Annotated in this window: 214 protein-coding genes, 2 tRNA genes and 1 other RNA gene (1 of these 217 cut by a window edge); 104 read left to right on the top strand and 113 right to left on the bottom strand. The window is 70.5% G+C overall.

The features are described 5' to 3' along the window. Positions 1–96 precede the first annotated feature (96 nt). From A3862_RS04180 to A3862_RS04170, 3 genes are all read right to left on the bottom strand, one after another. Positions 97–609, bottom strand: a complete 513-nt coding sequence (locus A3862_RS04180; RefSeq protein ID WP_164706333.1) for a DUF4365 domain-containing protein — start codon at positions 607–609, stop codon at positions 97–99. 266 nt (positions 610–875) lie between these two features. Continuing rightward, positions 876–949: transfer RNA gene (locus A3862_RS04175), tRNA-Gly, on the bottom strand. Between the two features lie 193 nt (positions 950–1,142). Beyond that, on the bottom strand, positions 1,143–1,985 hold the full coding sequence (locus A3862_RS04170; RefSeq protein ID WP_043760265.1) for a 3-keto-5-aminohexanoate cleavage protein: 843 nt from the start codon (positions 1,983–1,985) through the stop codon (positions 1,143–1,145). A 191-nt stretch (positions 1,986–2,176) separates the two neighbouring features. On the opposite strand from A3862_RS04170, the gene aroQ reads away from it, so the two are divergent. The 13 genes from aroQ to A3862_RS04105 all read left to right on the top strand — a co-directional run bounded on the left by aroQ (position 2,177) and on the right by A3862_RS04105 (position 15,285). Then, positions 2,177–2,626 carry a type II 3-dehydroquinate dehydratase gene (gene aroQ, locus A3862_RS04165; protein WP_043352489.1) on the top strand — a complete coding sequence of 150 codons (450 nt, stop codon included), beginning with the start codon at positions 2,177–2,179 and terminating at the stop codon, positions 2,624–2,626. A gap of 143 nt (positions 2,627–2,769) precedes the next feature. Continuing rightward, a complete protein-coding gene (locus A3862_RS04160) occupies positions 2,770–3,471 on the top strand; it encodes an orotate phosphoribosyltransferase (protein ID WP_043382568.1) in 702 nt (233 codons plus the stop codon). 12 nt (positions 3,472–3,483) lie between these two features. Further along, on the top strand, positions 3,484–4,563 hold the full coding sequence (gene pyrC / locus A3862_RS04155) for a dihydroorotase (protein WP_043760268.1): 1,080 nt from the start codon (positions 3,484–3,486) through the stop codon (positions 4,561–4,563). A gap of 207 nt (positions 4,564–4,770) precedes the next feature. After that, on the top strand, positions 4,771–6,216 hold the full coding sequence (locus tag A3862_RS04150; RefSeq protein ID WP_111473227.1) for an amidase: 1,446 nt from the start codon (positions 4,771–4,773) through the stop codon (positions 6,214–6,216). A gap of 425 nt (positions 6,217–6,641) precedes the next feature. Continuing rightward, a complete protein-coding gene (locus A3862_RS04145; protein WP_111473226.1) occupies positions 6,642–8,417 on the top strand; it encodes an acetolactate synthase 3 large subunit in 1,776 nt (591 codons plus the stop codon). A gap of 70 nt (positions 8,418–8,487) precedes the next feature. Continuing rightward, complete coding sequence (gene ilvN, locus A3862_RS04140; protein ID WP_043347129.1) at positions 8,488–9,030, top strand: acetolactate synthase small subunit; 543 nt, start codon at positions 8,488–8,490, stop codon at positions 9,028–9,030. Positions 9,031–9,083: 53 nt separating this feature from the next. Continuing rightward, positions 9,084–9,377: an AbrB/MazE/SpoVT family DNA-binding domain-containing protein gene (locus tag A3862_RS04135; RefSeq protein ID WP_043382578.1), complete on the top strand. Its 294-nt coding sequence runs from the start codon at positions 9,084–9,086 to the stop codon at positions 9,375–9,377. After that, entirely contained in the window at positions 9,358–9,708 is a 351-nt protein-coding gene (locus tag A3862_RS04130; protein WP_043347126.1) for a type II toxin-antitoxin system PemK/MazF family toxin, read from the top strand. Before A3862_RS04135 ends, A3862_RS04130 begins: the two co-directional genes overlap by 20 nt. Before the next feature lie 24 nt (positions 9,709–9,732). Beyond that, positions 9,733–10,377 (top strand): glutathione S-transferase family protein, encoded by a 645-nt coding sequence (locus A3862_RS04125; protein WP_111473225.1) that lies wholly within the window; start codon positions 9,733–9,735, stop codon positions 10,375–10,377. An 84-nt stretch (positions 10,378–10,461) separates the two neighbouring features. Then, entirely contained in the window at positions 10,462–11,118 is a 657-nt protein-coding gene (locus tag A3862_RS04120) for a TetR/AcrR family transcriptional regulator C-terminal domain-containing protein (RefSeq protein ID WP_043347122.1), read from the top strand. A 12-nt stretch (positions 11,119–11,130) separates the two neighbouring features. Further along, positions 11,131–12,150: a ketol-acid reductoisomerase gene (ilvC, locus tag A3862_RS04115; RefSeq protein ID WP_111473224.1), complete on the top strand. Its 1,020-nt coding sequence runs from the start codon at positions 11,131–11,133 to the stop codon at positions 12,148–12,150. A gap of 166 nt (positions 12,151–12,316) precedes the next feature. After that, on the top strand, positions 12,317–12,970 hold the full coding sequence (locus A3862_RS04110) for a pyridoxamine 5'-phosphate oxidase family protein (protein WP_043347120.1): 654 nt from the start codon (positions 12,317–12,319) through the stop codon (positions 12,968–12,970). A gap of 239 nt (positions 12,971–13,209) precedes the next feature. After that, complete coding sequence (locus A3862_RS04105; RefSeq protein ID WP_111473223.1) at positions 13,210–15,285, top strand: methyl-accepting chemotaxis protein; 2,076 nt, start codon at positions 13,210–13,212, stop codon at positions 15,283–15,285. Between the two features lie 23 nt (positions 15,286–15,308). Here the strand turns inward: A3862_RS04105 and tam are convergent, their stop codons facing one another. The 5 genes from tam to A3862_RS04080 form a co-directional block, all read right to left on the bottom strand. Beyond that, positions 15,309–16,091, bottom strand: a complete 783-nt coding sequence (gene tam / locus A3862_RS04100; protein WP_043760274.1) for a trans-aconitate 2-methyltransferase — start codon at positions 16,089–16,091, stop codon at positions 15,309–15,311. 21 nt (positions 16,092–16,112) lie between these two features. After that, positions 16,113–16,814, bottom strand: coding sequence for a haloacid dehalogenase type II (locus A3862_RS04095; RefSeq protein ID WP_043760276.1), 702 nt, complete (start codon positions 16,812–16,814; stop codon positions 16,113–16,115). Beyond that, positions 16,811–17,875: a tryptophan--tRNA ligase gene (gene trpS / locus A3862_RS04090; protein WP_043760278.1), complete on the bottom strand. Its 1,065-nt coding sequence runs from the start codon at positions 17,873–17,875 to the stop codon at positions 16,811–16,813. Before trpS ends, A3862_RS04095 begins: the two co-directional genes overlap by 4 nt. Positions 17,876–17,968: 93 nt before the next feature. Beyond that, complete coding sequence (locus A3862_RS04085; protein ID WP_083935967.1) at positions 17,969–18,730, bottom strand: endonuclease III domain-containing protein; 762 nt, start codon at positions 18,728–18,730, stop codon at positions 17,969–17,971. A gap of 202 nt (positions 18,731–18,932) precedes the next feature. After that, positions 18,933–19,676: a GyrI-like domain-containing protein gene (locus tag A3862_RS04080; RefSeq protein WP_043382595.1), complete on the bottom strand. Its 744-nt coding sequence runs from the start codon at positions 19,674–19,676 to the stop codon at positions 18,933–18,935. A gap of 194 nt (positions 19,677–19,870) precedes the next feature. Here A3862_RS04080 and dapF point away from each other — a divergent pair, with 194 nt between their 5' ends. Together dapF and mtaB are read left to right on the top strand one after the other, a co-directional pair. Beyond that, complete coding sequence (dapF, locus tag A3862_RS04075) at positions 19,871–20,758, top strand: diaminopimelate epimerase (RefSeq protein WP_043382597.1); 888 nt, start codon at positions 19,871–19,873, stop codon at positions 20,756–20,758. Next, the gene (gene mtaB / locus A3862_RS04070) at positions 20,758–21,978 is read left to right on the top strand and encodes a tRNA (N(6)-L-threonylcarbamoyladenosine(37)-C(2))-methylthiotransferase MtaB (protein ID WP_043760280.1); all 1,221 of its coding nucleotides are present in this window, start codon (positions 20,758–20,760) and stop codon (positions 21,976–21,978) included. Before dapF ends, mtaB begins: the two co-directional genes overlap by 1 nt. Here the strand turns inward: mtaB and A3862_RS04065 are convergent. Beyond that, positions 21,948–22,649, bottom strand: a complete 702-nt coding sequence (locus A3862_RS04065; RefSeq protein WP_043760282.1) for an RluA family pseudouridine synthase — start codon at positions 22,647–22,649, stop codon at positions 21,948–21,950. The genes mtaB and A3862_RS04065 overlap by 31 nt on opposite strands. Positions 22,650–22,706: 57 nt before the next feature. Between A3862_RS04065 and ftsY the strand changes: the two genes are divergently transcribed. Continuing rightward, positions 22,707–24,071: a signal recognition particle-docking protein FtsY gene (gene ftsY / locus A3862_RS04060; RefSeq protein ID WP_043760283.1), complete on the top strand. Its 1,365-nt coding sequence runs from the start codon at positions 22,707–22,709 to the stop codon at positions 24,069–24,071. A 130-nt stretch (positions 24,072–24,201) separates the two neighbouring features. Then, on the top strand, positions 24,202–24,816 hold the full coding sequence (locus A3862_RS04055) for a septation protein A (protein ID WP_043382604.1): 615 nt from the start codon (positions 24,202–24,204) through the stop codon (positions 24,814–24,816). 3 nt (positions 24,817–24,819) lie between these two features. Here the strand turns inward: A3862_RS04055 and A3862_RS04050 are convergent, their stop codons facing one another. Genes A3862_RS04050 through A3862_RS04040 form a run of 3 tightly spaced genes read right to left on the bottom strand, consistent with a single transcriptional unit; the run spans position 24,820 to position 26,381 of the window. Then, entirely contained in the window at positions 24,820–25,434 is a 615-nt protein-coding gene (locus A3862_RS04050; protein WP_043760287.1) for a DsbE family thiol:disulfide interchange protein, read from the bottom strand. Next, entirely contained in the window at positions 25,431–25,574 is a 144-nt protein-coding gene (gene ccmD, locus A3862_RS04045) for a heme exporter protein CcmD (RefSeq protein WP_111473222.1), read from the bottom strand. The genes A3862_RS04050 and ccmD overlap by 4 nt, the downstream gene beginning before the upstream one ends. Positions 25,575–25,583: 9 nt before the next feature. Continuing rightward, positions 25,584–26,381 (bottom strand): heme ABC transporter permease, encoded by a 798-nt coding sequence (locus A3862_RS04040; protein WP_043382608.1) that lies wholly within the window; start codon positions 26,379–26,381, stop codon positions 25,584–25,586. A 511-nt stretch (positions 26,382–26,892) separates the two neighbouring features. Between A3862_RS04040 and A3862_RS04035 the strand changes: the two genes are divergently transcribed. Next, positions 26,893–27,567 carry a hypothetical protein gene (locus A3862_RS04035; RefSeq protein WP_043382610.1) on the top strand — a complete coding sequence of 225 codons (675 nt, stop codon included), beginning with the start codon at positions 26,893–26,895 and terminating at the stop codon, positions 27,565–27,567. A gap of 31 nt (positions 27,568–27,598) precedes the next feature. Beyond that, positions 27,599–27,910, top strand: coding sequence for a hypothetical protein (locus A3862_RS04030; protein WP_020090705.1), 312 nt, complete (start codon positions 27,599–27,601; stop codon positions 27,908–27,910). 9 nt (positions 27,911–27,919) lie between these two features. Here A3862_RS04030 and A3862_RS04025 read toward each other — a convergent pair whose 3' ends face one another. Together A3862_RS04025 and A3862_RS04020 are read right to left on the bottom strand one after the other, a co-directional pair. Then, positions 27,920–28,678, bottom strand: a complete 759-nt coding sequence (locus tag A3862_RS04025) for a tRNA1(Val) (adenine(37)-N6)-methyltransferase (protein ID WP_111473221.1) — start codon at positions 28,676–28,678, stop codon at positions 27,920–27,922. Next, positions 28,675–28,899 (bottom strand): putative signal transducing protein, encoded by a 225-nt coding sequence (locus A3862_RS04020; RefSeq protein ID WP_026604550.1) that lies wholly within the window; start codon positions 28,897–28,899, stop codon positions 28,675–28,677. Before A3862_RS04020 ends, A3862_RS04025 begins: the two co-directional genes overlap by 4 nt. Before the next feature lie 168 nt (positions 28,900–29,067). Here A3862_RS04020 and A3862_RS04015 point away from each other — a divergent pair, with 168 nt between their 5' ends. Further along, positions 29,068–30,087, top strand: a complete 1,020-nt coding sequence (locus A3862_RS04015; protein WP_043347174.1) for a polyprenyl synthetase family protein — start codon at positions 29,068–29,070, stop codon at positions 30,085–30,087. Between the two features lie 180 nt (positions 30,088–30,267). Here the strand turns inward: A3862_RS04015 and A3862_RS04010 are convergent, their stop codons facing one another. Beyond that, entirely contained in the window at positions 30,268–30,696 is a 429-nt protein-coding gene (locus A3862_RS04010; protein WP_043382616.1) for a MarR family winged helix-turn-helix transcriptional regulator, read from the bottom strand. Positions 30,697–30,833: 137 nt separating this feature from the next. Between A3862_RS04010 and A3862_RS04005 the strand changes: the two genes are divergently transcribed. Together A3862_RS04005 and A3862_RS04000 are read left to right on the top strand one after the other, a co-directional pair. Beyond that, entirely contained in the window at positions 30,834–32,651 is a 1,818-nt protein-coding gene (locus tag A3862_RS04005; protein ID WP_111473220.1) for a chloride channel protein, read from the top strand. Beyond that, complete coding sequence (locus A3862_RS04000) at positions 32,648–33,130, top strand: hypothetical protein (protein WP_043760292.1); 483 nt, start codon at positions 32,648–32,650, stop codon at positions 33,128–33,130. Before A3862_RS04005 ends, A3862_RS04000 begins: the two co-directional genes overlap by 4 nt. 19 nt (positions 33,131–33,149) lie before the next feature. Here the strand turns inward: A3862_RS04000 and A3862_RS03995 are convergent, their stop codons facing one another. Together A3862_RS03995 and A3862_RS03990 are read right to left on the bottom strand one after the other, a co-directional pair. Next, positions 33,150–34,022, bottom strand: coding sequence for a 4-(cytidine 5'-diphospho)-2-C-methyl-D-erythritol kinase (locus A3862_RS03995; RefSeq protein ID WP_043382624.1), 873 nt, complete (start codon positions 34,020–34,022; stop codon positions 33,150–33,152). A gap of 66 nt (positions 34,023–34,088) precedes the next feature. After that, a complete protein-coding gene (locus A3862_RS03990; RefSeq protein ID WP_111473219.1) occupies positions 34,089–35,339 on the bottom strand; it encodes a molybdopterin molybdotransferase MoeA in 1,251 nt (416 codons plus the stop codon). Positions 35,340–35,482: 143 nt separating this feature from the next. On the opposite strand from A3862_RS03990, the gene A3862_RS03985 reads away from it, so the two are divergent. Together A3862_RS03985 and A3862_RS03980 are read left to right on the top strand one after the other, a co-directional pair. Beyond that, positions 35,483–36,625 (top strand): aminotransferase class V-fold PLP-dependent enzyme, encoded by a 1,143-nt coding sequence (locus A3862_RS03985; protein WP_043760296.1) that lies wholly within the window; start codon positions 35,483–35,485, stop codon positions 36,623–36,625. Between the two features lie 206 nt (positions 36,626–36,831). Further along, positions 36,832–38,097: a membrane protein gene (locus tag A3862_RS03980; RefSeq protein ID WP_043761720.1), complete on the top strand. Its 1,266-nt coding sequence runs from the start codon at positions 36,832–36,834 to the stop codon at positions 38,095–38,097. Positions 38,098–38,115: 18 nt separating this feature from the next. Here A3862_RS03980 and A3862_RS03975 read toward each other — a convergent pair whose 3' ends face one another. Continuing rightward, entirely contained in the window at positions 38,116–39,114 is a 999-nt protein-coding gene (locus A3862_RS03975) for a lipid II:glycine glycyltransferase FemX (RefSeq protein WP_043352155.1), read from the bottom strand. A gap of 308 nt (positions 39,115–39,422) precedes the next feature. Next, positions 39,423–40,688 (bottom strand): glycosyltransferase family 4 protein, encoded by a 1,266-nt coding sequence (locus A3862_RS03970; protein WP_100794055.1) that lies wholly within the window; start codon positions 40,686–40,688, stop codon positions 39,423–39,425. Between the two features lie 106 nt (positions 40,689–40,794). Between A3862_RS03970 and A3862_RS03965 the strand changes: the two genes are divergently transcribed. Beyond that, entirely contained in the window at positions 40,795–41,976 is a 1,182-nt protein-coding gene (locus A3862_RS03965) for a DUF1972 domain-containing protein (protein ID WP_043760299.1), read from the top strand. Continuing rightward, positions 41,970–43,211 (top strand): glycoside hydrolase family 5 protein, encoded by a 1,242-nt coding sequence (locus tag A3862_RS03960; RefSeq protein ID WP_043382637.1) that lies wholly within the window; start codon positions 41,970–41,972, stop codon positions 43,209–43,211. The genes A3862_RS03965 and A3862_RS03960 overlap by 7 nt, the downstream gene beginning before the upstream one ends. 34 nt (positions 43,212–43,245) lie before the next feature. Here A3862_RS03960 and A3862_RS03955 read toward each other — a convergent pair whose 3' ends face one another. Then, a complete protein-coding gene (locus tag A3862_RS03955) occupies positions 43,246–44,550 on the bottom strand; it encodes a VpsF family polysaccharide biosynthesis protein (protein ID WP_043760301.1) in 1,305 nt (434 codons plus the stop codon). Then, complete coding sequence (locus tag A3862_RS03950; protein ID WP_043760303.1) at positions 44,547–46,652, bottom strand: GumC family protein; 2,106 nt, start codon at positions 46,650–46,652, stop codon at positions 44,547–44,549. Before A3862_RS03950 ends, A3862_RS03955 begins: the two co-directional genes overlap by 4 nt. Positions 46,653–47,169: 517 nt before the next feature. Here A3862_RS03950 and A3862_RS03945 point away from each other — a divergent pair. From A3862_RS03945 to A3862_RS03915, 7 genes are all read left to right on the top strand, one after another. After that, positions 47,170–47,349, top strand: a complete 180-nt coding sequence (locus A3862_RS03945; protein ID WP_236961737.1) for a hypothetical protein — start codon at positions 47,170–47,172, stop codon at positions 47,347–47,349. 69 nt (positions 47,350–47,418) lie between these two features. After that, a non-coding RNA gene (ssrS, locus tag A3862_RS03940) (6S RNA) lies at positions 47,419–47,575 on the top strand. Continuing rightward, a complete protein-coding gene (locus A3862_RS03935; RefSeq protein ID WP_043760307.1) occupies positions 47,565–48,182 on the top strand; it encodes a 5-formyltetrahydrofolate cyclo-ligase in 618 nt (205 codons plus the stop codon). Before ssrS ends, A3862_RS03935 begins: the two co-directional genes overlap by 11 nt. Positions 48,183–48,185: 3 nt before the next feature. Further along, a complete protein-coding gene (locus tag A3862_RS03930) occupies positions 48,186–49,004 on the top strand; it encodes a TIGR00282 family metallophosphoesterase (RefSeq protein WP_043382652.1) in 819 nt (272 codons plus the stop codon). Between the two features lie 206 nt (positions 49,005–49,210). Continuing rightward, entirely contained in the window at positions 49,211–50,191 is a 981-nt protein-coding gene (locus tag A3862_RS03925; RefSeq protein ID WP_043382654.1) for a MotA/TolQ/ExbB proton channel family protein, read from the top strand. After that, positions 50,191–51,204: a peptidoglycan -binding protein gene (locus tag A3862_RS03920; RefSeq protein ID WP_043352140.1), complete on the top strand. Its 1,014-nt coding sequence runs from the start codon at positions 50,191–50,193 to the stop codon at positions 51,202–51,204. Before A3862_RS03925 ends, A3862_RS03920 begins: the two co-directional genes overlap by 1 nt. 280 nt (positions 51,205–51,484) lie before the next feature. After that, positions 51,485–52,000 carry a methyl-accepting chemotaxis protein gene (locus A3862_RS03915; RefSeq protein WP_205782317.1) on the top strand — a complete coding sequence of 172 codons (516 nt, stop codon included), beginning with the start codon at positions 51,485–51,487 and terminating at the stop codon, positions 51,998–52,000. A gap of 40 nt (positions 52,001–52,040) precedes the next feature. Here the strand turns inward: A3862_RS03915 and A3862_RS03910 are convergent, their stop codons facing one another. Next, the gene (locus tag A3862_RS03910; protein WP_043382659.1) at positions 52,041–53,885 is read right to left on the bottom strand and encodes an ABC transporter transmembrane domain-containing protein; all 1,845 of its coding nucleotides are present in this window, start codon (positions 53,883–53,885) and stop codon (positions 52,041–52,043) included. Positions 53,886–54,125: 240 nt separating this feature from the next. Here A3862_RS03910 and rpmE point away from each other — a divergent pair, with 240 nt between their 5' ends. Beyond that, entirely contained in the window at positions 54,126–54,374 is a 249-nt protein-coding gene (gene rpmE / locus A3862_RS03905) for a 50S ribosomal protein L31 (RefSeq protein ID WP_012322259.1), read from the top strand. Positions 54,375–54,672: 298 nt separating this feature from the next. Continuing rightward, positions 54,673–56,034 carry a diguanylate cyclase domain-containing protein gene (locus A3862_RS03900; protein WP_052083776.1) on the top strand — a complete coding sequence of 454 codons (1,362 nt, stop codon included), beginning with the start codon at positions 54,673–54,675 and terminating at the stop codon, positions 56,032–56,034. Positions 56,035–56,046: 12 nt separating this feature from the next. Here A3862_RS03900 and rcdA read toward each other — a convergent pair whose 3' ends face one another. The 5 genes from rcdA to A3862_RS03875 form a co-directional block, all read right to left on the bottom strand. Further along, the gene (gene rcdA / locus A3862_RS03895; protein WP_043353077.1) at positions 56,047–56,577 is read right to left on the bottom strand and encodes a protease adaptor protein RcdA; all 531 of its coding nucleotides are present in this window, start codon (positions 56,575–56,577) and stop codon (positions 56,047–56,049) included. 195 nt (positions 56,578–56,772) lie between these two features. Next, positions 56,773–58,911 carry a TonB-dependent receptor family protein gene (locus A3862_RS03890; protein WP_111473218.1) on the bottom strand — a complete coding sequence of 713 codons (2,139 nt, stop codon included), beginning with the start codon at positions 58,909–58,911 and terminating at the stop codon, positions 56,773–56,775. A gap of 44 nt (positions 58,912–58,955) precedes the next feature. Continuing rightward, positions 58,956–59,288 (bottom strand): DUF2946 family protein, encoded by a 333-nt coding sequence (locus A3862_RS03885; RefSeq protein WP_236961735.1) that lies wholly within the window; start codon positions 59,286–59,288, stop codon positions 58,956–58,958. A 145-nt stretch (positions 59,289–59,433) separates the two neighbouring features. Beyond that, positions 59,434–60,408 (bottom strand): DUF1775 domain-containing protein, encoded by a 975-nt coding sequence (locus tag A3862_RS03880; protein WP_111473216.1) that lies wholly within the window; start codon positions 60,406–60,408, stop codon positions 59,434–59,436. A gap of 42 nt (positions 60,409–60,450) precedes the next feature. After that, the gene (locus tag A3862_RS03875; protein ID WP_111473215.1) at positions 60,451–60,828 is read right to left on the bottom strand and encodes a hypothetical protein; all 378 of its coding nucleotides are present in this window, start codon (positions 60,826–60,828) and stop codon (positions 60,451–60,453) included. Between the two features lie 229 nt (positions 60,829–61,057). On the opposite strand from A3862_RS03875, the gene A3862_RS03870 reads away from it, so the two are divergent. Together A3862_RS03870 and A3862_RS03865 are read left to right on the top strand one after the other, a co-directional pair. Beyond that, positions 61,058–62,356, top strand: a complete 1,299-nt coding sequence (locus tag A3862_RS03870; protein WP_043760317.1) for a L,D-transpeptidase family protein — start codon at positions 61,058–61,060, stop codon at positions 62,354–62,356. Between the two features lie 213 nt (positions 62,357–62,569). Then, the gene (locus A3862_RS03865; protein ID WP_111473214.1) at positions 62,570–64,225 is read left to right on the top strand and encodes a calcineurin-like phosphoesterase C-terminal domain-containing protein; all 1,656 of its coding nucleotides are present in this window, start codon (positions 62,570–62,572) and stop codon (positions 64,223–64,225) included. A gap of 36 nt (positions 64,226–64,261) precedes the next feature. Here A3862_RS03865 and A3862_RS03860 read toward each other — a convergent pair whose 3' ends face one another. Next, positions 64,262–64,840, bottom strand: coding sequence for a type 1 glutamine amidotransferase domain-containing protein (locus A3862_RS03860; protein ID WP_111473213.1), 579 nt, complete (start codon positions 64,838–64,840; stop codon positions 64,262–64,264). Positions 64,841–65,014: 174 nt separating this feature from the next. Here A3862_RS03860 and A3862_RS03855 point away from each other — a divergent pair, with 174 nt between their 5' ends. Then, positions 65,015–65,218, top strand: coding sequence for a hypothetical protein (locus A3862_RS03855; RefSeq protein WP_043353093.1), 204 nt, complete (start codon positions 65,015–65,017; stop codon positions 65,216–65,218). A gap of 7 nt (positions 65,219–65,225) precedes the next feature. Here the strand turns inward: A3862_RS03855 and A3862_RS03850 are convergent, their stop codons facing one another. Then, positions 65,226–65,615, bottom strand: coding sequence for a hypothetical protein (locus A3862_RS03850; protein WP_043353095.1), 390 nt, complete (start codon positions 65,613–65,615; stop codon positions 65,226–65,228). Positions 65,616–65,932: 317 nt separating this feature from the next. On the opposite strand from A3862_RS03850, the gene A3862_RS03845 reads away from it, so the two are divergent. Together A3862_RS03845 and A3862_RS03840 are read left to right on the top strand one after the other, a co-directional pair. After that, positions 65,933–66,142, top strand: coding sequence for a cold-shock protein (locus A3862_RS03845; RefSeq protein ID WP_010682786.1), 210 nt, complete (start codon positions 65,933–65,935; stop codon positions 66,140–66,142). A 217-nt stretch (positions 66,143–66,359) separates the two neighbouring features. After that, positions 66,360–66,596 (top strand): hypothetical protein, encoded by a 237-nt coding sequence (locus A3862_RS03840; RefSeq protein WP_043353097.1) that lies wholly within the window; start codon positions 66,360–66,362, stop codon positions 66,594–66,596. 35 nt (positions 66,597–66,631) lie between these two features. Here the strand turns inward: A3862_RS03840 and A3862_RS03835 are convergent, their stop codons facing one another. After that, on the bottom strand, positions 66,632–67,447 hold the full coding sequence (locus A3862_RS03835; protein WP_111473212.1) for an inositol monophosphatase family protein: 816 nt from the start codon (positions 67,445–67,447) through the stop codon (positions 66,632–66,634). A gap of 421 nt (positions 67,448–67,868) precedes the next feature. Here A3862_RS03835 and A3862_RS03830 point away from each other — a divergent pair, with 421 nt between their 5' ends. Further along, entirely contained in the window at positions 67,869–68,324 is a 456-nt protein-coding gene (locus tag A3862_RS03830) for a DUF6101 family protein (RefSeq protein ID WP_043382683.1), read from the top strand. Positions 68,325–68,339: 15 nt separating this feature from the next. Here A3862_RS03830 and ubiA read toward each other — a convergent pair whose 3' ends face one another. Together ubiA and A3862_RS03820 are read right to left on the bottom strand one after the other, a co-directional pair. Then, the gene (gene ubiA, locus A3862_RS03825) at positions 68,340–69,287 is read right to left on the bottom strand and encodes a 4-hydroxybenzoate octaprenyltransferase (RefSeq protein WP_043353102.1); all 948 of its coding nucleotides are present in this window, start codon (positions 69,285–69,287) and stop codon (positions 68,340–68,342) included. A gap of 88 nt (positions 69,288–69,375) precedes the next feature. Beyond that, positions 69,376–69,855 (bottom strand): hypothetical protein, encoded by a 480-nt coding sequence (locus A3862_RS03820; protein ID WP_043353104.1) that lies wholly within the window; start codon positions 69,853–69,855, stop codon positions 69,376–69,378. 220 nt (positions 69,856–70,075) lie between these two features. Between A3862_RS03820 and A3862_RS03815 the strand changes: the two genes are divergently transcribed. The 5 genes from A3862_RS03815 to A3862_RS03795 all read left to right on the top strand — a co-directional run bounded on the left by A3862_RS03815 (position 70,076) and on the right by A3862_RS03795 (position 73,900). After that, positions 70,076–70,828, top strand: a complete 753-nt coding sequence (locus tag A3862_RS03815) for a 16S rRNA (uracil(1498)-N(3))-methyltransferase (protein WP_043760321.1) — start codon at positions 70,076–70,078, stop codon at positions 70,826–70,828. A 294-nt stretch (positions 70,829–71,122) separates the two neighbouring features. Continuing rightward, a complete protein-coding gene (locus tag A3862_RS03810) occupies positions 71,123–72,490 on the top strand; it encodes a glutamate--cysteine ligase (protein WP_043760323.1) in 1,368 nt (455 codons plus the stop codon). Between the two features lie 97 nt (positions 72,491–72,587). After that, positions 72,588–72,935 (top strand): hypothetical protein, encoded by a 348-nt coding sequence (locus A3862_RS03805; RefSeq protein WP_043760325.1) that lies wholly within the window; start codon positions 72,588–72,590, stop codon positions 72,933–72,935. A 93-nt stretch (positions 72,936–73,028) separates the two neighbouring features. Then, positions 73,029–73,286, top strand: a complete 258-nt coding sequence (locus A3862_RS03800; protein ID WP_043353112.1) for a sulfurtransferase TusA family protein — start codon at positions 73,029–73,031, stop codon at positions 73,284–73,286. Between the two features lie 38 nt (positions 73,287–73,324). Further along, positions 73,325–73,900, top strand: a complete 576-nt coding sequence (locus A3862_RS03795; protein ID WP_043382695.1) for an NUDIX domain-containing protein — start codon at positions 73,325–73,327, stop codon at positions 73,898–73,900. A gap of 2 nt (positions 73,901–73,902) precedes the next feature. Here A3862_RS03795 and A3862_RS03790 read toward each other — a convergent pair whose 3' ends face one another. From A3862_RS03790 to A3862_RS03765, 6 genes are all read right to left on the bottom strand, one after another. After that, on the bottom strand, positions 73,903–74,748 hold the full coding sequence (locus tag A3862_RS03790; protein ID WP_236961732.1) for a WecB/TagA/CpsF family glycosyltransferase: 846 nt from the start codon (positions 74,746–74,748) through the stop codon (positions 73,903–73,905). Between the two features lie 10 nt (positions 74,749–74,758). Beyond that, entirely contained in the window at positions 74,759–76,234 is a 1,476-nt protein-coding gene (locus A3862_RS03785) for a GumC family protein (protein WP_043760326.1), read from the bottom strand. Between the two features lie 280 nt (positions 76,235–76,514). Next, positions 76,515–77,627 (bottom strand): glycosyltransferase, encoded by a 1,113-nt coding sequence (locus A3862_RS03780; RefSeq protein WP_043760329.1) that lies wholly within the window; start codon positions 77,625–77,627, stop codon positions 76,515–76,517. Further along, a complete protein-coding gene (locus tag A3862_RS03775) occupies positions 77,624–79,636 on the bottom strand; it encodes a glycosyltransferase (RefSeq protein WP_100794128.1) in 2,013 nt (670 codons plus the stop codon). The genes A3862_RS03780 and A3862_RS03775 overlap by 4 nt, the downstream gene beginning before the upstream one ends. A gap of 104 nt (positions 79,637–79,740) precedes the next feature. After that, a complete protein-coding gene (selD, locus tag A3862_RS03770; RefSeq protein ID WP_043760332.1) occupies positions 79,741–80,787 on the bottom strand; it encodes a selenide, water dikinase SelD in 1,047 nt (348 codons plus the stop codon). A 39-nt stretch (positions 80,788–80,826) separates the two neighbouring features. Further along, a complete protein-coding gene (locus A3862_RS03765) occupies positions 80,827–81,546 on the bottom strand; it encodes a cytochrome c biogenesis CcdA family protein (RefSeq protein WP_043760334.1) in 720 nt (239 codons plus the stop codon). Between the two features lie 158 nt (positions 81,547–81,704). Between A3862_RS03765 and A3862_RS03760 the strand changes: the two genes are divergently transcribed. The 3 genes from A3862_RS03760 to A3862_RS30970 all read left to right on the top strand — a co-directional run bounded on the left by A3862_RS03760 (position 81,705) and on the right by A3862_RS30970 (position 82,893). Beyond that, positions 81,705–82,214: a metallophosphoesterase gene (locus tag A3862_RS03760; protein ID WP_043760336.1), complete on the top strand. Its 510-nt coding sequence runs from the start codon at positions 81,705–81,707 to the stop codon at positions 82,212–82,214. 138 nt (positions 82,215–82,352) lie between these two features. Next, on the top strand, positions 82,353–82,667 hold the full coding sequence (locus tag A3862_RS03755) for a hypothetical protein (RefSeq protein ID WP_043355560.1): 315 nt from the start codon (positions 82,353–82,355) through the stop codon (positions 82,665–82,667). Between the two features lie 4 nt (positions 82,668–82,671). Then, entirely contained in the window at positions 82,672–82,893 is a 222-nt protein-coding gene (locus tag A3862_RS30970; RefSeq protein ID WP_124262916.1) for a hypothetical protein, read from the top strand. Here the strand turns inward: A3862_RS30970 and A3862_RS03750 are convergent, their stop codons facing one another. Further along, positions 82,894–83,196 (bottom strand): hypothetical protein, encoded by a 303-nt coding sequence (locus A3862_RS03750; protein ID WP_420845337.1) that lies wholly within the window; start codon positions 83,194–83,196, stop codon positions 82,894–82,896. It lies immediately after the preceding gene. A gap of 111 nt (positions 83,197–83,307) precedes the next feature. Between A3862_RS03750 and flaF the strand changes: the two genes are divergently transcribed. After that, the gene (flaF, locus tag A3862_RS03745) at positions 83,308–83,679 is read left to right on the top strand and encodes a flagellar biosynthesis regulator FlaF (protein ID WP_043355557.1); all 372 of its coding nucleotides are present in this window, start codon (positions 83,308–83,310) and stop codon (positions 83,677–83,679) included. A gap of 13 nt (positions 83,680–83,692) precedes the next feature. Here the strand turns inward: flaF and A3862_RS03740 are convergent, their stop codons facing one another. After that, positions 83,693–84,106, bottom strand: a complete 414-nt coding sequence (locus A3862_RS03740) for a flagellar biosynthesis repressor FlbT (RefSeq protein ID WP_043355555.1) — start codon at positions 84,104–84,106, stop codon at positions 83,693–83,695. 150 nt (positions 84,107–84,256) lie between these two features. Here A3862_RS03740 and A3862_RS03735 point away from each other — a divergent pair, with 150 nt between their 5' ends. Beyond that, a complete protein-coding gene (locus A3862_RS03735) occupies positions 84,257–85,033 on the top strand; it encodes an SDR family NAD(P)-dependent oxidoreductase (RefSeq protein WP_043382717.1) in 777 nt (258 codons plus the stop codon). An 88-nt stretch (positions 85,034–85,121) separates the two neighbouring features. Here A3862_RS03735 and A3862_RS03730 read toward each other — a convergent pair whose 3' ends face one another. From A3862_RS03730 to A3862_RS03710, 5 genes are all read right to left on the bottom strand, one after another. Then, positions 85,122–85,352 (bottom strand): hypothetical protein, encoded by a 231-nt coding sequence (locus A3862_RS03730; protein WP_043355551.1) that lies wholly within the window; start codon positions 85,350–85,352, stop codon positions 85,122–85,124. A 218-nt stretch (positions 85,353–85,570) separates the two neighbouring features. Then, positions 85,571–85,822: a molybdopterin converting factor subunit 1 gene (moaD, locus tag A3862_RS03725; RefSeq protein WP_043355564.1), complete on the bottom strand. Its 252-nt coding sequence runs from the start codon at positions 85,820–85,822 to the stop codon at positions 85,571–85,573. Between the two features lie 54 nt (positions 85,823–85,876). After that, entirely contained in the window at positions 85,877–86,476 is a 600-nt protein-coding gene (gene pgsA / locus A3862_RS03720; protein WP_043355549.1) for a CDP-diacylglycerol--glycerol-3-phosphate 3-phosphatidyltransferase, read from the bottom strand. Between the two features lie 73 nt (positions 86,477–86,549). After that, a complete protein-coding gene (gene uvrC, locus A3862_RS03715) occupies positions 86,550–88,610 on the bottom strand; it encodes an excinuclease ABC subunit UvrC (RefSeq protein ID WP_043382720.1) in 2,061 nt (686 codons plus the stop codon). Positions 88,611–88,683: 73 nt separating this feature from the next. Beyond that, entirely contained in the window at positions 88,684–89,400 is a 717-nt protein-coding gene (locus tag A3862_RS03710; protein WP_043382723.1) for a protein phosphatase CheZ, read from the bottom strand. A 278-nt stretch (positions 89,401–89,678) separates the two neighbouring features. On the opposite strand from A3862_RS03710, the gene A3862_RS03705 reads away from it, so the two are divergent. Further along, positions 89,679–90,494, top strand: a complete 816-nt coding sequence (locus A3862_RS03705) for a L,D-transpeptidase (protein WP_043382726.1) — start codon at positions 89,679–89,681, stop codon at positions 90,492–90,494. 113 nt (positions 90,495–90,607) lie between these two features. Here A3862_RS03705 and A3862_RS03700 read toward each other — a convergent pair whose 3' ends face one another. The 3 genes from A3862_RS03700 to pgeF form a co-directional block, all read right to left on the bottom strand. Next, on the bottom strand, positions 90,608–91,384 hold the full coding sequence (locus A3862_RS03700) for a DUF2076 domain-containing protein (RefSeq protein WP_043346900.1): 777 nt from the start codon (positions 91,382–91,384) through the stop codon (positions 90,608–90,610). A 198-nt stretch (positions 91,385–91,582) separates the two neighbouring features. Further along, on the bottom strand, positions 91,583–92,422 hold the full coding sequence (locus A3862_RS03695; protein WP_043760339.1) for an outer membrane protein: 840 nt from the start codon (positions 92,420–92,422) through the stop codon (positions 91,583–91,585). A 269-nt stretch (positions 92,423–92,691) separates the two neighbouring features. Then, positions 92,692–93,462, bottom strand: a complete 771-nt coding sequence (gene pgeF, locus A3862_RS03690) for a peptidoglycan editing factor PgeF (RefSeq protein ID WP_043346897.1) — start codon at positions 93,460–93,462, stop codon at positions 92,692–92,694. A 144-nt stretch (positions 93,463–93,606) separates the two neighbouring features. Here pgeF and A3862_RS03685 point away from each other — a divergent pair, with 144 nt between their 5' ends. Further along, the gene (locus A3862_RS03685) at positions 93,607–93,798 is read left to right on the top strand and encodes a hypothetical protein (RefSeq protein ID WP_043346894.1); all 192 of its coding nucleotides are present in this window, start codon (positions 93,607–93,609) and stop codon (positions 93,796–93,798) included. A 43-nt stretch (positions 93,799–93,841) separates the two neighbouring features. Here A3862_RS03685 and A3862_RS03680 read toward each other — a convergent pair whose 3' ends face one another. The 12 genes from A3862_RS03680 to rpsF all read right to left on the bottom strand — a co-directional run bounded on the left by A3862_RS03680 (position 93,842) and on the right by rpsF (position 103,350). Then, positions 93,842–94,912, bottom strand: coding sequence for a class I SAM-dependent methyltransferase (locus tag A3862_RS03680; protein WP_043760340.1), 1,071 nt, complete (start codon positions 94,910–94,912; stop codon positions 93,842–93,844). Next, a complete protein-coding gene (gene lgt / locus A3862_RS03675) occupies positions 94,909–95,811 on the bottom strand; it encodes a prolipoprotein diacylglyceryl transferase (RefSeq protein WP_374701296.1) in 903 nt (300 codons plus the stop codon). The genes A3862_RS03680 and lgt overlap by 4 nt, the downstream gene beginning before the upstream one ends. 65 nt (positions 95,812–95,876) lie before the next feature. Further along, positions 95,877–96,260, bottom strand: a complete 384-nt coding sequence (locus A3862_RS03670) for a type II toxin-antitoxin system VapC family toxin (RefSeq protein ID WP_043760341.1) — start codon at positions 96,258–96,260, stop codon at positions 95,877–95,879. Beyond that, positions 96,257–96,490, bottom strand: coding sequence for a type II toxin-antitoxin system Phd/YefM family antitoxin (locus A3862_RS03665; RefSeq protein WP_043346886.1), 234 nt, complete (start codon positions 96,488–96,490; stop codon positions 96,257–96,259). Before A3862_RS03665 ends, A3862_RS03670 begins: the two co-directional genes overlap by 4 nt. 74 nt (positions 96,491–96,564) lie before the next feature. Further along, positions 96,565–97,452 (bottom strand): VOC family protein, encoded by an 888-nt coding sequence (locus A3862_RS03660; protein ID WP_236961728.1) that lies wholly within the window; start codon positions 97,450–97,452, stop codon positions 96,565–96,567. Positions 97,453–97,457: 5 nt separating this feature from the next. Beyond that, complete coding sequence (locus tag A3862_RS03655) at positions 97,458–98,360, bottom strand: SMP-30/gluconolactonase/LRE family protein (RefSeq protein ID WP_111473211.1); 903 nt, start codon at positions 98,358–98,360, stop codon at positions 97,458–97,460. A 10-nt stretch (positions 98,361–98,370) separates the two neighbouring features. Next, positions 98,371–98,820, bottom strand: coding sequence for a cupin domain-containing protein (locus A3862_RS03650; protein WP_111473210.1), 450 nt, complete (start codon positions 98,818–98,820; stop codon positions 98,371–98,373). Between the two features lie 132 nt (positions 98,821–98,952). Next, positions 98,953–100,440 (bottom strand): replicative DNA helicase, encoded by a 1,488-nt coding sequence (locus A3862_RS03645; protein WP_043346877.1) that lies wholly within the window; start codon positions 100,438–100,440, stop codon positions 98,953–98,955. A 372-nt stretch (positions 100,441–100,812) separates the two neighbouring features. Then, positions 100,813–101,385: a 50S ribosomal protein L9 gene (gene rplI, locus A3862_RS03640; protein WP_043346875.1), complete on the bottom strand. Its 573-nt coding sequence runs from the start codon at positions 101,383–101,385 to the stop codon at positions 100,813–100,815. A gap of 41 nt (positions 101,386–101,426) precedes the next feature. Next, entirely contained in the window at positions 101,427–102,506 is a 1,080-nt protein-coding gene (locus A3862_RS03635) for a DUF2232 domain-containing protein (protein ID WP_043387035.1), read from the bottom strand. Between the two features lie 127 nt (positions 102,507–102,633). Next, entirely contained in the window at positions 102,634–102,885 is a 252-nt protein-coding gene (rpsR, locus tag A3862_RS03630) for a 30S ribosomal protein S18 (RefSeq protein ID WP_007561044.1), read from the bottom strand. 3 nt (positions 102,886–102,888) lie between these two features. Next, positions 102,889–103,350 carry a 30S ribosomal protein S6 gene (gene rpsF, locus A3862_RS03625; protein WP_111473209.1) on the bottom strand — a complete coding sequence of 154 codons (462 nt, stop codon included), beginning with the start codon at positions 103,348–103,350 and terminating at the stop codon, positions 102,889–102,891. Between the two features lie 528 nt (positions 103,351–103,878). Here rpsF and hpnA point away from each other — a divergent pair. From hpnA to A3862_RS03595, 6 genes are all read left to right on the top strand, one after another. After that, a complete protein-coding gene (gene hpnA, locus A3862_RS03620) occupies positions 103,879–104,907 on the top strand; it encodes a hopanoid-associated sugar epimerase (RefSeq protein WP_043346872.1) in 1,029 nt (342 codons plus the stop codon). Next, positions 104,904–105,800 carry a squalene synthase HpnC gene (gene hpnC, locus A3862_RS03615; protein WP_075381358.1) on the top strand — a complete coding sequence of 299 codons (897 nt, stop codon included), beginning with the start codon at positions 104,904–104,906 and terminating at the stop codon, positions 105,798–105,800. Before hpnA ends, hpnC begins: the two co-directional genes overlap by 4 nt. After that, complete coding sequence (gene hpnD, locus A3862_RS03610; RefSeq protein WP_053611139.1) at positions 105,797–106,648, top strand: presqualene diphosphate synthase HpnD; 852 nt, start codon at positions 105,797–105,799, stop codon at positions 106,646–106,648. The genes hpnC and hpnD overlap by 4 nt, the downstream gene beginning before the upstream one ends. Then, positions 106,648–107,949, top strand: coding sequence for a hydroxysqualene dehydroxylase HpnE (gene hpnE, locus A3862_RS03605; RefSeq protein ID WP_111473208.1), 1,302 nt, complete (start codon positions 106,648–106,650; stop codon positions 107,947–107,949). The genes hpnD and hpnE overlap by 1 nt, the downstream gene beginning before the upstream one ends. Before the next feature lie 42 nt (positions 107,950–107,991). After that, entirely contained in the window at positions 107,992–109,989 is a 1,998-nt protein-coding gene (gene shc, locus A3862_RS03600) for a squalene--hopene cyclase (protein WP_043387030.1), read from the top strand. Between the two features lie 222 nt (positions 109,990–110,211). Then, positions 110,212–110,910 carry a phosphorylase gene (locus A3862_RS03595; RefSeq protein ID WP_111473207.1) on the top strand — a complete coding sequence of 233 codons (699 nt, stop codon included), beginning with the start codon at positions 110,212–110,214 and terminating at the stop codon, positions 110,908–110,910. Positions 110,911–111,087: 177 nt separating this feature from the next. Here A3862_RS03595 and A3862_RS03590 read toward each other — a convergent pair whose 3' ends face one another. Then, positions 111,088–112,614, bottom strand: a complete 1,527-nt coding sequence (locus A3862_RS03590) for a Do family serine endopeptidase (protein WP_043355239.1) — start codon at positions 112,612–112,614, stop codon at positions 111,088–111,090. Positions 112,615–112,942: 328 nt separating this feature from the next. Here A3862_RS03590 and A3862_RS03585 point away from each other — a divergent pair, with 328 nt between their 5' ends. Next, positions 112,943–113,308, top strand: coding sequence for a hypothetical protein (locus A3862_RS03585; RefSeq protein WP_052083777.1), 366 nt, complete (start codon positions 112,943–112,945; stop codon positions 113,306–113,308). Positions 113,309–113,393: 85 nt separating this feature from the next. On the opposite strand, the gene A3862_RS03580 is transcribed toward A3862_RS03585, so the two are convergent. The 3 genes from A3862_RS03580 to A3862_RS03570 all read right to left on the bottom strand — a co-directional run bounded on the left by A3862_RS03580 (position 113,394) and on the right by A3862_RS03570 (position 118,542). After that, on the bottom strand, positions 113,394–116,111 hold the full coding sequence (locus A3862_RS03580) for a valine--tRNA ligase (RefSeq protein ID WP_043760349.1): 2,718 nt from the start codon (positions 116,109–116,111) through the stop codon (positions 113,394–113,396). A 113-nt stretch (positions 116,112–116,224) separates the two neighbouring features. Beyond that, entirely contained in the window at positions 116,225–116,755 is a 531-nt protein-coding gene (locus tag A3862_RS03575; protein WP_043760350.1) for a PopZ family protein, read from the bottom strand. Positions 116,756–116,952: 197 nt separating this feature from the next. Beyond that, positions 116,953–118,542 carry a TolC family outer membrane protein gene (locus tag A3862_RS03570; protein ID WP_051045025.1) on the bottom strand — a complete coding sequence of 530 codons (1,590 nt, stop codon included), beginning with the start codon at positions 118,540–118,542 and terminating at the stop codon, positions 116,953–116,955. Between the two features lie 844 nt (positions 118,543–119,386). Between A3862_RS03570 and A3862_RS03565 the strand changes: the two genes are divergently transcribed. Continuing rightward, the gene (locus A3862_RS03565) at positions 119,387–119,611 is read left to right on the top strand and encodes a hypothetical protein (protein WP_043355250.1); all 225 of its coding nucleotides are present in this window, start codon (positions 119,387–119,389) and stop codon (positions 119,609–119,611) included. A gap of 33 nt (positions 119,612–119,644) precedes the next feature. Here A3862_RS03565 and A3862_RS03560 read toward each other — a convergent pair whose 3' ends face one another. Continuing rightward, positions 119,645–121,558 carry a putative bifunctional diguanylate cyclase/phosphodiesterase gene (locus tag A3862_RS03560; RefSeq protein WP_236961726.1) on the bottom strand — a complete coding sequence of 638 codons (1,914 nt, stop codon included), beginning with the start codon at positions 121,556–121,558 and terminating at the stop codon, positions 119,645–119,647. A 306-nt stretch (positions 121,559–121,864) separates the two neighbouring features. On the opposite strand from A3862_RS03560, the gene A3862_RS03555 reads away from it, so the two are divergent. Then, positions 121,865–122,932, top strand: coding sequence for a spore photoproduct lyase family protein (locus tag A3862_RS03555; protein ID WP_043760351.1), 1,068 nt, complete (start codon positions 121,865–121,867; stop codon positions 122,930–122,932). 64 nt (positions 122,933–122,996) lie between these two features. Then, positions 122,997–123,455 carry a nucleoside deaminase gene (locus A3862_RS03550; protein ID WP_043760352.1) on the top strand — a complete coding sequence of 153 codons (459 nt, stop codon included), beginning with the start codon at positions 122,997–122,999 and terminating at the stop codon, positions 123,453–123,455. A gap of 16 nt (positions 123,456–123,471) precedes the next feature. Here the strand turns inward: A3862_RS03550 and A3862_RS03545 are convergent, their stop codons facing one another. Continuing rightward, positions 123,472–123,783 carry an ETC complex I subunit gene (locus tag A3862_RS03545; RefSeq protein WP_043761734.1) on the bottom strand — a complete coding sequence of 104 codons (312 nt, stop codon included), beginning with the start codon at positions 123,781–123,783 and terminating at the stop codon, positions 123,472–123,474. 25 nt (positions 123,784–123,808) lie between these two features. Continuing rightward, positions 123,809–123,885, bottom strand: a tRNA-Pro gene (locus A3862_RS03540). A 352-nt stretch (positions 123,886–124,237) separates the two neighbouring features. On the opposite strand from A3862_RS03540, the gene A3862_RS03535 reads away from it, so the two are divergent. The 4 genes from A3862_RS03535 to A3862_RS03520 all read left to right on the top strand — a co-directional run bounded on the left by A3862_RS03535 (position 124,238) and on the right by A3862_RS03520 (position 127,476). Further along, positions 124,238–125,188: an SMP-30/gluconolactonase/LRE family protein gene (locus A3862_RS03535; RefSeq protein ID WP_043387050.1), complete on the top strand. Its 951-nt coding sequence runs from the start codon at positions 124,238–124,240 to the stop codon at positions 125,186–125,188. A 107-nt stretch (positions 125,189–125,295) separates the two neighbouring features. After that, complete coding sequence (locus tag A3862_RS03530; protein ID WP_043760353.1) at positions 125,296–126,003, top strand: glutathione binding-like protein; 708 nt, start codon at positions 125,296–125,298, stop codon at positions 126,001–126,003. A gap of 7 nt (positions 126,004–126,010) precedes the next feature. Next, positions 126,011–126,586 carry an NUDIX domain-containing protein gene (locus A3862_RS03525; RefSeq protein WP_078947354.1) on the top strand — a complete coding sequence of 192 codons (576 nt, stop codon included), beginning with the start codon at positions 126,011–126,013 and terminating at the stop codon, positions 126,584–126,586. Further along, positions 126,583–127,476, top strand: a complete 894-nt coding sequence (locus A3862_RS03520) for an inositol monophosphatase family protein (RefSeq protein WP_043760354.1) — start codon at positions 126,583–126,585, stop codon at positions 127,474–127,476. Before A3862_RS03525 ends, A3862_RS03520 begins: the two co-directional genes overlap by 4 nt. 92 nt (positions 127,477–127,568) lie before the next feature. On the opposite strand, the gene A3862_RS03515 is transcribed toward A3862_RS03520, so the two are convergent. The 3 genes from A3862_RS03515 to clpB form a co-directional block, all read right to left on the bottom strand. Further along, positions 127,569–129,515 (bottom strand): DUF4139 domain-containing protein, encoded by a 1,947-nt coding sequence (locus tag A3862_RS03515; RefSeq protein ID WP_236961723.1) that lies wholly within the window; start codon positions 129,513–129,515, stop codon positions 127,569–127,571. A gap of 258 nt (positions 129,516–129,773) precedes the next feature. Next, a complete protein-coding gene (locus A3862_RS03510) occupies positions 129,774–130,118 on the bottom strand; it encodes a hypothetical protein (RefSeq protein WP_043760356.1) in 345 nt (114 codons plus the stop codon). Positions 130,119–130,303: 185 nt separating this feature from the next. Further along, positions 130,304–132,940 carry an ATP-dependent chaperone ClpB gene (gene clpB, locus A3862_RS03505; protein WP_043760357.1) on the bottom strand — a complete coding sequence of 879 codons (2,637 nt, stop codon included), beginning with the start codon at positions 132,938–132,940 and terminating at the stop codon, positions 130,304–130,306. Positions 132,941–133,139: 199 nt separating this feature from the next. Here clpB and A3862_RS03500 point away from each other — a divergent pair, with 199 nt between their 5' ends. Continuing rightward, positions 133,140–133,910 (top strand): MOSC domain-containing protein, encoded by a 771-nt coding sequence (locus A3862_RS03500; protein ID WP_053611147.1) that lies wholly within the window; start codon positions 133,140–133,142, stop codon positions 133,908–133,910. 171 nt (positions 133,911–134,081) lie between these two features. On the opposite strand, the gene A3862_RS03495 is transcribed toward A3862_RS03500, so the two are convergent. Then, positions 134,082–134,672 (bottom strand): c-type cytochrome, encoded by a 591-nt coding sequence (locus A3862_RS03495; protein ID WP_111473206.1) that lies wholly within the window; start codon positions 134,670–134,672, stop codon positions 134,082–134,084. Continuing rightward, positions 134,672–135,946: a PQQ-dependent sugar dehydrogenase gene (locus tag A3862_RS03490; RefSeq protein ID WP_193376709.1), complete on the bottom strand. Its 1,275-nt coding sequence runs from the start codon at positions 135,944–135,946 to the stop codon at positions 134,672–134,674. The genes A3862_RS03495 and A3862_RS03490 overlap by 1 nt, the downstream gene beginning before the upstream one ends. Positions 135,947–136,263: 317 nt before the next feature. Here A3862_RS03490 and A3862_RS03485 point away from each other — a divergent pair, with 317 nt between their 5' ends. Then, positions 136,264–136,917, top strand: coding sequence for a protein-L-isoaspartate O-methyltransferase family protein (locus A3862_RS03485; RefSeq protein ID WP_043349657.1), 654 nt, complete (start codon positions 136,264–136,266; stop codon positions 136,915–136,917). A gap of 78 nt (positions 136,918–136,995) precedes the next feature. Here the strand turns inward: A3862_RS03485 and A3862_RS03480 are convergent, their stop codons facing one another. From A3862_RS03480 to A3862_RS03470, 3 genes are read right to left on the bottom strand one after another with little or no spacing between them, the layout of a single operon-like run. Beyond that, positions 136,996–138,462: a flavin-containing monooxygenase gene (locus A3862_RS03480; protein ID WP_111473205.1), complete on the bottom strand. Its 1,467-nt coding sequence runs from the start codon at positions 138,460–138,462 to the stop codon at positions 136,996–136,998. After that, the gene (locus A3862_RS03475; protein WP_111473204.1) at positions 138,459–139,361 is read right to left on the bottom strand and encodes an alpha/beta hydrolase; all 903 of its coding nucleotides are present in this window, start codon (positions 139,359–139,361) and stop codon (positions 138,459–138,461) included. The genes A3862_RS03480 and A3862_RS03475 overlap by 4 nt, the downstream gene beginning before the upstream one ends. 1 nt (position 139,362) lies before the next feature. After that, positions 139,363–140,208 carry an SDR family NAD(P)-dependent oxidoreductase gene (locus A3862_RS03470; protein ID WP_043760360.1) on the bottom strand — a complete coding sequence of 282 codons (846 nt, stop codon included), beginning with the start codon at positions 140,206–140,208 and terminating at the stop codon, positions 139,363–139,365. Positions 140,209–140,307: 99 nt separating this feature from the next. Here A3862_RS03470 and A3862_RS03465 point away from each other — a divergent pair, with 99 nt between their 5' ends. Together A3862_RS03465 and A3862_RS03460 are read left to right on the top strand one after the other, a co-directional pair. Next, a complete protein-coding gene (locus A3862_RS03465; RefSeq protein ID WP_051044742.1) occupies positions 140,308–140,970 on the top strand; it encodes a TetR/AcrR family transcriptional regulator in 663 nt (220 codons plus the stop codon). Between the two features lie 57 nt (positions 140,971–141,027). After that, on the top strand, positions 141,028–142,275 hold the full coding sequence (locus A3862_RS03460) for a NupC/NupG family nucleoside CNT transporter (RefSeq protein WP_043760361.1): 1,248 nt from the start codon (positions 141,028–141,030) through the stop codon (positions 142,273–142,275). Positions 142,276–142,279: 4 nt separating this feature from the next. Here the strand turns inward: A3862_RS03460 and A3862_RS03455 are convergent, their stop codons facing one another. The 3 genes from A3862_RS03455 to pqqA (A3862_RS03445) all read right to left on the bottom strand — a co-directional run bounded on the left by A3862_RS03455 (position 142,280) and on the right by pqqA (A3862_RS03445) (position 143,651). Beyond that, positions 142,280–143,233, bottom strand: coding sequence for a class I SAM-dependent methyltransferase (locus A3862_RS03455; RefSeq protein WP_043760362.1), 954 nt, complete (start codon positions 143,231–143,233; stop codon positions 142,280–142,282). 158 nt (positions 143,234–143,391) lie between these two features. After that, positions 143,392–143,481, bottom strand: coding sequence for a pyrroloquinoline quinone precursor peptide PqqA (gene pqqA, locus A3862_RS03450; protein WP_007559225.1), 90 nt, complete (start codon positions 143,479–143,481; stop codon positions 143,392–143,394). A gap of 80 nt (positions 143,482–143,561) precedes the next feature. Further along, the gene (pqqA, locus tag A3862_RS03445) at positions 143,562–143,651 is read right to left on the bottom strand and encodes a pyrroloquinoline quinone precursor peptide PqqA (protein ID WP_007559223.1); all 90 of its coding nucleotides are present in this window, start codon (positions 143,649–143,651) and stop codon (positions 143,562–143,564) included. 435 nt (positions 143,652–144,086) lie between these two features. Between pqqA (A3862_RS03445) and mgtE the strand changes: the two genes are divergently transcribed. After that, entirely contained in the window at positions 144,087–145,457 is a 1,371-nt protein-coding gene (mgtE, locus tag A3862_RS03440) for a magnesium transporter (protein WP_043760365.1), read from the top strand. 126 nt (positions 145,458–145,583) lie between these two features. Here the strand turns inward: mgtE and A3862_RS03435 are convergent, their stop codons facing one another. The 4 genes from A3862_RS03435 to paoA form a co-directional block, all read right to left on the bottom strand. Continuing rightward, positions 145,584–147,125 (bottom strand): acyl-CoA synthetase, encoded by a 1,542-nt coding sequence (locus A3862_RS03435; protein WP_043760367.1) that lies wholly within the window; start codon positions 147,123–147,125, stop codon positions 145,584–145,586. An 88-nt stretch (positions 147,126–147,213) separates the two neighbouring features. Then, positions 147,214–149,436, bottom strand: a complete 2,223-nt coding sequence (locus tag A3862_RS03430; protein WP_043760369.1) for a xanthine dehydrogenase family protein molybdopterin-binding subunit — start codon at positions 149,434–149,436, stop codon at positions 147,214–147,216. A gap of 24 nt (positions 149,437–149,460) precedes the next feature. Next, positions 149,461–150,435, bottom strand: coding sequence for an FAD binding domain-containing protein (locus A3862_RS03425; RefSeq protein WP_111473203.1), 975 nt, complete (start codon positions 150,433–150,435; stop codon positions 149,461–149,463). Positions 150,436–150,445: 10 nt separating this feature from the next. Beyond that, positions 150,446–151,096 carry an aldehyde dehydrogenase iron-sulfur subunit PaoA gene (paoA, locus tag A3862_RS03420; RefSeq protein ID WP_043760372.1) on the bottom strand — a complete coding sequence of 217 codons (651 nt, stop codon included), beginning with the start codon at positions 151,094–151,096 and terminating at the stop codon, positions 150,446–150,448. 313 nt (positions 151,097–151,409) lie between these two features. Here paoA and A3862_RS03415 point away from each other — a divergent pair, with 313 nt between their 5' ends. The 9 genes from A3862_RS03415 to lptB all read left to right on the top strand — a co-directional run bounded on the left by A3862_RS03415 (position 151,410) and on the right by lptB (position 162,402). After that, positions 151,410–152,234, top strand: coding sequence for an aldo/keto reductase (locus tag A3862_RS03415; RefSeq protein WP_111473202.1), 825 nt, complete (start codon positions 151,410–151,412; stop codon positions 152,232–152,234). 137 nt (positions 152,235–152,371) lie between these two features. Further along, positions 152,372–153,388 (top strand): quinolinate synthase NadA, encoded by a 1,017-nt coding sequence (gene nadA / locus A3862_RS03410; protein WP_043387528.1) that lies wholly within the window; start codon positions 152,372–152,374, stop codon positions 153,386–153,388. After that, on the top strand, positions 153,385–154,908 hold the full coding sequence (locus A3862_RS03405) for an L-aspartate oxidase (protein WP_043760376.1): 1,524 nt from the start codon (positions 153,385–153,387) through the stop codon (positions 154,906–154,908). The genes nadA and A3862_RS03405 overlap by 4 nt, the downstream gene beginning before the upstream one ends. Then, on the top strand, positions 154,905–155,777 hold the full coding sequence (gene nadC, locus A3862_RS03400) for a carboxylating nicotinate-nucleotide diphosphorylase (protein ID WP_043760378.1): 873 nt from the start codon (positions 154,905–154,907) through the stop codon (positions 155,775–155,777). The genes A3862_RS03405 and nadC overlap by 4 nt, the downstream gene beginning before the upstream one ends. A 173-nt stretch (positions 155,778–155,950) precedes the next feature. Beyond that, the gene (locus A3862_RS03395) at positions 155,951–157,939 is read left to right on the top strand and encodes a potassium transporter Kup (protein ID WP_100794130.1); all 1,989 of its coding nucleotides are present in this window, start codon (positions 155,951–155,953) and stop codon (positions 157,937–157,939) included. A 165-nt stretch (positions 157,940–158,104) separates the two neighbouring features. Further along, on the top strand, positions 158,105–159,937 hold the full coding sequence (gene htpG / locus A3862_RS03390; protein WP_043350981.1) for a molecular chaperone HtpG: 1,833 nt from the start codon (positions 158,105–158,107) through the stop codon (positions 159,935–159,937). 229 nt (positions 159,938–160,166) lie between these two features. Further along, on the top strand, positions 160,167–160,886 hold the full coding sequence (gene lptC / locus A3862_RS03385; RefSeq protein ID WP_111473201.1) for an LPS export ABC transporter periplasmic protein LptC: 720 nt from the start codon (positions 160,167–160,169) through the stop codon (positions 160,884–160,886). After that, positions 160,883–161,542 (top strand): LptA/OstA family protein, encoded by a 660-nt coding sequence (locus A3862_RS03380; RefSeq protein WP_043386965.1) that lies wholly within the window; start codon positions 160,883–160,885, stop codon positions 161,540–161,542. The genes lptC and A3862_RS03380 overlap by 4 nt, the downstream gene beginning before the upstream one ends. Before the next feature lie 8 nt (positions 161,543–161,550). Then, positions 161,551–162,402 carry an LPS export ABC transporter ATP-binding protein gene (lptB, locus tag A3862_RS03375; RefSeq protein WP_374701317.1) on the top strand — a complete coding sequence of 284 codons (852 nt, stop codon included), beginning with the start codon at positions 161,551–161,553 and terminating at the stop codon, positions 162,400–162,402. Between the two features lie 53 nt (positions 162,403–162,455). On the opposite strand, the gene A3862_RS03370 is transcribed toward lptB, so the two are convergent. Continuing rightward, positions 162,456–163,607 (bottom strand): dimethylmenaquinone methyltransferase, encoded by a 1,152-nt coding sequence (locus A3862_RS03370; RefSeq protein WP_043386967.1) that lies wholly within the window; start codon positions 163,605–163,607, stop codon positions 162,456–162,458. 180 nt (positions 163,608–163,787) lie between these two features. Here A3862_RS03370 and A3862_RS03365 point away from each other — a divergent pair, with 180 nt between their 5' ends. After that, positions 163,788–165,101 carry an MFS transporter gene (locus tag A3862_RS03365; RefSeq protein ID WP_043760381.1) on the top strand — a complete coding sequence of 438 codons (1,314 nt, stop codon included), beginning with the start codon at positions 163,788–163,790 and terminating at the stop codon, positions 165,099–165,101. Positions 165,102–165,125: 24 nt separating this feature from the next. Here the strand turns inward: A3862_RS03365 and A3862_RS03360 are convergent, their stop codons facing one another. From A3862_RS03360 to A3862_RS03345, 4 genes are read right to left on the bottom strand one after another with little or no spacing between them, the layout of a single operon-like run. Beyond that, positions 165,126–166,253, bottom strand: coding sequence for a glycosyltransferase family 4 protein (locus A3862_RS03360; protein WP_043760383.1), 1,128 nt, complete (start codon positions 166,251–166,253; stop codon positions 165,126–165,128). A gap of 1 nt (position 166,254) precedes the next feature. Further along, positions 166,255–167,637 (bottom strand): right-handed parallel beta-helix repeat-containing protein, encoded by a 1,383-nt coding sequence (locus tag A3862_RS03355; RefSeq protein ID WP_111473200.1) that lies wholly within the window; start codon positions 167,635–167,637, stop codon positions 166,255–166,257. Continuing rightward, the gene (locus A3862_RS03350) at positions 167,634–168,575 is read right to left on the bottom strand and encodes a glycosyltransferase family 2 protein (RefSeq protein ID WP_043760388.1); all 942 of its coding nucleotides are present in this window, start codon (positions 168,573–168,575) and stop codon (positions 167,634–167,636) included. Before A3862_RS03350 ends, A3862_RS03355 begins: the two co-directional genes overlap by 4 nt. After that, the gene (locus tag A3862_RS03345; RefSeq protein WP_111473199.1) at positions 168,572–170,050 is read right to left on the bottom strand and encodes a lipopolysaccharide biosynthesis protein; all 1,479 of its coding nucleotides are present in this window, start codon (positions 170,048–170,050) and stop codon (positions 168,572–168,574) included. The genes A3862_RS03350 and A3862_RS03345 overlap by 4 nt, the downstream gene beginning before the upstream one ends. A gap of 211 nt (positions 170,051–170,261) precedes the next feature. Here A3862_RS03345 and A3862_RS03340 point away from each other — a divergent pair, with 211 nt between their 5' ends. Together A3862_RS03340 and A3862_RS03335 are read left to right on the top strand one after the other, a co-directional pair. Continuing rightward, positions 170,262–170,783: a serine O-acetyltransferase gene (locus tag A3862_RS03340; RefSeq protein ID WP_236961721.1), complete on the top strand. Its 522-nt coding sequence runs from the start codon at positions 170,262–170,264 to the stop codon at positions 170,781–170,783. Next, positions 170,780–171,382: a serine acetyltransferase gene (locus A3862_RS03335; protein ID WP_043386983.1), complete on the top strand. Its 603-nt coding sequence runs from the start codon at positions 170,780–170,782 to the stop codon at positions 171,380–171,382. Before A3862_RS03340 ends, A3862_RS03335 begins: the two co-directional genes overlap by 4 nt. Positions 171,383–171,410: 28 nt before the next feature. On the opposite strand, the gene A3862_RS03330 is transcribed toward A3862_RS03335, so the two are convergent. Then, the gene (locus A3862_RS03330) at positions 171,411–172,553 is read right to left on the bottom strand and encodes a DUF1972 domain-containing protein (RefSeq protein ID WP_043387006.1); all 1,143 of its coding nucleotides are present in this window, start codon (positions 172,551–172,553) and stop codon (positions 171,411–171,413) included. A gap of 72 nt (positions 172,554–172,625) precedes the next feature. Between A3862_RS03330 and A3862_RS03325 the strand changes: the two genes are divergently transcribed. Then, positions 172,626–173,363, top strand: coding sequence for a class I SAM-dependent methyltransferase (locus tag A3862_RS03325; RefSeq protein WP_043354823.1), 738 nt, complete (start codon positions 172,626–172,628; stop codon positions 173,361–173,363). Positions 173,364–173,375: 12 nt separating this feature from the next. Here A3862_RS03325 and A3862_RS03320 read toward each other — a convergent pair whose 3' ends face one another. The 5 genes from A3862_RS03320 to A3862_RS03300 are packed head-to-tail and all read right to left on the bottom strand — an operon-like array spanning position 173,376 to position 179,263. Further along, entirely contained in the window at positions 173,376–174,308 is a 933-nt protein-coding gene (locus A3862_RS03320; RefSeq protein WP_043354821.1) for a glycosyltransferase family 2 protein, read from the bottom strand. Further along, positions 174,305–175,945: an O-antigen ligase family protein gene (locus tag A3862_RS03315; protein ID WP_236961719.1), complete on the bottom strand. Its 1,641-nt coding sequence runs from the start codon at positions 175,943–175,945 to the stop codon at positions 174,305–174,307. Before A3862_RS03315 ends, A3862_RS03320 begins: the two co-directional genes overlap by 4 nt. Then, on the bottom strand, positions 175,942–176,583 hold the full coding sequence (locus A3862_RS03310; protein WP_053610503.1) for a CpsD/CapB family tyrosine-protein kinase: 642 nt from the start codon (positions 176,581–176,583) through the stop codon (positions 175,942–175,944). The genes A3862_RS03315 and A3862_RS03310 overlap by 4 nt, the downstream gene beginning before the upstream one ends. Continuing rightward, a complete protein-coding gene (locus tag A3862_RS03305; RefSeq protein WP_043760397.1) occupies positions 176,580–178,112 on the bottom strand; it encodes a GumC family protein in 1,533 nt (510 codons plus the stop codon). Before A3862_RS03305 ends, A3862_RS03310 begins: the two co-directional genes overlap by 4 nt. Then, a complete protein-coding gene (locus tag A3862_RS03300) occupies positions 178,109–179,263 on the bottom strand; it encodes a polysaccharide biosynthesis/export family protein (RefSeq protein WP_043760400.1) in 1,155 nt (384 codons plus the stop codon). The genes A3862_RS03305 and A3862_RS03300 overlap by 4 nt, the downstream gene beginning before the upstream one ends. 447 nt (positions 179,264–179,710) lie before the next feature. Between A3862_RS03300 and A3862_RS03295 the strand changes: the two genes are divergently transcribed. The 4 genes from A3862_RS03295 to A3862_RS03275 all read left to right on the top strand — a co-directional run bounded on the left by A3862_RS03295 (position 179,711) and on the right by A3862_RS03275 (position 183,257). Next, positions 179,711–180,814 carry a helix-turn-helix transcriptional regulator gene (locus A3862_RS03295; protein ID WP_043760402.1) on the top strand — a complete coding sequence of 368 codons (1,104 nt, stop codon included), beginning with the start codon at positions 179,711–179,713 and terminating at the stop codon, positions 180,812–180,814. Between the two features lie 106 nt (positions 180,815–180,920). Then, entirely contained in the window at positions 180,921–181,121 is a 201-nt protein-coding gene (locus A3862_RS03290) for a glycine zipper 2TM domain containing protein (protein WP_043349362.1), read from the top strand. Between the two features lie 412 nt (positions 181,122–181,533). Further along, positions 181,534–181,743 carry a hypothetical protein gene (locus tag A3862_RS03285; RefSeq protein WP_043386991.1) on the top strand — a complete coding sequence of 70 codons (210 nt, stop codon included), beginning with the start codon at positions 181,534–181,536 and terminating at the stop codon, positions 181,741–181,743. A gap of 899 nt (positions 181,744–182,642) precedes the next feature. After that, a complete protein-coding gene (locus A3862_RS03275) occupies positions 182,643–183,257 on the top strand; it encodes a DUF2147 domain-containing protein (RefSeq protein ID WP_043349347.1) in 615 nt (204 codons plus the stop codon). 13 nt (positions 183,258–183,270) lie between these two features. Here A3862_RS03275 and A3862_RS03270 read toward each other — a convergent pair whose 3' ends face one another. Together A3862_RS03270 and A3862_RS03265 are read right to left on the bottom strand one after the other, a co-directional pair. Next, positions 183,271–184,494 carry a serine hydrolase domain-containing protein gene (locus A3862_RS03270; protein ID WP_043760403.1) on the bottom strand — a complete coding sequence of 408 codons (1,224 nt, stop codon included), beginning with the start codon at positions 184,492–184,494 and terminating at the stop codon, positions 183,271–183,273. 51 nt (positions 184,495–184,545) lie between these two features. Further along, the gene (locus A3862_RS03265; RefSeq protein WP_043760405.1) at positions 184,546–185,055 is read right to left on the bottom strand and encodes a DUF427 domain-containing protein; all 510 of its coding nucleotides are present in this window, start codon (positions 185,053–185,055) and stop codon (positions 184,546–184,548) included. Between the two features lie 114 nt (positions 185,056–185,169). Here A3862_RS03265 and otsB point away from each other — a divergent pair, with 114 nt between their 5' ends. From otsB to A3862_RS03250, 3 genes are all read left to right on the top strand, one after another. Further along, the gene (gene otsB / locus A3862_RS03260) at positions 185,170–185,913 is read left to right on the top strand and encodes a trehalose-phosphatase (RefSeq protein ID WP_043349341.1); all 744 of its coding nucleotides are present in this window, start codon (positions 185,170–185,172) and stop codon (positions 185,911–185,913) included. A gap of 71 nt (positions 185,914–185,984) precedes the next feature. Next, a complete protein-coding gene (locus A3862_RS03255) occupies positions 185,985–186,389 on the top strand; it encodes a DUF4260 domain-containing protein (RefSeq protein WP_043760408.1) in 405 nt (134 codons plus the stop codon). A 118-nt stretch (positions 186,390–186,507) separates the two neighbouring features. Next, a complete protein-coding gene (locus A3862_RS03250) occupies positions 186,508–187,509 on the top strand; it encodes a glucokinase (protein WP_043349337.1) in 1,002 nt (333 codons plus the stop codon). An 85-nt stretch (positions 187,510–187,594) separates the two neighbouring features. Here the strand turns inward: A3862_RS03250 and A3862_RS03245 are convergent, their stop codons facing one another. After that, the gene (locus A3862_RS03245) at positions 187,595–189,067 is read right to left on the bottom strand and encodes an MFS transporter (RefSeq protein ID WP_043349334.1); all 1,473 of its coding nucleotides are present in this window, start codon (positions 189,065–189,067) and stop codon (positions 187,595–187,597) included. Positions 189,068–189,226: 159 nt separating this feature from the next. Here A3862_RS03245 and A3862_RS03240 point away from each other — a divergent pair, with 159 nt between their 5' ends. Both A3862_RS03240 and A3862_RS03235 read left to right on the top strand, forming a co-directional pair. Further along, entirely contained in the window at positions 189,227–189,511 is a 285-nt protein-coding gene (locus tag A3862_RS03240; protein WP_236961717.1) for a hypothetical protein, read from the top strand. A gap of 115 nt (positions 189,512–189,626) precedes the next feature. Continuing rightward, complete coding sequence (locus tag A3862_RS03235) at positions 189,627–190,568, top strand: 2-hydroxyacid dehydrogenase (RefSeq protein WP_111473198.1); 942 nt, start codon at positions 189,627–189,629, stop codon at positions 190,566–190,568. A 229-nt stretch (positions 190,569–190,797) separates the two neighbouring features. Here A3862_RS03235 and A3862_RS03230 read toward each other — a convergent pair whose 3' ends face one another. Beyond that, positions 190,798–191,691 (bottom strand): LysR substrate-binding domain-containing protein, encoded by an 894-nt coding sequence (locus A3862_RS03230; RefSeq protein WP_111473197.1) that lies wholly within the window; start codon positions 191,689–191,691, stop codon positions 190,798–190,800. A gap of 111 nt (positions 191,692–191,802) precedes the next feature. Between A3862_RS03230 and A3862_RS03225 the strand changes: the two genes are divergently transcribed. Next, on the top strand, positions 191,803–192,555 hold the full coding sequence (locus tag A3862_RS03225) for an SDR family NAD(P)-dependent oxidoreductase (RefSeq protein ID WP_043349326.1): 753 nt from the start codon (positions 191,803–191,805) through the stop codon (positions 192,553–192,555). Positions 192,556–192,690: 135 nt separating this feature from the next. Continuing rightward, complete coding sequence (locus A3862_RS03220) at positions 192,691–194,652, top strand: cytochrome C oxidase Cbb3 (protein WP_111473196.1); 1,962 nt, start codon at positions 192,691–192,693, stop codon at positions 194,650–194,652. Between the two features lie 90 nt (positions 194,653–194,742). On the opposite strand, the gene A3862_RS03215 is transcribed toward A3862_RS03220, so the two are convergent. From A3862_RS03215 to urtA, 10 genes are all read right to left on the bottom strand, one after another. Further along, positions 194,743–195,312 (bottom strand): ClpP family protease, encoded by a 570-nt coding sequence (locus A3862_RS03215; RefSeq protein ID WP_043349319.1) that lies wholly within the window; start codon positions 195,310–195,312, stop codon positions 194,743–194,745. A 26-nt stretch (positions 195,313–195,338) separates the two neighbouring features. Continuing rightward, a complete protein-coding gene (locus A3862_RS03210) occupies positions 195,339–196,394 on the bottom strand; it encodes an aliphatic amidase (protein WP_075381391.1) in 1,056 nt (351 codons plus the stop codon). A 226-nt stretch (positions 196,395–196,620) separates the two neighbouring features. Then, positions 196,621–196,938 (bottom strand): FmdB family zinc ribbon protein, encoded by a 318-nt coding sequence (locus A3862_RS03205; protein WP_043353431.1) that lies wholly within the window; start codon positions 196,936–196,938, stop codon positions 196,621–196,623. A 200-nt stretch (positions 196,939–197,138) separates the two neighbouring features. Then, positions 197,139–198,368: a formamidase gene (gene fmdA, locus A3862_RS03200; RefSeq protein WP_043353434.1), complete on the bottom strand. Its 1,230-nt coding sequence runs from the start codon at positions 198,366–198,368 to the stop codon at positions 197,139–197,141. A gap of 62 nt (positions 198,369–198,430) precedes the next feature. Next, complete coding sequence (locus A3862_RS03195) at positions 198,431–199,450, bottom strand: alpha/beta fold hydrolase (RefSeq protein WP_043353435.1); 1,020 nt, start codon at positions 199,448–199,450, stop codon at positions 198,431–198,433. A gap of 10 nt (positions 199,451–199,460) precedes the next feature. After that, positions 199,461–200,225 carry an urea ABC transporter ATP-binding subunit UrtE gene (urtE, locus tag A3862_RS03190; protein ID WP_164706332.1) on the bottom strand — a complete coding sequence of 255 codons (765 nt, stop codon included), beginning with the start codon at positions 200,223–200,225 and terminating at the stop codon, positions 199,461–199,463. 2 nt (positions 200,226–200,227) lie between these two features. Next, a complete protein-coding gene (urtD, locus tag A3862_RS03185) occupies positions 200,228–201,013 on the bottom strand; it encodes an urea ABC transporter ATP-binding protein UrtD (protein WP_043353438.1) in 786 nt (261 codons plus the stop codon). 7 nt (positions 201,014–201,020) lie between these two features. After that, positions 201,021–202,193 (bottom strand): urea ABC transporter permease subunit UrtC, encoded by a 1,173-nt coding sequence (gene urtC / locus A3862_RS03180; RefSeq protein ID WP_043353440.1) that lies wholly within the window; start codon positions 202,191–202,193, stop codon positions 201,021–201,023. A gap of 13 nt (positions 202,194–202,206) precedes the next feature. Beyond that, positions 202,207–203,133 carry an urea ABC transporter permease subunit UrtB gene (urtB, locus tag A3862_RS03175; protein WP_111473195.1) on the bottom strand — a complete coding sequence of 309 codons (927 nt, stop codon included), beginning with the start codon at positions 203,131–203,133 and terminating at the stop codon, positions 202,207–202,209. 234 nt (positions 203,134–203,367) lie between these two features. Further along, positions 203,368–204,636, bottom strand: a complete 1,269-nt coding sequence (urtA, locus tag A3862_RS03170; protein WP_043760424.1) for an urea ABC transporter substrate-binding protein — start codon at positions 204,634–204,636, stop codon at positions 203,368–203,370. Positions 204,637–204,921: 285 nt separating this feature from the next. Here urtA and A3862_RS03165 point away from each other — a divergent pair, with 285 nt between their 5' ends. The 4 genes from A3862_RS03165 (at position 204,922) to A3862_RS03150 (ending at position 209,967) form a co-directional block, all read left to right on the top strand. After that, a complete protein-coding gene (locus A3862_RS03165; RefSeq protein ID WP_111474295.1) occupies positions 204,922–208,296 on the top strand; it encodes a hybrid sensor histidine kinase/response regulator in 3,375 nt (1,124 codons plus the stop codon). Further along, positions 208,289–209,206 carry a response regulator transcription factor gene (locus A3862_RS03160; protein WP_043381778.1) on the top strand — a complete coding sequence of 306 codons (918 nt, stop codon included), beginning with the start codon at positions 208,289–208,291 and terminating at the stop codon, positions 209,204–209,206. The genes A3862_RS03165 and A3862_RS03160 overlap by 8 nt, the downstream gene beginning before the upstream one ends. Positions 209,207–209,319: 113 nt before the next feature. Then, positions 209,320–209,544 (top strand): hypothetical protein, encoded by a 225-nt coding sequence (locus A3862_RS03155; protein ID WP_075381396.1) that lies wholly within the window; start codon positions 209,320–209,322, stop codon positions 209,542–209,544. A 48-nt stretch (positions 209,545–209,592) separates the two neighbouring features. Further along, positions 209,593–209,967 (top strand): DUF6894 family protein, encoded by a 375-nt coding sequence (locus A3862_RS03150; protein WP_043381776.1) that lies wholly within the window; start codon positions 209,593–209,595, stop codon positions 209,965–209,967. A gap of 7 nt (positions 209,968–209,974) precedes the next feature. Here A3862_RS03150 and A3862_RS03145 read toward each other — a convergent pair whose 3' ends face one another. Then, entirely contained in the window at positions 209,975–210,418 is a 444-nt protein-coding gene (locus tag A3862_RS03145) for a DUF488 domain-containing protein (protein WP_043354156.1), read from the bottom strand. Between the two features lie 202 nt (positions 210,419–210,620). On the opposite strand from A3862_RS03145, the gene A3862_RS03140 reads away from it, so the two are divergent. Both A3862_RS03140 and A3862_RS03135 read left to right on the top strand, forming a co-directional pair. Continuing rightward, on the top strand, positions 210,621–211,505 hold the full coding sequence (locus A3862_RS03140) for a glycoside hydrolase family 25 protein (RefSeq protein ID WP_051044925.1): 885 nt from the start codon (positions 210,621–210,623) through the stop codon (positions 211,503–211,505). 133 nt (positions 211,506–211,638) lie between these two features. After that, positions 211,639–212,421 carry a Crp/Fnr family transcriptional regulator gene (locus A3862_RS03135; protein ID WP_043760425.1) on the top strand — a complete coding sequence of 261 codons (783 nt, stop codon included), beginning with the start codon at positions 211,639–211,641 and terminating at the stop codon, positions 212,419–212,421. Positions 212,422–212,436: 15 nt separating this feature from the next. Here A3862_RS03135 and A3862_RS03130 read toward each other — a convergent pair whose 3' ends face one another. From A3862_RS03130 to A3862_RS03115, 4 genes are read right to left on the bottom strand one after another with little or no spacing between them, the layout of a single operon-like run. Next, positions 212,437–213,210, bottom strand: coding sequence for an ABC transporter ATP-binding protein (locus A3862_RS03130; RefSeq protein ID WP_043354159.1), 774 nt, complete (start codon positions 213,208–213,210; stop codon positions 212,437–212,439). Beyond that, the gene (locus A3862_RS03125) at positions 213,210–214,268 is read right to left on the bottom strand and encodes a FecCD family ABC transporter permease (protein ID WP_043760426.1); all 1,059 of its coding nucleotides are present in this window, start codon (positions 214,266–214,268) and stop codon (positions 213,210–213,212) included. The genes A3862_RS03130 and A3862_RS03125 overlap by 1 nt, the downstream gene beginning before the upstream one ends. Next, positions 214,265–215,329, bottom strand: a complete 1,065-nt coding sequence (locus A3862_RS03120) for an iron ABC transporter substrate-binding protein (protein WP_043760427.1) — start codon at positions 215,327–215,329, stop codon at positions 214,265–214,267. The genes A3862_RS03125 and A3862_RS03120 overlap by 4 nt, the downstream gene beginning before the upstream one ends. Continuing rightward, on the bottom strand, positions 215,329–215,712 hold the full coding sequence (locus A3862_RS03115; protein ID WP_043354164.1) for a VOC family protein: 384 nt from the start codon (positions 215,710–215,712) through the stop codon (positions 215,329–215,331). Before A3862_RS03115 ends, A3862_RS03120 begins: the two co-directional genes overlap by 1 nt. 240 nt (positions 215,713–215,952) lie before the next feature. Here A3862_RS03115 and A3862_RS03110 point away from each other — a divergent pair, with 240 nt between their 5' ends. Both A3862_RS03110 and fabI read left to right on the top strand, forming a co-directional pair. Then, a complete protein-coding gene (locus A3862_RS03110; protein WP_111473194.1) occupies positions 215,953–216,882 on the top strand; it encodes a DnaJ C-terminal domain-containing protein in 930 nt (309 codons plus the stop codon). 130 nt (positions 216,883–217,012) lie between these two features. Further along, entirely contained in the window at positions 217,013–217,837 is an 825-nt protein-coding gene (gene fabI, locus A3862_RS03105) for an enoyl-ACP reductase FabI (RefSeq protein ID WP_043381765.1), read from the top strand. 69 nt (positions 217,838–217,906) lie between these two features. Here fabI and A3862_RS03100 read toward each other — a convergent pair whose 3' ends face one another. Beyond that, positions 217,907–218,944, bottom strand: partial view of an AAA family ATPase gene (locus A3862_RS03100; protein WP_043760428.1) — the 3' portion only. It continues 117 nt past the right edge of the window; only the last 1,038 of its 1,155 coding nucleotides appear in the window; its start codon lies off the right edge, out of view; it ends in the stop codon at positions 217,907–217,909.

Genomic DNA, 218,944 nt, shown 5'->3' with positions numbered 1-218,944 from the left:
CCCCATCGCGGAGGACGGAAGACCGCCATCCGGTCTTGGCGAGGTAGCGCTTCAGGGAGCCGAGCGGGACGCCCTCGATGATGTCGACCGGCGCTGTCATAGGGCCAGCGCCTCGGCGCGGGCGGTCGCCATGATCGCTCGAAGGCTGTCCGCCGTCAGGACCTGGGTTCTCGGAATGCGGATGCGAACGGTCGCTGTGTTCTCGGTCGGCGGCCCCGGCGGCCGGTACCAGTAGCAGCACCGTCGCAGATGGAGGTGCTCCTCCGATCCCACCACCCAGTCCACGGCCTCGGGGGGCATGCAGAGCAGGATGAGGATGGCCATGGCTTGGCCACGCTCCCGGTCCGTGAGGATGTGGTGCGCCCGGGCAGACAGGTCATAGACGACGTGATCGCCCTCGTGGCGCCACACGGTCGTGGACTTCATCTGGAATTCCACCGGGAAGGCGGACTGGATCAGCCTCCCTCCGACATTCTTCACCGGATGGAACGTCCCGTCGATCCCGTAGTCGAAGGTCGTAGGCGGCGCGAGGTTCAGCCCGGCCGCGCCGGCGAGGGCATGGACGTAGGCAAGCGAGATGGCCTCCTGCGCATGCTCCAGCGTGATCAAGAGCCAGCCTAGCGTTGGTCGTGTCGACTGAAGGTTGTTCCAGCCGCGGCGCGCTGAGTCCAGTGGCCAATCGGCTCGGGCTCCAACACGACGCGCAAATCGCCCGCGACCCATTCGAACGGCGGCGAGACCGGAGCCGAAGCACCCATATGACCGCTCATCGAGGTGGTATCCCGGTGGTATCCGGCGGCTGTGCATTCAGCCGGGGATACCATCGCAGGGCGCCTAAGCGCCTGCGGATAATGGGGCTATCGGTGGAAAGGGAGTGGAGCGGGTACCGGGAATCGAACCCGGGTATTCAGCTTGGAAGGCTGCTGCTCTACCATTGAGCTACACCCGCGCGGGCGGATCGTTAGCACGCTGCGATGCCCGTGAGAAGGTGGGACGCGGCCAGCGATGAACGGCCGCCGCGAAGGGACGATCCTCCGGCGCCGCGCCGCTCGGCAACCCGGCACCCCCTCGAAACGAGGGGCTTGCGACGGTCGCGTCGCTCCAGCCGGGGGCACTCGTCGCGGGACCGAGGCGTCGCCCGATCAGCCGAGCCCCAGCGCGGCGCGGGCCTCGGCGGGCGTCGCGATCCGCCGGCCGTGCCGGGCCACGGCCTCGGCGGCGAGGCCGACCAGTTCGCCGTTGCTGGCCGCCAGACGGTCCTTCGTCACCCGGATGTTGTCCTCCAGGCCGGTGCGGACCGCGTCGGCGCCGCGGGCGAGCGCCCAGTCCATCACGATCGCCTGGTTGCGGCCGATCCCGGCCGCCGTCCACGTCGCCTCCGGCAGGATCCGCCGCGTCTCGGCGAGCAGGATGTCGAGGAGGTGCTCCTCGGCCGGCATCGCGTTCTGGACGCCCAGGACGAACTGCACGTGCGGGCGCGCGTCGATCAGGCCTGCCTCCACGAGGCGCTTGGCGCCGTGCAGGTGCGAGAGGTCGAAGATCTCGATCTCGGGCCGGACGCCATACTGCTTCATCTGGCCGGCGAGGTCGGTCACGAGGCTTGCGGAATTCTCGTAGACGATCGTCGGGAAGTTCACCGAGCCGGTGGACAGGGACGCCATGTCGGGCCGGTGCTTGAGCGAGAGGCCGCGGGCGGCCGGGTCGCGCCCGCGCCCCCCCGTGGAGAACTGCACGATCATCCCTGGGCAGTGCTCGCGCAGCCCCGCCTGCACGGCGGCGAACTTGTCCGGGTCGGAGGAGGGCGACTCGTCGTCGTTGCGCACGTGGATATGGCAGAGCGTGGCGCCCGCCTCGAAGGCCTGATGCGTCGACTCGACCTGCTCGGAGACGGTGACCGGAACGGCCGGGTTGTCGGTCTTGCGCGGCACGGAGCCGGTGATCGCCACCGCGATCACAACGGGCACCTCGCTCCGGGATCCTGCCATCCGCCTGTCCTCCCTGCCTCTTGGAATTCGGAATCCCGGATAGCGCCGCGCAAGCCGGATCTGAACCGCCCGGCGCGGGCGGCAGATCCGTCTGCGCGACATCTCGGGCCGGATGACAGCCCGGACCCGTGTCCCGACGGACTTGTGTCTCGCCGGCGCTTGCCGCACCTCTTCCGGCCGCGAGGCACACGATGAACGACACGATCCTGGTCCTGAACGGGCCGAACCTGAACCTGCTCGGCAAGCGCCAGCCCGAGATCTACGGCCGCGACACCCTGGCCGACGTCGAGGCCCTGTGCCGCGAGACCGCCGCCGGCTTCGGGCTCACGGTCGATTTCCGCCAGAGCAACGCCGAGCACGTGATGATCGACGCGATCCACGATTTCCGGGTCGGCTCGGCCGGTATCGTCATCAACGCGGGCGCCTACACCCATACCTCCGTGGCGCTCCTCGACGCGCTCAACACCTGCGAGGTGCCGGTGATCGAGTGCCACATCTCGAACGTCCACCGGCGCGAGGCCTTCCGCCACCACTCCTACATCTCGCTCGCCGCCACGGCGGTTCTGGCGGGGTTCGGGACGCACGGCTACGCGCTCGCCATCCGCCACCTCGCGCATCTGCGGTCCGGCAAGCCTGCATGAGGCGCGGATAGCGCCGCGATCAGGGTTGACGCTGGCGGAGACAGGGCGGAGGAGGGCGGTCAGGCCCTAGTTTCACGCGCGCTCCCCGGCCGGACCGGTCCTCATGGCCCCGGAGAGCGCCTCAAGCGGAGCGCGCACGCCGCATGACCAGCCCCTTCCTGCCCCTCGACCGGACCGTCATCGCCCGCGAGGCGGCCAAGATGTTCCTCGAGATCGGTGCCGTCCTCTTCTACAAGGACGAGCCGTTCAAGTTCACCTCCGGTTGGGCGAGCCCGGTTTACACCGACAGCCGGAAGATCATCTCGTTCCCGCGCCTGCGCTCGACGCTGATGGACTTCGCCACCGCCACGATCGTGCGCGAGATCGGCTACGAGAAGCTGACCCACATCGCGGGCGGCGAGACCGCCGGCATCCCCTTCGCGGCCTGGATCGCCGACCGGATGATGCTGCCCATGCAGTATATCCGCAAGAAGCCCAAGGGCTTCGGCCGCAACGCGCAGATCGAGGGCGAGATCGTCGACGGCGCCCGGACGCTGCTGGTCGAGGATCTGGCCACCGACGGACGCAGTAAGGTCAACTTCTGCAAGGCCCTGCGCGAGTCCGGCGCCCAGGTCGATCACTGCTTCGTGCTGTTCTACTACGACATCTTCCCCGGCAGCGCCGCGCTGATGGAGGAGATCGGCATCAAGCTCCACTACCTCACCACGTGGTGGGACGTACTGGCGGTGGCCAAGGAGATGGGCACCTTCGATCCGAAGACGCTCGACGAGGTCGAGCGCTTCCTCAACGCGCCGGCCGAGTGGTCGGCCGCCCATGGCGGCATCTCCGCCTTCGGCCAGGCCTGAGGGGTTTTCGCGATGGGCGTCGCAGACCTGTTCCCCGCCGAGCGCCAGGACGCGAAGCCGGTCGACCGGATCACGATCCGCCGGCCGGACGACTGGCACATCCACCTGCGCGACGGCGCGATGCTGAAGGCGGTGCTGCCCTACACGGCGGCGCAGTTCGCCCGGGGCATCATCATGCCGAACCTCGTGCCGCCGGTGACCACGGTCGCCGCCGCGGAGGCCTATCGCGCGCGGATCCTGGCGGCCCTTCCCGCCGGCATGGACTTCACCCCGCTCATGACCTGCTACCTGCGGGACGACACCGATCCGGACGAGATCGAGCGCGGCTTCCGGGAGAAGGTCTGGGTCGCCGCCAAGCTCTATCCGGCGGGCGCGACCACGAACTCCCATGCGGGCGTCACCGACCTCCTGGGGATCGCGCCGGTGCTGGAGCGGATGGAGCGGATCGGCATGCCGCTCCTGATCCACGGCGAGGCCACCGACCCGGAGATCGACATCTTCGACCGGGAGGCCGCGTTCATGGAGGGCAGCCTGATCCCGCTGCTCGGCCGGCACAAGGGGCTGAAGGTCACCGTGGAGCACGCCACCACGGCGGAGATCCTCGACGTGGTCCGGGAGCACCGGAGCCGGTGCGCGGCCACGATCACGCCGCACCACCTCGTGATCAACCGGACGCACATCTTCCAGGGCGGGCTGCGCCCGCACCTGTACTGCCTGCCGGTGGCCAAGCGCGAGCGGCACCGGCTGGCCCTGCGCAGGGCCGCGACCTCCGGCGAGGCCTGCTTCTATCTCGGCACCGACACCGCCCCCCACGTCCGCGGCGCCAAGGAGGCGGCCTGCGGCTGCGCAGGCGTGTTCTGCGGGCCGAGCGCGCTCCAGACCTACGTGCAGGTCTTCGACGAGGAGGGGGCGCTCGATAAGTTCGAGGCCTTCGCCTCCCTCAACGGCGCCCGCTTCCACGGTCTGGAGCCGAATGCCGGGACCGTCACCCTGGAGCGCCGGCCCGGCCGCGTCGCCGAGGCCGTGACCGTGGACGACACCGCGGTGGTGGTGTTCCGGGGTGACGAGACGCTGCCCTGGTCGGTGGTGTGACCGCCTAGGCTGAGGACAGCGCACCGTCATCGCGAGCGGCGCGAAGCGACCCAGGGCAGCGCGACATCGGCGATCGTCGCGCGACACTGGATTGCTTCGCTGCGCTCGCGGAGACGGACATCGGCACTCCATCCAATCAGCCAAAGCCATCTTTGCCTGGATCCAACCTCCGGTTACCGATCTTCGGTTGATCCGGAGGAGGGTACGATGCAGGACGCGCGACAGGACGGAATCACGGCCATGGGCGCCGTGGATCTCGCCGCGGCGATCCGCGGGCGGGTCGTCTCCTGCGCGGAGGTGATGCGCGCCTATCTGGAGCGGATCCACCGGCTCAACCCGCAGGTCAACGCGATCGTGGGCCTGCAGGACGACGCGGCGCTCTTGCGCGAGGCCGAAGGTGCGGACGCCGTCCTGGCGCGGGGCGAGCCCGTCGGGCCGCTGCACGGCTTCCCGCTGGCCGTGAAGGACCTCGACCCGGTCCGCGGCCTGCCGTTCACCCAAGGGTCGCCGATCTTCGCCGACCGGATCGCCGAGACGGACTCGATCATGGTGACGCGCCTGCGCGCCGCCGGGGCGATCTTCATCGGCAAGACCAACATCCCCGAATTCGGCCTCGGCTCGCACAGCTTCAACCCGGTCTACGGCGCCACCGGCAACGCCTACGATCCGGCGAAGACCGGGGGCGGGTCGAGCGGCGGCGCGGCCGTGGCGGTGGCGCTGCGGATGCAGCCGGTGGCCGACGGCAGCGACCATGCCGGCTCGCTCCGCAACCCGCCGGCCTTCAACAATTGCTACGGCCTGCGCCCGGCCTGGGGACGGATCCCCGCCGAGGCCAAGGACGTGTTCAGCCCCGGGCTTGGCGTGCTCGGGGCGATCGGGCGCACGCCCGCCGATATCGGCCTGATGCTCTCGGTGCTGGCGGGCTACGACCCCCGCTGCCCGAACGCCATCCGGCAGGACCCCTCCGCCTTCGCGAGCCCGCTCGCCCGCGACTTCCGCGGGACGCGGATCGCGTGGCTCGGCGATTGCGGCGGCCAGATCCCCTTCGATCCCGGCGTGCTCGACGTCGGACGCGCCGCCCTGGCGACGTTCGCGGAGATCGGCTGCACCGTCGAGGAGGCGATGCCGCGCTACGACATGGAGCGGCTCTGGGAGGATTGGCTGGTGCTGCGCGCCTTCACCGTCGCGGCAAATCTCCGCCCGTTCTACGACGAGCCCCGCCACCGGGCCCTGCTCAAGCCGGAGGCGGTCTGGGAGGTCGAGCGGGGGCTGGCGCTCGGCGCCGACCGGATCATCGCGGCCCTGGAGGGGCGCACCCGCTGGTACGAGACCCTGCGCCGCTTCATGGAGGGCTACGATTACCTCGTCATGCCGAGCACGCAGGTCTTCCCGTTCGACAAGGCCCTGCGCTGGCCCGAGACGGTGGGCGGACAGGCGATGGACACCTATCACCGCTGGATGCAGATCACGATCCCGGCGACGATGTCGGGCCTGCCGGCGCTCGACGTGCCGGCCGGGTTCGGAGCCGCCGGACTGCCCACCGGCATCCAGATCGTCGGACCCAACCACGGCGAACTCGCCTGCCTGCAACTCGGGGCCGCCTACGACGCTGCGAGCAACTGGGTCCGCCGCTTCCCGCCGCCCCTGCAGTGAGGGAGCGGCTCCGCCTCCGAACCGGCTCACTTGCACGCGCGGACGCGTTGACCCGCCGCGCGCGCTCCGCTATGAGGCCCGACACTTCGCGCGCCGACCATGAGCCAGTTCCGGATCATGCGGGCGCCGCGGGGCAGGTTCGGATTTCCGATGACCACGGTCCTTATTGTAGCGGTAGCGTCACCGACGGGGCGGCCCTGAGCTAGGGCCGCGATCCGGGCGGTGGCGCATGCAGGGTCCCTCGGGGCCCTTTTTTGTTGCCCGCGTCCGGGCGGGACAGGACTGGGACGGACGGAGATCCGAGGCGATAGGCACCTTCGGGCGAGGCGGAGACCGCCCCGCGTGACGAGGGTGCCGGGAGAGAGGACGGGGCAGGGCGGCGATCACGGGATCGCGGTGGCTCCGGAGAGCGCGAGGAGACGAGCATGGGCGGCGAGGTCATGACCGGGGCCGAGATGGTCATCCGGGCCTTCCAGGATCAGGGTGTCGACACGCTGTTCGGGTATCCGGGCGGCGCCGTACTTCCGATCTACGACGCGCTCTTCCACCAGAACGCCGTCAAGCACATCCTCGTCCGCCACGAGCAGGGCGCCGTCCACGCCGCCGAGGGCTATGCCCGCTCCTCCGGCAAGGTCGGCTGCGTGCTGGTCACCTCGGGCCCCGGTGCGACCAACATCGTCACCGGGCTGACCGACGCGATGCTGGATTCGATCCCGCTGGTCTGCATCACCGGCCAGGTCCCGACGCACCTGATCGGCACCGACGCGTTCCAAGAGTGTGACACGGTCGGCATCACGCGCCACTGCACGAAGCACAATTACCTGGTCAAATCGATCGACGACCTGCCGCGCATCCTGCACGAGGCGTTCTACGTCGCGGCCAACGGCCGTCCCGGCCCGGTCGTGGTCGACCTGCCCAAGGACATTCAGTTCGCGTCCGGCCTCTACGAGCGCCCGGAGATCGCGAGCCACAAGACCTACCGCCCGGCCGTGAAGGGCGACGCCGACCGGATCCGCGCGGCCGTCGAACTGATGGCGACCGCGCGCCGGCCGGTCTTCTACACCGGCGGCGGCGTGATCAATTCCGGCCCGGAGGCGTCGCGCCTGCTGCGCGAGCTCGTCCGCGAGACCGGCTTCCCGATCACCTCGACCCTGATGGGGCTCGGCGCCTATCCGGGCACGGACGAGAAGTTCCTGGGCATGCTCGGCATGCACGGGACCTACGAGGCCAACCTCGCGATGCACGAGTGCGACGTGATGATCTGCGTCGGCGCCCGGTTCGACGACCGGATCACCGGCCGTCTCGACGCGTTCTCGCCCTTCTCCAAGAAGATCCACATCGACGTCGACGCCTCCTCGATCAACAAGGTCGTCAAGGTCGATGTCGGGATCGTCGGCGACTGCGCCTCGGTGCTCGCCGACATGCTGGAGGCGTGGCGCGCCCTGCCGTCGCGGCCCGACAAGTCCAACCTCGATCCGTGGTTCCAGAAGATTAGTGCCTGGAAGGTGCGGGACTGCCTCGCCTACTGGCCGTCGGGCACGATCATCAAGCCGCAATACGCCGTGCAGCGCCTCTACGAGGCCTGCAAGGACCGCGAGACCTACATCACCACCGAGGTCGGCCAGCACCAGATGTGGGCGGCCCAGTACTTCAAGTACGACGAGCCGAACCGCTGGATGACCTCAGGCGGCCTCGGCACGATGGGCTACGGCCTGCCGGCGGCGATCGGCACGCAGCTCGCGCATCCGAATGGGCTGGTGATCGACATCGCCGGCGAGGCCTCGATCTTGATGAACATGCAGGAGATGTCGACGGCGGTGCAGTACCGCCTGCCGATCAAGGTGTTCATCCTGAACAACGAGTACATGGGCATGGTCCGGCAGTGGCAGGAGCTGCTGCACGGCTCGCGCTACTCGCAGAGCTATTCGGAGAGCCTGCCGGACTTCGTGAAGCTCGCGGAGGCCTACGGCGCCAAGGGCATGCGCTGCGAGAAGCCGGGCGACCTCGACGGCGCCATCGCGGAGATGCTCGCCTATGACGGCCCGGTGATCTTCGACTGCATCGTCGACAAGACCGAGAACTGCTTCCCGATGATCCCGTCGGGCAAGGCGCACAACGAGATGCTCCTGTCCGACTACCTCGGTGAGACCGGCGTCGAACTCGGCGACGTGATCTCCGAGGAAGGCAAGATGCTGGTGTGATGGGTTTGGCGGCGGCCCTCCGGGGTCGCCGCTGGTGAGCACGGACGGGACGACGAGGACGAGGCCGGCGATGAATGCGATGAACACCCACTACCCCGATGCCGTCCGCGTCGAGCCGGTGAACCGGCACACGCTGGCGGTGATCGTCGACAACGAGCCCGGCGTGCTCGCGCGCATTTCGGGCCTGTTCTCCGGCCGCGGCTACAACATCGAGAGCCTGACCGTCTCCGAGACCGAGGAGGCGCGCCACATCTCCCGCATCACCATCGTCACGACGGGCACCAACGCCGTGATCGAGCAGATCAAGGCGCAGCTCGACCGGCTGGTGCCGGTCCACCGGGTGGTGGACCTGACGCTCCAGGGCAACGCCCTCGAGCGCGAGATCTGCCTCGTGAAGGTGAAGGGCGAGGGCGAGCACCGCAGCGAGGCCCTGCGGCTGGCCGCCGCGTTCGGCGCCAAGACGCTGGACGCCACGCTCAACTCCTTCGTGTTCGAATTGACCGGCGCCACCGAGGAGATCGACCGGTTCGTGCGCCTGATGAGCGTGATCGGGCTGGTGGAGATCTGCCGGACCGGCATCTCCGCGATGGGGCGCGGGGCTGAGCCGCTGTAGGCTCCGGCGGCTGACCTCTGCTAGGATGCCCCGTCCCCGCAGGAGGCGGAGTGATGGAAGCCAAGGTCATCCGCTGGGGTGACGACCTCGCCGTCCGTCTGAGCAGCGCGGAGGCCGAAGAACTCGGCATCCGCGAAGGCGAGACGGTCGAGATCGTCTCGAAGCGCCCGGTCCCGCCGGAGCCGCAGCAATGGGCTGGGCGCCGGTACGTCAACGGGCTGCCGGTCTATACGCTCGAGGACATGGTCGCCGAGATGCGCCGTCTGGGCCCGGATTTCGAGCCGCCGACCGTGGACTGGGGTCCGGATGTCGGCTCTGAGATCATCGATGACGACGACTCCCGCTGAGCCATCGCTTCAGGCCGGCGATTTGATCCTCGTCGAATTCGGTCCTGTCCGCGGGACGGAACAAGATGGTCGTCGACCGGCGTTGGTTGTGTCGGAAGTGCTGATGAACACGGCGACGCGCCGCGTCATCGTCTGCCCGATTACGAGCAACATCGAACCATGGCCGACGAAGGTCATGCTTCCGGTCGGAATGACTGTCGAAGGCGCGGTGTTGACGGATCAGATCCGGTCCATCGATCAGCGGGCGCGTATTCTGAGGCGCCTCGGCGTCGCGCCGGGCGCTGTTCTCGCCGAAGTCCGGCATCAGATCGCGAAACTGCTCGGGCTTTGAAGCAGGACGGCGTATAGCAGTGTCATGACCGCCCGCACCCTCTACTACGCCCCCGGCGCCTGCTCGCTCGCCGCCCACATCGTCCTGGAGGAATCCGGGCTGCCCTACGAAGGCATCAAGCTCGACCTCGCCGCCGGCGACCAGCGCCGGCCGGAATACCTCGCGATCAACGATCGCGGCCGCGTGCCGGCGCTGACCGAGGACGGCTGGGTGCTCACCGAATGTGCGGCCATCATGCGCCACGTGGCCCGTCAGGTGCCGGAGACGGCTCTGTGGCCCGCCGACCTGCGGGAGCAGGCCGCCGCGGACGAGTGGCTCGGCTGGCTCGCCTGCAACCACCACGTGACCTACGCGCATGTCCGCCGTCCGGAACGCTACACCGAGGATGAGAGCGCGTTCGACGGCATCAAGAGCAAGGCGGCCAACACCTACGCGGATCTCGCCACCATGACCGAGGTGCGCCTCTCGCACGGCGGCTGGGCGGTGGGCGACCGCTTCAGCGTCGTCGACGCCTACCTGATGGTCTTCTGGTTCTGGGCCAACGGCCCGGTGCTGCGGTTCGACATGGCCGGCCGCTTCCCGGCCTGGACCGCCCATGCCCGCCGCGTCGCCGAGCGCCCGGCCGTGCAGGCCGTCTTCGCCCGCGAGGGGTTGCCGCTCCCGCACTAATCCCATTCGGTCGCGGCAACCCCCTTGCCGCGGCCATCGAATCGGCCTAGAGCGCGTACCGTACGGTACGGTACGCTATTCGAGATGATGCAGGCCAGCGCCACAGCAGAGCGGGAAGCGCCGTCGGCACGCCAGCAGGCGGTGCTGGACGTCGTGCTCGGCCTCATGGTCGAGGACGGCGAGCAGCTCACCATGGACGCCGTCGCGCGCCGGGCGAGCTGCTCGAAGGAGACGCTCTACAAGTGGTTCGGCGACCGGGACGGGTTGCTGACCGCGACGGTGCGCTGGCAGGCCTCCCGGGTCCATGCCGGGCACGACGCCGCGCAGATCCTCGACGGGGCGACCCTGCGGGAGCGCCTGCAGGATTTCGCCGTGACGTGGCTGGAGGTCATCACCGGCCCCACCTCGGTCGCGTTGAACCGCATCGCCATCGCGCATGCCGGCTCGCGCAAGAGCAATCTCGGCGGCATCGTGCTGGCCAACGGCCGCTTCGCCATCGGCGAGCGGGTGAAGCCCGTGCTGGAGGCCGGGCGCGCCGCCGGGCTACTCGCCTTCGCCGACAGCGAGGCCACCTTCCGCACCTTCTTCGGCCTCGTCGGCCGGGATATCCAGATTCGACTTCTGCTCGGCGAGACCCTCGATTTCGACGGGGCCGAGATCCGGCGCGATGCGGGCCGCGCCGTCGAGCAGTTTCTGGCCCTCTACGGCCAGGCCAAACCCGACCCGAACCGCCACGTTTAAGAGGAGACAGACATGCAGGTGTATTACGATCGCGACGCCGACCTGAACCTGATCAAGGGCAAGAAGGTCGCCATCGTCGGCTACGGCAGCCAGGGCCACGCCCACGCGCTCAACCTGCGCGATTCCGGCGTGAAGGACATCGTCATCGCCCTGCGCGAGGGCTCCGCCACCGCCAAGAAGGCCGAGCACGAGGGCTTCAAGGTCCTGTCGGTCGCCGAGGCCGCCAAGTGGGCCGACGTGGTGATGATGCTCACCCCCGACGAGCTGCAGGGCGACATCTACCGCGAGTCCCTCGAGGGCAACATGAAGCAGGGCGCCGCGCTCCTGTTCGCCCATGGCCTCAACGTCCACTTCAACCTGATCGAGCCGCGCAAGGATCTCGACGTCCTGATGGTCGCCCCGAAGGGCCCGGGCCACACCGTGCGCTCCGAGTACCTCCGCGGCGGCGGCGTACCGACCCTGATCGCCATCGCGCAGGACGCGAGCGGAAACGCCCACGACCTCGGCCTGTCCTACGCCTCGGCGAACGGCGGCGGCCGCGCCGGCATCATCGAGACGACGTTCAAGGAGGAGTGCGAGACCGACCTGTTCGGCGAGCAGGCCGTGCTCTGCGGCGGCCTCGTCGAGCTGATCAAGGCCGGCTTCGAGACCCTGGTCGAGGCGGGCTACGCCCCCGAGATGGCCTATTTCGAGTGCCTCCACGAGGTGAAGCTGATCGTCGACCTCATCTACGAGGGCGGCATCGCCAACATGAACTACTCGATCTCCAACACGGCCGAGTATGGCGAGTACGTCACCGGCCCGCGCATCGTCACGCCCGAGACCAAGGCCGAGATGAAGCGCGTGCTGAACGACATCCAGTCGGGCACCTTCACCCGCAACTGGATGCTGGAGAACAAGGTCAACCAGACCTCGTTCAAGGCGACCCGCGCCAAGCTCGCCGCCCACCCGATCGAGGAGGTCGGCGCCAAGCTCCGCGGCATGATGCCGTGGATCTCCGAGAAGGCGCTGGTCGACAAGACCCGCAACTGATTGCTTCGGATTGCGCGGCCGGGCTCTGCTCGGCCGCGCCCGGGGGCCGGTCACGCGAAAGCGTGGCCGGCCCTTCGCGTTCCGGGTTGCCCGACCTGGGGAGTCCCGGCCATAAGCCCGCCAGCGGTCCCGCGTGTACGAGGACCGGCTAGCGGAGAGGACACGCATGGCATCGCTCTATTCCGACGCGCACCGGGCGCTGCAGGAGGAGTTCGGCACCACCAAGCTCGCGGTGCGCCTCGACGAGGACTGGGTCCACGAGAGCATCCAGCCGGACGAGGCCGCCTTCATCGGCTCCCGCGACATGTTCTTCCTCTCGACCGTCGACCCGGACGGCATGCCGACCGTCTCCTACAAGGGCGGCCCCACGGGCTTCGTGAAGGTGCTCGACGCCAACACGCTGGTGTTCCCGGGCTTCGACGGCAACGGCATGTTCTACTCGATGGGCAACATCGCGGGGCAGGCCAAGGTCGGCCTGCTGTTCATCGATTTCGAGACGCCCCACCGCATCCGCGTGCAGGGCCACGCCACGCTGTTGCGCGACGACGCCCTGATGGCCGAGTACACCGAGGCCAAGTATTTGGTGAAGGTCGCGGTGACGAAGATCTGGATCAACTGCCCGCGCTACATCCACAAGTACCAGAAGCTCGAGCAGAACAAGTACGTGCCGCGGCCCGGCCGCGAGACGCCGCTCGCCGCCTGGAAGCGTCTGGACCTCGCGGGCGACGTGATCAGCGACGAAGACAAGGCCCGGGTCGCCCGGGAGGGCAAGCTGGAGGTCTCGGAGTACGAGGCGCTGGTCGCCCGCGGCGAGGCCTGACGACCCTTTGCCGGCCGCCTCGCGAAATGGGGCGGCCGGCGGGCGCTCGATATGCCGGGAATTCAATCTTCGGCGCACAAGTTGATACCAAGTAGATATCCGCGGCGCTTCATATTGATGTAGCAATATAATTGCGACTGATCGCGGCCGAGTTCAAAATTTCTTGACGATGTGCGGGGGTGGCCGCTAGATTTCCTGCAAATCTGGTCGGTCACATCCTTGCGCGGATCGTAGAGAACATGCTTTCGCTGCCCCTGCGTGTCGCCGTTATCTGTAGCGTCCTGATCGCTGCGGTTTTCGCGGGAGGGATGACTTTTCTTGCCCGTCGAATCAACGCTTCCTTCGAGGAGCAGGCGGCCAAGATGCAGTCGGAGACTCTGTCGAACGAGGCGCGCGAGGTCCGGTTTCGCCTCGCGGTCGCGGCCAAGACCGCCGAGAGCATCGCGGTCTCCGCCTCGGCCCTGCGCGCCCGCGGCATTCAGGACCGTGAGGTCTACGATGCGATGCTGCGCGAGCTTCTGCGCGCCAACCCCAGCCTGATCGCGACCTGGACGGGCTGGGAGCCGGATGCCTTGGACGGGCGCGACCGCACGTTCGCCGGCACGGCCTCGTCGGACGCGAGCGGCCGCTTCATGCCCTACTGGAATCGCGGCAGCGGCACGATCAAGCGGGAGGTTCTCACCGGCTACGAGGCCGAGCCGGACGGCGCCTATTACCTTCAGCCGAAGAAGCTGAACCGCTTGGTGGCCATCGAACCCTACATCTACCCGGTGGCCGGGAAGGACGTCGTCATGATGTCGTTCGGCGCGCCGATCAGCGTGGACGGCAAGTATCGCGGCACCGCCGGTGTCGACATCGACCTCGGATCCCTGAATGCCGCCTTCGGCGCGGTGAAGCCGTTCGGGACCGGCTACCTGGCCGTGGTCTCGGCGAGCGGAACGACCGTCGCGCATCCGACCGGCGCGGCGGCCGGGAAGCCGATGCACGGCTTCGACGCGTCGGCAGCCGACGCGGCCAGGCAGGCGATCGCGGCAGGCGCCGTGGTGGTGACCGATGCGCCGGGCCCGGATGGGGCGCCGTGGCGGTACATGGCGCAGCATATCCAGGCGGGCGAGACGCCCGACCGCTGGGCCATCGTGGTCGCGGTGCCGGTGGCGACGCTCACGGCTGCCGCCGATCAGGCGCGCGCCAGGCTCATCGGCATCTCGGTCCTCTGCGTGCTGATCGGCTGCGCGGTCGTCTTCGGCGCGCTGCACCGCCTCGTCGGAAAGCCGGTCCGCGCCCTCGGCAGGACCATCGGCGACATGGCCGCGGGCGATTACGGGGCGGACGTGCCCGAGGCTCGGCGCCGCGACGAGGTCGGGCTGGTCGGGCGGGCCGTCCTGAACCTGCGCGACGGCCTCCGGGCGCAGGCGGAGGCCGACACGCAGGCGCGGGCTTCTGCCCAGGCCGCCGCCGACCGGGACCGCAAGCGGGTGACGGCGGATCTGGCGAACACCTTCGAGCAGGCGGTCGGCGGCATCGTCGAGACGGTCACGAACGCGGCCACCGAGCTGCAGGCCACGGCCCGGGCGCTGGCCGCCACGGCGTCGGAGACCGCCGGCCAGTCGACCACCGTCGCGGCCGGGGCCGAGGAGGCGGCCGCCAACGTCCGGGCCGCGGCCTCGGCGGCCGAGGAGCTCGGCAGCTCCGTGCAGGAGATCGGGCGTCAGGTCCAGGGCTCCGCCCAACTCGCGCGGGCCGCGGCCGACGAGGCCGGGCGCACGGTGCGTCTGGTCGAGGATCTGAGTGCGGCCGTGATGAAGATCGGGGACGTGGTGGCGCTGATCAGCGGCATCGCGGGCCAGACCAACCTGCTGGCCCTCAACGCCACCATCGAGGCGGCCCGTGCCGGCGAGGCCGGACGGGGCTTCGCGGTCGTGGCCGCCGAGGTGAAGGCGCTGGCCGAACAGACCGCGCGGGCCACCGAGGAGATCGCGGGCCAGATCGCCCGCGTGCAGGCCTCGACCGCGCAGGCGGCCTCGGCGATCGGCAGCATCACGACGCGCGTCGACGAGATCAGCGGCGTGGCCACGACGATCGCCGCCGCGGTCGAGCAGCAGGGTACGGCGACCCAAGAGATCGTCCGCAACGTGACCCAGGCCGCCGCCGGCACGGGCGAGGTGACGACGAACATCGCCCGCGTGGCCGAAGCCGCCGACATGACCGGCTCGGCCGCGGGCCAGGTGCTGGACTCGTCCGCGAACCTGTCGCAGCAATCCGAGCACCTCCGGGCGGAGGTCAGCCGCTTCCTCGGAACGGTGCGCGCGGCCTGAGGACCACCGGGCCGGCCTGCGCGCTACGGGGCTTTTCGGGCGACGATGAACACCCGCGGGAAGGCCAGCAGGCGCTGCCCGTCGCTGCGCGGCGTGTAGGCGGCGTCGATCGCGCCGGTATAGGCCGCCAGGAAGCCGGCCTTCTCCCCGGGCTCCAGCGGGTCGAGGAAGGGCCGGAGCCCCGTGGCGCTCACCCAGTCCACGATGGCGGCGGCATCCGCCATCCGGTGGTGATAGGCAGTGCGCCAGACATCGACCTCGGCGGCCATGGGCGCCAGCAGGTCGTAGTAGGCCGCGGGCTCCAGCATGCGGCCGAGGCGGCCGGCTACGGCCGGGTCGCCGATCGTTGCCGCCCAGGGTCCGGCCGCCGCGACTTCGCGCATCAGCCGGTGGGTGGGCTCGGCGAGATTGTCGGGCATCTGCACGGCGAGCACCCCGCCCGGGGCGAGGAGACCGAACAGCCGCGGCAGCAGGGTCGCGTGGTCCGGCAGCCATTGCAGGACGGCGTTGGCGAAGATCAGGTCCGGGGCGCGCTCCGGGACCCAGGTCGCGGCATCGGCCTGCGCGAAGGTGAGGTCGGGCAGGCGGGCACGGGCGCTCTCCAGCATCGCCGGGGAACTGTCGAGGCCGAGCACCTCAGCATCGGGAAATCGCGCCGCGATCAGCGCGGTGGAATTGCCGGGCCCGCAGCCGAGATCGCAGGCGAGCCGTGGCGCGTCGAGGGGCACGCGGGCGAGGAGCTCGGCCGCTGGCCGCGTCCGCTCGTCCTCGAAACGGGTGTAGAGGGCGGGGTTCCAATCGGCCATCTCAACCTTCCGTGCGACGCCTCAGCAGCCGAGCTGGTCGGCGAGGTCCGCCAGGTCCCGCGCCGCGTGGGTGACCGGCACCGTCGGCGCGGTCTCGCCGCCGGCCGGGCCGTGCTCGTGCGGGCGGGCGATGTGGGCGGTGGACAGACCGTGGCGCGCCGCCGCCGCGAGGTCGTTCGAGTGCGCCGCGACCATCATCGTTTCCGCCGGCGCGAACCCGAAGGCCGCCACCGCGTCGCGGTAGAGCGCCGGCTTCGGCTTGTAGTCGCGGGAATAGCCGGCGCCGAGCACCGCGTCGAAGATCAGCCCGTTGCGGCGGGCGAGGTCGGCCATCAACCGGACAGGCCCGTTGGAGTTCGGCGCCAGGAGGTGCTTCTCCCGCAGCCGCCGCAGCGCGTCCGGCACCTCGGGCCAGGCTTCGAGCCGGTGCCACGCCTGGACCAGCTCCCGCTGCACGGTCTCGGGCACGCCCGCGATGCCGAACTGCGCCAGCACGTCGGGCAGGGACTCGGCCTGGAGCGTGTCGAGGTCGACATAGGGCCGGGCGCCGGAGCGCACCGTCTCCATCGACGGGTCGTAGCGGGCCCGCCACGCATCCGCGAAGGCGCCCGCATCGAGGCTCGGCGCGACGGGCGCCAGCAGCCGCGCCGCCTCGCGGGCGACGCCGGAGCGCCAGTCGACGAGCGTCCCGAAGACGTCGAAGACCAGCGCCCGGATTGTCACCGCACCGCCTGGAGGCTGGGGCCCCGCCGCACGAAGCCGACGATGTCCTTGACCGCGTCGAGGGTCTGCGCCGCGATCGTCTCCGCCCGGGCGGAGCCGTCGGCCAGCACGGCGTCGATATGGCCGGGATCGGCGGTGAGCCGCCGCATCTCCCCGGCGATCGGCGCGAGGCTCGTCACGGCGAGGTCGGCGAGCGCCGGCTTGAAGGTCGAGAACTGCGCCCCGCCGAAGTCGCGCAGCACGTCCTCGCGGCTGATGCCGGCCAGCGCCGCGTAGATCCCCACGAGGTTGTCGGCCTCGGGCCGCTCCTTCAGGCCCGCCACCTCGGAGGGGAGGGGCTCTGGATCGGTCTTCGCCCGGCGGATCTTCTGGGCGATGGCGTCCGCATCGTCCGTGAGATTGATCCGGGCGTTGTCGGACGGGTCCGACTTCGACATCTTCTTGGTGCCGTCGCGCAACGACATGACCCGGGCGGCCGGACCGCCGATCAGCGGTTCCGTGATCGGGAAGAACGCGTCGCCGTGGCCGTGCGCCGCGATCGAGCCGGCGAAGTCGGTGTTGAACTTCTGCGCGATGTCGCGGGTCAGCTCCAGATGCTGCTTCTGGTCCTCGCCCACGGGCACGTGCGTCGCCCGGTAGGCCAGGATGTCGGCGGCCATCAGCACCGGGTAGTCGTACAGGCCGATCGAGGCGTTCTCCCGGTCCTTGCCGGCCTTCTCCTTGAACTGGGTCATGCGGTTCAGCCAGCCGAGGCGGGCGACGCAGTTGAACACCCAGGCGAGCTCGGCGTGCTGGGGCACCTGGCTCTGGTTGAATACGATCGAGCGCTTCGGATCGATTCCGGCGGCGAGGAAGGCGGCCGTGACCTCGCGGATCTGGCCGCGCAGGGCCTCCGGATCCTGCCAGACGGTGATCGCGTGCAGGTCGACCACGCAGTACAGGCACTGCGCGTCGCGGTCCTGCATCTCCACGAAGCGCTTCACCGCTCCGAGATAGTTGCCGAGATGCAGGTTGCCGGTGGGCTGGACGCCCGAGAAGACCAATTCGGTGAACGCGGCCATCGGCGCCGATCCTGAGCAAAGATAGACCGGGGCTCCGCGCCGTCCGGGCGCGGGGTTACTCGCACCCGTAGGCCGGAATGGTCAAGGACGCGCTCACGGCTCCCGCACGGGGCGCTTCGCGCTGGGGCAGAGGTCGGTCAGGACGCAGCGCCCGCAGGCGGGCCGGTGATGGTGGCAGACCTGCTGGCCGTGCAGCATCAGGATCTCGTGATTGTCGTAGAGATCCTGCGCGCTCCACGCCGCGGGCAATTGCCCCCGCAGGATCGCGTGCGCCGGGCCGACATCGACCCGCGGGCCGATCAGCCCGAGGCGCTGGGCGACCCGGTGATGGTGGCTGTCCACCGGCAGCGCCGGCATCCGCAGGGTGGAGAACGACAGGACCGCGGCACTGGTCTTCGGCCCGATCCCGGGGATGGCCTGCAGCCACGCCCGCGCCGCCTCGACTTCCATGTCGGCCAGGAAGGCGAGGTCGAGGGTTCCGCACCGGTCGCGCAGGGCCCGGATCACGTCGCGGATGCGCGGCGCCTTCAGCTCCGGCCATGTCACCCCCGCGATGGCGGCCTCGATCTCCGGCACGTCCGCGTCGATCACCGCCTCCCAGTCCGGGAAGCGTGCCCGCAGGGCCTTGAAGGCCCGGCCGGATTCGGCGTTGCGCGTCCGGTGCGACAGGAGCGAGGAGACGAGTTCGCTGACCGGATCCAGGCTGTGGAAGTACGGGATCGGGCAGCCGTAGACCGGGCAGAGGCGCGCGTGGATCGCCAGCGCCTTCTCGGCGAGGGCGGGATCCATGGCGTTGGGGGCCGCCTTGCGGCGCGGAGGCGGGACGGTCCCGGTTCTGAGGTCGGTGGCGGGCATGTCGGGCGAATCCGCGAGCCGACGCCCCTGTTCCTGCCGGGGCGGGGCAGCGGCGATCTGTCCGATCTCCGCGCATGCGCGTCAGGAACGGGCGATCGGGTGCCGTGCACTCCTCCCTTCCCCGCAGAGGGGCGAGAGGCGGCGGTTGCGGCCGGTTCTCCGGCGCGGGATCGGTCCGCGACGTCGGCCGATCTGCCGGCCCCTACTTCACCAGCGCGTAGATGTTCACGTCGAGGTTGTCGTCGGTACCGTCCTTGAGGTCGGTGGCGTATTCCTCGACGAACCGGTCCTGCACCACGATGTCCTTGGCATCGAGATAGGCGGTCAGGGTCTCGTAGGTGCTGTCGATCGACTCGTAGGAACCCTTGTGGGCAAAGCGCAACGCCTTGCCGGAGGGCGTCGTGCCGAAGCGCAGCCCGTCGGTCTCCGCCGGCGCCGGGTTCGGCGCGGCCGCCACCGGAATCATCGCCTCGAACTCGAAGCCGTCATCGTCGGTCCGGGTGAAGACCGCCAGCGGCCGGCCGGCCGGCGCGACGCCCAGCTTGGCGAGGTCGGCCTCGATCCGCGCGAAGGCCTGCTTCAGGTTCGGCACGGCCTCCTCCCATTTGGTCTTGCCCGACAGGATCGCGGCGGGCTTCGACGGCAGGGTGACCTCGTCGACGTCGCCGGGCTCGCCGGCCTTCTCGATGAGCGTCGGACGCGCGGGCGTTCCCACCGCGGACTGGCCCGCGGGCGGGGGCGCCACCGATTGCTGGGGGGCCGGGGCCGCGCTCTTGTCCGGATCGGCCACCGGGTTCGGCGCCGTCGTCGTCGGCAGCGGGTTCGTCTGGGCCGGCGCGGGTGCCGTGGAGGGCGGCGGCGCAGGCTGCTGCTGCGCGGCGATCGGGCCGCCGGACGCGAGCACGAGGGCGGCCGAGAGGGCGACGAGCGGACGAAGGCGGATCACGTGGGGCGCTCCGGTCGAGGCCCGCGGATGATCGCGCAGGCTCCCGCCGCGTAACCTAGTGGCGAACGTGACGGCCCGCGAGGGCACCGCGGACGAGAGCCGCGGGTGCGGCGCATCTGCCACGCTGCTGCACCCCTCGCGCCGGGCGGTCGCTTTTGCGATATAGCCGGCCCCTCCTCGACCTGCGGGACCGCATGAGCGCACTCGCCCACAGACGCTTCCTGAAGATGCACGGCGCCGGCAACGCGATCGTGGTGCTGGACCTGCGCGGCTCCACCGTGACGGTGCGGCCCGAGGAGGCGCGGGCGATCGCGCAGGATCCCGGCTCGGCCTTCGATCAGCTGATGGTGCTACACGATCCCGTGAGCCCGGGCACGGACGCGTTCCTGCGGATCTACAACACCGACGGTTCGGAATCGGGCGCCTGCGGAAACGGCACGCGCTGCGTCGCCTACGCGATGCTCGACGATCCAGCCATGGCCCGGCCGGCCGAGGGCGGGCGGCTCACCCTGGAGACCGAAGCGGGCGTGCTCGGCGTGCGCCGCGTCTCGGAGCGGGCCTTCACGGTCGATATGGGCCGGCCGCGTCTCGCCTGGGACGAGATTCCCCTGTCGGAGCCCTTCCCGGACACGCGCCGGATCGAGTTGCAGATCGGCCCGATCGACGATCCGATCCTGCACTCGCCGGGCGCGGTGAACATGGGCAACCCGCACGCGGTGTTCTTCGTGGAGCAGGATCCGGATTCCTTCGACCTCGCGCGGATCGGTCCGATGCTGGAGAACCACCCGCTGTTCCCGGAGCGCGCCAACATCTCCGTGGCTCAGGTGACGGGCCGCGAGACGATCAAGCTCCGCGTCTGGGAGCGCGGCGCCGGGCTGACGCTCGCCTGCGGCACCGCCGCCTGCGCCACCGTGGTGGCCGCCTCGCGCCTCAAGATGATCGGCCGGCAGGCCCAGGTCGCGCTGCCCGGCGGCGAGTTGTTCATCGAGTGGCGCGCCGACGACCATGTCCTGATGACCGGTCCGGTCGCGCTCGTCGCCGAGGGGACCCTGGCGCCGGAGCTGTTCGACAGCGCGGCCTGATGGCGGTCGAGACCCTCACCTTCGGCTGCCGCCTCAACACCGTCGAGTCCGAGGCTCTGCGGGCCCATGCGGCCGCGGACGGCCGCGACCGGGTGGTGGTCAACACCTGCGCGGTCACCGCCGAGGCCGGGCGGCAGGCCCGCAAGGCGATCCGGCGCATCGCCCGCGAACGGCCCGGCGCCGAGATCGTCGTCACAGGCTGCGGCGCCGAGGTGGAGACGGAGGCCTACGCGGCCATGCCGGAGGTCGCGCGCCTCGTCGGCAACGCCGAGAAGCTGCGGCCGGAGGGCTGGTCGGCGGCCGCGACCGGACCGGGGGCCGTCATGGCGGCGCGGATGGCCGAGCCGACGCGGATCGAGGCCATGGCCGGGCATACCCGCGCCTTCGTGCCCGTGCAGAACGGCTGCGACCACCGCTGCACCTTCTGCGTGATCCCGTTCGGACGCGGCGTCTCCCGCTCGGTGCCGGTGCCCGATGTGGTCGCGCAGGTCGAGACCCTCGTGGCCCGGGGCGGGCGGGAAGTGGTGCTGACCGGCGTGGATCTCACCGCCTATGGACGGGATCTCTCCGGGCCGTCCCTCGGCGGTCTGGTGCGGTCGATCCTCCGGGCGGTGCCCGATCTCCCGCGCCTGCGCCTCTCTTCCATCGATTCCGTGGAGGCCGACGACGCCCTGCTCGCGGCGATCGCCGAGGAGGAGCGGCTGATGCCGCACCTGCACCTGTCGCTGCAGGCCGGCGACGACCTGATCCTCAAGCGCATGAAGCGCCGGCACCTGCGCGCCGACGCGATCCGCTTCTGCGAGACCGTGCGGCGGCTGCGGCCCGACATGGTGTTCGGCGCCGACCTGATCGCGGGGTTTCCGACCGAGACGGAGGCGCAGTTCGCCCGCTCCCTCGACCTCGTGGCGGAATGCGGCCTGACGCACCTGCACGTCTTCCCGTATTCCCCGCGCCCCGGGACACCCGCCGCGCGGATGCCGCCAGTGGAGGCGGACGCGATCCGCGCGCGGGCGGCGCGGCTGCGCGCAGCCGGTGCCGACGCCCTGCGGCGGCACCTCGACGCACAGGTCGGGCGGCGGCTGACCGTGCTGGCGGAGCGCGGCGGCACCGGGCGGAGCGCGGATTTCACCGCCGTGCGCCTGTCAGACGCGCCTGCCCCCGGCACGTTCCACAGCGTCGCGATCGCGTCTCACGACGGGGCGCGGCTGATCGCGGCCTGAGCCGCGAGCGGCGCCACGGCCTCGGCGATGTGCGGCGGCGGCGGGGCCGTCACCGTGATGGCGTCGCGCTTCGGATAGAGCGGGATCGACAGGGTCCGCGCGTGCAGGTGCAGCGCGCTGCCGCGGGGCGCCCCGCCGTAGATCGCGTCGCCCAGGATCGGCCAGCCGGAGGCGGCGCAATGGACCCGGAGCTGGTGGGTGCGGCCGGTCACCGGCTTCAGCTCCAGCCATGTCCGCCCCCCGGCGCGGCCGAGCACCCGCCAGTGCGTCAGCGACGGGTCGCCCGCCGGGTCGGCCTTCATCCACCAGGAGCGCGGATCGTCCGAGCGGCGGGCCAGCGGCAGGTCGATGCGGCCGGCCTCCTCGGCGGGGCCGCCCTCCACGATCGCCCAGTAGGTCTTGTCGACGCCGCTGCCGGAGAACAGCTTGCCGAGCCGCGCCAGCGCCTTGGCGTGGCGGCCGAGCGCGAGGCAGCCGGAGGTGTCGCGGTCGAGCCGGTGCGCGGTCTCCGGGCGGCGTGGCAGGCCGAACCGCAGGGCGTCGAGGTGATCGGTGAGCGTCTCGCCGCCGCGGGGACCCGGATGGACCGGTAAACCCGCCGGCTTGTCGATGACGAGCAGCAGGGCATCGCGGTAGAGGAGGCGCGCGCCTATGTCGAAGGCGTTGGACATCCGGATCGGCTAGAGGGTCGGTGTCGGCGGGGCAAGGTGGGGCGAGGACGCGATTTCATGGCGAGCGAGGAGAAGCCCGGCTGGTTCGGACGCCTGTTCGGGCGCAAAGGCCAGCCCGCGCCCGAGGACAAGCCCGAGGACAAGCCGGAAGACAAGCCCGAGGCCGAGCTGCCCGCGGAGGCGGCCTCCCCCTCCGAGGGTGAGCCGGACTTCGCCACCGCCGCGGAGGACGTCGCGCATGTTCCGCTGCCGCCCGAGGAGACCGGGGAGCCGGTCCCGGACGTGGTCGAGGGCGCCGATCTGCTGCCCGTCGCGGGCGAGCCCGAGCGTCCGCCGGCCGGCACCGCCGGCGACGACCCCGCGCACGGGGCCGACCCGGTCGATACCGGTGACGTGAACCGGGAGCCGGTGGTCGCGCCGATGCCCGACATCCAGCCGGTCGACAGCGCCGCTGCCCTGGCCCACGACGCGGGTGCCGGGCCGGACCGCGAGCCGGAGGCCAAGGGCTGGTGGAGCCGGCTCACCTCGGGGATGAAGCGGACCTCGTCGGCGCTCTCCGAGCGCGTGACCGGCCTGTTCACCAAGCGCAAGCTCGACGCCACCACCCTGGAGGACCTGGAGGACGCGCTGATCCAGGCCGATTTCGGCCTCGAGACCGCGATGCGGGTCTCGGAGGCCGTCGGCAAGGGCCGCTACGAGAAGGGCATCTCGCCGGACGAGGTGCGGGCGATCCTCGCCGCGGAGGTCGAGCGGGCGCTGGAGCCCGTGGCGGTGCCGCTCGCCATCGACGCGAGCCGGAAGCCCTTCGTGATCCTCACCGTCGGCGTGAACGGCGCCGGCAAGACCACGACCCTCGGCAAGCTCGCCTCGAAGCTGCGGGCGGAGGGGCGCACCGTGATGCTGGCGGCGGGCGACACGTTCCGGGCGGCGGCGATCGACCAGCTCAAGGTCTGGGGCGCGCGCACCGGCACGCCGGTGGTGAGCGGCGCGCAGGGGGCAGATGCCGCGGGCCTCGCCTTCGACGCCCTCAAGCAGGCCTCGGCCGCCGGGACCGACGTGCTGCTGATCGACACCGCCGGCCGGCTCCAGAACAAGACCGGCCTGATGGCGGAGCTTGAGAAGATCGTCCGCGTGCTGCGCAAGCAGGATCCGGAGGCGCCCCACGCCACGATCCTCGTGCTCGACGCCACGGTGGGCCAGAACGCCCTCAGCCAGGTGGAGCTGTTCTCGCAGGCCGCGCCAGTCTCGGGCCTGGTGATGACCAAGCTCGACGGCACCGCCCGGGGCGGCATCCTGGTGGCGCTGGCGGCGAAGTTCGGCCTGCCGGTCCACTTCATCGGCGTCGGCGAGGGCGTCGAGGACCTGGAGCCCTTCGCGGCCCGCGACTTCGCCCGGGCGATCGCCGGGCTGGAGAAGGATTAGGACGCGGGCGCCCGCTGGTCTTTGGTGCGCGATGTCATGGACATCGCGCGCTCGGCGTACCACACACCCCGCAAATCCCGTTCGACGCTCCCGGCCCACCGTGAGCGCCGCAGCCGAGCCGACCGAGCGTATGCAGATCGAATCCGTCCCCCCGCACCGCCATCTGCCGCCGCTCGTGAAGCTGGCGCTGGAACTCGGCCCGCTGGTGCTGTTCTTCCTCGGCAACGCGTATTCCGAGAAGTTCGGCGTCGCCCCGGACCAGAAGCTGTTCGTGGCCACGGGCGTGTTCATCGCGGCGACCGTGGTGGCGCTGGCGATCCACTACGTGATGGTGCGCCGCCTGCCGATCATGCCGCTCGTGTCCGGCGTGGTGGTGGTGGTGTTCGGCGGCCTGACCCTGGCGCTGCAGGACAAGACCTTCATCATGGTCAAGCCGACCATCGTGAACGCCCTGTTCGGGACGGTGCTGCTCGGCGGCCTCGTGTTCGGGCGCTCGCTGCTCTCGGTGGTGCTCGATTCGATGTTCAGCCTCACCGAGGAGGGCTGGCGCAAGCTCACCTTCCGTTGGGGCGTGTTCTTCTTCGTGCTGGCGGCGCTCAACGAGCTGGTGTGGCGGACGCAGACGGAGGATTTCTGGGTGAACTTCAAGGTGTTCGGCATCATGCCGATCACCGTGCTGTTCGCCCTGGCGCAGACGCCGCTGCTGACCCGCTACGAGCGCAAGACCCCGCAGCCCGAAATCTAGGGTCTACTGCGCTGCCGCGACCTTGCCGGCGGCGCGGATTCGCGTGAGCACGCTCGCGAAATTCTCAGGCGTGAGGATGCCGACGAGCTTGTCGCGGATGATGCCGTCCGGCCCGATGATGAAGGTTTCGGGCACGCCGTAGACGCCGAAATCGATCGCCGCCCGCCCTCCGGCATCGGCCCCCACCGCGCTGAACGGGACCCCGTGCCGGGCCAGGAAGCGCTGGCCAGCCTCGGGGCTCGGCTCCTTGTAGTCGATGCCCACGAGCCGGATGCCGGGCTCCTTCGCCAGGCGCATCAGCATCGGGTGCTCCACCTGGCAGGGCGCGCACCAGGAGGCGAAGACGTTGAGCACCGTGATCTGGCCCTTCAGATCCGCGCTCGACAGGCCGGGCACGGGCGCGCCCCCGGCGGTCAGCCCCGGCACGGCGGGCAGATCGAACTGCGGCACCGGTTTGCCGATCATCGCGGAGGGCAGGGCCGCCGGATCGGCGCCGGAGCGCAGGCGCAGGAACAGCACGGCGGCGAGCGCCGCGAAGGCGAGGGCCGGCACGATCAGCAGCAGCGAGCGGCGGACCGGCTGCGGCCGCCCGGTCGCCTCGTCGAGGGGCGCGGTCATCGCCGATCCTCGCCGAAGCCCTTCAGGGCACGCAGCTGCGTCCGGCGATCGCGCAGGACGTTGCCGACCAGGGCGACCATCACGAAGGCGGTGAAGGCGTAGGCGAGCAGGATGAAGCCGCCGTGAGACCCGAGATCCATTGCGGCCCCCTAGACCGGTTGGCCGACCGGCATCGCGGCCGGCGTCGGAGTGATGTGCGGCTGGGCGCGGTCGAGGCGCTCGGCCTCGCGGATCGTCAACGTCCGCACCCGGCGACGCATGATCTCGGTGCGCATCGTGTAGAGATGCAGGGTGGTCCCGCCCAGGGTCGCGGCGCCGATCATGACCAGCAGCGGGTAGAGCATCGAGGGATCGATGGTCGAGCCGCCCATGCGCAGGATCGAGGCCGGCTGGTGGAGGGTCGACCACCAGTTCACCGAGAACTTGATGATCGGCAGGTTCACGGCCCCGACCAGGGTCAGGATCGCCACCGCGCGCGCGGCACGGTTCGGATCCTCCAGCGTGCGCCACAGGGCGATGATGCCGCAATAGATCAGCAGCAGAATGAGCATGGAGGTCAGGCGGGCATCCCAGACCCAGTAGGTGCCCCACATGGGCTTGCCCCACAGGGAGCCGGTCACGAGGCAGATCAGCGTGAAGGCCGCCCCGATCGGCGCCGCCGCCCGCTGGGCGACATCGGCCAGCGGGTGGCGCCAGACCAGGGTGCCGATCGCCGACACGCTCATGGCCCCGTAGAAGAACACGCCGAGCCACGCCGCCGGGACGTGGATGTACATGATCCGCACGGTCTCGCCCTGCTGGTAGTCGGGCGGCACCACGAAGAAGGTCTGGTACAGCCCCAGGGCCAGGACGGCGAGCGACAGGGCCGTGAGCCACGGCACCAGCGCGCCCGACCAGCGCATGAAATGGCTGGGGTTCGACAGGCGGGTCCAGAGGGAAGGCGTCATCGCGGCAGCTGTCTCGGACATCGTGGAAGCGGTCTAGCCTAGGGTGCGGTGCAGCAACAATGCGGGTCGGCGGCGCAGGCGGCGGGGTCGCCGGAATGTGGTCGCAGGCGGTGCCAACGCTGACGGGGCGTCGGAGCCGACGCGCTCCTGGACGATCGCGTCGACACCCAACCGTCTTCTTGGGACATCCGCGACGCGCCCCCTCTCCCGTGCGGGAGAGGGGACCCGCGCTACGCCCACACGCGTCTAAGCCTCCCAGCGTTCGCCGGTCTGGACAGTATCGCTATCTCGAGCTTCCTGACCGCGCCTGTTCGAGGCGTCCCGGGCCATGCCCCGGGTGCCACCGGCGCGCGGGGACGATGACGCATGTCCGCAACCGCAGGTTTTGGCGTCCGAGCCTTGCGCATCGCGGGCAGATTGCGCATATAGACGTGAACAAAAAGAGAACGAAAGAGCGTCCCTGAGAAAAGCTGTGGACGACCCGCCTCCCTCCTGACGGAACGAGCGCCTCATGCGAACCGCCGACAAGCAGATCGCCGACATCCTCGTCCGCTACGGCGAGCCCTTCGGGGGCAACGTCTGGCGCGTTCAGGGGACCGCCGTCATCTACCACAAGACCCTGGAGCGCATCGCCGCCCAGGCCGGCATCGTGTTCGAGCCGCCGACCGTCATCCGGGCCGAACGCGACGAGGCCGTGATCCTGGTGACCGGCCGCCTGCCCGGCGCGAAGCCCGGGACCGAGCGGGTCGAGTGGTCGATGGGCGAGGCGCTGGTCAACGTGAACTACCGCGTCTCCGGCAAGCAGGCGGCCTACGTCTACGCCATGGCCGAGAAGCGCGGGAAGGACCGCGTCATCCTCAAGCTCATCGAGCTGCACGGTCTCGTCTACTCGGAGGAGGAGGCCGACGAGTTCCGCGCCCATCAGATCCCGGTCCGCGCCGTCGACGAGGATTTCGAGGAGGCGCCCGCCTTCGACGAGGTCACCGAGGCCGAGGGCGACCTCAAGCGCCGCATCGACGAGGCCGCGACGATCAACGCGGTCACCGACCTGATGCTGGACGGTGCCACCCAGGCCGTCCTGGCGACGATGCCGCCCGGCACCCGCGACGAGGTGCGCGACTACGCCAAGGCCCGCCTCGTGGCGCTCGGCTGGCCGAAGCGCGCCGGACGCCGCAGCGCCGCCTGATCCCGCTTCCACCCCACCGAAGGAGACCGCCATGCATCGCGCGACGAGCCGCCGCACCATGAAGGCCCGCCGGGATTCCCACCACGGCTGGAGCATCGAGACGCTGTCCTACAGCCCGACGCGGATCGTGCGCCTCGGCGCCGAGAAGGTCGCCATCCTGTTCCCCCCGGTCGAGCCCGGCGCGGCCTGGCAGCTCTACCCGCATCCCGACACGTTCCCGGGCCTCAACTTCGAGGGCCTGCCCGAGCCGCTGCGTCCGGAATTCCTCGCCTTCCCGGATCTTCCAGAGGTCGAGCGGTTCCTCGGCATCCGTGATGCCGAACCCGCCGCGCTGGCGGCGTAAGCTGACGGCTCAGAGCGATGGCCAGGGCGCGCCGCGATGGAGCGCCTCGGCCTCGGCCGTGAAGGTGCCGTCGGAACCGTGCAGCACGAGGGGCGGGCGCAGGCTCGCGGCGGCGCGGCTGCCGCGGACCGCGGCGATCAGCACACGGATCGCGGGCGCGTCGCCGCGGGGATGGACCGGGCGGATCGCCAGCCCGCCGTAGCGGCCCTTCAGGGCGTCGAGGCAGGCGGGAAGGGCGTCCGCCCGGTGGATCAGGCCGAGGCGGCCGCCGGGCCGCAGGATCGCCGTGCAGGTCCGGATCCAGGTCTCGAGATCCCCGCCCGCGAAGGTGTGGGCGGCGGCGCGGCCCGGATGCGGCGAGGCGCGGTGGCTGCCGGGTGCGAAGAACGGCGGGTTGGTGAGCACGACGTCGAAACTGTCCGGCGCCAGGCCGGCGGCGCGGCGTTCCGCCGCGGGTGCCAGGACGTCGGCTACCAGAACCTGCGCGTCGATGCCGTTGAGGGCCGCGTTGGCGCGGGCCTGCCCGGCGAGCACCGGGTCGCGCTCGACCAGCGTCGGCCGGAGGCCCGGCGCCAGGGCCGCGCAGGCGAGACCGACGGCACCGGTCCCGGCGCCGACATCGCAGACCCGCTCCCCGGCCTGCGGCGCGAGCAGCCGGGCGAGCAGCACCGCGTCGGTCCCGGCGCGATGCGCCCCCCGCGGCGGCTGGTGCAGGCGCAGGAGGCCGCCGAGGAAAGAATCGGCGCCGGTGTCGGCCTCTTCTGTCACGGCTGGCGCAGCTCGTGGGCGATGCCGGCATCCGTGAGCAGGCGGCGGGCCTGGGCCTCGTGGTCGCGCGGGACGAGAAGGCGCTGGCCGAAGACCCCGATCGATCCCTCCATCAGGCTCATGTGGCTGTCGGCGACGAGGACCGGGATCTCGGCCGCCTCGAGGACCGATCGGGCGAACCCGATCAGCACGACATCGTTGGCCCGGATCAGCTCGATCATCGCGTGTTCGCTCCGAAGCGGGCTCGGATCGGCGGTTTCGTCGCGTGAGCCCCGCGCTGGCGGCACCCCATATCCGGACGGCGACGATGTTGCGGCGCCGCGGGGCGCGTGCGAAGGGATCGCCCGCCCCCTGAGGGGCGACCGGTCTGGAGGTCACGGATCTTGGGTATGGCCCTCTCCATCGAGAATCCGAAGCCCGAGGCGGAGGCGGGGCTCAACGACCTTGTCGCGCTGGTGGCCGACGGCATGGCGCGGGTCAACACCACGATCCTGTCGCGGACGGGATCGGACGTGGCGATGATCCCCGAGGTCGCCAACCACCTGATCGCCTCCGGCGGCAAGCGCCTGCGCCCGATCCTGACGCTCGCCTGCGCCCAGCTCTGCGGCTACGCGGGCGCGACCGACGGCGACGTGAAGCTCGCCGCCAGCGTCGAGTTCATGCACACCGCGACGCTCCTCCACGACGACGTGGTCGACGAGAGCGACATGCGCCGCGGCCGCGTCGCCGCCCGGATCAAGTGGGGCAACGAGGCCTCCGTGCTGGTCGGCGACTTCCTGCTCGGCCAGGCCTTCCGGATGATGGTGGAGGTCGGCTCCCTGCGGGCGCTCGACATCCTCTCGGCCGCCGCCACGGTGATCGCCGAGGGCGAGGTGATGCAGCTCACCAACGCCAAGAACCTGGAGACCGACGAGGCCGCCTACCTTGCGGTGATCCGCGGCAAGACCGCCGAGCTGTTCGCCGCCGCCTGCGAGGTCGGCCCGGTGCTCGCCGGACGGCCCGAGGCCGAGCAGGCGGCCGCCCGGTCCTACGGGATGAATCTCGGCATCGCCTTCCAGCTGATCGACGACGTGCTCGATTACGGCGGCACCTCGGCGGAGCTCGGCAAGAACGTCGGCGACGATTTCCGCGAGGGCAAGATCACCCTGCCGATCGTGCTCGCCTACCGCCGCGCCAGCGAGGGCGAGCGCGGCTTCTGGCGCCGCACCCTGCAGCAGGGCGAGATCGGCGCCGACGATCTGGAAACGGCCCTCGACCTCCTGCAGCGCCACGGCGCCCTGGAGGAGACCGTCGCCCGCGCCCACCATTACGGCGCAGAGGCCCGGGCCGCCCTCGACATCTTCCCCGACGGGCCCGTCAAGGCGGCGCTCCTCGGGGCCGTCGAGTTCTGCGTGGCGCGGGCGCGCTGAGGCGGGGCCTCACGGCTCCCGCATCGACAGCCAGACCGCCCCACCATCGGATCGGCAGCGCGTCGCCCCGGGCTGATCGGACCGCGGCCCGCCGCGAAGGTATCCCTCGCGCTCCGTCCCCGCAGGCGGGTCGGTGATGCCGGTCCCTACGATTGAACGACCCATCGGCCGCCGGTCGCGTCAGCGCGTCGCGGGTCCGAGGGCGTCGGTGAGGGCGGGGGCGAGGTTGCGCAGCTCGTCCAGATGCGCGGCCGTCAAGCTTTGCAGGAGGACCTCGGCACGGGGCGTGAGCGACAACGCGCTCCGCCGCCGGTCCTCCACGGCGCGTGTCTTGGTCAGCAGACCGGCCTCCACCATGCGGGACACCAGTTCGGCCGCGCTGTGCGGGGCGATCAGCAGCTGCTCGGCCAGAAGGCCGACCGTGGCGGGCGCGCGTCCGACATGGCCTGCCAGGGTCAGCAGGGCCTGATGCTGCTGCGGCGGCAGCCCCGCCCGGGCCGCCGCGGCCTCGCTGAACGCCAGGAAGCGGCGGAGCCGGAACCGGAAATCCGCGAGCGCCGCATATTGCTCCCGCGACAGCGCCTCCGTCCCGGACGCGTCGGTGTCCATGATCGCCTCCGTGATGGGGCCTGTGATCCGCCGACGATGCCCCGGATCGACAGGCTTGTGCAGCCTCGCCACGACCGTGCCGTTGTGGATTATATCGGATCACGACATAAATGCGGTCGTGAGGAAAGGAGGCCTGGATGATCGGCGGGACGGAAGGGGAGCGCGGGGGTGCGAGGCCGTTGCGCCGTGCGCTGCGGGATTTCAGTGCTGATCGGCGGGTCCTGACGCTGGCCGGCATGGCTGTCGTCACCGGCACGGCCGCGAGCGTCACCGCCTGGATCCTGCTCACGCTCATCGGCCTTGTGACCAATCTCGCGTGGTATGGCCGCTTCGATACCGCTCTGACCTCCCTGGCCGGCGCGACGCCGGGGCCCTGGATGGTGGCGATCCCGGTGATCGGGGCGCTGATCGTCGGCGCCATGGCGCGCTACGGCTCGGAGAAGATCCGCGGCCACGGGATCCCGGAGGCGATGGAGGCGATCCTGATCGGCGGGAGCCGGATGTCGCCCAAGGTGGCCGTGCTCAAGCCGCTCTCCTCGGCGGTGGCGATCGGCACCGGCGGCCCGTTCGGCGCCGAGGGGCCGATCATCGTGACCGGCGGCGCGGTCGGCTCGCTCTTCGCGCAGTTCTTCCACCTCAGCGCCGCCGAGCGGAAGACCCTGCTGGTGGCGGGCGCGGCTGCGGGCATGACCGCCATCTTCGGGACGCCCGTGGCGGCCGTGCTGCTCGCCGTCGAAGTCCTGCTGTTCGAGTGGCGGCCGCGGAGCCTCGTCCCGGTGACCGTCGGGGCGGTCACGGCGGCCTGCTGGCGGCCGGCCCTGTTCGGCGCCGGCCCGCTGTTTCCCTTCGCCGACAATCCGGCCCTGCCCTGGTGGGGGCTTCCCGCCTGCGCGCTGCTCGGCGTCGCCTGCGGCCTGATCTCCGGCGCGCTGACCCGGGCGCTCTACGCGCTGGAGGACGGGTTCGGGCGGCTTCCCATCCACTGGATGTGGTGGCCCGCCCTCGGCGCCGTCGTGGTCGGCCTGGGCGGCCTCGCGGAGCCCCGGGCGCTCGGCGTCGGCTACGACGTGATCCACGACCTGCTCTCCGGCCACATGCTGGCGAGCGCCGTGGTGCTGATCCTGGGGGTGAAGGCGGTGATCTGGCTCGCCGCCCTGTCGTCGGGCACGTCCGGAGGCGTGCTCGCGCCGCTGCTGATCCTTGGAGGCGCCGTCGGCTGGCTGATCGGCCTGCTCCTGCCCGGCGCCCACGGCTTCTGGGCGCTGCTCGGCATGGCGGCGATGCTCGGCGGCACGCTGCCGGCGCCCCTCACCGGCGTCGTCTTCGCCGTCGAGGTGACCGGCGACGTCGCCGCCCTGGCGCCCCTGCTCGCCGCCACCATGGCGGCCTACGCGGTGACCGTGCTCCTCCTCAAGCGCTCGATCCTGACCGAGAAGATCGCCCGGCGCGGGCAGCACGTCACCCGGGAATACGGGATCGATCCCTACGATCTGGCCCGGGTCGAGGCGGTGATGACCCGCACCGTCGAGACCCTGGACGCGGACCTGCCCCTGGCCGAGGCTCTCGCCGCCATCGAGACCGGCCTCCACCACGCCTACCCGGTGGTCGACGGCGCGGGTCGGCCGGTGGGCCTCGTCTCGCGCAAAGACGCCCTGCGCTGGACCCTCGAAGTGCGCGAGGGTGAGACGGAGGCGGGCACCCTCGGCGAGCGCGTCTCCGACGCCGATCTGGCCGTCGTCCATCCGGGCGACGTGGTCTCGCACGCCCTCGACGTGATGCTGTCGGCCGGGCAGGGCCGCCTGCCGGTCACCGATCCGCAGACCGGCAGCCTCGTCGGGCTCCTGACCCGCAAGGATCTGCTTCAGGTGCGCGCCACCGTGGTGCGGGCCGAAGCCGAGCGCCGCGCGTTCTACCGGAAGGGGCGGGGTGAGCGGCGCGCACGGATGGAGGCATGACCATGGAGCCGCGCCTTCCCGGCCGGACCACCCGCCTCGACCAGCTCGGGCCGGGCAGCTGCTACCTGATCGCCGGCCCGGACGGGCCTGATCTCGCCCTCGTCGTCCTGCGTGACGGACGGCGGGAGGCCCTGCTGCTGAACCGGCGTCACGAGGCCGACGGCCACCTGCGGATCGTCTCTGAGATCGCCCCCGACGCCGACGTGTTGGCGCTGCAGGGCGCTTTCCTGGCGCCCAGCGGTGCCCTCGCGGACATCGCCGTCGGCCACGCCGCCCTCGCTCCGGCTGCGCTCCATCTCGGTGACGGCCGCGCGTATCTGTGCGGCTGCGACAGGGACGGCCGGCTGGCCGCCTTCGATGTCGGGAGCGGCCGCGTCAGCGCGATGGATCCCGGCGACCTGCCGCGGGCAAGCCGCTGGCGCGTGATGGTGCCGGAGGGGAACGGGGTCGTGACGGTCTACGCGGCGGAGCCGGCCTGAACGCCTGCCGCGGGTTGGCTCAGCGCAGGAAGGTCGGTGCGACCCACCATGCAGGGTGGGCGGTGCGCAGGGCTGCGGCGGCCCGCACGGCCGCGCGACGGTCGGCGAACAGCGCGAACACGGTCGCACCCGAGCCCGACATCCGCGCGAGGCGGCAGCCCTGGCCGCGGAGGGCCTTGAGCGCGTCGCCGATCACCGGCGCCACGGTCAGAGCCGGCGCCTCCAGATCGTTGCGGGCCCCGGCCAGGGCTTCCAGCAGCGCGCCGGTCGCCATGTCTTGCGGGATCGTCGGATGCGGCGCGCCCGGGAGATCCTGGCCGGCGGCGAGGCCCAGCGCCTTGAAGACCGGTGCGGTGGGCACCGGAACGCCGGGATTGATCAGCACCGCGGGCAGCGGCGCGAGCCCGAGGGCCGGGCCGATCTCCTCGCCGGCCCCGCGCATCATCCGGGCCCGCGGGACGAGGCAGACCGGCACGTCGGCGCCGGTCTCGCGCGCCACCGCGCCGACGGCCTCGTGGTCGAGGGACAGCCCGTTGAGGCGCGCCAGCAGCCGCAGGGCCGCGGCGGCGTCGGAGGAGCCGCCGCCGATCCCCGCCGCGACCGGCAGGCGCTTCACCAGATGGAAAGCGCCCACGCGCAGCCCCGGCACCCGCGCGGCGAGCCCCCGGGCGGCCCGGAGGACGAGGTTGTCGTCCGTGGGACCGGCCGGGCCGGCGGTGGGCCCGCTGACGGTCAGGCCCAGCGGGGCAGCGGGATCCAGCGTCAGGCGGTCGGCAGTCCCCGCGAAGGCGACGAGGCTCTCAAGCACGTGGTAGCCGTCGCCGACGCGGCGGCCGAGGACGTGGAGCGTCAGGTTGACCTTGGCGGGGGCGCGATCGGCGAGAAGGGGCACGGGGTCTCGGTCGGGTCGTGGCGGTTTGTCCCGAGGCTCTACAGCCTCGCGGACCAGAACAACAGCTCAGCGGGTGTCTCCGCCGAACGCCCCGTGCGGCCGATAGGGCAGGGCGTCGCCCACGCGGATCGCGGTCAGATCCTCGGCGAGTTCGACCAGCCCGTCGCTTCCCGCAAGGCCCGACAGAGCTCCGCCGGGCGCCGGCACGGCCTCAGGCAGACCGTCCGGGCCGGCGCGCAGGCAGACGCGCAGATATTCGCGCCGCCCGGGACGCTTCTCGCGGGCGAAGCCGCTGCGGACCGCCATCTCGGGCGCCGTGTCGTGTGCCCCGGAGAGATGCAGGACCAGGGGACGCAGCACCGCAAGGGCGGTCACGTAGGCAGCGGCCGGATTGCCCGGCAGGCCGATGAAGGGCGTGCCGGCCACGGTTCCAAGTGCCACCGGGCGACCGGGCTTGATCGCCAGCCGCCAGAAGGTCAGCGCGCCCGAAGCCTCGACCGCGGCGCGGACGTGATCCTCCTCGCCGACGGAGACGCCCCCCGATGTCAGGATCAGGTCGTGGGACGCGGCGGCGCCCGCGATGCGCGCCCGCAGAGGCCCCGGCTCGTCGCGCAGGATGCCGAGATCGACCGGGTTGGTGCCGAGCCGTTTCAGGAGCGCGGCGAGCATCGGCCGGTTGGCGTCGAAAATGCCGGCCGGCGACAGCGGCTGGCCGGGCGGCGTCAGCTCGTCACCGGTGGAGAACAACGCGACCGTCAGGGGCTTCCGCAGGGGCAGCGCGGGCATGCCGCAGGCGGCGGCGAGCGCGATGTGCTGCGGCCCGAGGCGGGTCCCGGCGCGGATCACGATGCTGCCGCGGGCGACGTCCTCGCCGGCCCGCCGCTGGTTGGAGCCCGGCAGCAGGCCCTCGGGCAGGACAACGGTACCGCCCTCGATCCGCACGTCCTCCTGCATGGCGACGGTGTCGGTCCCCGGAGGCATCGGCGCCCCGGTGAAGATCCGAACCACCGCGCCCGGATCCGGATCGGCGGCCGGATGGCCGGCCGGCACGCGTCCGCCGATGGGCAGGCGCGTTTCGCCCTCGACCGCGAGATCGCCGGCCCGCAGGGCGTAGCCGTCCACCGCGGCGTTGTCGAAGGGGGGCAGATCGAGCGGCGCGATCAGGTCCTCCGCGAGGACCCGGCCATCCGCACCCGCGAGCGGAACCGTCTCGATTCCGGACAGGACCGGAAGCCGCGCCCGGATCAGCGCCACCGCGTCGGCGACCCGCATCGGCGCGGGTGCGGCGTCGAAGCAGTCGGGGCTCAGGCGGCCCATGGCGCTGCGGGCTCAGACGGGGGCGGGCGGGTCGGCACAGGCGGCCTCGCGGGCTGGGACGAGTCGCCTTGCGGCATCGGCGCCGCGCGATCAAGCCCGGGCCTTGGTCCCGACAGGTCAGATCCTCTAGGCTCCCGCGCATCATGGCGTTTCCCGAATCCGTCTCTGTCGCGCTTCCCTGCCAGCGCCACCTGTTCGAGATGCCTGCCGCCATCTGCTACCTCGACGCGGCGGCGTGGTCGCCGCTTCCGCGGGCCGTGCGCGAGGCGGGCGAAGCGGGAATTCTGGTCAAGAGCCGACCCTGGGACCATCCCCGCGCGGTGGTCCCGGCTTGGGCCGAGCGGGCGCGCGCAGCGGCCGCCCGGCTGATCGGGGCCGGCGCGGACGATATCGCGATCGTCGGCGCGGTCAGCCACGCCATGGCGGTGGCCGCGCACAACCTGACTTTGAGACCGGGCGGGCGCCTGCTGCGCGTGGCCGACGAGTTTCCGTCCCTGCGTTTCGCCTTCGACCGCCTGGCCGAGCGACAGGGCCTGGTGGTTGAGGAGGTCCCGCGCCCTTCGGACGGGGACTGGACCGAAGCCGTCGCGGCCGCGATCACGCGGCCGGGTGCCGCGCCGCTCGCCCTCGCCACCCTGACCCCGCTGCACTGGACCGACGGCAGCCTGATCGACCTCGACCGTCTCGCGCCCCTGGTCCATGCGGCGGGCGCGGCCCTGGTGATCGACGCGACGCAGGCCGTGGGCGCCGTTCCGGTGAGCGTCGCCCGGTGGCGCCCCGATTTCCTGGCCTTCCCCACCTACAAATGGACCCTCGGTCCCTATGGCCTCGCCTTCCTGTACGCGGCGCCGCACCGGCAGGACGGGGCGGCCATCGAGGAGAATGTCGGGAACCGGCCGCCGGCCGTCGGCGCACGCCGCTACGACCGGGGCGAACTCTACGATCCGGTGGCGTTGTCCATGGCCGTAGCCGGGTTGGAGCTGATCGCCGAATGGCGCGTGCCGGCCATCGCCGCCCGCCTGCGCGGGCTGACAGACCACTTGGCGGACGGGGTCGCCGCGTTCGGCCTGACGCCGATGCCGGCGGCCTTGCGGGCACCACACATCCTGGGATTGCGGCCGCCTGCGGGGATGCCGACCGATCTCGTCGGGCGCCTGCACCAGGACAAGGTCTTCGTCAGCGAGCGCTCCGGCGCCCTGCGCATCAGCCCGCATGTCTGGGCGAACGACGACGATCTCACGCGCTGCATTGCCGCACTGCGCGCCGCGTGCCAGGGCGTCATCTGAGACCGATCGGGCGCGGATCCTTCGACGCAGGCATAGAGCCGGAGGAATGCGGATGCTGCGCCACCGGCCGGCTCTCGATGACGGTGCCGGAACACCGTCGGCTTGCCCACACGGAGACTGTCCACACCCACATGCCCGATTCGATGCCGCGTCCCGGTGATTGGCTCCGGATCCCGGGTCCCGGCCGTCGCCGCCTGCCCGGACCGATGCGCGCCGTCCTCTCCGGGCGGTTCGCCGTGATCCTGTCAGGCGAACTGATCCAGAGCCTGTTCCACTTCCTCCTGAACATCCTGCTGGTGCGCGAACTCGGCGCGCACGATTACGGCTTGTTCGCCATCGTCTTCGCGGTCGGTGCGGTCGGCATCACCTATATCCGGGCCCTGGTCGCGGTCCCGGCGACGATCCACGTCGCCCGGAGCCTGGGGCGGCCGGCGGCGCTCGGCTACGACGTGATGTTCGGCTCGGGGGCGGTGCTCGTCTCGGGCGTCATGGCGACCGGCGTCGGCTTGGTGCTGATCCCGGTGATCGGCCTCGGCGCGCTCGCGGCGGGAGCCTTCGTGGGCCTCTACGCCTTCCGCAGCTATCTGCGGATCGTGCTTCTCGCCCGCGGCCGTCCCCGGATCGCCGGCCTGAGCGATCTGGTCTACGCGGTCTGCGGCGGTCTCCTGGTCGCCCGCTGGCTGAACGGCGAGGGCACGGCGCTCCTGGATCGGGCCTTCGCGGCGATCGCACTCGCCCACGCGATCGCGATCGCCGTGGCGTACGGGGCACTCCGCGAGCGGATCCGCTTCTCCCTCCACGCGCGGGCACGGGCGCGCTACCGGGCGATCTGGCGGACCCTCGCTTGGTCTCTGGCCGGCGTCACCAGCCTGACCGTGCAGGGGCAGGGGCTGACCCTGCTGCTGGCGCTCCTGGCCGGGCCTGCCGCCTACGCGCCGATCGCCGCCACGATCGTGCTCTATGCGCCGCTGCGCATCCCGGCGAGCGCGCTGCTGAACATGATCCTGCCGGAGATCAGCCGGCTGCTCGCGGCCGGGCAGGTCGACGCCGCACGCCGGCTCGTCATCCGCAACGGGATCCTGCTCGGCAGCGCCTGTCTCGCCTATGGAGCGCTGATGGCGGCCGCCCTGCCGCTGATCGAGGACATCCTGTTCAAGGGGCGGTTCGCCGACCAGCCGATGGGCTGGATCGGGCTCGGCGTCTGGGCGGTGGTGACCGTGTCGCTGCTCTACGCGATCCCGCGGGCCTATCTGGAGGCCTCCGCGGCGTTCCGGACCATCACGGCGGGTGCGGTCGCGAGCGCCGCCCTCGGCATGGCCGTGATGGTGCCGGTGCTGCTGCTGCTGATGCCTCCCGCCACGGCGCTCGTCGGCCTGCTGTCCTCCGAGGTGGCCACGCTGGTCTGGTCGGTCTCGGCCTTTCGGACGCTGGCCCGGCATCCGAGGCCGGCGCGGCCCGTCGGCGTCCTGTGAAGGGCGCGGCGGCGGCGCTCAGCGGAGGGAGAGCAGGACGGGCGCCAGTTTCCGCAGCGCGGGCGTCTTGCTGTAGATCCAGAGCGGGTTGTGCTGGACGACGTGGGTGCACAGGCCGCGCTTGAAGTCGAAGACGGGACGGTTCACCGCCGGATCGATGCCGCCGAAATCGAAGACGCGGCAGCCTTCCGCCTTCGCTCGTTCCACGAAGCGCCAGACGGCGAGGGTGGCGGCGCCCGTCGCCCGGGCCCGCGCGTTCGAGGCCGTGTAGAAATCCGTGCAGCGCGTGTCCGACAGATGCGCGATGCGCACGAGGATGCGCTCTCCCTTCTCGCGGACGTCGAGGAAGAGCAGGTGCTCGTCCTCAGCCGCGATGTCCCGGTAGGCCTTCGGCTGCAGCGTCGTGGCGAAACCCTTGCGCTCCCGCAGGGCCGCGAACATCGCGGTGAAATCGTCGAAGGCCGACAGGCGCTCGGCTCGGTCTGTCAGGAAATGCGTCGTGACCTCGGTGTTGCGCTCCGCCTTGCGCAGGGCCTTGCGCCAGCGCTGCTCCATACCGGCCTGGATGGCGTCGAGATCCTGCGTCAGGTCGAGTTCGAGAGTGTGATCGTGCGCGCCGATCACCGGGGTGAAGCCGTGCATCAGGAGAGCCAGCGTCGCATCCCGGGTCTCGAACTGCTCGTAGTCGATGGCGAGGATGTCGAGCCGACCGAGGGCGAGGTGATCGATGAACGCCGCGAACACCGCCTCCGCGCGGTGTGTCCCGGCCTGGGTCAGCAAGGGGCCGCCCTGGACGTGGATGAACCGCGCCGGCCCCTTGCGACGGGTCTGCCACTGGATGAAGGCGAGATCCGCACCGTCGCCGGTCACCACCGCGCGCCGCACCGCCAATCCGCGCCGCACCTTGTAGGCGCCCCAGGGACTGCCGCAATAGATGTTGGCGCCCGGGCAAGCCCAGATCCGTCTGTCCCAGTCCAGGGCATCCGCAGTCTCCTGAACTGCGAGCTTGGCTGCCATGTCGCTCCTCGTCCTGCCCAGGCAGGGTTGTCCGCGCTGCACGCTCATCGATCAGGCGCGGTCGCATTGCATCCTTGCGCCGCCGATCGTCCACAGGGTGACTGCCGCACTGCGCGCCGAATCCCCGGCGTGTCCAGCGGGCCTTCGAGGCCTCGGGGCGGATCCGCGAAGCGGTGGACGACCGTCAGTTGCCGTACGGTTCGCCCCGCGCGGCTGCGGCGCTCGGCCCCGATCGCTGAGGGCGAGCCCGGTCCCACGACCGGCTCCGTCGCCGGATTGGAACCGAGGCGAATGCGAGGACGCCGGCTCTAAGCTGCCGGGCGGGCCGGAACGTCCGCGGCGCGCGCGGCATCCGTCGCCCGCGGGCGGCGCAGCGTCGTCCGGACGATCGCCTCGATACCCTCGGCCGCCGAGGCTTCGGAGAACAGGCTCTCGTAGCGTGCCCGCGCCGCACGGCCGAAATCGCGCCAGCGCGCCGGGTCAGCGACCAGATCCGCCAGCACGGCGGCGATCGGCTCCGGGCCGCCCGACGGAACGATCCAACCGGTCTTCCCGGCCTCCACCACCTCCGGAAGGCCGCCGATGGCGGTGACGAGCGGCGGAACGCCGTAGGACATCGCCTCGATCGCCACGCGGCCGAGGGATTCCGGTCGCTGCGACGGCATCGTGACCACGTCGGCCCAGCGGTAGAGCGCCGCGGGATCGGCGACGAACGGCGCGAGGGTGACCTGATCGGCGAGACCCGCCTCGGCGATCCGCTTCACCAGGGCCTGCTCGCGGGCGTCATCCTCGAAGGCGCTGCCGACGATGCGCACCTGGATCCGCTGGCGCACGGGTTCGGGCAGCGAGGCGAGGGCCTCCACGAGGACGTCCTGTCCCTTGATCCGGCTGATCCGGCCGAGCATCAGCACCCGAAGCGGCCGAGACCCGTCATACGCAGGCCGGTTCGGCTCCGCCGGACCGGCGATGCCGTTATAGACGACGCGGGCTGTGGTCCCGTGGGGCAGGGCGTAGGTTCGCTCGGTGGCCCGCGAGTTGAACACCACGTTGGCGCCGCTCCAGCGGATCAGACCACGCAGGACCTTCAGCACAACGCCTTCGGGGATCTCGTGGACGTGCACGATGCTCCGGCCGGGCGCGAGCCGGGCGGCCAACAGATAGTCGGCCACCACGGTGGTGTTGATGTAGACGAGGTCGCTCGCGCGGATGCGACGCAACGCACGGATTATGGCGATGGGCAGCGTCAACAGACCCAGAGTTGCGAGGCGCGCCAGATTCTTGCGCCGCAGGATCCAGAGCGGTGCGATGACGATGTCGTTGGCGAACGGCTCCAGCCCGGCGACGATCGGCCCGCGCCGCGGGAGCACCACGTCGATCCGCGCGGTGGGATGGGCGGCCCGGATGGTCCGGACGGTCTCGATGAAGCAGCGATCCGAGCCGTACAACTCGAAGCCCTGATGGACGCAGGTGATCCGCAGACGCGACGCGGCGTCGCCCTCCGCGCGCATGGCGGCTGCGAGGGCGCGATCGTCGTCGCTGACGCGACACGACTTGAATCCTGGGCTATCAACCATAAGTCTATTTCTGAATTTTTACAGCAACTAGCGGTTGTAATCGCAGGGCGCCGTGACTGTATCCTCGGGCTTTACAATAGGGGCCCTTAATTGGGAAGGAAGGTCCATGGCTGACCGCGCACCGAAACTACTTATTCTTGGCACGCGCGGAATTCCGGCTGCGCATGGCGGCTTCGAGACTTTTGCCGAACGTCTGGCGCTGTTCTTGGCCGGCCGCGGATGGCAGGTCGGGGTGTACTGTCAGCGCGACGTCGAGACGGTGCGGGAGCGCATTTCGACTCGCCTCTGGAACGGCGTCGAACTGATCACCGTGGAGACCGGCCTGAGCGGCCCTGCCGCGACTCTCGCCTTCGACGCCATCTGCACGCACGATGCGGCGACACGCGGCGGCGTGTGCCTGGTGCTCGGGTACAACGGTGCGGTGTTCCTGCCCTACCTGCGGGCGCGCGGCGGACGGATCGTGACGAACATGGACGGCATCGAGTGGCGCCGTCCGAAATGGTCGCTGCCCGTCCGCGCCTTCTTCTATGTCAGCGAGTGGATCGCCGCGTGGTCCTCGCAGCGGTTGGTGGCCGACCATCCCGGGATCGCCGACCATCTCGCCCGACGCCGGCCGCGCGCGGCCATCACGACCATTCCGTATGGCGGCGACCCTCCGGCCGAAACCGGACCGCCGCCCCTCGGGCTCGAGCCCGATCGCTACCTCGTTTCGATCGCTCGCATCGAGCCGGACAACAACATCCTGACGCTCGTCGAGGCGTTCTCACGCCGCGCCCGGGGCATGCGGCTGGTCGTCCTCGGCACGCTGAATGTCGGCAACCCGTACCATCGCGCCGTGGAGGATGCCGCCTCGCCCGAGGTGCTGTTCCCCGGCGCCATCTATGAGCCCGAGCAGGTTCAGGCCCTTCGGGTTCATGCGCGGGCCTATCTCCACGGTCACACCGTGGGCGGCACCAACCCGTCGCTGGTCGAGGCGCTGTGGGCAGGCAACGCCGTGATCGCCCACGACAATCCGTTCAACCGGGGCACGGCCGGCGACGATCAGTTCTACTTCTCGGATCGGGACAGCTGCGCCGCAGCGATCGCGCATGTCCTCGCCGACGAGGCCGCGGTCGCGGCGGCCCGCAAGGCCGCACGGCGGCGCGCCGAGCGGTTCCGCTGGGACGACGTGCTGGCCTCCTATGAGGACACGCTGCGCCGGGTCGGCGGCTATCCGCCGGCGCCGGACGTCTCGGCCACCGAACCCGGCGCCGTTCTCGTCGGCGCCGCAGCCGGTCCGGAATGGTAGGCCCAAGCCGGCGCTCCCTGCTCGTCGGTGCCCTCGCAGCGGCGGGGGCGCGACCCGCCCGAGCGACGCCTGCGCCGATCGCGTTGCGTCGGGGCATCGCCCTGTGGCCGTGGTTCTCGCTGACCACCGAATATCCGCCTCCGCGGACCGACTATGCCTGGCCGCCCTTCCAAGCCGGCCGGCCGATACCCACGCCCCGCGACCTGGGGCAGCTCGCCGATCTCGGCTTCGACTTCGTGCGACTGCCCCTCGATCCCGGACCCTTCGTGGCCTTCACTGGCACCCGGCGCACCGAACTGTTCGATGCGCTCTCCGCCGCCATCGATGCGATCCTGGCGGCCGGGCTGCGCGTCGTGGTCAATGTCCAGGCCAATGCCGCGACTCACCATTACACGCCCGACGCGTTCTACGGTTCGGACCGGGCGCTGCTGTTCTCCGCCTATCGCGACCTCGTCGGCGCCCTCGCGCGCCTGTGTGCTCGGAAGGATGCCGGCCAAGTGGCCCTGGAACCGGTGAACGAGCCGCCGCAGGCCTGCGGCGCGCTCGCCTGGAATCGGGTCCAGAACAGGCTCCTCGAGGCGGCCCGGGCGGCGGCACCGGCGCTGACCCTGGTGGCGACGGGATCCTGCGGCAGTCTCGTCGCCGGCCTGACCGCGCTCGATCCGGGCACCCTCGCGCGGTTTTCGCCGCTGCTCTACACGTTCCACTTCTACGAGCCGTACCTGTTCTCCCATCAGGGGGCGACGTGGCTTACAGAGGAGCCGTTCTATCGCTGGCTCACGGCGGTTCCCTGGCCCGGGTCGCGCGGCACACTGCGGGAGACGCTGGCGGTGGTCGAGGCGCGCATGGACGCGGACCGCACGGTGACGCAGGCCGAGAAGGCGCGCGATCGGGCGGTGATTGAAGCGAAGCTGCGCGACTATTTCGAGGCCGCGCCCGGCCCCGCCTACATCGCCGACGCGATGGCGCCGGTGTCGACTTGGGCGGACCTCTACGGCATCGCCCCGGGACACGTTCTGATGGGCGAGTTCGGGGCCCTGCGCACCGATGCCCGGTTCACGGCGTCCCGGGCTCCGGACCGGGCCGCCTATATCCGCGACGTCCGGATGGCGGCCGAGACGAATGGGTTCGCCTGGTCGTTCTGGAATCTCTTCGACGGCCTCGGCTTCATGGACGACGCGCACGTCGCCGATCCCGCCCTCGTCGCAGCGCTCGGGCTCCGGAGCCGGTCCTGAAACGCCCGCCGATCCGGCCGATCTTCGCTCCCAATCAGACGCGCCCCCGGGCGGGGAGGGGCGGGAACAGCACGATGAGCATCAGGGCGAACTTGGCGAGCAGGGTGGTCTTGCCGGCCAAGCCCTCGAAGGTGTTCACCAGGATCACGAAGGCCAGGATCGGCAGCCAGACCCCGCGCCGACAGTCCCGCGCGATCTCCGCCAGGTAGAGCCCCACCGCGATCACCAGCACCGCCGTCACCAGGATGCCGTGATAGAGCACGGCCGAGATGATCGAATTCTCGATGCCCCATTCCAGCCCGTAGATCCGGCGCAGGGTGTTCACCTGCAGGAAGTCGGGGCCGAGCAGAAGCTGCCGGAACGGGATCGCGTCGAAGACCGAGAGCATGTCGACCCGGGCCTTGGCGCTGCCGCCGTCCGAGACGAACCGGTCCAGGAGGGTGTCGAAGAAGCCGGCAGCGGCCAGGATAGCGACCAGAACCGGCAGCAGGGTGAGGGCGAAGCAGGCACCGGCCGCCGCCGCCAGCGGAACGCGGCCGGTGCGCAGGGTGCGGTTCAGGGCCACGAGGCCCACGCCGCTCCCGAGAACCAGTGTCGTGACGGTGGCCGAGCGACCGCCGAACGTGACGAGGGCGACCAGCTGGAGGCCGATCATCGCGGCGCGGGCCATCGGCGCCAGCCGGCCACCACCCTTGGCGAGCGCCAGGATGTAGCAGGCCGTCAAGGTCGCGTTGGCCAGCGGATGCCCCTGCAACGCCGCCGAGCGGGTGTCGGATTCGAACGCGACGCCGTCGAACCGATAGGGAAAGAATCGCTGGCCGCTCGCCAGTTCGAACAGGCCGAGCAGGGCGTTGGCGAGCATGACCCCGTGGAAGACGGTCTCCAGCCGGCCGAGCGTGGCGGCGTCGCGGTCCATCAGCAGGATCGGGATGAGGCCGGCGAGCACGAAGGTATCGATCGAGCCGGCGAGGCCCGCGCCGCCCCGGGCCGCGATCAGCGCGAGGAGCGCCACGCCGCAGGCGGCCAGGAGCACGCTGGCCGGCCGTCGGTTCAGCGCGCCTGCCACCGGGATCACGGGATTGCCCGCCCGCACCAGCGTCCAGCCGATCAGGATCACCGCCAGATAGGTGGACGGGTGGATCTTGGAGGCGGCCGAGCCGGTGATCCCCTCGTAGTTGAGCCCCAGCACCCACAGAAGGCCGCCGGAGACCCCGACGAGGAGGAGGGCCCAGAGCGACAGCGCCGCCGCTTCCACCCGCAGGAGGACCCGCAGAACCGGACCCGGGCGCGCCACCGCGGCGCGGCGGCGCGCGACGGCGGTCTGCCGGAGGGTCCTCACGCGGTGCGCCGGGTGAGGAGCAGGGAGCCGGAGACCGGTCGGCCGAGGGCCTCCGACGTGTCGACGAGGTCGATCAGATCGCGCTGGCGCGTCGCACCGTTGCAGGCGACCAGCAGCAGCCGGTCCGCGGCGGCCGCCAGAGGGCCGAGCCGCAGATTCTCGGTCAGCACGCCGCCATCCACGATCACGAGGTCGAAGCGTCCTTTCACGCCTGCAATGAAGCGCTCGATGTTGGCGGGTGTCAGGGCGTCGCGCAGGGGCTTCACCGTATCGCCGAGTCCGATCCGGCGGGCACCGGAGGCCGGGTCGGTCTGCGTCACGGCGTTGAGGCTCTGCTCGCCGCGCAGCACGTCGAGCAGGCCGCCGGTGCCGGAGCCGTCGGATCGCAGATCGGCATCGATCCGCAAAACCCGGTCGCCGCGCCCGACCGCCACGGCGGCGAGCAGCGCGATCACGGCCCGGCGCTCCGCATCGTCGGATTCGCCCGAGGTCACGAGCAGCGCCAGGGAGCGGCCGCGGCTGCTTGAGGTCGCGGCGAGGTGGTCGAGCGTCATGCTCGCCGCGCTCGCGCTCGCGCCGCCCGGCCGCAGGCCGGGCAGCACCGCGACGACCGGGGCGTTCGACAGGCGCTCCAACTGCCGGGACGAGAGCACGGTCGGCGCGAGGTATTCCCGCGTCAGCGCGAGACCGGCGCCGAGGCCGAGGCCGCCGGCGAGGGCGGCGGCGACCAGGATCAGGCGCGGTGGCCAGCTCGGATCCTGCGGCGGCCGCGCCGCGGTGATGATCCGCGCGTTCGAGCTGTCGATGCTGGTCTGCTCCTTGATCTCCCGGGCGCGGACCAGGAAGGCGTTGTAGACCGAGCGCGCCGCGTCGACCTCCCGCTCCAGCTCGCGCTGCTGCACCGACGACTGGGCGTTGACCGCCGATTGCCGCTGCAGGCGCTCCAGCTCCGCCGCGAGGGTCCGTTCGTTGGCCTGGGCCCGCTGGGACTCGGTCTCGGCGGCGCCCGCGATCCGGTTCAGCTCGGCGTCGATCAGCCGGCGGACGTCCTGCATCTGCGTGCGCACGGCGGCGATGAACGGGTGGCGCTCGCCGAGATTGGTGCGGAGGTCCGCCTCCTTGGCCGCGAGTTCCGCGTACTGGCCGCGGAGCCGGTCGATCACTGAGGACTGGACGGCTTCCGGCATCGCTCCGGACCCGATTGCCTGCCCGCGCGCGTCGCGGATCCCCTGAAGGCGCGCCTTGGCCTCGGCGGTCCGAGCCCGTGCCGCGACAAGCCGTGCATTCAGGTCGGTGAGTTGCTGCTCGTTCACCAGCCGGCCGCTGGAGGCGATGAGGCCGTTGCGCGCCTTGTAATCCTCCAGTTTCTTGTCGGCGGTGTTGACGGCGTTCCGCAGCTCGTCGAGGCGCCCGCGCAGATCGCCCGCGGCGCGCTTGGCGGCGTCCGAGCGGGCCTCGGTCTGGTCCGTCAGGTAGGCGCCCGCGATGGCATTGACGATCCGCGCCGAGAGATCGGGGTCGGTCGTGGTGACGACCAGGTCGATCACGAACACCTTGTCGGCGCGCTTGACCGCGAGCCGGCGTCGCAGCTGGTCGAGGGCGCGGCCGCGCGCATCGACGCGGCGTTCCGGCCTCGGCCCGGTCAGCATCTCGCGAAGGGACGCCAACGCACGGGTGACGCCGCTCTCCTGCGGAACGCCGAAGCCCGGCACCCGCTCGAGGCCGGCCTGATCGACCGCCCGCCCCAGGACGGCGTCCGACTCGATCACCTTCACCTGGCTCTCGACCTGCGCGATGCCACCATCCGGCGACAATGCGGCGGGATTGACGTCGTTGGTGACGACCTGACGGTCCCGGGGATCGATCAGGATCTGTCCCGTGGCCGTGTAGAGCGACGGCGTGATCAGGGCATAGGCCAGCACGGTGAGTCCGAGCAGCAGCGCCGTTCCGAAGACCAGCCACTTGCGCCGCCACAGGATCCGCCACAGGTCGCCCAGCTCGGCCGTCGTGTCCGGACGGTTCGGGCCCGGACGTTCGGGATGAGCCGGCTGCACGGGGGCGAGCCACGTCGCGACAGCGATGTTATGGTCGATCTGTGCCACGATCGGTCACCGTCGTCTCAATCCGGGTCGGTCCCTCGCGGGCGCCTTCTCTACTGCAAGAGTCGCGCAGTCTGCGGACAATGTATCGGGACCCCGATCAGCGCCTCAATCGCGCGGATGACTGGGGGCATGGTAAACAATCGGCACGCGGCGCGGTCCCGGATGACTGCGTCGTTCCGATTGTTGCTACAGCATGTCGGTGGCGCGCGGCTCGCACACGTCGCCGCATCGCGGAGGTCTGTCGGCAGGCCGACCTAGCCGGCTCGCCAGCCTCGCAAAGACGGCGGCCCCCGTGATGCGGCTTTCACCGATATGGAGCGCCATCGGCGTGGATAACCGCTGCGGCATACTCTATTATCCCATCGGATAAATTGTATTGATCACGTGGCGACGTAGCATTGTCTAACTTCGCGGCCTGCGATCCAATTTTGGGTGCGCTCTTATGCAGACAGCCAGCTTCGAGGACCGGGCCGGTGGGCGGCGCGATGTCAGTGCCCATCTGCGTCGGATCGCGGACGTGACCGGGGTGCCGGTCGCGGCCTTCTTCGGGACTCCGGCATCGCGCCCGCTGGCCGATCTCATCGAGCTGATCCGCCTGTGGCAGTCGGTCGCCGACGAGGAGGGCCGCATCGAGATTCTCGCGGTGGCCCGGGCCCGAGCGGCCGGCGCGAAAGACGGCGGAGCGGCGCCGGCCTGAAGCGACGACCTGCGGTTTTTGGTACGTACGGCCCTGGCGGGATCGGGTCAGGACCGCTACATGATGACAGCGGGGCTGCAGAGTTCGTCAGGAGCACTATCCCCGGGGCCTTATCGACTCCCTCGGGAGCTGTCCCTGGCCTCGTCCCTGGACTTGGCCAACACGGCGCCCACCTACGCTGTAGGTTTCCCGGGATCGATCCTCCAACGGCTCACGTGGCTCCGCACCCGACCCCTCCCCAGGCCAGCGCCGAAGCTCCGGACGTCGCCCGAAAGGCGGAACTCCGCCGCGCGGCGCTCGCAGCCCGCGACGCCCTCGATCCCGCGGCCCGGCAGGCCGCCTCGGCGGCGATCGGACGCGCGCTGCTCGCGCTGCCCGAGCTTGCCCAGGCCCGTCTGGTGGGGGCCTTCTGGCCGATCCGCAGCGAAGTCGATCCCCGCCCCGCCGTCGAGGGCCTGCGCGCCCGTGCCCAGGCCGTGGCCCTGCCGCACGTCACGCCGGATGGCCTGGTGTTCCGCGAATGGCGCGTCGGCGACGACCTGATCGCCGGCCGATTCGGTCTCAGCGAGCCCGATCCGTCGCTTCCGCCGGTGGAGCCCGACGCGCTGATCGTCCCGCTCGCCGCCTTCGACCGGACCGGTCAGCGTATCGGATACGGCCGCGGCTACTACGACGGCGCGATCGCGCGCCTCTCCCGGACCCGTCCGGTCCTGACTGTCGGCATCGGCTTCGCCGCCCAGGAGGTGGAGCGGGTGCCGGCCGAGCCGCACGACCGCCCCCTCCAGTTCGTGATCACCGAGTCCGGCGTGATCCGCTGCGACAGGACCGCCTGACCCATGCGCCTGCTCTTTCTCGGCGACGTCGTCGGGCGCTCGGGCCGCACCGTCGTGTGCGAGCGCCTGCCGCGCCTGCGTGAGCGGTGGCGCCTCGACTGCGTGGTGGTGAACGGCGAGAACGCGGCCGGCGGCTTCGGCATCTCCGAGGCCATCTGCGACGAACTGATCCAGGCCGGTGCCGATGCGGTGACGCTGGGCAATCACAGTTTCGACCAGCGCGAGGCGATGGTCTTCATCGCCCGCCAGCCACGCCTGGTGCGGCCGGCGAACTATCCCCCGGGTACGCCGGGCCGCGGTGCGACCGTCGTGGAGACGCAGGGAGGCGCTCGCGTCCTCGTCGTCAATGTGATGGGCCGCGTCTTCCTCGACCCGATGGACGATCCGTTCACGGCCGTGGAGCGGGAACTCACCGCCTGCCCCCTCGGCGCGGCGGCCGACGCCGTGATCGTCGACGTCCACGCCGAGGCGACGAGCGAGAAGCAGGCCTTCGGTCATTACCTCGACGGGCGGGCGAGCCTCGTCGTCGGGACGCACACGCACACGCCCACCGCGGACCACCGGATCCTGCCGGGTGGCACGGCCTACATGTCGGATGCCGGCATGTGCGGCGATTACGATTCGGTGATCGGCATGCAGAAGGACGAGCCGATCCGGCGCATGATCCAGAAGACGCCGGGCTCCCGATGGGAGGTGGCGGTCGGTGAGGGCACCCTGAGCGGCATCGCGGTGGAGACGGATGCGCGCGGCCTCGCCACGCGGGTCGCAGCCCTCCGCCTCGGGCCGAATCTGGAGGAGAGCTGGCCGCAATTCTGGGATTAGCGTCCCGTCCGGTGCCGCGGATGCCGGTTCGGCTAAGGACGAAGCGGCGGTCTTAAGCCTTTTGTGCGTCGCCGATCCCGAAGGGGGTGGGCATAGCTTCCCGCTGACCTTCGCGAGACTTGATCGCGTGCGGGCCTACCCCCACAGTGCCCACGATCGGCGCCGGCATCCGGCTGCCGCGTAATGAGATCAGGTTAGAGCGACGGATGGCCGCCCGAGAAACCGGCGACGTTAACAAGGGGCCGCTGGCACAACCCGGGATCTATCTCGGGCGCATGGTCATCTTCTTGATCCTGGTGGGCTTCCTGGCCTTCATCCTGTTCAGGCAGATCACCCCGGCCTTCCTGGCCAATCCCGGACTCAACGGTCTCATCCTCGGGGTGTTGCTGATCGCGGTCCTGATCGCCTTTGGTCAGGTTGTGCGGCTGTTCCGCGAGACCGCCTACGTCAACGCCGTCGCCAACGGCGGGCCGGTGAAACGGCCGCCGGCCCTGCTGGCGCCGATGGCGCCGATGATCGCCGCGCGGGCTGGAGGCGCCACCCTGCCGGGCACCACCGGCTATCTGGATACGATCGCGGTGCGCCTCGACGAGGGCCGCGACATCCTGCGCTACATTGCCGGCATCCTGATCCTGCTCGGCCTGCTCGGGACCTTCTGGGGTCTCATCGATACGCTGTCGGCGGTGGGCGGCGTCATCAAGGGTATGCGCGGTGGCGGCGATGCCGGCGTGATGTTCGACGAACTGAAATCCGGTCTTGCGGTGCCGCTCTCAGGCATCGGCCTGGCCTTCTCGGCCTCGCTGTTCGGCTTGGCCTCGTCTCTGATCACCGGCTTCCTGGAACTGCAGGCGGGGCAGGCCCATGCCCGGTTCCACAACGAATTGCAGGACTGGCTGATGTCCGGCGCGACCGCGCCCGAGGCCGTGGCGACCGTCGCGGCGGTGCGGCCTGCCGCGGGCACGCAGGAATTGAAGGACGCCGTCGACCGCCTGACGGCACTGGTGGCCGAGGGCGGCGGGAGCCGCGCGGCGACGCAGGCGATGACCAATCTCGCCGAGGGCATCCAAGGTCTCGTCCAGCACATGCGCGCGGAGCAGCAGATGATCCGCGACTGGGTGGAGGCGCAGGCCAGCCGCGAGCGCGAGCTGAAACAGGTGCTCGACCGGCTGGGCCGGGAGCGCGTCTAGTGGCCTCCACGGCGACGCGGACCCGGCGAACGCTCAATGTCTGGCCCGGCTACGTCGACGCGCTGGCGACGCTGCTCCTCTCGGTGGTCTTCCTGCTCACGGTGTTCGTGGTGGGGCAGTTCTTCCTGTCGCAGGAGCTGACCGGCCGGGACGAGACGCTGGCCAAGCTCAACCGCCAGATCTCCGACCTCACCGATCTGCTCGCTTTGGAGCGGACGAACCGCCGGAATCAGGAGGAGGAGGCGCGGAACCTCCGCACGACCCTCGCCGGCGTCGAGGCCGAGCGCGACCGGGCCAAGGTGCAGGCCGAGGCCGCGACCGTCAGCCAGGGCGCCGCGGGTACGCTCGACAAGCAGCTGGAGGCCGAACGCGGGGCGACGAAGCGGGCGCTGTCTCAGATCGACCTGCTGAACGAGCAGATCAGCGCCATGCGCCGGCAGCTCGCCGCCCTGGAGGACGCCCTCTCGGCCTCCGAGAGCCGCGACCGGGAATCCCAGGCGCGGATCGCCGAACTCGGCAGCCGGCTGAACGTCGCTCTCGCACAGAAAGTTCAGGAACTGGCCCGCTACCGGTCCGACTTCTTCGGCCGCCTGCGCCAGATCCTCGGTAACCGGCCCGACATCCGCGTGGTCGGCGACCGGTTCGTGCTGCAATCCGAGGTGCTGTTTCCGGGCGGCTCCGCGACCCTCAAGCCTGAGGCCGGGCCGGAACTCGACCGCATCGCCGGGGCCATCTCGGATCTCGCCAAGCAGATCCCGGCGGATCTGCCCTGGGTGCTGCGGGTGGATGGGCACACCGATGCGCGCCCGATCAGCACGTCGCAATTCCCGTCGAACTGGTCGCTCTCGGCGGCGCGCGCCATCGCGGTGGTCCAGTACCTCGCCGGCAAGGGGATCCCGCCGCAGCATCTCCTGGCGGGTGCCTTCGGCGAATTCCAGCCTCTCGAGGCCGGGGCGACCGAGGAGGCCTACGCCCGCAATCGCCGGATCGAGATGAAGCTCACCGAGCGGTAGGGCTGCGCGGCCCACCCGGTGGCCTCAGGCGCATCCGGCCTCAGGATCTGAGCCGGCTCCCCCGGCGAGGTCGGGATCGCCCAGTCTTCCCGGTCGAAGAGGGCTATAAAGACGCAAAATTTGTGTTCAATTCAATCTGTATGATTTTTAGATGCTATCATCGAGGCGTGTTTTGCCTCCTGTATTTGCGGTTCATTCGCGGCCGTCTTGACGGACCATCGATTTAACCTCTCGTTATCTTTGATGCTCCAGGGTGTCGGCGATCCGGGGAGTGTCATCGATGTCGAAGCTCAACCTGTTCCCGAACGCCGCTCGGCGCGACGTCAGCCATCTGCCCGGTCCGGCCACGGACGGGCACGCCGCTCGACGCCCTCCGGTGGGCCGCGATACGATGGAGTGTCTGGGTGAGCAGGAGCCGCATGACGAGGCCGGCGCGATCGCGGCGGCCGTGCGGGTCTTCGAGGACGGGCTGATGCAAATGCAGGCGAGCGCGAGGGTTGCCGGCGCGGCGGACGCGGGTGAGGCTGTGGCCGACCAGGCGACCGGCCTCCTCGCAAGCATCGCCGGTCAGACGAGCCTCATGGCACTCCGGGCCGCAATCGAGGCGGTCCGTGACGGCGGGGAGGGGAAGGGCTTCGCGGTCGCCGCCGCGGACGTCAAAGATCTGGCCGGTCAGATGGCACGGGCGACGGATACGATCGTCGCGCAGGTCGGCCTGATCCAGGCCGCGGCGGAGCGGGCGCAGGGCGGGGCTGCGCATCGTCATCGCCGCGTCGCGCAGGCCTCCGCCCAGTGAGCGGCGCCGGCCGTCGCGGCGATGTCCAGACCCGCTCCGGCTAGTCCGCGACCGGCAGGCGCTCGCCGCGGCTGCGGGGCTCCTTGCCCCGTGCCGTTTCGTCCAGCGCATCGGTGAATTGCAGGTTCGCGAGCTGGGCGTAGAGCGCACCCTGCGCCAGAAGGCTCTCATGGGTTCCGGTCTCGACGATTCGGCCGTCGTCGAGGACCAGGATGCGGTCCGCGGCGCGGATCGTCGCGAGACGGTGGGCGATCACCAGCGTGGTGCGGCCCTGCATCAGCGTGGCGAGGGCGGCCTGGACCGCGCGCTCGGACTCGGCATCCAGCGCCGATGTCGCCTCGTCGAGGAGGAGGATCGGCGCGTCCTTGAGGATTGCCCGCGCGATGGCGATGCGCTGCCTCTGACCGCCGGAGAGGGTCACGCCGCGCTCGCCGACCTGGGTGGCGTAGCCCTGCGGCAGCGCCGTGACGAAACCGTGCGCGTTGGCGAGTTCGGCCGCGCGCCGGACCTCCGCCTCGCCGGCCTCCGGTCGGCCGTAACGGATATTCTCGGTGACGGTCCCGGAGAACACCACCGGGTCCTGCGGGACCAGGGCGATGCGGGAACGCAGGCGCTCGGGGTCGACCCGGGCGATGTCCGTGCCATCCACCAGGATCCGGCCGCTCTGCGGATCGTAGAAGCGCAGCAGCAGCTGGAACACCGTCGATTTGCCGGCGCCGGACGGGCCCACGATGGCGATGCGCTCGCCGGGTGCGGCCGTGAAGCTCAACCCGCCCAGGGCGGCATGTTCCGGTCGGGTCGGATAGGCGAAGCGCACTTCCTCGAACGACACCGCACCCCGCGCAGGCTCGGGAAGCGCCATGACGGGCGACGGCGCGCGAATTGCGGGTTCGGCTGCGAGGATCTCGGTGAGCCGCTCGGCCGCCCCGGCCGACATGGCGAGGTCGCCGTAGACCTCGGAGAGCTGGCCGAGGGCGCCCGCGCCGAACACGGCGTAGAGCACGAATTGCGAGAGTTCGCCGCCCGTCATCGTGTGATTGAGGACGCCCTGGGCGCCGTACCACATCACTCCGACAACCGAGGCCGAGATCAGGAAGATCGCGACCCCCGTGAGCAGGGCCCGGGCGCGGATCGAGGCGCGGGCGGCCAGGTAGGCCTCCTCGGAGGCAGCGGCGAACCGGGCCGCCGTCGCGGCCGAGCGGCCGAAGGCCTGCATGGTGCGCACCGCCCCGACGGCCTCGGCCGCGTACGCGGAGGCATCGGCGAGGCGGTCCTGGGCCGCACGGGATCGCCGCCGCACGCCGCGGCCCGAGACGATCAGCGGGAAGACGATGATGGGGATTGCGGCCAGCACCATCACGGACAGGCGCGGGCTCGTCACGACCATCATGGCCGTGGCGCCCACGAACAGGAACAGGTTACGCAGCAGGATCGAGACCGAGACCCCGAAGGCCGACTTGATCTGCGTCGCGTCCGCGGTGAGCCGGGAGACGATCTCGCCGGATTGCGACCGGTCGAAGAAGGCGGGGTCGAGCAGGGTCAGCCGGGCGAAGACCGCGCTGCGAAGATCCGCGACCACCCGCTCGCCCAGGGACACCACCGTGTAGACGCGGGCCGCGCTCGACAGCGCGAAGGCCGCGACGACGCCGAGCAGAGCCAGGAAATAGGCGTCGATCACCCCCGAGCCGTCGGCGGTGAACCCGTGGTCGATGACCCGACGCATGGCGATCGGCACGACCAGCGTTGAGGCGGAGGCGCAGACGAGGGCGATCAGGCCCGCGGCGATCCGCACGCGGTAGCGCAGGGCGAAGGGGAGGAGCGGCCGGAGGGCGCTCAGCGGGGCTTTGGGTCGGCCATCCGCGGCCGCCTTGGTCTTACGGGCCATCACGCCTCACGTGTTTTCTTTGTCCCGGTCCGCGGCGCTTGTGACCGGGGAGCGGCTGCGGTATAGGCCGCCGCTCATCCGATTGCGTGTGTTCAATGGCCGCGGGCCGCCACCACGGTCGGCTTGGACGTGCCGTTGCCACGAACCCATGGTTCGGTGCAACCGGTGATATCTTCCGCATTCCGGGCCGGGCGGCGCCTCCTGCGCTTCCCGCCGGCGTGCCAGACAGGGACCAAGGTCATGGCGAAGGACGCGGCCGCAAAGGCCAAGGGGACCGAGCACCCCGATTACCACTTCATCAAGGTCGTGATGACGGACGGTACCGAGTACCAGACCCGTTCGACCTACGGGAAGGAGGGCGACACCCTCAATCTCGACATCGATCCGCTGACCCATCCGGCCTGGACCGGCGGTGAGCAGAAGATGCTCGACCGCGGCGGCCGGGTGTCGCGCTTCAACTCGCGCTTCGGCAATCTCGGCAAGCGCTGAGTCCCGAACACCTCGCTCACGCGAATCGCGCAATCAGGCGGGCGGTCTCGTTTCGGGGCCGCCCGTTTTCGTGCGCGCTGCCCAGCGCACGTCCTCGCACAGCGGGGCGCGTGGTCCTGTCCGGCGGATGGTCTTCAGTTCGGAGTGGAGACTTCTCGCGCAAGTTGTTTTTGGACTTAGACTTAAGAATTATTGATTTTTTGCGGAGAAAAACATAGGGAGATCGAGCGCGATCTGACCAGAGGCAGCGCGGCTGCCGTCGCGGGCGGGGTTTCTGCGTCAGGGAACGGTTGCAACGATGAGTGGGGCTCCGTCGATAGAGCATGTCGACCGCGCAAACGTCGACCGGACTCTCTCGATCGAGCGCCGCGAGCCGCGGGCGGCACGTTACGGCTACGCCATCGCGATTGCCGCGGTGCTCTGCGCGCTGGCTGCGCGTGCGGCGCTTCCGCCCGGCCTTCCGTTCATCACCTTCTATCCCGCGGTCATCCTGACCGCCTATTTCTGCGGTCTCGGTCCGGCACTCGTCTGCACGACCCTATCGGGCGTGGCCGTGTGGTACGCCGTGCTGCCGTCGAACCTTCCAGCCACGGGCGCATCGTCGGCCGCCATCGCCCTGATCCTGTTCGGGATCGTCGTGGGCATCAACCTGATCCTCATCGAGAGGATGCGGCGGGCCTCGGACGCCAACGCGGCGTTGGCGCAATCCACGCGGCAGCTCATGGTCGAGCTCCAGCGTGAGACCAGCCTGCGCATGGCCAACGAGCAGCTCGCCGAGAAGACGCTGCTTCTCGATCTCGCCCTGCAGGCCGCCGATGCCGGAACCTGGCGCTACTGTGTCCGGACGGGGCGCGCCCAGCTCTCGGAGCAGATGGCGCGTCACCACGGCTTCGGCGACCAGCCCATCGAGATCGACGTCGAGCGCGACTGGCGACCGCGTATCCATCCCGACGATGCCGAGCGGACCTTGCGGGATCTCGGGGCGGCCATTGCCGGGCGAACGAAAGTCGTCACGGATTTCCGCGTTCTCCTGCCGGATGGCCGGGTGCGCTGGATCACCGGCCTCGGGCAGGTGGAGACCGACGCGGCCGGTGCCGTCACCGCGGTCGTCGGTCTCAGCCTGGACATCACCGCCCGTAAGGAGGCCGAGGCGAAGATCGCCCACATGGCGTGCCACGATCCCCTGACCGGGCTCGCCAATCGAACGCTGTTCCACGACCGTTTGGACGCGGAGATTGCCCGTGTCCGCCGGCACGGCGCCACCTTCGCGCTGTTCTGCCTGGACATCGACCGCTTCAAGGCTGTGAACGACACCCACGGCCACTCGGTCGGCGACGCGCTGCTCCGGATCGTCGCAGCCCGACTTCAGGCCGTCATCCGCACGGAAGACATGCTGGCGCGGATCGGGGGCGACGAGTTCGTGATCATCCAAACCGAGGCCGAGCAGCCCGAGAGCGCTTCCGCCCTCGCCGAGCGCCTGATCGGCACCGTGGAGCAGCCCATCGAGCTCGAGGGGCATACCCTCTCGGTGAGCCTCAGCGTCGGGATCGCCCTGGCGCCCGCCGACGGCCACGATCCGCTGAGCCTCTACAACAGCGCGGACCGCGCCCTGTACCGTGCGAAGGCGCAGGGCCGGAACACCTTCCGATTCGCGGGCTGAGGCTTCAGGCGATCAGCCCTCGGCCATCCGGAACGCCATCCGCAGCAGGCCCTGCTGCTGGGCCACCGGGCTCTCGACGGGGACCGGGGTCGGCCGGTCCTCGGCGATCAGCGCGTCGAGGTGCAGGATGCGGCTGTGCAGGCGCCGGGCGCGCACGATCAGCTGCTGGAGGCGCATCGGCAGCAGGTTGAAATCCTGCTGCTTCGGCGGCTCCGCCGTGCCGAGCTTGACGCGGTGCTTCTCCTGAAGGGCCTCCGCCGGGGTCATCTCGCCTTCGGCGACCGCGCGCTGCACCAAGAGCCAAGAGGCGATCTGCATCAGCAGCGTGGTCAGGCGCATGCTCTCGGCCGCGTAGCTGAGGGTCGCGTCGCGGGAGACCAGACGCGACTCGTCGCGGCCTTCGCCGTCGAGATATGCGGCGGTCTCCTCGACCAGGGTCATCCCGTCGCGGAACAGCGCCTTGAAGGCGTCCGAGTTGACGTAGGACCTGCCGAAATCGATCCAGTCCTGATCGTCCCGAAACGTGACATCGAAGCCGTTCATCTGCCTCTCCTGTGCCGTCCGACGGCCCGGCTCGTTCCGATCCGGGACGCTCCGTCCTTGGCTTTCGGACGACACCGCAATCCTAGCGCCGATTGGCCCGAACAGCAGGGTTCATGTTTTTTTAACCTTAACCCGCCGTCCGGTGCCTGGAGAAGGGTTGGGAGAAGGGTTTCGGGTCCGGGGGCGGAGAACGCCTCAGAACGCGGCCCGGATCCCTCCGAAGACGCTGCGGCCGCTGCCGGGATAGAACGCCGCCAGCGCGCCCGCTCCGCCGGCCGTCGCGGCGGCGTTTGCGACCACGGCGATGTCCGAGACGTAGCGGGCATTCGTGAGATTGCGGGCATCCACGAACAGGGCGACGCCGTCGGCGAAATCGATGCCGGCCTCGACGCCGAGCAGGGCGTAGCCCGGCACCCGCAGGGTGTTGGCGTGATCCGCGAAGGCGCCCTGCGGGACCCAGTCGAGCGACGGCGCGACGTGGAAGCCGCTCGGGTGCCGGTAGGTCAGGACCGTCCGCAGCACGTCCGCCGGGATCCCGGCGATGCGGTTGTTGCCGAAGACCGGGTCGCCGACGAACCGGAAGTCGTTGTGGGTCCAGATCTGGGTCAGGCTGACCCCGTCGCCGGTCCCGGCGAGATCGCGGACGAGGTCCAGGGTGACGGCCGCCTCGACGCCCTGGTGGACGGAGCGGGGCGTGTTGAAGGTGGCGGCCGGAATGTTGAGGCCGGGATTGGTCGCGAAGTTGATCAGCTCGTCGCGCAGGTCCGACCGATAGAGCGTCACGTCGAAGGCGAGGCGGCCGAAGCGCCCGCGGGCGCCGGCCTCGTAGGTCCAGGCGCGCTGCGCCCGCAGGGGTACGAAGGTGGTGCTCAGGAGGTTCTGCTGAACGAGATCGGAGAAATCCGGCACGTCCCGGGACCGGACGACGTCGCCGAAGACCTGGATGTCGGGCCGCGGCTGCCACAGCAGGCCGACCTTCGGGTTGAGCCCCTCGTAGGTCACATCGGCGAAGCGCGGCCTCGGGTTGCCCGGCAGGCCGCCCTTGTCGCTGAAGGTCCGGTTCGACGAGAACGCCTTCGCGCCGGTCATCAGCGCCACGTCCGGCAGGAACCAGAAGCGGTTCTCGCCATAGGCCTCGACGCTCGACGCGCTTTGGAGGGAATTCAGCGTCTGCGCCCCCCGCTGTCCGCGGACATTGACGAATTGCAGCGCGGAGTTCTGGCCCGCGAAGGCGCGCAGCCCGAGGACGACGTCGTCGCGGAAGCCGCCGAGATCGAAGGTCCCGGCCCAGTGCGGGCTGATCCCGTAGGTCCAGCCATCCTGGTCGATCGCCTGGAAGATCGGATGGTACAGGCTCTTGTGGATCGCCCAGGTGTCGACGTCGAGCTTGCCCACGTCGAGGAGGAACGAGGTGCGGTTCGCGATGCGCTCCGTCTCGACCTTGCGGGACTGGTTGCCCGTGATGGCGGCGGGATTGGCCAGCGTCGGCGTCGTGAGGCTCTGGCCGAGGGTCAGGGTGCCCGGGAGCTTCTGGTCGGTGAGATAGGTGCCGAGATGGAAGCGGGTCTCGATGTCGGGGGCGATCCGGTAGCCGATATTGACGTTGAAGTTCTTCGTGGCCTGCGCCTCGTGGGCACGGAACCCGTCGGAATTGGTCAGCGTCGCGTTGACCAGCACGTCGAGCGGCCCGTCGATGCGGGACATCTGGGCCTGCTCGCGGATCGTGCCGAAGCTGCCGCCATCGACCCGCAGGATGTTGGGCGCCAGCGCCGTGTAGGCCGTGGGCGTCACGACGTTGACGGCGCCGCCCAGGGTCGTTGCCCCGAAGGTGAGGGCGTTGCCGCCCTTGTAGACCTCCACCGAGCGCAGGGCGAGCGGATCGACCTGATAGAAGTCGCCGCTCCCGTCCGCGAGGTTGAGCGGGATCCCGTCCTGCAGCAGCTCGATGCCGCGCAGGTGAAAGGCGCGGGCGATGCCGGAGCCGCGGACCGACAGGCGCAGCTCCTGCCCGTAGCGCTCCTGCACGTAGACGCCCGGCACGTCCTTGAGCACGTCGCGGAGCGTGTTGGCATAGCGGTCCTGGAGCGTCGCGGCGTCGACGAAGGCCACGGACCCGACGGTTCCCGCGAGGGCGGCCCGCTGGCGGTCGACGCTCGGCACCGAGAGCGAGCCGCGGGTCTCGCCCGACGGCGCGTCCGTCGCGGCGGCGCCGACGACGCTGAGTTCGGACAGGGTGACCGAGGCGGCCGATGACTGAGGTTGCGCTGCGGCCGGCGTCGCGCAGGCGGAGAGGAGGAGCGCGGCGCGTCGGCCGGCCCGGAACAGGCGGGGCATGGGGCAGAATCCGTGTCTGATGATCGGGGGCGGGCGGCGATCGGTCAGACGACGGGTGGGGCGCGGGCTCCGAGACCGGGACGTGGCGGCGCCCGCGGGAAAGCGACGCGCTGCGGCCGCGGGCCGGCGGCCGCGACCGGACGGGCGAGGGGGACGGCCGTCACGGTCGAGGGCGCGGGGAGGGTGGCTGGCCCCGCCGCGTGACAGGCGACGCAGCAATCCCCGTGGTGATGAGCCGGCAACTGCTCGCCGGCCGGTGCCCGATCTGTCTGGCCGCCATCGGCGAGGCACAGGATATGGTCCGGTCCCGCATTGGCCGAGGCGATCCCGCCGAGAATGCCCTGCAGCGCCAGGGCGTAGAGGGCGAGGAACGCCACGACCCGAGCGCATGCACGGACCGACCGTGCGGGAACGTCCCGACGATCCGCGCGGCCGCGCGGGCCGGGCGCCGTGGTGGCCCGGCCTCGTAGGTTCTCCCTTCTCACGTCGGTCGCCCGGCGGCCGATGCTCCCTGTCGGGCGGCTAGTGCTGGTGCTGATGCTGGCCGCCCGGCGCGCCCGCGCCGATCGGGGCCACCGTGAAGGTCACCGGCACGGCGCCCGCCCGCTGGAAGGTGAGCGTCCCCGCGACGGTCTCGCCGGCCTTCGGCGCGCCGGTGAGACCCTCGAACATCAGGTGGTAGCCGCCGGGCTTGAGCTCCACGGTCTCGCCGGGCTTGATCGTCAGGCCGTCCGAGACCGGGGCCATCTTCATGACGCCGCCCTCCATCGACATGGAGTGGATGTCGCTGCTCTTGGCAAAGGGCACCGTCGCGCCCGTGAGCGTGTCGGGCGTGCTCCCGGTATTGGTGATGCGCACATACCCGCCCGCGACCTTGGCGCCGTTCGGCGTGGCGCGCAGCCAAGGCGTCTCGATCGTCAGGTCCCCGGCCTTCACGGTCGAGCCGGCGGCGGGCGTCGCCGCGGCCGGTGCGCCGCCGGCCTGAGCCACCTGGACGATCCGGAAGGACGGTGCCGCGGCCTTCAGGTCATGGGCGTCCTGGCCGGCCTTGGGGATCTCCGACCAGGAATAGCCGCCCTCCGAGCAATCCTGCTGGACCGGGACGTAGACGGTCGCGCCGGGCTCGAAGGTGTCGGCCACCTGCGCCAGGAACGTGAACTCGTCGACTTGGTCGTCCGGCAGGGAGCCGCCGCTCCAGGTGATCGCCGTCACGCCCTCAGAGGCCGTGCCGTGATGGGTCGCGTAGGTCTTGGCGTAGGGGCCGCGCGTCGTGGCGAGGGTCCAGCCGGGCTTCGGCATCGGCTTGGCGCCGACGAGGCCCTCCGGGATGCTGACGCTCACGCGGGTGGTCGGCTTGCCGTTGCAGCCGTGCATGATCTGGACGACGCCGCGATACGCGGCGCCGGGGGCGGCCTGCTTGCGTTCCAGCACTGCGTGAGCCTGCGCCGCGGAAGCGAGCAGCCCGAGGCCGAGGGCGGCCGAGACAAGGGTCTTCATGGCAGTTTATCCGTCCTGAGGGATCCGAGAGGTGGTGATCGCTCAGGCGGTCGGCGGCCCCCGGGGAGAGGCGATTGTGCCGGGCGGGGCGCGGGCACCGACGCTGCCGGTGAGGGGCCAGGCCGGATGAAGATCCGCGGCCGCGGCCCACCGGAGTGCGGTCACGGCCGGTCGCGGCGGAAGCGCCGGCCCGGTGGCCTGGGCCGCCGTGCAGCAATCGGCATGGCTGTGAGGAACGGGCGCTTCCGGTATGGCCGCCGGGTCGGAATGCTGCGCGCAGAGGCCGTCGGTCGTCGCCGGCCACGGCATCAGGCCGCCGAGGAAGGCCTGGAGCAGCAGGGCGTAGAGCGCCAGCACGGCGATCACGGCCCGCAGGGCCGGCCCGACACGTCGATCCGAAAGGGCCTCGCCCGAATCCATGCTGCTCCCGCGCACCGTCCGAACCGGACCGCTATGGCATCCCTGCCACACCGGGCGGCCTTAGGCTGTTGCCAGGGTGCCGCACCGGGACGCTGCGTGCGCTGGCGCACGGCGATGCCACATTCCGGCCCCTTCGATAGGGAGTCTTAACGCCATCCCGACACCGTGGCGCACGAGACAATCCGCTCCCGTCACGATCTGACGAACCCCGGACCAGAGCCAGCGACCGATGCGCAAGAAGGCACAAAACCGGTTCACCGCAATCCTGAGCGTCGCCGCTTTCGGCGCGCTGGGCTTCGGCGCCGCCCAAGCCCGCGATCAGGGCAACTATGCCCAGGCCGAGTGGGCGCAGGACTACGCTTCACCCGCCGGCATGCAGGTGCAGCGCGAGACGGTTCCGATCCTCTCGCCGCAGACCGTGACGTCCACCGAGCAGATGGTGGAGCGCTACAAGGACATCGTCGCCCGCGGCGGCTGGCGTCAGGTTTCCGGCGCCGACCATCTGCGGGTCGGCTCGCGCGGCCCGGCCGTGGCGGCCATCCGCCAGCGCCTGATCGTCACCGGCGACCTCGATCCGGCCGCCGGTGGCTCGGGCGTGTACGATTCGTACGTCGCCGCGGGCGTGAAGCGGTTCCAGGCCCGTCACGGCCTCAGCCAGACCGGCGCGATGACGATGGCCACCCAGCAGGCCATGAACGTCCCGGCCGAGGTGCGCCTCCGCCAGCTCGAGATCAACGTCGTGCGCCTGCGCTCCTACTCGGGCGATCTCGGCCGGCGCTTCGTGATCACCAACATCCCGGCCGCGCTCGTCGAGACGGTCGAGAACGGTCAGGTCGTGACGCTCCACGCCGCAGGCGTCGGCAAGATCGACCGCCAGTCGCCGATCATGAACACCAAGGCGACGCAGATCAATTTCAACCCGACCTGGACGGTCCCGGCTTCCATCGTGAAGAAGGACCTGATCCCGAAGATGCAGAAGGATCCGAACTACCTCACGGACAACAAGATCCGGATCCTGTCGAACGGCTCCGAGATCTCGCCGAAGTCGGTGAACTGGTTCTCGGATGAGGGCACCCGCTACACCTACCGGCAGGATTCGGGCGCCGACTTCAACTCGATGGGCATCGTCCGCATCAACATCCCGAACCCCTACGGCGTGTTCATGCACGACACGAACACCAAGGGCGTGTTCGGCGACGACTTCCGCTTCATCTCCTCGGGCTGCGTGCGCGTGCAGAACGTGCGCGAGTACATCACGTGGCTGCTGAAAGACACGCCCGGCTGGGACCGCCAGAAGGTCGAGGAGGCGATCGAGAGCGGCAAACGCGTCGACGCCAACATCGCCCAGCCGGTGCCGGTCTACTGGACCTACATCACCGCCTGGTCGACCCCGGACGGCATCGTCCAGTTCCGCGACGACATCTACAAGCGCGACGGCGTGAACGTCCCCTCGACCATCGGCGCACCGACCCCGGTCGCCAGCGCCGAGCCGATGCCGCAGACCTTCGAGCCCGGCGACGAAGAATAGTCGTTCCGCGGGCGCCAGCCGCCTCCGGCGGCACCCGCCCATCGAACACGATCCGAGGCCCGCACCTCCGCCGAGGCGCGGGCCTCGTGCGTTCGGAGCCGCTTCTGTCATCCGGAAGTCAAACGCGTCTGCTTGGCCGCGGAGGCTGCGTCCCGGAGCCGGTTGCCGGCCTCCCGCGAGACGACGCGCCGCGAAGCCGTGCAGGAGCCATCCATGTCGCGCGATACTCAACTCGGAGGCCTGACCCGCCGGAGCACCATGGCGGGCGCCGCCGCCCTGGGCCTCGTCGCGGGCCGGGCCGGCGCTCAGGAGGCCGACGAGGCCACCGGGATCGTCTCCGCGCGCGGTGCGGCCGGCGGGGACCCGGCCCCGTTGCCTGGTGTGCTGGTGTCCAACGGTCGCGAGGTCGTGCGCACGGACGATCAGGGCCGCTACCGCTTGCCGATGTCGGGCGACGGGGCGGTCTTCGTGATCAAGCCGCCGGGCTACGCCCTGCCGCGCGACGCCGACAACGTGCCGCGCCATTCCTACATCCACCAGCCCGGGGGCACGCCCGCCGAGCTGGGCCTGCGCTATCGCGGGCTCGCGCCCACCGGGCCGCTCCCGGCCTCGATCGACTTCACCCTGACCCGCGTGGACGAGACGACGGACTTCGACGTCGTGCTGTTCACCGATCCCCAGCCCGAGAGCCGGTTCGAACTCGACCATGTGCGAGACACGGCGGTCGCCCGCGCCATGGCGATTCCGGCGGCCTTCGGCCTGACCACCGGCGACGTGCTGTTCGACGACCTGTCGCTCTACGGGCGGTCCAACCGCATCGTCGGGCGGATCGGTCTGCCCTGGTACAATCTGCCGGGCAATCACGACCTCAACATGCAGGCGCCGGACGCGCGCTACAGCCGCGAGACGTGGAAGCGGGTGTTCGGCGCGCCGACCTACGCGTTCCGGCACGGCCGGGCCTGGTTCGTGATGCTCGACAACGTGGAATGGCTCGGGCCGCCCGTGCCGGTGGGCGCCAACACCTATCGAGGCCGGATCGGCGAACGCAGCCTCACCTTTCTGCGCAACCTCCTGGCCGAGATCCCCCGGGACGACCTGATCGTGCTGGCCATGCACATCCCGCTGCACACCGACACCGCGCCGGACGATCCGCGCAACACCACCACCGACCGCGCCGCGCTCCTCGAGCTGCTCGCCGGCCGCAAGGTTCTGAGCCTCGCCGGCCATACCCACACGACCGAGCACCATTACCTCGCCGACGGGCACCACCATCACGTGCTGACCGCCGTCTCGGGCTCGTGGTGGAGCGGTCCCGACGCCCGCACCGGCATCCCCTCCGCCGACAGCCGCGACGGCACGCCGAACGGGTTCCACGTCCTGTCGATCCGCGGCGCCGACTACACGTCGCGCTACGTCGCCGCGCAGGGTCAGCCGGACGAGACCATGCGGATCCTGTTCGAAAGCGAGTTGCGGGCCGGCGCGCCGGAGGTGGTGCGCTGGACCCGGCCCGTGCAGGGCCTCCGGCCGCCGGTGCCGCAGGACGCGCTCCCCGACACGACCCTGGTGGTGAACGTGTTCGACGGCGGCCCGCGTACGCACCTCGCGTTCCGGGTCGGCGAGGCGCCGGCCCGGCCGATGGCGCGCACCCGCCGCCTCGACCCGTTCGTCACCGAGCTCTACGAGCGCTACCCGGAGACCAAAAAGAGCTGGGTGAAGGCGACGCCCTCGACCCATATCTGGACGGCGCGGCTTCCGGACGATCTCGCCCCTGGGGCCCACCGGGTGATCGTGGAGGGGACGGACGAGTACGGCCGCCCGATCCGCGGCTGCACGGTGCTGGAAGTCACCGGCGAGCGCAGCCGCGGCTGAATCCGGGCGCCGCGTGCTCGGCGGCGCCCGCGCGGGTCACGCCGCCAGCTGGCGGGCGCCGTGGCCGCCCTCCTGGATCTCCTCGATGACCTTCGCGCAGAAGGCGTCGAGGTCGCCCGGGTTGCGGCTCGTGACGATGCCGTGATCGGTCACGACTTCCTTGTCGTGCCAGCTGCCGCCGGCATTGATCACGTCGGTCCGGATCGAGCTGAACGAGGTCAGATCGCGGCCCTTGGCCGCGCCGGTCTCGATCAGCAGCCACGGGGCGTGGCAGATCGCGGCTACGACCTTGCCGGATGTGAGGAAGCTCCTGATCACGTCGAGCGCCCGGGGCTCCAGCCGGAGCTTGTCCGGGTTGATCTGACCACCCGGCAGGACCAGGGCGTCATAGGATGCGGGATCGACCTGCTCCAGATCGGTATCGACCGCGACCTCCTTGCCCCAGTCGGTCTTGTCCCAGCCGCGGATCGTACCCTTGCTCTGGCGCGATTGCGGGGCGGCGACGGTCACGGCGGCGCCGGCCTGGGCCAGCTTGGCCTGCGGGACGGTCAATTCGCTCTCCTCGAAGCCGTCGGTGGCGAGGATCAGGATCTTGGCTTGGCGGATGTCGGGCATGGCGGGTGTCCTCTTTGGGGATCTGCCCGGCTAACGGAGGGTCGTTCGCCCTGTTCCTGCGGCCCTCGGCCGCCCGGCCGCCCGGCCGCGTCCGAAACCGGATGTCGGTGCGGTCAACGGAACTCCCGCGAGGGCGACCCGTTGGTCACCACCCCAACCGCCAGGAGTCGCGTCATGGCCAATCCCGGTCTTCCCGAGCCCACGCCCGGCGACCTGCCGCCGCCCCCGCCGGCGCCCGATGAGGAGCCCGATATCGGTCCGACCGGTCCGCGCACGCCTTATCCGGTGAACGATCCGGGGATCGGAGAGCCCGGCGGCCCGGGCTCCGAACCCGACGTCTTCCCGGGCACGCCGACCGATCCCGGCACCCGCATGTGAAATGCTGTCAGTGACCGCCGTGCGAAGTTCGCACGTCGCGCGGCGCGCTGAGGATTTCGGAGAGGCTCGTCACCACGTGGCGGGCCTCTTCGTCCGTGAGGCGAAGCTGGAAGGGCGGTAGCGCGCCGGCCTGGAGGGCGACCACGGCCTGGCCTTCGTCATCGGTGCCGATCTCGATCGCGGACGACGTCACGTCGAGCATGGCGACCTCTTCGTCGCCCATCTCGTCGGCCATGTCGGGCTCGTCCGTGTCGTCGATCGCCGTCAGAAGTTGCCCGACGGCGCGCACCAGCGCCCGAGCGGCGCGGGCATCCATCACCACTGCCGTCGCCTGATCGTCCTTCTGGAAGGACAGCTGGATGTTCGCACCGTCCAGCGAGACCGAGATGCCTGCCATGTATCGTCCAGAGCCACGCGCCTTAACTGCTTGAGCGCATTCCGTATATGCATCGTGAACGCCCGGAATCACAGGGGGCGGGGCCTCTCGGCCGCCTCCCGATCCCGGCCTGCGACGCAGATGATACGCCGCTCATGCCTTGTTGCGGCCGCAGCCTGCGCTTAAATACGTCCTCGGGGGGCTTTTCCACCGAGGCTGACGCTGCTCAAGGTTCAGCGACTCGCGCCCCGCCGCACTGGCCAAATCCAGAAAGACCGTGGTGCATCACGCGGCCCTCGTGCCGCGCGGATGGCCTATGGACGAACGAGGTACACTACGTGAATACCGGCACTGTAAAGTGGTTCAATGAGACCAAGGGCTACGGTTTCATCCAGCCCGACGATGGCGGCAAGGACGTGTTCGTCCACATCTCGGCAGTCGAGCGCGCCGGGATGCGCAACCTGATCGAAGGCCAGCGGATCACTTACGAGATCCTCACGGACAAGCGCAGCGGCAAGGACGCCGCCGGCAACCTGCAGGCGGCCTAACCGTCGCAGGATTTAAAGGCGCCTCACGCGGCTTTCCTTGCGCCAGCCGGTACAGGTGAAAGGCGCGCATGACGCGCGAAGCGGCCGCCCGAAGCGGTTCCCCCTTCCGACGCTGCCATTCCGGGCAAGATCGCCTGGTCCGGGTCGCGTCGGAGGCAATATCCCAGAAACGACGCCGGACGGAGCCAACGTTCGGTCCAGAGAAGAAAAGACACAGATGTTGTTCGAGTTTACACGGCGCCGCGGCGTCCGTTCCCCCGTGACCGATGCGCCGACCTTCCGGGTGGGCAAGCTGGCCCGGGCCAAGACCGCGGAGCAGACCGGGGTCGATGTCAGCGACCTGATCGACCGATCCTACAATTACCATTCCCCGCGCGAGCTGCATTGGCATCTCGCCGAGCGCCTCGGGCTCGCGCCCGGCGCGGTGAAGCTTCGCGAGGCGGCGGCGGCCTGAGAGGCCGGACCGCCGGTCTGCGCAGGGCCTCGTCCTCAGACGTCCCAGGCGGACAGGACGGGGTCGCGCAGGCCGACCGGTGCCGCGAGCAGCTCGCCGTGCACCGGGTCGGGGCGGTTGTAGAGCGTCGCCGCCCCCCCGAAATCGCAGACCACGCCCCCTGCCTCACGCAGGACGAGGTCGGCGGCGGCAAGGTCCCAATCGCGGGCATTGCCGGAAATCATCCCGATATCGACCGTTCCGTCCGCCACGCGGGCGAGCCGCAGGGCGAGAGACGGGATCCGCGCGATCACCTCGAAATCCGGTTCCGTACCGGCGCCGCGGGTCAGACGGTCGAGCATCGGCTTCGGGCCGGTGATGCGGGCGCCCGTCAGGTGCTGCCGTGCATCGACGCGGATCGGTTCGCCGTTCCGCGTCGCGCCGCGACCGCGCACCGCCTCGTAATCGGCGTTGCCCACCGGCGCGTGCACGAACCCGATCAGCGGTTCGCCGCCCGACAGGAGCGCAACCGCGATCGACCAATCCGGATGGCCCGACAGGAAGGCCCGCGTCCCGTCGATCGGATCGACGATCCAGACGAGGTCGTGGCCGAGGCGGGCCGGGTCGTCGGCCGTCTCCTCCGACAGCCACGCGGCGCGCGGCACGAGGGCGCTCAGGCGCACCTTCAGGAAGGCATCCACCGCGACGTCCGCCTCGGTCACCGGCGAGCCGCCGGCCTTGGACCAGATGCGGGCCGAAGTCTGACCGCCGAGCCTGAAGAACGGCCGCGCGATGTCGGCCGCCTCGCGCATCACGGCGCGCAGCTCCGGCATGAGGGCGGATACGGCATCGTCGGTGAGAGACTCGGGCATCGCGCTCCGCGTGGAATCCGTGCGGCCCGCGAGGGCCTTGCTGTCCCGTCCGTCCGGTGACGCGGACGTCCGGGCCCGCCTGGGCTCACCCGCTCGGGCTGAGAAGACCCGGCACGGAGGATCGCGCGCCCGGTCGCTCCGTTGTACGGCGCCTCCCGCAGCGCCACAAGGATGCTGGTTGATCGTTCGATAACGACCGGTCTGGGCAAGGAAATGTTGAGCATTCAAGGAAGCATTGAGCATTCCGCAAATGACAGCGCTGTCCAGATTCGCTTAACGACGGCTCTTAAGCGGTGCGGAGGAGTTCGGGTGCGATTTTGCTTGGCATAACGGACGGCCCGACAGGGACCGCCACTTGCTCCAGGGACTCGGACTGATGAACACTTCCCCGGCCACGGACAAAAGCCACGCAGGACACCCGATGCACGGTGCTGACACCGCGCCCCGTTTCGTCGCTTCGCCGCTTCCGGTGATCGGTCGCGCCGCGGGTGCGCGCCGCGCCGTCGGGATCGCGCTCGCCTATGCCACCGAGGATGCGGAGATCACCGGGGCCGACCGGTTCAGCCTGATCCTGGTGGATGCCGAAGGCGACGTGCTCCAGCGCCTCGGCAGCTTCGAGGAGGACGACGTCGTCGCCGTGTGGCGCGACATCGCGGCGCGGGCCGGACTGACGCGGATGATCGTCCGCGAGGACGGCCTCCTGGTCCCGGTCTCGCAGCAGATCGGCCGGCTGATTCTCGGCCAGGTCCGGATCCGCCGCCGTCATGCAGGCCTCGGCCGCCGCCGCCCGCGGTTCCTGGCCCGCCGCAAGACCGGCCGGCTGCCGGCGCGTCCGCAGATCTTCCGCGGCGAGAACGAGATCATCGCCCGCACCTGAGGGCGCCGACCGCTCTTAGACGAGATTGCGCAGCACGAGGTCGGCGGTGAGGCCGACGAACAGAAGCAGCCCGGCATCCCGGTTCGACCGGAACAGCGCCAGAGCCCCGCGCCCATCGCGTTCCCGCAGCGACAGGACCTGCCAGGCGAGGTGCCCGGCGAAGGCCGCGACGCCCAGATACCCGACGAATCCCGCACCGGCCCCGCGCGCCGCCAGCATCACGAAGGCAGCCGCCAGCGCGTAGCAGAGCCCGACGGCGAGACGCACATGCCGGCCGAACAGGCGCGCCGACGAGCGGATCCCCGCGATCTCGTCGTCCTCGATATCCTGCACCGCGTAGATCGTGTCGTATCCGATGATCCAGCACAGGGCGCCCGCGTAAAGCAGCAGCGCCGGCGGATCGAGGCGGGCGAACACGGCGGCCCAGCCCATCAGCGCTCCCCAGGCGAAGGCCAGGCCCAGAACCGCCTGCGGCATCGGCATGACCCGTTTCATGAACGGGTAGATCGCCACCGGCAGCAGCGAGCAGAGGCCGATGATCACCGCCTCGGCGTTGAACTGCAGCAGGACGGCCAGCCCGATCAGAGCCTGGATCACCAGGAAAAGGGCAGCATGGCGCGGACGGACCTGACCGGAGGGCAGGGGGCGCAGGCGCGTGCGCTCGACCTGCGCGTCGAGGTCTCGGTCGGCGATGTCGTTGTAGGTCGAGCCCGCTCCGCGCATCGCCACCGCGCCGATCAGGAACAGGAGGCAGTGCCAGGGATCGGGAAAGGCCTGATCCGCGGCGATCGCCGCCAGGGCGGCCGACCACCAGCAGGGCAGGAGGAGGAGCCACCAGCCGATCGGCCGATCGATCCGGGCGAGGCGCAGGTATGGACGCCAGGAACGGGGCGCCAGCCGGTCGACCCAGTGACCGGAGACGGCATCGGCTGGCCGCCCGTCGTCAAGCGCCGTCCCGTTCATCGGTCGGATCTCCGGTCGTGCCACACGTGCGTCCCCCATCGCTGCAGAGGGGGGACCCGCGCCAGATCCGTGATCCTCTCAGACGATCTTACAGAGCGCCCTGCGGCAGCTTGAAGCTGCCGGTCAAGCCCGGTCCGCCGAGCAGGCCGCCGCCACCGCCGCCGGCTTGGGCCTGGGCCTGTGCGCGGGCCTGCGCCTCCATCTTGGTCGCCTGAGCGGCGACGCTGCAGATCTTGGTGCGGATGCCGCTGACCTTCACGTGGTCGGCCTTGAAGCCTTCCGCGAAGGAATCCGGGATCGAGCACCATTCCTTGTTGGCGGCGATCCACTTGATGCCCTCGGTGCCGTTGGCCTGGAGCTTCCCGAACAGGGCGCAGGCCTCCTGCGGGGTCATCTTCTTCTTGGACTGCGACGCCGCATTGGCGCGGCCGACCAGTGCCTTGCGCTCGGCCAGGGTCTTCTGGATGGCGCCGCATTCCGGTGCCGCGCTCTGCGCGAACGCGGCGGTACCGAACACGACGGTGCCGACCAGCACCGCCGCCCCCAGCTTCAGACTCCCCTTCGCCATTCCGAGACTCCCTCGACGCCCCTGCCGAATCCGCGAGCGGCCGGCTTTCTTCCGTTCCCCTGGGTTCGCCATAGGATTGTGGCGTCAATCGAGCGGCAAACCGGCTGCGCCATGCACCGGTGGACTGGCTGCCGAAAACCGGGGCTCGTAACCATTCGGCAACACTTTCGGCGGCCCGCCCTGCGTTGACAGGCTCGCCGCCCCGCGCGACCACGCCGCCATGCCGGCCTATGACTTCACCGCCCCGCGCCTTCACGTCGCGGCCGATCTCGCCGCGGGCGTGATTCTCCCCCTCGATCGCGCCCAGGCCAACTACCTGCTCAACGTGCTGCGCCGGGGGCCGGACGATCCGGTCCTGGTCTTCAATGGACGCGACGGCGAGTGGCGCGCGCATCTGGTCCAGACCGGGCGCAAGGGCGCCGACCTCCACGTCGCCGCGCGGACGCGCCCCCAGACGAAGCCGGCCGACCTGCATTATCTCTTCGCCCCGCTGAAGAGCGCGCGCCTGGACTACCTCGCGCAGAAGGCGGTCGAGATGGGCGCCGGGACGATCCGCCCGGTCATCACCCGGTACACGCAGGGCGACCGAATCAACATGGACCGGTTGCGGGCCAATGCCGTCGAGGCGGCCGAGCAATGCGGCATCCTGACGATTCCCGATTGTCCCGACCCCGAGCGTCTCGCCCCGGCCCTGGCGGGGCTCGCCGCCGAGCGGCTCCTGGTGTTCTGCGACGAGGACGCGCCGGTGCGCGATCCCGTGCAGGCGCTGCGGGCGGCCGGCGATCCGCAGGTCCCGCCACCGCTCGCCGTGCTGGTCGGTCCGGAGGGCGGCTTCTCGGAGGAGGAGCGTGCGCTGATCCGGGCGCGGCCGAACACCGTCGCGCTCTCCCTGGGACCGCGCATCCTGCGGGCCGACACGGCCGCGGTCGCCGTGTTGGCCCTGGTGCAGGCGGTCCTCGGCGACGCGCGCTGAAGGCGGGCCGGCCCGATCCATGTGTGCCCGCGCACATGAAGGCGTCAGCCCGGACGATTGTTTCCCCGGATCGGACGTGAAGCGGCGCGCCGGCCGAGGCCGCCGCGTTGTGGGTTCCCGGCGGCTCGATTATGTCCCGGAACGGACGCCGCCTGCGCCGCGGGCTCATCGGGGTCGGGGGCGGGTGTCCGCCCGGAGCCCGCTCGCGAGAGCGGGTCGATACCGGGTGGATCCGCCGAAGCAGTTCGGCGCGCCCGTTCCAACGCATAAGTCAGACGCACGGGCAGGCAGCGCATGGCGCGCGACAGCAACGACACCACGCCGCTCACCACGCGCGCCGAACTGATCGAATGGTTCGCGGCGGGCGAGAAGCCGCGCGCCCGCTTCGCGATCGGCACCGAGCACGAGAAGATCCCGTTCTACCGGGAGAGCCGGGCGCCCGTCCCCTATGACGGGGATCGCGGCATCCGGGCCCTTCTGGAGGGCCTTGCCGGCGAGACGGGCTGGGAGCCGATTGTCGATCTCGGCAACATCATCGGCCTGTCGGCGGAGGCGGGCGGTGCGATCTCGATCGAGCCCGGTGGCCAGTTCGAGCTGTCCGGCGCCGCGCTGCCCGATGTGCACGCCACCGCCGCGGAACTCGTCACGCATCTCGCCGCCACGAAGCGGGTGGCCGATCCTCTGGGAATCGGTTTCCTGACGCTGGGCATGAGTCCCAAGTGGCGCCGGGACGAGACCCCGGTCATGCCCAAGAGCCGATACCGGATCATGGCCGGTTACATGCCGAAGGTCGGATCGCTCGGCCTCGACATGATGCTGCGCACCGCCACGGTGCAGGTGAACCTGGATTTCGCCTCCGAGGGCGACATGGTGCGCAAGATGCGCGCATCCCTGGCGCTGCAGCCGGTGGCCACCGCGCTCTTCGCTAACTCTCCCTTCACCGACGGTCGGCCGAACGGCTTCCTGTCGCGCCGGTCCGAGATCTGGCGCGACACGGATGCCGATCGGACGGGGATGCTGCCCTTCGCCTTCGATGCCGGGTTCGGTTACGAGGCCTATGTCGACTGGCTGCTCGACATGCCGATGTACTTCGTCAAGCGGGGCGACACCTACCACGACGTGTCGGGCGCCTCGTTCCGTGACCTGATGGCCGGCAAGCTGCCGCAGCTGCCCGGCGAGTTCGCGACGGTCTCGGACTGGGCCAATCACGCCTCCACCGCCTTCCCCGAGGTCCGGCTGAAGCGTTTCCTGGAGATGCGCGGCGCCGATGTCGGCGATTCCGGCATGATCGCCGCCCAGGCCGCTTTCTGGGCGGGCCTCCTCTACGACGAGGCGGCCCTCGACGCGGCCCTCGACCTCGTGAAGGGGTGGAGCCCGGCCAATCGCGAGGCTGCGCGGGCCACCGCACCGCGCCTCGGGCTCGCGACTCCGGTGGCCAACACCACCCTCGGCGCGGTCGCCGCCGAGGCCCTGGCGATCGCCCGGTCGGGTCTGCGGGCACGGGGCCGCCGCGACGCCGAGGGGCGGGACGAGACCATCTACCTGCAGCCTCTCGAGGCCATCGTCGCGGCCGGCCGGACGCGGGCAGAGGATCTGCTCGCCGATTACGAGGGCCGCTGGGGCGCCTGCGTGCGGCCGGCCTTCGCCGAATGCGTCTTCTGACGCCTCCCTGATCGACCGACGCACTGGGCGCGAATCACGTCCAGAGCGTGCTATTGGAACGTTCCAGCAGGGCGTTTTGCCGCTGGAGGTTCGTACCATGACCCGTGTCACTGCCGTCATCCTTCTGGCGATGGCTTCCTTGCCGGCGAGCGGGGGCGCAGGTCAGGCGGCCGATCTGGCACGGTTCGAGGCTCCAGGCCCGGCGCCGGGCCCCGGCCGCTGGCATTACGGGGCGGGCGGACGCATCGCCGGAACCGTGGCGGCCCGCGGGCGTCCGCAATACAGCTACTATGGCGAGTACGGTTATCCCGCACCCTTCGGTTACGGCTATGCCTACGCGCCGGTGCCGAGCCACGGCTTCGACTACGGCTATTCCGGTCCGCGCTATCTCTGGTCTGCACCAGACAGCTATTACGGGCCTGCCTTCGGTTATTACGAATGGTGAGCGGATCCGCTGGCTTCGCGGGCCGGCGATGCCTATGACGCGCCGGGTGCCGGTCGCTCTGCCGGTCGCTGCGCCGGTTCGGGAGCTTGCGGCGTGCGGGACGAAGATCCGGATTGCGTCGATCTCGACCTCAGCGGGCTGAAATGCCCCCTCCCGGTCCTGCGCACGCGCAAGGCCCTGCGAAGCCTTCCTGCCGGCCGCACGCTGGTGGTGACGTGCACGGATCCGCTGGCTGCCCTCGACATCCCGAATCTTGTGCGGGAGGAGGGCGCGCGCCTCGACGCTGTCGAGCGGCGCGCGGAACGCCTGCGCTTCCGCATCACCGTGTCCGCAAGGCCGCCGCATTCCTGAACGATCCGTGAGCCTTCCAGGGGCAAGGCAGGATCGGTATGGCACCGCGGATCGGGGGCGTGCGCCTCGTGCACGACGGTTGGGCGCGCTACCTCGTGGCCGAGGTGATGCAGGAGGACGGAACCCGCCTCACGCGGGAGATGGAGGATCACGGCCGGGCGGTCGCGGTGCTGCCTTACGATCCGGAGCGGCGGGTCGCCACGCTGGTCTCGCAGTTCCGGGCGCCGGTCCTCTACTCGGGGGGGCCGCCGAGCCATATCGAGGTCCCGGCCGGCCTCCTCGACGAGGGCGCCTCGGAGGACGAGGCACGGCGCGAGGCCCTGGAGGAGACGGGGTTGCGCCTGGGGGCGCTCGACTTCGTCGCCAGCGCCTGGTCGATGCCGGGCATCTCCACGGAGCGGATGGACCTGTTCCTCGCCGCCTACGGCGAGGCCGACCGGACCGGAAGCGGCGGCGGCCTCGCCGCGGAGGGCGAGGCCGTGGCGGTGCATGAGATCCCGCTGCCGGAGCTGGCCGCCATGGGCCGCCGCGGCACGATCACCGACATGAAATCGCTGACGCTTCTGTTCGCGCTCCAATTGCGGCGGCCGGACCTCTTCGAGGCGACGCGCTGAGATCAGCCGGCGCGCCGCCCCATCTGCTCCCGCATCGCGAGGCCGATGAAGCGCCAGGACTTGATGAAGTAGCGGCGGAACAGCCGCCGCGGCGCCTGCAGGAACCGGTAGATCCATTCGAGGCCGAGGCGCTGCATCAGCTGCGGCGCGCGCGGCAGGAACCCGGCCGCGACGTTCAGGGCGTCGCCGACGCAGAACACCACCGGTTCACCGAGCGTCTGGCCGTGCCGATCCACCCAGATCTCGGATTTGGGCGCGCCCACACCCATCACCAGCAGTGTCGTACCGTGGGCGCGGATCCGCTCCGCCAGCGCGCGGCTGTAGGCCGCATCGTGCTCGAAGCCGAAGGGCGGGACTGCGCTGGCTACGGCGCCGGCCGGAAGGCCCGCCGTCTGCAGGCGAAGGGCCAGGGCGTCCGCCGCATCCTTGCGGGCGGAGACGAAGAAGACCCGCTGCGCGAAGGCCGGCGGATCGGCGAGGACGCAGCCGAGGAGATCGTGCCCGGTGATCCGGTGCACGGGCCGGCGACAGGCCCTCCGGGCCAGCCAGACCAGCGGCATCCCGTCGAGGGTCCTGGCCGCCGCACGCGCGTAGGCCTCGCGAAAGGGGGCATTCTCGCTAAGCTGGACGACATGATCGACATTCGCCGTGACGATCATCCGGGGCCGGCCGTCTCGCCGGGCCGCGACGGCGGCCACGAGGGCCGCGACGGGTCCGGTGTGAAACTGGTATCCGAAGAGTTCGACGGTCGCCTCCGCCTGCGGCGACCCGGACGCCGCGCAGGCGGGGCCGCTCACCGTGTGTGCTTCCCCGCGGACCGGATCCATGGCGCCGAGGTAGAGGCTCATCTCTCCGATGTCACGCATCGGCGGCCCGGAAGCTGGCCGCCGGCCGAGTGGCGGCGCGCAGGGTGCGGCGACGGTCGCTGTCGGCGCCGAGGAGCAGGGCGATGCCGCCGCCGAGCAGCAGGCCGAGGATCAGGGCCACCGGCAGGACGATCTTGGGCGACGGCGGGAAGGTCCGCTGGCGCGCGGGTGTCGCGGCCGAGATGATGCGGACGTTGGTGGTGTTGAGCCGCTCCTGCTCGCTCGCCTCGCGGGCGCGCTTCAGGTAGGCCTCGTAGATGCCGCGGCGGGCCTCGAGAGTCCGCTCCAGTTCGCGCAGGCCGACATAGGCCCGGTCGCTGCTCGCCGTCTCGGTCTTCACCCGGTCGAGATTCGTCCGGATCGCCGCCTCGCTCGCGGCGGCGCGGTCGTAATCCTTCTGGGTCGTCTCGATGATCCGCTCCTTCTCGCGCTGGATCAGGCGCTGCAGGTCGCGCTGCTGGGCGTATTGCTCGGCCATGGCCGGGTGGCGTTCGCCGAGGCGGGTGGCGAGCTCCGCGGTGTTGCGGGACAGCGTGGCGTATTGCTGCCGCAGAGCCTGCATCTCCAGGGATTGCAGCATCTCCGGCAAAGCGGTGCTGGGATCCGACGAGCGCATCCGGCGCGCTTGGTCGAGGCGCGACTTCGCCTCGGCGGTCTTGATCGAGGCGGTGACGAGCTGCTGATTGAGGTCGCCGAGCTGCTGGTCGGTGAGCAGGCGGCCGCTGGCCGCCACGAGCTTGTGATCCTCACGGTAGCGCACCACCGCGCCCTCCGCCTGCTCGACATCCCGCTTCAGGCTGGCGAGCCGACCGGCCAGGGCGCTGGACGCGCGGCGCGCGGTCTCGGTGCGGGCCGCCGCTTCTTCGGCGAAGTAGGCGTCCCCGACGGCGTTGGCGATGCGCGCGGCCTTCTCGGGATCGCGGGACTGCACCGCGACATCGATCACGAAGGTCCGCTCGGCCCGCCGGACGGTGAGCCGGTTCTGAAGCGTGTCGAGAGCGGTGATGACCGGGTCGCGACTCGCCGCCGGCGGAAGCATGCCCAGAGCGCCCTTCACCCAGGTGAGGGTCGGGTTGTTGCCGTCCGGCAGGACGAACTCGTCGTCCTGATCGAGGTGGAGCTTGGCGATCACCCGGCGCAGGACGCTGTCGGACTGGATGACCCGCACCTGGCTCTCGGCGATCGAGACGCCGCTGTCGGCCTGGGGCTGGCGCGCGTTCACGTCGTTCTCGACGACGCGCAGATCGCTCGGATCCACGAGAACCTGGATGCTGGACGTGTAGCGCGGCGGGATCAGGCCGAGCAGCGCCACCGCCACGGCGACCATGAACAGGCCGCCCAGCACGATGAAGCCGCTGCCGCGCCACAGGCGCCGGAGGATCACGCGACCGTCCGTCTGCGGGGTCACCTGCGGCAGCACCATTCGGACGGGCTGCTCACCGCTCATCCGTGTCGAGAAGTCGAACATACGCCTCGCTCCCTGACCTGTCGGGACGGAGACAACCGCCCGCCGCCAACCTCGTCGCCTGTTCCCTTTCTGACCAGCTTCGTGCCGGTCTGGAACAGGTGCTCGCCCGAGGCGCCGTCTTCGTCGGGAGTCCAGCAATCAGCATACCGGACCAGTAGTATCGCCCCGCTGCGGTTCCTGCTTCAGGAAGCCCGCAGATATCGCATACAGACGTAATCCTAACTGTCACGACAATCGAACGTGAAAAGTCTCCGATTTGTTGGGGACTACGCAGGCCGCCTCAGGCGCTGCGGTCGCATGCGACAATTGACTCCAACGGTGCGTAGGCTGTCGGGTCGCCCGACAGGAAGCGTTGAAAGCGCAGCCCGTCCTCGGCCGCTGTGGCGTTCCAGCACGCCACGTTGGCCCGGCTTGCCGCCGCCGCGCGGGTCAGACCGCCATCCCGGAGCCAGGCGGCGATGGTCCGAGCGGCGCCGTCCGGATCCTCCGGCCGGATCAGCAGGCCGGACGTCCCCAGCACCTCACGGAACACCGGGTCGTCCGGCGCCACGACCGGCAGGCCGCCATGCTGGACTTCCAGGAGCGGCAGCCCCAGCCCCTCCGCCTTGGAGGTCGAGACCAGCAGGTGGCACGACCCCGCGAGGGCCCGCAGCTCCGCGTCGGCGAGGTATCCGTGCCGGTGCAGGAACGGCGGTGGTGCCTCCAGGAAGTCGTGCCGCCCCCATCCGACCCGGCCAACGAGATGGAGTTCCGCCGGGATGCCGGCGCGGATCAATGCCGCCGTCAGGGCGAGGGTCGCCGGATAGTTCTTGCGCGGTTCGATGGTCCCGATGGCGAGGAGCCGCAGCGTTGCGCCGGGCTCGTAGGCCGCCGGCCCCGGCAGGTCGGCCAGGCCGAAGGCGTCGCGGACGGCGGGTCGCAGCAGGGCGACGCGGGCATGCTCCGCGCAGAGGGCGCGCACGGCCGCGCCGGTGGTGCGGCTGTTGACGAACAGGTTCGGGCACCAGCGCAGGGCGAGGGCGAAGCTCGGGCTCATGTAGATCCGGCTGCGCAGGCTCAGATCCGCCTTCCGCGTGAGCAGGAAGGTGTCGTGGACGTAGAGCAGGCACCGCGCCGCCGCGATGGCGCAGAGCGGCCCGGGCGGGAAACCCGGGAACAGGAACAGGGCGTCCCTGTCCGTGAGCGCCCGCGCGGGGAGGCCGATCTGCTGCGCGGCGATCATGCCGGGCAGGGAGCCGGCGGTCACCGGCCGCACAGTGTGCGGTGCGAGCCTCTCCGGGGCGAACAGGTCGAGGGTGACCCGCTCGATCCCCGTGACATGGGCCCGCAGATGGGTCTGGTCGAGGTAGATCCGCCGCTGCGCCATGCCGGATTTCGCCTTGTGGTCCGTCATGGCACCCTGCGCCGCAGCGTGCCGGCCAAGTACAGGCACCGCCGCACGAAGAGCGGCATCCGGCGCCCGAACACCATCTGCTTGGCCCGCCGCAGCCGGCGCACGAGCGGAGGCGAGACCGCCGGGACCGTGCCGGTCGCGCCCGTCCGCAGATCGGCCGCGAAGGGGAAATGCCCGAGCATCGCGGGGGCGAAGCGCGGATGGGCCGCGCCGCCCCCCAGGCCCTGCCGCCGGAAGACCGCCTCCAGCGACAGCGCCGCCGCGGCCGGGCTGTAGCGGCTCTCCAGGGCGATCCGCGCGAAGGCGCCGAGGCGGGTGCGGGTCGCCCGGTCACCGACCAGGGCGGCCAGGGCGTCGGCGAGGGCGCCGGGCCGCATCGGCACGAGGCGGCCCGAGACGCCGTCGATCACCGCCGAGGTCAGCCCGGCGGTGCGGTAGGCCAGGGTCGGGACCCCGCACAGGCCGGCCTCGATGGGCGTCTGTCCGAGAGTCTCGTGGCGGCTCGCGGTGACGTGGAGGTCGCAGGCGCCGTACCACGCCGCCAGCATCGCCTCGTCCGCGATGAGGCCGGGCGCGAACAGGTTCGCGATCCCGAGCCGGGCCGGATCGTCGAGGCGACCGATCGCCACGACGCCGACGCCCGGTTTTGCCACGGCCTGAAGCGCCCCCCGGAGATCGGCAAAGCCCTTGTCGGGCCCGTCGACGATGACCGAGGATACGAGGATCAGCACGTCATCGGGGGGCAGGCCGAGCCGGCCGCGCAGGCCGGCGCGATCGCCGGGCCGGAAGACGGCGGTCGGGAAGGCGAGGCGGATCGGCTCGACCACGGTGCCGGGCGGCGCGAGTTCGCGGGCCCGCGCCAGCGTCCAGTCGGAATTGGCGAGAAGCCAGGGAGCCGGAGATCGGGCCGGAGATCGGGCCGGGGATCGCACTTCGGGCCCGACCGGGGCGCCGGCGAGCACCGCGCGTTTGCGGTCGTGCATGCCGGCGATCCGGCCGGGGGCCAGTTGCGGATACTCGTCGGGGGTGGGGCAGGCCGCATCGCAACCGATCGCGGCGCGGCCGCACGCGCGCGGATGGGCGCACCGGCCCGTGAGGGGGAAGAGGTCGTGCAGCACGAGGCCGACCGGTCCCCGCCGGGCCAGACGGCCGACGACGTCGAGGCTGCGGGTGGCGCCGTGCAGGTTGCCGGCCAGGACGAGATCCGGTGCGGTCGCCGCGATCGCGGCCTCGGCCGGGGGGAAGACGTCGCGCCACTCGGCGGCCTCGGGACGGCCGCTCAGGGTGACCTCCGCGATCCGGTGACCGGCGAGAGTCAGTGCCTCGGCGAGCCGGCGCTGGGCCACGCCGGCCCCGCCCTGGGTGCCCGTCCCGGTGAGCGACACGATCGACAGACCGCTGGCGGGCGGAGGAAGGTCCGAAAGCAGCCTGTGGAGCAGGGCGGGACGACCGATCAGGCTGCGCCGGTCCTCGGATGTCGTCGACCAGGCGGCCCCTTCGTTCAGCATGCCGTCGGGGTCGAGGTCCGCATGGTCCGCCAGCCCGTCGCGCCGCCAGAGGATCCCGCCCCCCGCAGACCTGCGGCCACCGGCTTCCGCCGCGCGATCGGGCCCGTCGAGGCCCCGGACGGCGTGGTCGAACAGGACGCGCAACCCCGCGACCGCGTCGACCTCGGCGAGCGAGGCCTCCAGCGCCAGAGCGATCAGCGCACCCGGGGCGAGCAGGTCGCCGGCAGCGAGCCAGAGCAGATGATCCGGACCGGGATCGGTCAGGATCCGCTCCACGGCCGCGCGGCCGGTCGTGGGCGCCAGCACGTCGTGTCGGAACTCCGGATAATCCTGGCGCAGGACCGACGCGACGGTCCCGGCCAGGGCGGCATCCGCGTGGGCCACCGTGATGATCCGGATCCGCGGCCAGGGGCGCCCGTCGGGCAGCGACCGCGGACGGGCGGGTCCGGGGGGGCTGCGCCCGTACGGCCAGCCGGCGACGCCGTGGGGAGGCGGTGACATGTCTGCGGCCTCGGTCACGGCGGCTCTGGCGGCGGCTCGGGTCTCGTGCGGGGCGACAGAGTGGACGGGAAGGTTGAAGATTGCCTCTCGGGGCCGGCGGCGTCTCAGCCCATCACCCGGATCCGCGCCGGACCGGCCTCGATCCGGCCGATGCGGGCGGCCGCCGGGTAGCCCGCCGATCGGATGCGCGCGAGGAGCGCGTCGGCCCGGTCGGCCGAGCAGGTCACCAGCAACCCGCCCGAGGTCTGCGGATCGGTGAGGATGTGGCGGCGCCAGTCCGGAAAACCCTCCGGCAGGTCGACCGCCTCGCCGAACGCCGACCAGTTCCGGTGCGAGGCACCGGTGACGGCGCCGGCGCGCGCCAGCGCCTCCGCCTGCGGCAGCAGGGGGAGGGCGTCGGCCTCGAGGGTGAGCGTGAGACCGGCGCCGCGGGCGATCTCCAGCCCGTGGCCCAGGATGCCGAAGCCGGTCACGTCGGTGAGGGCGTGGACGGCGGGCTCGGCGGCCAGGTCGGGTCCGATCCGGTTGAGCAGCGTGGTGGTGGCGATGAAGTCGCGGTAGCCGGCGTCGTCCAGGGTCTCCCGCTTGATCGCCGCGGAGTAGACCCCGACCCCGAGGGCCTTGGTGAGCAGGACGGCATCTCCCGCCATCGCGTCGGCGTTGCGTCGCACCGCCTCCCGGCGGCAGGTGCCGATCACCGCGAGGCCGTAGATCGGCTCGGGGGCGTCGATCGAGTGGCCGCCCGCCACCGGGATGCCGGCCTCGGCGCATTGCTCTGCGCCGCCGCGCAGGATCCGCGCGACCACCTCCGGGTCGATCTTGCCCAGGGGCATCCCGAGGATCGCGAGCGCGAAGAGCGGCCGGCCGCCCATGGCGTAGACGTCCGAGATGGCGTTCGTCGCGGCGATCCGGCCGAAATCGACGGGGTCGTCCACCATCGGTGTGAAGAAGTCCGTGGTGGCGATGATGCAGGTGCCGTCCTCCAGCTCCCATACGGCCGCATCGTCCGCCGTCTCGTTGCCGACGAGGAGCCGCTCGAACGGCCCGGCCGCCGGCTGCTGGGCGAGGAGCTGGCGCAGGGTGGCGGGGTCGAGCTTGCAGCCGCAGCCGCCGCCATGGGCAAGACTGGTCAGGCGGGGGGCATCGGTCATCGCTGATCTCCGTTCCGGACGTCCTGGGACCATGGCGACTCAGTAGCGCGTCGTCAGCGCATTGAGCCAGTCCGGCGAAGCCGCGACGGCCGCAGCTTCGACCTGCTTGTCGAGTCCCGTCAGCACCAGCAGGCCGAGGACCACCATCACGGCGCCTAGCGCGGCCTTCGCGGCCCGGCCGGCCGCGGCAAGGCCGCCGCGCCAGCGCAGCAGCGCCTCGCGGGAGACGAAGCCGAGGAGCATCAGCGGGGCCGCGGCCCCGATCCCGAAAGCCAGCATCGTCAGGGCGACGCTCCCGAGATGCTCGCCCCGCGCCGCCATCAGCGAGGCCGCGCCCAGGGTCGGTCCCACGCAGGGGCTCCAGGCGGCGCCGAGCAGCAGGCCCACGGCGAACTGGCCGGACAATCCGCCGGAGCCGAAGCCGCCGAAGCGTTCCTCCGCCCAGGCGCCGACCGGGCCGGCCGCCGTCGCGACCCGGGCCTGGAGCCGCGGCAGCATCAGCACCACGCCCAGCAGCAGGAGGAGAACCGCGCCGGCGCGCCGGAACGCGTCGCCGTCCAGGCCGATGGTGAAGCCGATCGTCGCGACGAACAGACCGATCGCCGTGAAGGCGATCGCCAGCCCGCCGGCCAGCGCCACCGGGCCGAGGCGATGCTCCGCGGCCGCGGTGCCGAGCACGATCGGGATCAGCGGCAACACGCAGGGCGAGAGTACCGACAGAAGCCCGGCCAGGAAGGCGAATCCGACCGTTCCCAGCATGCCCTCGCGCTCCCGATCCCGCTCGCCCTGCGGAGGTCTCCTCCGTGCCGCGCGGGCGGTCAACGCGCCAGGCGGCCGCGGGCGCGCGGGAACAAGGCGGCGGCCAGCCGATTTCGGCGGCAGTCCGGTGGCGTTCCCGGGCGAGGCGGAGCAGACCGGTGACCATCTTCTTCACGGGCGACACGCATTTCGGCGACCCGCGGGCACTGCGCTTCGACCACCGGCCCTATCCGGATCTTGAGGCCCACGATGCCGGGCTGGTCGCGGCCTGGAACGCCGCGGTCTCGCCCGGCGACACGGTCTGGCACCTCGGCGACTTCGCCCTCGGGCCGAGCGGGGACCGGATTCGCGAGATCCTCGCCGGGCTGAACGGCGAGAAGCACCTGATCGTCGGCAACAACGACGGGCCCGATACTCTGGGTGCGCCCGGCTGGACGTCGGTTCGGCACTACGCGGAAATCGAGGTCGAAGGCCGCATGGTCGTGCTCTGCCACTACGCGTTCCGCACCTGGAACGGCATGAGCCGCGGGGCCCTCAATCTCCACGGGCACAGCCACGGCAAGCTCAAGCCAATGCCGAAGCAGTACGACGTGGGCGTCGACCCGATGGGGGCGGCACCCGTGCCGCTCTCCGCAATCCTCGCGTCCCGCCGGCGTCGGGGGCGGTGAGTCGGGGCGGAACTTTCACGTCAGCTTCACCGTTTCAGCGGACAGGAAGGGAGTGGACTCGTGCCGCTCCGAGAAACCCGGCCGGTCCGCCTTCGGAGTGGCCATCCCAAACCGTGTGTGAGTGTTGAAGTGAGTGCCATGTCGGTCACTCTGACCCGTTGCCTCGCCAGCCTCGTGGCAGGCCTCGTGATGACTTCCGCGGCGTCGGCTGTGCCGGCCTGCATCGAAGCCCAGCGCAAGGTCGACGAGGCGAATGCCCTGCGCTTCCAGGCGCGTCAGGAGGCCCGTCTGGGCGATCATGACCGCGTCTGCGACACGCTCGATGAAGTGGGCGACCGCTACGACGATGCCCGCGACGCCTTCGAGCGATGCGGCGAGGGCGTCGTGGCGATCGATCTCCGCAGCGAACTGCGGGGCCTGCGGATCGCCAAGAAAATTAACCGCTGCGATTGATCGGGTGCGCATCCGCACCTCGGACGTACCGTTCCTGCAGCATCACCCCGTCACGCGCGACGCCGGTCGCCGAAAAGGTTCTGCGCCCATGACCCCCGCCACGCTTTCGAACGACATCGAGCCCGTCGTCGTCCGCACCGGCCCGTCCTTCGCGGCCGCCCTGTGCGGCTTCGTCAGCACCACCGTCGCGACGACGATGCTGCTCATGCTGATCGGTGCGTTCTGATCAGGGCGCGACCGACCAGAATCGCTGACGGTTGAACAACATATCCTGGGAGCCGACCTTCGGTGCCGGCTCCGTCCGCCGCCCGCAATCGGGTTCGGCCGGCTTCGTGACGGCCGCGAGCGTCGTGTGGGCCGGTACAGGTATCAGGCCCAGGCGCGTCTGAACCTCGGGCTGCCGCGCCGCCGCGATGGTCAGCACGCAGGCGATCAGGCCGCCGGCAACAGTTCCGAGAACGAAATTCAACATCGGGCCTGGGATCCGGGGCCCGATTCCTTTGGGCCACACCGCGTCGTCGATAAGCAACCCGGCGGCATCATGGCGGACCTGGCGCTCACGCGCTTTTAACTCCTGATCTGCGACAGCTACGCGCCAGCTTGCCGCCGAGGCAGGCCTGACGACGGGGCTGGACCGCCGATGAACTACGCCGCCAACGCCTACGCCAAGACATCCCACAGCGCCCTCTCGCCGCGCGAAGCCGAATCCGCGGTTCTGCTGAAAGCGGCGCAGAAGCTGATCGGTGCGAGCCAGGGGCTCTCCGAGGGCGATGCCGGGCGCCTCAACGACGCCCTGTCGTTCAACCAGCGCGTCTGGACGCTGCTGACCTCCGAGGCCACGTCGGACCTGAACCCGCTCCCTTCGGACGTCAAGCAGGGCGTCGGCCGCCTGGGCGTGTTCGTGCTCCAGAGCTGCATCGACACGATGATCGCGCCGACGCCCGAGAAGATCGCGACGCTCGTGTCGATCAACAACCACATCGCCGCCGGCCTGCAGGGCAATCCCGGCTGAGGCCCGAGGGCCGTCAGGAAGCCGCCGACGTTTCCGGCAGGTCCGGCTGGGACACCGCGCCGGCGGCTTCCCACTCGACGAGTTTGCGGCTCAGCTTGAGCGCCCGATAATACGCGCCGGTCTCGACGGCCTGGGCGATCCCCGCGATGTGAGGGGCCGCCGCCGGCGCGAGCCCGAGCAGATCCGTCGCCTGCCGGAAGAACAGGTCGATCCCCTGCGTCGGATCGTCGGCGAGGTAGATGACCGTCAGGGTCAGGTGGAGGCGCTTGCAGGCCGTGTCGGCCTCGGTCTCCGTGATGATCTCGCTCTCGCGCAGGAACTTGCACTGCGTCTCGATCAGGAAGGTCGAGCGCCGGTCGCCGTTGCGCAGCAGGGCACCGTTGATGATCAGCCGTTCGAAGGGCTTGAGTTCCAGACGCAGGGGCATCGGGCGTTCCTTTCTAGAAGACCCGGCGATCTCATTCGCGAACCGTTAACGTTTCGAGAATTCCCGCCCCGAGCGCAGCCGTTGCACCACGCGGGTGCCGTGATAAACTCCCACAAATGACGACCGGGTGAAGCGTGTCGGGGAGGTCCGATGACGGCGCAGACGGATCGGCGCGCACGGTATCCGAGCCTCGGTGGCAAGCGCGTCCTGGTCACGGGCGGCGCCTCGGGAATCGGCGAGGGTCTGGTCGAGGCCTTCGTCGGCCAGGGGGCCCGCGTCCTGTTCTGCGACATCGCGGATGATGCGGCGAACGCAGTGGTGGCGCGTCTGACGCCCGGCGCCGCGCACGCCCCGCTCTACCGGCGCTGCGACCTGACGGATGTCGATGCGGTTCGCGCGCTGGTCGCCGAGGCGGATACGGTTCTGGGCGGCTTGGATATCCTGATCAACAATGCCGGCAACGACGACCGCCACAGCCTCGCCGAGGTGACGCCCGCCTATTGGGACGACCGGATGGCGGTGAATCTGCGCCACCTGTTCTTCGCCGCTCAGGCGGCGGTGCCGGCGATGCGGCGTGCGGGCGGCGGCGTGATCCTCAATTTCGGATCGATCAGCTGGCATCTCGGGCTGAAGGAGATGCCGCTCTACCAGACCGCCAAGGCGGCGATCGAGGGGATGACCCGCGCCCTGGCCCGCGACCTCGGCCGCGATGGGATCCGGGTGGTGTCGATCATCCCCGGCAACGTCCAGACGCCGCGGCAGGACAGATGGTACACGCCGGAGGGCGAGGCGGACATCGTCGCCGCGCAATGCCTCGACGGCCGGATCCAGCCGGCCGACGTCGCCGCGCTGGTCCTGTTCCTCGCCTCGGACGATGCCCGGATGTGCACAGGCCACCCCTACGTCATCGACGCGGGGTGGCGCTGATCGGGAGCCGGGCAGAAAACCGGCCGGACATGAGACCGGCCGGACAGGGGGCGCGGATCCGCGCTCCGGCCCGGCCCGCTTCCGTGCCTCAGTCGCACGTCTCCTTCTTGACGGTCTTGGAGTCGCCCATGTCGTTCTCCTTGCGCACCGTCTTGGTGACGCAGCCGTCGCCATGGTCGTGGACGGTCACGGATTTCGACTCGGTCGCCGGGCGGTCGACGACGACGGCCGGCCGGTCGCGCTCGATGACGGTGGTCTGGGCCTGTGCGGCGGCGCCGAGGCTCAACAGGGCGGCGGTCGCGAGCAAGGTCTTGCGCATGCTGAAACTCCAATACCGGTTTCGGTACCGGGTAACGGCGGTCACAGCTTGAGCGTTCCGCAGAGCCGTCGGTCTCGAAGGCGGACCGAACCCGTAAAAAAACTTGGCTCGGCCCGCGCGCCGTTCGGTTCGAAGCAGAGCCGGAGCGACGGCGCCAATGACTGCGGAACCGGGACCAAGACAACCCCGGTGGACTACGTGCGCGGCGTGGCCGGACGTCAGCCGCCCGTCATCGGCGGGAAGAAGGCGATCTCGCGGGCGCCCGCGATCGGCGCGTCCGGCTTGGCGTGGACCCGATCGATCGCGGCCCGGACGACGCCCGGATCCTCGAAGGCGTAGGCATATTCCTCGCCCCGGCCCCGGAGCCACCCGACGAGGTCGGCGACGGTGGCGACCTCCGCCGGCGGTGCCAGCTCCTCCTCGGGGCGGCCGATCCGCTCGCGGACCCAGGCGAAATAGACGAGCTTCATCGCATCACCGTAGCGAAGACAGGGCAGGGACCGCACGTCCCGCAGGCCGATCCGTCAGCGCGGATCGTCGATGACGTGCTTGATCCCGGCCCGCATGTAGTCCCAGCCGGTCCAGAGCGTGAGGGCGGCGGCCAGCCACAGCAGCGTCAGGCCGATCGGCTCGGTCCCCGGCAGCAGGGTCTCGCCCGCCGGGCCGGCGACCAGGAAGCCGAGAGCCACGAGCTGCACGGTGGTCTTCCATTTGGCGATCTTGCTGACGGGCACCCCGACCTTCAGCTCGGCCAGGTACTCGCGCAGGCCGGAAACCAGCACCTCGCGGCACAGGATCACGATGGCCGCCCAGATATTCGAGCCGACGATCGTGTGGTCCGCCGTCAGCATCAGCAGGCACGCCGAGACGAGAAGCTTGTCGGCGATCGGATCGAGCATCCGGCCGAGCGCCGAGCTCTGATGGTAGGTGCGTGCGACGTACCCGTCCAAATAGTCGGTGATCGCGGCCGCGACGAAAACGCCCAGCGCCGTCCACCGGGCGGTGTGGGATTCGGGCCAGAACAGCAGAGCGACCATCACCGGCACGGCAACGAGGCGCCCGTAGGTCAGGCAATTCGCGAGCGTCCAGGCCGGCGACCGTCGTCGGGGAAGGACGGCGTTCATCGCAGGGGTGAAATCAGAGCGGGGCCCGGGCGTCAACGTCCTGGTTTCGGTCTCGGCCATCGCGGTCGGGTTCTCAGGCGCCGGCATGGAAGAAGTCGTAGACCGCCCGCGCGGTGGCGGCGTTCACGCCCGGTGTCTTGGCCAGATCCTCGAAGGCCGCGCGCTCGATGGCCTTCACGGTCCCGAAGTGATGGAGCAGCGCGCGCTTGCGGCTGGGCCCGATGCCGGCGATCTCGTCCAGGGGGTTCTTCACCATCTCGCGCTTCCGCTTGGCCCGGTGGCTGCCGATGGCGAAGCGGTGCGCCTCGTCCCGGAGCCGTTGCACGAAGTAGAGCGTCGGGTCGCGCGGCGGAAGCTTGAAGGGCGGCCGGCCGGGCACGAAAAACGTCTCGCGCCCGGCATCCCGGTCGCGGCCCTTGGCGACGCCGATCAGCGGCACGCCCGAGACGCCGACCTCCTCCAGGGCCGTCCGCGCGGCGTCGAGCTGGCCCTTGCCGCCGTCGATCAGCACGAGGTCCGGCCAGGCCGGGAACGCCTCGCTCTCCTCGGCCGGCACCGGCTCCTGGACGCCGCCCTCGACGGCGGCGGCCGCGGCTTCGCGTTCGGTGCGCGGTGACTCCTTTACCAGCCGCTTGAAGCGCCGCTGCAGGACTTCGCGCATCATGCCGTAATCGTCGCCCGGGGTGAGCTCCTCGGACTTGATGTTGAACGTTCGGTAATGCGTCTTCATGAAGCCCGTCGGGCCGGCGACGATCATGCCGCCGACCGCGTTCGTCCCCATGATGTGCGAGTTGTCGTAGACCTCGATCCGGCGGGGCGCGCCGTCGAGCCCGAAGGCTTGGCCGAGCGCCGCGAGCAGCTTGCCCTGGGAGGCCGTGTCGGCGAGGCGCCGCGCGAGCGCCTCCTTGGCGTTGCGCTGGGCGTAATCGACGAGGTTCTTCCGCTCGCCGCGGCTCGGCTTGTGGATCTCGACGCGGTACTCCACCCGGCTCGACAGGGCCGCCGCCACCAGCTCGGCATCCTCGACCGCGTGGCTCGTCAGCACCGTCCGGGGCGCCGGCTTGTCGTCGTAGAACTGGCCGATGAACGACCCGAGCACCTCGTCGGGGGTCATCGACCGGTCGGCCTTGGGGAAATAGGCGCGGTTGCCCCAGTTCTGGAAGTTCCGGAAGAAGAACACCTCGATGCAGAACTGGCCGGCCTGCTCGTCGAGGGCGAACACGTCCGCTTCCTCCACGCCCTGGGTGTTGACCCCCTGCACGCCCTGGATCGCCGACAGCGCGGCGATCCGGTCCCGGAAGCGGGCGGCGCGTTCGAACTCCATCGCTTCCGAGGCTTCCTGCATCTCGGTGCGCATCCGGTCCTTCACGGCGTTCGACTTGCCCGCCAGGAACGCCCGGGCGGAATCCGCCATGGCGGCGTAATCCTCCGTGGCGATCTCGCCGGTGCAGGGGCCGGAGCAGCGCTTGATCTGGAAGAGCAGGCAGGGACGGGTGCGGTTCTCGTAGTAGCTGTCCGTGCAGGTGCGCAGGAGAAAGGCGCGCTGCAGGGCGTTCACCGTCCGGTTCACCGCCCAGACGCTGGCGAAGGGCCCGTAATAATTGCCCTTCCGGCGCCGGGCGCCCCGGTGCTTGACGATCTGCGGGGCGGGGCCGTCGTCGGTGACCAGAATGTAGGGGAACGACTTGTCGTCCCGCATCAGCACGTTGAATCGGGGCTTCAGCTGCTTGATCAGGTTGGCTTCGAGGAGCAGCGCCTCGGTCTCGGTGGCGGTGGTGACGAACTCCATCGCCGCCGTCTGCGAGATCATCCGGGCAATGCGGTTCGAATGCGCTTGACCCCGCGCATAGGAGCCGACCCGGGCCTTCAGGTTCTTGGCCTTGCCGACATAGAGGACGTCGCCGCGATGATCGAACATCCGGTAGACGCCGGGCGAGGACGGCAGGGTCGACCAGAACCGGCGGATCACCTCGGTGCCGGCCTGGACGGCACCCGGCTCGAAGTCGAAATCGATTTCCGGCGCCTCCGTGTCGGGGAGGCCGGCTTCCGGCGCGTCGGCGGTCTCGTCCCGCTCGGCGTCGCGGCCGTCGTCGAAGGTGTCCGGGGGCAGGTCTGAGAGGGCTCTGCGGCTCATACCGCAGATCTAAGCGTTCCTGAGCGCCAGCGGGACCGGGGCGGCGACAAAAATCGCGCGCCCGGACCGGAGATCAGTCGAACAGCGAGTCGATGTCGCTCTGGTCGACGTGGCCGGGATCGTGGTCGAGCTTCGGACCGTTCAGGAGCGAGCTCTCGTCGTCCAGGGAGGTCGGCACCGGCATGACGGTGATGAGCTCCTTGAAGCTGTCGAGTTCCGACCACGTGGCGATCAGCCGGTCGAGATGCTCCTCGATGAACTTCATCACGCCGACGATCTTGGTGATCCGCTGGCCGGTCAGGTCTTGGAAGTTGCAGGCCTCGTAGGCGGTGATCACGCGCTCGAGGATCACGTCGACGTGCTGCTTCAGCCCGGGCGGCAGCGTCGCGGCGTTGAGCATGCCGGCGTGGCTCTCGATCTCCTCGATCGCCCCGAGGAGCTGCGTCGTGGCGCGCTCCGTCGAATCGACCACGGCGTCGAGTTCGTCGGCCGCCCGGCGCATGCCCTTGCCGGTATTCTCCGTCCGATGCAGCGTCGCCAGCTCCGACTTGGTGCGGGTGATCGCCTCCTTCATCACGTCGAGTTCCGTGCGCATCGCGAGCGCTTCGTGCAGCTCGCGCCGGCACGACTCGATCGTCTCGCTGGCGCTCATCTGCGTGACGCGGCGCAAGTCCTGGATGGCGCTGAAGATTTCTTCGAGTCGCTCGTTCGAGGCGATCGAGCCCGGACCAGGCTGGGGAGCCGCGGGAATCCCGAGGCTGTCTTCGATGCGATAGCGCTTCTGGGTCATCGTCCGGGCGTGGGCGTTCGGGTTCCGTCGACGCAACTCTCTACCACATCGGTTAGCGGACTGTGACTGCCAAGCTTTTTCCGACCGCTCCGGGCTCCTTCCCGAAGGCGCGGCGGGCTGCGATGAACGGTTAACCGGCGATTCACGCTGCCGCCGACGGGCCGGGGAGAGACCGCGGCCTCGGCGCGATTCACCACGTTCCTTCACCTGATTCGGTAAAATGCCGCGGGATCGTTCGCGGGCCGGGCGCTTGGGCGCCGGCTCGGGAGCATGCAACGATGCGGGGTTCGGTCCGATTGGGAATGGCGGCGGCCGCGGCCGCTTTCGTGCTGTGCGGGCCTGCGCGCGCGCAACAGGCGCGCTACGCCGAGGGCGGCTACGGCGGCGGCCTGATCGAGTACCTCGTCACCGGAAGCGCCGGGGGCGGCGGCCGCGGCTGGCCGCAGCGCTCCGCGGCCCCGCAGCGGGCGGCGACGTCCCAGCGGGTCGCGGCCTATTCCGGGGAACTGGTGCCGGCCGAACCGGAGGCCGCTCAGGCATACGGACAATCCTACGGACAGGCTTACGGTGCGGCTCAGCCCTACGGCGCGCCGCCCGCGGCCGCCTACGGAGCGTCCCAGGCGGATCCCGCCCGGATCGCTCGTGCGGTCGCGCCGGAATTCCAGCGCCAGGAGGTCCCGTTCGCGGGGCCGCAGAAGCCCGGGACGATCGTCATCGATACCGCCGGCAAGCATCTCTACCTCGTGCAGGCCGGCCAGCGCGCCCTCCGCTACGGGATCGGCGTCGGCCGTCCCGGCTTCGCCTGGAGCGGTCTCAAGACCGTCAGCCGCAAGGCGGAGTGGCCGGACTGGACACCGCCGGCGGAGATGCTCGCCCGCCGGCCCGACCTGCCGCGCCACATGGCCGGCGGGCCGGAGAATCCCCTCGGGGCGCGGGCCCTGTATCTCGGCTCATCGCTCTACCGGATCCACGGCACCAATGAGCCCAATACGATCGGTCAGTCGGTCTCGTCGGGCTGCATCCGGATGATGAACGACGACGTCGTCGACCTCTACGACCGCGTGCCCGTGGGAACGCGCGTCGAAGTCCTGTGAGCGCCTGACGTCGTCGGCATCACGCAGGCTGACCCTTCGGATACGGAAAGGCCCGGCCGCGCCTGACGCGACCGGGCCTCTTTCTTTGGGGGGCTGACGCCGGGGCTGGACGATCAGGTCCAGTCGCTGTCGTCGCCGCCGCCCAGGTCGCCGCCGAAATCGCCACCCGGATCGCTGTAGTTCGCGTCCTGGAAGCTACCCAGGTCGCCGCCGCTGTTGTCCAGGGCGGCTCCGAGATCCTGGTTGCCACCGTCGCCGTAGTAGTTGTTGACCACGGTCTCGCCGGCACCGCCGCCCAGGCCGGCGGCCGCAGCGCTGCCGAGGCTCGAATGGCCGCCCGCGAAGGCGTTCGACAGGGCGCTGCCCAGGAGCATGCCGCCGGCCGCGCCCGCCGCCATGGGGAGCGCCGTCGCCATGAAGCCGCCGCCGCGGGCCGGCGCCTGCGGCTGACCGCCCCACGGGCCGCCCTGCTGGGGATAGCCGCCCTGCTGGGGATAGCCCCCCTGCTGCGGGTAGCCTTGCTGGGGATAGCCCTGCGGGGGCGCGCCGCCCTGATTGCCCCAGGGTTGTCCGGCGGGACGCTGCTGTGCGTAGCCGGGCTGCGGCTCCTGGCGCTGGCTGCCGCCGCCGAAGATGCTCGACAGGAAGCCGCCGCCGCCCGAGGGCTGCGCAGAGGCCGCCTGGCTGCGCGCCTGCTCCAGCTGCTGGTTCAGGCTCTTGATCGCCTCTTCCTGGACGTAGATCAGCTGCGCCATGGCGTAGGGCGCGTAGGGCTGGGCGCGGATCTTGTCGGCGATGAAGCGCTCCGCCTCCGCGTCGCGGGGCTGGGTCTGCGCCTGCTCCAGCCGCTGGAAGATGCCCGAAATGACGTCGCGTTCTTCGCTGTTCATGGAGTCGTCCTCCTCGAATCTCACCCGCGGGCCCGAACGCGCCGCATGGCAGACACGACATGGGTGCGCGGCGACGCTTTGTCAGGGGGATTGCGAAAACTTCATCCGCCGGCTGCGAAAAACGAGAAGCCCGACCTTTCGGCCGGGCTTCCCAAAGACGGATCCCGAACGCGGCCGTAGCCGCGCCGTCGCGTAATCCTAGAAGGTGCCGAACTTGTAGTTCAGGCCGGCGCGGACGACGGCGAACTCGTCGGAGCGGCGGCCGACGCCGCTGTAGACGACGGGGAAGTTGTTGGCGGCGTTGACGACGAGCGCGCCCTGGTTGCGGGTGCCGCGGTCGAGATTGACGTACAGGCCTTCGACCTTGAGCGTCACGGCCGACGAGCGGAAGAAGTTCAGGAAGGAGTCGGTGGGCAGGGCATACTCGATGCCGCCGCCGGCGGCCCAGCCGGTGCGGAAGCTGTCGTTGCCGGCATAGCCGCCGAAGGAGCGGTCGGCGCTGCCCGAGCCGTAGGCGAAGCCGCCGGTGCCGTAGATCAGGGTGCGGTCGAAGGCGTAGCCGAGGCGACCGCGGACGGTGCCGAAGAAGTCGAGGCTGGAGAGGCCGCGCGGGTCGGTGACGTAGTAGCCGGGGGCCAGCGCGCCGGAGATGAAGGCGTTGTTCCGGCTGCGGCCGAAGTCGAGGTACTGGGCGTCGGCCTCGACGCCGATGACGATGCCGGAGCCGGGCGTGAACTGGTAGTTGTAGCCGACCTGGCCACCGCCGGAGAAGCCGTCCTGGCTGCGGTTTCGGAAGGTGGCGACGGTGCCGGGGGCGGCGTAGGGGAAGGGCACGCCGAAGCTGGAACCGGTGTTGCGGTCGCTGGCGTCGAAAGCGTAGCCGGCGTTGATACCGAAATAGGCGCCGGTCCAGGTGAAGACCGGGACGGGGGTGAAGATCGGCGGCGGGGCGGCGCGGCGCGGCAGGTCGGCGGCGAAGGCCGAGCCGGCGAAGGCGACGGCCGCGAGGGCCGTGGTCACACGGAGCAGGGATTTCATGATCTGGTCCTCACTGGTGGTCCGCCCCGACCGTGGCCGGACGGGGGCGTAACCGGATCTGGCTGCGTTCCAGCGGTTCCAGGGCTGCTTTGCGCTCCGCGGTGTCGCCGACCGCATTCGCGGCCCCTTATGGCAACCCGCCGTTTATCCCCGGCACCTTGACCCCCCAACGCGGGCGAATGGCCAAGGTTCATTCACGGCTATGCTTTTTTCTCACCCGTGCATCGACAAAGTGTCGCACCTCTGGTGTCCGATGGCGGACCGTGCCGTCAGGGGACGAGCGTCACGGCGGAGATGAGGCGGCCGTAATCGGCCTCGCCGCGATGCGTGGTCCGCCGATAGCTGTAGAACCGCTCCGGATCCGCGTAGGTGCAGAGGTTGAGCGCGCTGGCTTCCCCGACCTCGGCCTCGGCGAGCCGGGCCAGGATGAAGCCCGGCAGGTCGAACTGCGCGTGTCCGGGCCGCGTGCCGGCCGCGAGGAAGCGCTCCATGCCGGGGGCGTCGGACCGGAACCGGGTGATGAAGTCCGGGCCGACCTCGTAGGAAGCCTGCCCGATCGTCGGGCCCAGCACGGCGACGATCCGCTGCCGCCGCGCGCCGAGCGCCTCCATCGCCGCCACCGTCGCGCCGATCACGCCGGTGAGGGCGCCCTTCCAGCCGGCATGGGCGGCACCGACGACCCCGTTCTCGGGATCCGCGAACAGGATCGGCCCGCAATCCGCCGTGGCGATACCGAGCGCCAGGCCCGGCACCCGCGTCACCATGGCGTCGGCCTTGGGCCGCTCCGCCGCCGCGAAGGGCGCTTCGACGGTGACGACATCGGCCGAGTGGACCTGGTACAGGCTGACGAGCCGATCCGGCGGCAGGCCGAGCCGGCCGCACATCCGCGCCCGGTTCTCGGCGACACGCTCCGGCACGTCCTGGGAGCCGAGCCCCCCGTTGAGCGACGCGTAGAGGCCGTCCGAAACCCCGCCGACGCGGGTGAAGAAGGCGTGGCGCACGCCCGCATGCGCGGAGAGTTCCGGCGCCTCGATGATCATGCCTGCGGTCACGGTCGGCCTCGCGGTTGCTCGTATCGCGCCCCGATAGCGCAAGGGCGGACCCTTGACGATGTCGTTCAACCGTCAGATTCTTGCTGCATTGCAGTATGGAGCCGATCCGGCTCCACCTTGAGAAGGATCGCAATGTCACGAGGGATCGAGACCGACGTCCTGCCCGAGACGCCCGAGGCTGAAGAGCCCCGGATCCCGAGCGCGCCCGCCCACCCCGTCACGGGAGAGCCCGCCGCCTTCGACCCGACCGACCTCAACCCGCCTGCACCGCCGACACCGCGGCCGTCCACCCAGACGGATTCCGGCTTCGGCTCCTTCGGCTGACCGAATCCGGCCCCCTGCGGGGCCGAGGAATCGGCCCGGCGGCTCAGGCCGCCGGAAACCCCGGGAGCGGTCCGAGGGCCGGGCCGCTCACCGCCATCACCTTGAACAGGCTGCCCATCCCGCCCCGACTCGGATCCGTGAGGCGGGTGATTGCCGCGTCGATCGCGGCGGATTGCGCCGCATTGGCCCGGGCCTTCAGACGTTCGGCACGGGCGCCGAGTCCGAGGGCGGCCAGGAAGTCGCCCTGGTCCACCGGCCCATGGATCGCCGCGCCTTCGGCCTGCGCCGCCTTCGCGTGGGCGGCGAAATCGACATGATGCGTCAGATCCGCCTCGCCGGGCGCGGCCAGTGGATCGGCGAAGCGATGCCCCGACAGGGCCTGGAGGGTGTCGCCGAAGCCCGGTCGGACATGGCCGTAATCGATGGCCAGCAGGGTGCCCCCCTGGGTGCGCAGACGCCGCGCCAAGCTGCGCATCAGCGCGAGCCCGGCCGTCGGCACACTCATGAGCACCCCGTCCGGGCCGTCCGCGTCGAGGCCGGGGGTCGGCTCCGGCGACAGCCCGAAGGCGAGGCCGCCCTGCGGATCGAGGCCGACCTGCCGCTCGTGCCATCCCGTCGGCCGGCGCTCGAACTGGCGCACCGGCAGGCAGTCGAAGAACTCGTTCGCCAGGATGATCGCGGGACCCGGAGGCAGCGACTCGATGTCGGCGTGCCACGCCGCGCCGGTCCCGGCGAGGAGGCGTTCCTGCGCGGCCCGCAGGACCGGGCTGGTCTCCACCAGTTGCGGCGCCACGCGCATTCCCGGGCGCGCCGCCCGCAACGCCCGCAGCGCGTCCGCCATCAGCGTGCCGCGGCCGGGCCCCAGCTCCACCAGAACCAGGGGATCGGGTCGTCCCATCAACTCGTGGACATAGGCGCTCCAGGCACCGATCAGCTCACCGAACATCTGGCTGATCTCGGGCGCGGTGGTGAAGTCGCCCCGGGCGCCCAGAGGGTCGCGGGTGCGGTAGTAGCCGTGGACCGGATGGCTGAGGCACAGGGCCATGTAGCGATCGACGCCGATCGGCCCGTTCTGGCGGATCAGCGCCGCGATCTCGGCTCCGAGGGGGCTCACGCCTCGACGGCCGCCTTGCGGTCCGCCTCGGCGGCGGGTGTCGCCACCGGATGGCGCGGACGCGTCCGGCCGGTCCCGGCCAGCACGATGTAGGTGAGGCCGACGACCATCATCGGCACGCACAGCAGCATGCCCATGGTCACGCCGCCGCCCATCGGACCGAAATGGTCGCCGAACAGGAAGCCGAGCTGGCGGTCCGGCTCGCGGAAGAACTCGCAGAAGGTCCGCGCCAGGGCGTAGCCGAGGACGAAGATGCCGCCGAGGAGGCCGGGCTTGCGGAAGCCGAACCGGCGGACGCTCACCGCCATCACGATGAACAGCAGCAGACCTTCTGTGGCGGCCTCGTAGAGCTGGCTCGGATGGCGGGGCACGGGCCCGCCGCTCGGGAACACGATGGCGTAGGGGAAGTCCGGCGCCACGCGGCCCCAGAGTTCGCCGTTCACGAAATTGGCGATCCGGCCGAAGAACAGGCCGATCGGTACGACCACCGCGCCGATGTCGAGGAGCGTGTAGCCGTTAAGGCCCTTGCCGCGCGCGAACAGCAGGAAGGCGAGGATCGCCCCGATGAAGCCGCCGTGGAACGACATGCCGCCGTTGCGGATCGCCAGGATCTCCATCGGATCGGCGATGTACATCGGGAGATTGTAGAACAGCACGTAGCCGATCCGGCCGCCGAGCACGACGCCGAGCGCCACCCAGACGACGAGGTCGTCGATGTCGACGACCTGCGGGCGCTTCACCACGCCCCAGAGGCTGTCGGCCATGACGAGGCGGCGCGCGTAGTACCACCCGCCGATCAGGCCGGCGATGTAGGCGAGGGCGTACCATTTGATCGTGATCGGCCCGATCGCGAGCGCCACAGGATCGATGGCCGGAAAGGGCAGGGCGAGGAACGGCATCAGTCTCACCTCCGGGGCGGCCGGATTGGACGCCGGAGGGGCGACGCGTCAAGCCCGGCGGAGGATCACCAGATCCGCTCCACGATACCGTCGAAGACGGTGTCTGCGGAGATCAGCGGATACGCGTAGTGGAGTGCGGTGGCGGCGAGGAGGCGGTCGAACGGATCACGATGGTGCCAGTCCATCGTGCCACCGGTGAGGCAGATGGCGGGCAGCAAGTCGGCGACCCGGCCGCCTTGCTGATCGAGGAGAGCGACGAGCTGATCGACATACGCGGCCATCTGGGGCCATTTTCCGACACGCACCTTCTGCGCGATCTCGAAGAACGAGATGGGACTGACTTCAACCGATCCCGCGCCGGTGATCGCCGCCCGCGCGCGGGCCGATAGCCTCGGATCGTCGGTCAGGCTCCATGCCCAAGTATGCGTATCGAGGAGAACGGCGGTCAAAGATCGCCTTCCCAGAGCGCGATCTCGTCCTCAGGGATCGGTTCGAGCCAATCCGGTCCTCGCCCCAGGGCAAGCGGAGGCAGAATGCCGACGCGGAACGAAGACGTAGTAATGGGCACGATGCGGGCTACGGGCCGGTCTGCCTGGGAAAGGATCACGTCCTCGCCCTGTGCGGCGGCTTCGATAAGTTGCGGAAGGCGGCCTCCGGCAGCCTCGACGCTGATGCGCATGATGGCGCTCGCTCACGGAATCTAAGACTAGAGCCTACCTGCTCCACGATGGCGAGCAAGTCGGCGCTGCGTCCTCAATTCCGGAGGAACAGGAAACCGTGGCCACCCGGCCCGCTACAGTAGGCCGCCGTGCGATCGGCGGAGATTCGCAAGCGCGGGCTTTCCGGACGGTCCGTCGCGAACAGGCGATCTAAATCAGTTGCTCCAAACACGTAGCGGGTCGCGGCCCGGTCGGCGGGCCCGAAGACGAGCCGCCGTTCGGTGGCGGGCACGCGATAATGCAGCAGTTCCACGTGCGGCACCGGCTCCGATGGTTCCAGCGCCAGCACATCGACCTGCGGATCGTCCAGGCCATCGAGGCGTGCCTGTTCCGGGCCCTGATTCAGGCCGCGTTCCGCCAGCGTGAGACCGAGGGGGCCGGTCAGGAAGGCCAGGGTCGCCTCAAGATCGGTGACGGTGATCGCCGAGTGATCGATCCCCAGAAACAGCCCCGGCGCCTCGCGCCAGCGGTCGGCCGGGGGGCCGCCGGGAAAGACGATCAGCTCCAGCGGGTGCCCGTCGGGGTCACGGAACTTGTAGGCGGTCACGCCCCCCGTGGATTCCGGCAGGCGCTGGGGACCGCCGCGGCTGATGGGAATCGGGGATAGCGGCGCGAGCTGCGCCATCGCGGCCGCCATGTCGCGGACCGGGATCGCGAGATGCTGGAAGAACGGGTCGGTCGCCGCCGGATCGGCCGGGTAGGGCGCACCGGGCGGATCCACCGTGAGGAAGGTGACGGTCTGCGCGCCGAGCCGCATGCGCAGCTGCGTCGCGCGCCTGTCCCCGAGTCCCATCGCTTCCGCCTGCGCGGGGGGCAGGGGTTCCGGCGGCGCGATCCGCGCGAAGCCGAGCCCGTCCCGGTAGAAGGCTTCCGTGACGGCGAGGTCCGCGACAGTGCGGCCGAACCCGATGAGCGCCCGCACCCCGCTCACAGGAGAGGAGCCCCCCGCACGTTCACGTAGATCGCGTAGAGCGCCTGCGAGGCGCAGAGGAAGAGGCGGCTGTTGTTGCGGCCGCCGAAGGTCAGGTTGGCGACCGTCGCGGGCACGCGGATCTTGCCGACCAGCTCGCCGCCCGGGTCGATGCAGTGGACCCCGTCCCCGGCGCTCGACCAGAGATTGCCATGCTCGTCGCAGCGGATCCCGTCGGCATTGCCCGGTGCGATCGTGCAGAAGACGGCGCCCCCGGACAGGCCGCCGTCTTCGCCGACGTCGAACACGCGGACGTGCTGGAGCGGGTCGGTGTCGAACTGTAGGCCGGTCTCGACGATGTAGAGCCTGCGCTCGTCGGGCGAGAAGCACAGCCCGTTCGGCCCCTGGAAATCGTCGGCCACCACCCGCAGCGAGCCGTCGCGCGGGTCGAACCGGTAGACTGCGGCGGGCAGCTCGGAATCCTGCTTGCCGCCTTCGTAGTCGGTCTGGATGCCGTAGGGCGGATCCGAGAACCAGATCGTCCCGTCCGACTTGCAGACGATGTCGTTGGGCGAGTTCAGCCGCCGCCCCCGGTAGCGCTCCACGAGGCTGGTGATGCTTCCGTCGAGTTCGGTGCGGTGGATGCGCCGGCCGCGATGCGAGCAGGACAGCAACCGTCCCTGGCGGTCGCGGGCATGGCCGTTCTCGAAGTCGCTCGCCGCCCGGTAGACGCTCAGGCCGGCAGAGTCGGACCAGCGCATCACCCGGTTGTTCGGGAGATCCGAGAACAGCAGCTCGTCGCGGTCGCCGAACCAGACTGGACCCTCCGTCCAGCGGAACCCCTCGGCGAGCTTCTCCAGCGGCGCGTTCGGCAGGATGTAGGCCTTGAAGCGCGGCTGCGTGAGGTCGAAGCCCTCCATCAGACCGGGCCTACTTGAAGCGGCCGGGCTGATTGACGGTCGGCTCGACCTGCAGGCCGGTCACGATCATGGTGCAGGGCTCGTCGCCCACCGTGCCGGACAGGTGGCCCTTCTTGCCGTCCCGCGCCTTCGTGTTCTGGTCCTCGCCCATCATCAGCTCGCCCGGGCCCATCTCGACCCGGTGGCCGTCCATGGTCTCGACGAACCAGCGCCCCGAGAGGATGGCGATCCATTGCGGCCGCGGATTCTCGTGCCACTCGCCCACCCACCCGACCGGCAGGACCGTGAAGGTCACGACCGACGGGGCCGGATCCATCTTGTCGTTCCACTGCGGCGCGGTCTCGGGGTTGATCCCGTCGAACTTGAACCGATCGAGCTGGAACAGCTCCTGGCGGCTCACCCCCTCCGCATCGGTGTAGACGTGCCAGTACGGCATCTTCGGAGGGGGCTGCTCGCTCATCGTCGCTCCTGCCGCGGCGGGACACTTGTTGTCCCACAACGGCCGGGCTTGGCGATGGTTCGCGCGCGGATGTCGGCGATCGGGACGGCCGACGTGCCGTCCCGAGGCCGGACCCGCCAGCGGCCCGCGCCGTCACATCTGCTCGGGGATCCGATCCGTCTGCGCGAGGTTCGAGAACCGGGTGATGTTGGCGTCGAACTGCAGCTCCACCGTGCCGGTCGGGCCGTGACGCTGCTTGCCGAGGATGACCTCGGCCTTGCCGTGGACGCGCTGCATCTCGGCTTCCCAGGCGAAGAACTCTTCGGTCCCTTCGCGGGGCTTCTTGTTGCCGACGTAGTATTCCTCACGGAACACGAACATCACCACGTCGGCGTCCTGCTCGATCGAGCCCGATTCGCGAAGGTCGGCGAGCTGCGGGCGCTTGTCGTCGCGGTTCTCCACCTGACGCGAGAGCTGCGACAGGCCGATGATCGGCACCGCCAGTTCCTTGGCGAGCGCCTTCATGCCCGTGGTGATCTCGGTCATCTCCTGCACGCGGTTGTCGCTGCGCTTGCCGGAGCCCGACAACAGCTGGAGATAGTCGACGATCAGCAGATCCAGCCCCTTCTGGCGCTTGAGGCGCCGGGCCCGGGCGGCGAGCTGGGCGATCGAGATGCCGCCGCTCTGGTCGATGTAGAACGGGATCGTCTGCATGTCGCGGGCGGCATCGGTGATCTTGTAGAAATCTTCCGGCCGGATGTCGCCGCGGCGGATCTTGTAGGAGGGGACGCCCGACTGCTCGGCGATGATACGGGTGGCGAGCTGCTCGGCCGACATTTCGAGGGAGAAGAACCCGACGATCCCGCCATTCACGGTCTTGGTCGTGCCGTCCGCCTGCTTCTCGCCGCGATAGGCCTTGGCGATGTTGAAGGCGATGTTGGTCACCAGCGAGGTCTTGCCCATGGCCGGGCGGCCCGCGAGAATGATCAGGTCGGAGGGCTGGAGGCCGCCCATCTTGGCGTCGAGATCGCTGAGGCCCGTGGCGATGCCGGAGAGCTTGCCCTCGCGCTGATAGGCCTTGGCGGCCATGTCGACCGCGGCGGTCAGCGCGTCGGAGAACTTCTGGAAGCCGCCGTCGTAGCGTCCGGCCTCGGCCAGTTCGTAGAGCCGCCGCTCGGTTTCCTCGATTTGGTCGCGCGGCGCCTGCTCCACGGGCGCCTCGTAGGCGCCGTTCACCAGATCCTCGCCGATGGTGATCAGCCGGCGGCGGATGGCGAGGTCGTAGATCGTGCGGCCGTACTCGCCGGCATTGATCACCGTGGTGGCGTCGGCGGCGAGCCGGGCGAGGTATTGCATCACCGTCTGGCCGCCGAAATCGGCGTCGCCCAGATAGGTCTTCATGGTGATGGGCGTGGCGAGCTTGCCCGCCTTGATCAGGGATGCCGCCACCGTGAAGATCTGCTGGTGGGCATCCTCCATGAAGTGCTCGGCCAGCAGGAAGTCCGACACCCGGTAATAGGCGTCGTTGTTCACCAGGATCGCGCCCAGCAGCGCCTGCTCCGCGTCGATGTTGTGCGGGGCGACGCGGTACTCGGCCTGGACCGTTTCGAGCTTGGCCGTGAGCGCATTGGGCAGGGCCATCGGCGGACGACTCCGTATCAGGCGCCGCGGCGGGCGCGCCAGGATCACACCGCACGACCTTGGCCTCGGTATGGTTACCGAAGCTTAGCCGACGGCCGGTTCTCCCGGGCCGGGGCGCGGAAAAGCGGACGCCCGCCGACTCTCGCGAGCGGCGGGCGTCCATGCTGGAACAAAACTGGAACGTGTCAAGTCTCGGGGGCAATCGTCCCCAGTGTTCACCGGTATACAGGGCTGGGGACGGTTCCCAGCCGAGCCCGAACGCGGCGCGTCCGGCGCCCGGCCTAGGGCGTGGCCCGGTCCGGTCCGGTACCCGGCCCGCTGTCCCGCACGCCCGACCGGCCCCGAAGCCGGTCGGACTATCCGCGGAAGAAATCAGCCGCGGTCGTCGGCACCCTCGCCGGCATCGGCCAGCGCCATGCCGACCTCGAGACCCAGGTCGTCGAGGTTGAACGCCTCGCGCTCGGTGACCGACTCGCCGCGGGCCTGACGCTCGGCCTCCTCGGGGCTGCGGGCGACGTTGACGGTGATCTCGACCTCGACCTCGGGGTGCAGCACCACCGGGACCTTATGGAGACCCAGGGTCTTGATCGGCTGGTTCAGGGTGAACTGGCCGCGGTCGACCGTGAAGCCCTCCTTCGAGACGACCTCGGCGAGGTCGCGGGTCGAGACGGAGCCGTAGAGCACGCCGGTCTCGCCCGACTGGCGGATCAGGACGAAGCTCTGGCCGTTCAGCTTCTCGGCGACGGCCTCGGCGTCCTTCTTGCGGTCGAGGTTGCGGGCCTCGAGCTGGGCGCGCTGGGCCTCGAAATGCTTCTTGTTGGCTTCCGTCGCGCGCAGAGCCTTGCCGCGGGCGAGCAGGAAGTTGCGGGCGAAGCCCGGGCGGACATTCACGGTCTCGCCCATCTGGCCAAGCTTGGCCACGCGCTCGAGCAGGATCACTTCCATGGTCTTTCTCCTTCAGGTGGTCGGCCGCTGAGGCCGGGGTCTCACGGCGCCGGGCTGTCCTTGGGACGCCGGCGGTCGAGGGCTGTATCGGCGAGGCCGAACAGGGTGAGGGCGACCAGGGCGATACCCTGGGTCACGAACAGGATCAGATACATGCCGAACAGCATCAGCCCGCGTCCGGGCCGGCCGCGGGAACGGTCGTGGAAGGCGGCGAGTCCCTGAAGGGCGAAGGCTGCGCTGAAGGCTCCGACCAGCGCGACGCCGAAGACGCCGACATAGCCGGGGGCGAAGCACATCGCGACGGCGGCCGCGAGCACCGCGAGCGTCGAGCGCGGCATCGTGGTGGAGGGGATGTCCGGCCAGGGCCGCGGCAGGCGGCCCGAGATCTTCACGATCCGGGCCGAGGCCCAAAGATAGAAGGCCAGCAGCAGCGCGAGACCGTTCGCCGCCAAGGCCGGTACCACCCGGGCGAGGGCATCCGCGACCTCGGTCCGCGTCACGTCGGCCTGATCGTCACCGGTCTGCGGCGCCGGCTCGGGCGCGACCGCCGCGTCCTGTCCGCCCGCGTCCTGTCCGGCCGTGCCTTGGCCGGCGGCGTCCTGGCCGGCGGCGTCGGAGCCGGTCGCCGGCGCACCGGCGCGTCGGGTTTCGGCGGGGCTGCGGGTTGCAGGCATGCGCGTCTGCACCAGCGTCTGGGCGAGCCCGCGCAGCTGCGCATCGAAGGCCGCGTGATTCGGCGAGGACAGGACCGCGATGGCGATGAAGGCGAGGGCGGCCGTGGCGGCGATCCAGCCGAGCAGGCGGCCGGTCGGGTACCATTCAAGGCCGGCTTGCGTCTCGCGCCCGAGGAGCGTGAGGTAGGCGAGCCACCAGGCGGGGAGGGCGATGTAGGCCGCGAAGGCGAGCCCCATGAACGGGGCGATCACGAGGATCAGCACGAGGCTGCCGGTGGCCGCCGCCACGAGCGCGGCCTTATGGCTCCAGCCGAGGCCGACGATCAGGATCGGCAGCGGTGCCACGAGGTAGAGCAGGATCGCGAGGGGGGTCGCCTTCAGAAGCACCCCGAACAGGAGTGCCGAGACGAGGCCCGCGCCGATACCGATGCCGATATGCTGTGCCATGAATTCCGCTGTCCCGCTGCCGGTGCGGCAGGGTTAGAGGCACGGATACGCCCCAACGATCGGGCGGCGCGCGCCGCCCTCTGTGAGGACCGGCCCGGGCGAGAGCCGGGCCGGTCGATTCGGTGACCTACTTTATCACGTAGGGCAGCAGGCCGAGGAAGCGGGCACGCTTGATCGCCTGGGCGAGCTCGCGCTGCTTCTTGGCCGAGACCGCGGTGATCCGCGACGGGACGATCTTGCCGCGCTCCGACACGTAGCGGGAGAGGAGCTTGACGTCCTTGTAGTCGATCTTCGGCGCGTTCGCGCCGGAGAACGGGCAGGTCTTGCGACGACGGAAGAAGGGACGGCGTCCGCCGCCTGCACCAGCACCGAAAGCCATGGGTTAGCCCTCCCCGCCGAAGCTGCGCTCGCCGCGGTCACCGCGATCGCCGCGGTCACCCCGGTCGCCGCCGAAGCCGCCACCACCGAAGCCCTCGTCATCCCGACGACGGCCGCGCTCGCGATCCTTGCGGTCGTCGCGGTCGCGCTTCTGCATCATGGCGGACGGCTCGGAATCGAGCTCCTCGACCCGGATGGTCATGAAGCGCAGCACGTCCTCGGAGATCTGCATCTGGCGCTCCATCTCGACGATGGCGGCCGGCGGGGCGTCGATGTTGAGGAGCGCGAAATGCGCCTTGCGGTTCTTCTTGATCCGGTAGGCGAGGGACTTCACGCCCCACATCTCGATCTTCTCGAGACGGCCACCGTTCTGCTCGATCACACCCTTGTAGGTGTCGATCATCGTCTCGACCTGCTGGGACGTCACGTCCTGGCGGGCCAAGAGCACATGCTCGTAGAGAGGCATATCGGGCCTTTCATCGTCAAAAGGAGCCCGGCCGCCGGAGGGCGGCTGAGTCGGGCCGGTTCATCTCGCGAGACGCTCGGCGCCAAGCCCTTCGAGCCGATTTTCAGGCCCGAGCGGTTGATCGAAGGCGGAGACACCGGACGATGGGATCCGACAAGATCCCTATGCCGCGAGCAGCATTGTCCGTTCAGCCCCCGGCCGGAGCGAACGCGAGGGGCGGCGCATAGTCGGTTTTTGTCGCTCTGGCAAGTTCGCCGCGCGCTTCAGGCATCCCGGTGCGGCGCCGAAGCGGGCTTCGGAGCTGGCGCGCCACGCTGCCGGGCTCTTGGCAAGGCTCGTGCCGGAGACCGCGCGGGGGCAGCGCCGTCCGGGCCAGATTCTGCGAGCGGACGGCGGGGCGGCCACGATCGGTCTCCGGATCCGTCGACGGGCACCGCGGCTTGCCGCTCGGGCGGTTCGATGACACAAGCGCGGCGCAGCTGGGGATCCCCGGCCGCGCTGGTTGTTCGGTAATTCTCCAGATCCGTGATGGCAGAGGCCCCATCTTCCGGCCCCTCCGAGGTCGGTCCCGTGCTGATCACCGGCGCGAGCGGCTTCCTCGGCTCAGCCCTGGTCGACGTCTTTCGCCGGGCCGGCTTCCCGGTGCGCATCCTCGTGCGCGCGTCGAGCCCGCGCCGCAACCTCACCTGGACCGACGTGGAGATCGCCGAGGGCGACATGCGCGACCCGGCCGCCGTGGCGGCGGCGATGCGCGGCCAGCGCTACCTGATCCACGCCGCCGCCGATTACCGGCTGTGGGCGCCGGACATGGAAGAGATCGTCCGCACCAACCGCGACGGCACGCGCCTGATGATGCGCGCGGCGCTGGAGGCCGGGGTTGAGCGGGTCGTGTACACATCGAGCGTCGCGACGATCCGGCCGCCGGCCGACGGCGTCACGCCCTCCGACGAAACCATGCCGCTGACGCCCGAGACCGCCATCGGCGCCTACAAGCGCAGCAAGGTCGTGGCCGAGCGGGTGGTCGAGGAGATGGTCGCCCGGGACGGCCTGCCGGCGGTGATCGTCAACCCGTCGACGCCGATCGGCCCCCGCGACGTCAAGCCGACGCCCACCGGGCGGATCATCCAGGAGGCGGCGCTGGGCAAGATGCCGGCCTTCGTGGATACCGGGCTCAACCTCGCTCACGTGGACGACGTGGCCCACGGCCATCTCCTGGCGCTCCGCAAGGGGCGGGTGGGCGAGCGCTACATCCTCGGCGGCGAGGACGTGTTCCTGTCGCAGATGCTCGCCGACATCGCCGGCATGGTCGGGCGCAAGCCGCCGACCGTGAACCTGCCGCGGGCCGTGGTCTATCCCGTCGCGTTCTTCGCCCAGCTCGCCGCCCGGGTCACCGGAAACCAGCCCTTCGCGACGATCGACGGCATCCGCATGTCGCGGTACCGGATGTTCTTCTCGGATCGGAAGGCGCGCGCCGAACTCGGCTACACGGCCCGGCCCTACCGCGAGGGCCTGTCGGACGCGATCACGTGGTTCCGTGAGGCGGGGTACCTCGCATGAGCACCCTCGAATCCGCCACCGCGACCCGTTCCGGCAAGGGGCACCGCGACGAGAACTTCCCCGTCGCCTCGCACCTGATCCACCCCCGCCATCGCGGCGCGATCCTGGCCTTCTACAATTTCGTCCGCGCCGGCGACGACGTGGCCGATCACGCGGAGCTGTCGCCGGAGCGCAAGATCGCGCTCCTCGACAGCCTGGCCGATTCGCTGACCGGCGCCGGCCCGTCCGATCCGGAGGCCGAGCCGCTCAAGCGCGAGCTCGCCGCCCGCGGCCTGCCGCCCCGCCACGCCCTGGAACTCCTCGACGCGTTCCGCATGGACGCCCGCAAGAGCCGATACGCGGATTGGGATGAGCTGATCCACTACTGCCGCTATTCGGCCATGCCGGTGGGGCGCTTCGTCCTCGACGTGCACGGCGAGGATCCGGCCCGGGTCTACGGGGCCTCCGACGCCATCTGCGCGGCCCTTCAGGTGATCAACCACCTTCAGGATTGCGGCAAGGACTACGCCGCCCTGGACCGAGTCTACCTCCCGCAGGATTGCCTGGATCGGCACGGCGCCACGGTGGCGATGCTCGGCGAGGCCAAGGCGCCGCCGCAACTCCGGGCGGTGATCCGCGACCTGGCGCAGAGATGCCTCGACCTCCTCGACGAGGGCGCGGTCCTGCCGGATCTGATCGACGACCTGCGCCTGTCGCTGGAGATCGCCGCCATCCACCGCCTCGCCGTGGTGCTGAGCCGGGGCCTGCTGGAGCGCGACCCGCTCTCGGAGAAGGTCCATCACGGCAAGGCCGCCTTCGCCCTGACGGCCCTGGGTGGCGTCGCCGCCACCCTGGCACGCCGGCCCTTCCGCGGGCGCACGATCCGGGCCGCGGCTCAAGGAATCCGCTCGTGACCGCCACCGCCACGCCCGCCCAGAACCCAGAGAGCGCCGCCCCGGCGCTGCCCGCCGCCGGCTCCTCCTTCTATACGGCGATGCGCCTGCTGCCGAAGGAGCGGCGGGAGGCGATGTATGCCGTCTACGCCTTCTGCCGCGCCGTCGACGACGTCGCCGATGACGGCGGCAGCCGCGCCGTGCGGCAGGCCGAGCTCGACCGCTGGCGGGCCGATATCGACGCGCTCTACGCCGGCCGGCCCGCGCCGCGCGTGCGCGACCTCGTGGAGCCCGTGCGCCGCTTCGGCCTGAAGCGCGAGGATTTCCAGGCGGTCATCGACGGCATGGCCATGGACGCCGTCGAGGACATCGTCGCCCCCGACGCCGAAACCCTCGACCTCTACTGCGACCGGGTCGCGAGCGCGGTCGGCCGGCTGTCGGTGCGGATCTTCGGCATGCCGGAGGCGGACGGCATCCGGCTGGCGTGGCACCAGGGCCGGGCGCTCCAGCTCACCAACATCCTCCGCGACATCGACGAGGATGCGGAGCGCGGCCGGCTCTACCTGCCGCGCGAGAAGCTCCAGGCGATCGGCCTCACAGATCCGACGCCGGTCCAGGCGATCAGCCACCCGCGCATCGGCGAGGTCTGCATCTCCCTCGCCCGCGAGGCGGAGGAGCATTACGAGGCGACCTGGGAGATCATCCGCCGCAGCCCCCGCAAGGCCACCAAGGCCGCCCGGCTGATGGCGGCGGCCTATCACCTCTATCTCAAGGCGGTCGTCGACCGCGGCTGGGCGATGCCCCGGGCGCGGGTGAAGCCCGGCAAGCTCGCGCTGCTGGGCGTCGTCCTCCGGCACGGCCTGATCTGATGGGCACCGTCCACGTCGTCGGCGCCGGCCTGGCCGGCCTCTCCGCCGCCGTCGCCCTCGCGGAATCCGGTGTCCGGGTGGTCCTGCATGAGGCCGCCAAGCAGGCGGGTGGCCGCTGCCGCTCGTACTACGATCCGGCACTCGGCCTGACCATCGACAACGGCAACCACCTGCTGCTGTCCGGCAATGCCGATGCCCTGGGCTTCCTCAGGACCATCGGTGCCCCGGCCGATGCCCTGACCGGTCCGGACACGGCGGAGTTCGATTTCGCCGATCTGAAGACGGGCGAGCGCTGGCGCCTGCGGCCCAACGCCGGGCGGCTGCCCTGGTGGGTGATGAGCCCGGCGCGCCGCGTTCCCGGCACCCGGGCGCGGGACTATCTGGCGCCCCTCGGCATCCTGCGGGCGGCCTCCGGCAAGGCGGAGGGCGCGGGCGGGACCATCGGCGCGCACATGGCCTGCGAGGGCCCGCTCTACCGGCGCCTCTGGCATCCGGTGCTGCTCGCCGCCCTCAACACCGAGCCCCGCGACAGCGATGTCGGGCTGGCGGCCCGGATCCTCCGCGAGACCCTGGGCGCCGGCGGGAAGGCCTGCCGACCCCTCGTCGCCGTGGAAGGCCTGTCCTACGCCTTCGTCGACCCGGCGATTCGCTATCTCACCGCGCGCGGCTCCGAGATCCGCCTGGGCCGGCGCCTGCGCGGGCTCGAGACCGTGGACGGCCGGGTCGGGCAGCTCGTCTTCGCGGATGGCGCCGAGAGCCTCGGCCCGGAGGACGGCGTCGTGCTGGCGCTGCCCCCGTGGGTGGCCCGGGAAGTGTTGCCCGGTCTCCTCGCCCCGACGGAATTCCGCTCCATCGTGAACGCGCATTTCGCGCTCGCTCCGAAGCCCGGCAGCCCCCTCGTCCTCGGCGTCGTCAACAGTCTCACGGAGTGGCTTTTCGCCTATCCGGACCGGTATTCGGTCACGATCAGCGGTGCCGACCGGCTTCTCGATGTGCCCCGCGAAGACCTCGCGCGGCAGATTTGGGCCGAGATCGCACAGTTGTGCAACCTTGCACCGGATCTGCCCAGCTGGCAGATCGTAAAGGAGAAGCGTGCGACCTTCGCGGCGACGCCGGCAGAAGCCGCGCGGCGCTCGGGGGCCGAAACCGCCTACGAGAATCTCGTCCTGGCAGGCGATTGGACTGCGACCGGCCTGCCATCGACGATCGAGGGAGCGATCCGTTCGGGCCAGACGGCCGCGCGTTCCTTGCGCGCGGCATCGGTCGTGCGCTCTGGAACCCCAGCGCGCGGCGCAGCTTGAGGCATGGCGTCCGCCGCGAGGCGGTCGTTCGAGGCGAGGACTATGAGAGAGGCCGTAAGCAAAGTCGAGGCGCTGCAGCGCTCCAAGACGCAGGGGATCGCGCTCGAGGACGTCGAGCGCGGCGTGGCACAGGCGACGCGCGCGCTGACCGACCTGGCGCATGACGACGGGCATATCTGCTTCGAGCTCGAGGCGGATGCCACCATCCCGTCCGAGTACATCCTGTTCCACCACTTCCGCGGCACGCAGGTCCCCGGCGACCTCGAGGCCAAGATCGGCACCTACCTGCGTCGCACCCAGGGCCGTCACGGCGGCTGGGCCCTCGTCCACGAGGGGCCGTTCGATATGAGCTGCACGGTCAAGGCGTATTTCGCCCTGAAGATGATCGGCGACGACATCGAGGCGCCGCACATGCGCCGGGCACGCGAGGGCATCCTGTCCCGCGGCGGCGCGGCCAACGCCAATGTCTTCACCCGCTTCATGCTGGCGCTCTACGGCGAGGTGCCGTGGCGCGCCGTGCCGGTGATGCCGGTCGAGGTGATGTTCCTGCCGAAGTGGTTCCCCTTCCACCTCGACAAGATCAGCTACTGGGCTCGCACCACCGTGGTGCCGCTGTTCGTGCTCCAGGCGACCAAGCCCCGGGCCCGCAACCCGCGGGGCATCAGCGTGCAGGAGCTGTTCATCACGCCGCCGGAGAGCGTCCGCTCGTGGCCGGGTTCGCCCCATGCCACCTGGCCCTGGACCCCGATCTTCGGCTTCATCGACCGGGTGCTCCAGCGGGTCGAGAACCACCTGCCACGCAAGAGCCGCCAGCGGGCCATGGAAATGGCCCGTGCCTGGGTGAGCGAGCGCCTGAACGGCGAGGACGGCCTGGGTGCCATCTTCCCCGCCATGGTCAATTCGGTGCTGATGTACGAGGTGATGGGCTACCGGCCCGATCACCCGCAGGTCCGCGTCGCCTGCGACGCCATCGAGAAGCTCGTCGTCGAGAAGGCCGACGAGGCCTATGTCCAGCCCTGCGTCTCGCCGGTGTGGGATACGGCGCTGGCGAGTCACGCGCTCCTGGAAGCCGGCGGCCCCGAGGCCGAGGCCCAGGCCCGCGCCGGGCTCGACTGGCTGAAGCCCCGGCAGGTGCTCGACATCGTCGGGGATTGGGCGGCCCGCAAGCCGAAGGTCCGGCCGGGCGGCTGGGCATTCCAGTACGCCAACGCCCATTATCCCGACCTCGACGACACCGCCGTGGTGGTGATGGCGATGGACCGGGCCATGCGCCAGCACGGTCTGGTCGCCGGCATGCCGGACTACAAGGTCTCCATCGCCCGCGCCCGCGAATGGGTCGAGGGGCTGCAGTCGGAAGACGGCGGCTGGGCGGCGTTCGACGCCGACAACAACCACATGTACCTCAACCACATTCCGTTCTCGGATCACGGCGCGCTGCTCGATCCGCCGACCGCGGATGTGACCGCCCGCGTGGTCGGCATGCTGGCCCAGCTCGGCGAGACCCGGGAGACCTCCCGCGCCCTGGACCGCGGCGTGAACTACCTCCTGAACGACCAGGAAGAGGACGGATCCTGGTACGGCCGCTGGGGCATGAACTTCATCTACGGCACGTGGTCGGTGCTCTGCGCCCTCAACGCCGCGGGTGTCGATCCCGCCGATCCCCGCATCCAGCGGGCGGTGAACTGGCTGATCCGGATCCAGAACCCGGATGGCGGCTGGGGTGAGGACGCTTCCTCGTACAAGATCGACCCGGCCTTCGAGCCCGGTTCGTCCACCGCCTCGCAGACCGCCTGGGCGCTGCTCGCCCTGATGGCGGCCGGCGCGGTCGACGATCCGGCCGTCACCCGGGGCATCAACTTCCTCACCCGCACGCAGGGCGCGGACGGGTTCTGGAAGGAAGAGCGCTACACGGCCACGGGCTTCCCGCGGGTGTTCTACCTGCGGTATCATGGTTACCCGAAGTTCTTCCCGCTCTGGGCGATGGCGCGCTTCCGCAACCTCAAGCGCGGCAACAGCCGGCGCGTCCAGTTCGGCATGTGACGGCCTGCGGCCGGCCCGCAGGGCCGGCCGCGCCTCGCCGGATCGCAGCGCGTTCGACCGTTCCGACGACCGATCTGCGAGCCCGGTATTCCAGACGTGGCCTCCTCAGACAGCGACCCCGCGGGACCGGGCGAACCGCGTTCCGCGCCGGAGCCGGCCCAGACGCCGCCGCGACGTCCGCGCCGGCTTGCGGACCTGGCCGGACTGGTCCACCAGCGGGCCATGATCGATCCCACCGCACCCGTCCTGGCCGTCACCGGCCTCGCCCGCGAGCGCCGCATGGCGGCGGGGGAGGGGGTCGAGGCGGTGGGGGCCGGCGGCAACCCGCATCGCCTGCGTCACCTCCTCGACGCGCGCGTCTCCTCCGGCTGCCGGGCGGTTGTGAGCTTCGGCATCGCTGGGGGGCTCGATCCCTCTCTCAAGCCGGGTGACGTCGTCGTCGGTACCGGCGTGGTGAGCGAAGACGGGCGGCGTGCCGCCGATCTCGACCTCTCGGCGGCGCTCCTCAATCTCCTGTCCAGTTCCGGCGCGCGGGTGATCGCCGCCGATCTGGCCGGTGTCGATACGGCCGTGCTCTCCGTCGAGGGCAAGACCGATCTGCGGGCGACCTCCGGCGCGGCCGCCGTCGACATGGAATCGCACGTGGCTGCGTCCTTCGCGGGCCGGCACGGCGTGCCCTTCGCGGCGCTGCGCGTGATCTGCGATCCGGCCGGTCAGGCGTTGCCCGCCTTCGCCGCACAGGCGCTCACGGCGGACGGTGAACCCGACATTGCGGCGGTGTTCTTCGCCTTCGCCCGCGGCCGGGCACGGCTAGGGGACCTGATGCGGTTGGCCCGTGACTCCAATGCGGCCTTCGCGTCGCTCGGACGCTGTCGCGCCCGGCTCGGACCGGGGCTGGGAATACCGGCTGCGGAGCGCTGAGACGTCAGAGCCCCGTTTCTGCCAGCGGACGCGAAGCAGGCCGGTTTCTCGCTTCCCAGTGCGCGCCAGGACCATCGTGAGGGACGACAAAAAGGCGCCGGCCTGTTCGGCCGGCGCCAGTCGGAGGTCACCACGCGGCGGCGCGGGGGAGGGGCACCGCGCCGGGAGGAGCCGGCCTCAGCCGTCCTTCTTGTTGAGCGAGACCGCAACGAACCGGGTCTGGCCCTTGCCGCTCTTCACCCGCATCAGCACGGCCTTGCGTCCGCTCGACTCGGCCGCCCGGATCTGCGTCGCAACATCCGACGGACGGGACACGCTCTGGCCGCCGACATCGAGGATCACGTCACCCGCCTCGATACCCTTGGCGGCAGCCGGCCCGTCGGGATCGACCTGCACCACCGCAACACCCTGATCCGACAGACCGACATCGCCGGCCGGAGCGAGCTGCAGGCCGAGCCGCGGCTGGCCGTTGCTCGAATCCTCGTCACGGCTCGCCATCTTCGTGCCGTCGGTCGGCATCGTGCCCAGCGTCACCGTGGCGGTGTCGGACTTGCCACCACGCAGGTAGCTCAGCTCGACCTTGGCGCCGGGCTTCATGCCGGCGATCCTGCGCGACAGCTCGCGGGCGCTGTCCACCGTGTCGCCGTTGACCTTCTCGATCACGTCACCGGCCTTCAGCCCGGCCTTGGCCGCGGGGGTGCCGTTCTCGGCATGGTCGACGAGCGCCCCCTTGGCCTTGTCGAGGCCCAGGCCCTCGGCGATGTCCTGCGTCACGGGCTGGATCTGGACGCCCAGGTAGCCGCGGGCGACCTTGCCGTCGGTCCGGAGCTGATCGACCACCGCCTGAACGGTCTCGGCCGGGATCGCGAAGGCGAGGCCGACGCTGCCGCCCGACGGGGACGCGATGGCGGTGTTGACGCCGACGACCTCGCCGTTGACGTTGAAGGTCGGGCCGCCTGAGTTGCCCTTGTTGATGGGCGCGTCGATCTGCAGGAAGTCGTCGTACGGACCGGCGCCGATGTCGCGGCCGCGGGCCGAGACGATGCCGGCGGTCACGGTGCCGCCGAGGCCGAAGGGGTTACCGATCGCCACAACCCAGTCGCCGACCTGAGGCGCGGATTTGCCGAACTGCACGTAGGGGAAGTTCGAGCCCTCGGTGATCTTCAGCAGAGCGACGTCGGTCTTGGGATCCTTGCCGATGACCTTCGCGTCGAGGGTGCGGCCGTCGTCCAGGGTCACCTGCACGGTCTTGGCGTGATCGACGACGTGGTTGTTGGTGACCACGTAGCCGTCGGCCGAGATGATGAAGCCGGAGCCGACCGCGCCGCGCGGACCCTGGCGCTGGGGCTGCATCCCGCCGGGGCCGTTCTGGCCGAAGCGCTTGAAGAACTCGCGCAGCTGCGGCGGCACATTCTGAAGGTTGCGGCCCTGGCTCGGGCCGTCATCGTCGTCGCTGCTCGCGGAGTCGTCGAGCTTGACCTTCACCGAGACGACGCCCGGCTTCACCTTGTTGACGATGCCGGCAAACGAGCCCGGCGGATGCTCAGGGGCCTCGATCGGGGATTTCGGAAGGGCCTGCGCGTAGGCCGGAGTCGCGCTCGGCAGATAGCCACTGCCGATGGCACCGCCGGCGATCAGCGCGGCCGCCGCCACGGAGGCGAGGGCGCGGCGCGAGGTGCGGCCAGTGGGACGGGTCTCGGTCATGGGGGGCTCAACCTCTCGAAAATGATCGGGACGACGCCTGCGGTCGCGGCCGTCGATGGGATCTGTCTAGAGAGCGCCGCCTGACCCGGGCGTGGCGGTCAGATTACCGTTTGGACAGGTGGCCGAGCGGTCGCGGAGCCCCATCGCGATCCCGGCGGTGGCCTGCGATCGGAAGAGTGCGACGCCTCGATGCGGCACGGGACAGGCCCAGGCTTGTGCTGTCCGACACCGCGATTTCCGAGGGTCGGCCTTAAATCCCGCTGAGTTCGGCAGGCCGGCATAAGTTTCGGCGTTGCTCGATCCCAGTGTTCAGGCAGAGGGGATTGCAATGAAGACGCTGTTGGCCGCCGCCATGTTCTTCGGGCCGACTGTCGGCGCGCTGGCGGCCGACTCGTACGCGGATTACCGTGACTACTTTGACGCGAAGCCCGCCGTGGCAGATCACGCGCCGCGCGGCGGGTCCAAGAGGACATACGGCGTCGATACGCGCCGCCCCGGCGACGATCGCACCGCCAAGTCGGCGACCCACCTGCGGCCCGGCTACTGGAACCAGGCCGGCGGCTATGTTCCGCCGGACTATTCCACGCATCCGCGGGCCGCGTCGCAGGACGGGTTCTGGAGCCCGAACGACGCGTCGGCCGCCAACTGGGCCGGGCCGCGGGCCTTCACCGGCACCCTCGGCACCCGCCGCTGACGCAGGGCCGTCCGGGTGACGGCGCGCTGCCGGTCCCGCCGGCGCAGGGCGCCGAGCCCGGGCCTCAGCGGCCCGGGACGGGCGCTCAGTCCCCGCTGAGCCGGACCAGAGCCTCCTCGATCTTCACGAGCCGCGCCGCCTCGCTGTCGCGCCGCTCCCGGTTCTCCTCGATGATCTCCTCGGGCGCCCGGGCCACGAAGTCGGCATTGCCGAGCTTGGCGTCGATCTTCTTGATCTCGCCCTGCGCCTTGCCCTGCTCCTTCTTCAGGCGGGCGACCTCGGCGGCGAGATCGACGACGCCTTCCAGGGGCAGTGCGGCGACGCTCCCGCGCACCAGCAGCTGAACCGAGTTCTTCGGCGGCGCCTCCGCGAAGGTGATGTCCGACAGGCGCGCGAGGCGCAGCAGCGTGTCCCGCCATGCCTCCACCCGCGCCCGGACCTCAGGGGCGGCGCCGACCATCACCAGCGGGATCTGCGCGGCGGCCGGGACATTGGTCTCGGACCGCGCCGAGCGGATCTGGCTGACGAGATCGACCACGAACCCGACCTCGGCCTCCGCGGCCGCATCGGCAAGGCCGCCGAGGTCCGGCCAGGAGGCCAGGGTCAGGAGGCCGCGCTCCGGCAGCTCGGCCCCCTTGATCGCCCACAGCTCCTCCGTGAGGAAGGGCATGAACGGGTGCAGCAGCTTGGCGACCTGATCGATCAGGAACGCCACGCTCGCCTGTGTCTCGGCCCGGATCGCGGGGTCGACGCCCTCGCCCTGGAGCACGGGCTTGGCGAGTTCGAGATACCAGTCGCAGAAGATGTTCCAGACGAAGCGATAGGCGGCCGCCGCGGCGTCGTTGAAGCGGAAGGCCTCGAGGGCACCCGTGACCTCGTCGACCGCGCGCGCGGCCTCGGTGAGCGCCCAGCGGTTGATCGCGCCGGTGGCGGAGCGCGGATCGAAGGCCGGATCCAGGCGGCAGCCGTTCAGCTCGGCGAAGCGGGCAGCGTTCCAGAGCTTGGTCGCGAAGTTGCGGTAGCCCTGGACCCGGTCGGTGGACAGCTTGATGTCGCGGCCCTGGACGGCCAGCGCACAGAGGGTGAAACGCAGGGCGTCGGCGCCGACCTGATCGATCAGCTCCAGCGGATCGACGACGTTGCCCTTCGACTTCGACATCTTCGCCCCCGACGCGTCCCGCACCAGGGTGTGCAGGTAGACCGTGTCGAAGGGGGCCCGGTCGGTGAGGTGCAGGCCCATCATCATCATCCGGGCGACCCAGAAGAACAGGATGTCCTTGCCGGTCACCAGGGTGTTGGTCGGGTAGAAGCGACCGAGTTCCGGGGTCGAATCCGGCCAGCCGAGGGTCGAGAACGGCCAGAGGGCCGAGGAGAACCACGTGTCGAGGACATCCTCGTCGCGGGTCAGCGCCACGGAGCGGCCGTGCTTCGCCTCGGCCGCTTCCAGCGCCTCCACCTCGCTCTCGGCGACGAAGATGCCGCCCTCCGCGTCGTACCAGACCGGAATCTGGTGGCCCCACCAGAGCTGGCGGGAGATGCACCAGGGCTCGATGTTGGTGAGCCACTGGAAGAAGATCTTCTCGTAGTTCTCGGGCACGAACTTGGTCTGCCCGTCGCGCACCGCCTGGAGGGCGCGCTCCGCGAGCGGCTTGACGTTCACGTACCACTGGTCGGTCAGGTAGGGCTCGATGACCACGCCGGACCGGTCGCCGTGCGGGACCGCGTGGGTGTTCGGCTCGGTCGCGCGCAGGAGCCCGCGCGCCTCCATCAGCGCGACCACCGCCTTGCGCGCCTGCGCCCGGTCGAGGCCGTGGAGCGCCAGGGCCTCCGGCTCGGGCGAGGTCTCGTCGAGGAAGGCCGCATTGCCCTCGAGCAGCATCCGCCCCTCGGGGTCGAGGACGTTGATCACGCCGAGTCCCTGGCGGCGGCCGACATCGAAATCGTTGAAGTCGTGGGCGGGGGTGATCTTGACCGCGCCCGTCCCCTTTTCCGGGTCCGAGTAGGTGTCGGCGACGATCGGGATCAGCCGCCCGACCAGCGGCAGGCGCACGCGCTTGCCGACCAGCGCCGTATACCGCTCGTCCTCGGGATGGACCGCGACGCCGGTATCGCCCAGCATCGTCTCGGGACGGGTGGTCGCCACCGTGATAACCGCCCCGGTCTCGGTTCCGGTCTCGTCGACGACCGGATAGTCGAAGTGCCAGAGATGGCCCTTCGTCTCGATCTGCTGGACCTCCAGGTCCGAGATCGCGGTCTGGAACTTCGGGTCCCAGTTCACCAGCCGCTTGTCGCGGTAGATCAGGCCCTGCCGGTGCAGGTCGACGAAGGTCTTGAGGACGGCCCGGCTCAGGCCCTCGTCCATGGTGAAGCGCTCGCGGGACCAGTCGCAGGAGGCGCCCAGCCGCTTCAGCTGGTTGACGATCGCGCCGCCGGATTCCGCCTTCCAGGCCCAGACCTTCTCGACGAAGGCGGCGCGGCCGATCTCGCGGCGGCCAGGCTCCTGTTGCTCCATCATCCGCCGCTCGACCACCATCTGGGTGGCGATGCCGGCATGGTCCGTCCCCGGCTGCCAGAGCACGTCCTTGCCGCGCATGCGCTCGAAGCGGCAGAGGATGTCCTGCAGGGTGTTGTTGAGGGCGTGGCCCATATGCAGCGAGCCCGTCACGTTCGGCGGCGGGATCACGATGCAGTACGGCGGAGCCCCGGCGCGCTCGGGCCGGCCGGCGCGGAAGGCGTCCGCCTCGGCCCAGGCGGCGGAAATCCGCGCCTCGACGGAGGTGGGCTCGAAGGTCTTGTCCATCATCGCGGGTACGGGCCGGCGCTTGTCCAAACGGGGTTGGCCCCGCTTTCGACCGTCACGCCGCTCCCGTCAACACGCGGACGGCGGCTCGCGGCCACCGTACCCAGGCCGCCGCATCAGCGCCCGCGCGAGACCCGCTCGATCTCGGCGCGCACGAGGCGCTCGACCACGGCCGGCAGGTTGTCGTCGAGCCAGGATTTCAGCATCGGCCGGAGCATCTCCTTGACGAGATCCTCGAGGGTCCGGGCGTTCTGCGTCAGCACCGTATGGGCCAGCAGGTTGAACGCGCCGCTGACGCTGGCGTCGGTCGCCGGGGAGACCAGGGCCTCCCGCTCCGGCTCCGGCTCCGGCGCGCGCACGGCCTGGAGCACGGGCTGCGGCCGCGGCGGTGCCGGCGGTTCCGGGATCGGATCGGGCTCCGGTGCCGCGGCGACCGGGTCCTCGAAGTCGATCGCGTCGAAATCGAGCAGGTCCGGAGCAGGTTCCGGCTCCGGCTCCGGCTCGACCACGCGCGGGCGCGTCACCGGCTCGGCGACCTCAGCGAGGTCGAGCACGTCATCGGGCTCCGGCGCGACCGACGTCTCGGCGGGCTTGGCGGCCTGATCGTCGGCGATGATCCTGCGGATCGACGCGAGGATCTCTTCCATCGAAGGCTCGTGCGCCTTATCGGCAGCCTTGTCCTGGAATTTCGTGTCCGGGATCTTTGGGCTTGCTGCACTCATCGGCAGGCGCACTCGGGCATGGGAGACTGGAACGCGACCCGATCGGATCGTTGTTCAATCAGTATTCCATGCCGTTTCGTGGCGGCAAGCGTGCCCGCAACACACTCCCCGTGGAAAAGCCCTCAGCGGCCGTCCGGCGTGCGCAGACCGAACCACAGATCCTTGACCTGATCGAAGTGGACCTTGGCGCTGTAATATTCGACCGGCAGTGCCGTGAACCGCGCGGTGAGTTGCCCGATCGCCTGGACCACGCCGTAGGAGAAGATCACGCGGTCGCGTTGGGCGACGATGAGGTTCACGCGGGAGTTCAGCAATTCCTGCTGCGCATTCAGCACGTCGAGGGTGGTGCGCTGGCCGACGCGGGCCTCCTCGCGCACGCCGTTCAGCGCCACCTCGTTGGCCTGGACCTGGGCCTGGGCGGCGATGACCTGGGCCTTGGCGGCTTCCAGGCGACCCCAGAAATCGACGATCTGGGCGCGGACCTGATCGCGGACCTGATCCACCTGGATGCGCGTCTGGCCGACGGTCTCCTTCGCCTGCCGGATCTGCGCGTAGGTCTGGCCGCCCTCGTAGATCGGGATGTTCAGCCGGCCGCCCACGAATCCGACGAAGAAGCTCTGGTTCGGGCCGGTCTGGTCGTAGACCTGACTGAGGGAGCCCTGCAGGCTGACCTGCGGCGCCAGCTGACCTTCCAGCACCTTCACCTGCGATTCGGCCGCGTCGACCGCGTGGATCGCCGACACGATCTGCGGATGCTCGCGGAGGCCGATGGCGATGGCGGCGTCCAGGCTGTGCGGAACGAACCGGTCCAGCGGCCGGCCGGGCGCAAGCTGGCGCGGCTCGACACCGATATTCTGCCGGTAGATGCCGATGCTCGTCCGCAGGGCCGATTCCGCCGCGCTCACCTGCGAGCGGGCACCCGCGAGACGGGCCTCGGCCTGGGCGACATCGGTCCGCGTCACCTCGCCGACGTTGAAGCGGTCGCGCGTCTGGCGCAGCTGCTCCTCCAAGACCTCGACGTTGTTCCGGTTGAGTTCCAGCGTCGCCGTGTTGCTGAGCACGTTCATGTACGACTGAACGGCGTTGTAGAGCACGGTCAGCTCCGTGTAGCGCAGCGTCTCGCGCTGGCTGTACACGGTCGACTCGGCGCGGCGGGTCAGGTTGTCCGTCTGGAAGCCGTTGAACAGCGTCTGCGAGACCGTCAGGCTCGCGGTGCTCGGCAGGTAGGTGGTCCGGACAGTCCGCTTAGAGGTGATGGTCTGGGCCGAGGCGATCTCAGCCGTGCTCGATGTCGCCCCGGCTCCGCTGGTCGCCGATGTGCCGGCCACGCCGGACGAGCCCGCCCCGATGTCGGTCGTGCCGACACCCGTCGTGCTCGTTCCGACGCCGATCCCGGTGCCGCCCGTAACGCCGCCCGTGGTGCCCCCGAGACCGGCTGTGCCGGTCGCCGACGTGCCGGTGCTGGCCGAGCCTGCAGCGGCCGCGGCGGTGCTGGAGCTGCGGGTCTGAAGGTACTGGACGCCGATCTGCGCCCCGAGATTGACCTGGGGGCGATAGCCCGACTGCGCGATCGCGACGCTCTCGTCGGTCGCGCGCACGCCGGCGCGGCTGGCGTTGAGGCTTGGATTGCCCTGATAGGCTTTCGCGAGCGCGCTTTCGAGTGTCTCGGCAGACGCCGGCATCGCTGCCAGAATCGCGAGCCCGGAGACCATCCCGACCAAACGGAATGTCGAGCAACTCGCTTGTGGACGTCGTGTCACGATGAACAAGCCCTTGCGGTCTCTTTCGGTTCGGATGTCCGAGACGAAAACGGCCAAGGTACGGCGTTTCGCTCGTCTCCGATCAAGCCCGCCCCACCGTCACGCTTAGCGCAAACCGGGCGCTTTGGCTCGCCCCGGCTTAGGGATGGCGGCGGAAAGTCCGGCGTTGGGGCATTAAGGTGACACATCCGGTCTCCGTTACCCCGCGTGCTGGGCCGTTACGGTAAGTGCCGTCCCGAATACGGTATCGGTGCAAATATAAATGGCTGTGGATCAGCAACGTCTGCGCGCTGCCCAAGACGGTGCCAGCTTTGCCACCCGGGAGGGGAGCCGGGTTTCGGGCACCCGATTTGTGGCGGGAAGCGGATGTCGGGCGTCGCGTTCACCGCCCGGTTCGGGACCGGCTCGCGGGCGCGCAAGACAGGCGGCCGACAGAGCCGCCATCCACGGCCGCCATCCACGGCCGCCATCGACCGCCGCACGGTCGTCGCATCTCGCAGGATCCGCGACCATTCCGGCCACCGAGGGGACGTGTCACGCGGGCGGGACGACAGCGTACGGGTTGATCCCGTCAGAACAGGGTGTTCCGGCGCTGGATGTCGTCCGAATTGAGTATTCGATGGAATCGAACCCCGGCAGTAGCGTCCACTCACCGGGCCGGTTCGGTGCCGGTCGTTCGGGTCGGTTCGCGGAACGGATCCAAAGGCCCTGTAAGCCGGGGCGGCCGGCGATCCGTCGGCCACCGCCGTGCGAACATCCGGGTCCGCGGGTCGGCGCCGTGGTGGAGGGTTTCATCGTGGACGAGAACGATCCGCCCTGGGACACCGATCCCCTCTGGTATGACCGGGCGGAGTCCGGGCCGGCACCGGGTCCCGTCCTCGAATGTCTGGCGTGGCTGTTCTTGCTGGCGGTCGCCGTCGTCGCCGGGCTGGTCTGGCTCTACGGAGTTCCCGACCGCCTGTGGCGCGCGGCGACGCGCCGGTTCCTGCGCCGCCGGCCGGCGGGCGCGAAGCGCTTCTGATCCGGTTCGGAAGCTCCGCGGCGACTGCGGGTTTCAGGCCGCCGCGATGCGCGTGACGAGCAGCGTGTCTTCCATGGCCTCCACCGGCATCGGACGGCCGAGATAATAGCCCTGCAGGAACGGGCAACCCATCGCCTGGAGGATGTGCAGGTCGTCGACCGATTCCACGCCCTCCGCCACGACGTCGAGACCGAGCAGGCGCCCGAGGCCCAGGACGGCGAGGACGAGCCCGCGCTTGTCGTCGCATGTGCCGAGCCCGGTCACGAAACTTCGGTCGATCTTGATCCGATCCGCCTTGAGCTGCCGCAGGGAGGAGAGCGACGAGTAGCCGATGCCGAAATCGTCCAGGGTGATCCGGATGCCGGCGCGCGACAGGGCCTGCAGCTTCCCCTGAACCGCGCCGATGTCGAGGGCGGTCTCCTCGGTGATCTCGATCTCGAGCATGGTGGGCGGCAGGTCGAGCAGGCCCAGGCGCTCGATGACGATCTCGTCCACCGGAACCTGCGCCATCTCCCGGGGCGAGACGTTCATCGCCACGCGGACCCCATCGAGGCCACGGCTGCGCAGGATTTCCAGCATCGCGCAGACCTGCTCAAGGATGTAGCGGAGCAGCGATTCGGTGAGGCCCGCCATCGCGGCGGCGGCGATCAGGTCCGGCGGGGCGATCCAGCCGAGCCGCGGATGCTCCCAGCGGATCAGCGCCTCCAGCCCGACCAGCGTGTGGCCATCCGCGGCGTAGATCGGCTGAAACCAGACCCTGGGCGCGTTCTCGACCAGGGCCTGCGACAGGTCGCGCTCCAGGTCGCGCCGCATCTGCAGGCCCTCGCGCAGGCCCGCATCGAACACCCGGAAGCGATTCCGGCCTCCGGCCTTCGCGGCGTAGAGGGCCTCGTCGGCGCAGCTCAGCATCTCGGTCAGACTGGGCTCCGGACCGGCATGGACGCCGATGCTGACCCCGAGCCGGCCCGCGTCGAAACCGTCGAACGGGTGTGCCACGGCCGTGATGAAGTTGGCCGCCATGACGTCGTGGGCCAGACCGGAGGTGGCGGGATCGTAAAGCACGGCGAATTCATCGCCGCCGAGCCGGGCCGCAAGGCCGTTCTCCGGCAGCGCATCCCTCAGCCGGCGCGCCACTTCGACGAGCACCCGGTCGCCCGCCTTGTGCCCGTAGACGTCGTTGACGAACTTGAAGCCGTCGAGGTCGAGCAGCAGCAGGCTGAGCGTCCCGCTGTGGAGCCTGCTTTCCGCCGCCTGGAGGAATCCCGCGCGGTTCAGCAGGCCGGTGAGGTCGTCGTGCGTGGCGCGCCACCGCATCTCGTCGACGAGGGCGCTGGCGCTGGCATGCGCTTCGGCCCGCGACCGGGCGAGGGCATGGGCCTCGTTCTTGAGCCGGCTCGCCTCGCGGAACACGGCCTGGCTCCGGAACGCGGTGTGCGTCAGCGCCACGAGGTAGAGGACGACGCAGGCCGCAAGGCAGTTCCGGTCGAAGTCACCCGCATAGGTCAGGCAGACGGAGACCGACAGCAGCGGTAGAGCGATGAAGGCGATCGGAATGCGCGCATAGGCAATCCCGTGCGTCACCGCCCCGGCGGTCACGCCGCAGGTGATCGTGAGATAGAACAGGGTCTCGGGTGAGGTGTAGCCGGCGGACAGGAGCGGCTGGCAAGCCCAGACCAGGCCGGAGAGAAATGCCGCGAGCGTGCAGACGCGCAGGTGCCGGTCGACGGAGCGCGCGGCGGTCGCGGCCAGGCTCGGCGTCATGTCGGCGGTCAGCGCGAGGCCGAGGCAGGGGATCCGACACAGCACGATCCGCAGGAGATTGACGCAGGTCGATGCCGCAAACCAGGCGGCCCCCAGGGCGCCGTGCCCGCTCCGATAGGCGACCAGGATGCTCGCCAGCCCGAGCAGCATGTTGACGGGGATGGCCGCCAGCACGGTCCCGCGCATGGCCTCGAGCTGGTCCCGCCGGACTAGCGCGTCCCACCTCGGATCCGCAGGGTCGAGAGATTCACCGGAGCCGGGTGAGCCTGGCCCGGATCTCTCCTGGTCCCAAGCGATCATCATATGTCCACTCAAAGCTGAGCGACTCATGACAGCGAATCGTTAGATATCGTTGAACGATCATCGACCACCGCAAGCGATCTCGATCTTTTCGCGCTGCGGATGCGCAGAAGCGCCGGCACGCGGGGCATTCCGGCCGCGCCCGAAAGCACCATATCGACACCCGGGCCGCTCCCGGGCCCCGGATCGTCCATGGCCCTCACCCGCGACCTGCTCGATATCCGGACGATCTACCACGAGCCTGCCGTCCGCGACTTTCCGCTCGGCGGGGAGATCCTGGCCCGTTTCCCGGACGCCGAGCGCATCGTCGTGCCGTCGCACTGGAACATCCCCGAACTCCACGGCAATGCGGGATCGGTGGAGGATTGGGTGCGGATCAAGCGCTCGACCCTGGTCCTCGGCGTGAAGAAGGGTCTCGCGATGCGTCCCAACGGCCGCAGCGCCCATTTCATCGCGCCCTCGACCTCCAACGGCTGCGCCATGGCCTGCGCCTATTGCTACGTGCCGCGCCGCAAGGGCTTCTCCAACCCGATCTCGCTGTTCGTGAACGTCGAGCAGGCCTGCGCGGCGATCGCCCGGCACGCCGGCCGTCAGGGACGCCTGCCGGCGCCGGATCCGATCGATCCGGAATACTGGGTCTACGACATCGGCGAGAACGGCGACCTCTCGGTTGATGCGGCGGTCAGTGGCGGCGTGCGCGCCCTGATCGCGCTGTTCCGCACCCTGCCCAACGCCAAGGCCTCCTTCGCCACCAAGGCCGTGAACCGCGATCTCCTGGCCTACGATCCGCAAGGCAAGACGCGCATCCGCTTCTCGCTCATGCCGGCGCGGATCGCCCGGATCGTGGACGTGCGCACCGCCCCGATCCCGGAGCGGATCGCCGCCATCGACGACTTCGTGGCCGCCGGCTACGAAGTCCACGTCAATTTCTCGCCCGTGATCCTTTACGAGGACTGGGAGGCGGACTGGCGGGCCCTGTTTGCCGAGATCGACGCGACCCTGTCCGACGCCGCCAAGGCGCAGCTCAAGTGCGAGATCATCATGCTGACCCACAATGCGGATCTGCATGCGGTCAATCTCGGCTGGCACCCGAAGGCCGAGGACCTGCTCTGGCGGCCGGACATTCAGGAGGCGAAGGTTTCCGAGGGCGGGGGCACGAACCTGCGCTACCGGGCCGGCTGGAAGGGCCGGTGGCTCGTCCGGTTCAAGGCCCTGCTGGCCGAGACCATGCCCTACTGCACCGTGCGCTACGCGTTCTGAGGCCCCGGTCGCTGAACTTCCCGCCGCGCCCGGCGTTGCCGCGCCAGCGCAGAGGGGATCGTCCATGGGGATGCACGAAGATCATATCCGCGAGGCGGTCGCCCTCGCCGAGGCCAATGTCGAGGCCGGCGGCGCCCCTTACGGCGCGGTGATCGTGCAGGACGGCACCGTGCTGGTCCGCGCGGCCAACACCGTGCACGCCACCAACGATCCGAGCGCCCATGCCGAGATGGTTGCGCTGCGCGAAGCCAGCCGCCTGCTCGGCCGGCGCGATCTCGGCGAGTGCGTGATGTACGCGAGCGGCCGCCCGTGCCCCATGTGCCACGCGGCGATGCGGCTTGCCGGCTTCAAGGAAGGCTATTTCGCCTTCTCGGCCGAGGAGGCCGAGACCTACGGTGCCGGCAGCGCGACGATCTACGCCGAACTCTGCCAGCCCCTGGATGCGCAGCCGATGCGGATCAGCCAGCTCCGTCCGCCGGGCGATTCGCCCTACCCGGCCTGGAAAGCGCGCCGGACAGCCTGATCCGAACTCGCCGGACTCAATGCGTCCACGGCGCCGTGCGGTTGAATTTGAAATTGTCGGAATAGGACAGGCCCTTGCGCCGGACCACCTTGGCCGGCTGCTCGACGCGGAAGGCGATGCCCTCGCGCTTCGCGTAGGCGACGGCCTCCGCCTCGGTGTCGAATTCCAGGCGGACCTGCTGAAGCATGTCGGAGGAGCCGTTCCACCCCATCAGCGGATCGATCTCGCGCGGGCTGGTCTGGTCGAATTCCAGAACCCACTGCTTGGTCCGGGCGAGGCCAGACTGCGTGGCATCCCGAGACGGACGGAAGATGCGGGCGCTCGGCATCGGACTCGACAAGCTCCTGATCGAATGGTCGGGGCGATAGGATTCGAACCTACGACCCCCTGGTCCCAAACCAGGTGCGCTACCAGACTGCGCTACACCCCGACTGCCACACGGCCTCAATGCCGTAGCGGTTCCGCCGGTCCCCCGCAAGGCGCGGCACGCCGGTGGCCCATTCCAGCGCCTGCGTGCTTCCGGCGCGCCTGCAGCGCCCGGCCGACTTGTCAGACAATTCACGGAGCGATAGCGTCCGATTCGGGACGAGGGCCGGGCTTCCCTGCTGACGAACCAGCGTCCACCATCACTGGGGGGTGGAGGATGGGGCGTTACGGATCGCCGCGCCGGGAACACCGGCCCTCGTCGCCACCGTCGGGCCTTCGGCCATGCGGGGGCGGTTGTTGGCCCTTGATGACCCTTGCCGGCGGGCGCCGAAACCGCGACGATCGCCGCGAGCGACATGGACCTTCCCGTGTGGACACCGAGCCCGCGCTATCCCGATCCGGCGGTCGAGATCCTCGACGACGCCTTCGCCCGTTACCGGGTGTTCAACACGGCCGTGGAGCGCCTCGCCACCGGCTTCCGCTGGTGCGAGGGCCCGGTCTGGTTCGGCGACGGTCGCTACCTGCTGTGGAGCGACATCCCCAACGACCGCATCCTGCGCTGGGATGAGGAGAGCGGCGCGGTCGGCCTCTACCGGAAGCCGTCCGGTTTCGCCAACGGCAACACCCGCGACCGTCAAGGGCGGCTCGTCACCTGCGAGCACGGGAACCGTCGGGTCACCCGGACCGAGCATGACGGCGCGATCACCGTGCTCGCGGACGCGTTCGAGGGCCGGCGGCTCAACTCCCCCAACGACGTCGTAACGGCCGCCGACGGTGCGGTCTGGTTCACCGATCCGCCCTTCGGCATCGCGGGGTTCTACGAGGGCGCCCGCGCCGAGGCCGAACTGCCGCAGAACGTGTATCGGCTCGACCCGGTCACCGGCGTGCTGGAGACGGTGGCCACCGACCTCGCCGGCCCCAACGGCCTGTGCTTCTCCCCCGATGGCCGCGTGCTCTACCTCGTGGAATCGCGCGGGCGGCCGACCCGGCGGATCGTCGCCTACGACGTGGCCGGCGGCCGTGCCCTTTCGGGCCGGCGCGTGCTGATCGATGCCGGGCCGGGCACGCCAGACGGGCTGCGCTGCGACGTCGACGGCAATCTCTGGTGCGGCTGGGGCATGGGTGACGACGCCCTGGACGGCGTCATGGTGTTCAATCCCGACGGCCGGCCGATCGGGCGCATCCGGCTGCCGGAGCGCTGTGCCAACCTCTGTTTCGGCGGCCGGCACCGCAACCGCCTGTTCATGGCGGCGAGCCAGTCGCTCTATGCCCTCTACGTCGAGGTCCAGGGCTGCGCCGGCGGATGAGGCAAGGCCAGGATATCGCGGCTCGCCCGCGCCGCCGGTCGCGTGCTTGACCGGAGCGCCGCGCCGACCCACTTCCCGTCCGCCGGGGCATAACGGGACACCAGCCGATGATCGAACTCCACTACTGGCCGACGCCGAACGGCCATAAGATCACGATGTTTCTCGAAGAGGCGGGGCTTGCCTACCGCATTCACCCTGTAAATATTGGTAAGGGCGAGCAGTTTAATCCGGATTTTCTCAAGATCGCGCCCAACAACCGGATGCCGGCGATCGTCGACGATGAGCCGGCCGGCGGCGGCGCGCCGGTCTCGCTGTTCGAATCGGGAGCGATCCTGCTCTACCTCGCCGAGAAGACCGGGCGCTTCATTTCGGGGGATCTGCGCGGCCGGGCAGAGGTGCTGCAATGGCTGTTCTGGCAGATGGGTGGCCTCGGCCCGATGCTCGGCCAGAACCACCACTTCTCGCAATATGCGCCGGAGAAGATCGACTACGCGATCAAGCGCTACGTCAACGAGACCAACCGGCTCTACGGCGTCCTCGACCGGCGCCTGGCCGATCGCGCCTTCGTCGCCGGCCCTGATTATTCCATCGCCGACATGGCCTGCTATCCCTGGATCGTGCCCTACGAGAAGCAGGGTCAGAACCTCGATGACCACCCGAACCTGAAGCGCTGGTTCACGGCGATCGCCGAGCGGCCGGCCACGCAGGCGGCCTATGCCCGCGCCCCGGAGGTCAATCCCGACTACGGCAAGACCATGAGCGAGGACGCCAAGAAGGTGATGTTCGGCCAGACCGCTTCCAGCACGAAGCGCTGACCGGGACATGACCGAGGCCGCGCCTGCCCTGCCGCTGGAGGTGATCCACCGCGGCTGGAACACCTTCGGCATCGCCACGCTGACGCTGCCGGACGGGAGCACCGTTCGGCGGGCGCTGGAGGATCACGGCGAGGCGGCCTGCGTGCTGCCCTACGATCCCGTTCGGCGCGTGGCGCTGCTCGTGCGGCAGGCGCGGGTCGGCCCGGCTTTCTGGGGCGAGCCGGCCGATCTCGACGAGGCGCCCGCGGGCGGCCTCGACGGCGCCGCGCCGGAGGAGACCGCGATCCGCGAGGCGATGGAGGAGGCGGGCGTCCGCCTTCGGGATCTCGAGCCGGTGGCGCATGCCTACAGCATGCCGAGCATCTCTTCGGAGCGGCTCTGGCTCTACCTTGCGCCCTACGGCGCCTCCGACCGGGTTGGATCCGGCGGCGGCCTCCACGAAGAGGGCGAGCAGGTTCTCGCCCTCGAAGTGCCCCTCGCCACGCTGGGCGATCAGGCCCGCGCCGGTCGCCTGCCCGATCTCAAGACGCTGGTCCTGGTCCAGGCCCTGATGCTCCGAAGCCCCGACTTGTTCGCCGCATGACCTCGTCCGACACGTCCGAATCCGATGTCCTCGCTCAGATGCTGGCCTTCGCCGAGGAGGCCGCACCTCTGGCCTTGACCATGCGGGCGACGGGCCTGGACATGACCAACAAGGGCCCGGATCTCGGCCAGGCCCTAACCGAGGCCGACCTCGCCGTCAGCCAGCTGATGCACGCGCGGTTCGGCCCTGATTTGATCGAGGAGGAGACCGCCGAGGATCTGGGACAGGCGGCGGCCCGGGCGCTGCTCGCCCGGGATGCCTGGACCTTCGTGGGCGATCCGATCGACGGCACCCGACCCTTCGCGGGCGGCCTGTCGGGCTGGGGCGTGATGGTTGCGGCCTGCCGCTCGGGCTGGCCCCGGAGCTGCGTGATGAGCCTGCCGGCCTGGAACGAAGACCGCTCAGCGCCGGCCCAGAGCATCCCGGCGGAGGCGACGGAGGGCATCCTGCTCGCGGCCAGTGAGGGCCGGGCCTTCTGGGCGCCGACCCGCGGCGGCCGCATGATTGCGGCGTTGCGCCCGCTCCACCGGCCGGAGCGCCGGACCGGCCATGTCGGCTGGCTGTCGGTCACGGCGCAGCGCTACACCCTGGATTACGGCTGCGGCTGGTTCCCCTGGAGCGAGGGCGGCGCGATCTCGGATGCCGCGCTCCTGGCCACGGGACGCCTCGACGCGACCCTGAGCAACAACCGCTTGTGGGACCTGGGCCCGATCCTGCCCCTGTTCGAGGCGCTGGGCTTCCGCCTGTTCCACTGGCCGGACCTCGGGGATCCGCCGGCCGCCTTCGTCGACCTGTTCGACGCTGAGCTGTCAGCTCACGACGATCTCTGGCTGGTGTGTCGGGATCGCGATCAGGCGGCCGATCTGGCCGCGGCGATCCGCCCGGCCTAGGACATCATCCCGGAGGCGGGCGCCCGGATCGCGGGACGCCCTTCGCGGACGGGACTTCGGGCCCGGACCGCGAACGGATCCGGGACGGGCGGTCAGAGCGCCGCGATCAGCGTCCGGATCCGCGCCTGTGCGGCCTTCAGCTCGCTCTCGGCCCCGGCCCGGTCGGCGGCCAGCTTCGCCAGTTCGTCTTCCTGGGCGCCCATACGGGCGAGATAGCGCCGCGCCAGTTCGCTGTCCTTGGGGACGGCGCCGAGATTGCTGCGGATGCGCTCCTGCTCGGCCTGCACCTTCGCCGCGCGCTCGCCGATCTCCTCGACGGTGCGCGTCGCCGCGGCAACCTCCGCGCGGACCTGCGACAGGGTCCTGAGCTTGCCGCCGAGGGCCGGTTCGGCGGCGAGGGAGGCCCAGCGGACCAGCAGCGCCTCATCGGCATCGACGAGATCGTAGGCATCGATCTGAACGCGTTCGAACACGGCCTGGGTCTCTGCCGACCCGCCGGCGGGAACCGCGACCTTGAGACGATAGGCCGTGGGGGTTTCGCTGTCGCGGGCGGAGGACGTGAAGGTCCAGCCATCGCGTCGGGGATGCTCGATGATGACGGCCCGGGCGGCGTCCGGCGCACCCTTGATCGTGTAGGTGGTGACCTCACGGGCAATCATCGTCGCGCGCGCCACGCCGTCGACCACCGTGATCTTGGTCAAGGCCTCGCTCGGCTTCGTCTCCGCCTGGACGGCGACCTTCCGGTCGACGGCGAAGCTGGCCAGCCGCTGCTCGCCGACGGGGGTCGCGGGCAGGCGCGCATCCCCGAGGTAGCCGGCCTTGCGGTCGTAGAGGGTGATGAGACCGGCGGGCAGCATCGCGGCGGTGCCGTTGCGGATCCTGAGGGCCGCGATCGGATGGATCCCCTGACCCGGTTTCCAGAGGGCGATCCGCTCGGCCTCGATCTCGGTATCGATGAACGCCACGGACAGCGTGCCGCCGGCGCGGAGATCGACCGGATGCGGCAGCGTGAAGTTGGCCGACACATCTCCCTCGCTGGCCCCGGCACTCGCCGTCGCGGCCGCCGCCTCGTAGCCGGATTCCGCAGCGTCCAGGCGCGCGTCGAGGCGCGCCATCGGAGCCGGAAGGGGCACAGCGGCAGCGGGCGCCGCGGGGGCACGCAGACGGGACAGCGTCTTCGGGGCGACCGTGCCCTGGTCGAGATCGGGCATGCCGACATCGTCGACCATCACCGGCGCCTCCGGTCTCGTGCGCCAGTAACGCCGGTGCAGGCGCTGGAGCAGCGCCACCGGCGATCCGGACGACAGGGTGACGTCGACGCCCTTCCAGTCCGCGCCGAGGGCATTCTCGAGGACCGCCCAGGCCTGCAGATTCGCCCGGCCTTCGCCGCCGTCGACGATGCGATAGCTCGTCTTCCAGACGGGCGCGGCGACGACGTAGGTCAACCGGACCTCGCGCCGGCCGCGTCCCGCGACATCGATCTCGACCCGGTGGGCATCGCCGACCTTGGCCTTGCCGGCCGCGTCGACGGCCGCGGCGATCCTGGCCGCCATGACCGGATCCTGGATCGTCACGGTCGCGCCGTCCTCGATCGGCACGGATTCGAGCGTGCCCGACCCGGTCAGCACGGTCAGGATCGCGACCTCGCCCGCCTCGGTTCCGGCATTGCGCTCGGATACGCCGAGCACCCGGCCTTCGAGCGTGCGCCCGGCGCTCTGGATCTTGACTGGAATGCCCTGCAGCTTCCCCACGAGGCGCGCCGGCGCGGACAGATCGTCCGCGGTGAACGGCATCGTCCGCAGCGTCTCGTCGACCTGATCCACCCCGTCCAGACGCAGGGCACCGACGGTGCCGAGCGGATCACGCACGACGAGGCTCTTGAGGATGTCGTCGATCTGCTCTGGCCTGACGTTGAGCCCGATCGTCGTATCGCCGTCGACCGGATGAACCAGGGTCACTTCGGCAAGGCCGCCGCTCGAAAGGGTGACGGCGCGGATGCCGTCGGGGGCTGCCATCAGGGGCGGCGCGGCTGCGATCATGGACAACAGGGCTCCGGCTAAGATCAGATGCGATGGGATCAATTCGCCTGTCTCCCGTCAGGGGGCACGCCGCCGAGCACGAGGCCAATCCGGCCGACCGTGCGCCGTCCGGCAAAGGCTGCGTGACGCTCGCGGCCGCAAACCGATCGCGGTCGGAGCTCGCCTGCTGTCCGGACCGGAGCACGCCCCCATGCGGCACGGATGCCGCTGAACGAATGCGCAGTGCCTCGTCGACATGCTGCGGCCCGCGGCTGCACGCTAGCGTATCCGGCTGTCTGTGCTCCCGCTCCAGAAGGCGATCGGATCGAAGGCCTCGACGAACTCGTCTTTCTTCGATGCGGAGACCCGCATCTCGCAGCTTGCGGTGCCGCCGTCGGACGCGGCGTCATCACCGCACGGAACGGCACTCAAACGCAGGACGACGTCGGCCATAGCGCTGCCGTTGACGGCCCGCCGCGTGATGACATCGGGCTCGTGCGTTGCCGCCTCGGATCCGCAGGAGGCCTTGGCCCTGGCGAGGGCAGCCGCGACGGGCGGCGGGTGATGGTCCGCCGCAGCGAAGCGGGGTTCGGCGAGAATCAGGGCGGCGTGGGCGCGACGCATGCCGCCAGGATCCCCAGGCCCGTCCACGCTGTCCAGGCAACTAGCTCATCGTGACGCTGGCGGCCGATACGGCACGCGTCGTCACTCGGGATCGCGATCGCGTCGCGAGGGCCAGTGGAACGAAGCCGAGACGGAAAAGGCGGCGCACCCTGTGTGGGCGCGCCGCCCGATCGTCTGTCTCAGGATCAGTTCAGCGTCGCGTTGACCGGCCGCCGCTCGGCTCCGACCGTGACGTCGCCGATCATCAGGCCCAGCGCGCCCAGGCGAACCGGCACTTTCTCGCCGTCATGGATCTTGCCCGAGAGCACCAGCTCGGCCAGCGGATCCTGGACATTCTTCTGGATCACCCGCTTGAGCGGCCGCGCCCCGTAGGCCGGGTCGTAGCCCTTGTCGGCGAGCCAGGTCTTGGCCTCCTCGTCGACGTCCAGGGTGATCTTGCGCTCGTCCAGCAACTTCTGCAGCCGCCCGAGCTGGATCTCGACGATCGCCCCCATCTCCGACCGCGCCAGGCGGTGGAACAGGATGATCTCGTCGACCCGGTTCAGGAATTCCGGCCGGAAGTGGCCCCGCACCACGCCCATCACCTCGTCGCGGACCGCGTCGGTGTCCTCGCCCGCAGGCTGGTTCACCAGATACTCGGACCCGAGATTCGAGGTCATGATCAGCAGCGTGTTGCGGAAATCCACCGTCCGCCCCTGGCCGTCGGTGAGCCGCCCGTCGTCGAGAACCTGCAGCAGGACGTTGAACACGTCCGGATGCGCCTTCTCGACCTCGTCGAACAGCACGACCTGATAGGGCCGACGCCGCACGGCTTCGGTCAGCGCACCGCCCTCCTCGTAGCCGACATAGCCGGGAGGCGCCCCGATCAGCCGGGCGACCGCGTGCTTCTCCATGTACTCCGACATGTCGATGCGCACGAGCGCCGTGTCGTCGTCGAACAGGAAGCCGGCGAGCGCCTTGGTCAGCTCGGTCTTGCCGACGCCCGTGGGGCCGAGGAACATGAACGAGCCGATTGGCCGGTTCGGATCCTGAAGCCCGGCGCGGGCGCGCCGGACCGCGGTCGAGACCGCCTCCACCGCCTCGCGCTGGCCGACGACGCGTTTGGCGAGCGCCTCCTCCATGGCCAGCAGCTTCTCGCGCTCGCCCTCCAGCATCTTGTCCACCGGCACGCCGGTCCAGCGGGAGACGACCCCGGCGATGTGGGCGGGGGTGACGGCCTCCTCCATCATCGCGTCGCGGCCGTTCTCCGACTTGGCATCGGCCTTGGCCTCGATCTCGGCGAGCTGCTTCTCCAGGCCCGGGATGACCCCGTAGGCGAGCTCGCCCGCGCGCTGATACTGACCCTGGCGCTGCGCCGCGGCGAGCTCGTTGCGCGCCTCGTCGAGCTTCTTTTTCAAGGTGGCCGCGGTGCCGAGCTTGTCCTTCTCGGCCTTCCAGCGGGCGGTGATCGCCGCCGAGCGCTCCTCCAAGTCGCCGAGTTCCTTCTCCAGCCGGACCAGCCGGTCGCGGGAGGCGGAATCGGTCTCCTTCTTGAGCGCCTCGGCCTCGATCTTCAGCCGGACGATCTCCCGGTCGATGTTGTCGAGCTCCTCGGGCTTCGAATCGACCTGCATGCGCAGGCGCGAGCCGGCCTCGTCCATGAGGTCGATGGCCTTGTCGGGCAGGAACCGGTCGGTGATGTAGCGGTTCGAGAGGGTCGCCGCCGCCACCAGGGCCGAATCCTGGATGCGCACGCCGTGGTGCTGCTCGTACTTCTCCTTCAGGCCGCGCAGGATCGAGACCGTGTCCTCCACGGTCGGCTCCGACACGAAGACCGGCTGGAATCGCCGGGCGAGCGCCGCATCCTTCTCGACGTGCTTGCGGTACTCGTCGAGCGTGGTCGCGCCGACGCAGTGCAGCTCGCCGCGGGCCAGCGCCGGCTTCAGCAGGTTCGAGGCGTCCATCGCCCCGTCCGCCTTCCCGGCGCCGACCAGCGTGTGCATCTCGTCGATGAACAGGATGATGCTGCCCTCTGCCGCGGTGACCTCGGAGAGCACGCCCTTCAGCCGCTCCTCGAACTCGCCCCGGTACTTCGCGCCGGCGATCAGCGCGCCCATGTCGAGGGCGAGCAGGCTCTTGTCCCGGAGACTCTCCGGCACGTCGCCGTCGACGATGCGCAGGGCCAGACCCTCAACGATGGCGGTCTTGCCGACGCCGGGCTCACCGATCAGCACCGGATTGTTCTTGGTGCGCCGTGACAGGACCTGGATGGTCCGCCGGATCTCCTCGTCGCGGCCGATCACCGGGTCGAGCTTGCCGTCCCGGGCGGCCTCGGTGAGGTCGCGGGCGTACTTCTTCAGGGCGTCGTAGGCGTTCTCGGCCGAGGCGTTGTCGGCGGTGCGGCCCTTGCGCAGGGCGTTGATCGCCGCATTCAGCGAGGCGGGGGTCACACCCGCCGCCTGGAGCGCGCGGCCGGCCTCGGAATCCTTCTCTACCGCCAGGGCGAGGAGCAGCCGCTCCACCGTGACGTAGGAATCGCCCGCCTTCTCGGCGGCCTTCTCGGCGGTGTCGAACAGGCGCATCAGCTCGCGCGTCGCCTGCGGGGCGGCCGCGTTGCCGGAGACCTTCGGCTGCTTGGCGAGCCACTGCTCGGTCTGAGCCAGCGCCACCCGCGACTGCCCGCCCGCGCGGTCGATCAGGCCGGCGCAGAGGCCTTCCGGATCGTCGAGCAGCACCTTGAGCAGGTGACCCGGCTGAAGCTGGGGATGTCCCTCGCGCATCGCGAGGTTCTGAGCCGCCTGCACGAAGCCGCGGGCGCGCTCGGTGTACTTTTCGAAGTTCATGCACAACCCTCCCGTACCGGCATCCGCCGCCCGATGAGAGGCGCGGCGCCACCGAAACGTCGCCCTCCGGCTATCCGCCGCGCGAGGGCCCCGGCGCCATTGGCGGCCGCCGGTGATCCCGATGTGGTGTTGCAATTGGGCACCACAAGGGGCGATGAGGCTCTTGCGTGACGGATCATTTCAGGGCCACGCTTCGCGCATGACCGCATTGATTCATGTCAGCGCTCTCTACCGCTATCCGGTGAAGGGCTTGAGTCCCGAACCCGTCGAGCGGGCGGACCTCGAGACCAGCGGCTTCTTCCCGGGCGACCGGCTCTACGCCATCGAGAACGGGCCCTCGGGCTTCAACGCGGTGGCGCCCCGCCATCAGCCGAAGACGAAGTACCTGATGCTCATGCGTGACGAGGCGCTCGCCCGCCTGCGCACCCGCTACGAGGATGCTACGGCGACTCTCACCGTCGAGGGCCATGGCGAGCCGCAGGCCTTCAACCTCGACACCGAGGCCGGCCGAGAGGGGCTTGCGGATCTGATGCGGCGGTTCATTCCCGGGAGCCTGCGGGGCGAACCGAAGGTGCTCGCCGCCCCGCCGCAATACCGGTTCACGGATTCCCCAACCGGCTACGTGTCGCTCATCAACCGTGCGAGCGTGGCGGCGGTGGAGGATTATCTCGGCGTGCCCGTGGACCCGCTGCGCTTCCGCGGCAACCTGCTCGTCGAGGGGCTCGACCCCTTCGCCGAACTGGAGATGGTCGGGCAGGTGGTCGAAGCGCCGAGCGGGCTGCGGCTCAAGATCACCAAACGGACGGTGCGGTGCGCGGCGACAAACGTCGAGCCGACCAGCGGCATCCGCGACTGCGACATCCCCTGGACGCTCGACGCCCGCCTCGGCCACCGCGACCTCGGCGTCTACGCGGAGGTGATCGCCGGCGGGGCGCTGGCGAAGGGCGACTCACTGCGGGTCGTGCGGTGACGGGACCGGAAGAGCGGTCCCATAAGCCCCCGTCATCCTGAGGGGCCGGAGCGCGGCGCAAGCCTCGGATTGGGGCTTCAGCCGGCCGCGCGATCCCTGGATTACGCCTTGGAGGCCCGCTTCGCGCTCACCTCAGGATGAGAGGAGGCGGGGAAGCGCCCGAGCCCGCCCTCAGAGCCGCGACACGTAGGCCGCCAGATCCTTGATGTCGGCCTCGCTCAGGCCCTGCGCCGCCTCGTTCATGGCGGGATCGTAGCCGGGCCGGGCGTTCGACTTGTAGCCGGCGAGCGCCTTGGCGAGGTAGTCCTCGCGCTGTGCCCGGATCCGCGGGATCGCGTCCCGACCCGCGAGATCCGGTCCATGGCAGGAATTGCACTGGTGCTTGGCGACCAGTGCCTGGGCCCGTGCCGTCAGAGCCGCATCGGCCGGCGGACCGGACCAGGCGGGCGGCGGCAGCGTCGCCACCGCGTCGGCGTAGCTGCGCAGGTCGTCGTCGGAGAATCCGGCAGCCACCTCGTTCATCGGCGGCGCCTCCCGCTGCTTCTCCCGGAACTGGAAGAGCTGCGTCACCACGTAGTCCGGAAGCTGCCCCCCGAGCGAGGGCACGCCCTCCGTCGCAGACATGCCCGCACCGTGGCAGCCGATACAGGGGGCGAGGCGCTCCTGCAGCGCCGCGTCCGGGGCGGCAAGCGCCGCACCCGCCGAGAGCAGCCCGCCGAGGGCAGGGGCCAGCCCGCAGATCGACCGGAGGTGGCGGCGCATCACCGGCCGTAGCTGACGCGGTAGATCGCGCCGTTGTAGTCGTCGGACACGAGCAGCGATCCGTCCTTGGCGACCAGCACGTCCACCGGGCGGCCGACATACTTGTTGTCCTGGAGGAAGCCGGTCAGGAACGGCTCCGTTGCTGCGGTCTTGCCGTCCGGTCCGGGCTTGGCCACGACCACGTCGCCACCGAGCTTGGCGGTGCGGTTCCACGAGCCGTGCCGGGCGACGAACATCGCGTCCCGGTAGGCCTCCGGGAACTGCGTGCCGGTGTAGAACCGCAGGCCGAGGGAAGCCGTGTGCGGGCCGAGGAGCGCCGCCGGCGCGGTGAATTCCGAGCAGGAATGACCCCAGCCGTATTCCGGATCCGTGAAGGTGCCCTGGTGGCAGTACGGATAGCCGAAATGCTGCTTGCCCGGCTCCGTGAGCACGTTCAGCTCGTCGTTCGGGATGTCCTCCGAGACCCAGTCGCGGCCGTTGTCGGTGAACCAGAGCTGCTTGGTCTTTGGGTTCCAGTCGAACCCGACGGTGTTGCGCACGCCGCGGGCGATCACCTCGGCGTTCTTGCCGTCGAGGTCCATGCGCCGGATCTGCGCGTGGGTGTCCGGCGGCATCACGATGTTGCCCGGGGCACCGACCGGCACGTAGAGCTTGTTGTCCGGGCCGATGGCGATGAACTTCCAGCCATGGGCCTCGTCCTTCGGCAGGTCGTCATAGACCAGGGTCGGCTTCGCCGCGCCGTCGAGGTGGTTCGCGATGTCGTCGTAGCGCCAGATCTTCGAGAGCTCGGCGACGTACAGCGCGCCGTCGTGGTAGGCGACGCCGTTCGGCCGATGCAGGCCCGACGCGATGGTCTTCACCTCGCGCTTGCCGTCCCCATCCGCCTTCGGAAGCACCGCGTAGACCTTCCCCACCGTCCGGGTGCCCACGTACAGCGTGCCGTCCGGCGCCTGGGTCATCTCACGGGCATTGGCGAGGCCGCTGGCATAGACCTCGATCTTGAAGCCCTCCGGCACCTTCAGCTTGTCGAGCGGCAGCTTGGCGGCCGCGGCCGCCAATGGCGGCCCCGCCACCGGCGCGAGCTTGGCTGCGGCGCCGCCCTCGGGGCGGCCGTACAGCGCCGAACCGCGGTCGACCTGGACGCTGGGCGGCGGGGCCGCGGTGGCGGCCGTCTCCTGCGCCGCGGCGCGGCCGTGGTCCATCAGGCCGAAACTCAGGCCGGCGAGGGCCGCGGTGAGGCTGCGGATCAGGATCGGCTGGCGGATCGGCGTCATGGTGTCTCCCGGTGGGGACGGTCTCACGGACCGCCCGCTCGCTCTGCACTCTTTATTCAACGGTCGGCTGGAGAGCGCGACCGGGATTGGGGGCGCCGAGGCGACACTCCGCGGCCGCCGTAACGCGGCCCGGGATTACGCGCGCTGCCGTGTCCTCCGCGACCGACGTCGGCTGCCGTGTCGGCTCACCTTGCGTTTTGGGCAATGATCTCCGAAAACGCCCCCCGTCCGGGAAGCTTAGGCTTGGCCGGGGCTGCCGGCCGTCCGCCGGAGCCCGGCCGACGCGGCGTTCCGATCCGGTTCGAGGACACGTATCGATGATCGATTACGCGCAGGCGCGGCGGATGATGGTCGACTGCCAGTTGCGGACCTTCGACGTGAACGACAACACGGTGCTCGACGCGTTCGACACCGTGCCGCGTGAGGACTTCGTGCCGAAGGGCCGCGAGCCCTTCGCGTATATCGACCAGACCCTGAGCCTCGGTGAGGCCGGCGGCGAGACCCGCTGCATGCCGGCCCCGATGGTCGTGGCCCGGATGATCCAGGCTCTGCGGATCCGGCCGGGCGTCGCCGCCCTCGACGTCGCCACCGGCACCGGCTACGCGGCGGCGGTCATGGCGCAGCTCGGCGCGCAGGTCACGGCGCTGGAATCGGTGCCCGACCTCGCCGAGGCGGCGCGCACCCGGCTCGGCGCCTCCGCACAGGTGATCGAAGGCCCGATCGCCGCCGGCGCGCCCAAGCAGGGGCCCTTCGACGTCATCCTGATCAACGGCCGCGTCGAGGTCCGGCCGCAGGCGCTGCTGAACCAGCTCAAGGATGACGGCCGCCTGGTCTGCGTGTTCGGCCCGCACCGCAACGCCAAGGTCACGCTCTTCGTGCGTGCCGGCGACGCGTTCGGGGCCCGTCCGCTGTTCGACGCGTCGCTGCCCGGTCTCGAGGCCTTCGCGGCGGAAGCCGGCTTCGCGTTCTGACACCGCGCGCCGGACCACCCCCGCCTCCGTCCTCGCGGGCGGAGCGGGCGGATCCGGGACGGGGCGCGCAGGCCGCGATCAGCCGAGCCTGTAATCCCCCAGCCGGGCCCGGCGGGCGCTCCGGCGATATGCCATGACCGAGTCGGGCCAGAGGGTGTTGTTGCGCCCGCTCGCGTCGAGGTACCAGCTGCGGCAGCCCCCGGCCTGCCAGATGCTGTCGGCCATGCGGCTGTGGATCCGGTCGACGAACCGGGCCTGGGCCTCCGGCCGGACCTCGACGGTCTTCGTCCCGCGACGCAGGGCTTTGAGACAGTCGAGGACGTGCTGCACCTGGATCTCGATCATCGAGACGACCGAGTTGTGGCCGAGCCCGGTGTTGGGCCCGAGCAGCATAAAGTAGTTGGGAAACCCCGCGACCGTGATGCCCTGGTAGGCGCCCATGCCGTCGGCCCAGGCCTCGGTCAGAGTCCGGCCGCCGCGGCCGACGAGCTTCATCCGCGCAAAGGTCGCGGTCACGTCGAAGCCCGTGGCGTAGACGATCACGTCGAGGTCGTGGTGCCGTCCGGCCTCGGTGGTCACGCCGGTCTCGGTGATCCGGGCGATGCCGTCCGTCTCCAGGGAGACGTTCGGGCGCTGGAGCGCGGGGTAGTAGTCGTCGGAAATCAGCACCCGCTTGCAGCCGAGCCGGTAGCTCGGCGTCAGCTTCGCCCTCAGGGTCTTGTCGGGGACCGCCTTGGCGAGATGGCGCCGGGCCAGAGCCTCGGCCTGACCGGTGAGCTTCGAGACCTTGGTGAAGCCGAGGAGCGCACGCACCTCGTGCAGCCAGAACAGCCGCGCCCGTTCGAGCCGCCGGCTGAACGGCACGCGCCGGTAGCGGCTCTTGGTGCCCTCCGCGATGGCGTGGTCGTTCTTCGGCATGATCCAGGGCGGCGTGCGCTGGAACAGGGTGAGGTGGGACGCGATGGCGGCGAGCTCCGGCACCACCTGGATCGCGCTGGCCCCCGTGCCGATCACCCCGACGCGCTTGCCCTCGAGCGCCACGGCATGGTCCCAGGCAGCCGTGTGGAAGGCGGGCCCGGCGAACGCCTCGCGACCCGGGATGTCGGGATAGGCGGGATGATGCAGCCCGCCCATCCCGGAGACGATCGCGCGCGCCGTGATCGGCCCCCGGTCGGTCTCCACGTGCCACAGGGCGCGCGCCGCGTCCCACGTGGCCCCGGTGAAGGTCGTGCCCAGCTGGATCAGGGGCATCAGCCCGTTCCGCTCGGCCGTGTCCTTCAGGTAGGCCAGGATCTCCGGCTGCGGCGCATACATCCGGCTCCAGTCGGCCTTCGGGGCGAAGGACAGGGAGTAGAGGTGCGAGGGGATATCGCAGGCCGCCCCCGGATAGGTGTTGTCGTGCCACGTGCCGCCGATGCCGTCGGCCTTCTCGATCACCCGCAGCGGGCCGATGCCCGCCTGCCGGCACCGGATCGCCATCGCGAGCCCCGAGAAGCCCGCGCCGACGATCAGGACGGCCAGGGTCTCGGACGCGGTCTCGGTCATCGCAGAGTGCTCCCGGAGGGGGCGTGGGGCGCGTGCGCCTTCAGGAAGGCCGCGGCCTCATCGAGGGAGGCCCGCGCCTCCGGCAGCATGCCGGCGGCGAATTGCCAGGCGTGGGACACGACCGGGAAGAGCTTGAGTTCGGTCTCGACGCCGGCCGCGCGGGCCCGCTCGGCCATGCGGACGGAATCGTCGCGCAGGACCTCGCGCGCGCCGACATGGAACAGCAGCGGCGGGAAGCCGGTCGGGTCGCCGTAGATCGGCGAGATTCGCGGATCGGCCGGATCGGCGCCGCCCAGATACATCGGCCGGATCGCCGCGAGGGCCTGCGGGTCGAACATGGCATCGCGCCATGCATTGGAAACCCGTGACCCGTCCTCGGAGACGAAATCCGTGGCCGGGGAGAAGAGGGCCGCCGCCCAGGGCATCGGCAGACCCCTGGCGCGGGCTTCGCCCATCAGCACGAGGGCGAGGTTTCCGCCGGCCGATTCCCCCGCCACGCAGGCGGCGCCCTCGGCGCTGAACGCCGCCCAGACCGCCGTCACGTCGTCGACCGCCGCGGGGAACGGATGCTCGGGGGCGAGGCGGTAATCGGGGGCGAAGATCGTGAAGCCCCGGTTCGCCAGGGCGCCCGTGACGGGACGGTGCGTCCGGGGCGAGCAGGCGATGAAGCCGCCGCCATGGATGTAGAGCATCCGCCGGCCGGGACCCGCCTTCGGCCGGATCCACTCGCCTTTGACGCCGCCGACGATGCCCGGCTCGTAGGTCACGCCCTTGGGGTCCGGGAAGGCCGGCGCCTCGAAGATGCGGCGGAACGCGGCCACGTCCCGCGCCCGTGCCAGAGGCCCCCGGACCCGGCTTCGGACCATGTAGGCCCCGAGATACGCACGCAGGCTCGCCATCTCAGAGCGCCCCTCCGGACAGACGCACGATCGTCTTCCAGTAGCCCACAGGCATCAGCCGCTGGATCAGCGCGGCATTCTTGGCGTCCTTGCCGACGACGATCCGGGGCGCCCGGGCCTCGATGCCGCGGATGATCGCGGCGGCCGCGTCGGCGGGCGCCAGGGTCAGAAGCTTGCCGAACGCCTCTCGCGCCTTCTCGTCCTCCACGGACGCGCGCTTCGCCGCCTCCGGATCGGTCGGCGGTCGCCGGCCGCGGGCGTTGCGCGAGATGGCGGTGGCAACACCGCCCGGATGGACCACCGTCACCCCGAGTCCGGTGCCGGCATATTCGTGCCGCAGGGCCTCCGAGAAGCCGCGCACGCCGAACTTGCTGGTGCTGTAGGCGACCTGACCCGGCGGCGCGATCAGCCCGAACAGGCTCGACAGGTTGACGATCTGCGCCGCCGGCCGGGCACGCAGCATCGGCAGGAAGGCGTGGCACATCCGCACGACGGCGCGCAGGTTGATGTCGAGCAGCCACTCGAAATCGTCGAGATGCGTCTCGTCGAACCGGCCGCCGAGGGCGACGCCGGCATTGTTGATCAGAATGTCGAGATGCCCGGACCGTTCTGCGACCCAGTCCGGCAGCGCGCGGATCCCTTCGGCATCCGTGAGATCGAGGACGCGGGTCTCGACCGAGACGCCGCGGATCTTGCCGGCAGTGGCCGCCAGCCCGGTCGCGTCCCGGTCCACGAGGAGAAGATTGCAGCCCTTCGCGGCGAGGCCTTCGGCCAGGGCCGCACCGATACCGCTCGCCGCGCCGGTGATCAGGGCCACCGCGCCCGCGAATTGGAACCGCTGTGCCAAACCGCGCCTCCCCGTACCGTCGACCTGGATCGGTCTTCAGGGGGATAGGCCCGGCCGGCCTGATTGTCTAGGGTGAACACCCTAGACGAGGATGGGATCATGCCGCGGGGCGAGGGCCGCAGGTTCGACTTCGATGTGGAGGCCAGCCCAGAGGCCGGTCCTGCCGTGCCGATCCCGGATACGCGCACGCGAATCCTGGCAGTCAGCCTCGCGCTGTTCAACGCCCGCGGGCTCGGCCGTGTCACGACGGCGGAGATCGCGGCCGCGGCGGGGATCCGCGAGGGCAATCTGCAGTATCACTTTCCGCGCAAGAGCGGCTTGGTCGAAGCCGTGTTCGCCGCCTTCGAGGCGGAGGCCCTGGCGGTGGCCGGCCGCATGCCCGCCGACCCCGCCGCTCCGGAAGCGCTGCTCGGCTACCAGCGGGCGTGGTTCGACCTGATCTGGCGCTACCGCTGCATCTACCGCGACGGGATCGCCATGGTGGACATCGCCCCGGCACTGCGCCCGCGGATCCATGCCCTGCGGGCCGAGACCCAGGCGCTGGCCCGCGGTGTCTTCGAGGCGGCCGTGCGGGCGGGACGGCTGCGGATCGCGCCGGAGGCCCTCGGGCGGCTCATCGACAATGCCTGGATCGTGTCCAGCCACTGGATGAACCATCGCCTCCAGGGGGGCACCACCCTGACGGAGGCCGATCTGGACTGGGGCTTCGCGCAGCTCCGCGACCTGTTCGCCCCCTATCTCGCACCGGACAGCCCGGATTGACGGCGTCTGGCCTGAACCTTCCATACGCTCCGGCCAAGCTCGGAGCCGAAGGACACGATGCTCGACCGCCTGATCCATGCCGGCCTCAGCCTTCTGGTGCTGCTCGCCGTCGCCATCCTGTTCTCGACCAATCGGCGGGCGATCCGTCTCCGCGTGGTGCTCGCCGGGCTGGCCCTGCAGGTGGGGCTCGGTGCTCTGGTCCTGTTTCTTCCCGCCGGGCAGGCCGCGCTGCGGGCTGTCGCCGACGCGGTCGTGACCGTGCTGTCCTACGGCGATCGCGGCACCGCCTTCCTGTTCGGCGGTCTCGTCGAGCCGAGGATGTTCGAGCTGTTCGGCGGCTCGGGCTTCATCCTGGCGCTGCGGGTCCTGCCGCAGATCCTCTATGTCTCCGCGCTCATCGGCGTGCTCTACCATCTCGGCGTGATGCAGGCGCTGGCTCGCCTCCTCGGCGCGGCGCTCCGGCGGATTCTGGGCACGTCACCCATCGAGTCGTTCTCGGCGGTGATCACCATCGCCATCGGCCAGAGCGAGATCGCTGTCGCGCTGCGCCCGTTCCTCGCCCTGCTCACCGGGGCCGAGTTGTTCGCCGTCATGTCGAGCGGCGCCGCGTCCACGGCAGGATCGATCCTGGCGGGCTACGCGGCCCTCGGCGTGCCCATGACCTACCTGCTCGCAGCCTCGGTGATGGCGATCCCGGGGGGGCTCGTCTACGCCAAGATCCTGATGCCATCGACGGAGTCGACCCGGATCACCACCACCCGGGTCGAGTTCGGCGAGACGCGGGCGGCCAACATCATCGAGGCGGCGGCCGACGGGACCCAGAAGGGGCTCGCAGTGGCGGTCTCGGTAGGGGCCATGCTGATCGCCTTCGTCGGGCTGATCGCCCTGGCGGACGGCCTCTTCGGCATGCTGGGCGGATGGGTCGGGTATCCCGCCGCCTCGTTCGAGGGCGTGCTCGGCTGGGCCCTCGCCCCGCTGGCCTGGCTCCTCGGCGTGCCCTGGGAGCAGGCGACCCTGGTGGGCGGGGCGATCGGCCAGAAGCTCGCCTTCAACGAGTTCCTGGCCTACGCCAACCTGTCGCCGGTCCTGAAGGCCGGCACCCTCGAGCCGCGCGCGCAGGCGATCGTCTGCTTCGCCCTGTGCGGCTTCGCCAACTTCGCCTCGATCGCGATCCAGCTCGCAAGCTTCTCCAGCCTCGTCCCGGAGCGCCGCGCCGAGGTCGCCCGGTACGGCCTGCGGGCGATCCTGGCGGGGACGCTGTCGAATCTCACGAGCGCGGCGATCGCGGGGCTGTTCGTGGCGTGAGGGATCAGGTGCCCGTCCGCGCCACGAGCAGCAGCGCGTTCGGGCGCGTCCGTTTCGGCACCGGCAGGCAGCGGTCGAGGACCGACCCGACGCCGTAGGCGAAGGCGAGCGCCAGCGCCCAGGACCACGTCCGCCGGAAGAAGCGGTCACGGCAGCGGACGGGGCTGACCTTGGCCATCCAGTGAATCAGCGAATCGTGCCGGTCCATGCCGATGGCATGGACCGCCTCGGCGGTGCAGCCCAAAGTGCCGGCCAGCGCCTCCAGAGCGGTGGGCGTCCACCACGTGAGATGGTGGGGCGGCGCGTTGATGACGAAGTTCGGGATCGTGGTGTTGGGCGAGGGCCAGAGCGGCGTCCCGATCAGAATCAGGCCGCCCGGCTTGACGCAGGCCGCCAGCGCCCGGGCGAATCCCAGCGGGTCCGCCACATGCTCGATGACCTGGAAGGCGCAGGCCACGTCGTAGACCGGACCGAGGCGCGCCGCGTGCGCCTCCACGGTCTCGGCGAGGATCGTCCCGGTCGGGTCCTCGGCGGAAAAATTCGGGTCGAGGCCGGTATAGGTGGCCTCCGGCACATAGGCGCGGAAACCGCCGTGGCCGCAGCCCACGTCGAGCACCCGGGCACCCGACGGCACATGCTTGGCGGCCTGGCGGAACTCCAGGCGCTCCGTCTCCGGCCCGGCGAGCTTATCGTGCGCGGCGATCCGGCCGTAGAACGCCCGGTAGAAGGCCGCATCGCCAGCCACCGGCGGATCGAAGAAGATCAGCCCGGTCGGTGATTCCCAGAGCCGGAACGTCCCGGCGGGGCGCAGCAGCGGCCCGACATCGACGCGGCCGGAATAGTGCCAGAGCAGCGTCAGGAAGGCGGCGTCCAGGCGCTCGACGCAGCGCAGGGCGGGGGCACCGGTGATCGGGCAGGGTGGGATCGCTTGATCGGCCGAATACGCAGTGTCCGCCAAACCCGTCCTCGCTCGCTCTGCAGGCTCACATGGCCCGGTGGCGGTTCAGCGGCACAGTTTGGTGTGGCAGGTCAAGCCGAGGCGCAGCATGTCATGCGCGCACAAAAGAAAAGCGCCGCTTCGGATGAAGCGGCGCCCCAGAACGTGATGTCGACGTCTCAGTTGAACGTGTCGATCTCAGCCGACTCGTAGCTGGTGACTTCCATGCCGACGCAGATCTCAGACACGACGGGGGCGGACCAAGCCATGATTTCCTCCAAGTGAATTGATGCGATGGATGAAGAAGCCGCAAAGGCCGGAGCGTCGGGCGCTCCGAACCGTGAGCGACTTAGTTGAACGTATCGATCTCAGCCGACTCGTAGCTGGTGACTTCCATGCCGACGCAGATCTCGGACACGATCGGGGCGGACCAGGCCATGGCGTTTCTCCTCGCTGTTGGTGAGATCCATATAGGCAATATCTTGGACGCAATACAAGTGAGCACAACACTTATATTTCTCATAGGCTGGGTTGCTGGCCGGCGGGGCCCACCCGTCCGTGGCCGCGCGGCCACCCGACGGAGCGTCGTTCGGCATCGGCTGCGGATGGGCGCTGTTTCGGCTTGACGGGCCTCTTGCTCGGGCGCACGACGCACCCGCGCGACGGCGTCTTCGACGGTGCCGCGTTCCCTTTCCAGCAGCGACCAGCGAAGCGACGTGCCCGACCGATCGTGCCTGCCGTGCCCGGCCCCGTGTCGTCATCCCGCCTGAGCCGCTGAGAGGCCTGGCCGCGGGGCGATCGACGCGGCGGCCGGCCACGGCCCTGATCTAGGATGACCGGCGACGCGTCGCCTCGTAACCCACGAGGCGAGGCCATGAACGAGATCGCGCCCTTCGACACGCGAGTCGATCCCTCCGTCTTGGCCGCACGTCTTTCGGACGAACGGGCGCCCGACATCGTCGAAGCGCTGAACGACGAGGCTCCGGAGGTTGCCGCCGCCATCCTGCTCGGTCTGCCGACGGAGCGGGCGATCGAGGTGCTGGACCAGCCGGAACTCGACTGCGCCGCCGACATCATCGAGATGCTGCCCCGGGACCGGGTGGCCGGCTACCTGTCGGGCATGTCGGCCGACCGGGTCACGGACGTGTTCCGCGAGATCGAGGAGCCCGGCCGCTCCGACCTGCGCGCGCGCCTCGACGCCGAGACACGCGGCGCCGTGGACCGGCTCTCGGCCTACGGCGAGGAGACCGTGGGCTCTCTGATGACCACGGAGTTCGTCACCGTGCCGGGCACCTGGACGGTGAGCCAGACCCTGGAGCACATCCGCCATGTGGAGAAGACCCGCGAGACGATCTACGCGATCTTCGTGCTCGACCCGCGCACCCGCGCGCTGACCAAGGCGGTGCCCCTGCGGCGGCTGATCTCGGGCGATCCGAGCGACAACGTCCTCAGCGTCGCGCCGGGACGCCGGCCCCTCGCCGTTTCGCCGACGGCCAGCCGCGAGGAGGCGGCCCGACTGATCTCGAAATACGATCTTCTCGCGCTGCCGGTGGTCGACGCGGTCGGGCACGTGATCGGCATCGTCACGGTCGACGACATGATCGACGCGATGATCGAGAAGCAGACGCAGGACGTGCAGCGCTTCGGCGGCATGGAGGCGCTGCCCGAGCCCTACATGGATATCGGCTTCTTCACGATGATCCGGAAGCGCGCCGGCTGGCTGTGCGCGCTGTTCCTGTCGGAGATGCTCACCGCCTCGGCCATGCAGGGCTTCGAGGGGGAACTGGAGAAGGCGATCGTCCTGACGCTGTTCATCCCGCTGATCATGAGTTCGGGGGGCAATTCCGGATCTCAGGCGACCTCGCTGCTGATACGGGCGCTGGCCCTGCACCAGATCCGGCTGCGGGACTGGTGGCGGGTGGCCCTGCGGGAACTGCCCACCGGGATCGTGCTCGGGGCGATCCTCGGGGTGATCGCGGTCGTCCGCATCGTCGCGTGGCAGAAGTTCGGCCTCTACGATTACGGCGAGCACTGGCCGCTGGTGGCCGCAACGGTGGGCGCGGCGCTCGTCGGGATCGTGACCTTCGGATCGCTCGCCGGCTCGATGCTGCCCTTCCTGCTGCAGCGGATCGGCTTCGATCCGGCCACCGCCTCGGCGCCGTTCGTGGCGACGCTGGTCGATGTCACCGGGCTCGTCATCTATTTCTCGGTGGCCCTGCTGATCCTGCGCGGGACGCTGCTGTAGGGGGCGTCCGGTCCGGCAAGCCTCGGCAAGACCCGATCCCTCCCCCCGACCCTCTCCCGGACGGGAGAGGGGGCCTGTTGCGGCGCCCTCGAAACGCCGGGGCGAGCCAGCAAGCGGCGGCGCCGGTCAACCGGCCGCAGTCGCGGCGAGCCGCTTGCGCTGGACCTTGCCGTTGGGCGTGCGCGGCAGGGCGTCGAGGAAGCGGATTTCCCGCGGCCGCTTGTAGGCGGCGAGCCGCTCGGCGCACCAGGCCAGCAGGCCCTCCGCGTCGGGCTCGGCGTCCGGCTGGAGCACCACGAAACCGCAGATGACCGAGACGTCTGCCCGCACAGGCAGTTCGGCCACGCCGACCTCCGCCACGGACGGGTGGTCGGACAGCACCGCCTCGACCTCGTTGGGCGAGACCCGGTAGCCCATCGCCTTCATCAGGTCGTTGTTGCGGCCTTCGAACCAGAGGTAGCCATCCGCGTCGAGCCGGGCGAGATCGCCGCCGACGAACCAGTCGCCGCGCATCACCTCGGCCTCTTCCTCGGGGCGGTTCCAGTAGCCGAGCATCAGCGCCGGCTCGGTCCGATGGACGGCGAGGAGCCCGCTCTCGCCGGCCGGCAGCGGGACCGGCTCGCCCTCGACGGGCAGGATCGCCACCCGCCGACCGGGCTGCGGCTTGCCCGGCGAGCCGGGACGCACGGGAATCGTCGGGCCGCTGGAGATGTAGGTCGAGATCTCGCTCATCCCGAGCGCCTCGTAGAGGGGCTTGCCGGTGGCCTGCCGCCAGGCATCGAGCAGCTCCACCGAGAGGGGCTCGCCCGCCGTGCAGCCGTGGCGCAGGCTCGACAGGTCCTGGGCGCCGAGGTCGCCGTATTTGAGGATCTGGCGGTAGAGCGTCGGGACGGCGGCGAACAGGGTCGCGCCGTACCGGGCGATGAGGCGCGGCCAGACGGCGGGGTCGCGTGGACCGTTGTAGAGCACCGCCGTCGCGCCCACCGACCAGGGATCGCTCAAACCGACGCCCAGCGTGTAGGTCCAGTTCATGGTGCCGGCATGCAGCATCACGTCGGATTCGGTGAGGCCGAGCCAGTGGTCGCGCATCGGCCGGCGGCCGTAGGTGGCGCGGTGGGCGTGGAGCACGCCCTTCGGCCGGCTCGTCGTGCCGGAGGTGTAGATCAGCATCGCCGGGTCGTCCGCGGCGGTGTCGGCGTAGGCCGGCAGGGGCGGCCCCGCCTTCATCCGCGCGATGGCGGCGGCGTCGAGCAGGAGGCGTCCGCCCAGGGCCTCGGGCGCGACCGTGCAACCGCCTCCGATCACCACCGCGGCGGCGCCGGAATTGTCCATGAGAAACGCCGCCTCGCCCGCGGTGAGCTGCGGCGAGGAGGGCAGGGCGACGAGGCCCGCCGCCAGGGCCCCGAAATAGAGGAGGACGTAGTCGGCCTCGTTGCCCATGCGGATCATCACCCGGTCGCCGGGTTCCAGGCCGAGATCCAGCAGGCCCGCCGCGATGCCGCGCACCGCCCGCTCGACGTCGCCGAAACTCAGCCGCTCCGCGGTGCCATCCCCGACCATCACGAGCGCCGTCTTGTCGGGGCGCAGGCGCGCATTCTCGGCCAGGCAGTACCGCGCGGCGTTGAACCGCGCGGGCGGATGACGGTCGTTGGCAAGGCTGTCGGGCACCGGGCGCTCCCCGTATTCGGGCTTTCGGCCGGGTGTCCCGCCTGCGCGGGCGGCCGTCAACCGCGGCCGCCCAGGCCTTTGCCTCCGGTCAGGTCCGCCGCTGCGCTTGGCCCTCCTGCTCTTCGAAGCCCTTGAGCATCTTGTCGAGGGTGAGCGGATAGTCCCGCACGCGGATCCCGGTGGCGTTGTAGATCGCGTTGGCGAGCGAGGCGCCGGCGCCGCAGATGCCGAGCTCGCCGAGTCCCTTGCTCTTCAGCGGGTTCGCCTTGTCGTCGAGTTCGGGCAGGAACACCGCGTCGATCGCCGGGAGGTCGGCGTGGACCGGCACATGGTACTCGGCCATGTCGTGGTTGACGAAGTAGCTGTAGCGCGGATCGACCACCGCATCTTCCATCAGAGCCGCCCCGACCCCGAAGGTCATGCCGCCGATCGCCTGACTGCGCGCCGTCTTGGCGTTGAGGATGCGCCCCCCGGTGAAGACCCCGAGCATCCGCCGCAACCGGATCTCACCGGTATCGACATCGACCCCGACCTCGGCGAAGTGCGCACCGTAGGAGTATTGCGAGAACTTCTGCTTCATCTCGCCGGGCTTGATCTCACCGGCGGCCTCCATGCCCGACCGGGCGAGATCGGTCAGCGACTCCGTCCGGTTGCCCGAGGTCACCGCGCAGTCGCGGAACACCGCCCCGTCCGGGTTAAGGTCGCCGGCCTTGAGCAGGGCCTGCCGGAGGTTGTCGCAGGCGACGTAGAGGGCAGAGCCCGCCGACGCAGCGCCGAACGAGCCGCCGGAACCCGAGGCGAAGGGAAAGTCGGTGTCGCCCATCTCGACGCGGACCCGCTCGGGCGGCAGGCCCAGCATCTCGCCGGCGATCTGGGTGAGGATCGTATAGGTGCCGGTCCCGGGATCGGTCATGGCCATGCGCACCACCAGCACGCCGTCCGGCCCGAGACGGACCTTGGCGGCGGAGGGCATCAGCGGGTTGAGGCGGGCGGCGGCCGACATGCCCATGCCGACGAGCCAGTTGCCGTCGCGGCGGCTGCCCGCCGCCTGCCGCTTGTCCCAGCCGAACAGGCGCGCCCCCTCGCGCATGCAGGGCACGAGCTGGCGGGTGGAGAACGGGACTTTCTTCTCGGGATCCTCGACCGGCTCGTTGCGCACCCGCAGCTCGATCGGATCGACCTTCAGATGCTCGGCCAGCTCATCCATGGCGCACTCGAAGGCGAGCTGGCCCACGGCCTCGCCAGGGGCGCGCATCGACGAGGCGATGGGCATGTTGAGGTTCACGAGCCGATGGCGCGTGATCCGGTTCTGTGCCGCGTAGAGCGACCGGGTGACGTTGGCCGACGTCTCGAAGAACCCGTCGCCCTCGGCCGTGTCGGACCAGGATTCATGGCTGATCGCCGAGAGCCGCCCGTCCTGATCGGCACCGAGCCTGATCCGCTGGATCGTGTCGGTCCGGTGGGTCCCGACGTGGAACTCCTGCTGCCGCGTGAGCGCGACCTTCACGGGGCGCTGGATCAGCTTCGAGGCCAACACGGCGAGCGTCGCCTCCGGCTGAGCCTGGAGCTTCGAGCCGAAGCCGCCGCCGATATAGGGGCTCACGATCCGCACCTTTTCGGGCGGCAGCTTCAGCACAGAGCCGAGCGCCTTCTGACCGCGGTTCAGCATCTGGTTGGCGGTGTAGAGCACAACGCCGTCGCCCTCCCACGACGCGATCGTGGCGTGCGGCTCCATCTGCGCGTGGATCTGGTTGGGCGTGACGTATTCCACGTCGAGCTTCACCGGCGCGGCCGCGAAGGCGGCGTCGAAGTCGCCGAGCTTCGAATCCGGCGGCGAATTGACGGGCTTCGGCTCGTAGGCCGCCGCCAGGTTGTCCTTAAGCAGCCCCTTGGGCTTAGCCGCGTCGTAGCGGACCTTCACCAGCATCGCGGCGGCGCGGGCCTGCTCGAAGGTCTCGGCAACCACGAAGGCGACGGGCTGACCATAGAACGTGACCTTCGTCCCCTGGAGTTGCGGCCAGACCTGCTCCTTCTTCTCGCCCTGCTCGGGGACGTTCTCGTGGGTCATGACCAGGATCGTGCCGGGCGCCCGGCGGGCGGTCTCGGCGTCGATCGACGTGATGGTGCCGGCCGCGATCGTCGCCGGCACGATGAAGCCGTAGGCGGGGTTCTTCAGCGCCCGGGTCTCGTACGCGTAGGGGGCGTGGCCCGTGACCTTGAGCTTGCCTTCGACGCGGTCGAGCGGCTTCCCGACGAGCCCGTCGGCGCGGTCGTCGAGGGGCGTCCGGCCGATCGGCTGGTTCATCTCCATGGGGACGGTCCTTGATCGGGGGGCTTAAGCGCGGGTCGCCTGCGCCACCACGGCGCGCAGGGTCCGCCGGGTCAGCGGAATCTTGAAGTCGTTGCTGCCGTAGCCGCGGGCACCCTTCAGCACCGCGTCGGCGGCCTCATCCGCTGAGCCGGTCCGGACCAGGGCTTCTTCGGCCTCGGCCACCCGCCAGGGCTTGTGCGCCAGGCCGCCGAAGGCGAGCCGCGCCGCGCTCGGCTTGCCGCCCTCGGCGCCCGCGATCACCGCCGCCACCGAGACGGTCGCGAAAGCGTAGGACGCCCGGTCGCGGACCTTGCGGTAGATATGCATGCCGGCCACCGGCTTCGGCAGGGTCACGGCCGTGATGATCTCGCCCTTGCGCAGGTCGGTCTCGATCTGCGGTGTGTCGCCGGGGAGCCGGTGGAAATCGGCGATCGGGATCCGTCGGGTCTGACCCGCCGGATCCATCGTCTCGACGGTGGCGTCGAGGGCGCGCATGGCGACAGCCATGTCGGACGGGTTGGTGGCGATGCAGGATTCGCTGGCGCCCACCACCGCCATGATCCGGTTGAACCCGCCGATCGCCGCGCAGCCCGAACCCGGCTCGCGCTTATTGCAGGGCATGGCCGTGTCGTAGAAATAGTAGCAGCGGGTCCGCTGAAGCAGGTTGCCGGCGGTGGTCGCCTTGTTGCGCAGCTGCCCCGAGGCGCCGGCCAGCAGAGCCTTCGCCAGGACGGCGTAGTCCTTCCGGACCCGCGGCTCCGCGGCAAGGTCGGAGTTGCGCACCAGCGCACCGATACGCAGGCCGCCCTCCTGCGTGGCCTCAACCTTGTCCAGGGGCAGCCGGTTCACGTCGATCAGCGTGGCCGGCGTCTCGATCTGCAGCTTCATGAGGTCGAGCAGGTTGGTGCCGCCCGCGATGAACTTGGCGTTCGGCCGCTCGGCCGCGAGCTTGGCCGCGTCCTGAACCGTGGCGGGACGCTCGTAGGTGAAAGCCTTCATGTCCGCCCCCTCAGAGGTTGCTGGCGGCGGTGTCGCGGATCGCCGCGACGATGTTCGGGTAGGCGCTGCAGCGGCAGATGTTGCCGCTCATCCGCTCGCGGATCTCGGCGTCACTGAGCGTCGGGGTCGAGGCGAGATCCTCGGTGACGTGGCTAGGCCAACCGGCCTTGGCCTCGTTCAGCATGCCGACCGAGGAGCAGATCTGGCCCGGCGTGCAGTAGCCGCATTGGAAGCCGTCATGTTCCAGGAAGGCGGCCTGCATCGGGTGAAGCTTCTCGCCATCCGCGAGGCCTTCGATCGTGGTGACCTGATCGCCCTCGTGCATCGCCGCGAGCGTCAGGCACGCATTGATCCGACGCCCGTCCACCAGCACCGTACAGGCGCCGCACTGGCCGTGGTCGCAGCCCTTCTTGGTGCCGGTGAGAGCCAGATGCTCGCGCAGCGCATCGAGGAGCGTGGTGCGCGTGTCGAGGACGAGATCGTGCGGCTGCCCATTGATGGTGAGCCGTACCGGCATCGTCTGCGGGGCGGGATCTCCCGGCGCCGCCGCTGCGGGGGCCGGTCGGAAGCCGAGGGCGCCGAGCGCCCCGGCCGCCGCGCAGCCTTCCACCACGGCGCGCCGCGTCAGGGCGAACGGCTTCTTCGAAGTCGCGTCTGTCATGCTGCCATCCCGTCCGTGCGCCGCGCTCGACGGCGCGGCGCAACCTGGAATCCGGTGCGCCAACGTGCGGTCGTGCCGATTAGATCCAGTCCAGACTGCGCCCGTTCACCGCGGGCCGAGGTGGTCCGCTGGTCCATGGGCCGCCCTATCCGATCCGCGACGTGGGGGTAGAGAATCGGCCCACGGCCGCGCGGCAGGGCCGGGCGTGGCGCCTCCGGGCCGCCGCGCTCCGCTTGCAAAGGACGCGATCATCGGAACGCGTCGCACCGCCGGCGTTTGGGTAGATCGGAAAGCGTTTCCGGAGGCTCACCCCATGGCCGTCCCGACTTTGGCCCTGAACGACGGGCGTCGCATCCCGCAGATCGGCTACGGCTGCTGGCAACTCTCCGACGCTCAGGCGCCGGAGCTCGTCGGCCGGGCGCTTCGGGCCGGCTACCGCCTGATCGACACCGCCGCCGCCTACGGCAATGAGGCGGGCGTCGGACGTGGCATCCGCGATGCGCAGGTGCCGCGCGCGGAGGTCTTCCTCACCACCAAGCTCTGGAACGACCGCCAGGGACGCGAGGAGGCGCGGCGTGCCTTCGACGAGAGCCTGGAGCGGCTCGGCCTTCCGTATGTCGATCTCTACCTGATCCATTGGCCGTGTCCGCAGCGGCGCCTGTTCGTCGAAACCTGGAAAACGCTGATCCAGCTCCGCGAGGAGGGGCGGGCCAAGTCGATCGGCGTCTCGAACTTCACAGCCGAGCACATCGCCACGTTGATCGGCGAGACCGGCGGGGCGCCTGCCGTGAACCAGATCGAGCTGCACCCGCATTTCCAGCGCAAGGCGCCGCGCGCGGACGACGCCCGTCACAGCATCGTGACCGAGTCCTGGAGCCCCCTCGGCCAGGGCAGGGAGCTGAACGACCCGGTCATCCTCGCGATTGCGAAGGCCCATGGGAAGACGCCCGCCCAGGTGGTGCTGCGCTGGCAGGTGCAGATCGGCTGCGTGGCGATCCCGAAGACCGCCCGGCCCGAGCGCATCCTCGAGAATATCGCGCTGTTCGATTTCGAACTCGGTGCCGGCGAAATGGAGGAGATCGCGGCCCTCGACCGCCCCGACGGCCGCATCGGCCCCGACCCGGCGTCCTTCTGCTGACCGGCATCCCTTCGGCGGCGCAGCGTAACATCGCGCCGCAAAAGATTTATGCTCACAGCTAGCATATCTGGACAGGCGCGTCCGGCGCCCATAAGTTAGACGGCACAATGCTCAAACTGAGCATAATGGAGGACGCCATGGCGGCGACCGTTGCACCCGTCTCCCGCACGCCCATCCCGGGCCTGCCGCTTCCGGATCTCTACGCCCGCGTCAGCCGGCACGTTCCCGCGATCGAGTGGCCGGCGCTCGCCCCCGACATCGAGGCGATCCTGCGCCTGAAGCGGGAGCGCAACGCCGTGATCCTGGCGCACAATTATCAGGCGCCCGAGATCTTCCACACGGTGGCCGACATCGTCGGCGACAGCCTCGCGCTCGCCCGCGAGGCGGTGAATGTCGACGCGGACGTGATCGTGCTGGCGGGCGTCCACTTCATGGCCGAGACCGCCAAGCTCCTGAACCCGGCCAAGACCGTGCTGATCCCCGACATGGGCGCGGGCTGCTCGCTGGCCGATTCGATCACGGCCGCGGACGTGCGCGGCCTGCGGGCGAAGTATCCGGGCGTGCCGATCGTGACCTACGTGAACACCTCGGCGGCCGTGAAGGCCGAGTCGGATTTGTGCTGCACCTCCGGCAACGCCGTCGCGGTGGTGAAGTCGCTGAACGCGCCCCGCGTGCTGATGATCCCGGACGAGTTCCTGGCGCAGAACGTCCAGGCCGAGATTCCCGAGGTCGAGATCCTGACCTGGGCCGGCCACTGCGAGGTGCACGAGCGCTTCACCCCGGCCGACATCCGCGAGGTCCGCGACAGCTATCCCGGCGTGACGGTGATCGCGCATCCGGAATGCCCGCCCGACGTGGTGGCCGAGTCCGACTTCTCCGGCTCCACCGCGATGATGATGGACTTCGTCGTGGAGAAGCGGCCGAAGCAGGTGGTGCTCGTCACCGAGTGCTCGATGGCCGACAACATCGCGGCGCAGAACCCGGATATCGAGTTCATCAAGCCCTGCAACATGTGCCCGCACATGAAGCGGATGAGCTTGGCGAACATCCGCCGCGCGCTGGAGACGATGACCCACGAGGTCACGGTCGATCCGGCTTTGGCCGACCGGGCCCGGGCGGCCGTGGAGCGCATGCTCCAGGTGCGCACGCGATGAACGCCGTCTCGCCCAGCACCGCCGACCGCGTCGTCGTGGTCGGCGGCGGCGTCGCGGGGCTCAGCGTCGCGCTGCGTCTCGCGCCCCGGCCGGTGACGCTGGTCACCGCGTCGGCCCTGGGCCTCGGCACCGCCACCGGCTGGGCGCAGGGCGGCATCGCCGCCGCGGTCGGCGCCGATGACGCGGCGGAACTGCACGCCGCCGATACGGAAGCGGCCGGCGCCGGGCTGACCGAGTCCGACGTCGCGCTCCGCGTGGCTCAGGAAGGGCCGGGCCTGATCGATTGGCTGGTGCGGATCGGCGTCCCGTTCGACCGGACCGACGATGCCGCGCTCGCGCTCGGGCTTGAGGCCGCGCATGGCCGCCGCCGCATCGTCCGCTCCGGCGGCGACGCGACCGGGGCGCGCGTGCTCGAAGGGCTGGTGCGGGCCGTTCTCGCTGCGCCGTCCGTCGAGATCGTCACGGCGCGGGCCTGCGACCTGCTTCGGGACGCGCGCGGGTCCGTGGCCGGCATCGTCGCCGAGCGCGACGGCGCCCTGTTCCGCATCCCGGCCCGCGCCGTGGTGCTGGCCACCGGCGGCGTCGGCGCCCTCTACGCGGCGACCACGAACCCGCCCGGCGCCGTCGGCCGCGGTCTGGCGCTCGCCGCCCGGGCCGGTGCCGTCATGCGCGACATGGAGTTCGTGCAGTTCCACCCGACCGCCATCGCGGCCGGCGCCGACCCGATGCCGCTCGCCACCGAGGCCCTGCGCGGGGAGGGCGCCCGACTCATCGACGAGACCGGCGCACCCGTCATGGCCGGTATCGCCGGCGGCGATCTCGCCCCCCGCGACGTCGTCGCCCGCGGCATCTTCCAGGCGCTGCAGCGCGGCCGCACGGTCTATCTCGACGCCCGCGGGGCGCTCGGCGCCGCGATGCCGACGCGCTTCCCGACGGTGGCGGGACTCTGCGCCGCCGCCGGCATCGACCCGGCCGTGCAGCCGATCCCGGTCCGCCCGGCGGCGCACTACCATATGGGCGGCGTGAAGGTGGACGCGCACGGCGCCACATCGGTGCCGGGCCTCTATGCCTGCGGCGAGGTCTCCTCCACGGGCCTGCACGGCGCCAACCGCCTCGCCAGCAACTCCCTGCTGGAAGGGCTGGCCTATGCCTGCTTCATCGCCGACGGGCTCGATGCGCCGCCGCCGGCGGCCATCGTCCCCCAGGCCGTGACCGCCCGCACCTCCGGTGACCTGACGGCGATCCGTGGCCTGATGGAGCGCCAGGTCGGGGTCGTGCGCGACGCCGCCGGCCTCGGGGGGGCGGTCGCCGCCCTGACGCCGGAGGCAGAATCCTGCGACGCCGCGCTGGTGGCGCTGCTGATCGCCCGCGGCGCGCTGGACCGCCAGGAGAGCCGCGGCGCCCATTGGCGCAGCGATCATCCGCATCTCGCAGCCGCGACCCATACCGAGACCACGCTGGCCGATCTCCGGGCGGCGCAGAGCGGCCGGACGGTCGCCGAGGAGGCCCTGACGCCATGACCCGATCGGTCTTCTCCGACGCCATCCTGCCCCTGCCGCGGCTCCTGGTGGAGCCGGTGGTGCGCGCCGCCCTGCTGGAGGATCTCGGCCGGGCCGGCGACATCACCACCGACGCCATCGTGCCCCCCGGCGAGCGGATGCGCGGCGTGATCGCCTCCCGCCAGGACGGCGTGATCTCCGGCACCGATGCCGCCGCCATCGCGTTCGCGCTGGTCGATCCGGCCGTCACCGTCGCGGTCGAGCGCGGCGACGGCGCCCGCGTCGCCCCGGGCGACGTGGTGCTGCACCTCGAGGGGCCGGCCCGCGCCATCCTCACCGCCGAGCGCGTCGCCCTGAACCTGCTCTGCCGGATGTCGGGCGTCGCCACGGCCACCCACGGCCTCGTCGAGGCGGCCCGCCCGCACGGCAAGGCCTCGATCGTCTGCACCCGCAAGACCACGCCGGGCCTGCGCGCCCTGGAGAAGCACGCCGTGCGCGCGGGTGGGGGGTCGAACCACCGCTTCGGCCTCGACGATGCCGTGCTGATCAAGGACAACCACGTGGCGGTGGCGGGCGGCATCGTGCCGGCCATCGAGCGCGCCCGCGCCCGGGCCGGCCATCTCGTGAAGATCGAGTGCGAGGTCGACAGCCTGGAGCAACTGGAGGAGGCCCTTTCGGTCGGGGTCGACGCGGTGCTCCTCGATAATATGGGGCCCGACCAGCTCACCCGCGCGGTGGCGATGATTGACGGACGCGCGCTCTCCGAGGCGTCGGGCCGGATCACCCGCGAGACGGTGGGGGCGGTCGCGGCCTCGGGCGTCGACCTGATCTCCTGCGGCTGGATCACCCACTCGGCGGCGATCATCGACCTGGGCCTCGACGCGGCCTGAATGGGCGACCTCCGGGGCGCAACGGAGATCCGCCGTCGGGCAGGGCTCGAAGATCATCACGTTCGGGTGACAAGTCTTCGTCATCAGCGCGGCTGAGACACTCGAAGTCTATCGCCGCGCGACTGACTCGCTAAGGTTTCGCCCAACCGCGACGCCATCGACCGGACGTGACCGTGAGCCAAGCCCTGCCCTCCGTGGCTGCCCCGGCGGTCGATCTTCCGGCGGCGCCGGTGGCGCGCAAACCCGGTGCCGTCCGACATGGGCCCGGCGCCGCGCTGATGCTGGGCGCGCTGGGCGTCGTGTACGGCGACATCGGCACGAGCCCGCTCTACGCGTTCAAGGAGGCCGTGAAGGCGGCGACCGCCGGTGGGGCCGCGGTGCCGGCGGCGGCCACGGGGGCGGTGTCGCTGATCCTGTGGTCGCTGATCTTGGTCGTGTCGCTGAAATACGCGGTGCTGATCCTGCGCGCCGACAACCGCGGGGAGGGCGGCATCGTCGCCATGCTGGCGCTGCTCGGCGCCCGGCAGGCCCGGCCGGGCACGGGGAAGGCGCTGCTTCTGGTGGTCGGTCTGGTGGGGGCGGCGCTGCTCTACGGCGACGGCGCGATCACCCCGGCGATCTCGGTCCTGTCGGCGATCGAGGGCGTGAAGGTCGATGCGCCGGCGCTCGGCCCGTACGTGGTGCCGATCACGCTCGTCATCCTGGTCGGGCTGTTCCTGGTCCAGCACAAGGGCGTGGCCGCCATCGGCCGCGTGTTCGGGCCCGTGATGCTCGTCTGGTTCGTCGTCCTCGTCCTGCTCGCGATCCCCAGCATCCTGCGCGCGCCGGAAATCCTGGCGGCGGCCAACCCGTTGCGGGCGGTGGACTTCCTGGTCCATGCCGGCTGGCATGTCAGCTTCCTGATGCTGGGCGCGGCCTTCCTGGCGGTGACCGGCGGCGAGGCGATGTATGCCGATCTCGGCCATTTCGGCGCCCCCGCGATCCGCTTCGCGTGGTTCGGTCTCGTGCTGCCCGCTCTGTTGATCCACTATTGCGGGCAGGGCGCCCTGATCATCGCCGATCCCGGTGCGATCGAGAATCCGTTCTATCGGCTCGCCCCCGACTGGGCCCATTATCCGCTGGTCGCCCTGGCCACGATGGCGACCGTCATCGCCTCGCAGGCGGTGATCTCGGGCGTCTATTCGTTGACCCAGCAATCGATCCAGCTCGGCTTCATGCCGATGATGCGGGTCGTCCACACAGACCGGGACGAGCGCGGCCAGATCTACGTGCCGGCGGTGAACTGGCTCCTGGCCGCAGCGACCCTCACGGCGGTGGTCGTGTTCGGCTCCTCCGACGCCCTGGCCGGGGCCTACGGCATCGCGGTCTCGGCCCTGATGGGCATCACCACGCTGCTCGCCGCGCTCATCGCGCTGCGCTGGGGCTACAATCCGATCCTGGTCTTCGCGGTCAACGGCGCCTTCCTCACCCTCGACGCCGTGTTCTTCGCCGCCAACAGCGTGAAGCTGTTCGAGGGCGGCTGGTTTCCGCTGCTGCTGGCCGCCGCGGTCGCCTTCCTGATGCTGACATGGATGACGGGCAACCGCGTTCTCGAATCCGTCCGCCAGACCATGCGGATGTCCGAGGCGACCTTCCTCGCCCGCCTGACCTCGCACCCGCCGGTGACGCTCCCGGGCACCGCGGCCTTCCTGACCGCCGCCACCGATGGCATCCCGATGGCCCTCGGCCGTCTGCTGGAGCGCAGCCGGTGCCTCCACGAGCGGATCCTCCTGATCACCGTCGTCTACGAGGAGGAGCCGGTCATTTGCGCCGCCGAGCGGGCGCAGGTGACGCTGGTTGCGCAGGGCATCCGCAAGGCGATCTCGAAGTATACGCCCGGCATGGAACGGGTCGTCCTGCGGTATGGCTTCATGCAGACCGCCTCGATCCCCGAGGGGCTGCGATGCGCCGTGGCGAGCGGCCTCCTGCCTCCGGAATACCTCGAGGACATCACCTACTTCGTGGGCCACGAGGTGGTCATCCCGTCGCCGACCCATCCCGGCATGGCGCCCTGGCGGGAGGCGATGTTCAGCTTCATGAAGCGCAATGCCGAGCGCACCGGCGCCCATTTCGGCCTGCCGACCCGGCAGATCGTCGAGGTGGGAACCGAGATCGAGATTTGAACCGGGGGCCCTGAACAGGGCCGCGCCGCGGCACGCCCGAAGGGCAGGGCCTCCACAGGCGGCGGACCGCCATGACGGCGATGCCGAGCCCGCGCGGCGCATTGAAAACGGCCGCGTTCGCCAGCATATCGCCACCGCGATTTTCCCACAGCGGAGGCATGACCCGTGAGCGAGACGATTGAGCGGCACGAGTTCGGGGCGGAGGTAGGCCGGCTCCTCGACCTCGTCGTGCACGCGCTCTATTCCGACCGCGAGATCTTCCTGCGCGAACTCGTGGCCAACGCCGCCGATGCCATGGACCGGCGGCGGTTCGAGGCCCTGACCTCGGCGGCGAGCGCCCTGCCGGCGGACGCCAAGGTCCGCATCGCCCCCGACAAGGAGGCGCGGACCCTGACCGTGTCGGATGCCGGCATCGGCATGACCAAGGAGGATCTCGCCACCAACCTCGGCACCATCGCGCGCTCCGGCACGCGGGCGTTCTCGCAGACGCTGGAATCCGCCAAGGCCGAGGACCGGCCGAGCCTGATCGGCCAGTTCGGCGTCGGCTTCTACTCGGCCTTCATGGTCGCCGACCGGGTGACGGTCACGTCGCGCCGCGCCGGCAGCGACGAGGCCTGGACCTGGGCCTCCGAAGGCCAGGGCAACTACACCTTGGAGCCTGCCACCCGGGCGGAACCCGGCACCGACATCGTGCTCCATCTCAAGGGCGACGCCGACGAGTACCTGGAGCCTTACCGGCTCGACCATCTCGTGCGGAAATGGGCCGACTTCATCACCGTGCCGATCGCGGTCGTGCGCGACGGCAAGGACGAATCGGCCAATCAGGGCACCGCGCTCTGGCGCAAGGCGAAGTCCGAGGTCACCGAGGAGCAGTACGAGGCGTTCTACCACTCCATCGGCATGAACTTCGACAAGCCCTGGGCGACGCTCCACTGGCGCGCCGAGGGGCAACTCGAATTCGCCGCGCTGCTGTTCATCCCCGGTTCGAAGCCCTTCCAGGCGCTCGAGAACGAGCGGCAGAGCAAGGTCCGGCTCCACGTGCGGCGGATGTTCATCACCGACGAGGCCGAACTGCTGCCGCCCTGGCTGCGCTTCGTCCAGGGCGTGGTCGATACCGAAGACCTGCCCCTCAACGTGTCCCGCGAGATGCTGCAATCGACCCCGGCCCTGGCGCGGATCCGCCGCGCCGTGACCGGCCGCGTCGTGTCCGAACTCGCAACCCGCGCCAAGGACGCCGAGGGCTACCAGGCCTTCTGGGAGAATTTCGGCCCCGTCCTCAAGGAGGGCATCTACGAGGATTTCGAGCGCCGGGGTGAGATCGCCCCGCTCCTGCGCTTCCGCTCCTCGGCGGTGGAGGGCTGGACCTCCCTGCCGGATTACGTATCCCGCATGAAGGATGGCCAGGAGGCGATCTACTACCTCGTCGCCGACGATGCCGAGGCGCTGAAGTCGTCGCCGCAGCTCGAGGGCTTCAAGGCGCGCGGCCTCGAGGTGCTGCTGCTTTCCGATCACGTCGACGCCTTCTGGCCCGACCAGCTCGGCAGCTTCGAGGAGAAGCCGCTCCGCTCGATCACCAAGGGTGGGCTCGACCTGTCGAAGTTCGCCCTCGAGGGCGAGCAGCCGGAGGCGCCCGAGGGCATCGATGCGTTCGTGGCCGCCGTGAAGACCGCGCTGGGCAGCGAGGTCTCGGACGTGCGCACCACCGACCGGCTGGTCGACTCGGCTGTGGTCCTGTCCGCCGGGACCGGAGGCCCAGACCTGCAGATGCAGCGGCTCATGCGGCGGGCAGGGCGGGCCGGGGCCGGGCAGCCGGTCCTGGAGATCAACCCGCGCCATCCGCTGATTCGGGCGCTGGCCGCGGCACCCGAATCGGAGGTGCCGCAGGCGGCCGGCACGCTCCTCGACCTCGCCCGCATCCAGGATGGCGACAGCCCCCGCGACCCGGCGGCCTTCGCCCGGACCGTGGCGGCGGCCCTGGCGGCGGCGCGCAGCGCGTAGGACTACGGAGACACGCGCCGGGCGCAGGCGGAAAGCCGCGCGCGGCGTGTGTCTCCACACACATCCGCGCCGGACGATTGTCGGTTCGGTTGATCATTCGGAAACGGTCGAGCCATAACTTCGCCACCGGTCGGGATCATTGCCCGGCCGATGGCGCGGGCGCGGTGGGGGCCGCAGGCGTCTAAGCCGAACCCTCTCGCGCGCGTCAGGCGCGCCTCACGGACGCTGCATGAACCCGGTCGAGGCTGAAGCCGGCAACGGACAGGCGGTCGCGGCGGCGCGGACCCGGGCCCATGCCCGGGCGTATCGCCACAGCGGACGCGTGCGCACCATGCGCCGCATTATTCCGGTGGTCGCCGGGGGCTCGGTGGCGCTGCTGCTGGGGTACCTGTTCAATCCTTTCGCGGCCCAGCTGCCGGGTGTCTCGGTCGGTCCGGTGACGCTGGCGGGCTCGAAGGTCCGCATGGAGAATCCGCGGCTCTCGGGCTTCCGCCAGGGAACGCGCGGCTACGAGGTGACGGCGGACGCCGCCCTGCAGGACGTCCGCAAGCCGAGCCAGATTGAGCTGCAGCAGATGCGCGGCCACATCGCCACCGACGACCAAGGCGGCATCGCCCGGCTCTCGGCGGTGTCGGGCCTGTTCGACACGGCCCGCGAGGCGCTCGACCTGAAGGACGACATCCGGATCTGGACCGACAAGGGCGAGGAGGTGCGCCTGCGCTCGGCCGCCGTGGCGTTCAAGACCGGCGCCATCAGCTCGCAGGAGCCTGTCACCGTTTCGAGCCCGCGGGCCACCGTGAAGGCCGACACCCTGGACGTCGTCGAGAACGGCAAGCGGATCTCCTTCGTGGGCAAGGTCCAGGTGGTGATCCTCAACGAGGATCAGGCCGAGAAGCCGCAGGCCCGCATCCTGACGTCGGACGCCCAAGCCGCGGACGGTGCGCGATGAGCGCCGCCCGCATCGTCTGGGCCGCCCTGGCGGCGGGGCTGGTTCTCGCCGGCCCGGCTTTCGCCGAGAAGTCCGCGCGGAAAGATTCGCCCTTCGGGAATATCGGGGGCGGGGGCAAGGACCCGATCAAGATCGACGCCGACCGGCTCGACGTGTTCGACCGGGAGAACAAGGCGATCTTCGCCGGCAACGTCGTGGCCGTGCAGGGCGACAGCACCATCCGGTGCTCGACCATGACGGTCACCTACAAGCGCGGCAAGGACGCGCCCGGCAAGGGTGCCAAGGGCGAGGCGAAGGAGGAGGGGGCCGAAGCGGCGCCCCGGAATCCCGCCGAGAACGGGATCCAGAAGGTCGATTGCGCCGGTCCGGTGACGGTGGTGCAGAAGGATCAGGTCGCCACCGGCGACCATGCGGTGTTCGATCAGGACGCCAAGCGGATCGTGCTGACCGGCAATGTCGTCCTGAGCCAGTGCCAGAACGTCACCCGCGGCCAGCGGCTCGTCTACGACATGAACACCGGGCGCGCGAACATGGACCCGGTGGCGGGCGGCCGCGTCTCGGCCCTGTTCGTGCCCGGCGAGAAGTCCGACGCCAAGGACGGCAAGGCGAAGGGCTGCACGCAGCCGCCGCCCAGGCCGAAGGCGCAGGTCGATTGAGCGGCGCCGTGGCGTTCCAGGCTGGCCCGCAGGACCCGGCGGGCCGAACGAGCTGGCTCGGCCGCCTGTTCGGCCGGCGCGCGCGGCAGCCGGACGCGGCCGAGGCCGAGGGCTGGTCCGCGGCCGAGGCGGGCGGCCTCGGCATCCTCAGCGTGAGCGGCCTGCGTAAGAGCTACGGCGCCCGCACGGTGGTCCACGAGGCGGGGCTCACCGTCCGCACCGGCGAGGCCGTGGGACTGCTGGGCCCGAACGGCGCCGGCAAGACCACGATCTTCTACATGATCACCGGGCTGGTGGCGGCCGATCGCGGCCACATCACCCTGGACGGCCTGCCGATCACGCACCTGCCCATGTACCAGCGGGCGCGGCTCGGGATCGGCTATCTGCCGCAGGAGGCCTCGATCTTCCGCGGGCTCACCGTCGAGGACAACATCCGCGCGGTGCTGGAGGTGGCCGAGCCCGACCGCAAGGCGCGCGCCCGCAAGCTCGATTCCCTATTGGAGGAGTTCGACATCGCGCGCCTGCGCAAGTCGCCCTCGATCGCGCTCTCGGGCGGCGAGCGGCGGCGTTGCGAGATCGCCCGGGCGCTCGCCTCCTCGCCGACCTTCATGCTGCTGGACGAGCCCTTCGCGGGCATCGACCCGATCGCGGTGGGCGACATCCAGGATCTGGTGAAGCACCTGAAGCAGCGCGGCATCGGCGTGCTGATCACCGACCACAACGTCCGCGAGACGCTGGGCCTGATCGACCGGGCCTACATCGCCCATTCCGGCCGCATCCTCACCGAGGGCACGCCGGAGGAGATCGTGGCGAACCCGGATGCGCGGCGCCTGTATCTCGGCGAGGATTTCAGGCTTTAGGCCGGACTTCGCCCCTACGAGGGGAGCGAAGACGGGGCGGAGGCGGCCGCGCCTCACCCCTTCCAGTTCTTGAGCGCCGCGAACGGGCTGTCGGAACCCGCGGGCTTCTCCGGGTTCAGCACCGGCTCCACCTGCGCGATCGCGTCCGCCATCGAGAAGGCCGAGCCGCTCTGGAGCCGGCCGCCCGCCGCGTCGCGGTGGCCGCCGCCACGGAACAGGCGGGCGCCGTCGAGCGCCGTGCCGTCATTGGAGCGGAACGACAGCGTGCCCATCCGCTGGACGTTGACGACGCGCTTGGCGCGGCCCGCATCCATGATCAGGTCGGAGACCCGCTGGAAGGTGCCCGAATCGAGGGCGAAGGACAGGAGCGTGCCGTCCTTCAGCGGGCGGAACAGGGCGTCCGAGCGGGCGAGGGCCCGGGCGAGGCGCATGCGCGTGGTCAGCGTCGGATCGTCGTCGGGCGCCTCGCGCAGCAGGGCGTCGACCACGCCGGTGCGGATCTCCGAGGCGCGCCGCTCGAGTTCGGCCGGGTTGGCGCCGTCCCGCAGGGACGCGGCGGCCGCGAGCAGGATGTCGGACACGAACCGGTCGTGCCAGGGATGACCGACCGGCACGTAGCTCGACACGACTTCCCAGAACAACTCGTCCAGGGCGAGCCCGCCGCGGAAGGCCGGGCTTTCCTTGCGCCAGAGGTCGACGGCATCGACCGCGGACAGCAGGCTCGACAGGTCGGTCGCGGGTTCGTGCGTGGCGAACAGGGCCCGGTGTTCGAAGGTCATCCGCGTGGCGCAGATGTCGTCCTCGATCAGCACGGCGATCTCGGGATCGCCCAGATCGATCCGGTGGAGCGCCGGGCGCGCTGCATCGGCGGTCGCCTCCAGGCCCAGCCGGCGCATCTGGTCGAGGGACGAGGCGTGGTGGTCGAGGACCACGAGGCGGTGCTTCTGCCCGTCCTCCCGGCGCCGGTTCATCGCGGCGAACTTCCTCAGGCCCGCGATGGTCTGCTCCTCCAGGCCGAGATCCGTCATCAGCAGGATCTCGCGCTCCGCCGCGCGGCCGAGACGCTTGATCTCGTCCTCGAAGACCGGGCCGACATCGCTGTAGCGGGGCACGTGGACGACGCGCTCGACCGTGGCGCAGGCGGCGGCGACCGTGGAGGCGCCGTAGCCGTCGAGGTCGTGGTGGGTGATCTGGATCAGGCGCAACGGTCCGGACTCGAAGGATGACGGAGCGGCCGGTCTACGACGCCCGGCGCCGCGAGGCGAGGGGTGGCGGACCTTCCGTCCGGCCGCGTTCGGTGCAGAATGGTGCCGGGCCGCCACGAGTCGCACAGGACCGGCCGGCCACGGAGACCCTCAAGGGGCCCGCCATTCCGGGAGGATACGATGGCCTTGGCCGCAACGCCGCGCGTGCGCCGCATCCAGACGATCTCGCTTGCCCTTCTCGTGACGGCGGGCGTCGTCAACTACGTCGACCGCGCCACCCTGGCGGTGGCCAACCCGCTGATCCGGGAGGATCTTGGCCTCTCGATCCCCGAGATGGGCTTGCTGCTCTCGGCCTTCCTCTGGGCCTACGCCTTCGCACAGCTGCCGGCCGGTGTGCTCGCCGACCGGTTCGGACCGCGCCTGACGCTGACGCTCGGCCTGACCTGCTGGTCGTTCGGCCAGATGCTCGGCGGCGCGGTGACGTCGTTCTGGCAGTTCGTGAGCGCGCGGATCGTGCTCGGGATCGGCGAGGCGCCGCATTTCCCGACCTGCGCCCGGGTCTCCCGCGACTGGTTCAACATCCGCCAGCGCGGCACCGCCACGGGGATCTGGAACTGCGCCTCCTCGCTCGGGACCTTCCTGGCCCTGCCGCTGCTGACCTTCCTCATGGTGAGCTTCGGCTGGCGGGCGATGTTCGTGATCATGGGGGCGGTCGGCCTCGTGCTCGCCGCGATCGTCTACGGGGTCTTCCGCAACCCGCGCGAGACCGACCTGACGCCGGGGGAGCGCGCCTTCCTGGAAGAGGGCGATGCCCCGAATGCCAGCCGCCCGGTCACCTGGAGCGCGTGGCGCCGGCTCTTCGGGTTCCGAACCAGCTGGGGGATGATCGTCGGCTATTTCGGCTGCATCTACATGACGTGGCTCTACACCGCGTGGCTGCCGAGCTACCTTGAGATCGAGCGGCACTTCACCCTGCAGAAGACCGGCCTCGTCGGCTCGATCCCCTTCGCCTTCGGCGTGCTGGGCGGGATCCTGGGCGGCCGCGTGGTCGACATGCTGGTCCGCCGGGGCGTCGACCCGATCCGCAGCCGCAAGATCCCGATGGTCGGATCCCTGGTGGCGACCGCCGCCTGCACGGTCGTGGCGGCCCTGACGCCGAGCGACACCCTCGCCATCGCCTGCATCTCGGCCTCGCTCTTCCTCGTCTACGTGAGCTCGTCGTCGGCCTGGGCGATGGCCTCCGTGGCGGCGCCGGCCAGCTGCACGGCGTCGCTCGGCGCGATGCAGAATTTCGGCGGCTATATCGGCGGCGCCCTGGCGCCGACCGTGACGGGCTTCATCGTCGGCGGCACGGGCCATTTCTCGATGGCCTTCATCACCGGGGCGGTGATCGCCCTGGTGGCGGCGCTCGGCTACTGGACGCTGATCAGGGATCCCATCGCCGACGAGGCGCCGGAGGGTCCGGTGGTCGGTCAATTGAGGGCCGCGCGATGAGCAGGCGGACGGTCTCCGCTGGCGTCACCCCCGCAGGTTCGGGGCAGCCAGGATCAGGTCCCGGAGATGCGTGCGGGCCGTGAAGCTGCCGCGCATCAGGTCCACGAAGGTGGCGGCCGGTCCGTCCCAGTCGTGGCGCGCGGCATGGGCCCGGGCGGCGGTCGCGTCGAAGGGCAGCCGCCCCTCGATCGCCGCGCCCATCAGCTCGGCGAGCCGATCCACCCGGTCGGGGGCGTCGGGGTCGAAGTAGCTCGCCGCGCTGCCGCCGGCCTCCGGGATGGCCGTCAGGCTCGAGGCGATGACCGGCGTCCCCCGGGCGAGGCTGTCGAGGACCGGGATGCCCCAGCCCTCGCCGCGGCTCGGGAAGACCAGGGCGGCGGCCCGGGCGTAGAGGTCGGAGAGCCCCCGGTCGTCGATGCCGGCGATGTGCACCGCGTCCGGCGTCCGGGCGAGGCGGTCCAGGGTCTCGGGCCGCTCGCCGTCACCCTTGCCCACCACGATGAGCCGCGCCGCGCCCTCCGGCAGCCGCGCGAAGGCATCGAGGACGAGACCGAGATTCTTCCTCGGCTCCAGCCGGCCGACCATGAGCAGGTACGGCCGCCCGTCCGCAAGCGGGGTCCGCTCCGAGACCGCCTGCGGCGGGGTCGAGCCGCAGCGCACCTCGGCGATGCGGTGGCGTTCGATGCCGTAGACCTTGGCGATGGAGTCGCGGCTGTAGTCGGAGATGGTCAGAACCAGCTTGGCGCGCCGGGCCGAGAGCCGAGTCAGGATCTTGTTCCGCCAGCGCATCGACCAGGGAAAGAATTCGGGATGGGTCTCGAACAGGATGTCGTGGACCACCACCACCTGCCGGTCGCCCGGCACCAGCGGCGGGGCGATGTAGGTGGTGAGCAGCGTGTCCAGGCGATCCCGCAGGAACAGCCACGGCCAGACCAGGGTCAGCCGCACGGTCGCGGGGACCCGCGGCAGCCGCCGGTGCTCGATGTTGTCCCCCGAGACGATGCGGGCGCAGGCCTCGGGATCGCCCGAATAGACCACGTAGGTGGCGTCGGGGTGCTGGGCGGCGGCCCGGCCGATGATGTTCACGAGCCAGGTCCGGCTGCCCTGCGGCTTGCCGGTGAGCACGTGCGCGTCGACGCCGATGCGAAGCATATCAAGGGCTCCTGTAGGCGCCGAAGGTCGGGGCCTCCCCGGGGGCGTAGGCCCGGCCGGCGATGTCGCGGGTGGCGCCAAGCGGGATGCCGACGCGGGCGGGGGCGGCGGTCAGGGCGAGGCCGCCGGTCATCGGGCTTGCAGGATCGCGGAAGGCGGGCGTGCCGGTGAGGTCGGGCCCCTGGCCGTTGAGCGGCAGGCTCGTCCCGTCGCCGGTGGCCTGATTGCCCCAGCGGTAGAGCGGGGCGCCGACGGCGCTGCCGAGGAAGTTCGGGCCGATCGCGTTGTTGTTGTCGGTGGTGGTCGCCTCGACCACGATCGCGGCCACGTTCGGCCGGGTCGCGTAGGCGATGTTGTTGAGCACCCGGTTGTTCGACGTGCGGTCGACCTGCTTGGTATAGTCGGAGGCGAGTACGATCTCGCCGCGATAGACGTGCTTGCCGCCGGAATCGCGCATGTTGCCGGTGGTCGTATTGTTCACCACCGTGTTGGAGCCGGCGTCGAACAGGTTGATCCCGGCGCCGTCATTGTCGGCCGCGACGTTGAACGCGACGATGTTCTCGTCGCACCACTGGTCGATCTGGATGCCGTTGCCGTCCTGGCCGGTGGTCTCCTTCTGGCCGGTGACGATGTTGTACCGGATGGTGTTGCGGTCGCCCGCGTCCTGGGCGGCGTCCTTGGCGTAGACGTGGATGCCAGAGGTGCCCGACATCCCGACGCCGTTGCCCGAGACCCGGTTGCCCTCCACCACGTAGCCGGAGCCGTTGATCTCCATCCCGTGGATGCCGTTGCCGGTCACGGTGTTGTCGAGGATGTAGCTCGGGTCCTCGGGGGGCGCGTTGATGACGTCGACGGCGACGCCGTGGGTCTGGTTGTCGGCGAGGCTGTTGCCGGTGATCCGGTGCCCGGCGCCCGCGCCGTCGCCGATCCAGATGCCGAGGCCGGACCGGGACACGGTCGAGCCCGCGACCGTCACGTGGCTCGACCCCCGGCGGATGATGAAGCCGGAATTCACCGCGCCCTGCACGGTCAGGCCGGTGACCGTCACGTAGGCGGCGTTCTCGAACACCACCGAGTTGGACAGGCGCGGTTGCGTGCCGGTTTCGGCCGCCACCGTGACCGGCGCGGCCTCTGTCCCGCGGGACCCGATGAAGACGACGTCGCCATAGCTGCCGCCGCGGACCAGCACGGTCGAGCCGGGGCCGAGGGTGGCGAAGGACACGTCGGCGAGGCGCGCCACCGTGGTGTAGCCGGGCTTCGTGCCGCCGGCGGGATCGACCAGGATGTTCTGCTGCACCTGCGCGCCGGCCGGGCCGCAGGCGGCCAGGACCGGCAGGACCAGCGCCGCGAGGGCGCTGCCGAGGATCGTGCGGGGCTGTCTCATGCCGCGAGCGCCCGGGCGATGGCGAGCCGCTTGCGCCGCTGGAACAGCCGGCGCCACACGCTGCGGCCGGCCTCCGGGCTGATCCGCGTCAGCGCGCGGGCCGCCATCTGCCAGCCGGGCAGCAGGGCCTGCGGCATCGCGAGGTCGGCAACCCGGTGGCGTGCCGCCGCGCCGAGCGGCGGCGGCCCGACCAGGCCGAGCCGGCCGAGATCCGCGACGAGGTCCGGGCGCTTGCGGTACCACAGCACCAGGGCTGCGCCCTCGCGCTCTGCGATGCGCAGATAGGCCGCCTCGTCCAGGAGGTGATGGTGATAGCCGAGCGCCTCGGGGGCGTAGAACAGGCGCATGCCGCGCCGGGCCAGCCGCTCGCCGAGCTCGATATCCTCGTGCCAGAACAGCTTCGGGTCGAAGCCCCCGGCCTCCTCCAGGAAGCCCCGGTCGACGCTGACGTTGCAGGTCAGGAACGCGTCCCAGCCGACCTCGTCGCGGCCCGCGAGCGCATCGTAGGAGGCGTCGTGGTGAAGCGCCGAGAACGGCGAGAACGGCAGGGCCGGGTCGATGGTCATGCGCCCGAGGATCGCGGTCCTCCGTCCCCCCCGCCGCGCATGGGCGCGCCGGTGCGCCTCGACGAGGCCCGGCACCGGGATGGTGTCGTCGTTGACGATCAGGAGGCGCTCGCCCCGGGCCGCCGCAATGGCGCGGTTGCGGGCGGCGTTGGCGCCGGCATTCTCCTGGCGCAGATGGACCACCGGGATCCGGGCCGTCGCGACGGCGCGGTCGATGACCGCTCCGGTGCCGTCCGTCGAGCCGTCGTCGCAGACCACGATCTCGAAGGGCGCGTCCGTCTCCTGCCGATCGAAGGCCCAGAGGCACAGGCGCAGCGTGTCGGCGCGGTTGTAGGTCGGGATGATGACCGAGAGCACGGGATCATCGCTCATGACGAGGCTTCCGGAAGCGGGAGGGGGAGGGGATCGGTCGGGGGGCGGCGCAGGCACAGCCACCCGACCAGGGCGGCCGAGACGGCCGCGACGGCGGGGACCGTCCCGGGCGCCAGCGCGGCGGGGCCGGCCGCCCAGGCGAGGGCGGTGAGGAGGCCCGGCGCAGCCAGGATCGGGATGTCCGCCAGCGCCAGGGGCGGTCCAGCCTGCCGCCAGAAGGCATGGGCCAGCACGAGGAGCATCGCGGCCTCCGCGAGCAGCGCCGCGAGCGCCGCGCCGAGCAGGGAGTTCCAGGGGATCAGCAGCGTGCAGGCGATGAGGTTGGTGGCGCAGGCCGCCGCGCTCCCGCGTACGGCGAAGCCGGTCCGCCCCAGCGGCACGAGGCCCGCGAACAGGATCGTGGCCGCGATCAGCAGGACGCTCATCCCGGTGGCGATGCGCAGCACCGGGACGGCGCCGGGGAAGTCCGGCCCGAAGGCGAGGCGCACGAGCGGCTCCGCGAGGGCGCAGGCCGCCACCGCTCCCGCGCAGGAGGCGGCCAGGATCGGGACCAGCGCGGTGCGAACCCGGGTCCGCAGCGCTGCCGTCCCGGTCCGCGGCCGTCCGTCCACCAGGGGGCCGACGGCCCGTCCGAAGACCGGCACGAGCGGCGCACACAGGGTGATCGCCACCGCGGCCCCGAGCTCGAAGAACCGGAAGCCGGCCGTGAACTGGCCGAGCTCGGCCGCGCCCGCGAAGGCGGCCAGCATCATGAGGCTGATCCGGCCGTTGAGCGAACCGAGGGCATTCGCGACGCCCACGCCCGCCGCGGCCCGGATGGTCGCCAGGGCCTGCGGCAGGGGAGCGAGGCGGGCGGGCACGAGGCGCAGCGCGAGCGCCAGTCCCACGGCGCCGTAGGCGATGCCGGCGCCGACCGCCGCAAGGCTCAGGGCCGCTTCCGGAAGCTGCAACCACAGCGCGAGCGCGGTCCCGCCGATCAGGATGACGGCGTTGGCGAGCGCCGGCCAGACGGACCAGCCGGGCCGCCCGCAGACCTGGAACAGGGCGTCGAGGAAGCGGGCGGCCGCGAGGGGCATCAGCAGGGCGGCCAGCGCCAGCGCGGGCTGGATGGCGTCCGGCAGCATCGGCAGAATGCAGAGCAGCGCCGCGCCGGTCCCGAGACCGAGGACGAGACGCGCCGACAGCATTCGGCCGAACTCGGCCGCCCGCATCTCGGGTTCGATCGCACCGAGGCGCGCCCCGAAGGTCAGGGTCGTGCCGAAATCCGCCGCGATCAGAGCCACCGCCAGGATCGCCAGGGCGAGGCCGTAGCGACCGAGGGCCGCCGGCCCGGCCATGTGCCCGACCATCACGAAGGCTGCGAGGCCTGCCGCAAGGTAGACGCCGCGGCCGGCAGCCTGCCCGAGCAGATTCGCACCATAACGGAGCCCGCCGGCCCGTCCGCGCCCCGACAATCGGTTTACCAAGCGGATCATCTCTCGGTGACGTCTGACTGAAAACTGCGACCTACGATTGCATCGTGGCAGGCTGCGTATGGCTTGCAACCGGTGTCTCAATTTATGGTTGCAGAGTTATCGCGTTGGCAAAACCGGAGGACTGCGTATGTCCGAGACAGCCGCTGGGTCGGACCTGTGTCTCTCGCGCCGATCAGAAGCGGAGCCGGAACGGCGCCTCCGATGGGGGGAGGTGCGGGCCGCCCTGGCCGCCGATCGGGATCATTGGCGCCGCCGCGGTTGCGGGCCGGCGGCCTTTCGCCGGGGCTACCACGCGATCTGGCTCTACCGCCTGTCCCGCTATGCCCATGAGCGCGGCTGGCGGATGGCGGCGTGGCTGCTGTGGCTGGTGAACGGCTGGTGGACCGGCGCCGACATCCCGCCCTCCAGCCGGATCGCCGGCGGCCTGTTCCTGCCGCAGCCCTATGGGACCGTGATCGCCGGCGCCGTGGGCCGCGACGCCGCCTTCGGCATCCAGGCCTCCATCGGCGGCCTGCTGAAGGAGCCGGACCAGGATATCGGCGGCGGCCCGGGCCTTCCGGTGCTGGGCGACGACGTGATGCTGGAGGCGGGCGCCATCGTCCTCGGCGCCGTGCATGTCGGGGACCGCGCCCGGATCGGGCCGCGGACCATCACCCTGAAGTCCGTCGAGGCCGACGAGGAGATCATGCCGCAACCCTGGCGCCCGCTCCCCGGCCGGAACGTCGCGCCATGAGGAACGCGATGTCGGACCATGGCACCCTGTCGGGGATGCGGCGCCTCCTGGCGGCCGACTTCGCCCGCATCCTGCATCAGACCACGGGGGGGAAGCCGACCGCCCGGCTCCGACGCCTGATGCACCTCCTGCTTCCGGCCATGCAGGTGGCGATCCTGCATCGAACCGCGCATCTGCTGCACGGCAGGGGCTGGCGCCGCTCGGCCGCCCTCGTGGCGGACCTGTCGCTGCGTCTCACGGGGGCCAGCCTGCATCCGGGCTCGCGCGTGGGGCCGGGCCTGTTCGTGCCGCATCCGGCGCGGGTCGCCTTCTGCGCGACGGCCGGGGCCGACCTGACGCTGCTGCCCGGGACATTGGTCGGACCGCGGGACTGGGTCCTTCCGGACCAGCCGTTTCCCGCCGACGGTCCTGATCTCGGGGACGGCGCGATCGTCGGCGCGCACGCCGCCATCCAGGGATCGGTCGCCATCGGCGCGGGCGCGACGGTCGGCATCGCGGTCTGCAGTCTTCGGGATGTGCCGGCGGGCACCGTGACGATGATCGCCCAGCGGCAGGTTCGCAGTCCGCGGCGCCCCCAGGGGACGATTCATGGGCGCTAGACCCGGCCGCGCAGGGCCGCGGCGCCTGTCACGCGCGCCCGTGCTCCCCGCGGACCGCCCGCAGCGCGCCGCGGCCGGCTCGTGCGGGCGCGATCTGGCGGCGCAGGACGCGCTCGTAGGCGTCGAAGATGACGCGCCACGTGAAGGCCTCGGCGTGCCGGCGACGGGAGGCGGCGCCCATGACGTCGAGGCGGCCCGGCCCGGCCCGCACCAGGCTCAGGATGCCCCGCCGCAACTCGGTCTCGTCGCCGAAATAGAGCGCCTGCGGCCCCGCCACCCACCGGTTGAATGGGTTGTCGTGGGCGAGGATCGGCGAGCCCGCCCCCAGGGCCTCGACCAGCGAGGGGTTCGTCCCGCCCACCGTGTGGCCGTGGATGTGGAAGCGGGCGTGAAAGCGGAGCGCGGCCACGCGCTCGGCCTCGTAGATCGCGCCGGCGAAGATCACGTCCGGTCCGCCCGCCGCCCGGACGGCGCGGTGATACGGGTCGGACTCCGCGAGCTTGCCCAGCACGAGCAGCGGCAGGCCCGGGCGCACCTCGCTCCAGGCCCGGACGACCTGGAGCACGAGGTTCTCCGGCACCACCCGGGCGATCAGCAGTCCGTAATCGCGGGGGCGCAGGCCGAACTTCGCCAGCGGCTCGGTCGAGGCTTCCAGAACCGGGTCGGCGCCATACGCGATGGTGGTGATCCGGGCGGCCGAGGTCCCGCGGGCGAGGTGCGTGGCGATCTCCGGGTGGTCCGCCACGAGGTGCGTCGAGAACAGGCTGCCGAGGCGCTCGTTCAGCCAGAACCAGGCCTTGGCGGGCTTCGACCAGCGGTCGCGCTTCCACTCGATGCCGTCCATGTTCATGACGCTGCGCTTGGCCGTCAGCCGGTAGAGCAGCGAGAACGCCGCGGTGTTGTAGCCGAGCACGAGGGGCAGGGCGGGCCGGAAGGCCGCCCGCAGGGTGCATTTCAGGTCGAACACGATCGTCGAGACGGCACCGTCGCCCCGGACCGCGACCGGGATCAGCAGGATCCCACGCCACACCGTTGGCGGGGCCGGCTCGCGCACCTGGCAGTAGACCTCGACCCGCCAGCCCCGGGCCACGAGTTCGAGCGCGAGCCGCTCCGCCAGGGTCTCGAACCCCCCATGCGCCGCCGGCACCCCGCGTGTGCCGAGGATCGCCACCGCCGGGCGCCCGCCCGGCTCCCCCGCCTTCACATGCGCCGTGGGCGCGACACGTTCAGAGGAGTCTGAGGCATGGTCACGGTCGAACAGCGTCTGTTCCGGGAGATGGGAGCCGGAGGCTACTCCCGGCACGACCACCGGATGGAGTACATCGTGCGGGTCAACGCGCTGCTCCGCCCGGACATGCGGGTGATGGAGTTCGGCGCGGGACGCGGCAAGTGGAGCGATGATCCGGTCCCATTGCGCCGACACCTCGGCGACTTCCGCGGGCGCTGCGCCCACGTGGTCGCCTGCGACGTCGACGAGGCGGTTCTCGGCAACAAGTCGGCCGACGAGGTCCGGCTGATCGGGCACGACGGGATGCTGCCATTCCCGGACGGGAGCTTCGACCTGATCTCGGCCTTCTCGGTCCTCGAACACATCGAGCATCCCGAGCCCACCGCGGCGGAACTCGGCCGGGTTCTCGCCCCGGGCGGCTGGCTCTGCGCCTGGACGCCCAACCGCTGGGGCTATGTCGGGATCGGGGCACGGCTCATCCCGAAGCGGCTGCACGCCCGGGTGCTGCGCCTCGTCGAGCCCCGGCGGGTCGAGATCGACTCGTTCGTGCCGCTCTACACGATGAACACGGAGGCGGCGCGGAAGCGGCTTTTCCCAACTGATCGGTTCGAGCACTTCACCTACAGTTTCGACGGGCAGCCGTTCTATCATGGCGAGAACATCGTCCTGGGCAAGTTCTGGGAGCTGCTGTTCCGGCTCACGCCGGGCCCGTTCAAGGGCTACCACATGGTGTTCATTCGTAAACGACCGTGAGGGACGGTCCGGTCAGAGGCGAAGACTGCGCAGATGGCTGGCAAATCTGCGCATGTCCTCGGCCTTGCGGGCGAGGTCCGGCTGCCCGCGCAGCCGGGCCGCGAATCCGTAGGCCAGGGCGCGCAGGGTGAAGCCGAGCCGCAGCGGGGCCGAGAAGAAGGCCGGCGACGAGAGGCGCCGGCCGGCGTTGCGCAGGCTGTAGATGGTCGCCAGCCCGTCGAGCCAGCGGGGCGAGCGGGTACCTCCCGAGCCCCCTTGGAGATGGAGAACGGCAATCCCCGGAAGGTAGGCGACGCGCCAGCCGGCATCGCGCAGGCGGCATCCCCAATCCACGTCCTCGCCGTAGAGGAACATCGGGCTGTGCAGACCGCCGATGGCGGCGATCGCCGACCGGCGCAGGAGCAGGCAGGCGCCGCAGATCCAGTCCACGTCGAGGGCTCCGGTGCCGCGGGCCTGCCGGCTGGCGAGATAGAGGCCACGCCGGCCGAGGCGGCCCGACAGGCCGGCGGCGTGCACCAGGATCGAGAGCGGGCGCGGCTCGTAGCCGGCATCGCCGACCTGATGCGTCCCGTCCGGAAAGGTCAGCCGCGGGCCGACGGCGCCGACGTCCGGATGCGCGTCGAGATGGGCCAGGAGACCGGTCAGGGCCTCCGGGTCGCGCAGGAACGCGTCGGGGTTGAGGAGCAGGATCGCCTCGCCGCGCGCGTGCTCCAGGGCGACGGCGTTGCCGCCCGCGAAGCCGTGGTTGGTGCGCTCGGCGATCACCCGCACCCAGGGGAAAGCCTTCGCGACGCGCTCCGGCGTGCCGTCGGTCGAGGCGTTGTCGACGAGGATCACCTCGTAGGGGCGGTCGATCCGGCTCGAGGCCAGCAGTTCCAGGCAGGTCGCGATGTCCCGACCGGCGTTGTAGGTGACGATCAGGACGCTGAGGCTGACGGCGCTCATGATCGGTCTCCACGTGTGAAGGGGGTATGGCCGGTCCTGGACGCGGGCGCTCCCGGGGCGCTGGCGAGGGGGGACGCGGTTCCTTTCCGTTGGGCGGGGAGGGCGCGTGTCGCGCCTCTCGGTTCCATCGGCCCGACCGGCCGGCGCGCCTGAACGGCCCTTTGCCGCTGGGCGGCACGCACCCCGGCGATCAGTCCGAGGCCGGTGTAGAGCAGCTCGGCGATGCCGAGATTCAGGCGGAAGCCCGGATCGACCAGGCCGTGCAGCAGATGCGCGATCAGCCCCACCGCGCAGGCCGCCGCAATCGCCGCGAGGGGATCGCCCACCGGCGCGCGGCGGGCCGCGCGGAACCCCCGGGCGATGCCGATCCCGAAGACCAGCGCGAAGGCCGCGTAGCCGACGATCCCGACCTCGGTGAGGATCAGGATGTGCAGGTTGTGCACCACGTGGTTCGACCGGTCGAAGAGCCCGGCGAGCCGGGACAGGCCGGTCTTGTCGAGGACCGCGAACTGATTGCCGAAGTTGTTCAGGCCGACGCCGAAGACCGGAAACTGCTCGAAGAGGGCGAGGGCCGCCGCGTTCAGCGGGCCGCGCTGGGCGGCCGAGCCGCCATCGTCGGCGGTGAGCCGCTCCCAGATCAGCGGACCGGCATAGAGGGCCGCGACGCTGCCGACGATTGCCAGAAGACCGAAGACGATCAGACTCGCCCGGGAGAACAGACGGTCCCGATAAACCAGCAGGATCAGGAGCGCGGCGGAGACCGGGAAGGTGAGCCAGGATGCGCGCGACAGGGTCAGGACCACCCCGACCAGTGCCGACGCGGCGCCCGCTGCTCCGACGAGGCGCAGGATCAGCGGGCCGCGGGAGAGGGCCAGCGCCAGGGCGAGGGGCCAGACGAACTCGTAATAATAGCCCAGGATGTTCGGGTGGACCTTCAGGCCACCGGCGCGGCGTTGCGCCGAGAAGTTGATGTTCTCCTCGACGATCTGTTCCTCGCCCAGCACCGAGAGGCCGAGTTCCGAGCCCGAGACATATTGCAGCCCCGCCACCGCGGTCTGGACGAGGCAGAGGGCGCAGATCGCCAGCGCCAGGGTCCGGATGTCGGATTCCGACAGGTTCGAGACCGCGACCGAGACCAGGAGCAGGCCGACGAAGCGCCACGTGTCGAACCAGAGATAGGCCGGGTCGGTGGCGTTGGTGAGCGACAGCAGGCCCGCGATCAGGAAGCCGACCTGCGTCAGGACGAGGGGGCGGTCGAGCCGCAGGCCGGGCGCATTCTCCCAGAGGCCCGTGAGCTTGGCGGTGATCAGCGCCACGGCCACGAGAAGGGCGACGCTCACCGTCAGGCCGGCCCCGCCGCCGATGCTCGGCAGGTACTGCCCGACCGCCTCGAAATGCTGGAAGAAGCTCACGTCGAGCTTGACCGTCAGCCCGACCGCGAGGGCCACGAGGAGGACCGGCGTCAGGCGATAGAGCCGCCCGACGATCAGGGCGCCGACGCCGCCGAATGCCGCCGCCAACCCGACGACGGCGAACTTCAGGGGCGCCGCGCTCAGTGCGACCGCGCCAGCCGCCGCCGCGAACCCGATTCCCGCGATGGGCAGGGCCCGCAGCGTGCGAGTGTGCGCCGCGCTCACCCGAGCCACCGGTAGAGCCATTTCGGGATCGGTCTGCGGGTGCGATTGAGGACCACGCCCAGCGGGGCACCCCCGGCGGCCCTCAGGTCGGCCAGGGCCTGCTGCGCCACGGCTCGGCGGGTGCGCTCGGCGCCGATCACCACGATGAAGCCGTCCACGAAGGGTGAGAGCGCCGCGGCGTCGCCGATCTCGGTGATCGGCTCGCAATCCACGAGGGCGAGATCGAAGCGCTCGTCGACCAGCGCCAGGAAATCCTCGACGCGCCCGTCGTCCAAAGTCGCCTTCCGGATCGCCGCCGGGGTTCCCGCGGGCACGACGCTGAGGCCGTCGGCGACCGCGTGGACGCCGCGGCTCGGCGCTACCGCCCCGGCGACGATGTCGGCGAAGCCCGGCCGTCCGATCAGTCCGTAGGCCTCGGCGAGAGATGGCCGGGACCAGTTGGCTTCGATCAGCACGGCGCTGCGGCCGCGCCGGGCGTAGGCGCCGGCGAGCTCGCGGGCGAGCGTGCTCACGCCCTCGCCGGTCTGGACCGCGGTGATGCCGACCCGGCGCACGCGCGCCTCGTTCCGGGTGAGCTGGACGAGCGCCGGTTCGAGGATCGCCGGATCGATGCGGGGGGCGGCTGCGGCGGCGATCATCCGGCGGTTCCTGTCTGCAGCGGCACCGCGGCCAGAACGGGCACCCGCAGCGAGCGGGCGACCTCCGACGCGCTGCGGTAGGTCTGGGCCAGGATCTCCGCGAGGGCGACGTAGGCCAGCGCGGCGAGCAGACCGAGACCGGCCGCGAGGCCGAGGATCAGCGGCCGGTTCGGGCCGGAGGGCAGCCGCGGCGGCACGGCGCGCGCCACCAGGGCCGAGGACGTGACGGCCTGCGCGTCGAGGCCGGTGCCGGTCTTCAGCGCGTCGATCCGCTTCTGCGTCTCGGTGATCTCGTCGGTGAGCAGGCCCTTCTGCTGGGTCAGCCGGCCATAGGCCAGCGCCGCGTCGCTCTGGCCGATGGCGGCCTTGCGGCGCGTCTGCTCAATCGCCGTGATGCTCTGGATCTTCTCGGCCAGCACGGCGAGCTTCGCCGTGTCGGCGGCGAGGAGCGACTGATACTTCTGCCGCGCCAGGGCGGCGAGATCGCGGTCGAGGCTCACGTATTCGGGCGCGGTCGGCCGGAACCGGACCGCGAGTTCGGCACGCTTCGTCTTCAGGTCCGCCCAGCGCTGGTCGAAAGCGGTGACCGTCGGGTCGGCGTCGGGGGGCGTCGGCTGCCAGCGGTCGGGTCCGGCCTCGCGGGTGCGCTTGAGACGGGTCTCGACCACCTCGCGCTCGATCTGCGCCGCCGATTTCTGCTTGGCGAGATCGGCCAGCGTGCCGAGGTCGTTCTGCTGCTCGATCTCGAAGCTCGCGGTGTTGTTGCCCTTGAGGTAGGTCGCGAGCTGCGCGTCGATGGCGGCGAGGTCGGCCCGGGCGCGTTCCAGCTTGCTCTGGTAGAACGAGGCCGGCGTCTCGTCGGCGTAGACCTCCACGTGCCGGCGCTTGTAGGCGTCGAGCAGCCGGTTGAGCGCCTGCGCGGCGAAGTGCGGATCCGTCCAGGTGAAGCCGGTCACGATCACGTCCGTCTCCTTGACGAACGCCACCTTGAAGGACGCGAGATAGGCCTCGTAGAGCTTCTCGTCCGGCGTGAGGTGTCGCAGCAGGCCCACCGCCTCGAAGGGCACCCGCACCGTCTCGACGATCCAGGTCTTGACCGCCTTGGCGCTGCGCAGGACCTGGCGCCCCTGGTAGATGAACCAGTCGATCCAGTCCGCGGGGGGCGGGCCGGGATCGCCGGTGGGCGTCATCTGCTTCAGCGCCGCGAACTCGTCGCGCACGATGCTGGGGTCGCGCAGGATCTCGATCTCGTTGTTCACGTTCTGCGCGCGCTCGGAGAACATGTAGTTCTGGTTGGCGCCGCCCTGGAGCGGGGCGCCCGCCTTCTCGCGCCCGAGACGGATGATCAGCTTGGCGTCCGCCGTGTATTCGGCCGGGGTCAGCAGGAGGTAGATCCCGGCGCCGACGATGGCCGCGACCAGGATCAGCAGGGCCGGCCGGATGTGCCGGAACAGGGCCGCGAGGGCGTCGCGAAGGTCGAAGGCCGGGCCTTCGCCCGCGTCGGCGGCGGTCAGGTCGGTCTGGCTCACGTGCCGGACCTCACGGTGGCGGTGTTGGAGGTGCTGGCGGACGGCCCGGTGATGTAGTTCACGCCGAAGCCGGTCCCGTTGAAGAGCAGGATCTGGCGCACCACGAGATCCACCGCGCGGGCGGTCTTCGCGAGCAGCGACGGCGGCACGTAGACGGTGGCGTTGGGCGGCACGACGATCGAGTCCGCGAGCCCCGGCTGGCTGATATCAACGATGCGGACGCTGCCGGCCGCCTCCGCGTCGAAGCGGATGATGCGCACGGCCTCGCCGGCGGCCGTCGGCAGGACGCCGCCGGCCGAGCCCAGGACCTGAGCCAGGGTCCGCGGCCCCTGAAGGCTCACCGGGCCCGGGGCGCGCACCTCGCCGAACACCATGGTGTTGGCCGGGACGAGGCTCGCGAGCCGCACGCTGGTCGTGACCGAGGCGAGCTGGTGCTTGTAGGCGGCGTTCAGGCTGCCGGCGACCTCATGCACGGTCCGGCCCGCCGCCTGGACGGCTGGCACCATCGGCAGGTTGATCTTGCCGTCCGGCTCGATCGCCAGGACCTTCACGCGGCCCATATCGGCCCGCTGGGTGAGGTCGCGGAAATCGTCCGTCACGGTGCGGAACCGGCGCAGCATCACCGTGACGACGGGGTCGATCAGCACGTCGTCGTAGGTGCTTTTGATCAGCGCGGCCGCGGCTTCCGGCGACAGCCCCGCGACCTTGATGCCGTTCTTGCCGGGCAGCGAGATCCGGCCGTCCGGCCGGACGATCACGGTCCGGTTGTACTCCGGATGGGTGCGGAAATCGACGTCGAACTCATCGTTCGGATTCAGCCGGTAGGTCGGCTGGACGACGCTGGAATCGATCAGGAACGAGACTTCGACATTGTCGCCGACATTGAGCCGGTAGTTCGCCAGCCCGAGGCGCATGGTGCGTCCGACCTCCTCCTGCGCCGCGGCGACCAACGCGGGCGGCAGGCCCTCCGAGATGGTGCCGGTTTGGGTGACATCGGTTCCCGCGCGCGTCGCGCTCTGCGGACGGCTCGACATGCAGCCCGCGAGCAGCGGGGCGCAGCCGAGCAGCGCAACGGCGACCCCCAGGACGCCGGCCGGGCGACCGGCGTGCCGGGACGGCGCGCCGCGGAATCCAGACAGGGAAAACGCCATCGACCTCAGCCGCATCCTGCTCGACTGCGCTCGCTCGAAGACAACCCATGATCGAGCCGCGCACCGCGATACAATCGCAAAGCTTGGTTAACGAGGCTTGAACCCGGCTTTTCCCAATTCTATCAGAGGTTGTAAATCGCAAGCCGTGGCAAACTGCGGAGGCGGACTCCCGCCCGTGTGGGAAGTCGGGCTCGCCTGCGGGCGCGACCTTCGAGATAGCGCGAAATGAAAAGGCCCGACGTTCGAGCCGCTGGACGAGGCGGCCCCGTCGAGATCCCGACACCTCAGACTTCGGTACTCTCGATCGAAAGCTGTATACATCCGGACGCTTGCTCGGATTTAACGACGTGATTTATAGTTCGCTGGTGAAAGCCGGTCCGAGCTGCGGGTCGAAACTCTGCGGCGCGGTGCCGGACGGCATTGTTCGTTGCGAGGAGGGCGTGCCGCATGGCGGGCGTGAGGCCGGATCTCTTCGCTCGCCTGCGCGACGATCTTGAGACAGGGTTCCGGGAAGATCTCGAGGAGGCGGTCATCGATCCTGCGCGCTGGCCTGATCTGGCCGAGCGCACCGTGCGGGCGTCCGGCAGCGAGGGAGCACTGCTCCTCCGGTCCGATCGAAGAAGCCTTGAATCGCTCTGCACCGCCTCGCTCGCCGACGCATCGCGCCGCTACTTCGACGAAGGCTGGCACCGCGACGACCACCGCCTGCGCGGAATTCCGTTCATGCGGACGCGCGGGATCGCGGTCGATCAGGACTTCACCACCCCTGAGGAAGTCGCACGCCTGCCCTTCTACCAGGATCTGCTCGCCTCCCGCGGCCTGCGCTGGTTCGCCGGCATCGGCTTCGCAGTAAAGGGCCGTCTCTGGTGCCTGTCCCTGCAGCGGACGGTGGAGCAGGGGCCGTACGAGGCACACGAGCAACGGCGCCTCGCCACCCTGTCGCCGCTTCTGCAGCGCGCGGCTCTGCTGACGTCGATGGTGGAGCAGGCCCGCCTGGCGGGGCTGACGCAGGCCTTCGAGCTGATCGACCGGCCCGCCCTGATCCTCGATTTCGAGGGGCGCGCGCTCCGCTGGAACGACGCCTTCGGCGCGCTCCTCGGTCGCGACCTGAAGCTCACGGGCGGTCGCCTCACTGCGGACAATCCGGAGGCAACCCGGCAGCTGGAAGCCCTGGCGCGGCCCTTCGGCCGCCCGCCCATCTCCTCCGTGGTGGTGCCGCGACAGGACGCGCCGCCCATCGTGATCCACGTCGTGCCGTTGGTCGGACCGACCCGCGGCCTGTTCGGGGGAGCGAGCACGCTCCTCCTCTGCAGCGTTCCCGGGACCATGACGGTGCCGACCTCCACCATTCTCCAGGCGGTCTATCGGCTGACTCCCGCGGAGGCACGTCTCGCCCTGGCCTTGTCGACTGGCACCTCGCTCGCGGAGAGCGCAGCGCGGTTTGCGATCACTGCGGCAACCGCCCGCTCGCAGCTGAAGGCGATTTTCGCCAAGACCGGCGCGACACGCCAGTCCGACCTCGTGCGACTGGTGGCGAGTCTCGCGCGCTGACCGCGCCCATCGCGGTGAACCGGAACAGGCGCGTCCCGGTCCCGGCCCTCGACGGAACGGGTTGGACCGCGCAGCCGTTTCCGGTCGACTGCAAGGAGACATGTCGATGACGAACCGGATCGCCTTCGCTTCTGCCCTGGCCATCGCGGCCCTGCTTACCGGCGCGCCGGCCGAGGCAAAGGGCTGCCTCAAGGGTGCCGTGGTCGGCGGCGTTGCCGGACATATGGCGGGCCACGGCAAGATGGGCGCTGCCGCTGGCTGCGCCATCGGTCACCACAACGCCAACAAGAAGGCCAAGCAGGGCTAGCCTGTCTGCACGCGATGCCGTCGTAGGCGACGGGATCGCGTAGCGACGACGCTGATTCGACAAGTGTCTATTGCCGAGGCCGGATTCTCCCTGAGAATCCGGCCTCTTCGCATTCTCGAACCTCACCCGGTCGCACAGAGTCGATGCCGTCTGCGCGGGCGTCCTCGGGGCCAGCCCAGATCCTGGCTGCAGCCACCGCGGGTACAGCGGGAATCTCGAAACACCGCCGCTCAGCCGTCGTCGCAGCGGCTGCCCCGTGCGCCTTCGGCCACCACCAGCTTGCGTGGCCCGACATAAGCTCCGCGCAAGCCTGCCCGTTGACCGCTCTTTCGAGCTATTCTAATTAAGAACTGGCGGGGGAACGATCCGGAAACGGTTCCACCGCCCCCCAGTCAGCCGATGGAGAGACCCGATGGCCGGTACCGCGAACGCCGCTTGCGAGAGCTGCCGCTTCTTCGACGATCACAAGCTCAACGGCGCCCAGGCAAAGGGTGACGAAGGCCTCTGCCGCTTCAATCCGCCGGTCAGCCAGCCCGCCCCGGAGTCGAAGGGCCTCTGGCCGGTCGTCGCCTCCAAAGACTGGTGCGGCCACTTCACTGCCGAGATGTCCGCCGCCGAGTAATCCACCGGCTCTCCGAGCCTGCGGGATCAGTCGCCAGGCGACCATCCCGCCGCAGCGTCACGGTTGCCCGCCTGCGGTGGCCGTGCCCGCCCGAGATAGCTCCGTGCCATTGCCGGTGGTTGGCGACTTCGCTTAACGGGCCGCCGTGACAGACGTGATACGTTCGACCACCGGGGCCGATCGTTCTGCCATCGCGGCGATCTACGGTGACGCCGTCACTGCGAGCACGGCCAGCGTCGAGAGGGAGCCGCCGACGCTCTCGGAAATGAGGCGCGGCTACGAAGTCCTGCGCGGAGGCGGCTATCCCGTGTCGTGGCCGATTGAGCCGACACGGTTGCGGGCTATGCCGATGCCGGTCCCTAGCGCCAGCGCGCCGCCTGCCGCTCGACCCGCGAGGATTTGATCCACGGCGCCCGGTCGGGCCGCGGCGGGCGCCGCCCGCTTGCGACCCCGGTCGCGGGTAGCGAGCAGATCGACCGCCGAACTCTGGTCGCCATCATCGCCGACAGCGGCTCTCCCGCCTCGACTGCATTGCATGAAAGCCTCGGCTTCACGCCTGTCGCATCCTTGCGGGCGTGGCGGCCGCAAGCCCGGGCGATGGCGCGCCGTGATGCTCATGCAGGGCGCGCTCTGACCCGACCGAAGCCTGCCGCCGACGCGGATCGGACCGCGAGCCCCCGTTTCGCAGGGCCGATTACGCCCCAACACTGCGGTTGGGTTGTCATGATGCGGACAACTTCGCGCGGGACAGGGCGGGCATGATGCGCACGTCGTCCGGTTCTCGGCTCGGCGCGGGCGCGATGGCGCGGGGAGAGCGGTCTTTCCGCGCGCGAAAGCGGTTTACGCGAGGGCGGGCGGTCAAGGCTCCATCACGACTCGCGAGGGATGGGAGTTCAGGTATGCGGTTTACATCGATCGGTCGCCGGGTTGCGCCGCTCGCAATCCTGGCGCTCTCGGCATTGGCGAGCACGGCCCAGGCCAAGACGCCCACTGATCCCAGCGGCACCTACCTGACCGAGGACGGCCGGGCGCGCGTGCGTCTCGAGAAGTGCGGGACCGCGGGCGACCGGCTCTGTGGCTACGTGGTTTGGCTGAAGGTTCCGCTCAACGACAAGGGCGAGCCGCGGATCGACTTCAAGAACCCCGATCCCAAGAAGCAGGCGCGGCCGTCGCTCGGTCACCAGCTGATCCTGGGCCTGAAGCCGAACGCGGACGCCCATTTCGAGGGCAAGATCTACAATTCCGAGGACGGCAAATCCTACGACGTCACCATCTGGACCGACACGCCCGGCGAGCTGACGGTGCGCGGCTGCCTGATCGCGTTCCTGTGCAAGTCGCAGACCTGGACCAAGGTCACCGATCTCGCGCCCGGTCAGCTCCCGGGCCCGACCAATGGTCCGAACGGTCCGCGCACCGATCCGGAGTACGCCAGCGCCGCCCCCAAGCCGACCGCCAAGGCCGGTGCCAAACCGGCCCAGAAGCCCGCCGCCACCGAGGCGCCCCCCGCGGAGTGAGGGGCACCGGCCTTCAGTCGGCCAGGGCCGCGTAGGTCAGGACGCGCAGTTCGCGCCGGATCGGCAGAGCCGAAGACGGCACGAGCTGCGTCATGAGCACCACCGACAGATCCTCGGCGGGATCGATCCAGAACGCCGTCGAGGCGAGGCCGCCCCAGGCGACCTCGCCGGGCGTGCCGAGGATCTGGGCGCGGGCCGGATCGAGCATCACCGAGAAGCCCAGACCGAAGCCGATGCCGGAGTATGAAGTCTCGGCGAAGCGCGGCGTGCCCATCGCGGCCAGATCGCCCGGCAGGTGGTTCGACAGCATCAACTCCACGGTCTTGCGGCCCAGGAGGCGCGTGCCGTCAAGGGTGCCGCGGTTGAGGATCATCCGGCAGAAGCGCTGGTAATCGGCGGCCGTGGAGACGAGGCCGCCGCCGCCCGACGCGATGGCGGGCGGCTTCGCGAAGGCCGTCTCCACGGAATCGTCGAACAGGCGCAGCTGCCTTGCGCGGTCATACGCGTAGGTGGCGCAGAAGCGCGGCATCAGCTCCGGCCGGACGAAAAAGTCGGTATCGATCATGCCCAGCGGCTCGATCACCGCCTCACGGAGATAGTCGGCGAACGGACGACCGCTCAGGGCGGCCACGAACTGGCCGAGCACGTCGGTGGCGACGCTGTAGTTCCAGGCGCTGCCCGGCTGGGCGAGGAGCGGCAGCTTCGCCACCCGGGCTGTCATCTCGGCGAGCGTGCCCTCGCGCGCCAGGTAGTCGACGCCGTGCTCGCGATACTGCGCATCGACGAGGGTCGCCTCCATGAAGCCGTAGGTCAGCCCGGCCGTGTGAGTCAGCAGGTCCCGCACGGTGATCGCCCGGCGGGCCGGCTCGGTCTCAAGCTTCGCCCGGTTGCCGCCCACGGCGACCCGCATCTCGGCGAATTCGGGCAGGACCCGGGAGATCGGATCGTCGAGCTGGAACAGGCCCTGCTCGTAGAGCTGCATCACCGCCACCGAGGTGAGCGGCTTGGTCATCGAGTAGATCCGCGTCACCGTATCGAGGGTGAAGGGCGTCGCCCGGGCGAGGTCGGCCTGACCGCAGGCGCGCGCGAAGGCGACACGGCCGCGCCGCGCCACGGTGACCGACAGGCCGGCGAGCCGGCCCTCGTCGACGAGGCGGTCCATCCATGGCGCGATCCGGGCGAGACCTTCCGGGCTGAACCCGGCGCCGGTCGGATCGGTCTCGGTCAGCGCGCTCATGCGGTCTCCTCGTCGTGACGGTCCGGAAGGTAGAAGGGGAGGGCTGGAAAATCACCAGCCCATCGTTCCGGGACCGCCCTTGAACGGTCCGACGATGCCGGGCGTGATCCAGCCGCCGTAGAAAGTTCCGGGCTGCGGCGTCGCCTGGGCCCCACCGACGAAGCAGGCATCCATCGGGCCGGCGTAGAACGCGACATAGCCGGCGATCGCGCGGAAATCCGGGGTCGGGTCCGGGTAGGCCCAGGCGGCCCCGGGGACGAGACGGTCGCCGCCCCGCACGTCGAACAGTACCGCCTGGCCCTTCCACTCGCAGATCCCGCCGCGCCGCGGATTCACGAGCGTTCCCTCCGCGATGTCGGCGGGCGGCAGGTAGTAGGTCGGCGGGTGCGAGGTCTCGAGCACCCGGAAGCCGGAGACGGTCTCGGCGATCGCACCGCCGCCCAGCACCACGCGCAGTCGCTCCCGGACGGGCTCCAGCCGCGGCGGCCGCGGATAGTCCCAGACGCTCTCCTCGCCGGGCCTGACCGGATCCGGAACGGGCCGGAAGGGCGATCCTCTCATGGGAAACCTCGTGACGTGCCTTTGGGGATACAGATAGGGCGGCGCGGCCGGCGTTTGTCGTCGGCCTCGCCCGTGCTAGCCCGTCGCCGACACTCGAGCCCGGGATCGCCCGCGATGGACATCGCCCTCTTCCTCGACTTCGACGGCACGCTCACCGAGATCGCGCCGCGGCCGGACGCCGTGCAGGTCGAGCCCGGGCTGGTGGAGGATCTGGAGCGGCTCCGGGCGCGCCTCGACGGGGCGCTGGCGATTGTGACCGGCCGGCCGGTGACGGTGATCGACGGCTTTCTGACGCCGTCCCGCCTGGACGCGGCCGGCCTTCACGGCGTCGAGCGCCGGGTCGGCGGTGCGATCACGGGGGGCCAGATGGAGGATCACCCGGATCTGCGCCGGCAGGTCGCGCGTCTCCAGGCCGAGACCGCGGCGCTGGCGCGGGTCCTGATCGAAGACAAGGGCGCGTCGGTGGCGGTGCATTGGCGCCTCGCGGATCCCGACGATGCCGCTCGGGCCGAAACGCTCGTGAAGGACGCGGCGGACGCGCTCGGCCTCGCGTACCGCCTGCAACTCGGCAAGGCGGTCGGCGAGATCGTCCCGGCGCAGGCGACGAAGGCGCACGCGATCCGCGCCTTCATGGCGGAGGCGCCCTATGCCGGCCGGACACCCGTCTTCTTCGGGGACGACCGCACCGACGAGATTGCCTTCGCGTCGATCAACGAGGATGGCGGCATCGCGGTACGCGTGGGCGAGGGCGAGACCGTCGCCCGCCGCCGCCTGCCCGACCCCGCCGCCGTCCGCGCGCTGCTGCGCGACTGGGCCGCCGGGGGGGCGATCGATCCCGACGCGCTTCCGCGGGCTTGAGCCGTCTCGCCAGTCGGCCCGCGGCCCGCGGCCCGGGCTGTCGTCCTGCGCGCCGATCATGGGGAGCCGCGATGTCGAATCGTTCCGTCGACGGCTGGCCGCGGATGCTGCTGCGGCTCGAGGGCGCCTGCATCCTGGCCGGCGCCGTGTCGGCCTACGGCTGGCTCGGGCAATCGTGGTGGATCTTCGCCGCGCTGCTGTTCGTCCCCGACGTGAGCATGCTGGGCTACGCGGCCGGCCCGGTGGCCGGTGCCGTGCTCTACAACCTTGCTCACTTCCTGGCCCTGCCGCTGGTCGGCCTGTGTCTGGCGGCTGGCCTCGGCCACTTCGATCTCGTGGGATTGGCCTTGATCTGGCTCGCTCATATCGGCCTCGATCGTGCGCTGGGCTATGGTCTCAAATACGCGAGCGGATTTGGCGATACGCATCTTGGCGTCATCGGCCGGCCGCGTGACACCACGATCGCGCCGCATTGAGAGGCGGCCGATGCCGAATGGGACTTGCCCGCGCCGGGGCGCGGGGCCGATGTAGCGCCGAAGCCGCGTCGGGTGCGGATCCCGTCGGCGGCGGGACAGGTAGCAGGGGCTTGTTGCGATGTTCGAGTTTCCGGTTCTGGTCGGCGACATCGGCGGCACGAACGCGCGGTTCGGCCTGATCGAGACGGCCGGCCAACAGCCCCGCCTGCTTTCCCACGAGGCCACCGCCGACCATCCCGATCCGTCGAGCGCCATCAGGGCGTCGCTGGCGAAGGGGGGCGGGCCTTCGCCGCGCTCGGCCATCCTGGCGATCGCCGGCCGGGTCGACGGGCCGGAGATCCAGCTGACGAACGCGCATTGGAAGATCGCCGGCCAGCGCATCGCGGCGGATTTCGATCTCTCCGCCGCGGTGGTGGTCAACGACTATGTCCCGGTGGCGGCCGGTGCCGCCGATATCGAGCCCCACGACCTCACGCCCGTGGGGCCCTGTCCGCCCGTGCCCGGCGGCGCGCGGGTTGTGCTAGGCCCCGGAACGGGCTTCGGCGCGGCGGCGCTGGTGCCCTACGCGGCGCATCTCGCCATCGTGTCCACCGAGGCCGGCCACACCGATCTCGGCCCGGTCGACGCGTTCGAGGAGAAGGTCTGGCGCGTCTTGGAGCGGGTCGAGGACCGCATCACCGTGGAGACGGTGCTGTCGGGTCCGGGGCTGTCGCGGCTGCACGCGGCGGTCGCCCATGTCCGGACCGGGCAGCCGCACGGGAAGATCGAGCCGGCCGCCGTCACCGAAGCGGGGCTCAACGCCACCGATCCGCATGCCGCCGAGACGCTCGAGCTTTTCGGCCGGGTGCTCGGCCGAGTCTGCGGGGATCTCGCGCTGACCTTTCTGGCGACCAGCGGCGTCTATATCGGCGGCGGCATCGCGCCCCGGATCCTCAAGGTGCTCGCGGAAAGCGGCTTCCGCGCCGCCTTCGAGAAGAAGGCACCCTTCGCCGCCATGATGCGCCAGATCCCGACCAGCGTGATCACCGTCCACGATCCGGCCTTCCGGGGTCTGGCGGCGCTGGCGAACGAGGGCGCCAAGTTCGTCTACCACGGGCAGGTCTGGCGCAAGCAGGCGTGACGGACGGGCGCGGTCGCCGCCAACGGGGCGAGGCGACCGGCGACGGCGCCCCGGTCGCGGCGGCACGGCCCGTGAGGGCCGGCGCTCAGGCCGCCGCCAGCGGCTTCGAGACCTCCTCCAGGGACTTGCCCTCCGCGGCCGTGCCCCAGATCCCGCCGACGATTGCCGCGATGAGCATCAGCACCGCGCCGAGGCCGTAGCCGAACAGGACCCAGTCCCGCGAGCCGGTCTCCACCAGGCTGCCGAACAGGAGCGGCCCCGACACGCCGCCGATGCCGGTGCCGACCGCGTAGAAGGCCGCGATGGCGAGCGCCCGGATTTCCAGCGGGAAGGTCTCGGAGACCGTGAGATAGGCCGAGCTCGCCGCCGCCGAGGCGAAGAAGAACACCACCATCCAGGCCCCGGTCTGGCCGACCGGCCCGAGCACGTCGAGGCGGAACAGCAGGCCGACGCCGGCCAGCAGCAGGGCCGAGATGCCGTAGGTGAAGGCGATCATCTTGCGCCGTCCGATCGTGTCGAACAGCCGCCCGAGCAGCAGCGGGCCCAGGAAGGAGCCGAGCGCGAAGGGCAGCAGGTACCAGCCGACGTGGTTGCCGGGCACCTGATAGAAGCGTTCCAGCACCAGCGCGTAGGTGAAGAACAGGGCGTTGTAGAAGAAGGCCTGGGCGATCATCAGCGCGAGGCCGACCATGGTCTCCTTGCGGCTCGTCACGAACAAAGCCTTGAACACCTCCGAAAGGGGGGTGTGGTCGCGGGTGCGGACCTTCATGCGCTTGCTTTCGTCCACCGGCGGCAGGGTCACGCCCTCGTCGGTGAAGCGCTTCTCGATGCCGGTGACCACCCGGTCGGCTTCCGCCGCGTAGCCGTGGGTCGCGAGCCAGCGCGGGCTCTCGGGGATCCAGGTGCGCAGGAGCAGGATCACGAGGCCGATGGCGCCGCCGGTGAAGAAGGCGACGCGCCAGCCCCAGGCCGGGTCGATCACCTCGGGCTTCAGGAGCACGATCGACATGAACGAGCCCAGCGCCGCGCCGATCCAGAACGAGCCGTTGATGACGAGGTTGGTCCAGCCGCGGACCCGGGCCGGGACAAGCTCCTGGATGGTCGAGTTGATCGCCGTGTACTCGCCGCCGATCCCGGCCCCCGTGAGGAAGCGGAAGAAGCAGAAGCTCCAGATGTTCCACGACAGGCCGGTGGCCGCCGTGGCGACGAGGTAGAGGGCCAGCGTGATGAAGAACAGCTTCTTGCGGCCGATCCGGTCCGTGAGCCAGCCGAAGCCGATGGCACCGGTCACGGCGCCCACGAGGTAGCAGGAGGCGGCCAGCCCGACGTCGAACTCGGAGAAGGACATCGGCGGCTGGCGCAGGGCGCCCACCAGGGAGCCGGCGAGGGTGACCTCGAGCCCGTCCAGCACCCAGGTGATGCCCAGGGCCACGATGACGAGCACGTGGAAGCGGCCCCAGGGCAGCCGGTCCAGACGCGCCGAGATGTCGGTATCGATCACGCGGCCGATCTCCGCGCGCTCCGGCGTCCCGGATCCCCCCTCGACCTTGCTCGCCATGTCCGCGTGTCCTCCCGTCTCAAGCGTTTACTGTGCCTGGACAGTGCGCATTTACCGCGACTGTAGGCAGGTGTTGGGAACGGGTTGGAAATCGATTCGGTTCGATTTCGTCTTCACATGCGCGGCGCAGAACAGGGAGGTCCACGCGGTGCCCTTCCCATGTCCTCCCGTCCTGCCCTTTCCCGCCGCCCCCGGGCTCGGCTCGTCCTGCTGACCGTCCTGACCCTCGCGGGGCTCGCCACCGTCCCCACCGAGGGGGCGGACCGGCATCTCGAACGGCCCAAGCCGCGCGTCGCCCTGCAGGCGGCCGAGCGCTGGCGGCTGCGGCCGACGGAGCCCGTGGTCACCGTGACCGGCAGCGTCCGCAGGCGGCCCGAGACCGCGATCCCCGAAGATCGTCGGAACGTCCGCCTCGTCTACCCGGCGCTGGTCGAGGCGCGCTGACCGCGCCTGCAATCGATCTCTCGCCCACTCCATCTCGACGATCCGGATCCCGTCAGGCACAGCGCCTGCTTCGTCCGCATGTGGACGGGTTCGTCGGGACGGTGCGGAGGCGCGGATGGCGGAGGCAATCGCCCTGGTCGGGTGCAGGGGGCCGGGCCAGGAGGCGGAGTATCTGCGGATCCTGTCCGCGGCCATGCCGGAGGAGCGGCTGATCCCGTTCCGGACGATGGATGATGCGGCTCGGGCGGCGGCGCGGGTCGCCGTCGTGGCCAATCCCGATCCGGCCGAGGTGGCGGCGCTCCCGGGACTCGTCTGGGTGCAGAGCCTCTGGGCCGGGGTCGAGAAGCTCGTCGGCGCCTTCGACCGGCCGCTGCCGATCGTCCGCCTGGTCGACCGGGAAATGGCTCGCACCATGGCCGAGGCCGTGCTGGCCTGGACCTATTATCTCCAGCGCGACATGCCGGCCTATGCCCGCCAGCAGCGGGATCGGGTCTGGCGCCCGCACGCCTACCGCAAGCCGTCCGACACCACGGTGGGACTGCTCGGCCTCGGGGCGCTCGGCACCGCGGCGGCGGAGCGGCTCACCGGCGCGGGCTTCCGTGTCGTCGGCTGGAGCCGCGGCCCGAAGGCCGTGCCGGGCCTCGAGACGTTTCACGGCACCGACAGCCTCCCGGCGATGCTCGGCCGGTGCGACATCCTCGTCTGCCTCGTGCCGCTGACGCCGGAGACGCGGGGCCTGGTGGATGCCCGACGCCTCGCGGCCCTGAAGCCGGGCGCCGCGCTGATCAATTTCGCCCGCGGGCCGATCGTCGTCACCGAGGATCTGATCGCCGCCCTGGAAACCGGCCACCTCGCGCATGCGGTGCTCGACGTCTTCGGGGTGGAGCCCCTGCCGGCGGACTCCCCGCTGTGGTCACATCCCGGGGTGACGGTGCTGCCGCACATCTCGGGGCCCACCGACATGGACTCGGCCGCGGCCACGGTGGCGGAGAACCTGCGGGCCTATCGCCGGACCGGTCAGGTGCCGGACGGGGTCGACGCGACACGGGGTTATTAGGCCGCGCGTCGCGGCCGCTTCGTCCCGTCGTCCCGGGACCGCGCAGCGGTGCCCGGGATCCTGACACGCCGAGGCGCCAGGATCCTGCTCCGGCGGCGGCTCCGGATCGCCCGCCTCCGGCGTGCCTCTCCCGGTCCGAGCCCGCCTGCGGCGCCCGGAATGACGGCGCAGGTGGACGGGCGCGCCGCGTGACCTTTGCCCTTCGGATGCGTGGGGACGACGCGTGGCCTCACAGCGTCGGGAATGTCGCCGCGAGGTGGTCGATCAGCACCCGCACGGCCGGCGGCAGCCCGCGCCGGGTCGTGAAGACGAGATGCACGATCCCAGGCTGCCCCTGCCACTCCGGATAGACGGCAACAAGCCGGCCCGCCGCGATGGCGTCGGTGCAGGCATGGTCGGGCAGGAACGCGACCCCGAGGCCGGCGGCCGCCGCGTCGCAGAGCGCGGCGAAGTCGCCGCAGGTCAGGCGCGACTCGTGACGCAGGGTGAAAACCCGGCCATCCGCCCGCTCCAGCCGCCAATCCGCCTCGCCCGGATCGTCGCGGGTCCCGAGGGTCGGGGCCGCGCCGAGGCTGGCGATATCGGGGCCCAGGCCGCGCGCGACTTCCGGTGCGGCCACCAGGATCCAGCGCGAGAGCCCGAGCGAGCGCATGGTCAGCGACGCGTCGCTGGTCAGATCCCGCCGGACCCGCAGGGCCACATCGATCCGCTCCTCGATCAGGTCGACGGGCCGGTCGGTCGCCACCAGCTGCAGCCTGACCTTCGGATGCCGGGAGAGGAACACGCGCACGATCGCGCCGACGATATCGATGAGGCCGGTCGGGCAGCTCATGCGGATCCGCCCGTGCGGCTCGGTCTGCGCCTCCGCGACCAGCGCCTCGGCCCGTTCGGCCTCCAGCATCATCGCCCTGCAGCGCTCGTAGAAGCCCTGGCCGACCTCGGTCACGCGGAAGCGCCGGCTCGACCGCTCGATCAGGCGGACGCCCAGGCGCGTCTCCAGGGCCGCGACCCGGCGGCTGAGCTTCGATTTGGGCTGGTGCAGCGCCCGGGCCGCCGCGGCGAAGCCGCCATGCGCCACCACCTCGGCGAAGTAGACGTAGTCGTTCAGGTCGGCGCGGCTCATCGTTCCTCCAGCAGAACGCTGAGTGCCATATCTGCCGACTACCGGCATCTTCGTTCCGTCGGCATCTCTCCAACCAGCGGTGCACACGAAGCCGAACGATGGAGAACGACGATGGCCGGCAGGTTTCAGGACAAGGTTGTGGTTGTGACGGGCGGGACCAGCGGCATCGGGCTCGCCGCCGCCCAGGCCTTCGTGGACGAGGGGGCCGCGGTGTTCATCACCGGCCGCCGCCAGGAGGCCCTCGACGCCGCGGTGAAGCAGATCGGCGGCCGGATCACCGGCGTACGCGGCGACATGGCGAACCTCGCCGACATCGACCGCCTCTATGATGCCGTCCAGCAGAAGCACGCGCAGATCGACGTAGTCTTCGCCAATGCCGGCGGCGGCACCTTCGCGCCGCTGGGGGCGATCACCGAGGAGCACTACCAGAGCATCTTCGACACCAACGTGAAGGGCGTGCTCTTCACCGTCCAGAAGGCGCTGCCGCTGCTGCGGGACGGCGCGGCGATCGTGCTCACCGGATCGACAACGGGCAGCGCGGGCACGCCGGCCTTCAGCGTCTACTCGGCCACCAAGGCGGCGGTGCGCAACTTCGCCCGGAACTGGATCCTCGATCTCAAGGACCGGCGCATCCGGGTGAATACGATCAGCCCCGGCGTCACCGAGACTGCGGGCCTCGACGCGCTGTTCGGCGGCGGCGATCAGGCGGCGGCCACCAAGGATTACCTCGCCGGCCAGATCCCGGCCGGGCGCGTCGGCCGGCCCGAGGAGATCGCCCAGGCGGTGCTGTTCCTCGCCTCCGACGCGGCGAGCTTCGTCAACGGTGTCGAGCTCTTCGCCGATGGCGGGCAGGTCCAGATCTGAGGATCCGGCGCCGGCCGGGACGCGACACCCCGTCCCGGCCGTCGGGATGAACCCTGGCTTTATCCGGGGGTTGATGGCCCGGCCGTCCGGATCCGCATCTCCGCGGGCGGGGGCCTGGAAGGACGCTCGGATTTCATGGGTCGGCCGCGCCGCATCTTGATCACCGTCGGACTCGTGACCGTCGCGGCGGGTGTCACGCTGAGCGTGGGCCGCTTCAGCTACGCGCCGATGCCCGACCGGGCGGACCTGCTCAACCCGGACCGCTACCCGATCCAGACCGCCTTCGACGTGCTGGGACGGCGCATCTCGCGTGCGGAAGCGGACCGGCTCAACGGGACCGAGGCCGGACGGAAGGACCTCGCGCCGGGGAACGGCGCGGTCGCCATCGATCCTGCCATGGTCGAGCGCGGGCGGCAGGCCTTCTACCAGGAGACGTTCGGGAACGAGGTCTTCCTCACCGACGTCATGGGCATGCTCGACGGCGGACTCACACCAACCGCGGTCGCCCTGGCGGTGGCGAAGCTCGGCGGTCAGGGAACCACAAACCTCCAGGTCGCCATGGCCAAGGACGTGCGCATCGGCGACCGCCTCTACCGGGCCGGCGAGCTGGTCCCGACCGGGCTCGACGTGCCGAGGGGCGGGGCCTTCATCATCGGGATCAAGACCTTCTCCGACCGCGGCCACCTGCGCATGGGCATCACCTGCGCCCTGTGCCACGCGGCGGTCGATCCCGGCACCGGCAAGGTCGTGGAGGGCGCGCCCAATACCGACCTCAATGCCGGGCTGCTGATGGCGCTCGCGAAGAACTCGTCGGCCTACTTCATGCACGCCAGCGTGCCGGAGGCCGATGCCCGGCCTTCCGCCGACCCGCAGCATACCGGCGCGACCGGGACGGGGCCGGCGCTGCCGGACGCCGCTTCCGTCGAGGCGGCCACGAAGGTGCAGGTGGCGAGCTGGCCGCCGGGCAGCTTCGACTCCTCCGCCGACCGGGTCACCAACCCGACCTCGATCCCGTCGAGCTTCTCCGCCCACGGCGAGCCCTACAGCTGGAGCGGCCGCGAGGCGATCGGGCCCTTCGCGGGCCTGTCCTCGCTGAACAACAACGTCCACGCGGCCAATTCCGACACGACCCAGCTCGCCGCCGCCGCGCCCTGGCTGTTCGGCATGGATCCCGAGACGTATCTCGGCATCGTGCTGCGCGGCGCGGCCACGGAGGCGTTCCGCTTCAAGCCGGAGGGTGGCCGGAGCCCGTCCGAGGTGCTGCGCAGCGTCGATCCGACCCCGGCCTCGCCGGGCCTGAACAGCTACGCGGTGCTGCCGACCTATCCGGCGACCAACTACGTCACCGACAACGGCCTGTTCACCTCGGTGCCCGGGGAGCCGGTCAACCACGCCAACAACGCCATGTCGGCGTTCCAAAACCTGCTGCACCCGCCCGCCGCCGGACAGGATCCCGAAACGGTGCGCGCCGGCCGCGCGGTGTTCGAGAAGGCCGGCTGCGGGACCTGCCATGCCGGGCCGGCGCTCACCAACCACCGGATCGTTCCGGAGGCCGAGATCGGCACCGAGCCGACCCGGGCCCGGGCGGGCGCCAAGATGGAGGCGCGCCTGTCGCCGCCGACGATGTTCGCCACCGACACGCCGTTCCCGGTCCCGGCCGATCCGGTGATCGTCCCGGTGCCGCTCGCAGGCGACGCGCTGGCGCAGGTGCAGCTCGCCTGGGGGCAGGGGGGCACGGAGGGGGGCTACAAGGTGCCGAACCTCGTGGGCCTCGCCTGGACGGCGCCGTACCTGCACGATTCCGGCGTGGCGGTCGGGCCCGATGCCGAGGGTCAGATCGGTGTCCCGGGCACGCTCTACAGGGGCGTCGCCCCCGATCCCGCCAACAGCCTGCGCGCCCTGGTGGACCGGGATCTCCGGGCCAAGGTGATCGCCGCCAACGCCGCCTCGGATACGGCGCGGATCGCCCGCGTCACCGGCAAGGGGCACGCCTTCTGGGCGGATGCCGGTTCGGGCGTCTCGCCCGAGGAGCAGCGGGCGCTGATCGCCTATCTGCTGTCGGTCGATCGTCTGACCGAGCCGGCCGCGACGCCCTGATCCGGGCGGTGCCACCGGTGGTCCGGGTCACTGCATCGGGGAGCCCTCGCCGCCCCGCCGCATGGCCGGGCGCAGCGCCTCCCGCGCGGTTCAGATGACCGCCTCGATCAGGCCCCGCCGCTTGGCCTCCTCGGCCTCGAGGTACCAGTTCGACGGTGCCTTCTCGAGCACCTCGTCGAGGGTCACGTCCGAGCCCTGGATCAGGTTCGAAAACCCCTCGTTCTGGATCGCGATCGAGCACTGGATCTCATTGAGCGTCGCCGTCACGGAGGCGATGCAGGTGGTGAGCGGCCCCTCGATCTGGAGCTGCTTGTTCATCTTGCGCTCGTGGATCATCAGCCGCGTGCCGCAGGTCAGGTATCGGTTCGGCCGGGCGAAGAAGCTCATGAAGGTGGTGCCGGCCGAGTAGATCGCCGCCTTGCCGAGGAAGACGAACCGCCGATCCGGGTCCATGGCGCTGTTGAAGCGGATGTCCTCGCCCATCATCCGGGCCACCTCCGGATCGCCGCCGAGCGTCGTCAGCTCGACGACGACGATCTCGCGGTCGGCCGCCGCCCCGAGCTGGCGGCGGAAGTCGCGGTACATGTCGTAGTCCACCGCGCCCGACAGCAGGACGGCGGGGGCCCGGAACGCGGTGGGGCCGAGGGGCGTCGTGTCCATGGTTCTCCTGATCGAATGACCGGCATTCAGCGTGCCGGGTCGGGGGGACCCTCGCCCTTGCCCACGAAGGGGATGCCCGCGATCGGGCATTCCTCCGTGCCGACGCTCTGACGGGTAATGGCCCGCACCGCGTCGCGGGTTCCGTCGGGATCCTCGATCCAGCGCCGGTAGAAGTCGTAGGGGCATTCCGACATCCCGTGCCGGTTCTCCTTCGAGTTGATCATGCCCGTGTAGCCGCGGTGCAGGAGCTTGAAGAGGTGGTTCTCCGACTGGCCGTGGGCGCGGAAATCCCGGATCAGGAACTTCGACAGGGCCGCGTACTGGATGCCCATCTCCTCCTCGCCGCACTCGCCGAGCGTGCGGCCGTCGAAGCCGATGATCGCCGAGTGGCCGAAATAGGTGTAGACGCCGTCGAACCCGGCGGCATTGGCCACCGCCACGTAGGTGTTGTTGGCGAAGGCCATCGCCTTCGAGATGACGACCTGCTGCTCTTTCGCCGGGTACATGTAGCCCTGGCAGCGGATGATCAGCTCGGCGCCCCGCATGGCGCAGTCGCGCCAGATCTCCGGGTAGTTGCCGTCGTCGCAGATGATCAGGCTGATCTTCAGCCCCTTCGGCCCGTCCGACACGTAGGTGCGGTCGCCCGGATACCAGCCCTCGATCGGCGTCCAGGGCATGATCTTGCGGTACTTCTGGACGATCTCGCCCTGGTCGTTCATCAGGATCAGGGTGTTGTAGGGCGCCTTGTTGGGGTGCTCCTCGTGGCGCTCGCCGGTGAGCGAGAACACGCCCCAGACCTTGGCCTCCCGGCAGGCGGCGGCGAACACCTCGGTCTCGGCGCCCGGGACCGTGGAGGCGGTCTCGTACATCTCGGCGGCGTCGTACATGATGCCGTGGGTCGAGTATTCGGGGAAGATCACGAGGTCGAGGCCGGGCAGGCCGCTCTTCATGCCGACGATCATCTTGCCGATCGCCTTGGCGTTCTCCAGCACCTCCGCGCGGGTGTGCAGGCGCGGCATCTTGTAGTTCACGACGGCGACGCCGACGCTGTCCTGGCTGGACGAGATGTCTCCGTGCATCATGGCGTGATGTCCTCCTGAGGATTGTTGCGCCGAGGCGCGCCGTGACCCTCCCCCCTCTGCGGGGGAGGGTACCCTGCGCAGCAGGGGGGAGAGGGGCAGCGCGACGCGGCAGGATCGCGCGTCGGTCGCGACACATCCGGATGCGGCGCTCCTCTCTCCCGACCCTCGCTGACGCGAGGGCCACCCCCCCCCCCCCGCAGAGGGGGGAGGGCTATGCGCGTTCGACTTAGTGGCTGATCATCCAGGGCCGCGCCTTCGGGAAGCTCTTGGCGGCGGCCGGGGCCGCGGTCGCCTTCTTGGGGGTGCAGCAGCCGCAGCCGGCCCCGTGGCTCCCCGAGCGACGGGGCGCGTGGCGGCTGCGCTCGTTGGTGGCGTGGGCGGCCCGCAGCCCCGCATCCATGCCGGCGATGCGCGGCGCGGTCAGGAAGGCGCGCTGGCTCGAGCTGCCGCAGTCCGGGCAGGCATGCGGATCGCGGAACTCGGCCATCGGCCGCATTACCGTGAAGGGCCCGCAGGCCTCGCAGGCGTAATCATAGACGGGCATGGCGACGCTTTCAGAAAGGCTGCCGGATCAGACCGCTGTCGGGCGAAACGCGGGTTCCCTCTCCCGTGCGGGAGAGGGACAGGGTGAGGGATGCGACCTCTCCGGAAAGACCGGGTCCCTCACCCCAACCCTCTCCCGCACGGGAGAGGGGGCAGGTCGCGTCCGATGAAAGCGGGCGCGACACGCAGCAGACGGCCTGATCACAGATCCGGCGAGAGCGGCATCTGGATCGAGCCGTCGAGGAACTGGGTCGGTCCGTCGGCGCCCGGGTTGATGTCGAACTCGAAGATCTTGGTCGGTATCCAGAGCGTCGCGCACGCGTTCGGGATGTCGACCACGCCCGAGATGTGCCCCTGGACCGGCGCCGTGCCGAGGATCGAGTAGGCCTGGGCGCCCGAATAGCCGAACTTCTTGAGGTACTCGATCGCGTTCAGGCAGGCCTGCCGGTAGGCGATGTGGACGTCGAGGTAATGCTGGCCGCCGCTCTCGTCGACCGAGATGCCCTCGAAGATCAGGTGATCGTCGTATTTCGGCGTGATCGGCGACGGCTTGAAGATCGGGTTCTTGATCCCGTACTTCGCCATGCCGTCCTTGATCAGCTCGACCTTGAGATGGACCCAGCCGGCCATCTCGATGGCGCCGCAGAAGGTGATCTCGCCGTCGCCCTGGCTGAAGTGCAGGTCGCCCATCGAGAGGCCGGCGCCGGGGACGTAGACCGGGAAGTAGATCTTCGAGCCGCGCGACAGGTCCTTGATGTCGCAATTGCCGCCGTGCTCGCGGGGCGGGACCGTGCGGGCGCCCGTGGCGGCAGCCTTGTCCTTCGCGTCGCCCTTCAGGCGGCCCATATGGGCCGTCGGCCCGAAGGGGAGGGTAGCCAGCGCCGGCACGCGCTCCGGATCGGTGTCGTAGAGCGCCTTCTCGCGGGTGTTCCAGGTCTCCAGCATCTTCGGATCGGGCAGGCAGCCGATCAGGCCGGGATGGATCAGGCCCGGGAAGCGCACGCCCGGCACGTGGCGGGACTTGGTGAACATGCCCTCGAAGTCCCAGATCGACTTCTGGGCCTGCGGGAAGTGCTCGGTGAGGAAGCCGCCGCCGTTCTTCTTCGAGAAGAAGCCGTTGAAGCCCCACTGGCTCTCGGGCTTTGCGCCGATGTCGAGGAGATCGACCACCAGGAGGTCGCCGGGCTCGGCGCCCTCGACGCCGATCGGACCCGAGAGGAAGTGGACGATCGACAGGTCGATGTCGCGCACGTCGTCGGCGGAATCGTTGTTCTTGATGAAGCCGCCGGTCCAGTCGTAGGTCTCGACGATGAAGTCGGCGCCCGGCTTCACATAGGCGACCATCGGGATGTCCGGGTGCCAGCGGTTGTGCACCATGTCGTTGTCGTAGGCCGATTGCGTGAGATCGACCTTGATCAGCGTCTCGGGCATGTTCTGTCTCCAGCTCCCTAGAACCTTGGGGCGGACCCCATCCGCGCGCCGGTGCGCGAATCTCACCCGCTCGCGAGCAGCTCGTTCAGCGCGTCGTCGAGGACCTTGATGTCGTCCGGGCTGGTGCCGGGCCCGCCCGCGAAATGGCCCCACCACGTGTCGATCACGCGCAGCTCCGCGTTCGGCATGGCAGCCGCCTCGATGGCGTTGTCCTCGGGCGGGAAATACAGATCCGTGGAGGCGGGCATCAGGATCGCCTTGGCGCGGATGGCGCCGAGCGCGGCCTTGAAGTCGCCCTTGAAGGTGTCGTTGGCGCTGATGTCGCCGTGCTGCCACGTCCACAGCATGGCGAGCAGGTTGTTGGCGTCGCGTTCGTAGAAGAGGCCTTCCCAGAACCCGATCAGGAAGTCCTCCAGCGAGGCGTAGCCCATGTGGGTGATGTCGGCCTCGAGCCGGTAGAAGGTCTGCGACAGGCCCCAGCCGGCATAGACCCGGCCGAAGGCGCGCAGCCCCCGCGTCGGCGGGCTCGTGTACCAGCCCTCCGCCCAGGCGGCGTCGGCCTGGAGCGCCGCCTTGGCGCCCTCCAGGAAGACGTAGTTGTGCCGCGAGCACTTGGCCGAGCCCTGAAACGGCAGGATCTTCGGCACCATGTCGGGGTACATCGACGCCCAGTGGTAGGTCTGGAGCGCGCCCATCGACCAGCCGGTGACCAGAACCAACTTCTCGATGCCGAAATGCTCGGTGACGAGGCGGTGCTGGGCGCGGACGTTGTCGTAGGCGGTGACGTTGGGGAAGCGCGGCCCGTTCCAGGGCGCGGGCGTGTTGCTCGGCGAGGACGAGAGCCCGTTGCCGAACATGTTCGGGATGATGATGAAGTACTTGTCCGGGTCGAGCGCCTTGCCGGGGCCGATCAGCCATTCGTTCTCGGTGTGCTGGCCCGAGTACCAGGTCGGGTAGACGATGGCGTTGTCCTTGGCGTGGCTCAGGGTCCCGAAGGTCTTGTAGGCGAGCTTGGCCGCGCGCAGCGTCTTGCCGCACTGAAGGACGAAGTCGCCGAGTTCAAAGATCTCGTAATCGGCCATTCCGCGCTCCTCAGACCGACAGGAACCGGGCGACGGCGGCCTCGTCGATGCCGTCGCGCGGGGCCTCGTGGACGATGGCGCCGTTCTCCAGCACGATCACCCGGTCGGCCACGTCCAGGGCGAAGCTCAGGACCTGCTCGGACACGACGATGGACAGGCCGCGCGCGTCGCGGATCGTCTTCAGGGTCCGGCCCATCTCCCGGATGATCGAGGGCTGGATGCCCTCGGTGGGCTCGTCCAGAAGCAGGACCTTCGGGCGGCTCGCGAGCGCCCGGGCGATGGCGAGCTGCTGCTGCTGCCCGCCCGACAGGTTGCCGCCGCGCCTTCCCTTCATCTCCAGGAGCACCGGGAACATGTCGTAGAGGTCCTGCGGCACCTTGCGGGTGCCGGTGACCGTGAGCCCGGTCTCGATGTTCTCCTGGACCGTCATGGTCGAGAAGATCATCCGGCCCTGCGGCACGTAGGCGAGGCCCTTGGCGACCCGGGCATGGCTCTTGAGGGCACCGACATCCGCCCCCTCGACCCGGATCGACCCGGCCTTGACGGGAACGAGCCCCATCAGGGTCTTCATCAGGGTGGTCTTGCCCATGCCGTTGCGGCCCATCACGGCGACGATCTCGCCCGGCGCCACCGAGAAGGTGAGCCCGTGCAGGACCTCGCTCTGGCCGTAGGCGGCGTGCAGGTCCTCGACGGCGAGCGCCGGCGTGGCGGATGGGATCGTGGCGAGCGGGGGCGCCTGGACGGGGGCCGAGTGCGCGGTCTGGAGCGACGCCATCGTCAATGTCCCAAATACACTTCGATGACCTTCGGGTCGTTCTTGACCCGGTCCATCGACCCTTCGGAGAGCACCTTGCCCTGGTGCAGGACGGTCACCCGGTGGGCGATGTCCTCGACGAACTTCATGTCGTGCTCGATCACCAGCACCGAGCGGCCCTTGATGATCTGGTTGAGCAGCTCGGCGGTCTTGATCCGCTCGCCGACGCTCATCCCGGCCACCGGCTCGTCGAGCATCAGCAGCTCCGGGTCCTGGATCAGCAGCATGCCGATCTCCAGCCACTGCTTCTGGCCGTGGCTCAGGAATTCGGCCCGCTCCTTGAGCTGGTCCTTCAGGAAGATCGTCTCGGCGATGGCGTGGATGCGGTCGCGGACCTCCGCGTCCCGCTTGAACGTGAGGGCGCCGAACACCGAGCGGCCGCGGGGGAACGAAATCTCCAGGTTCTCGAACACCGTCAGGTCGTCGTAGATCGACGGCGTCTGGAACTTGCGGCCGACGCCGGCCTGCACGATCGCGCTCTCGGAGAGCTTGGTGAGTTCCTGGCCCTTGTACTTGATCGAGCCGGCGCTGGCCTTGGTGCGCCCGCAGATAAGGTCGAGCACCGTGGTCTTGCCGGCCCCGTTCGGGCCGATGATCACCCGGATCTCGTCGGGATCGACGTAGAACGACACGTCGTTCACCGCCTTGAACCCGTCGAACGAGACGGTGAGCGCCTCGACGGCGAGGAGGTAGTCGGGCGGGGCCGCCTCGGCGCCGACCACGGGGGAGGGGAGGATCGCGGCGTTCATGGCGTGCTCACTCGGCCGGGGCGCCGTGGGGCGGGACGATGGCGGGTTCGGGCGCCTGCAGGCTCTTGGCGCGGCGGGTGAGGCGCGGCTCGATATGCTCGCGCCAGATCCCCGCGAGGCCGTTCGGGAAGGCCAGCACCACCGCGATGAACAGGGCGCCGAGGCCGAACAGCCAGAGGTCCGGGAAGCTCTCGGAGAAGCTGGTCTTGGCCCAGTTGACCAGCAGCGTGCCCCAGACCGCGCCGAACAGGGACAGGCGTCCGCCGACCGCGGCGTAGATCACCATCTCGATCGACGGGACGATGCCCACGAAGGAGGGCGACATGAACCCGACCTGCAGGGTGAACATCGCCCCGCCGATCGCCGCCAGCCCGGCGGCGAAGCAGAAGGCGAAGACCTTGAACCCCGCCACCGAGTAGCCGGAGAAGCGGACCCGGTCCTCCTTGTCGCGCATGGCGACGAGGATGCGGCCGAGTTTCGACTTCTTCACGTATTGCGCCGCCAGGATGCAGGCGATCAGCAGGCCGCCATTGACGAAGTACAGGATGAATTTCGCCGAGTCGGTGCGGATGTCCCAGCCGTGGAGGGTGCGCAGATCGGTGATGCCGTTGATGCCGCCGGTATAGCCCTGCTGGCCGACGATCAGGATCGTCAGGATCGCCGCGATGGCCTGGGTGATGATGGCGAAATAGGTGCCGCCGACCCGGCGCTTGAACATCGCGAAGGAGATCAGCATCGCGAACAGGACCGGCACGGCGACCGCCAGCACGATGGTGAGCGGCAGGCTCTTGAACGGCTGCCAGAACCAGGGGAGCGCCGTGATCTGGTTCCAGTCCATGAAGTCCGGAATGCCGGGCGTGGACTGGATCTTGGTGTTCTCGATGCTCGAAGCCTCCAGCTTCAAGTACATCGCCATGCCGTAGCCGCCGAGGCCGAAGAACACGCCCTGGCCGAGCGACAGGATCCCCGCATAGCCCCAGCAGATCACCAGCCCGAGGGCGACGAACGCGTAGGTGAGGTACTTGCCGACGAGGTTGAGGCGGAAGCCGTCGAGCATCAGCGGCAGGACGACCAGGATCACCCCGGCCAGGAGGAAGAGGCTCAGCCACTCCACCGGCTTCATGAACGGGTTGTCGTTGACGGTGACGGATTTGGTGAGGGTCTGGACCGGGTTCGTCATCGGGAAAACATCCTCAGCGCCGGACCTTGAGGGTGAAGAGGCCCTGGGGCCTCAGCATCAGGATGCCGACCACCGCGAGCAGGGTGATCACCTTGGCCATCGAGCCGGAGAGGAAGAACTCCAGGGTCGACTGCGTCTGGGAGATCGAGAAGGCCGACGCGATGGTGCCCAAGAGGCTCGCGGCGCCGCCGAACACGACGATCAGGAAGGTATCGACGATGTAGAGCTGGCCCGAGGTCGGCCCGGTGGAGCCGATCATCGTGAAGGCCGAGCCGGCGATCCCCGCGATGCCGCAGCCGAGGCCGAACGTGTAGCGGTCGACCTTCTCGGTATCGATGCCCACGGCGCCCGCCATGGCGCGGTTCGACATCACGGCGCGGACCTGCTGGCCGAAGCGCGAGCGGAAGATCAGCAGCGCGACGCAGACGGTGATCAGGATGGTCACGGCCATGACGAACAGGCCGTTGATCGGGATCTCGATCGTGTCGGTGACCTGCACCGAGCCGATCAGCCAGGACGGCAGCTCGACGCCGACCTCGCGGGCACCGAAGATCGACCGGTAGGCCTGCTGGAGGATCAGCGACAGGCCCCAGGTGGCGAGGAGCGTGTCGAGGGGACGCTTGTAGAGGAACCGGATCAGGCCCCATTCCACCAGCATGCCCAGTGCCCCGGAGGCGAGGAACGCCAAGCCCATGGCGATGAAGAAGTAGATCGGGAACAGCGCCGGCAGATAGGACTGGCAGAAGGTCGAGCAGAGATAGGTGACGTAGGCGCCGAGGATCATGAACTCCCCGTGCGCCATGTTGATCACGCCCATCTGGCCGAAGATGATCGCGAGCCCCAGCGCCATCAGCAGGTAGACGGAGAACAGGATCAGGCCGGCGAAGCCCTGCATGGCGAAGATCGCGCCGAGGTCGCCGAGGGAATAGTCGCCGAGCATGTCTTGGTCTTCCGCTGCAGATCGGGGCGGAGGGCGAGCGTCCTCCGAGCGGATTGTTCGGTGCCGGTTCTGAAGTCCGCGACGGACTCCCTCTCCCGTTCGGGAGAGGGTTGGGGTGAGGGATGTGCCTTCTCCGGAAGGACCTCGTCCCTCACCCTGTCCCTCTCCCGCACGAGAGAGGGGACCCGCGTTCCATCCGGTGAGCGGCGGCGCGGACTGTGTGCGGGCCTGGGGCTATTGGTAGCCCTTCGGGAACGGATCCGGCTTGATCAGCTCGGGGCTGGTGTAGACGATCTCGAACTGGCCATCAGTCTTGGCCTTGCCGACCCGCGTCTTCGACCAGAGGTGATGGTTCTCGTCGATCTTGACGTAGCCTTCCGGCGCGCCCTTGAACTCGATGCCCGGCGAGGCCGCCACCACCTTGTCGACGTCGAAGGAGCCGGCCTTCTCGCAGGCCATCTTCCACAGGAAGGGCCCGAGATAGGCCGCCTGCGTCACGTCGCCGATGACGGTCTTCTCGCCCCACATCTTCTTGAAGGCGGCGACGAACGCCTTGTTGTTCTCGTTGTCGATCGACTGGAAGTACTTCATGCAGGCATAGGCCCCGGCGATGTTCTCGCCGCCGATGCCGTCGATCTCGTCCTCGGTGACCGAGATCGTCATCAGCACCTGCTTCGACAGGTCGATGCCCGCCGCCTTGAGCTGCTTGTAGAACGCCACGTTCGAGCCGCCGACCACGTCGGCGAAGATCACCTTCGGCTTGGTGAGCTTGATCTTGTTGATGACCGAATTGAACTGCGTGTGGCCGAGGGGGAAGTACTCCTCGCCGACGACCTTGCCCTTGAGCACGTTCTCGACGTGCTTGCGGGCGATCTTGTTCGACGTGCGCGGCCAGATGTAGTCCGAGCCGATGAAGTAGAAGCTGTCGCCGCCCTTCTCCTTGTGCACCCAGTCGAGGCCGGCGAGGATCTGCTGCGTGGCCTCCTGGCCGGTGTAGAAGACGTTCTTGGACTGCTCCAGGCCCTCGTAGAAGGTCGGGTAGTACAGGAGCCCGTTATACTGCTCGAAGACCGGCAGCACCGCCTTGCGCGAGGCCGAGGTCCAGCAGCCCATCACGGCGGCGCAATGGTCGTTGACGAGGAGCTTCTTGGCCTTCTCGGCGAAGGTCGGCCAGTCGGAGGCGCCGTCCTCCTGGATGATCTTGATCTTGCGGCCGAGCACGCCGCCGGCATCGTTGATCTGCTGGATCGCGAGTTTTTCCGCTTCCTGGGCGCCGGTCTCGGAGATCGCCATCGTGCCGGTGATCGAGTGCAGGATGCCGACCGTCACCTCGGTGTCGGTCACCGCGAGGCCGGTGGTGTTCACCGCCGCGGTCGGCGGCGCCGCCCAGGCCTTCCGCGGCATCAGCGCCAGCGCCGGGGCGCCGGCCAGTCCCATGAGCAGCCTGCGCCGCAGCGGGGAGCGCAAGCCGTGATCGGCGCCGGTCTCGGTGTCGTCTGCCATGTGCCTGACCCTGTTCGCGTCCGGGGCCTTGAGAGGCGGCCGCGGATCGACGAGCGCAGGCTAGGTCCTGGGTTGCGGTGCGGCCTATACGCGATTTTGCGTATGGCCGTACTCTTGCATGCGGTGCACCATCGCCGCGGAATACTTTGAGGTTGGGGTGACGGGGAGCGCGAAGAGCGTGAGCACCGTTCGGGTGCTCGATGTTTCGCGCGCGCCCGCGCCCGTCGGCGCCGCATGCGCCGCGCCGGCCATGGGCGGCGGCCGGGTCGTCCGGTCTCCGGCGCCATGAGCGGGCCGCAGCGCATCATCCCGATCCGCCGGGACTACAACCGCTTCGTCGCCGACGAGACCCTGGAGGATTACGCCCTCCGCTTCACCGCCAAGAAGGCGCGGCGCTGGTCCAGTCTCGAAGTGGCGCAGACCGCGCTCGGGTCGATCTCGTTCCTGGCGCTCGAGGCGATCGGCGGGACGCTGGCGCTGACGGCCGGGCTCCCCAACACGGTGGCGGCCGTCCTGGTCGTCGGCCTGATCATCTTCGCCACGGCGGCACCGATCACGGTCTACGCCGCCCGTCACGGCGTCGACATGGATCTCCTCACCCGCGGCGCCGGGTTCGGCTATCTCGGCTCGACCGTCACGTCGCTGATCTACGCGAGCTTCACGTTCCTGTTCTTCGCCATCGAGGCGGCGATCATGGCGCTGGCGCTGCAGCTCTGCTTCGGGCTGCCGCTGGGCGTCGGCTACCTGCTCTGCGCCGGGGCGGTGATCCCGCTCGTCGTCTACGGGATCCGTCTGATCAGCCGGTTCCAGATCTGGACGCAGCCGATCTGGATCGGGCTGAGCCTGCTCCCGCTGATCTTCGTGGCGTCACAGGGCGCGGGGCCGCTGCGCGCGCTCACCGTCTTCCCGGGCCTCGACGGCGGCGGCGCCGGCTTCGATCTCGCCCGATTCGGGCTCGCCACGGGCGTCCTGCTGGCGCTGCTGGCGCAGGTCGGCGAGCAGGTCGACTTCCTCCGCTTCGTGCCGGAGCCGGCAGGTCCGCGCGACCGCCGCTGGTGGCTGGCGGTCCTGGCGGGCGGCGCGGGCTGGATCCTGCCCGGCATGCTGAAGATCCTGCTCGGCGCCGCCCTCGCGGTCCTGGCCCTGGGGCACGGCGTCCCGCCCGAGCACGCCGCCGAGCCGACCCGGATGTACGCGGTGGCCTTCGGCTACCTGACGGGGGAGGGCAGCCGGGCAGCGCTGCTGCTCACCGGGCTGTTCGTCATCGTTTCGCAGCTCAAGATCAACCTCACCAACGCCTATGCCGGCTCGATCGCGTGGTCGAACTTCTTCTCCCGGCTGACCCACAGCCATCCGGGACGGGTGGTCTGGCTCGTGTTCAACGTCGCCATCGCGGTGCTCCTGATGGAGCTCGGCATCGACAAGACCATCGAGAGCACGCTGCCGCTCTACGGAGCCGTGGTCTCGGCCTGGGTCGGGGCGCTCGCCGCGGACCTCGCGGTGAACAAGCCGCTGGGCCTCTCGCCTCCGGGGATCGAGTTCAAGCGCGCCCATCTCTACGCCGTGAACCCGGTGGGGACCGGCGCCATGGCGCTGGCGCTGACGGCCGGCGGCGCGGCCTATCTCGGCTGGCTCGGCTCGATCCTGCAGCCCTTCGCGCCGCTGCTCACCCTCGCCGTCGCCTTCGGCGCCGCGCCGGCGATCGCCTGGGCGACGGGGGGGCGCTGGTATCTCGCCCGGACGCCCAAGCAGGATTGGGGCACCGCCGAGGTCACCTGCCGGGTCTGCGAGTTGCCCTTCGAGGGCGAGGACATGGCCCATTGCCCGGCCTACGACGCGCCGATCTGCTCGCTCTGCTGCTCGCTCGACGCCCGCTGCGGCGACCTGTGCAAGCCGCACGGAAGGCTGGAGGTGCAGGCGCAAGCCGTGGCCGCCCGGATCCTGCCGGGCCGGACCGCAGCCTGGATCGGCGCGCCGCTCGGCCGCTACCTCGCGGTGATGCTGACGCTCTGCGCGGTGATCGGCCTGATCCTCGGCATCGTGCATGCGGGCGCGACGATTGCCCACCCGGAGAATCGCGAGTTCCTGCGCACGGCGCTGACCAGCGTGTTCTTCACCCTGGTGGTGATCCTCGGCGTGGTGGCGTGGCTGTTCGTGCTCGCCCAGGAGAGCCGGCGCGTCGCCCAGGCCGAGACGATGCGCCAGACCGCGCTCTACCAGGCGGAGATCGCCGCCCATAAGATCACCGACGCCAAGCTGCAGGAGGCCAAGGAGCGGGCCGAGGCCGCCAACCAGGCCAAGAGCCGCTACGTGGTCGGGATCAGCCACGAGCTGCGCACGCCGCTCTCCACGGTGCTCGGCTACGCGCAGCTCCTGGAATCGGATCCGGCGATCCCGGCGCATCGCCTCAACGGTCTCCGGGTGATCCGCCGCAGTGCCCAGCACCTGTCCGGGCTGATCGACGGCCTCCTCGACATCTCGCGCATGGAGGCCGGACGCCTTCAGATTCACCGCGACGAGGTGCGCCTCGCCGATTTTCTCGACCAGCTGGTCGACATGGTCCGGCTCCAGGCGCGCGAGGCGGGGCTGGAGTTCCGCTTTTCGCGGCCGGAGATCCTGCCGGCCGTGGTCGCCACCGACGAGAAGCGGCTGCGCCAAGTGCTGCTCAACCTTTTGTCGAACGCCATCAAGTTCACGGAAACCGGCACCGTCTCGCTGGACCTGAGCTACCGGAGCCAGATCGCGATCTTCACGATCCGCGACACCGGTCCCGGCATCCCGGAGGCGGATCTCGCGCGGATCTTCGAGCCGTTCGAGCGCGGCTCGACGCCGGCCGCCCGCAGCACGCCGGGGACCGGGCTCGGGCTCACCATCGCCAACCTGCTGGCCCAATTGCTGGGCGGCGAGATTACCGTGACGGCGGCGCCGGGCGGCGGCACGCAGGCGCGTCTGCGGCTGATGCTGGCCTCCGTGGCCCAGCCGGCACCGATTGTCCCGCCCGCGCCGGCGGCGGCCCCGGAGCGGGTCTATGCGGGCGCGCGACGCACCGTCCTGGTCGCCGACGACGACAGCGCCCACCGCGCGCTGATGCGGGCGATCCTGGAGCCGCAGGGCATCTCCGTCCTGGAGGCCGGCTCGGGGCCGGAGTGCCTGGCCATCGTCGCGCGGGGCGGGGTCGACCTGATCCTGCTCGACATCGCGATGCCCGGGATGACCGGCTGGGCGGCGGCCGCGGCCCTGCGGCAGGCCGGACATACCGGCCCCATCGCCATGATGTCCGCCAATGTCCACGAGATCAGCCCGGTTCGCGGCGACGACGCGCCCCACGACGCCATCTTCGCCAAGCCCTTCGACCTGCGCGACGTGATGGAGCGGATCGGCAAGCTCCTGCACCTCGAATGGACCGAGAGCCCCGCGCCGACGCAGCCCGAGCCTGTTCCGGCCTTCGCGGACGGGCCGGGGCCCGGGCCCGAGCATATCGGCGAGCTCCTGCGCCTCGGCCGGATCGGGCATATCCGGGCCATCGAGGCCAAGCTGATCCAGATGGAGGAGGACGCGACCGTGCCGCCCGCTTTCGTCGCCCGGATGCGCGGGCTGGTCGAAGGGTACGACCTGCGCCGCTACCTCTCGGTCCTGCAGGAGCTCGCCCGTCATGGCTGAGGCGCCGAAGCTCCAGCCGAACCGGGACATCGTCCTGGTGATCGATGATTCGCCCGACACGCTGAGCTTCCTCACCGAGGCGATCGAGCGCTCCGGGGCCACCGTGCTGGTCGCGGTCGGCGGCGACCTCGCCCTGGCCCTCGTGGATGAGATCACGCCCGACGTGATCCTGCTCGACGCGGTGATGCCGGGGCTCGACGGCTTCGAGACCTGCCGGCGGCTCAAGGCCAAGCCGCATCTCGCCGGCGTGCCGGTGATCTTCATGACCGGCTTGAGCGAGACCGAGCACATCGTGAAGGGCCTCTCCGCCGGCGGCATCGACTACGTCACGAAGCCCATCGCGCCGGACGAGATCCTGGCCCGGATCCGCGTGCACCTCGCGAGCGCCCGCGCCGCGCAGAGCGCCCGGGCTGCCCTCGACACGGCCGGGCGGACCCTGTTCGCCGTCTCGGAGGACGGGCATGTGCTGTGGTCGACGCCTCAGGCCGGCCGGCTGCTGGCCGGGCTCGGCGCCGATCGCTCCGGCGCCGTCGAACTGCCCGCCAAGGCGCGCGACTGGCTGCGCGGATGCCTCGCCGGTGCCGCGCAGCCCCTGACGCTGACCGATCGCGACGGCCTCGCCTACGCCCTGAGCTTCATCGGCCGCACGCCGGACGAGATCCTGCTCCGCCTGTCGCGGGACGCGCTCTCGGCGGGGGTCGAGCGGCTCCGGGCGCGCCTCCCGGTCACCGGCCGCGAGGCGGAGGTTCTGCTCTGGCTGTCCCGCGGCAAGTCGAGCCGCGACATCGGCGAGATCCTCGGGCTCAGCCACCGGACCGTGACCAAGCACCTCGAGGGCATCTACGCCAAGCTCGGCGTGGAGAACCGCACGGCGGCCTCGATCATCGCCGCACGCCATCTGGAGGGGTGAGCCGAAGGCCGCATCCCGCTCTTGTCCACAGGCTGCGCGGCCCGGCGAAACGCCTTGGTAAGCCCCGTTCCCTCACGGTCCCGGCTCAGCCTGACAAGCCGAGTCCGGATGCGATGATGACCAGCCAGCAGCTCGCCGACGAACTGAAGCGGATCGCCACCACGCAGGTCAGCGACATCACCCGCGCGGTGAAGGAAGGCCAGAAGTCGATCGCGCTCAACGAGGTGCGGGACATGGCGCGGCGCCTCGTCCTGCTCGCGGACGCCTTCGATCCGAAATCCGCGGCTGAGAAGTCCGAACCCGTCGCCGAAGCCGTCGACGACGCCCAGGCCGCCTGACACCCGTTGCCGGCGGTGTCCCCGCCGGTCCCCTCCCAGGAGCGCTTCATGGTCCGCGCCCACTTCACCATCCGCCTCGGCAACGCTTCGCTCCCGGCCTCGGCGGCCCAGTGGGTCGAGGATGTCGAGGCCGCCCGGTCCACCGCGCGCACGATCGTGCAGGGGCTGATGCGCCAGCACGGCGGCGACCCGCGGCTGATGGAGGCGGCGATGGTGATCACCGACGACGACGGCGCCACGCTCCTGGAGATGTCCTTCTTCGACGCGCTGTACCTGCCGGTCGAGCCGGTCGCGGATGCCGACCGTCGCCGGCCGCGTGCGCCGCGCAAGGCCGCGCCGCTGGGTCTGACGGCCGCCCTCGGCCCCGTCCGGCGTCTCGCGGGCGCGCTGGGCATGCGCGCGCCTTCCCTGTCGGGCCGCTGAGACCGGCTCAGCCGAAGAGGTCGCTGACCACGAAGCCGCGCGGTGCGAGGCGCTCGGCCAGCACGCGCCGATGGCAGCCGGCCGGATCGCGCTCGAAGCACAGCAGGCAGATCGGGGCCCCCTCGGCCAGCGCGGCGAGCTCGTCGAGGGCCGCGAGGCCTGCGGCCGTGTCCAGCACCTCCTCGCAGTAGATCCGGCGCATCAGCGCCGCGTCCCCGGCCCGGGCCGCCTGCCGGCCGGATTTCGGTGTCCCAAGGCTGCGCAGATGCGCGTAGCCCAGGCCCGCCTCGCGCAGGGATGTGCCCAGCGCACCCTTCGAGAAGCCGCGCTTGCGTGAGTTCGCCACCGCCCGGACATCCGCCAGCGTTGCGACCCCCGCCGAGCGCAGGACCCCGACGAGGCGCTCCGAATCGAGGCCTTCGTAGCCTATGGTAAAGAGTTGCTTACTCACGGCGCCGTGTCCGGACTCGCGTTGCGGGACCGCGACTTAGCCGGATCGCGCCCTGTGAACCAACCGGGGATGGGCGCCGTATGTCGCGGGCAGGCAACGCGTCCCGGAATTCCGCCGCAATGATCGCAAAGCTCCGTTAACCGCGCCGGGGCCATCGAATACGCCTGTCTGTGGCGCTTCTTCGGTGGCGGGCTAAACACTGATGTCGCGGATTTCAAAACTTTCGCGGTCGCCGTTCGGGGAAGTCGCTCGGAGTCTGACCGACCGTCTGAAGCCGGCCCGGCGCCTCGCCGGGCGCTTCGCCGCCGCCGCCATCCTGGCCGGCCTCGCGGCCTGTGCCTCCAACAACGACTTCTATCCGACGAAGGGTGACGCCAAGCCCCATCCGGGCGTGGCCAAGGCCAAGCTCCACCCGATCCAGGGCATCGACATCTCGAAGTGGCAGGGCAACGTCGACTGGGCCTCGGTCCGGGCCGCCGGCACGCAGTTCGCCTTCATCAAGGCCACCGAGGGCGGCGACCACGTCGACGAGCGCTTCCGGACCAACTGGGACGGCGCGGCGCGGGCCGGCGTGCCGCGGGGCGCGTACCACTTCGTGTTCTGGTGCCGCTCCGCCAGGGAGCAGATGGACTGGTTCAAGCGGAACGTTCCGAACGACCCCACCGCTCTGCCGCCGGTCCTCGACGTCGAGTGGAACGGCCACTCGCAGACCTGCCCGAAGAAATTGCCCAAGGCCCAGGCCCTGGCGATGGTCACCGAGATGCTGGAGGAGATGGAGCGCTACACCGGCAAGCGCCCGATCATCTACACCGACATCACCTTCCACAAGGACGTGCTGGAGGGCGAACTCCCGGACTATCCGCACTGGCTGCGCTCCACCGCGGCCGAGCCGGAGCAGCGGTTCGTCAACCGTAAGTGGATGCTGTGGCAGTTCACCTCCACGGGTCGGGTCCCGGGCGTGCGGGGTGACGTCGATCGCAACGCCTTCTACGGGACCCCGTCCGACTGGGCCTCGTTCCTGGCCACCGACTGCGATCCGCGCGAGCACAGGAGACTCTCGGAGCAGGGTCTATGCACGGACAAGTAGATGGACGGCTGCAACGAAACCTAAGTTAGTTCGAGGGCGCAGCCTGCGGGGTATGGCTGGCGAGTCCGCACGCTGACGGGCGCATATCCGTGAGGGTCCCGACGGGACCCTCTCTGCCGCATCTCGCCGCCCCATGCCGATCGAACCTGCCGCCTCCACCGGCAACCTGCTCCTCGACGCGCTTTCGGGTTCGGACCGCGCGCTGATCGAACGCGATCTGGAACCGGTGACCGTCGCCAGGGGGGACACGATCCTCACGGCTGAGTCCGGCGCGAGCCCTGTGATCTTTCCCTGTGACCAGACCGTTGTCGCTCTGGTCGTCGCCACCCACGACGGCCGGATGGCGGAGACCGCGAGCGTCGGTCACGACGGGGCGGTCGGCGGGATCATCGGCCAGGGCCGGCTGCCGAACGCCGTCAGCGGGCTGGTGCAGGTGGGCGGGCGGGTGCTGCGCCTCGACGCGGACCGGCTGCGGGAGGCCGAGCGCCGATCCGCGACGTTCCGCGATCTGTTCGCCCGCTATGCCGATTGTTTCCTGGCTCAGCTGCTCCTGATCGGAGCCTGCAACGCCGTGCACCCGATCGAGCAGCGCTGCCTCCGCTGGCTGCTGACGTTGCAGGACCGGACCGGCGGCGACACCCTTCCGGTCACCCACGAGCTGATGGCCGCGATGCTCGGCGTCCAGCGGACCTACCTCACCCGGATCCTGCGGATGCTGCAGGAGCAGGGACTCCTCCGGGCGGAGCGCGGGCGCATCACGATCGTCGATCGCCGGGCGGTCTCGGCCGCCGCCTGCGCCTGCCACGCCCGCGTCCGGCTCCATTGCGAGGCGGTGCTCGGCGCGGTGTACGGGCCCGATGGTCCGCGCCGGGCCGCACCGGACGCGGATGCCGGGCCGGTGTCGCGAACGGCCTGAGGGGCCGGAGCGCGGTCAGTCGACGACGGGCACGCAGACCGGCGCTGCGAGGCCCGGGACCGGCGCCACCACCACGTCGATCCCGTAGATCAGACGCAGGAGCGCCGGGGTGACCGTGGCGGCGGACGGCCCGTCGGCGACGAGGCGGCCCCCGTGCAGGGCGACGAGGCGGTCGGCGCAGAGCAGGGCGTGACCGGGATCGTGCGTCGAGAACAGCACGGCGATGCCGGCCTGGGCGAGGCGGCGGATCTGCCCGAGGACGCGGGCCTGATTGCCGAAATCGAGGCTCGCGGTCGGCTCGTCCATGATCAGCAGCCGCGGCTCCCCGCTCAGCGCCCGGGCGATCAGGGCGAGCTGCCGCTCGCCGCCGCTGATCTCGGTGTAGACCGTGTCGGCCAAGTGCCCGATCCCCAGGGCGTCGAGGGCCTTTTCGGCCGCCGCCGCGTCGGACGGGCCGGGCGCGGCGAACGGGCCGATCCGGCTCGCCCGGCCCATCACGACGACCTCCCGTACGGTGAACGGGAAGAAGGCTGCATGCGCCTGGGGGACGGCGGCGACCATGCGGGCGATGGCGCTGCGCGACAGCCGGGACAGGTCGGTGCCGCCGAGGACGACGCGACCGCCCCGGGCGGGCAGCAGCCCGAGCAGCGTCTTGAACAGGGTGGTCTTGCCGCCGCCGTTCGGCCCGATGAGACACAGCACCTCGCCCGCGGCGAGGTCGAACGACACGCCGCTTCCGACGCTGCGGCCGCCGTAGCCGAAGGCGAGGTCCCGCACGTGGAGCAGCATCACGCGAAGCCCCGGCGCCCGGACGCCAGCAGCCAGAGGAAGAACGGGGCCCCGACCAGGGCCGTCAGGATGCCCAGCGGCACCTCGACGGTTCCCATATTCCGCGCGATCAGGTCGACCAGCACGAGGTAGCCCGCTCCGAGCGCCAGCGAGGCCGGCAGCAGCCGGCGGTAATCCGGCCCGACCAGCAGCCGGGCGATGTGCGGCACGATCAGCCCGATCCAGCCGATGACGCCGGTCATCGCGACGGCCGCCGCCGTGATCAGGGTCGCGCCGGCGATCAGGACCGGGCGCAGCACCCGCGTCTCCACGCCGAGGGTCCGCGCCTCCGCGTCGCCGAGGCTCATCAGGTTCATGCGCCAGCGCAGCAGGACGAGGGGCACGAGGCCGATCAGCATCATCGGCAGGGTGGCGGCGACGTCGCCCAGGGTGACCGAGGACAGGCTCCCCAGCAGCCAGAAGGTGATCGCCGGCAGCTGGTTGTAGGGGTCGGCCAGCACTTTCAGGAGCGAGATGCCCGCCCCGAGCACCGCGCCCACCGCCACCCCCGCCAGGACCAGGGTCAGGACCGGATCGTGCCGCCGCACGGCGAGGCCGACGCCGTAGACCGCGGCGACGGCGCCGAGCCCGCCCAGGAAGGCCAGGAGCTGGATTGGCGCCACGGGCAGGCCGAGATAGATCCCGAGCACGGCGCCGAGCCCTGCGCCGGCCGACACGCCGAGGATGTCGGGCGAGACCAGCGGGTTACGGAACAGGCCCTGGTAGGTCGCCCCGGCCGCCGACAATGCTGCGCCGACCACCAGAGCGGCGATCACCCGGGGCAGCCGCACCTGCATCACCACGGTCTCCGCCGCGGCCGGCGCGCGCAGGGGCAGGCCGAGCAGATGGTGCCCGAGGATTGCGGCAAGGTCCGCGGGCGCGACCGGATATTGGCCGACCGCCAAGGCGAGCACGGCCAGCGCCAGCAGAGCCAATCCGGACAAAAGCGCCGCGGAAATCCGCAGGCGGCTGCGGGTGCGAAGTCCGATCGCCTCGGCCGCAGCCGGGATGTCGCTCATTTCGGCGCGTCCGGTTCCGTGCCCGGGGGCCTCGGTCCGAGGAGGGCGGCGACCTGATCGCCGTCGAGATCGACGTGGTAGAAATCCCGGTAGAAGGCGCGCACCACGTCGGGCATCGGTTCCGGGAACAGGTCCGGGTGGAGCCGGGCCGCCAGCCAGCGCAGGCCGATCAGGCGGTTGACCCCCGGAGGCGCGTCGAACCACGGGAACGGCTGAAGCGGCGCCACGTAGATCCGCCCCGTCTGGACGGCCCTGATGGTCCGCCACAGCGGGTCGGTGCGCAGCCCGGCCGCGAAGGCCGGGTCGAGGGTGACGATCACGTCCGGGTTCCAGGCGAGGACCTGTTCGGGCGAGACGTTGCCGAGGCGACCGCCGCCGTCCTGCGCGACGTTGCGGCCGCCCGCGGCCTCCACCAGCTCGGTGTTGATCGATCCGGCGAAGCCCGTCTCCAGGCCACGCGGGCCGCGCGCGTAATAGACCCGGGGCCGCCGGTCCTCGGGGAGCGTCGCCACGGCGCGGTCCACCCTGTCGGCGAGAGCCTTGGCCTCGGCCGCCAGGGCATCCGCCGCGGATTGACGGCCCAGCGCGGCGCCGAGCTGCCGGTAGGCTTCCGGACTCTTCGCGAAGCTGCCGTCGAGGAGGATGTAGGGAATCCCGGTCTGCGCCTGGATCCGGTCGGCGAGGGACGCGTAGGTCGGCCCGAGGCTCCCCGAATCGACGATCAGGTCGGGCTTGGCGGCCAGGACCGCCTCGACATTGGCCGTGCCGCCCCGACCGGTCAGGCGGCCATAGGCCGGCAGCGTTCGGGTCCGGGGCTCGAGGAAGGGCAGCGCTTCGGGATGCGGTGCGGTCACCCAGCCGGCCATCAGGTCCGGCGCCAGGGTGTAGAGCAGCACGGCGGCCGGCGGCCCCGCGGCGAGCACCCGCCCGATCCTTTCGGGAAGTTCGACCGTGCGGCCGGCCGCATCCGTGAACGGACGCGCCGCGGCCGCCCCGGATGCCACCAGCAGCAGGATCAGCGCCGCGGCCAGGGATGCCCGGCGACCGGGGCTCGATGGCATCAGACGGATGTCCGCTCGAGGATCTCGATCAGCGCGCCGTCCGGTCCCTCCACGAAGGCGATCCGCAGGCCGGGCCCGCGCTCGGTGATGCCGGTCCGCACCGTCACGCCCCGGGCGGTGAGATCGGCCATCGCCGCCTCGATGTCGGCGACGCGCAATCCGACATGCTCGATCCCGAGGCAGGGCGTGGTCGCCGCGGGCGCGATCTCGGCCGGGGCCTGCTCGATGAAGACGGCGAGGCCGCCGAGGTCGAGCACGACACGCTGCACCGGATCCGTGCCGACGCGCTTGACCTCGCGGGCTCCGAACGTCGCGATGTAGAAGGATGCGGCCGCGACGGCGTCGCGGCTGCGCAGGTGGAGGTGGTCGCAGGCGTAGTGCATCGGCTCTCCGGCCTCGGGTGATTCCGGCGCGAGCGGCCTCCGGCCCGATCCCGCCGGAGGCGCCGGTCGGCGCCGCCTCCGACGATAGGGCCGGCCCGCAGCCGCGGCGAGATCGGCCGCTTGACGTTCGGCACGAACCCGCAGACTTTCGCCGACAGGACCGTTGCAGGGATGCAACATCCATCCCACATCCGGCTGGCGAAGCGATATCGCACAGCCAACCGCACAGCCAAGAGATCCATGCGCAATCCCTACGACGTGCTGGGCGTGGCCAAGGGGGCGAGCGAGGCCGAGATCAAGAAGGCCTATCGCAAGCTCGCCAAGGACTTCCACCCCGACCGCAACAAGAACGACGTGAAGGCCAAGGACCGTTTCGCCGAGGCGAACTCGGCCTATGAGATCCTGGGCGACGCCGAGAAGCGCAAGCAGTTCGACCGCGGCGAGATCGACGCCGAGGGCAAGCCGCGCGCGACCGGCTTCGAGGGGTTCGGCGGCTTCGGCGGCGGCCGCGGGGGCAATTTCGACTTCGAGCACATGGCCCGCGCCCAGCGCGGCGGCGGCATGGGCGGCGGCGGGATGGGCGAGGACATCTTCTCGCACATTTTCGGCGAGGCCTTCCGCGCCGGCGGGGCCGGACCGGGCGGTCAGCGCCAGCCCGCCAAGGGCGAAGACGTCGCCGCAGAGCTGTCGGTGACCCTGGAGCAGGTCGCCAGCGAGGAGAAGCTGCGCCTCGCCTTGCCCACCGGCCGGGAGGTCGACGTGATGATCCCCCGTGGCGTGATCGACGGCCAGACCATCCGGCTGCGCGGTCTCGGCCAGAGCGGCGGCCTCCGGGGGGAGCCGGGCGACGCCTTGCTGACGATCCGGATCCGCCCGCATCCGCGCTTCACCGTCGAGGGGGCCGACCTGCGCACCACCGTCGATGTTCCCCTGGAGGATGCCGTGCTCGGCGGGACGATCCGCGTGCCGACGCTCACCGGCGTCGTCGAGATGAAGATCCCGACGATGACGAGTTCCGGCCGCACCTTCCGCCTGCGCGGCAAGGGCCTGCCGAAGAAGGACGGCACCCCCGGGGACCTGTTCGCCACCACGGCGATCGTCCTGCCGGAGGGCGAGGATGCGGCCCTGGCGGACTTCGCCCGCAGCCGGCGTGCCGCCAAGGCGGCCTGACGGCCTCGCGAACCGGACACCGAGGCCGGCTTGACGGCGCTCGGTGTCGCCCCGGACTTCCGTCGCCGGGCCGCCTCCGCTAAGGAGGCCCCCCGGCCCCGAAAGGGGTCGCGCGGCTTCGGGATCGATCATGGCGGAACACGGGCAGGGCCTTCTGGCGGGCAAGCGGGGCATCGTCCTCGGGGTCGCCAACAACCGCTCGATCGCCTGGGGCATCGCCCGCAGCGCCCGCGCCCACGGTGCCGAACTCGCCTTCACCTATCAGGGCGATGCCCTGCGCAAGCGGGTCGAGCCCCTCGCCAAGGAGCTCGACGCCCACGTCATCGGGCATTGCGACGTCACCGAGGCGGCCACGATCGACGCGGTCTTCGCGGAGGCCGCGAAGGTCTTCCCCGACGGCATCGATTTCGTCGTCCACTGCGTCGCCTTCTCCGACAAGGACGAGCTGACCGGCCGCTATATCGAGACCTCCGAGGACAACTTCACCAAGTCGCTCCTGGTCTCGTGCTACTCGTTCACCGCCGTGGCCCAGCGTGCCGAGAAGATCATGCGCCCGGGCGGCTCCCTCGTGACGCTGACCTATTACGGCGCCGAGAAGTGGATGCCGCATTACAACGTGATGGGCGTAGCCAAGGCGGCCCTGGAGGCGTCGGTGCGCTACCTCGCGGCCGATCTCGGCCCGAAGAACATCCGGGTCAACGCGATCTCGGCGGGCCCGATCAAGACCCTCGCCGCCTCCGGGATCGGCGATTTCCGCTACATCCTGAAGTGGAACGAGTACAACGCGCCCCTGCGCCGGACCGTGACGATCGGGGAGGTCGGCGAGACCGCGTCCTACCTCGTCTCCGACATGGCGGCGGGCATGACCGGCGAGATCCTCCACGTGGACGCCGGCTACCACGTCGTCGGCATGAAGAATCCCGAGGCTCCGGACCTCACCCTCGACAAGGATTGAGGCGCGCTCCGTCACCGCACGCGCCGCGCGCGGCCAGACGGCTCTTCGCACGGTCCGATTGGATCGGGGTCAATCCTCATCCGCGTCGGCGAAGTCCCCCGAGAGCTTGAGCCCGTCGATCCAGGTCTCGCCGTCACGCTTGATGACGGTGCGCGGCCGGACGCGCCCGTGCTCCGCGATCCCCGCCGCCAGCCGCTCCGAATGGGTCACGAGCCAGACCTGGGTGCGTTCTGCGGCCCGCGCGATCAGCCGCGCCAGCGGATCCATGAGATCGGGATGCAGGCTGGTCTCGGGCTCGTTCAGGGCGATGAACGGCGGCAAGCGGTATCCGAGCAGGGCGCCCGCGAGGGCGAGGTAGCGCAGGGTGCCGTCCGACAGTTCCGGCGGATCGAAGATCCGGACGGGGAAGTCGGGAAAGCGCAGGCCGAAGCTGGCGTGACGGCCCGGCTCGGGGATGACGAGCCCCGCACCCGGGAAGGCGGCGTCGACGGCCTCGTCGATCTCGGCGGTGTCCTGCCGGATATGCGCCAGGGTGGCGAAGACGGCGGCGAGGTCCGAGCCGTCCGAGGCCAGCGTCGGCGTCGTCACCGCGAGGCATGGCCGGCGTAGGGGCGAATCGGCATCCGTCCGGAAATCGTGGTGGAAGCGCCATCCCGCCAAGGCGAGGCGGACCAGGGCGATCTCGGGAAGCCCTGTGGCGTCGAGGAGGCTGCCCAGCGCGGTCTCGGTCGCCAGCAGATCCCCGCCGAGGGAGCGTTTGGCGCCCGCCTCGTCGCGGACGAAGCCGCTGCGCCCGTCGCGATCGAGGAGTACGGCCGTGCGGCCGCGGGTGCGGACCGTCAGGCGCTCGGCCTTCACCTGCGGCTCCTTTCGAAAGGCCGCGCCGAAAATCGAGTCGCCGGCCTGCTGCACCAGCCCGACCTCCACCGTGTAGTGGAAGTCCTGGCCGGTGCCGTCGTGGCGCAGGGTGGCCGACAGGCAGATCCGCGCGGCCTCGCCCTGCCGACGGCGACCCGCCCACAGGGCCGAGTCCATCCCGCCCTCCGCGGCGAGATCGCGGGTGAGCGTACCCCGGGCCGCCGCCTGCAGGAGCTCGAGCGAGCGGTA

The sequence above is a fragment of the Methylobacterium sp. XJLW genome (genome assembly GCF_003254375.1).
Classification (GTDB): domain Bacteria; phylum Pseudomonadota; class Alphaproteobacteria; order Rhizobiales; family Beijerinckiaceae; genus Methylobacterium; species Methylobacterium fujisawaense.
This window is presented reverse-complemented; position numbering and strand designations above follow the sequence as displayed.

Bases quoted from the DNA above. Each gene is read 5' to 3' on its own strand.
- A3862_RS03245 (WP_043349334.1), bottom strand. From the start codon at position 189,067: ATGGCGAGCAAGGTCGAGGGGGGATCCGGGACGCCGGAGCGCGCGGAG.
- A3862_RS04160 (WP_043382568.1), top strand. From the start codon at position 2,770: ATGACCAGCCCCTTCCTGCCCCTCGACCGGACCGTCATCGCCCGCGAG.
- A3862_RS03835 (WP_111473212.1), bottom strand. From the start codon at position 67,447: ATGCCCGAGTCTCTCACCGACGATGCCGTATCCGCCCTCATGCCGGAG.
- lgt (WP_374701296.1), bottom strand. From the start codon at position 95,811: ATGCCGTTCCTCGCCCTGCCCTTTCCGGCCATCGATCCTGTGGCGCTC.
- nadA (WP_043387528.1), top strand. From the start codon at position 152,372: ATGGCGGCGACCGTTGCACCCGTCTCCCGCACGCCCATCCCGGGCCTG.
- A3862_RS04050 (WP_043760287.1), bottom strand. From the start codon at position 25,434: ATGACCGCGCCCCTCGACGAGGCGACCGGGCGGCCGCAGCCGGTCCGC.
- A3862_RS03250 (WP_043349337.1), top strand. From the start codon at position 186,508: ATGTTCGAGTTTCCGGTTCTGGTCGGCGACATCGGCGGCACGAACGCG.
- A3862_RS04145 (WP_111473226.1), top strand. From the start codon at position 6,642: ATGGGCGGCGAGGTCATGACCGGGGCCGAGATGGTCATCCGGGCCTTC.
- fmdA (WP_043353434.1), bottom strand. From the start codon at position 198,368: ATGCCCGAGACGCTGATCAAGGTCGATCTCACGCAATCGGCCTACGAC.
- A3862_RS03915 (WP_205782317.1), top strand. From the start codon at position 51,485: ATGTCGAAGCTCAACCTGTTCCCGAACGCCGCTCGGCGCGACGTCAGC.
- pqqA (WP_007559223.1), bottom strand. From the start codon at position 143,651: ATGGCCTGGTCCGCCCCGATCGTGTCCGAGATCTGCGTCGGCATGGAA.
- rpsR (WP_007561044.1), bottom strand. From the start codon at position 102,885: ATGGCTTTCGGTGCTGGTGCAGGCGGCGGACGCCGTCCCTTCTTCCGT.
- urtB (WP_111473195.1), bottom strand. From the start codon at position 203,133: ATGCTCGGCGACTATTCCCTCGGCGACCTCGGCGCGATCTTCGCCATG.
- A3862_RS04170 (WP_043760265.1), bottom strand. From the start codon at position 1,985: ATGGCAGGATCCCGGAGCGAGGTGCCCGTTGTGATCGCGGTGGCGATC.
- A3862_RS03125 (WP_043760426.1), bottom strand. From the start codon at position 214,268: ATGAGCGACATCCCGGCTGCGGCCGAGGCGATCGGACTTCGCACCCGC.
- A3862_RS03855 (WP_043353093.1), top strand. From the start codon at position 65,015: ATGGCCAATCCCGGTCTTCCCGAGCCCACGCCCGGCGACCTGCCGCCG.
- A3862_RS03730 (WP_043355551.1), bottom strand. From the start codon at position 85,352: ATGCGCAAGACCTTGCTCGCGACCGCCGCCCTGTTGAGCCTCGGCGCC.
- A3862_RS04110 (WP_043347120.1), top strand. From the start codon at position 12,317: ATGGCATCGCTCTATTCCGACGCGCACCGGGCGCTGCAGGAGGAGTTC.
- A3862_RS03265 (WP_043760405.1), bottom strand. From the start codon at position 185,055: ATGAGAGGATCGCCCTTCCGGCCCGTTCCGGATCCGGTCAGGCCCGGC.
- A3862_RS03865 (WP_111473214.1), top strand. From the start codon at position 62,570: ATGTCGCGCGATACTCAACTCGGAGGCCTGACCCGCCGGAGCACCATG.
- A3862_RS03870 (WP_043760317.1), top strand. From the start codon at position 61,058: ATGCGCAAGAAGGCACAAAACCGGTTCACCGCAATCCTGAGCGTCGCC.
- A3862_RS03710 (WP_043382723.1), bottom strand. From the start codon at position 89,400: ATGACCCAGAAGCGCTATCGCATCGAAGACAGCCTCGGGATTCCCGCG.
- A3862_RS03785 (WP_043760326.1), bottom strand. From the start codon at position 76,234: ATGTTCGACTTCTCGACACGGATGAGCGGTGAGCAGCCCGTCCGAATG.
- mgtE (WP_043760365.1), top strand. From the start codon at position 144,087: ATGAACGAGATCGCGCCCTTCGACACGCGAGTCGATCCCTCCGTCTTG.
- hpnA (WP_043346872.1), top strand. From the start codon at position 103,879: ATGGCAGAGGCCCCATCTTCCGGCCCCTCCGAGGTCGGTCCCGTGCTG.
- A3862_RS03830 (WP_043382683.1), top strand. From the start codon at position 67,869: ATGCACGGTGCTGACACCGCGCCCCGTTTCGTCGCTTCGCCGCTTCCG.
- A3862_RS03430 (WP_043760369.1), bottom strand. From the start codon at position 149,436: ATGGAGATGAACCAGCCGATCGGCCGGACGCCCCTCGACGACCGCGCC.
- A3862_RS03925 (WP_043382654.1), top strand. From the start codon at position 49,211: ATGGCCGCCCGAGAAACCGGCGACGTTAACAAGGGGCCGCTGGCACAA.
- A3862_RS03575 (WP_043760350.1), bottom strand. From the start codon at position 116,755: ATGGAAGAGATCCTCGCGTCGATCCGCAGGATCATCGCCGACGATCAG.
- ftsY (WP_043760283.1), top strand. From the start codon at position 22,707: ATGGCGAGCGAGGAGAAGCCCGGCTGGTTCGGACGCCTGTTCGGGCGC.
- A3862_RS04010 (WP_043382616.1), bottom strand. From the start codon at position 30,696: ATGGACACCGACGCGTCCGGGACGGAGGCGCTGTCGCGGGAGCAATAT.
- A3862_RS03510 (WP_043760356.1), bottom strand. From the start codon at position 130,118: ATGCGTCGCGCCCACGCCGCCCTGATTCTCGCCGAACCCCGCTTCGCT.
- A3862_RS03580 (WP_043760349.1), bottom strand. From the start codon at position 116,111: ATGATGGACAAGACCTTCGAGCCCACCTCCGTCGAGGCGCGGATTTCC.
- A3862_RS03695 (WP_043760339.1), bottom strand. From the start codon at position 92,422: ATGAAATCCCTGCTCCGTGTGACCACGGCCCTCGCGGCCGTCGCCTTC.
- ilvN (WP_043347129.1), top strand. From the start codon at position 8,488: ATGAATGCGATGAACACCCACTACCCCGATGCCGTCCGCGTCGAGCCG.
- rpmE (WP_012322259.1), top strand. From the start codon at position 54,126: ATGGCGAAGGACGCGGCCGCAAAGGCCAAGGGGACCGAGCACCCCGAT.
- A3862_RS03150 (WP_043381776.1), top strand. From the start codon at position 209,593: ATGGTCCGCGCCCACTTCACCATCCGCCTCGGCAACGCTTCGCTCCCG.
- A3862_RS03880 (WP_111473216.1), bottom strand. From the start codon at position 60,408: ATGAAGACCCTTGTCTCGGCCGCCCTCGGCCTCGGGCTGCTCGCTTCC.
- A3862_RS03365 (WP_043760381.1), top strand. From the start codon at position 163,788: ATGGCCTTGGCCGCAACGCCGCGCGTGCGCCGCATCCAGACGATCTCG.
- A3862_RS03535 (WP_043387050.1), top strand. From the start codon at position 124,238: ATGGACCTTCCCGTGTGGACACCGAGCCCGCGCTATCCCGATCCGGCG.
- tam (WP_043760274.1), bottom strand. From the start codon at position 16,091: ATGGCCGATTGGAACCCCGCCCTCTACACCCGTTTCGAGGACGAGCGG.
- A3862_RS03795 (WP_043382695.1), top strand. From the start codon at position 73,325: ATGGCACCGCGGATCGGGGGCGTGCGCCTCGTGCACGACGGTTGGGCG.
- A3862_RS03155 (WP_075381396.1), top strand. From the start codon at position 209,320: ATGATGACCAGCCAGCAGCTCGCCGACGAACTGAAGCGGATCGCCACC.
- A3862_RS03705 (WP_043382726.1), top strand. From the start codon at position 89,679: ATGCGGGGTTCGGTCCGATTGGGAATGGCGGCGGCCGCGGCCGCTTTC.
- dapF (WP_043382597.1), top strand. From the start codon at position 19,871: ATGAGCGCACTCGCCCACAGACGCTTCCTGAAGATGCACGGCGCCGGC.
- A3862_RS03910 (WP_043382659.1), bottom strand. From the start codon at position 53,885: ATGGCCCGTAAGACCAAGGCGGCCGCGGATGGCCGACCCAAAGCCCCG.
- A3862_RS03195 (WP_043353435.1), bottom strand. From the start codon at position 199,450: ATGGCCGATTACGAGATCTTTGAACTCGGCGACTTCGTCCTTCAGTGC.
- A3862_RS04150 (WP_111473227.1), top strand. From the start codon at position 4,771: ATGCAGGACGCGCGACAGGACGGAATCACGGCCATGGGCGCCGTGGAT.
- aroQ (WP_043352489.1), top strand. From the start codon at position 2,177: ATGAACGACACGATCCTGGTCCTGAACGGGCCGAACCTGAACCTGCTC.
- A3862_RS03545 (WP_043761734.1), bottom strand. From the start codon at position 123,783: ATGCCGAGCGCCCGCATCTTCCGTCCGTCTCGGGATGCCACGCAGTCT.
- A3862_RS04135 (WP_043382578.1), top strand. From the start codon at position 9,084: ATGGAAGCCAAGGTCATCCGCTGGGGTGACGACCTCGCCGTCCGTCTG.
- A3862_RS03295 (WP_043760402.1), top strand. From the start codon at position 179,711: ATGGCGGGCGTGAGGCCGGATCTCTTCGCTCGCCTGCGCGACGATCTT.
- A3862_RS03840 (WP_043353097.1), top strand. From the start codon at position 66,360: ATGTTGTTCGAGTTTACACGGCGCCGCGGCGTCCGTTCCCCCGTGACC.
- A3862_RS03550 (WP_043760352.1), top strand. From the start codon at position 122,997: ATGGGGATGCACGAAGATCATATCCGCGAGGCGGTCGCCCTCGCCGAG.
- A3862_RS04120 (WP_043347122.1), top strand. From the start codon at position 10,462: ATGATGCAGGCCAGCGCCACAGCAGAGCGGGAAGCGCCGTCGGCACGC.
- A3862_RS03465 (WP_051044742.1), top strand. From the start codon at position 140,308: ATGCCGCGGGGCGAGGGCCGCAGGTTCGACTTCGATGTGGAGGCCAGC.
- A3862_RS03875 (WP_111473215.1), bottom strand. From the start codon at position 60,828: ATGGATTCGGGCGAGGCCCTTTCGGATCGACGTGTCGGGCCGGCCCTG.
- rplI (WP_043346875.1), bottom strand. From the start codon at position 101,385: ATGGAAGTGATCCTGCTCGAGCGCGTGGCCAAGCTTGGCCAGATGGGC.
- A3862_RS03860 (WP_111473213.1), bottom strand. From the start codon at position 64,840: ATGCCCGACATCCGCCAAGCCAAGATCCTGATCCTCGCCACCGACGGC.
- A3862_RS03275 (WP_043349347.1), top strand. From the start codon at position 182,643: ATGCGGTTTACATCGATCGGTCGCCGGGTTGCGCCGCTCGCAATCCTG.
- A3862_RS04105 (WP_111473223.1), top strand. From the start codon at position 13,210: ATGCTTTCGCTGCCCCTGCGTGTCGCCGTTATCTGTAGCGTCCTGATC.
- A3862_RS03500 (WP_053611147.1), top strand. From the start codon at position 133,140: ATGACCGCATTGATTCATGTCAGCGCTCTCTACCGCTATCCGGTGAAG.
- A3862_RS03495 (WP_111473206.1), bottom strand. From the start codon at position 134,672: ATGCGCCGCCACCTCCGGTCGATCTGCGGGCTGGCCCCTGCCCTCGGC.
- A3862_RS04055 (WP_043382604.1), top strand. From the start codon at position 24,202: ATGCAGATCGAATCCGTCCCCCCGCACCGCCATCTGCCGCCGCTCGTG.
- fabI (WP_043381765.1), top strand. From the start codon at position 217,013: ATGGCGGAACACGGGCAGGGCCTTCTGGCGGGCAAGCGGGGCATCGTC.
- A3862_RS03975 (WP_043352155.1), bottom strand. From the start codon at position 39,114: ATGGCAGCCAAGCTCGCAGTTCAGGAGACTGCGGATGCCCTGGACTGG.
- A3862_RS03160 (WP_043381778.1), top strand. From the start codon at position 208,289: ATGGCTGAGGCGCCGAAGCTCCAGCCGAACCGGGACATCGTCCTGGTG.
- A3862_RS03135 (WP_043760425.1), top strand. From the start codon at position 211,639: ATGCCGATCGAACCTGCCGCCTCCACCGGCAACCTGCTCCTCGACGCG.
- hpnC (WP_075381358.1), top strand. From the start codon at position 104,904: ATGAGCACCCTCGAATCCGCCACCGCGACCCGTTCCGGCAAGGGGCAC.
- A3862_RS03215 (WP_043349319.1), bottom strand. From the start codon at position 195,312: ATGGACACGACGCCCCTCGGCCCCACCGCGTTCCGGGCCCCCGCCGTC.
- paoA (WP_043760372.1), bottom strand. From the start codon at position 151,096: ATGACAGACGCGACTTCGAAGAAGCCGTTCGCCCTGACGCGGCGCGCC.
- A3862_RS03635 (WP_043387035.1), bottom strand. From the start codon at position 102,506: ATGGCACAGCATATCGGCATCGGTATCGGCGCGGGCCTCGTCTCGGCA.
- A3862_RS03775 (WP_100794128.1), bottom strand. From the start codon at position 79,636: ATGTCACCGCCTCCCCACGGCGTCGCCGGCTGGCCGTACGGGCGCAGC.
- A3862_RS03990 (WP_111473219.1), bottom strand. From the start codon at position 35,339: ATGGGCCGCCTGAGCCCCGACTGCTTCGACGCCGCACCCGCGCCGATG.
- A3862_RS03110 (WP_111473194.1), top strand. From the start codon at position 215,953: ATGCGCAATCCCTACGACGTGCTGGGCGTGGCCAAGGGGGCGAGCGAG.
- A3862_RS03645 (WP_043346877.1), bottom strand. From the start codon at position 100,440: ATGGCCCTGCCCAATGCGCTCACGGCCAAGCTCGAAACGGTCCAGGCC.
- A3862_RS03790 (WP_236961732.1), bottom strand. From the start codon at position 74,748: ATGAGCCTCTACCTCGGCGCCATGGATCCGGTCCGCGGGGAAGCACAC.
- A3862_RS03985 (WP_043760296.1), top strand. From the start codon at position 35,483: ATGGCGTTTCCCGAATCCGTCTCTGTCGCGCTTCCCTGCCAGCGCCAC.
- A3862_RS03765 (WP_043760334.1), bottom strand. From the start codon at position 81,546: ATGCTGGGAACGGTCGGATTCGCCTTCCTGGCCGGGCTTCTGTCGGTA.
- A3862_RS03805 (WP_043760325.1), top strand. From the start codon at position 72,588: ATGACCCGTGTCACTGCCGTCATCCTTCTGGCGATGGCTTCCTTGCCG.
- A3862_RS03650 (WP_111473210.1), bottom strand. From the start codon at position 98,820: ATGAGCGAGCAGCCCCCTCCGAAGATGCCGTACTGGCACGTCTACACC.
- A3862_RS03130 (WP_043354159.1), bottom strand. From the start codon at position 213,210: ATGCTGCTCCACGTGCGGGACCTCGCCTTCGGCTACGGCGGCCGCAGC.
- pyrC (WP_043760268.1), top strand. From the start codon at position 3,484: ATGGGCGTCGCAGACCTGTTCCCCGCCGAGCGCCAGGACGCGAAGCCG.
- trpS (WP_043760278.1), bottom strand. From the start codon at position 17,875: ATGGCCGCGTTCACCGAATTGGTCTTCTCGGGCGTCCAGCCCACCGGC.
- A3862_RS03815 (WP_043760321.1), top strand. From the start codon at position 70,076: ATGCCGGCCTATGACTTCACCGCCCCGCGCCTTCACGTCGCGGCCGAT.
- A3862_RS03820 (WP_043353104.1), bottom strand. From the start codon at position 69,855: ATGGCGAAGGGGAGTCTGAAGCTGGGGGCGGCGGTGCTGGTCGGCACC.
- urtC (WP_043353440.1), bottom strand. From the start codon at position 202,193: ATGACGAACCCGGTCCAGACCCTCACCAAATCCGTCACCGTCAACGAC.
- A3862_RS03475 (WP_111473204.1), bottom strand. From the start codon at position 139,361: ATGGCGAGCCTGCGTGCGTATCTCGGGGCCTACATGGTCCGAAGCCGG.
- A3862_RS03665 (WP_043346886.1), bottom strand. From the start codon at position 96,490: ATGCGCATCAGCGTCGAGGCTGCCGGAGGCCGCCTTCCGCAACTTATC.
- A3862_RS03560 (WP_236961726.1), bottom strand. From the start codon at position 121,558: ATGCGCGGGACCGTGCTGGCGGCCATCCCCGTCAACATGCTGCTCGGG.
- pgeF (WP_043346897.1), bottom strand. From the start codon at position 93,462: ATGATCATCGAGGCGCCGGAACTCTCCGCGCATGCGGGCGTGCGCCAC.
- rpsF (WP_111473209.1), bottom strand. From the start codon at position 103,350: ATGCCTCTCTACGAGCATGTGCTCTTGGCCCGCCAGGACGTGACGTCC.
- A3862_RS04020 (WP_026604550.1), bottom strand. From the start codon at position 28,899: ATGATCGAGCTGATCCGGGCCAACGATGTCGTGCTGATCGGGTTCGCC.
- ubiA (WP_043353102.1), bottom strand. From the start codon at position 69,287: ATGAACGGGACGGCGCTTGACGACGGGCGGCCAGCCGATGCCGTCTCC.
- A3862_RS03890 (WP_111473218.1), bottom strand. From the start codon at position 58,911: ATGCCCCGCCTGTTCCGGGCCGGCCGACGCGCCGCGCTCCTCCTCTCC.
- A3862_RS03480 (WP_111473205.1), bottom strand. From the start codon at position 138,462: ATGACCGAGACCGCGTCCGAGACCCTGGCCGTCCTGATCGTCGGCGCG.
- A3862_RS03235 (WP_111473198.1), top strand. From the start codon at position 189,627: ATGGCGGAGGCAATCGCCCTGGTCGGGTGCAGGGGGCCGGGCCAGGAG.
- A3862_RS03930 (WP_043382652.1), top strand. From the start codon at position 48,186: ATGCGCCTGCTCTTTCTCGGCGACGTCGTCGGGCGCTCGGGCCGCACC.
- urtD (WP_043353438.1), bottom strand. From the start codon at position 201,013: ATGAACGCCGCGATCCTCCCCTCCCCCGTGGTCGGCGCCGAGGCGGCC.
- A3862_RS03310 (WP_053610503.1), bottom strand. From the start codon at position 176,583: ATGATCGCCGCCGCAGCCGCCCCCCGCATCGATCCGGCGATCCTCGAA.
- A3862_RS03590 (WP_043355239.1), bottom strand. From the start codon at position 112,614: ATGACCGAGACCCGTCCCACTGGCCGCACCTCGCGCCGCGCCCTCGCC.
- A3862_RS03965 (WP_043760299.1), top strand. From the start codon at position 40,795: ATGGCTGACCGCGCACCGAAACTACTTATTCTTGGCACGCGCGGAATT.
- moaD (WP_043355564.1), bottom strand. From the start codon at position 85,822: ATGAAGCTCGTCTATTTCGCCTGGGTCCGCGAGCGGATCGGCCGCCCC.
- A3862_RS03415 (WP_111473202.1), top strand. From the start codon at position 151,410: ATGGCCGTCCCGACTTTGGCCCTGAACGACGGGCGTCGCATCCCGCAG.
- A3862_RS04125 (WP_111473225.1), top strand. From the start codon at position 9,733: ATGACCGCCCGCACCCTCTACTACGCCCCCGGCGCCTGCTCGCTCGCC.
- A3862_RS03980 (WP_043761720.1), top strand. From the start codon at position 36,832: ATGCGCGCCGTCCTCTCCGGGCGGTTCGCCGTGATCCTGTCAGGCGAA.
- A3862_RS03735 (WP_043382717.1), top strand. From the start codon at position 84,257: ATGACGGCGCAGACGGATCGGCGCGCACGGTATCCGAGCCTCGGTGGC.
- A3862_RS03240 (WP_236961717.1), top strand. From the start codon at position 189,227: ATGTCCTCCCGTCCTGCCCTTTCCCGCCGCCCCCGGGCTCGGCTCGTC.
- A3862_RS03205 (WP_043353431.1), bottom strand. From the start codon at position 196,938: ATGCCCGTCTATGATTACGCCTGCGAGGCCTGCGGGCCCTTCACGGTA.
- hpnE (WP_111473208.1), top strand. From the start codon at position 106,648: ATGGGCACCGTCCACGTCGTCGGCGCCGGCCTGGCCGGCCTCTCCGCC.
- A3862_RS03490 (WP_193376709.1), bottom strand. From the start codon at position 135,946: ATGACGCCGATCCGCCAGCCGATCCTGATCCGCAGCCTCACCGCGGCC.
- A3862_RS03485 (WP_043349657.1), top strand. From the start codon at position 136,264: ATGATCGATTACGCGCAGGCGCGGCGGATGATGGTCGACTGCCAGTTG.
- urtA (WP_043760424.1), bottom strand. From the start codon at position 204,636: ATGGCAGACGACACCGAGACCGGCGCCGATCACGGCTTGCGCTCCCCG.
- A3862_RS03210 (WP_075381391.1), bottom strand. From the start codon at position 196,394: ATGATGCACGGAGACATCTCGTCCAGCCAGGACAGCGTCGGCGTCGCC.
- A3862_RS03120 (WP_043760427.1), bottom strand. From the start codon at position 215,329: ATGCCATCGAGCCCCGGTCGCCGGGCATCCCTGGCCGCGGCGCTGATC.
- A3862_RS03740 (WP_043355555.1), bottom strand. From the start codon at position 84,106: ATGCCCCTGCGTCTGGAACTCAAGCCCTTCGAACGGCTGATCATCAAC.
- A3862_RS03655 (WP_111473211.1), bottom strand. From the start codon at position 98,360: ATGGAGGGCTTCGACCTCACGCAGCCGCGCTTCAAGGCCTACATCCTG.
- A3862_RS03595 (WP_111473207.1), top strand. From the start codon at position 110,212: ATGATCGATCCCACCGCACCCGTCCTGGCCGTCACCGGCCTCGCCCGC.
- A3862_RS03585 (WP_052083777.1), top strand. From the start codon at position 112,943: ATGAAGACGCTGTTGGCCGCCGCCATGTTCTTCGGGCCGACTGTCGGC.
- A3862_RS03520 (WP_043760354.1), top strand. From the start codon at position 126,583: ATGACCTCGTCCGACACGTCCGAATCCGATGTCCTCGCTCAGATGCTG.
- A3862_RS04040 (WP_043382608.1), bottom strand. From the start codon at position 26,381: ATGACGCCTTCCCTCTGGACCCGCCTGTCGAACCCCAGCCATTTCATG.
- A3862_RS03290 (WP_043349362.1), top strand. From the start codon at position 180,921: ATGACGAACCGGATCGCCTTCGCTTCTGCCCTGGCCATCGCGGCCCTG.
- A3862_RS03555 (WP_043760351.1), top strand. From the start codon at position 121,865: ATGGCCCTCACCCGCGACCTGCTCGATATCCGGACGATCTACCACGAG.
- A3862_RS03460 (WP_043760361.1), top strand. From the start codon at position 141,028: ATGCTCGACCGCCTGATCCATGCCGGCCTCAGCCTTCTGGTGCTGCTC.
- A3862_RS03515 (WP_236961723.1), bottom strand. From the start codon at position 129,515: ATGATCGCAGCCGCGCCGCCCCTGATGGCAGCCCCCGACGGCATCCGC.
- A3862_RS03570 (WP_051045025.1), bottom strand. From the start codon at position 118,542: ATGGTCTCCGGGCTCGCGATTCTGGCAGCGATGCCGGCGTCTGCCGAG.
- A3862_RS03810 (WP_043760323.1), top strand. From the start codon at position 71,123: ATGGCGCGCGACAGCAACGACACCACGCCGCTCACCACGCGCGCCGAA.
- A3862_RS03900 (WP_052083776.1), top strand. From the start codon at position 54,673: ATGAGTGGGGCTCCGTCGATAGAGCATGTCGACCGCGCAAACGTCGAC.
- A3862_RS03325 (WP_043354823.1), top strand. From the start codon at position 172,626: ATGGTCACGGTCGAACAGCGTCTGTTCCGGGAGATGGGAGCCGGAGGC.
- A3862_RS03115 (WP_043354164.1), bottom strand. From the start codon at position 215,712: ATGCACTACGCCTGCGACCACCTCCACCTGCGCAGCCGCGACGCCGTC.
- A3862_RS03350 (WP_043760388.1), bottom strand. From the start codon at position 168,575: ATGAGCGATGATCCCGTGCTCTCGGTCATCATCCCGACCTACAACCGC.
- A3862_RS03960 (WP_043382637.1), top strand. From the start codon at position 41,970: ATGGTAGGCCCAAGCCGGCGCTCCCTGCTCGTCGGTGCCCTCGCAGCG.
- mtaB (WP_043760280.1), top strand. From the start codon at position 20,758: ATGGCGGTCGAGACCCTCACCTTCGGCTGCCGCCTCAACACCGTCGAG.
- A3862_RS04005 (WP_111473220.1), top strand. From the start codon at position 30,834: ATGATCGGCGGGACGGAAGGGGAGCGCGGGGGTGCGAGGCCGTTGCGC.
- A3862_RS03335 (WP_043386983.1), top strand. From the start codon at position 170,780: ATGAGGAACGCGATGTCGGACCATGGCACCCTGTCGGGGATGCGGCGC.
- A3862_RS03405 (WP_043760376.1), top strand. From the start codon at position 153,385: ATGAACGCCGTCTCGCCCAGCACCGCCGACCGCGTCGTCGTGGTCGGC.
- pqqA (WP_007559225.1), bottom strand. From the start codon at position 143,481: ATGGCTTGGTCCGCCCCCGTCGTGTCTGAGATCTGCGTCGGCATGGAA.
- lptC (WP_111473201.1), top strand. From the start codon at position 160,167: ATGAACCCGGTCGAGGCTGAAGCCGGCAACGGACAGGCGGTCGCGGCG.
- A3862_RS03285 (WP_043386991.1), top strand. From the start codon at position 181,534: ATGGCCGGTACCGCGAACGCCGCTTGCGAGAGCTGCCGCTTCTTCGAC.
- A3862_RS03320 (WP_043354821.1), bottom strand. From the start codon at position 174,308: ATGAGCGCCGTCAGCCTCAGCGTCCTGATCGTCACCTACAACGCCGGT.
- A3862_RS03140 (WP_051044925.1), top strand. From the start codon at position 210,621: ATGTCGCGGATTTCAAAACTTTCGCGGTCGCCGTTCGGGGAAGTCGCT.
- A3862_RS03345 (WP_111473199.1), bottom strand. From the start codon at position 170,050: ATGATCCGCTTGGTAAACCGATTGTCGGGGCGCGGACGGGCCGGCGGG.
- urtE (WP_164706332.1), bottom strand. From the start codon at position 200,225: ATGGCGTCGCTCCAGACCGCGCACTCGGCCCCCGTCCAGGCGCCCCCG.
- A3862_RS03230 (WP_111473197.1), bottom strand. From the start codon at position 191,691: ATGAGCCGCGCCGACCTGAACGACTACGTCTACTTCGCCGAGGTGGTG.
- A3862_RS03355 (WP_111473200.1), bottom strand. From the start codon at position 167,637: ATGAGACAGCCCCGCACGATCCTCGGCAGCGCCCTCGCGGCGCTGGTC.
- rcdA (WP_043353077.1), bottom strand. From the start codon at position 56,577: ATGAACGGCTTCGATGTCACGTTTCGGGACGATCAGGACTGGATCGAT.
- A3862_RS03360 (WP_043760383.1), bottom strand. From the start codon at position 166,253: ATGCTTCGCATCGGCGTCGACGCGCACGTGCTCACCGGCAAGCCGCAG.
- A3862_RS04065 (WP_043760282.1), bottom strand. From the start codon at position 22,649: ATGTCCAACGCCTTCGACATAGGCGCGCGCCTCCTCTACCGCGATGCC.
- A3862_RS04085 (WP_083935967.1), bottom strand. From the start codon at position 18,730: ATGCCCGCCACCGACCTCAGAACCGGGACCGTCCCGCCTCCGCGCCGC.
- A3862_RS03300 (WP_043760400.1), bottom strand. From the start codon at position 179,263: ATGGCGTTTTCCCTGTCTGGATTCCGCGGCGCGCCGTCCCGGCACGCC.
- A3862_RS03970 (WP_100794055.1), bottom strand. From the start codon at position 40,688: ATGGTTGATAGCCCAGGATTCAAGTCGTGTCGCGTCAGCGACGACGAT.
- A3862_RS03225 (WP_043349326.1), top strand. From the start codon at position 191,803: ATGGCCGGCAGGTTTCAGGACAAGGTTGTGGTTGTGACGGGCGGGACC.
- A3862_RS03220 (WP_111473196.1), top strand. From the start codon at position 192,691: ATGGGTCGGCCGCGCCGCATCTTGATCACCGTCGGACTCGTGACCGTC.
- A3862_RS03255 (WP_043760408.1), top strand. From the start codon at position 185,985: ATGTCGAATCGTTCCGTCGACGGCTGGCCGCGGATGCTGCTGCGGCTC.
- nadC (WP_043760378.1), top strand. From the start codon at position 154,905: ATGACCCGATCGGTCTTCTCCGACGCCATCCTGCCCCTGCCGCGGCTC.
- A3862_RS03850 (WP_043353095.1), bottom strand. From the start codon at position 65,615: ATGGCAGGCATCTCGGTCTCGCTGGACGGTGCGAACATCCAGCTGTCC.
- A3862_RS03530 (WP_043760353.1), top strand. From the start codon at position 125,296: ATGATCGAACTCCACTACTGGCCGACGCCGAACGGCCATAAGATCACG.
- A3862_RS04130 (WP_043347126.1), top strand. From the start codon at position 9,358: ATGACGACGACTCCCGCTGAGCCATCGCTTCAGGCCGGCGATTTGATC.
- selD (WP_043760332.1), bottom strand. From the start codon at position 80,787: ATGACCGATGCCCCCCGCCTGACCAGTCTTGCCCATGGCGGCGGCTGC.
- A3862_RS03700 (WP_043346900.1), bottom strand. From the start codon at position 91,384: ATGAACAGCGAAGAACGCGACGTCATTTCGGGCATCTTCCAGCGGCTG.
- A3862_RS03525 (WP_078947354.1), top strand. From the start codon at position 126,011: ATGACCGAGGCCGCGCCTGCCCTGCCGCTGGAGGTGATCCACCGCGGC.
- ccmD (WP_111473222.1), bottom strand. From the start codon at position 25,574: ATGGATCTCGGGTCTCACGGCGGCTTCATCCTGCTCGCCTACGCCTTC.
- pgsA (WP_043355549.1), bottom strand. From the start codon at position 86,476: ATGAACGCCGTCCTTCCCCGACGACGGTCGCCGGCCTGGACGCTCGCG.
- A3862_RS03755 (WP_043355560.1), top strand. From the start codon at position 82,353: ATGTCGGTCACTCTGACCCGTTGCCTCGCCAGCCTCGTGGCAGGCCTC.
- A3862_RS03380 (WP_043386965.1), top strand. From the start codon at position 160,883: ATGAGCGCCGCCCGCATCGTCTGGGCCGCCCTGGCGGCGGGGCTGGTT.
- A3862_RS03270 (WP_043760403.1), bottom strand. From the start codon at position 184,494: ATGAGCGCGCTGACCGAGACCGATCCGACCGGCGCCGGGTTCAGCCCG.
- uvrC (WP_043382720.1), bottom strand. From the start codon at position 88,610: ATGAGCCGCAGAGCCCTCTCAGACCTGCCCCCGGACACCTTCGACGAC.
- A3862_RS03425 (WP_111473203.1), bottom strand. From the start codon at position 150,435: ATGAAGGCTTTCACCTACGAGCGTCCCGCCACGGTTCAGGACGCGGCC.
- A3862_RS03685 (WP_043346894.1), top strand. From the start codon at position 93,607: ATGTCACGAGGGATCGAGACCGACGTCCTGCCCGAGACGCCCGAGGCT.
- A3862_RS03165 (WP_111474295.1), top strand. From the start codon at position 204,922: ATGAGCGGGCCGCAGCGCATCATCCCGATCCGCCGGGACTACAACCGC.
- clpB (WP_043760357.1), bottom strand. From the start codon at position 132,940: ATGAACTTCGAAAAGTACACCGAGCGCGCCCGCGGCTTCGTGCAGGCG.
- A3862_RS04000 (WP_043760292.1), top strand. From the start codon at position 32,648: ATGACCATGGAGCCGCGCCTTCCCGGCCGGACCACCCGCCTCGACCAG.
- A3862_RS03780 (WP_043760329.1), bottom strand. From the start codon at position 77,627: ATGACGGACCACAAGGCGAAATCCGGCATGGCGCAGCGGCGGATCTAC.
- shc (WP_043387030.1), top strand. From the start codon at position 107,992: ATGAGAGAGGCCGTAAGCAAAGTCGAGGCGCTGCAGCGCTCCAAGACG.
- flaF (WP_043355557.1), top strand. From the start codon at position 83,308: ATGAACTACGCCGCCAACGCCTACGCCAAGACATCCCACAGCGCCCTC.
- A3862_RS04030 (WP_020090705.1), top strand. From the start codon at position 27,599: ATGCATCGCGCGACGAGCCGCCGCACCATGAAGGCCCGCCGGGATTCC.
- A3862_RS04035 (WP_043382610.1), top strand. From the start codon at position 26,893: ATGCGAACCGCCGACAAGCAGATCGCCGACATCCTCGTCCGCTACGGC.
- otsB (WP_043349341.1), top strand. From the start codon at position 185,170: ATGGACATCGCCCTCTTCCTCGACTTCGACGGCACGCTCACCGAGATC.
- A3862_RS04015 (WP_043347174.1), top strand. From the start codon at position 29,068: ATGGCCCTCTCCATCGAGAATCCGAAGCCCGAGGCGGAGGCGGGGCTC.
- ilvC (WP_111473224.1), top strand. From the start codon at position 11,131: ATGCAGGTGTATTACGATCGCGACGCCGACCTGAACCTGATCAAGGGC.